Source organism: Psychroflexus salinarum, assembly GCF_042677225.1.
Lineage (GTDB): Bacteria > Bacteroidota > Bacteroidia > Flavobacteriales > Flavobacteriaceae > Psychroflexus > Psychroflexus salinarum.
Map to the genome: position 1 here is coordinate 1 of NZ_JBHTIV010000007.1, position 211,327 is coordinate 211,327.

At 35.5% G+C, this 211,327-nt stretch carries 172 protein-coding genes, 6 tRNA genes and 2 pseudogenes; 100 read left to right on the plus strand and 80 right to left on the minus strand.

What is annotated here, in order from left to right:
• Positions 1 to 442 precede the first annotated feature (442 nt).
• Complete coding sequence (locus ACFQ0R_RS06870; protein WP_379657646.1) at positions 443 to 1,609, minus strand: tyrosine-type recombinase/integrase; 1,167 nt, start codon at positions 1,607 to 1,609, stop codon at positions 443 to 445.
• Between the two features lie 418 nt (positions 1,610 to 2,027).
• Entirely contained in the window at positions 2,028 to 2,582 is a 555-nt protein-coding gene (locus ACFQ0R_RS06875; protein ID WP_379657647.1) for a manganese efflux pump MntP, read from the minus strand.
• Between the two features lie 468 nt (positions 2,583 to 3,050).
• On the opposite strand from ACFQ0R_RS06875, the gene ACFQ0R_RS06880 reads away from it, so the two are divergent.
• Entirely contained in the window at positions 3,051 to 3,551 is a 501-nt protein-coding gene (locus tag ACFQ0R_RS06880; RefSeq protein WP_379657648.1) for a flavin reductase family protein, read from the plus strand.
• Positions 3,552 to 3,671: 120 nt separating this feature from the next.
• Here ACFQ0R_RS06880 and ACFQ0R_RS06885 read toward each other — a convergent pair whose 3' ends face one another.
• The 14 genes from ACFQ0R_RS06885 to ACFQ0R_RS06950 all read right to left on the minus strand — a co-directional run bounded on the left by ACFQ0R_RS06885 (position 3,672) and on the right by ACFQ0R_RS06950 (position 20,747).
• On the minus strand, positions 3,672 to 4,847 hold the full coding sequence (locus ACFQ0R_RS06885) for a thiolase family protein (RefSeq protein ID WP_379657649.1): 1,176 nt from the start codon (positions 4,845 to 4,847) through the stop codon (positions 3,672 to 3,674).
• Positions 4,848 to 4,859: 12 nt separating this feature from the next.
• On the minus strand, positions 4,860 to 7,322 hold the full coding sequence (locus tag ACFQ0R_RS06890; protein ID WP_379657650.1) for a 3-hydroxyacyl-CoA dehydrogenase/enoyl-CoA hydratase family protein: 2,463 nt from the start codon (positions 7,320 to 7,322) through the stop codon (positions 4,860 to 4,862).
• A gap of 18 nt (positions 7,323 to 7,340) precedes the next feature.
• The gene (locus tag ACFQ0R_RS06895) at positions 7,341 to 9,821 is read right to left on the minus strand and encodes an acyl-CoA dehydrogenase (RefSeq protein WP_379657651.1); all 2,481 of its coding nucleotides are present in this window, start codon (positions 9,819 to 9,821) and stop codon (positions 7,341 to 7,343) included.
• Positions 9,822 to 11,585, minus strand: coding sequence for an AMP-dependent synthetase/ligase (locus ACFQ0R_RS06900; protein ID WP_379657652.1), 1,764 nt, complete (start codon positions 11,583 to 11,585; stop codon positions 9,822 to 9,824).
• A 673-nt stretch (positions 11,586 to 12,258) separates the two neighbouring features.
• Entirely contained in the window at positions 12,259 to 12,579 is a 321-nt protein-coding gene (locus ACFQ0R_RS06905; RefSeq protein WP_379657653.1) for a hypothetical protein, read from the minus strand.
• A gap of 108 nt (positions 12,580 to 12,687) precedes the next feature.
• Positions 12,688 to 14,001: a DUF4842 domain-containing protein gene (locus tag ACFQ0R_RS06910; RefSeq protein WP_379657654.1), complete on the minus strand. Its 1,314-nt coding sequence runs from the start codon at positions 13,999 to 14,001 to the stop codon at positions 12,688 to 12,690.
• 852 nt (positions 14,002 to 14,853) lie between these two features.
• Positions 14,854 to 14,928, minus strand: a tRNA-Val gene (locus ACFQ0R_RS06915).
• Positions 14,929 to 14,968: 40 nt separating this feature from the next.
• A tRNA-Val gene (locus ACFQ0R_RS06920) sits at positions 14,969 to 15,043 on the minus strand.
• 59 nt (positions 15,044 to 15,102) lie between these two features.
• Positions 15,103 to 16,323, minus strand: a complete 1,221-nt coding sequence (locus ACFQ0R_RS06925; RefSeq protein WP_379657655.1) for a bifunctional folylpolyglutamate synthase/dihydrofolate synthase — start codon at positions 16,321 to 16,323, stop codon at positions 15,103 to 15,105.
• 3 nt (positions 16,324 to 16,326) lie between these two features.
• A complete protein-coding gene (locus ACFQ0R_RS06930) occupies positions 16,327 to 17,211 on the minus strand; it encodes an energy transducer TonB (RefSeq protein ID WP_379657656.1) in 885 nt (294 codons plus the stop codon).
• A 3-nt stretch (positions 17,212 to 17,214) separates the two neighbouring features.
• On the minus strand, positions 17,215 to 17,607 hold the full coding sequence (locus tag ACFQ0R_RS06935; RefSeq protein ID WP_379657657.1) for an ExbD/TolR family protein: 393 nt from the start codon (positions 17,605 to 17,607) through the stop codon (positions 17,215 to 17,217).
• Positions 17,608 to 17,609: 2 nt separating this feature from the next.
• The gene (locus tag ACFQ0R_RS06940; RefSeq protein ID WP_379657658.1) at positions 17,610 to 18,299 is read right to left on the minus strand and encodes a MotA/TolQ/ExbB proton channel family protein; all 690 of its coding nucleotides are present in this window, start codon (positions 18,297 to 18,299) and stop codon (positions 17,610 to 17,612) included.
• 76 nt (positions 18,300 to 18,375) lie between these two features.
• A complete protein-coding gene (locus ACFQ0R_RS06945; RefSeq protein WP_379657659.1) occupies positions 18,376 to 19,602 on the minus strand; it encodes a Glu/Leu/Phe/Val dehydrogenase dimerization domain-containing protein in 1,227 nt (408 codons plus the stop codon).
• 92 nt (positions 19,603 to 19,694) lie between these two features.
• Positions 19,695 to 20,747 carry an anhydro-N-acetylmuramic acid kinase gene (locus tag ACFQ0R_RS06950; RefSeq protein ID WP_379657660.1) on the minus strand — a complete coding sequence of 351 codons (1,053 nt, stop codon included), beginning with the start codon at positions 20,745 to 20,747 and terminating at the stop codon, positions 19,695 to 19,697.
• 171 nt (positions 20,748 to 20,918) lie between these two features.
• Here ACFQ0R_RS06950 and ACFQ0R_RS06955 point away from each other — a divergent pair, with 171 nt between their 5' ends.
• The 6 genes from ACFQ0R_RS06955 to arfB all read left to right on the plus strand — a co-directional run bounded on the left by ACFQ0R_RS06955 (position 20,919) and on the right by arfB (position 25,489).
• Entirely contained in the window at positions 20,919 to 22,061 is a 1,143-nt protein-coding gene (locus ACFQ0R_RS06955) for an acyl-CoA dehydrogenase family protein (protein WP_379657661.1), read from the plus strand.
• A gap of 87 nt (positions 22,062 to 22,148) precedes the next feature.
• A complete protein-coding gene (locus ACFQ0R_RS06960) occupies positions 22,149 to 22,409 on the plus strand; it encodes a thiamine-binding protein (RefSeq protein ID WP_379657662.1) in 261 nt (86 codons plus the stop codon).
• Positions 22,393 to 23,031, plus strand: a complete 639-nt coding sequence (gene pnuC / locus ACFQ0R_RS06965; protein ID WP_379657663.1) for a nicotinamide riboside transporter PnuC — start codon at positions 22,393 to 22,395, stop codon at positions 23,029 to 23,031. The genes ACFQ0R_RS06960 and pnuC overlap by 17 nt, the downstream gene beginning before the upstream one ends.
• The gene (locus ACFQ0R_RS06970) at positions 22,986 to 23,540 is read left to right on the plus strand and encodes an AAA family ATPase (protein ID WP_379657664.1); all 555 of its coding nucleotides are present in this window, start codon (positions 22,986 to 22,988) and stop codon (positions 23,538 to 23,540) included. The genes pnuC and ACFQ0R_RS06970 overlap by 46 nt, the downstream gene beginning before the upstream one ends.
• A 7-nt stretch (positions 23,541 to 23,547) precedes the next feature.
• A complete protein-coding gene (locus tag ACFQ0R_RS06975) occupies positions 23,548 to 25,092 on the plus strand; it encodes a DUF4301 family protein (RefSeq protein ID WP_379657665.1) in 1,545 nt (514 codons plus the stop codon).
• Positions 25,085 to 25,489 (plus strand): alternative ribosome rescue aminoacyl-tRNA hydrolase ArfB, encoded by a 405-nt coding sequence (arfB, locus tag ACFQ0R_RS06980; RefSeq protein WP_379657666.1) that lies wholly within the window; start codon positions 25,085 to 25,087, stop codon positions 25,487 to 25,489. Before ACFQ0R_RS06975 ends, arfB begins: the two co-directional genes overlap by 8 nt.
• Before the next feature lie 191 nt (positions 25,490 to 25,680).
• Here the strand turns inward: arfB and ACFQ0R_RS06985 are convergent, their stop codons facing one another.
• Together ACFQ0R_RS06985 and ACFQ0R_RS06990 are read right to left on the minus strand one after the other, a co-directional pair.
• Positions 25,681 to 26,796, minus strand: coding sequence for an NAD(P)/FAD-dependent oxidoreductase (locus ACFQ0R_RS06985; protein WP_379657667.1), 1,116 nt, complete (start codon positions 26,794 to 26,796; stop codon positions 25,681 to 25,683).
• Positions 26,797 to 26,911: 115 nt separating this feature from the next.
• Entirely contained in the window at positions 26,912 to 29,419 is a 2,508-nt protein-coding gene (locus ACFQ0R_RS06990) for a phosphoenolpyruvate carboxylase (protein ID WP_379657668.1), read from the minus strand.
• A 437-nt stretch (positions 29,420 to 29,856) separates the two neighbouring features.
• Between ACFQ0R_RS06990 and ACFQ0R_RS06995 the strand changes: the two genes are divergently transcribed.
• Positions 29,857 to 32,232 carry a TonB-dependent receptor gene (locus tag ACFQ0R_RS06995; RefSeq protein ID WP_379657669.1) on the plus strand — a complete coding sequence of 792 codons (2,376 nt, stop codon included), beginning with the start codon at positions 29,857 to 29,859 and terminating at the stop codon, positions 32,230 to 32,232.
• 67 nt (positions 32,233 to 32,299) lie between these two features.
• Here ACFQ0R_RS06995 and ACFQ0R_RS07000 read toward each other — a convergent pair whose 3' ends face one another.
• Together ACFQ0R_RS07000 and ACFQ0R_RS07005 are read right to left on the minus strand one after the other, a co-directional pair.
• Positions 32,300 to 33,295, minus strand: a complete 996-nt coding sequence (locus ACFQ0R_RS07000; protein ID WP_379657670.1) for a DUF4837 family protein — start codon at positions 33,293 to 33,295, stop codon at positions 32,300 to 32,302.
• 72 nt (positions 33,296 to 33,367) lie between these two features.
• Positions 33,368 to 33,889 carry a DUF4304 domain-containing protein gene (locus ACFQ0R_RS07005; RefSeq protein ID WP_379657671.1) on the minus strand — a complete coding sequence of 174 codons (522 nt, stop codon included), beginning with the start codon at positions 33,887 to 33,889 and terminating at the stop codon, positions 33,368 to 33,370.
• Between the two features lie 206 nt (positions 33,890 to 34,095).
• On the opposite strand from ACFQ0R_RS07005, the gene ACFQ0R_RS07010 reads away from it, so the two are divergent.
• The 11 genes from ACFQ0R_RS07010 to ACFQ0R_RS07060 all read left to right on the plus strand — a co-directional run bounded on the left by ACFQ0R_RS07010 (position 34,096) and on the right by ACFQ0R_RS07060 (position 46,383).
• The gene (locus tag ACFQ0R_RS07010; RefSeq protein WP_379657672.1) at positions 34,096 to 34,707 is read left to right on the plus strand and encodes a porin family protein; all 612 of its coding nucleotides are present in this window, start codon (positions 34,096 to 34,098) and stop codon (positions 34,705 to 34,707) included.
• 61 nt (positions 34,708 to 34,768) lie between these two features.
• Positions 34,769 to 35,587 carry a pseudouridine synthase gene (locus ACFQ0R_RS07015; RefSeq protein WP_379657673.1) on the plus strand — a complete coding sequence of 273 codons (819 nt, stop codon included), beginning with the start codon at positions 34,769 to 34,771 and terminating at the stop codon, positions 35,585 to 35,587.
• Positions 35,588 to 35,595: 8 nt separating this feature from the next.
• Positions 35,596 to 37,614 (plus strand): hypothetical protein, encoded by a 2,019-nt coding sequence (locus ACFQ0R_RS07020; protein ID WP_379657674.1) that lies wholly within the window; start codon positions 35,596 to 35,598, stop codon positions 37,612 to 37,614.
• Positions 37,615 to 37,619: 5 nt separating this feature from the next.
• A complete protein-coding gene (locus tag ACFQ0R_RS07025) occupies positions 37,620 to 38,441 on the plus strand; it encodes a DUF2490 domain-containing protein (RefSeq protein ID WP_379657675.1) in 822 nt (273 codons plus the stop codon).
• Positions 38,442 to 38,454: 13 nt separating this feature from the next.
• On the plus strand, positions 38,455 to 39,348 hold the full coding sequence (locus tag ACFQ0R_RS07030; protein WP_379657676.1) for an MORN repeat-containing protein: 894 nt from the start codon (positions 38,455 to 38,457) through the stop codon (positions 39,346 to 39,348).
• Positions 39,349 to 39,585: 237 nt separating this feature from the next.
• On the plus strand, positions 39,586 to 40,986 hold the full coding sequence (locus ACFQ0R_RS07035; protein WP_379657677.1) for an arginine decarboxylase: 1,401 nt from the start codon (positions 39,586 to 39,588) through the stop codon (positions 40,984 to 40,986).
• Positions 40,976 to 41,851 (plus strand): agmatinase, encoded by an 876-nt coding sequence (gene speB, locus ACFQ0R_RS07040; protein WP_379657678.1) that lies wholly within the window; start codon positions 40,976 to 40,978, stop codon positions 41,849 to 41,851. The genes ACFQ0R_RS07035 and speB overlap by 11 nt, the downstream gene beginning before the upstream one ends.
• A 224-nt stretch (positions 41,852 to 42,075) precedes the next feature.
• Positions 42,076 to 43,044, plus strand: coding sequence for a deoxyhypusine synthase family protein (locus tag ACFQ0R_RS07045; protein ID WP_379657679.1), 969 nt, complete (start codon positions 42,076 to 42,078; stop codon positions 43,042 to 43,044).
• Positions 43,045 to 43,237: 193 nt separating this feature from the next.
• Positions 43,238 to 44,770: a carbon-nitrogen hydrolase family protein gene (locus tag ACFQ0R_RS07050; protein WP_379657680.1), complete on the plus strand. Its 1,533-nt coding sequence runs from the start codon at positions 43,238 to 43,240 to the stop codon at positions 44,768 to 44,770.
• Between the two features lie 253 nt (positions 44,771 to 45,023).
• Positions 45,024 to 45,236: a hypothetical protein gene (locus ACFQ0R_RS07055; RefSeq protein WP_379657681.1), complete on the plus strand. Its 213-nt coding sequence runs from the start codon at positions 45,024 to 45,026 to the stop codon at positions 45,234 to 45,236.
• Between the two features lie 223 nt (positions 45,237 to 45,459).
• The gene (locus tag ACFQ0R_RS07060) at positions 45,460 to 46,383 is read left to right on the plus strand and encodes a M43 family zinc metalloprotease (protein WP_379657682.1); all 924 of its coding nucleotides are present in this window, start codon (positions 45,460 to 45,462) and stop codon (positions 46,381 to 46,383) included.
• Positions 46,384 to 46,437: 54 nt separating this feature from the next.
• Here the strand turns inward: ACFQ0R_RS07060 and ACFQ0R_RS07065 are convergent, their stop codons facing one another.
• Entirely contained in the window at positions 46,438 to 47,130 is a 693-nt protein-coding gene (locus ACFQ0R_RS07065) for a zinc metallopeptidase (protein WP_379657683.1), read from the minus strand.
• Between the two features lie 56 nt (positions 47,131 to 47,186).
• On the minus strand, positions 47,187 to 47,708 hold the full coding sequence (locus ACFQ0R_RS07070) for a DUF5004 domain-containing protein (protein WP_379657684.1): 522 nt from the start codon (positions 47,706 to 47,708) through the stop codon (positions 47,187 to 47,189).
• Positions 47,709 to 47,875: 167 nt separating this feature from the next.
• Between ACFQ0R_RS07070 and rplM the strand changes: the two genes are divergently transcribed.
• The 11 genes and pseudogenes from rplM to ACFQ0R_RS07125 all read left to right on the plus strand — a co-directional run bounded on the left by rplM (position 47,876) and on the right by ACFQ0R_RS07125 (position 59,877).
• A complete protein-coding gene (rplM, locus tag ACFQ0R_RS07075) occupies positions 47,876 to 48,331 on the plus strand; it encodes a 50S ribosomal protein L13 (RefSeq protein WP_379657685.1) in 456 nt (151 codons plus the stop codon).
• Positions 48,332 to 48,718: a 30S ribosomal protein S9 gene (rpsI, locus tag ACFQ0R_RS07080; RefSeq protein ID WP_224461875.1), complete on the plus strand. Its 387-nt coding sequence runs from the start codon at positions 48,332 to 48,334 to the stop codon at positions 48,716 to 48,718.
• A 158-nt stretch (positions 48,719 to 48,876) separates the two neighbouring features.
• Positions 48,877 to 49,749, plus strand: a complete 873-nt coding sequence (gene rpsB, locus ACFQ0R_RS07085) for a 30S ribosomal protein S2 (protein ID WP_379657686.1) — start codon at positions 48,877 to 48,879, stop codon at positions 49,747 to 49,749.
• A gap of 79 nt (positions 49,750 to 49,828) precedes the next feature.
• Positions 49,829 to 50,650, plus strand: coding sequence for a translation elongation factor Ts (gene tsf, locus ACFQ0R_RS07090; protein ID WP_379657687.1), 822 nt, complete (start codon positions 49,829 to 49,831; stop codon positions 50,648 to 50,650).
• Positions 50,651 to 50,785: 135 nt separating this feature from the next.
• Positions 50,786 to 51,493: a UMP kinase gene (pyrH, locus tag ACFQ0R_RS07095; protein WP_379657688.1), complete on the plus strand. Its 708-nt coding sequence runs from the start codon at positions 50,786 to 50,788 to the stop codon at positions 51,491 to 51,493.
• 2 nt (positions 51,494 to 51,495) lie between these two features.
• Positions 51,496 to 52,050: a ribosome recycling factor gene (gene frr, locus ACFQ0R_RS07100; RefSeq protein ID WP_379657689.1), complete on the plus strand. Its 555-nt coding sequence runs from the start codon at positions 51,496 to 51,498 to the stop codon at positions 52,048 to 52,050.
• A 32-nt stretch (positions 52,051 to 52,082) separates the two neighbouring features.
• Positions 52,083 to 54,383, plus strand: a complete 2,301-nt coding sequence (locus ACFQ0R_RS07105; RefSeq protein ID WP_379657690.1) for a hypothetical protein — start codon at positions 52,083 to 52,085, stop codon at positions 54,381 to 54,383.
• 57 nt (positions 54,384 to 54,440) lie between these two features.
• Complete coding sequence (locus ACFQ0R_RS07110) at positions 54,441 to 56,843, plus strand: efflux RND transporter permease subunit (protein WP_379657691.1); 2,403 nt, start codon at positions 54,441 to 54,443, stop codon at positions 56,841 to 56,843.
• Positions 56,833 to 57,557: pseudogene (locus ACFQ0R_RS07115) on the plus strand (tRNA1(Val) (adenine(37)-N6)-methyltransferase). The gene ACFQ0R_RS07110 and the pseudogene ACFQ0R_RS07115 overlap by 11 nt, the downstream one beginning before the upstream one ends.
• An 87-nt stretch (positions 57,558 to 57,644) precedes the next feature.
• Positions 57,645 to 58,823: an acyl-CoA dehydrogenase family protein gene (locus ACFQ0R_RS07120; protein ID WP_379657692.1), complete on the plus strand. Its 1,179-nt coding sequence runs from the start codon at positions 57,645 to 57,647 to the stop codon at positions 58,821 to 58,823.
• Positions 58,824 to 59,091: 268 nt separating this feature from the next.
• Positions 59,092 to 59,877, plus strand: coding sequence for a DUF3050 domain-containing protein (locus ACFQ0R_RS07125; protein WP_379657813.1), 786 nt, complete (start codon positions 59,092 to 59,094; stop codon positions 59,875 to 59,877).
• Positions 59,878 to 59,988: 111 nt separating this feature from the next.
• Here ACFQ0R_RS07125 and ACFQ0R_RS07130 read toward each other — a convergent pair whose 3' ends face one another.
• The 6 genes from ACFQ0R_RS07130 to ACFQ0R_RS07155 all read right to left on the minus strand — a co-directional run bounded on the left by ACFQ0R_RS07130 (position 59,989) and on the right by ACFQ0R_RS07155 (position 66,201).
• The gene (locus tag ACFQ0R_RS07130; protein ID WP_379657693.1) at positions 59,989 to 60,318 is read right to left on the minus strand and encodes a 2Fe-2S iron-sulfur cluster-binding protein; all 330 of its coding nucleotides are present in this window, start codon (positions 60,316 to 60,318) and stop codon (positions 59,989 to 59,991) included.
• Positions 60,319 to 60,461: 143 nt separating this feature from the next.
• Positions 60,462 to 61,523, minus strand: coding sequence for an NAD(P)/FAD-dependent oxidoreductase (locus ACFQ0R_RS07135; RefSeq protein ID WP_379657694.1), 1,062 nt, complete (start codon positions 61,521 to 61,523; stop codon positions 60,462 to 60,464).
• 34 nt (positions 61,524 to 61,557) lie between these two features.
• Positions 61,558 to 61,812, minus strand: coding sequence for a NifU family protein (locus ACFQ0R_RS07140; RefSeq protein ID WP_379657814.1), 255 nt, complete (start codon positions 61,810 to 61,812; stop codon positions 61,558 to 61,560).
• Positions 61,813 to 61,817: 5 nt separating this feature from the next.
• Entirely contained in the window at positions 61,818 to 62,957 is a 1,140-nt protein-coding gene (locus ACFQ0R_RS07145; protein ID WP_379657695.1) for an Mrp/NBP35 family ATP-binding protein, read from the minus strand.
• Positions 62,958 to 63,094: 137 nt separating this feature from the next.
• Positions 63,095 to 64,072 carry a LuxE/PaaK family acyltransferase gene (locus ACFQ0R_RS07150; protein WP_379657696.1) on the minus strand — a complete coding sequence of 326 codons (978 nt, stop codon included), beginning with the start codon at positions 64,070 to 64,072 and terminating at the stop codon, positions 63,095 to 63,097.
• Positions 64,073 to 64,155: 83 nt separating this feature from the next.
• On the minus strand, positions 64,156 to 66,201 hold the full coding sequence (locus tag ACFQ0R_RS07155) for a T9SS type A sorting domain-containing protein (RefSeq protein ID WP_379657697.1): 2,046 nt from the start codon (positions 66,199 to 66,201) through the stop codon (positions 64,156 to 64,158).
• 283 nt (positions 66,202 to 66,484) lie between these two features.
• Between ACFQ0R_RS07155 and ACFQ0R_RS07160 the strand changes: the two genes are divergently transcribed.
• From ACFQ0R_RS07160 to ACFQ0R_RS07175, 4 genes are all read left to right on the plus strand, one after another.
• Positions 66,485 to 67,756 (plus strand): hypothetical protein, encoded by a 1,272-nt coding sequence (locus ACFQ0R_RS07160; protein WP_379657698.1) that lies wholly within the window; start codon positions 66,485 to 66,487, stop codon positions 67,754 to 67,756.
• Positions 67,757 to 67,840: 84 nt separating this feature from the next.
• Positions 67,841 to 70,678 carry a TonB-dependent receptor gene (locus ACFQ0R_RS07165; RefSeq protein WP_379657699.1) on the plus strand — a complete coding sequence of 946 codons (2,838 nt, stop codon included), beginning with the start codon at positions 67,841 to 67,843 and terminating at the stop codon, positions 70,676 to 70,678.
• A 118-nt stretch (positions 70,679 to 70,796) separates the two neighbouring features.
• Complete coding sequence (locus tag ACFQ0R_RS07170) at positions 70,797 to 71,483, plus strand: response regulator transcription factor (protein ID WP_379657700.1); 687 nt, start codon at positions 70,797 to 70,799, stop codon at positions 71,481 to 71,483.
• A complete protein-coding gene (locus ACFQ0R_RS07175; RefSeq protein WP_379657701.1) occupies positions 71,480 to 72,559 on the plus strand; it encodes a sensor histidine kinase in 1,080 nt (359 codons plus the stop codon). Before ACFQ0R_RS07170 ends, ACFQ0R_RS07175 begins: the two co-directional genes overlap by 4 nt.
• Here the strand turns inward: ACFQ0R_RS07175 and ACFQ0R_RS07180 are convergent.
• Positions 72,498 to 73,559 (minus strand): glycosyltransferase, encoded by a 1,062-nt coding sequence (locus tag ACFQ0R_RS07180; protein ID WP_379657702.1) that lies wholly within the window; start codon positions 73,557 to 73,559, stop codon positions 72,498 to 72,500. The genes ACFQ0R_RS07175 and ACFQ0R_RS07180 overlap by 62 nt on opposite strands.
• Positions 73,560 to 73,618: 59 nt before the next feature.
• Between ACFQ0R_RS07180 and trmB the strand changes: the two genes are divergently transcribed.
• From trmB to ACFQ0R_RS07200, 4 genes are all read left to right on the plus strand, one after another.
• Positions 73,619 to 74,296 carry a tRNA (guanosine(46)-N7)-methyltransferase TrmB gene (gene trmB / locus ACFQ0R_RS07185; RefSeq protein ID WP_379657703.1) on the plus strand — a complete coding sequence of 226 codons (678 nt, stop codon included), beginning with the start codon at positions 73,619 to 73,621 and terminating at the stop codon, positions 74,294 to 74,296.
• 3 nt (positions 74,297 to 74,299) lie between these two features.
• Complete coding sequence (locus ACFQ0R_RS07190; RefSeq protein ID WP_379657704.1) at positions 74,300 to 74,923, plus strand: LysE family translocator; 624 nt, start codon at positions 74,300 to 74,302, stop codon at positions 74,921 to 74,923.
• 3 nt (positions 74,924 to 74,926) lie between these two features.
• A complete protein-coding gene (locus tag ACFQ0R_RS07195; protein ID WP_379657705.1) occupies positions 74,927 to 75,268 on the plus strand; it encodes an MGMT family protein in 342 nt (113 codons plus the stop codon).
• 384 nt (positions 75,269 to 75,652) lie between these two features.
• Positions 75,653 to 79,057, plus strand: a complete 3,405-nt coding sequence (locus ACFQ0R_RS07200) for a hypothetical protein (protein ID WP_379657706.1) — start codon at positions 75,653 to 75,655, stop codon at positions 79,055 to 79,057.
• On the opposite strand, the gene ACFQ0R_RS07205 is transcribed toward ACFQ0R_RS07200, so the two are convergent.
• The gene (locus tag ACFQ0R_RS07205) at positions 79,054 to 80,580 is read right to left on the minus strand and encodes a lytic transglycosylase domain-containing protein (RefSeq protein WP_379657707.1); all 1,527 of its coding nucleotides are present in this window, start codon (positions 80,578 to 80,580) and stop codon (positions 79,054 to 79,056) included. The two genes, ACFQ0R_RS07200 and ACFQ0R_RS07205, sit on opposite strands and share 4 nt — an antisense overlap.
• A 139-nt stretch (positions 80,581 to 80,719) precedes the next feature.
• Between ACFQ0R_RS07205 and ACFQ0R_RS07210 the strand changes: the two genes are divergently transcribed.
• Positions 80,720 to 81,763, plus strand: coding sequence for a 2Fe-2S iron-sulfur cluster-binding protein (locus ACFQ0R_RS07210; protein WP_379657708.1), 1,044 nt, complete (start codon positions 80,720 to 80,722; stop codon positions 81,761 to 81,763).
• Here ACFQ0R_RS07210 and ACFQ0R_RS07215 read toward each other — a convergent pair.
• Together ACFQ0R_RS07215 and ACFQ0R_RS07220 are read right to left on the minus strand one after the other, a co-directional pair.
• Positions 81,760 to 82,152 (minus strand): DUF2721 domain-containing protein, encoded by a 393-nt coding sequence (locus ACFQ0R_RS07215; RefSeq protein WP_379657709.1) that lies wholly within the window; start codon positions 82,150 to 82,152, stop codon positions 81,760 to 81,762. The two genes, ACFQ0R_RS07210 and ACFQ0R_RS07215, sit on opposite strands and share 4 nt — an antisense overlap.
• Positions 82,153 to 82,216: 64 nt before the next feature.
• Positions 82,217 to 84,484: a TonB-dependent receptor gene (locus ACFQ0R_RS07220; RefSeq protein WP_379657710.1), complete on the minus strand. Its 2,268-nt coding sequence runs from the start codon at positions 84,482 to 84,484 to the stop codon at positions 82,217 to 82,219.
• Between the two features lie 107 nt (positions 84,485 to 84,591).
• On the opposite strand from ACFQ0R_RS07220, the gene ACFQ0R_RS07225 reads away from it, so the two are divergent.
• From ACFQ0R_RS07225 to ACFQ0R_RS07235, 3 genes are all read left to right on the plus strand, one after another.
• Complete coding sequence (locus tag ACFQ0R_RS07225; RefSeq protein ID WP_379657711.1) at positions 84,592 to 85,245, plus strand: metal-dependent transcriptional regulator; 654 nt, start codon at positions 84,592 to 84,594, stop codon at positions 85,243 to 85,245.
• A 2-nt stretch (positions 85,246 to 85,247) separates the two neighbouring features.
• Positions 85,248 to 86,069 (plus strand): ZIP family metal transporter, encoded by an 822-nt coding sequence (locus tag ACFQ0R_RS07230; protein ID WP_379657712.1) that lies wholly within the window; start codon positions 85,248 to 85,250, stop codon positions 86,067 to 86,069.
• A 259-nt stretch (positions 86,070 to 86,328) separates the two neighbouring features.
• On the plus strand, positions 86,329 to 86,760 hold the full coding sequence (locus ACFQ0R_RS07235; RefSeq protein ID WP_379657713.1) for a hypothetical protein: 432 nt from the start codon (positions 86,329 to 86,331) through the stop codon (positions 86,758 to 86,760).
• A gap of 3 nt (positions 86,761 to 86,763) precedes the next feature.
• On the opposite strand, the gene ACFQ0R_RS07240 is transcribed toward ACFQ0R_RS07235, so the two are convergent.
• Entirely contained in the window at positions 86,764 to 87,360 is a 597-nt protein-coding gene (locus ACFQ0R_RS07240; RefSeq protein ID WP_379657714.1) for a lipoprotein signal peptidase, read from the minus strand.
• A 300-nt stretch (positions 87,361 to 87,660) separates the two neighbouring features.
• On the opposite strand from ACFQ0R_RS07240, the gene ACFQ0R_RS07245 reads away from it, so the two are divergent.
• The 7 genes from ACFQ0R_RS07245 to ACFQ0R_RS07275 all read left to right on the plus strand — a co-directional run bounded on the left by ACFQ0R_RS07245 (position 87,661) and on the right by ACFQ0R_RS07275 (position 99,390).
• Positions 87,661 to 88,398, plus strand: coding sequence for a hypothetical protein (locus ACFQ0R_RS07245; protein WP_379657715.1), 738 nt, complete (start codon positions 87,661 to 87,663; stop codon positions 88,396 to 88,398).
• A complete protein-coding gene (locus tag ACFQ0R_RS07250; RefSeq protein WP_379657716.1) occupies positions 88,395 to 91,163 on the plus strand; it encodes a TonB-dependent receptor in 2,769 nt (922 codons plus the stop codon). Before ACFQ0R_RS07245 ends, ACFQ0R_RS07250 begins: the two co-directional genes overlap by 4 nt.
• Before the next feature lie 17 nt (positions 91,164 to 91,180).
• Entirely contained in the window at positions 91,181 to 92,350 is a 1,170-nt protein-coding gene (locus ACFQ0R_RS07255; RefSeq protein ID WP_379657717.1) for a DUF4249 domain-containing protein, read from the plus strand.
• A 15-nt stretch (positions 92,351 to 92,365) separates the two neighbouring features.
• Positions 92,366 to 94,078: a hypothetical protein gene (locus ACFQ0R_RS07260; protein ID WP_379657718.1), complete on the plus strand. Its 1,713-nt coding sequence runs from the start codon at positions 92,366 to 92,368 to the stop codon at positions 94,076 to 94,078.
• 1,015 nt (positions 94,079 to 95,093) lie between these two features.
• Positions 95,094 to 95,912 (plus strand): GLPGLI family protein, encoded by an 819-nt coding sequence (locus ACFQ0R_RS07265; RefSeq protein ID WP_379657719.1) that lies wholly within the window; start codon positions 95,094 to 95,096, stop codon positions 95,910 to 95,912.
• A gap of 9 nt (positions 95,913 to 95,921) precedes the next feature.
• Positions 95,922 to 96,746: a GLPGLI family protein gene (locus ACFQ0R_RS07270; protein WP_379657720.1), complete on the plus strand. Its 825-nt coding sequence runs from the start codon at positions 95,922 to 95,924 to the stop codon at positions 96,744 to 96,746.
• Entirely contained in the window at positions 96,736 to 99,390 is a 2,655-nt protein-coding gene (locus ACFQ0R_RS07275) for a carboxypeptidase-like regulatory domain-containing protein (RefSeq protein WP_379657721.1), read from the plus strand. Before ACFQ0R_RS07270 ends, ACFQ0R_RS07275 begins: the two co-directional genes overlap by 11 nt.
• A gap of 136 nt (positions 99,391 to 99,526) precedes the next feature.
• Here ACFQ0R_RS07275 and ACFQ0R_RS07280 read toward each other — a convergent pair whose 3' ends face one another.
• On the minus strand, positions 99,527 to 100,054 hold the full coding sequence (locus ACFQ0R_RS07280) for a hypothetical protein (RefSeq protein WP_379657722.1): 528 nt from the start codon (positions 100,052 to 100,054) through the stop codon (positions 99,527 to 99,529).
• 79 nt (positions 100,055 to 100,133) lie between these two features.
• On the opposite strand from ACFQ0R_RS07280, the gene ACFQ0R_RS07285 reads away from it, so the two are divergent.
• From ACFQ0R_RS07285 to ACFQ0R_RS07295, 3 genes are all read left to right on the plus strand, one after another.
• Entirely contained in the window at positions 100,134 to 103,103 is a 2,970-nt protein-coding gene (locus ACFQ0R_RS07285) for a zinc-dependent metalloprotease (RefSeq protein ID WP_379657723.1), read from the plus strand.
• Positions 103,104 to 104,169: 1,066 nt separating this feature from the next.
• Positions 104,170 to 105,021 (plus strand): fructosamine kinase family protein, encoded by an 852-nt coding sequence (locus ACFQ0R_RS07290; RefSeq protein WP_379657724.1) that lies wholly within the window; start codon positions 104,170 to 104,172, stop codon positions 105,019 to 105,021.
• A 77-nt stretch (positions 105,022 to 105,098) separates the two neighbouring features.
• The gene (locus ACFQ0R_RS07295) at positions 105,099 to 106,058 is read left to right on the plus strand and encodes a bile acid:sodium symporter family protein (RefSeq protein WP_379657725.1); all 960 of its coding nucleotides are present in this window, start codon (positions 105,099 to 105,101) and stop codon (positions 106,056 to 106,058) included.
• 487 nt (positions 106,059 to 106,545) lie between these two features.
• Here the strand turns inward: ACFQ0R_RS07295 and ACFQ0R_RS07300 are convergent.
• The 10 genes from ACFQ0R_RS07300 to ACFQ0R_RS07345 all read right to left on the minus strand — a co-directional run bounded on the left by ACFQ0R_RS07300 (position 106,546) and on the right by ACFQ0R_RS07345 (position 117,188).
• Positions 106,546 to 106,620 (minus strand) — tRNA-Pro (locus ACFQ0R_RS07300).
• A 62-nt stretch (positions 106,621 to 106,682) separates the two neighbouring features.
• A tRNA-Ser gene (locus ACFQ0R_RS07305) sits at positions 106,683 to 106,766 on the minus strand.
• Between the two features lie 104 nt (positions 106,767 to 106,870).
• Positions 106,871 to 107,167 carry a thioredoxin family protein gene (locus ACFQ0R_RS07310; RefSeq protein WP_379657726.1) on the minus strand — a complete coding sequence of 99 codons (297 nt, stop codon included), beginning with the start codon at positions 107,165 to 107,167 and terminating at the stop codon, positions 106,871 to 106,873.
• Positions 107,168 to 107,226: 59 nt separating this feature from the next.
• Complete coding sequence (locus ACFQ0R_RS07315) at positions 107,227 to 110,685, minus strand: efflux RND transporter permease subunit (protein WP_379657727.1); 3,459 nt, start codon at positions 110,683 to 110,685, stop codon at positions 107,227 to 107,229.
• Positions 110,686 to 110,688: 3 nt separating this feature from the next.
• On the minus strand, positions 110,689 to 111,864 hold the full coding sequence (locus ACFQ0R_RS07320) for an efflux RND transporter periplasmic adaptor subunit (protein WP_379657728.1): 1,176 nt from the start codon (positions 111,862 to 111,864) through the stop codon (positions 110,689 to 110,691).
• A gap of 4 nt (positions 111,865 to 111,868) precedes the next feature.
• Positions 111,869 to 113,236, minus strand: coding sequence for a TolC family protein (locus ACFQ0R_RS07325; protein ID WP_379657729.1), 1,368 nt, complete (start codon positions 113,234 to 113,236; stop codon positions 111,869 to 111,871).
• Complete coding sequence (locus tag ACFQ0R_RS07330; RefSeq protein ID WP_379657730.1) at positions 113,233 to 113,838, minus strand: TetR/AcrR family transcriptional regulator; 606 nt, start codon at positions 113,836 to 113,838, stop codon at positions 113,233 to 113,235. The genes ACFQ0R_RS07325 and ACFQ0R_RS07330 overlap by 4 nt, the downstream gene beginning before the upstream one ends.
• A gap of 104 nt (positions 113,839 to 113,942) precedes the next feature.
• On the minus strand, positions 113,943 to 115,097 hold the full coding sequence (locus ACFQ0R_RS07335) for a tetratricopeptide repeat protein (protein ID WP_379657731.1): 1,155 nt from the start codon (positions 115,095 to 115,097) through the stop codon (positions 113,943 to 113,945).
• A complete protein-coding gene (locus ACFQ0R_RS07340) occupies positions 115,090 to 116,826 on the minus strand; it encodes an energy transducer TonB (protein WP_379657732.1) in 1,737 nt (578 codons plus the stop codon). Before ACFQ0R_RS07340 ends, ACFQ0R_RS07335 begins: the two co-directional genes overlap by 8 nt.
• Positions 116,826 to 117,188: a BlaI/MecI/CopY family transcriptional regulator gene (locus ACFQ0R_RS07345; protein WP_379657733.1), complete on the minus strand. Its 363-nt coding sequence runs from the start codon at positions 117,186 to 117,188 to the stop codon at positions 116,826 to 116,828. Before ACFQ0R_RS07345 ends, ACFQ0R_RS07340 begins: the two co-directional genes overlap by 1 nt.
• Before the next feature lie 317 nt (positions 117,189 to 117,505).
• Here ACFQ0R_RS07345 and ACFQ0R_RS07350 point away from each other — a divergent pair, with 317 nt between their 5' ends.
• Positions 117,506 to 118,297, plus strand: coding sequence for a PhzF family phenazine biosynthesis protein (locus tag ACFQ0R_RS07350; protein WP_379657734.1), 792 nt, complete (start codon positions 117,506 to 117,508; stop codon positions 118,295 to 118,297).
• A gap of 113 nt (positions 118,298 to 118,410) precedes the next feature.
• Here the strand turns inward: ACFQ0R_RS07350 and ACFQ0R_RS07355 are convergent, their stop codons facing one another.
• Positions 118,411 to 118,761 (minus strand): hypothetical protein, encoded by a 351-nt coding sequence (locus ACFQ0R_RS07355; RefSeq protein WP_379657735.1) that lies wholly within the window; start codon positions 118,759 to 118,761, stop codon positions 118,411 to 118,413.
• Positions 118,762 to 119,736, minus strand: a complete 975-nt coding sequence (locus tag ACFQ0R_RS07360) for a polyprenyl synthetase family protein (protein ID WP_379657815.1) — start codon at positions 119,734 to 119,736, stop codon at positions 118,762 to 118,764.
• A gap of 193 nt (positions 119,737 to 119,929) precedes the next feature.
• Here ACFQ0R_RS07360 and ACFQ0R_RS07365 point away from each other — a divergent pair, with 193 nt between their 5' ends.
• From ACFQ0R_RS07365 to ACFQ0R_RS07375, 3 genes are all read left to right on the plus strand, one after another.
• Complete coding sequence (locus ACFQ0R_RS07365; RefSeq protein ID WP_379657736.1) at positions 119,930 to 122,752, plus strand: 2-oxoglutarate dehydrogenase E1 component; 2,823 nt, start codon at positions 119,930 to 119,932, stop codon at positions 122,750 to 122,752.
• 20 nt (positions 122,753 to 122,772) lie between these two features.
• Complete coding sequence (gene odhB, locus ACFQ0R_RS07370) at positions 122,773 to 124,095, plus strand: 2-oxoglutarate dehydrogenase complex dihydrolipoyllysine-residue succinyltransferase (RefSeq protein ID WP_379657737.1); 1,323 nt, start codon at positions 122,773 to 122,775, stop codon at positions 124,093 to 124,095.
• 286 nt (positions 124,096 to 124,381) lie between these two features.
• On the plus strand, positions 124,382 to 124,582 hold the full coding sequence (locus tag ACFQ0R_RS07375; protein ID WP_379657738.1) for a DUF4177 domain-containing protein: 201 nt from the start codon (positions 124,382 to 124,384) through the stop codon (positions 124,580 to 124,582).
• 286 nt (positions 124,583 to 124,868) lie between these two features.
• On the opposite strand, the gene ACFQ0R_RS07380 is transcribed toward ACFQ0R_RS07375, so the two are convergent.
• Positions 124,869 to 125,306 carry a retropepsin-like aspartic protease gene (locus ACFQ0R_RS07380; RefSeq protein WP_379657739.1) on the minus strand — a complete coding sequence of 146 codons (438 nt, stop codon included), beginning with the start codon at positions 125,304 to 125,306 and terminating at the stop codon, positions 124,869 to 124,871.
• Positions 125,307 to 125,356: 50 nt separating this feature from the next.
• Here ACFQ0R_RS07380 and ACFQ0R_RS07385 point away from each other — a divergent pair, with 50 nt between their 5' ends.
• The 8 genes from ACFQ0R_RS07385 to ACFQ0R_RS07420 all read left to right on the plus strand — a co-directional run bounded on the left by ACFQ0R_RS07385 (position 125,357) and on the right by ACFQ0R_RS07420 (position 130,513).
• Positions 125,357 to 126,124, plus strand: a complete 768-nt coding sequence (locus tag ACFQ0R_RS07385; protein ID WP_379657740.1) for a TatD family hydrolase — start codon at positions 125,357 to 125,359, stop codon at positions 126,122 to 126,124.
• A gap of 13 nt (positions 126,125 to 126,137) precedes the next feature.
• Entirely contained in the window at positions 126,138 to 127,157 is a 1,020-nt protein-coding gene (locus tag ACFQ0R_RS07390; protein ID WP_379657741.1) for an asparaginase, read from the plus strand.
• An 80-nt stretch (positions 127,158 to 127,237) separates the two neighbouring features.
• Positions 127,238 to 127,327, plus strand: a tRNA-Ser gene (locus ACFQ0R_RS07395).
• Between the two features lie 60 nt (positions 127,328 to 127,387).
• Entirely contained in the window at positions 127,388 to 128,173 is a 786-nt protein-coding gene (locus tag ACFQ0R_RS07400) for a MotA/TolQ/ExbB proton channel family protein (RefSeq protein ID WP_379657742.1), read from the plus strand.
• Between the two features lie 9 nt (positions 128,174 to 128,182).
• Positions 128,183 to 128,617 (plus strand): hypothetical protein, encoded by a 435-nt coding sequence (locus ACFQ0R_RS07405; RefSeq protein ID WP_379657743.1) that lies wholly within the window; start codon positions 128,183 to 128,185, stop codon positions 128,615 to 128,617.
• Positions 128,618 to 128,619: 2 nt separating this feature from the next.
• Positions 128,620 to 129,228: an ExbD/TolR family protein gene (locus tag ACFQ0R_RS07410; protein WP_379657744.1), complete on the plus strand. Its 609-nt coding sequence runs from the start codon at positions 128,620 to 128,622 to the stop codon at positions 129,226 to 129,228.
• A gap of 10 nt (positions 129,229 to 129,238) precedes the next feature.
• Positions 129,239 to 129,721 (plus strand): ExbD/TolR family protein, encoded by a 483-nt coding sequence (locus ACFQ0R_RS07415; protein WP_379657745.1) that lies wholly within the window; start codon positions 129,239 to 129,241, stop codon positions 129,719 to 129,721.
• A 93-nt stretch (positions 129,722 to 129,814) separates the two neighbouring features.
• The gene (locus ACFQ0R_RS07420) at positions 129,815 to 130,513 is read left to right on the plus strand and encodes a porin family protein (RefSeq protein WP_379657746.1); all 699 of its coding nucleotides are present in this window, start codon (positions 129,815 to 129,817) and stop codon (positions 130,511 to 130,513) included.
• A 2-nt stretch (positions 130,514 to 130,515) separates the two neighbouring features.
• Here the strand turns inward: ACFQ0R_RS07420 and ACFQ0R_RS07425 are convergent, their stop codons facing one another.
• The 4 genes from ACFQ0R_RS07425 to asnS form a co-directional block, all read right to left on the minus strand.
• Positions 130,516 to 131,130, minus strand: a complete 615-nt coding sequence (locus ACFQ0R_RS07425) for a hypothetical protein (protein ID WP_379657747.1) — start codon at positions 131,128 to 131,130, stop codon at positions 130,516 to 130,518.
• Positions 131,127 to 132,575: an RNA polymerase factor sigma-54 gene (rpoN, locus tag ACFQ0R_RS07430; RefSeq protein ID WP_379657748.1), complete on the minus strand. Its 1,449-nt coding sequence runs from the start codon at positions 132,573 to 132,575 to the stop codon at positions 131,127 to 131,129. The genes ACFQ0R_RS07425 and rpoN overlap by 4 nt, the downstream gene beginning before the upstream one ends.
• 72 nt (positions 132,576 to 132,647) lie before the next feature.
• Positions 132,648 to 133,526, minus strand: a complete 879-nt coding sequence (locus tag ACFQ0R_RS07435) for an RluA family pseudouridine synthase (RefSeq protein ID WP_379657749.1) — start codon at positions 133,524 to 133,526, stop codon at positions 132,648 to 132,650.
• Positions 133,513 to 134,955, minus strand: a complete 1,443-nt coding sequence (asnS, locus tag ACFQ0R_RS07440; protein ID WP_379657750.1) for an asparagine--tRNA ligase — start codon at positions 134,953 to 134,955, stop codon at positions 133,513 to 133,515. The genes ACFQ0R_RS07435 and asnS overlap by 14 nt, the downstream gene beginning before the upstream one ends.
• A gap of 174 nt (positions 134,956 to 135,129) precedes the next feature.
• Between asnS and ACFQ0R_RS07445 the strand changes: the two genes are divergently transcribed.
• Both ACFQ0R_RS07445 and feoB read left to right on the plus strand, forming a co-directional pair.
• Positions 135,130 to 135,363: a FeoA family protein gene (locus ACFQ0R_RS07445; RefSeq protein WP_379657751.1), complete on the plus strand. Its 234-nt coding sequence runs from the start codon at positions 135,130 to 135,132 to the stop codon at positions 135,361 to 135,363.
• Complete coding sequence (gene feoB, locus ACFQ0R_RS07450) at positions 135,356 to 137,458, plus strand: ferrous iron transport protein B (protein ID WP_379657752.1); 2,103 nt, start codon at positions 135,356 to 135,358, stop codon at positions 137,456 to 137,458. Before ACFQ0R_RS07445 ends, feoB begins: the two co-directional genes overlap by 8 nt.
• A 127-nt stretch (positions 137,459 to 137,585) precedes the next feature.
• Here feoB and ACFQ0R_RS07455 read toward each other — a convergent pair whose 3' ends face one another.
• The 4 genes from ACFQ0R_RS07455 to ACFQ0R_RS07470 are packed head-to-tail and all read right to left on the minus strand — an operon-like array spanning position 137,586 to position 140,418.
• Positions 137,586 to 138,152, minus strand: a complete 567-nt coding sequence (locus ACFQ0R_RS07455; protein ID WP_379657753.1) for a 5-formyltetrahydrofolate cyclo-ligase — start codon at positions 138,150 to 138,152, stop codon at positions 137,586 to 137,588.
• Positions 138,145 to 139,125 carry a succinylglutamate desuccinylase/aspartoacylase family protein gene (locus ACFQ0R_RS07460; RefSeq protein ID WP_379657754.1) on the minus strand — a complete coding sequence of 327 codons (981 nt, stop codon included), beginning with the start codon at positions 139,123 to 139,125 and terminating at the stop codon, positions 138,145 to 138,147. Before ACFQ0R_RS07460 ends, ACFQ0R_RS07455 begins: the two co-directional genes overlap by 8 nt.
• A complete protein-coding gene (gene rimK, locus ACFQ0R_RS07465) occupies positions 139,125 to 139,997 on the minus strand; it encodes a 30S ribosomal protein S6--L-glutamate ligase (RefSeq protein WP_379657755.1) in 873 nt (290 codons plus the stop codon). The genes ACFQ0R_RS07460 and rimK overlap by 1 nt, the downstream gene beginning before the upstream one ends.
• Complete coding sequence (locus ACFQ0R_RS07470; protein WP_379657756.1) at positions 139,987 to 140,418, minus strand: ATP-dependent zinc protease family protein; 432 nt, start codon at positions 140,416 to 140,418, stop codon at positions 139,987 to 139,989. Before ACFQ0R_RS07470 ends, rimK begins: the two co-directional genes overlap by 11 nt.
• A gap of 79 nt (positions 140,419 to 140,497) precedes the next feature.
• Between ACFQ0R_RS07470 and ACFQ0R_RS07475 the strand changes: the two genes are divergently transcribed.
• Positions 140,498 to 140,929, plus strand: coding sequence for a tellurite resistance TerB family protein (locus ACFQ0R_RS07475; protein ID WP_379657757.1), 432 nt, complete (start codon positions 140,498 to 140,500; stop codon positions 140,927 to 140,929).
• A 15-nt stretch (positions 140,930 to 140,944) separates the two neighbouring features.
• On the opposite strand, the gene fbp is transcribed toward ACFQ0R_RS07475, so the two are convergent.
• Positions 140,945 to 141,961 carry a class 1 fructose-bisphosphatase gene (gene fbp / locus ACFQ0R_RS07480; RefSeq protein WP_379657758.1) on the minus strand — a complete coding sequence of 339 codons (1,017 nt, stop codon included), beginning with the start codon at positions 141,959 to 141,961 and terminating at the stop codon, positions 140,945 to 140,947.
• 107 nt (positions 141,962 to 142,068) lie between these two features.
• Here fbp and ACFQ0R_RS07485 point away from each other — a divergent pair, with 107 nt between their 5' ends.
• From ACFQ0R_RS07485 to ACFQ0R_RS07495, 3 genes are read left to right on the plus strand one after another with little or no spacing between them, the layout of a single operon-like run.
• A complete protein-coding gene (locus tag ACFQ0R_RS07485; protein ID WP_379657759.1) occupies positions 142,069 to 142,539 on the plus strand; it encodes a GNAT family N-acetyltransferase in 471 nt (156 codons plus the stop codon).
• Between the two features lie 12 nt (positions 142,540 to 142,551).
• Positions 142,552 to 143,802, plus strand: coding sequence for an aspartate kinase (locus ACFQ0R_RS07490; RefSeq protein ID WP_379657760.1), 1,251 nt, complete (start codon positions 142,552 to 142,554; stop codon positions 143,800 to 143,802).
• Positions 143,802 to 144,800 carry a metal-dependent hydrolase gene (locus ACFQ0R_RS07495; RefSeq protein WP_379657761.1) on the plus strand — a complete coding sequence of 333 codons (999 nt, stop codon included), beginning with the start codon at positions 143,802 to 143,804 and terminating at the stop codon, positions 144,798 to 144,800. Before ACFQ0R_RS07490 ends, ACFQ0R_RS07495 begins: the two co-directional genes overlap by 1 nt.
• Here ACFQ0R_RS07495 and ACFQ0R_RS07500 read toward each other — a convergent pair.
• The gene (locus ACFQ0R_RS07500; RefSeq protein WP_379657762.1) at positions 144,797 to 145,510 is read right to left on the minus strand and encodes a hypothetical protein; all 714 of its coding nucleotides are present in this window, start codon (positions 145,508 to 145,510) and stop codon (positions 144,797 to 144,799) included. The two genes, ACFQ0R_RS07495 and ACFQ0R_RS07500, sit on opposite strands and share 4 nt — an antisense overlap.
• Positions 145,511 to 145,684: 174 nt before the next feature.
• Here ACFQ0R_RS07500 and ACFQ0R_RS07505 point away from each other — a divergent pair, with 174 nt between their 5' ends.
• Positions 145,685 to 145,879: a hypothetical protein gene (locus ACFQ0R_RS07505; protein WP_379657763.1), complete on the plus strand. Its 195-nt coding sequence runs from the start codon at positions 145,685 to 145,687 to the stop codon at positions 145,877 to 145,879.
• On the opposite strand, the gene ACFQ0R_RS07510 is transcribed toward ACFQ0R_RS07505, so the two are convergent.
• The 3 genes from ACFQ0R_RS07510 to ACFQ0R_RS07520 all read right to left on the minus strand — a co-directional run bounded on the left by ACFQ0R_RS07510 (position 145,868) and on the right by ACFQ0R_RS07520 (position 149,378).
• Positions 145,868 to 147,010, minus strand: coding sequence for a glycosyltransferase ArnT-like protein (locus ACFQ0R_RS07510; protein WP_379657764.1), 1,143 nt, complete (start codon positions 147,008 to 147,010; stop codon positions 145,868 to 145,870). The genes ACFQ0R_RS07505 and ACFQ0R_RS07510 overlap by 12 nt on opposite strands.
• Positions 147,011 to 147,225: 215 nt before the next feature.
• Positions 147,226 to 148,692 carry a cellulose synthase family protein gene (locus tag ACFQ0R_RS07515; protein WP_379657765.1) on the minus strand — a complete coding sequence of 489 codons (1,467 nt, stop codon included), beginning with the start codon at positions 148,690 to 148,692 and terminating at the stop codon, positions 147,226 to 147,228.
• Positions 148,689 to 149,378, minus strand: coding sequence for a glycosyltransferase family 2 protein (locus ACFQ0R_RS07520; RefSeq protein WP_379657766.1), 690 nt, complete (start codon positions 149,376 to 149,378; stop codon positions 148,689 to 148,691). Before ACFQ0R_RS07520 ends, ACFQ0R_RS07515 begins: the two co-directional genes overlap by 4 nt.
• A gap of 178 nt (positions 149,379 to 149,556) precedes the next feature.
• Between ACFQ0R_RS07520 and ACFQ0R_RS07525 the strand changes: the two genes are divergently transcribed.
• On the plus strand, positions 149,557 to 150,084 hold the full coding sequence (locus ACFQ0R_RS07525; RefSeq protein WP_379657767.1) for an RNA polymerase sigma factor: 528 nt from the start codon (positions 149,557 to 149,559) through the stop codon (positions 150,082 to 150,084).
• 1 nt (position 150,085) lies between these two features.
• Positions 150,086 to 150,883 (plus strand): anti-sigma factor, encoded by a 798-nt coding sequence (locus tag ACFQ0R_RS07530; RefSeq protein ID WP_379657768.1) that lies wholly within the window; start codon positions 150,086 to 150,088, stop codon positions 150,881 to 150,883.
• Here the strand turns inward: ACFQ0R_RS07530 and ACFQ0R_RS07535 are convergent.
• Positions 150,880 to 151,356 (minus strand): TspO/MBR family protein, encoded by a 477-nt coding sequence (locus ACFQ0R_RS07535; RefSeq protein WP_379657769.1) that lies wholly within the window; start codon positions 151,354 to 151,356, stop codon positions 150,880 to 150,882. The genes ACFQ0R_RS07530 and ACFQ0R_RS07535 overlap by 4 nt on opposite strands.
• Positions 151,357 to 151,454: 98 nt before the next feature.
• On the opposite strand from ACFQ0R_RS07535, the gene mvaD reads away from it, so the two are divergent.
• The 3 genes from mvaD to ACFQ0R_RS07550 all read left to right on the plus strand — a co-directional run bounded on the left by mvaD (position 151,455) and on the right by ACFQ0R_RS07550 (position 154,533).
• Positions 151,455 to 152,522: a diphosphomevalonate decarboxylase gene (gene mvaD, locus ACFQ0R_RS07540; protein WP_379657770.1), complete on the plus strand. Its 1,068-nt coding sequence runs from the start codon at positions 151,455 to 151,457 to the stop codon at positions 152,520 to 152,522.
• A gap of 156 nt (positions 152,523 to 152,678) precedes the next feature.
• Positions 152,679 to 153,617: a mevalonate kinase family protein gene (locus tag ACFQ0R_RS07545; RefSeq protein ID WP_379657771.1), complete on the plus strand. Its 939-nt coding sequence runs from the start codon at positions 152,679 to 152,681 to the stop codon at positions 153,615 to 153,617.
• A gap of 13 nt (positions 153,618 to 153,630) precedes the next feature.
• Positions 153,631 to 154,533 carry a geranylgeranylglycerol-phosphate geranylgeranyltransferase gene (locus tag ACFQ0R_RS07550; RefSeq protein ID WP_379657772.1) on the plus strand — a complete coding sequence of 301 codons (903 nt, stop codon included), beginning with the start codon at positions 153,631 to 153,633 and terminating at the stop codon, positions 154,531 to 154,533.
• 295 nt (positions 154,534 to 154,828) lie between these two features.
• On the opposite strand, the pseudogene ACFQ0R_RS07555 reads toward ACFQ0R_RS07550, so the two are convergent.
• Positions 154,829 to 156,208 (minus strand): annotated as a pseudogene (locus tag ACFQ0R_RS07555) (NAD-dependent succinate-semialdehyde dehydrogenase).
• 573 nt (positions 156,209 to 156,781) lie between these two features.
• Positions 156,782 to 157,465: an SCO family protein gene (locus tag ACFQ0R_RS07560; protein ID WP_379657773.1), complete on the minus strand. Its 684-nt coding sequence runs from the start codon at positions 157,463 to 157,465 to the stop codon at positions 156,782 to 156,784.
• A 150-nt stretch (positions 157,466 to 157,615) separates the two neighbouring features.
• Here ACFQ0R_RS07560 and rseP point away from each other — a divergent pair, with 150 nt between their 5' ends.
• The 5 genes from rseP (at position 157,616) to ACFQ0R_RS07585 (ending at position 161,573) form a co-directional block, all read left to right on the plus strand.
• Positions 157,616 to 158,980 carry an RIP metalloprotease RseP gene (gene rseP, locus ACFQ0R_RS07565; RefSeq protein ID WP_379657774.1) on the plus strand — a complete coding sequence of 455 codons (1,365 nt, stop codon included), beginning with the start codon at positions 157,616 to 157,618 and terminating at the stop codon, positions 158,978 to 158,980.
• A gap of 95 nt (positions 158,981 to 159,075) precedes the next feature.
• Positions 159,076 to 159,149 (plus strand) — tRNA-Asn (locus ACFQ0R_RS07570).
• Between the two features lie 55 nt (positions 159,150 to 159,204).
• The gene (locus ACFQ0R_RS07575) at positions 159,205 to 159,504 is read left to right on the plus strand and encodes a GIY-YIG nuclease family protein (protein WP_379657775.1); all 300 of its coding nucleotides are present in this window, start codon (positions 159,205 to 159,207) and stop codon (positions 159,502 to 159,504) included.
• A gap of 75 nt (positions 159,505 to 159,579) precedes the next feature.
• A complete protein-coding gene (locus ACFQ0R_RS07580) occupies positions 159,580 to 159,879 on the plus strand; it encodes a GIY-YIG nuclease family protein (protein ID WP_379657775.1) in 300 nt (99 codons plus the stop codon).
• Between the two features lie 896 nt (positions 159,880 to 160,775).
• Positions 160,776 to 161,573: a helix-turn-helix transcriptional regulator gene (locus ACFQ0R_RS07585; RefSeq protein ID WP_379657776.1), complete on the plus strand. Its 798-nt coding sequence runs from the start codon at positions 160,776 to 160,778 to the stop codon at positions 161,571 to 161,573.
• 251 nt (positions 161,574 to 161,824) lie between these two features.
• Here ACFQ0R_RS07585 and ACFQ0R_RS07590 read toward each other — a convergent pair whose 3' ends face one another.
• A complete protein-coding gene (locus ACFQ0R_RS07590; RefSeq protein ID WP_379657777.1) occupies positions 161,825 to 162,325 on the minus strand; it encodes a VIT1/CCC1 transporter family protein in 501 nt (166 codons plus the stop codon).
• A gap of 322 nt (positions 162,326 to 162,647) precedes the next feature.
• On the opposite strand from ACFQ0R_RS07590, the gene ppsA reads away from it, so the two are divergent.
• Positions 162,648 to 165,038, plus strand: a complete 2,391-nt coding sequence (gene ppsA, locus ACFQ0R_RS07595; RefSeq protein WP_379657778.1) for a phosphoenolpyruvate synthase — start codon at positions 162,648 to 162,650, stop codon at positions 165,036 to 165,038.
• 162 nt (positions 165,039 to 165,200) lie between these two features.
• On the opposite strand, the gene ACFQ0R_RS07600 is transcribed toward ppsA, so the two are convergent.
• On the minus strand, positions 165,201 to 165,620 hold the full coding sequence (locus tag ACFQ0R_RS07600; RefSeq protein WP_379657779.1) for an HU family DNA-binding protein: 420 nt from the start codon (positions 165,618 to 165,620) through the stop codon (positions 165,201 to 165,203).
• A 386-nt stretch (positions 165,621 to 166,006) separates the two neighbouring features.
• Here ACFQ0R_RS07600 and ACFQ0R_RS07605 point away from each other — a divergent pair, with 386 nt between their 5' ends.
• The 7 genes from ACFQ0R_RS07605 (at position 166,007) to ACFQ0R_RS07635 (ending at position 179,733) form a co-directional block, all read left to right on the plus strand.
• The gene (locus ACFQ0R_RS07605) at positions 166,007 to 170,701 is read left to right on the plus strand and encodes a T9SS type A sorting domain-containing protein (protein WP_379657780.1); all 4,695 of its coding nucleotides are present in this window, start codon (positions 166,007 to 166,009) and stop codon (positions 170,699 to 170,701) included.
• Between the two features lie 4 nt (positions 170,702 to 170,705).
• A complete protein-coding gene (locus tag ACFQ0R_RS07610) occupies positions 170,706 to 170,906 on the plus strand; it encodes a hypothetical protein (RefSeq protein ID WP_379657781.1) in 201 nt (66 codons plus the stop codon).
• A gap of 129 nt (positions 170,907 to 171,035) precedes the next feature.
• Entirely contained in the window at positions 171,036 to 171,482 is a 447-nt protein-coding gene (locus ACFQ0R_RS07615; RefSeq protein ID WP_379657782.1) for a ferritin-like domain-containing protein, read from the plus strand.
• Between the two features lie 632 nt (positions 171,483 to 172,114).
• Positions 172,115 to 173,248 (plus strand): BspA family leucine-rich repeat surface protein, encoded by a 1,134-nt coding sequence (locus ACFQ0R_RS07620; protein WP_379657783.1) that lies wholly within the window; start codon positions 172,115 to 172,117, stop codon positions 173,246 to 173,248.
• Positions 173,249 to 173,629: 381 nt separating this feature from the next.
• Positions 173,630 to 174,904, plus strand: a complete 1,275-nt coding sequence (locus ACFQ0R_RS07625) for a metal-dependent hydrolase family protein (RefSeq protein ID WP_379657784.1) — start codon at positions 173,630 to 173,632, stop codon at positions 174,902 to 174,904.
• A 97-nt stretch (positions 174,905 to 175,001) separates the two neighbouring features.
• Complete coding sequence (locus ACFQ0R_RS07630; protein WP_379657785.1) at positions 175,002 to 179,522, plus strand: T9SS type A sorting domain-containing protein; 4,521 nt, start codon at positions 175,002 to 175,004, stop codon at positions 179,520 to 179,522.
• A gap of 4 nt (positions 179,523 to 179,526) precedes the next feature.
• Positions 179,527 to 179,733 carry a hypothetical protein gene (locus ACFQ0R_RS07635; protein ID WP_379657786.1) on the plus strand — a complete coding sequence of 69 codons (207 nt, stop codon included), beginning with the start codon at positions 179,527 to 179,529 and terminating at the stop codon, positions 179,731 to 179,733.
• An 86-nt stretch (positions 179,734 to 179,819) separates the two neighbouring features.
• Here the strand turns inward: ACFQ0R_RS07635 and ACFQ0R_RS07640 are convergent, their stop codons facing one another.
• From ACFQ0R_RS07640 to gldJ, 7 genes are all read right to left on the minus strand, one after another.
• Positions 179,820 to 180,002, minus strand: a complete 183-nt coding sequence (locus ACFQ0R_RS07640) for a hypothetical protein (RefSeq protein ID WP_379657787.1) — start codon at positions 180,000 to 180,002, stop codon at positions 179,820 to 179,822.
• Positions 180,003 to 180,102: 100 nt separating this feature from the next.
• Positions 180,103 to 180,273: a hypothetical protein gene (locus tag ACFQ0R_RS07645; RefSeq protein WP_379657788.1), complete on the minus strand. Its 171-nt coding sequence runs from the start codon at positions 180,271 to 180,273 to the stop codon at positions 180,103 to 180,105.
• Between the two features lie 24 nt (positions 180,274 to 180,297).
• Complete coding sequence (locus tag ACFQ0R_RS07650) at positions 180,298 to 181,761, minus strand: magnesium chelatase (protein WP_379657789.1); 1,464 nt, start codon at positions 181,759 to 181,761, stop codon at positions 180,298 to 180,300.
• Between the two features lies 1 nt (position 181,762).
• The gene (locus ACFQ0R_RS07655) at positions 181,763 to 182,872 is read right to left on the minus strand and encodes a vWA domain-containing protein (protein WP_379657790.1); all 1,110 of its coding nucleotides are present in this window, start codon (positions 182,870 to 182,872) and stop codon (positions 181,763 to 181,765) included.
• A gap of 79 nt (positions 182,873 to 182,951) precedes the next feature.
• Positions 182,952 to 184,298 (minus strand): MATE family efflux transporter, encoded by a 1,347-nt coding sequence (locus ACFQ0R_RS07660; RefSeq protein ID WP_379657791.1) that lies wholly within the window; start codon positions 184,296 to 184,298, stop codon positions 182,952 to 182,954.
• Positions 184,288 to 185,571, minus strand: coding sequence for a UDP-N-acetylmuramoyl-tripeptide--D-alanyl-D-alanine ligase (locus ACFQ0R_RS07665; protein WP_379657792.1), 1,284 nt, complete (start codon positions 185,569 to 185,571; stop codon positions 184,288 to 184,290). Before ACFQ0R_RS07665 ends, ACFQ0R_RS07660 begins: the two co-directional genes overlap by 11 nt.
• Before the next feature lie 64 nt (positions 185,572 to 185,635).
• Positions 185,636 to 187,288 carry a gliding motility lipoprotein GldJ gene (gldJ, locus tag ACFQ0R_RS07670; protein ID WP_379657793.1) on the minus strand — a complete coding sequence of 551 codons (1,653 nt, stop codon included), beginning with the start codon at positions 187,286 to 187,288 and terminating at the stop codon, positions 185,636 to 185,638.
• Positions 187,289 to 187,456: 168 nt separating this feature from the next.
• On the opposite strand from gldJ, the gene porU reads away from it, so the two are divergent.
• From porU to ACFQ0R_RS07720, 10 genes are all read left to right on the plus strand, one after another.
• On the plus strand, positions 187,457 to 191,287 hold the full coding sequence (gene porU / locus ACFQ0R_RS07675) for a type IX secretion system sortase PorU (RefSeq protein ID WP_379657794.1): 3,831 nt from the start codon (positions 187,457 to 187,459) through the stop codon (positions 191,285 to 191,287).
• A gap of 31 nt (positions 191,288 to 191,318) precedes the next feature.
• On the plus strand, positions 191,319 to 192,488 hold the full coding sequence (gene porV, locus ACFQ0R_RS07680; RefSeq protein ID WP_379657795.1) for a type IX secretion system outer membrane channel protein PorV: 1,170 nt from the start codon (positions 191,319 to 191,321) through the stop codon (positions 192,486 to 192,488).
• A 74-nt stretch (positions 192,489 to 192,562) separates the two neighbouring features.
• Positions 192,563 to 193,045: a cytidine deaminase gene (gene cdd, locus ACFQ0R_RS07685; RefSeq protein WP_379657796.1), complete on the plus strand. Its 483-nt coding sequence runs from the start codon at positions 192,563 to 192,565 to the stop codon at positions 193,043 to 193,045.
• Positions 193,046 to 193,137: 92 nt separating this feature from the next.
• Positions 193,138 to 194,136, plus strand: coding sequence for a pyruvate dehydrogenase (acetyl-transferring) E1 component subunit alpha (gene pdhA / locus ACFQ0R_RS07690; protein ID WP_379657797.1), 999 nt, complete (start codon positions 193,138 to 193,140; stop codon positions 194,134 to 194,136).
• 4 nt (positions 194,137 to 194,140) lie between these two features.
• Positions 194,141 to 195,910 carry a pyruvate dehydrogenase complex dihydrolipoamide acetyltransferase gene (locus ACFQ0R_RS07695; RefSeq protein ID WP_379657798.1) on the plus strand — a complete coding sequence of 590 codons (1,770 nt, stop codon included), beginning with the start codon at positions 194,141 to 194,143 and terminating at the stop codon, positions 195,908 to 195,910.
• 79 nt (positions 195,911 to 195,989) lie between these two features.
• On the plus strand, positions 195,990 to 196,958 hold the full coding sequence (locus tag ACFQ0R_RS07700; RefSeq protein ID WP_379657799.1) for a M20/M25/M40 family metallo-hydrolase: 969 nt from the start codon (positions 195,990 to 195,992) through the stop codon (positions 196,956 to 196,958).
• Positions 196,958 to 197,641 (plus strand): SDR family NAD(P)-dependent oxidoreductase, encoded by a 684-nt coding sequence (locus ACFQ0R_RS07705; RefSeq protein WP_379657800.1) that lies wholly within the window; start codon positions 196,958 to 196,960, stop codon positions 197,639 to 197,641. The genes ACFQ0R_RS07700 and ACFQ0R_RS07705 overlap by 1 nt, the downstream gene beginning before the upstream one ends.
• A gap of 6 nt (positions 197,642 to 197,647) precedes the next feature.
• Positions 197,648 to 198,244: a SprT-like domain-containing protein gene (locus ACFQ0R_RS07710; RefSeq protein ID WP_379657801.1), complete on the plus strand. Its 597-nt coding sequence runs from the start codon at positions 197,648 to 197,650 to the stop codon at positions 198,242 to 198,244.
• 5 nt (positions 198,245 to 198,249) lie between these two features.
• Positions 198,250 to 199,332 carry a mannose-1-phosphate guanylyltransferase gene (locus ACFQ0R_RS07715; RefSeq protein WP_379657802.1) on the plus strand — a complete coding sequence of 361 codons (1,083 nt, stop codon included), beginning with the start codon at positions 198,250 to 198,252 and terminating at the stop codon, positions 199,330 to 199,332.
• Between the two features lie 3 nt (positions 199,333 to 199,335).
• Entirely contained in the window at positions 199,336 to 200,778 is a 1,443-nt protein-coding gene (locus tag ACFQ0R_RS07720) for a DUF389 domain-containing protein (protein WP_379657803.1), read from the plus strand.
• Here the strand turns inward: ACFQ0R_RS07720 and ACFQ0R_RS07725 are convergent.
• Together ACFQ0R_RS07725 and ACFQ0R_RS07730 are read right to left on the minus strand one after the other, a co-directional pair.
• The gene (locus ACFQ0R_RS07725; RefSeq protein WP_379657804.1) at positions 200,775 to 201,539 is read right to left on the minus strand and encodes an ABC transporter ATP-binding protein; all 765 of its coding nucleotides are present in this window, start codon (positions 201,537 to 201,539) and stop codon (positions 200,775 to 200,777) included. The genes ACFQ0R_RS07720 and ACFQ0R_RS07725 overlap by 4 nt on opposite strands.
• Before the next feature lies 1 nt (position 201,540).
• Positions 201,541 to 202,284: an MlaE family ABC transporter permease gene (locus ACFQ0R_RS07730; RefSeq protein ID WP_379657805.1), complete on the minus strand. Its 744-nt coding sequence runs from the start codon at positions 202,282 to 202,284 to the stop codon at positions 201,541 to 201,543.
• A 123-nt stretch (positions 202,285 to 202,407) separates the two neighbouring features.
• On the opposite strand from ACFQ0R_RS07730, the gene pafA reads away from it, so the two are divergent.
• Positions 202,408 to 204,039, plus strand: coding sequence for an alkaline phosphatase PafA (gene pafA / locus ACFQ0R_RS07735; protein ID WP_379657806.1), 1,632 nt, complete (start codon positions 202,408 to 202,410; stop codon positions 204,037 to 204,039).
• Here pafA and ACFQ0R_RS07740 read toward each other — a convergent pair.
• From ACFQ0R_RS07740 to ACFQ0R_RS07765, 6 genes are all read right to left on the minus strand, one after another.
• Entirely contained in the window at positions 204,007 to 204,879 is an 873-nt protein-coding gene (locus ACFQ0R_RS07740) for a glycosyltransferase (RefSeq protein ID WP_379657807.1), read from the minus strand. The genes pafA and ACFQ0R_RS07740 overlap by 33 nt on opposite strands.
• Before the next feature lie 3 nt (positions 204,880 to 204,882).
• Complete coding sequence (locus ACFQ0R_RS07745; RefSeq protein WP_379657808.1) at positions 204,883 to 205,407, minus strand: methyltransferase; 525 nt, start codon at positions 205,405 to 205,407, stop codon at positions 204,883 to 204,885.
• Positions 205,408 to 205,414: 7 nt separating this feature from the next.
• The gene (locus ACFQ0R_RS07750; protein ID WP_379657809.1) at positions 205,415 to 206,476 is read right to left on the minus strand and encodes a 3-oxoacyl-ACP synthase III family protein; all 1,062 of its coding nucleotides are present in this window, start codon (positions 206,474 to 206,476) and stop codon (positions 205,415 to 205,417) included.
• 107 nt (positions 206,477 to 206,583) lie between these two features.
• Complete coding sequence (locus ACFQ0R_RS07755) at positions 206,584 to 207,312, minus strand: hypothetical protein (protein ID WP_379657810.1); 729 nt, start codon at positions 207,310 to 207,312, stop codon at positions 206,584 to 206,586.
• 84 nt (positions 207,313 to 207,396) lie between these two features.
• Positions 207,397 to 210,240, minus strand: coding sequence for an aminomethyl-transferring glycine dehydrogenase (gene gcvP, locus ACFQ0R_RS07760; protein ID WP_379657811.1), 2,844 nt, complete (start codon positions 210,238 to 210,240; stop codon positions 207,397 to 207,399).
• A gap of 401 nt (positions 210,241 to 210,641) precedes the next feature.
• Positions 210,642 to 210,893, minus strand: a complete 252-nt coding sequence (locus tag ACFQ0R_RS07765; protein WP_379657812.1) for a hypothetical protein — start codon at positions 210,891 to 210,893, stop codon at positions 210,642 to 210,644.
• Positions 210,894 to 211,327: the final 434 nt, after the last annotated feature.

A 211,327-nucleotide genomic window follows, 5' to 3' on the forward strand; every position in this document is an offset into this window, starting at 1 on the left:
GAGCACTAACGTGCCTATATCATCCTTATAAATCTTCAGAACTACAGCCGTTCCAAAAAGGCGTCTCAATTAAATGCAACTGGTTATATGTCGATAAAAATACACTTTTATTTGAAATATTCACGGGATAAACGCATATTTTCATCATGTTTATCGAATTCGTGTTATTCATTTTAAGATCTAATTAGTGCTTAATCGTACTTTATAAGCTTCATCCGTAAAATTCAACAGCTCATAAACTAAAAACCTCAAGTCGTAAATAAATTTCCTCTTGAGGTTGTAAGAAATTCCTCAAGAGGAAATGTTTAAAAAGACTAGTCTTTTTAAACAAAAAGAGTACTACTTTCAGAAGAAAAGAGTACTCTTTTTATAATGTTGAATTTGATGCTTTACTATTTCAAATATAACTAATTTTTAATTTAATAACATATAAAATAAACTCCTATTCCAAAGATTTACGAAGCAATCCCATATGCTTATTCCCCTTCGTTAACTGTTTATGTTTTGTTACGGCTACATCTAGTGGATTTTGAATGGCGCTGATCGAGCGCTCCGTAACATGTGTATAAATCATAGTCGTTTCAGGGCGAGAATGTCCAAGTAATTCTTGGATATAGCGTATATCCACACCATTTTCGAGCAAATGTGTAGCAAAGCTATGTCGCAAGGTATGAGGAGTTACCTTTTTTTTGATTTTCGCAAAACGGCAGCTCCGTTTCAAAAATGCCCTTACCGAAGATGCCGAGTAAGCCACACCCGCATCACCCTCAAACAAAAAACGCTCAGGCTTGTACGTTCGCACATAATTCACCAGCAAAGGCTGTATGCTCTGTCCCAACGTCGTGTGTCTGTCTTTTCTTCCCTTGCCAGATTTGACGTAAATTGATTGCCTTTCCAAATCCACATCCTTCAGTTCTAGTTTCAGGAGCTCACCAATGCGTAGCCCGGAAGAATAAATTAGCCCAAGGAGTGCCCGGTGTTTCAAGTTACGCGTCGCCTGCAAAATAGAAATTACCTCCTCCGTAGAAAGAACATCTGGCAGCTTTCTGTCCTTTGTTGGCATCGAAATCTTCTCAATCAGCACTTTCAAATCACTGTTTAGAACAAAAAAATGCTTTAGCGCATTCATCGCTTGTCTGTGAGAGCTTATGCTGTAATTGCGCTTGGCCAAAACCCTTTCAGCAAACAGCTCTATCGATCTGTTCGACAAATCAGTCAAAGCCGTAGAGTTAAAAAACTTCAGGAAAAGCTCCACAAAAGTAGAATAAGAATTCACAGTAGAAGGGCTCTTGCGTTGCCCCACCAGATACTGCTTATAAGCCTCAAGCCTGGCAAGGTGCTGGGGGTTCAAAAAAGGCTCAGCACGACTTTCAGTTTTAGCCTTTTGCATGGCAGAGTAATCCACCTTCCAGTTAGTATCTTTCAAAACCCGCATCAGTCGCCGTTTAGAAGCATCCACATTAGGAACATAAAAACACCTGTGCGTCTGTGTCCATTTACAGTCAGGAAGCCTATTCAAAGCAGACTTTAGTTCAGCATCAAACCCAAACCGTATCGCCACACACGACATCTGCCTATGTTTCAAAGGCTCCAAAACAACAATTTTCATAGTAGAGGATGAATTAAAATAACGATACAATATAACTCAAAAATCTATAATTCAAACCCAATACGCTGGTAAACAGCTTTTATTTCTTCTGAATTTGATACAGGTGAGATTAAATTCTCATAGACAAATACACCTAAAACCAAAGCAATCACTTAAAACTACCGTGTCTTAAACCACAAAAAAACCGCCAGTCCTGGCGGTTTTTGAATTGTGCACTCGCATGACAAAAAATCACCAACTTTCTCAAACTTCAGTCATACCATTTTGTGCTCTACAGAGATATGGTCAATAATTGTATATCAATTCATGGAAGCTGTGAAGGTTCTATGCCTGTGTCAGGAATATGACATTGATTCGGGAAACATTTTAAAAACCAACAGAACATGGGGAAAGACTATTGATGGTAGATACAGCAACTTCAAAAAGGCAGCCCCAGGAAATTTATAAACGCCAGAGCAATCAATACAGCTCCGGCAAAAATCTGAACGTATTTGCCAAATATGTCCTTTACATACTTGCCGGTTTTCAACCCGATAAAAGAAAATAAGCCAGAGAAGAAAGCAATAAATATTGCTAGTTTTAGCGGGTGTATTCCGCCAAGACCAAGGCTAAAACCTACCAGGAGATTATCTAGACTCAGCCCCAGGGCTATCAGAAATAAGCCTTTTATAGAAGTAATAAATTCCAGAGACTCCTGTCTTTCTTTTTTGGTTCTAAAAGCAGAAATTATGGTATAAACACCAAATGCTACCAGAATCAATCCTCCTGCAATATCAGAATAGGTCTCTATAAATGAACTCACAAGTTGTCCAATAAATAGACCAACCAGAGGAATAGTAAACTCCACAATGGTAAAAATAAAAACAATCCTCAAGTGATATGTTTTGGTGTTCAAAGCACCAAGCCCAAAAGAAAAGGACAGGTTATTGGAGGCAATAACAATTGCAAGGAGAATGAGCTCAATAGTATCCATTAATCAAAATTAAGGCCTTAGATATTCAATTAAAAATAAAATGCTATTTATTAAACAGGATTGTGGATATAATTCTGTTTTACACCTGCCAGGGCTCATCTTAAATACATAATAAATGACAGCTCAATCAATGTTCAAACCCAGTTTGATTTCACCGTATGAAAGCTGATTTTAGATTCAAAATTACTTTTCAGCATATGATACTTTTTTTTTGATAAACTCCTGAAAAATCATTATTCTAAAGTTTTTACAGAATTTTAAACTAACTCACTTCTCAATCTTGCCATTTTTTTAACAAGATAATCTATAAATTTCAAGTAATTTTAAGCTATACCCTTAGGTGCTTGTGTTGCGTCAATGAGCTAATAGTAATTAAGTTCGTTTAAAGAAATTCAAACGTTTGGATTAATTATAGCTAAAGGTACCTGCACTTAAGGTTCATTTATTAATTAAAATTCAATTAAAATTATGAGTAAACTAACGAGCAAATTCACTTACGGATATTATGTAATGACAGCCTTGAAAAAAGGGGATAATCTTAAGACACAGGAAAATGACTATATAGCCGCTGGAACTGTAAACTGGGTGTCTCAGGTTTCTTTCTCACCGGAGATCATTTCCGTTGCGATAGGGCAAAAAAGCGATCTAAATGAAACGATAAACTATAGTGAGCACTTCACTATTCATTTACTTTCAGAAGATCATAAAGATTATGTAAAAAAATTCGGTGTAAAATCTACTATTGAGGATGGTAAGATAAATGGAGCACCTTTCAAAAAGCAAAACGATCAGGCCATTATAGAAGACACGCTTGGATATCTCACCTGTAAGGTAGTAAAAAGCTTAAATATGGGAGATCATACCGTTTACTTTGGAGAAATCATCAATGAGAAAGTTCAAAAAGACAAGAAAGCCTTGTGTACAATGCAGTTACCATCAGAATATACAAAAGATAAAGCAGAGATTTAGATCTATTTATTAAAGTAAGAATCTCAAAAAGCAATCGGTAGCGATTTGTAGACTTATTGTTTAAACTTAAAAAAGTCCAGTGTTTCACTGGACTTTTTTTATATTAAGCATCAAAGTAAATTAATTCAATCGTTCTATAATTCCAGCAATTCCCTGACCGCCTCCTACACATGCCGTTACCAAACCAAATCGTTTATTCCTTCTTTTCAATTCATGAATAATTTGAATACTTAACTTAGCTCCTGAGCATCCTAGTGGATGACCTAATGCAATGGCACCGCCATTAACATTTACAATTTCCGGATTCATTTCCAATTCATTAATCACAGCAAGGGATTGGGCTGCAAAGGCTTCATTTAATTCTACTAGGTCTATATCTGCAAGCTTTAATCCAGTTTGTTTTAGCACCTTGGGTACCGCCTCTTTTGGACCAATGCCCATAATTCTTGGGTTTACGCCAACTACACTACAGCCAATTAATTTTGCTTCCGGTTCAAGACCCAGTTCTTTCATTTTTCTTTCGGACATCATAACCACAAAGGCAGCTCCATCAGATCTCTGGCTGGAATTTCCTGCAGTAACCACTCCGTTTTTTTTGAAAGCAGGGGGCAATTTGCTCATTTTTTCAAGATTGGTGTTTTCCATGGGGCCTTCATCTACCTCTATGATTTTCTTTTCTCTTTTTTCTTCTTCATTATCAACAAATATTCTTTCGACCTCGACTGGAGCAATCTGATCTTTGAAATAGCCATTTTTAATCGCTTTAATAGCATTTTGATGTGATTGCAGTCCGAACTTGTCCTGTTCGGTTCTGGAAATATTAAACTCTTTGGCAACCTCTTCACCTGTGACTCCCATATTGAGTAGGTATTCCGAGTGACTTTTAGTAATGTTATGATTTGGTGAAGTCTTCCAACCCCGAGTTGGAACTTGGGACATGCTTTCTGTGCCTCCGGCTATAATAACGTCTGCCATTCCCATGCTTATCTTTGCTGAAGCCATAGCAATAGTCTCGAGACCTGAAGCACAATATCGATTTACTATAACTCCAGGAACTTCTTTTCCTAAAGCCATCAATGCAATCCATCTAGCCATTTGTAAGCCCTGCTCTGCTTCGGGTACGGCACAGCCAACTATGACATCATCAACATCTTCTTTTTTTAATCCAGGTGTATTTTTGACCATATGTTTGATGACAGCAACGGCGAGGTCGTCTGAGCGCATTTCGCTAAAACTGCCCTTATCAGCCTTAGTGACTGCAGATCTATATCCTGATACTATATATGAGGTGTTCATGTTTTAAGTGTTTTAATTTCTTTTAGGTTTACCTTTTAAAAGCATACTTTTCATACGTTCGAGCGTTTTAAGATTGGTTGCAAGCTCTGTAAATGCTTCACGCTCCAGTTTCATCATGTAATTTTCACTGATCATTTGTTTGCCGCTAAGTTCTCCACCTACCATAACATAAGCCAGTTTTTCTACAATTTCACGGTCATAATCTGTCATGTAGTTACCAAAATGCATATTGGCAATTCCGGTTATAAAAAAGCTTAATGCGTTTTTGCCTAGTGCTTTGACATTTGGTTTTTTGACCGAAGGCGTGTAATTCTCTGCCAGATCTAGTGACAGCCTTTTAGCATCCGTGAGCAGTCTTTTTTTATTCATGCTTAACTTGTCTATATTTCGTCTTAAATATCCAAAACTGAACGCCTGTTCTGGAGATTTAGCAACTTCTGCTTTTGAAATATTCATTAGATACTGCTGTATTCGTGGTGTATCCGGGGATTCGTCTATCATTTCTATAGTTGCTCTCCGGGCCATGGCTGTGGTTCCGCCTCCTGCCGGTATCAGACCAACACCAACCTCAACAAGCCCCATATAAGTTTCGGCTGCTGCCTGAACCCGATCGGCGTACAGACAAATTTCTAAACCTCCCCCTAGGGTTTTACCACGCGGGGCGACAATAACCGGTACAGAAGAATAGCGTATTCTCAACATTAAATCCTGAAATTGCTTTAGAGCCTTTTCTATCTTACTTTTGTTTTGAATAAGTGCGTATTTACCAATCATGGAAATATCTGCTCCCATCGAAAAATCCTCATCTTCATTACCAATAACGAGGGCTTTATAATCTTCATTTTGTTCAGCTAAATCTATAGCCTTATTAATGGCTTCTATTACTGCTACATTAATTGTGTTTTTTTTGGAAGTAAATTCAGTAACAAGTACACCGTCTCCAATATGGATAATATTAGCGTCTTTATTTTTCCAGACTGTATGCTCATCTCTGTAATTATCTAGAAAAATAAGATTTTCAGACCAGGGCTCCGTTTTGTATTCTTCATTTTTGAAATCATAATATTTCTTCTGCCCGTCTTCGGTTTTGTAGAAAGATGAAACACCTTTATCTATCATCACATCAATCCATTCTGCAGGTGGATGACCGGCTTCTTTCATTTTTTTTGTTGTTTCCTTCAGCCCTAGCATATCCCATATTTCAAAAGGGCCGGCCTCCCAGCCAAAGCCGCTTTTTATGGCTTCATCTACCTTATAAATTTCGTCAGAGATTTCAGGCAGTCTTTTGGAGCAGTAAGCAAAGAAACGGTAGTAAAATTCCTTGAAAAACCTAACCGCTTTATCATTATCAGAACCTGTGACCTGGAGGTAAATTTTCTTAAAGAAGTTTGTTTCACTGGCCCGACCTTCCTCGAAGGATTCAAACTGATCTTTAAGACTATCCTGATTTTTCTGCTCTTCAACTAGTAAATAATCCGGATCTTCTTTATCTCGATACTCCAGCTTATCTGGCTGAAGTGTGTATAAGTTTGTACTTCCGTTTTTCTTTTCTTTTTTGTAAAACCCTTGATTGACTTTATCACCGATCCATCCGTTGTCAATCATTTTATTGATGAATTGAGGTACTTTGAAGACATCGCGCTCTTCGTCATCTTCGAGCCGTTCATAAAGACCCTGGGCTACATCAGCCAGTATATCAACCCCAACGAGATCGGCCGTACGGAAAGTTGCGGTTTTTGGTCTGCCCACAGCTTTGCCTGTAAGTTCATCTATTTGCTCAATTGATAAATCCAGTTTTTCCATGAGCTCTAAAGTGAGCATAATTGCATACACGCCAATTCTGTTGCCAATAAATGCGGGGGTGTCCTTGCATATGACAGTTGTTTTACCCAAATAGACATCACCATAATGAGCTATAAAGTCGGTTACCTCTTTTTTAGTTTTATCACTTGGAACGATTTCCAGTAGTTCAAGATAACGCGGGGGATTGAAAAAGTGTGTTCCGCAAAAATGCTTTTGAAAATCATCGCTACGCTCTTTTATAATGCTTTCAATGGGTATGCCAGAGGTATTTGTAGAAATTAAACTCCCCGCTGTTCTATAGTTTTCTACATTGCTAAAGAGTTTCCGTTTGATGTCCAGATTTTCCACAACAGCCTCCAGGATCCAATCACAATCGCTAAGCTTTTCAAGGTCATCTTCAAAGTTTCCTGTGCTTATCTGATCGGCGAATGATTGTTCATAAATAGGGGACGGGTCAATTTTTAATGTTTTCTGCAGGTTATCATCAGCCAACCGGTTTCTTACCTTCTTGTCATCTAGTGATAATCCTTTTTCTTTTTCCTCATCGGTTAATTCTTCTGGAACTATATCTAGAAGTAATACTTTCAGTCCTATGTTTGCAAAATGACAGGCAATCTGAGATCCCATTGTGCCAGATCCTAAAACAGCAACTTTCTTTATAATTCTTCTCATATTTTCTTCATTTTTAATTTAATCTTTCGAATTTGCCGGCTTTTCCTGAGGAGCATACACATTTACCGGTAGTTGTGTCAGGTCAAAATCATCTACCGACATGGCTTTTTCTCTCCAGACTTCAAGTTCTTTTAGATGTTCATATTCATCCTGGGAAATAGCTCCAGCCTCAACAGCTTCTTCTGCTAAGTGCTTTGTTCTGTTTTTTGCTACGATTCCTTTTTTGGTAGCCTCCCGTATTTTTTCATAGATGCTTTTGCTTTCAATGCTTAGTTTATAGGCATATTCAAGTATGTATAATTGCTCTTCCTGGTTTTTTGGAATGAAAATTCCATCGCTGAGTTTATCCCTTGTTTCTTTATCAAATTGCATAGCTTTAGCCACTTTATGGCCAAGTTTATCAGAAGGTTTAGGACTTAGTGGATTTAGTCTGCTCCACCAATACATAGGGTATTTAAAAAAGCCGCCAATTACCGGAACAGGAATATTTCTGTAAATTCCTTCAAAACTTTTTTGAATTTTATGAAGCCCGTGAGCCATCATCCAATCCACAAAGATTTTATCTTTTTTAGGAAAGCCATCGGCCTCGTATTTCCTCAGCACACATGAGCTTATATAAAGCCACGAAATGATATCAGCATAGCGACCAGAAAGTTTTTCCTTCTTTTTTAAGCCTCCCCCCAGCAGCCCTAGGATAAGATCCGACATAAAAGCAAAATTTGCAGAGGCCCAGTTTAGTTTTCGGTAATGATTGGCTACCGGGCTATTGTAAGGACCACTTAGGTAACCTCTGGTCATATTGAGTAAGCTCGCTCTAAATGTATTTCTGACTATCATCCTCATATGCGACCAAAATGACTTATCAAAACGCGTTATGTTTTTTTCCTCCAAAGCCGTCAGTTCTTCAAGAGCGTAAGGATGAGAACGAATAAGCCCTTGTCCAAAAGTTATTAAACTCCGGGTCACTACATTAGAACCCTCTACGGTAATGCCGATTGGAACCGCCATATGTGCATTGCCCATAAAATTCTTAGGCCCAAGAATAATACCTATCCCGCCCAGAATATCCATGGCGTTATTGACAATCTGCCGATTGATTTCGGAGCTGTTATATTTGACGATAGCAGAAATGACAGCTGGTTTGTTTCCTTCATCCAGGCCTCCACAAGTAAATGCACTCACAGCATCAAGTGCATAAGCATAGCTGCCAATAGGAGAGAGTAATTCTTCAATGGCTTCAAAGCGTCCAATTGGCAAACCAAACTGCTGTCTTACGACACAAAAGTTACCGGTAACTCTTGCCGCCAGTTTAGCTCCTCCTGTATTCATAGCTGGAAGAAAAATACCTCTTCCTCCGGCCAAGGTTTCCATAAGCATTTTCCACCCCTTACCTGCCTGCTCAGGACCACCAATTATTTGATCTACAGAAACTATGACGTTCTCACCTTCAGTAGGTGAATTGATAAAAAAGGTGTTAAGTGGATTATGTCTTCTCCCTAGTCTTACACCAGGCAAATCTGTAGGGATAAGCCCACATGTAATGCCAGGGTTCTGACCTTTTCCGAGTAAATTTTTCGGATCTTTTAAATCAAAGGCTAATCCAAGTAAAGTAGAAACAGCCGCTAAAGTGATGTAGCGTTTATTCCAGTTTAAGCGTATAAATAAATCTCCATTATCGTCTGCAAAAACTTCTCCATCAGACTGCATGCCTGCGGCATCACTACCAGCTTCTGGTTCGGTTAACGCAAAACAAGGTATTTCTTTTCCTTCTGCAAGTCTGGGTAAATAGTAGTCTTTTTGTTCATCGGTCCCATAGTTTAAAAGTAATTCTGCCGGTCCTAATGAATTGGGTACCATTACATCCACCGACATTGAGACTGAGCGTGAGGCTAACTTGGTAACCACCGAATTCATGCCATATGCGGAAAACCCATGACCTCCGTATTTTTCAGGGATAACCATTCCAAAAAAACGCTCTTTCTTAAGGTATTCCCACACCTCAGCATTGAGATCCTTCTTTTGCGATAATTCCCAATCGCTTTGCATAGCGCATACTTCATCAACCTGATTATCAATAAAGGATTTTTCTTTTTCGGAAAGCAGCGCATATTTTTCATTTCTGATTCTTTTAAAATCAGGTTTACCAGTCAGAAATTCACCATCAATCCAGGTGGTACCAGATTCCAGTGCTATTTTTTGAGTTGGACTTATTGAAGGTAAAAAGCCAATCTTATCCGCCAGATTCATCAATGGGGAGGTGACAAGATTTTTTCTGATAAAACTTATATTAAAAATCAATAAAATAACGAGTGCAACTACACAAAGCCATATGGGAGCGGCGAGCACCCAAAGGAGTAGCAAAGTGAATAAGCTCCAAAGCCAGAGTGCTGCTCCCCGGTAGCCAAGTACCAAAATAAAGATAATGACTCCAGTAAGTGTAACCCAAACCGGCGCTTCCAGTAAAATTCCGAAATATGTTTTTTCTATGATATCATTCATCTATTCCTCTTTATACATTTCTTCAATTAGTTTCTTGTGTTTATCCTTAACCACCGGCCGCTTTACCTTTTGCGTGGGTGTTAATTCTCCACTTTCTACGGTCCACTCTGCCGGCACAAGCCTAAATTTTTTGACCTGTTCAACGTGGCTGAATTCACTATTTTTATTCTCTAAGATTTTCTCATAACGTTCAATAACAGTTTCATTTTCAACGATTTTCTCTTTTGAATCATAAGCAATGTCATTATCTTTACACCACTCCTTTAAGTTCTCAAAATCAGGCACTATTAAAGCCGTTACCATCTTTTCACCTTCGCCAACCACCATGATATGCTCTATAAGAGAAGATTCTTTACATTTATTTTCTATGGGCTGAGGAGCCACTTTTTTGCCTCCAGAAGTCTTAAAAACAGAGTCTTTTCTGTCCTTTACCTTTAAAAAGCCGTCATCATCAATCTCTCCTATATCATCGGAATAAAGCCAGCCATCTTTTAAAACTTCCCTGGTTTCCTCTTCTTTTTTATAATACCCCATCATGACATTAGGCCCTTTGCACAGGATCTCATTGTCTTCTTCAGAAATCTTTACTTCAACATTTTCCAATGGTTTGCCTACAGTCCCGAGCTTTCTATTCTCCAGTTCCCATCGGTTTACTGAAATTACCGGCGAAGTTTCTGTGAGGCCATACCCCTCCAGAATAGGGAGCCCGGCAGCGGTGAAGATGCGAGCAAGCTTAGGATTTAAGGCTGCACCGCCGGATATGATCAATTTTACATCGCCTCCTAGAGCTTCTCTCCATTGTGAGAAAACCAGTTTATCGGCTATTTTCAAAAATGAGTTATAAAAGACGTTACCACTGTTTAATTCATATTGATCTGCAATCCATATGGAGCCAAAGAAAAGGCCACGCTTTATGAAATTTTGTTCAGCCCCTTTCTTTTTTATTTTCTCGTATATCTTTTCAAGCAATCTAGGTACTGCAGTAAAAATATCAGGCTTTACCTCCTTCATATAATGGGCTATGTTATCAATATCTCTGGTATAGTAAATACTTACCCCGGAGGCCATATAAACAAAAGATAACATTCGCTCAAAAATATGGTTTAAGGGTAGAAAGCTTAAGGATTTGGAGCCTTCATCGATAGGCAGCAGTGGCAAACAGGCTTTTACATTACTCATTATATTTTCGTGTGAAAGCATGACTCCTTTGGGATCGCCAGTTGTACCGGAAGTATAGACAATGGTAGCAAGATCGCTTTCTGTTACACCTTGTCTTCTCTTTAGTAACTCCTCTTTATTTTTTTGATTTGCTTCATCGGTAATAATTGTCCAATGCGTAGCGCCCTTTACTTTATTAAAAGTATAAACATGTTTAAGCTTTTTCAGTTCATCCTTTATGTCATCAATCATGTTATAAAGTTCTTCATCCTCGACAAAAAGGGTTGTGACTTCAGATTCTTCGAGCATATATTTGTACTGCTCTTTGCCCACGTTAGGATACATTGGAACACAGATGGCACCAATCTGCTGAATACCGAGATCAATAAAATTCCACTCTGGTCGGTTAAAAGAAATCAAACCTATTTTTTCTTCTTTTTTTACTCCTGCGTGCAACAGACCAAGACTGACTTTATTCATCTGATCGATGTACTCTTGAGTTGAATAGTTACACCACTCTTCATCTACCATTCCAGCCAGAGCAACCTCAGAAGGGAAATTTTCCTTCTGATAATGCGGTATTTCAAATAGTAGTTTAATATCCAAGACGGTTTATTAAAATGATTATTCTGATTTTTCAATTAGGAAGTTTCACACACTTTTTTTATTGATTTAGGAGTCACACTTCTTTTTTATTAATCAATTTTTATATAATGTTTAATAAAAATAAATAATGAAGAATAGAGATTTGGTAATTACTGAGTTAAAATTCTGTTATTTTAATAAAAACGGGGCATTTTGAATGATTTTCTCATTTTTAATTGGATTAAAATGTTTTTATATGCGTTTGGATACATTTATAAATGAAATCAAGATATTTAAGAGACAGAAAAACCAAAAAATAGTTTTTTTGCAATTCCACATCCATTGCTCATGAAAAAAAATCGATTAAAAAAATCCTAGGTTCGAAGAGTATGTAATTCCCGCCTTAAAAGTGAAAGTCATAAAAGTTTTGAATACTGATTTTCTTAAACTCGTTTCGATGACTGTCCATATTTTAATTTTTCAGCTTCTTTTTATCCTTGCCTCTTTATATAAAATTGAATGATTTGAATTATTCTAAACAGGTAAGTTTTTGAAAATAGATAGAAAAATTTCAAAATCCAATTTAAAAAATTGGGGTATGACTAATTTTCTTTTAGTTCTTGAGAACTAATTTGCCAGTGTTACTAAGTTTTTGAAATCAGCGACATTTAAAAGAAAAGAAAGAATCGGAAAGTTAAAGCATTAAAAAACAGGCTATTGAGCCTTTTTTTCTGTGGGTCATACTGGATTCGAACCAGTGACTTCTACCTGTAATAGCTTCACAATAATTGTCAATAACATCCTGAGACATTTTCTGATCGGATATTTTTGTGTTGCGGGTGATTAAAGTTGTAAACAGAAGTCTGTCGATAAAACCAGAGGCTACCAAAGAGTCGCTATATAAATCATCTAAAAATTGATTCTGTATGCCACCAATAAGAGTGACATAGCCAGACTCTATTCTAAAACTGTCATTTGTTTGTATGAATAAGAAAGAAAATGGAAGTATAGACATAACATGTTTCTTGTCCGGTAAAACAGTAATAAAAAAATCCTCTGAGCAATTTTATGCTCAGAGGATTTCTAAAAACTAACTAATATTAACCAAATTGATGGCTAATGCTTATTCACAAATTACAGCATGTGCTACAATCCAAAAGTCTCCGTCTCCACTATATGAAACTGAAAAGGAATCACTTGTCGCATTTTCTAAATTATGAGTGTTTCCGAATTGTCCGGGTGCAATAGTCGTAGGTGGATTATCTCCAAGATATAAATGAGTTTCACTCATTGTAAACCCTTGATTCATATCATAAGTAACAGTTACATCAGAACCAGAGACCTCAACTGTTAAAACACCAGCCAAAGTTCCATTGTTTGTATTGTTCTGGCCTGCACCAGCCCAAATATCGAATGTATAAGAGCCATCCTGAACATTGGTAAGTTCATTTGCCCATCCCCATCTTTTATTTGTCAATTCAAGATCTACAAATGTATTATTACCAAAAGCAAATCCTGTTTCACAGCCAGTTTTACTGAAGATATCATAATCTCCTTCACAGTCTTCGTTCAGGTGAAGATACCCTTCTTCTTCGTTGATCTGGTCAACTCTGTCCAACGGCATAGTTCCTTCTAATAAGACACCATTTACAAATAACTCAATGTAATAAGATTGTTCATCTGTAGGGATGCTGGAATCATAAGGCAATTTTATGCAAAGAAGTTCGTTGTCCGTGTCCTCACTATTATAATCACCATCTCCAAATCCACTCCAGATTAAATCTGCCTCAGAAGTTTCATTTTCATTTGGATAAACAAATGCCTCTAATGTAGCTACCTGGTGTCCGGTATCAGGCTCACAGTAGTTAGCAAACACACATAGATTTTTCACCTCTTTGATGTTTACATTCCAGAACACAAAGCCAAACTGAGGTGGTGTGAAATTCTCCACACAAAGGACGTCTATCTCGTATTCGATTTTTCTGTAATTTTCTACTTCAACATTAAAAGGTAGGGCTTGGTCAACAAATCTTGCAAATTCACTACCTTCAGTTGGAGTAGCATAAAGAGGGTTATCATCTCCATCGTAAAGTTGACAGCTAGTAACTTCATAGCTACCCGGACCAACTTCTATAAGGTCTGTTTTGTAGCTATCTCCCCATACGTTCAGGTCGATAGTGTAGCTCATCCCAGCCATTTCAATTACAGCATAAGAAGCTAGACTCATGTCGCAAACTTCGAACTCCTTTCCTTCATTAGCACCAAGTTTGACATCTCCTGCTTTAGCGTCAGCAGTATTGCCAACTCTATCACCGGTAAATACAAGTTCAATACCGCTTGTTTCTTCTGAAACAATTTCATCTTCCTGACAGGAATACATAAAAATCATCGCTGTACAAACGAAGAGTAAATTTAAATTTTTAAATAAATTTTTCATAATGATATTATTTATTAGGTTTCATAATTCATAATAAAATTAAGAAATATACTTAATGTGGCAACTTTTTTAACAAAAATAGCGCTTTTTTAAAGCTACATTAATTGTGTTAAAACTTTGTATGCCAGTTATATATGAGCATTAACGTAAAACTTATAGTATTTAAAATGAATTATGTGTTATTTTTATTGTTAAATAAAAATCAATTAATTTGCTTTAGTTTTTTTAATAGTGATATTTTTCAAATCATTTGTAAGATTACAATAAAATTTAAGTAGCAGTTAAAACGTAATGTTACTTCTAAGGTGAAATATATGACCAGAGTATTTTGCCTTGGTTTCCATTTAAGTTTGTGTTACAAGAAGCTCAATACTCTTTAAGATAGTTGTTCATTTCTTATGATAATGATTTAGACTAATGTAATACAGGCTGGTGCTTCGATAATCCAATTTAGCTATACCATATAGCCCTTGAAAGTCAGGTAGGTTAAGAAGGGGTGAGAATAAGTTGTTATTTTTCTTACGTGATTAACAGTGTTGATCCGGCTTGGGTTTGAATCAAATAATAAATCCAATGTTTTCACATTGGATTTGTGCTTGATGTGGGTTATACTAACCTGAGACTTCGAGAGAACCAGTGACATTTAGGTATCAAAGTGAAACTTAGAACTAGCTGGTTTTTTTGTACGTTATTCCGGATTAACTGCGTTGATCCAGAAACAAACCACTCCTGCAAATAGAAATCCAAAAATCGCTATCGCAATTTTTTTTGTCTTCCATCAGCCTCTAAGGAAGCTTGGGCTTCTGAAAACAAAAAATCCAACACCTTTCGGTATTGGATTTCTGCCTGATGTGGGTCATACTGGATTCGAACCAGTGACTTCTACCCTGTCAAGGTAACACTCTGAACCAACTGAGTTAATGACCCGACTCTAAAATAAAAAACCCTAACATGTAGCTAGGGTTAGTGGGCGATGAGGGGTTCGAACCCCCGACCCCCTCGGTGTAAACGAGGTGCTCTGAACCAGCTGAGCTAATCGCCCCAAATTGGGATTGCAAATATAAACCTTATTTTGATTTCTCAAACTAATTTTTTTATTTTTTATAAAATTTCTGCAACGGTAAATGTGCTTCCTCCTACATATATCAGATCCTTTTGTTTTGCTTCACGTTGAGCAGCTTTCAAAGCGTTCCCTACAGTAGTAAAAGCTTTTCCGTAAAGTGAGAAATCTTTAGCCTTATAATACAAATCAGTAGCCTCCATGCCTCGTTGAACATTAGGCTTAGAGAAATAATAGTTCGCCGACTTTGGAAAAAGGGGTAAAATACCATCTAGATCTTTATCATTTACAAAACCTAAAACAATATGTAGATTCTCATATTTTTCTTCTAGTACTTGTTTGAGCACCAAAGCCAATCCTTCTTTATTATGAGCAGTATCTGCTATTAGTTTTGGTTCATCAGCAAGGATTTCCCATCGGCCTCTCAGTTGAGTTCTGCTTTTTACTTCTGTAAGGCCTTTTTTAATTGCTGTTTTTGTAATCTTCCAGCCTTCCAGTGTAGTTAAAACTTCAAGACTTTTTAAACAAGTTTTGAGATTAGACTTTTGGTAGTTTCCTCCTAAATCGGTTTTAAGAATTGGATCGTCCATATCTTCAGCAAAAAATATGGTCGAAGCTTCCTTTTTTGCTTTCGATTTGAAAACACGTTTTGTTTCTGCTGTTGTTTCGCCTATAACTACTGGAACATTCTTTTTGATGATACCTGCTTTCTCTCCAGCTATTTCTTCCAAAGTGTTGCCGAGAATTGCAGTGTGATCCATGCCTATGTTAGTAATAACAGAAAGGAGCGGGGTGATAACATTTGTAGAGTCCAGTCTGCCGCCCATTCCAACTTCTATAATAGCGATGTCCACCTCTTCCTTGGCAAAATAACCAAAAGCCATTCCTACAGTCATTTCAAAAAAAGATAGCTTTTGCGCTTCTAGGAAATCCATGTGTTCGTTTATGAACTCAACGACATCAGTTTTCGGTATCGGTTCACCGTCTATTCTGATGCGTTCACGGAAGTCTTTAAGATGAGGGGAGGTGTATAAGCCTACTTTATATCCTGCTGTTTGTAAAACTGAAGCCAGCATATGGCTTACAGATCCTTTACCGTTTGTACCGCCTACATGTATGCTTTTGAAATTTTCTTGAGGATTTTTCAGTTGCTTTAATAAAGCTAAAGTATTGGTTAGATCTTTTTTGAAGGCTACTTGCCCTTGTCGCTGATACATGGGAAGTTGATCAAACATCCAGTGTAGCGTTTCGGTATATGTCATTTGTTATTCAGATAATTTAAAAACGTAAGTTATAAAACCAACTTGTGTGGATGGCGCTTTAGAATCACTATTGAATTTTGTCGCGAGTGCGGCACGCTTGGCAGGTTCTAGAAGACATGGGTTCGTATTGTCTGTACCTTTGGCACCTGGAGTTGCTTTTATGACATCACCATTTCTGTTCACCTCAATTCTTACTACCACTTCACCAGATTCATTACAGTCTTGAATAATTTTCTTTTTAGATAAAGCTTTTCTTCCCCCTAGTCTGTAGTTACCATCTCCATCAAGTCCTTTCCCTGTTCCGTAGTAATTTTTAGCGTTGGGGTCACCATCTGGATCACCTTTATCACCAGTTTGATTGTCGTTGCCTTCACCGTCTTCAGCTTTGCCATCGTTCTCAGGGCCATTCATAAGACTTTCCATAGCATCTGTAACCGACTTTTCCGGCTTCTGTTCTTTCACTGGTTCAGGCTCAGGTTCTGGAGTAGGTTCTGGTTGAGTTTCTTCAACTTTTTCTTGTTCCTTTTCTTTGGGCGGTTTTGGATCTTCTTTTGTTTCTTTTACAACTTTCTCCTCTTTTTTGATAACTGGAGCTTCCTCGGTATCCTGAGTAACAACATCCTCTTGAATGTCTTCTGTAGTACTAGTTTCTTCAACTTCTTGAGGGGGTGGTGTGTTCGTTGGTTGTGGGGAAGTCTTCACGGGCGCATCAGGCTGTATATCTCCAGACCCGACTTCTGTTGTTCCAAAATTAATAGCAATACCACGTTCTTCAGGCGGATCCAAATATTTCAATCCAAAGAAAAACATCAACAGAATAAACAGGATATAAATTCCTGTTGTTATAAAGAATGATTTCTTTTCGTGTTTGGTTTTAAATAGACTCACGACTTAATTGGGTTTTACAGCCAATACAATTTTGTATTTATTTCTATTGGCAATATCCATGATTTGTACAGCCTTTTCAATGGGGACACCTTCTGCAGCTCTTAAAATAATAGTTGGTTCTTCGATACCATTTAACTTTGTTTTCAAAACGCTTTCAACCCTGTTGGAACTGACCTGTTCTTCATCGACATAAAATTCCAAATCTTCAGTAATACTTACTGCAACATTTTGAGTTGAAGTAGTTTTACCTTTTGCTTTTGGTAAAATTAAATCCAAAGCTTCTGGAGTAATTACCGGAGACGTCAACATAAAAAAGATAAGTAACAGGAACACAATATCTGTCATGGAAGACATGCTAAAGGTTGCGCTCACTTTATTTCTACCTCGTAAATTCATAATTAACTAGGTTCATTTAATAAATCTAAGAAGTCAACTGCTGTAGCTTCCATCTGGTGAACCACTTTGTCTGTTCTTACAACGATATGGTTGTAACCTATGTAGGCAATAATTCCTACGATAAGTCCTGCAACTGTGGTTGTCATCGCGGTATAAATTCCTTCAGCCAGCGAACCCATTTCGGCTTGACCACTACTGCTAGCTAGCTCATGAAAAGCAATAACCATACCTATGACGGTTCCCAGGAAACCTATCATAGGCGCAGCTCCAGCAATGGTTGCCAGAACACTTACATTTTTCTCCAGTTTATAAACTTCCAGTCGGCCAGCATTTTCTATAGCTGTGTTGATGTCTTCCAGTGGAGAGCCAATTCTAGAAATACCTTTTTCTGTAAGTCTGGCAACTGGAGAGTTTTCCTGAGCGCAGCGCATTTTTGCCGACTCAATGTTTCCGGAAGTCACACTGTCTTTAATCTGATTCATAAAATTTTTATCGGTCTTTGAAGCGGCTTTTATTGCGAAAATGCGTTCAAAATAAATGTAAATCGCAAAAAACAAAAGCACTGCAAGAATCAAAATAATGATGGTTCCTCCAGCTCCTCCACTAAAGATCAAATCAATGATGGATAGGGTTTTTTCTTCAACAACTTCCTCTGCAACTTCAGGGGTTTCTTGAGCAAATGATATAAACATAGTTTATGGTATATTAATAATATAAGTAACGCTAAAGTAAACAATTAATTTCATCACATCGTAAGTATTTATTGCTCTAGATCAATTGTCTCAGTGCAATTTCAAAAGCAACTTTACTGATGTGTTTTTTGTTATTATTGTTCTCATAAGTGCGCTGTATTGCATTTTTGATAGTGACAGAGATGTCATTAAAAATAGCTTCATCTGTCATCATAACCTTACGTTCCATGAAGTAAGCGAAGACTCGAGCCATTCCGCAGTTGGCAATAAAGTCCGGAATCACACTCGCTTTCTGGTCGGCGTATTCCATAATAGGGCCAAAAAATATTTCTTTATCTGCGAAAGGAACATTGGCCCCGCAAGAAATTACTTCAAGACCGTTCTCTACGAGACTATCGATTTGGCCTTTTTGTATAAGACGAGATGCGGCACAGGGAGCAAAAATATCTGCGCCCAGCGACCAGAATTCTTCATTGGCTTTTTTAAATGGTATAAGGTCTGGACTCTTTAACGTGTTTCCTTCTTTAGCTAAAAACAACTCTTTGATTTCTTCATAGCTGTATCCGTCTTTGTTGATAAGCCCTCCATTTTGATCCAAGATACCAATGATTTTAGCGCCCATTTTTGAAAGATAAAACGCAGCTGCCGCACCTACATTTCCAAAGCCCTGGATAATGGCTGTTTTGCCTTTCACGTCTCCTCCGTAGATATCATAATAATGCTTTACAGATTCTGCAACACCAAAACCAGTACACATGTCTGCAACTGTATATTTTCTTAAAACATCTGGCGTGTAATCTGTATTTTCTATCACTTTGATGACTCCATGCCTCAATTGGCCAATTCTATTGATTTTGTCGGCTTCAGTGGGTTGAAAGTGTCCGTTGAAAACCCCTTCCTGTGGGTGCCAAACTCCACAGCTTTCAGTGATAGGAATTACTTCATTAATTTCATCAACATTCAAATCTCCGCCTGTACCGTAGTAGCTTTTTAATAAAGGTGATACCGCTTTGTACCAGCGTTGCAAAACCGCTTGTTTTCTAGGATCCTCTGGATTGAAGTTAATTCCAGATTTTGCTCCTCCAATGTCGGGCCCAGAAACCGTGAATTTGATCTCCATAGTTTTAGCCAGGGACAAGACCTCGTTTTCATTGAGTCCTTCTCTCATTCGTGTTCCGCCACCAGCAGCTCCGCCTCTTAGTGAGTTGATAACTGTCCAGCCTTCAGCTTCTGTTTCAGAATCTCTCCAGTGAAATACTATTTCGGGAGCTTTATCTTCATATTTATTTAAAAGTTCTTTCATAAGAAGTCTATACTATTTTAATGATTTTCTCGCAAATATAAAGATTCATTGAGGCATTACTAATTCTAGCTTCAATTATTCTTAAAAAGCTATTAAGGCAAGAAAATATTTCCGGAAGAATGGTCTCGAGAAGCCCCCGTGACAGATGATAAAACATTAATTTCTTCACGATCTTTTAGCACACCCAAAAGCCCAAAAATCAGTGCTTCTTTGTAATTGATAATCGCGGGATCTGGAAGGATCAATTGAGCATCAGTTTCAGCCGAAATCAATTCCATCAAATACGTGTTGAAGGCACCGCCTCCTGTAAAGAGAACTTGTTTATGACTAGAAATCGCTTTAGAAATTTGAAGAGCAAAATGTTTAGTACACGTGGCTATAATTTCTTCTGAATTTAATCCTGCAAGATTTAATAAGGGAAGAAATTGAGCTTCAAGCCATTCAGTGCCTAGTGATTTTGGTGCAGGTTTGGAATAATACTGAAGATTTTCTAACTGTGAAAGAAGCTTTAGGTTTGGAACTGAAGCCCTTGCAATAGCTCCATTTTTGTCGAATTCTTTGCCTAATTGATTGGCGTAAGGATTCAATACTTTGTTGACAGGACAAATGTCATAAGCGATTCGTTGATTACTTTCTTCAAAAGAGATATTGGCAAAACCTCCCAGATTTATACAGGCATCGTAATCGCCAAAAAGCAGGCGATCCCCAATGGGAACCAGTGGAGCGCCCTGACCACCCAATTTCACATCTAGCTCTCTAAAATCACAAATGACTTTTTGTTTTGTCAGGCCAGCCAGTTTTGGAAGATTGCCGATTTGATAAGTGAATCCATTTTCCGGTTGATGCAAGATAGTATGTCCGTGAGAAGCAATAAAGTCAATTTTGTGTAATCTATTTTCGGTTATAAATCGGTTAATATATTTAGATAGTAAAAGGGTATAGTCTTCATCAAGGGCTTTAATCTTTTCTAAAGGCCAGGTGTGAGCATGTTGTAACTTTTCAACCCAGATTGGAGAATATGCATAAGTACTAGCTGTATGAATTTCAAAAGACCATGTTTCACCCTTTTTGAGTGTGCAATGCAAAAGATCAATACCATCCAGTGAAGTGCCAGACATAACGCCGATGACAGAGTAGGTTTTCATGTGCTCGTTCTATTTCTTCAAATTTACGGTAATGCTTTTGATTATACTTCTAATATACTCTGCTCATCTGCTTTTTACATTAATCTTAATTTATGAAACCTTACATTGAAAAATATGTAGGTAAATCATATATTTGTGACAAATTTTTAATAAAACCGAAATAGTAACTATATGGATTTTAAGTTAACAGAGGAGCACGAAATGATTCGCCAAGCGGCGAGAGATTTTGCAATAAATGAATTGAAACCTGGAGTAATAGAGCGTGATGAAAAGCAAGAGTTCCCAAAAGAACAGGTAAAGAAAATGGGAGAGCTCGGTTTTATGGGAATGATGGCTTCTCCGGAGTATGGAGGTGGAGGAATGGATACCATTTCTTACGTTTTGGCAATGGAAGAACTTTCTAAAATCGACGCTTCAGCTTCAGTAGTGGTTTCTGTGAATAATTCTTTGGTATGTTGGGGGCTTGATACTTATGGAACTGAAGAGCAAAAGAAAAAATACTTATCACAGTTAACAACTGGAGAAAAAATTGGCGCATTTTGTTTAAGTGAGCCTGAAGCTGGTAGTGATGCGACTTCGCAAAAAACAACGGCAATAGATAAAGGTGATTATTACGTTATCAACGGTACCAAGAACTGGATTACCAATGGTAATTCTGCAGATATTTACCTGGTGATTGCTCACACAGATAAAGTGAAAAAACATAGAGGAATCAATGCTTTTATCCTTGAAAAAGGAATGGAAGGGTTTGAAGTTGGTCCTAAAGAGCAAAAAATGGGTATACGCGGAAGTGATACGCATTCATTGACTTTCAATGATGTGAAAGTTCCCAAAGAAAACAGAATTGGTGAAGACGGATTTGGATTTAAATTCGCGATGAAAACATTAGCAGGCGGAAGAATAGGTATTGCTGCACAAGCTTTAGGTATTGCTGCAGGTGCTTATGAAATGGCAAAGGACTACTCTAAAATCAGAAAAGCTTTTGGAACTGAGATCATGAATCATCAAGCTATTGCTTTCAAACTAGCAGATATGCATACCAGCATTGAAGCAGCAAGACATATGGTGATGAAAGCAGCCTGGGATAAGGATAACGGAGAAAATTACGATTTATCTGGGGCTATGGCCAAGCTTTATGCTTCTCAGGTAGCAATGGATGTAACAGTGGAAGCTGTCCAGGTTCACGGTGGAAATGGATATGTAAAAGAATACCACGTAGAGCGTTTGATGAGAGATGCAAAAATCACTCAGATTTATGAAGGAACATCAGAAATTCAAAAAATAGTGATTTCCAGAAGTATCCTGGCTGAATAACTAAAAAGACTTATTTTTTAAAAGGCCAACTCTCATGTTGGCCTTTTTTATTATAAAAATAGTAACCTTGCCATCTAAAAGTGAATTATGAAAATTTCAGTTGAATTAACACTCACTCCAATACAAGATGATTATGAGCCAATAATCATCGATTTTATAAAAGCTATGCGTAAGTCGGGCCTGACTGTTCTAGAGAACCCGCTAAGCACTCAAGTTTATGGAGAATATGAAAAGGTGATGCAGATTCTTCAAGAGGAAGTTCAAATTGCTTTTGAAGCGATGGATCGTGGTTTACTACACATGAAAATTGTAAAATCTGATAGAAGTGATTATGAGCCTCATTTTTGATTGGTTGTTTTCAGAATATGAAAATACGCCTACTCATTTTATAGTTTTAGAAGTTATTGCAATAATCTTTGGTTTCTTAAGTGTCCTTTTTTCTAAAAAAGACAACATTCTTGTTTTTCCTACAGGGATTATAAGCACCCTTATTTTTGTATATATTCTTTATCAATATAGTCTTTTAGGTGATATGATGATCAATGCTTATTACTTTGCAATGAGTGTTTATGGCTGGTACATTTGGACAAGAAAAGTTGACGATTCTCATTTTATACCCATAGAACGAGCGTCATCAAGAGAACATATAAAATCAATTTTTCTTTTTATAGCAACTGCTATATTTGTGTCTGTAGTCTATGAAATATTCAATAAATGGGATGGATGGATTACATATATGGATGTGATAACCACTTCCATTTTCTTTGTTGGCATGTGGTTGATGGCTAAGAAAAGACTGGAAAACTGGATATACTGGATTGTTGGTGATTTTATTTCAATCCCTTTGTATTATTATAAAGGACTTACTTTTACATCTTTTCAATTTATACTTTTTACTATTATTGCGGTTTATGGATATTTAGAATGGAAGAAGAACTTAAACAAACCCAAAGAGAGCTTACTAAAATAGTTCTTTTTGGTCCTGAATCTTCAGGTAAATCAAGCTTAGCAGAGGCTTTAGCTGAGGTTTATGATACAGAATGGGTGCCGGAGTTTGCCAGAGATTATCTGCAAGAAAAATATAATAATTCTGCAGAAGTCTGTCATCCTTCAGATCTTATCCCTATTGCGAAAGGGCAGATCCAGCTGGAGAATAAACTAGCAAAAAGAGCAAAGGATTATCTGTTTTGTGATACCAATGTTTTACAGACACTTACCTATGCAAAGGTCTATTTTGAAAACTTTCAAAATGATGTTTTAGAGCAATGCGTAAAGCATCATGAGTACACTCATTATTTTCTTACATTTATCGATACGCCGTGGGTTGCAGATGATTTACGAGATAAACCCGACGAGAGAAGCGAAATGTTTAGTACCTTTGAAGATACGCTCATCCGAAGAAATCTGCCTTATACAATTTTGAAGGGAGATTTGAAGCAACGTTTACAAAAAGCCAAATCTATTATAAAAACACTTTAACTTAATCATGAACTTTCATCCTGACGACCTATCTCATATAAATGATCATAATCTTTCTGTGCAAAAGATTGAACAAGATCTAGAACACTTCAAAAAAGGATTTCCCAATCTTGAAATTGTAAAACCAGCCACATTGGAAGATGGAATTTTACAATTGAACTCAAAAGATAAAAATAAATTTATTGAAATTTATAAAAAATCAAATGTACAAGTGTTGAAATTTGTACCAGCGAGTGGTGCTGCTTCAAGAATGTTTAGATCACTTCATCAATTTTTGGATGAATACCCAACTACCAATTTAAGTTTTAAAAATTTAGTAGAACAGGATAAATTTAAAGACCTTAAAAGCTTTTTTGATTCATTAGAATATCTTGCATTTTATGAAGATCTGGTTTTGGCATTAGGAGGTAAAGGTGTAGATTTTGATGCATTATCCCCGGGAGCAAAAGCCTATGAACTAACCAAGCAAATGCTAGCAAAAGATGGTTTCCAAATGGCAGATTTGCCTAAAGGACTTATTCCATTTCATAAATATCCACAAGAAAAATTATCAGCATTTGAAGAACACTTTTATGAAGCTATAAACTATGCTATAAAGGATAACAAAGCACGACTTCATTTCACCATATCATCTGATCATATTGATAAATTCAAGCATAAATTAAAAGACCTTCAACCTAAAATTGAAAAAGAAACCGGGATAAATTTTGAAGTTGAATTTTCATTTCAACATTCCTCTACAGATACAATTTGCCTGGACTCAAAAAATGAAATCTTTAGAGACGAGAATGGGAATATTTTATTTCGTCCTTCAGGTCATGGGGCTTTGGTGGAAAACTTGAATAAACTTGAAGCGGATATTGTATTTATTAAAAACATAGATAACGTGTCTCATCAGGATCTGGTTTCAGAACCAAGTCAATCTTCATTGGAATATAAATCTGTCATCGCAGGCATTCTAATTCAGTTACAAGACAGAGCATTTTCACTTTTAAGGAGACTTCAAAATGAAACAACCAGTCCAGAATTATTACAAGAAGCGGGTTCTTTTTTGAAGAATGATTTGAACATACATGTGGATTTTAAAACCAAGGATGAAATAATTCATTACCTCAATAGACCTATAAGAGTTTGTGGTATGGTTGTGAATGAAGGCGCTCCAGGTGGCGGACCGTTTTGGATAAAAAATGAAGATGATAGTATTTCTTTGCAAATTGTAGAAAAGTCTCAGATAGATCTATCTCAGCCAGACCAAAAAGAAAAACTGGAGGCTTCAACACATTTTAATCCTGTAGATATAGTTTGTGGTTTGAAAAATTATAAGGGCGAAGCTTTTGACATGAAAGAATTTGTAGATACCAACAAAGGATTTATCGCTCAAAAGTTTGTTGGAGGAGAAACTATAAAAGCTCTGGAATTACCAGGACTTTGGAACGGAGGCATGGCATTCTGGAATACTGTTTTTATTGAAGTCCCCGCAGAAAGCTTTAACCCAGTGAAAACTGTTGTAGATTTACTCAAGCCTGGTCACCAACCAAAAACTGATGTTTAATACTAAACAACTTTATAAAGAGCTTCAATTTCAGTTTGCTTTAAGTGGAGGGCCTGGCGGACAGCATGTGAATAAAACTGAAACCAAAGTAATTATCACATGGCATCCATCATCCTCAGCTGTTTTTTCTGAAACTCAAAAAAACTTAATTGAAAGTAAATTGGCTTCCAGAATTAATGCTGAAGGCGAACTCAAATTGAGTGTTGCTAAAACTCGGAGCCAGCTTCAGAATAAAAAACTGGCGGTGACGATGCTGGAAGAACTGCTTAAAAAAGCACTTCAGAAGCCTAAAAAACGAATCAAAACTAAACCTTCTCGTTCTTCCAAACTTAAACGACTTCAGAAGAAAAAACAGCATTCAGATAAAAAACAGTTGAGGAAAAAGCCGAAACTTTAGAGGGTTATGTCACTCCGATAAAGAAGCTTTTTTTCCTTGACGAGAGATTTCTCGTTGTCAATCCGACAGAGTGTAGGTTTTGCGAAGCGACGAAGAATCTATGCTTTTCGAACGGGTAAAGATGCTTAAATCGCCAAAACGGTCTTCTTCCCACCTAAGGCGGACAGGCTGAATGACAGGTCATCATTTCATCAGTCAATCAAATCTGCTAACTCCTTTCCAACCTGACTTCCAATAGCAACTCCCATCCCGCCTAATCGAACGGCACTAAACACTCGGCTGGAAATTGGTTTTATAATGGGTTTTTTCTGTTGCCCAAGTCCTAGAATCCCACTCCAGCGCTGATCGATTTCAGCATCTTGATTGGGTAAAATCACATTATGAAGTAAATCTTCTAAAGCGTTTTGAATACGTGATGTGGTTTCTAAAACTGAAGTCATTTCGCGGTCTTTGTCTAGATTTCTGCCTCCACCAAGTAAAATTCTATCGTGTACATTTCTGAAGTAATAAAAACCTTCGTCCAGATGGAACGTACCTTTTATGGCTAAATTTTGAATAGGTTTAGTAATTAAAACCTGACTTCTAGCTGGAGTCACTTTAAGTTCTAATAGCTCAGATGCAAAAGCATTTGTCGCAATAAAAAGCTGCTTAGCCTTAAAGCTAAAATCTTTAAATTGAATATGTACTGAATCACCTTCAGTAGAAAAATCGGTAACTTCTACTGAATTCAAAATTAAAATCCCTTCATGCTGAGCTTTTTTCAATAAAGCCTGCATCATTTTACCAGTATCAATCTGCCCTTCAAAAGGGGTGAAAATGAGATATGATAAAGAATTTTTAAATCCAAAATTATTAGTTTTCAATTTAAAAGTATCTCCCTTAAAAATCGGACGCAGCATTTCATTGAGCATTTTCAGGTTGGCTTCGCATTTTTCAAATGTATCTTTATTTTTCTCTTGAAAGACTTCGTAGCCACCATGCTGTTGGTAATCGATTTGCTTCTCACCTAACGTAGATTTCAGCAACTCCAAACCATCGACGCGTTGTTGAACTAAATCCAGGAGCTCTTCTGTGTCGTGATTTTGCATATCAGAAAGTAATTCACTGGCACTTCCAAAGCAAGCAAAACCAGCATTTTTGGTGCTTGCACCTTGTGGTAAAATACCTTTCTCTAGTACTAAAACTTTGGCTTTTGGAAACTTTTTCTTGAGACGAAGCGCGCAAGTCAATCCTACAATTCCACTTCCAATAACGCAGAAATCAACTTTATTAAACCAAGTATTTAGCTCCCAATAGGATAAATTCATAACGCTAAGTTTTCAGTAAATATAAGCTTCTTGAAGGTTTAGACTAATTAACCATAAGCCTAATAGGTTAGACTGTAACAGGTATTGTCTCCTAATTTAGTCTTAAAAATTTCACCTACGCTGAATTTCGGCTAGCGTTGATATTACCAAACAAAGCCCTTACTACCATCTTTTCATAGATTTCCTTATTTGTATCGTTTTCCTGAATTTTTTGCAAGGCATATTGCTGGATGCTTAGTAGTGGCAGAACAATATTCTCTCGCATACTAATGGATTTCTTGTCGAGCTCTTCATTTTCCATCAATTCGTTTTGTTTTGTCAATTTAAGGACGAGTTTTTTAGTAAGCTCGTATTCTTCACGTAAATTTTTCCAAAACTCACCATATTTTTTATCATTCTTCATGTAGGAAGTTAATGGGAAATAGGATTTTTTCATGGACATGATGCTATTCAAAATTAAAGATCTGAAAAAAGCTGAATGTTCATAAAGGTCTTCAACCACATGAAACTGGTCTGCATAAGAATTGAGTGCAGTTCCTAAGCCATAATAGCCTGGCACATTTTGTCTAACTAATCCCCATGAACCTACAAATGGAATAGCTCTTAAGTCCTTCAAACTAAGTTCTGCATTTTGGTTTCGCTTGGTGGGTCTACTGCCAATATTTGTAGCGCCATAATATTTGAGGATTGTCATTTCTTCGAGATAAGGAATGAACAAATCATGTTCCTTTAAGCTAGTGTATTTTTCATAGCTCCTGTCAGCTAACTCTGTAAGTAATTCTTTATGATTTGGCTTCCAGCCTTTACTTAGTTTAGATTTCACTCCTGCTAAAAGTAACTGCTCAAAATTGTATGTGGCCTGCTCGTGAGTGCCAAAAACACTTGTGATAGTTTGCCCTTGAATTGTAAGCTGTATCTTTTCGTTAGCAATTTCATTGCCTTGAGCTGCATAAAATTGATGTGTTTTACCACCACCACGAGCTGGTGGTCCGCCACGACCATCAAAAAATACAACCTGGTAACCTTCTTCTCTTGATAAACTTGTAAGGCGCTCTTTGGTTCTGTAGATTTCCCAGTTGGCCTTTAGATAACCTCCATCCTTGGTCCCGTCTGAAAAACCTAACATAATGTGTTGTTCCTTATCTCTTTTGTGTAAATGCTTTTTGTAGACTTCATTTTCATAAAGCGATTTCATCACCGCTTCAGAATTATCCATTCCATCCATAGTTTCAAATAAAGGGACAATATCTATGTTGATGTCCTCTTCTTTATATCCGCAATATTTGAATAATGCAAACACATGTAAGACATCAAAAATACTTTCTGAATTGGAAATAATATAGCGATGCAATCCTCTTTGACCGTTTAAATCCTGTATTTCTTGAATTTGATATACATTTTCAATCGTATCTACAACCAAATCATCTGAATAGTCGTCTGGATTTATTTTCAAAGATCTCTGGGTCAAGTAGTCTAATTTTTCTTTTGAAGACAATTCGTTATAGTCAACACCGAATTCTTTTTTGAATATTTCTGTAATCACTTGGTTGTGAATACTACTGTCTTGACGAATATCCAAGGTTGCAAAATGATTTCCAAACAAATGTACTCTCCCGATAAAATCATCGACTAAGTCGATATTTAAAGACTTATAGTTGTCCTTGACTAAGGTCCTGACGTGATACATTATTTCTAAGATCTCCTCAGATTTTAGGCTGGTTTTCTTCTTAAAAATCTGTTTGTATAGTTTGCTTTTCAATTCATTCAAGGGTTCATTGACTTCTCTGAAAGTGAGTTTACGCATTAAAACCTTCAAATGATTATAGTAGCATTTCATGATAGTAATCCTTAACTGAGTTGCAACTTTGTAAGTGGTTTCTTTTGTTACAAATGGATTTCCATCTCTGTCACCCCCTGGCCAAAATCCCATTTCCAGTAAATTGGGGTTGAAGTCCGGAGGTAGATTGGTGGCTTTAGCAATTTGATGATATATTTTCCCTAGAGTTTCATAATATACATATCTCAAGTAAAAAATAATACTTTGTGCTTCATCAAAAGGTGTAGGCTTTTCTCTATTTATAAATGGGGTATAAGCCAGCTGCTGGAGTATGTTGTCAATTTTTGTAATGCTATCTTGTTGAACAGCATTACGAAGTTCATGCATGATTCCCTGCACATTGTTAGGGTAAAATTGGGTTGGATGAGCTGTAAAAACTATTCTTGAACTAAAGCTTTTTAGGTGTTCAACCAAGTCTTGATAATTTTCGTTTGCTGGTTGAAGAACGCTATCGATTTTTTGTTTTTCAAAACTTGGAAATGCTGCATCTTCAATACTATCAAATAAGACCACCTGCCGTTCTATGTATTTTATCATCCTGAACAATAAGTCAAACCTTTCCTTATCGGTTTTTAACTCTGTATGATTATCTAAGAAGTCTTCGATAACCTCTTTAGGTTCAGCGTCTTTTTGATAACCTTCTTTACTTAATTTATGCAGAAGTGGAATAAAAACACCTGTGTAGGTAGTGTTTTCGTTTGGAAGGTTTAAAAATAAACTATTGTAAATCAGATATTTATTGCTTACTAATTGTCTAAATTTTTCAATACGTTCATTATTTTGCATGGCCTGTTGGATTTAAGTTCAATTTTCAATGTATAAAGCTACTTTATCAAAAATAAGGAAAAACTATAAAATTAATATAGTCTCTAAATCTTATTCATTTTAAATCATAAAATAGAATTTTAAATTTGATGTTTAGAAATATTCCTTCAATTATTCAGCGGCATATCAACTGAATGCAAACAGGTTTTGGAAATAAACCAGGATTAGTTTAGCCTGTATTCAAAACATTTATTTTAATTTTGCGTCACATCTCAAAGGGGTGTTTTGTGAAAGCAAGACTGAGATTATACCCAATGAACCTGGGCAAGTAATGTTGCCAAGGGAAAATGACAAGTTTGTCATGCATTGTTTTATACTCCTGATACCAAAGCGGTCATCAGGTTTTTTTATGTTTAACTTTGAATAATTGCCCCTTTTATTCGTAAATCATTTTACGAATGAAAACCAAATTATTTCTACTATGCGCTATCCTTTGGGGATGGCAATCCTTCTCTCAAAATTATACCATAGAAGGTAAAGTAACCGACAATGGCAAACCACTCCCAGGAGTGAGTGTTTATGCCAAAGCCAGCAATCTTGGAACTGTCACAGGTGAGAATGGAGACTATGAACTAGAAGTTTCTCCAGGAACCTACACGTTTGTATTCACCTTTGGCAATCGAAGAGAATTTAAAATTGATGTAAATTCCGACCAAACTTTAAATGTGGACATGTCTAAGGCTAAAGAAGCCTTAGATGAGGTTTTGGTTCAGGCTTTTCGGGTAAATGCCGACTCTCCAATTACTCATTCCAATTTTAGTAAAGAGGAAATTGAACAGCGAAATCTCGGACAGGATATTCCAGTATTGCTTAATGTCCTTCCTTCCGTTGTTTCCACCACAGATGCTGGTAATGGAGTAGGATACACTTCTATAAGAGTAAGGGGGAGCGATGCTTCCAGGGTAAATGTAACTTTAAACGGAATACCTTATAATGACCAGGAAAGCCAGGGATCTTTCTGGGTAAATTTGCCAGATTTTGCCTCTTCTACTGAGAATATTCAATTGCAAAGAGGTGTGGGAACTTCTACTAACGGCTCTGGTGCTTTCGGCGCAAGCTTGAATATCCTTACAGAAGCTAAAGATGATGAGCCAAGTGCAGAACTGAGTAATTCTTTTGGATCTTTTAATACAAGACGTCATACTGTAGAATTTGGAACAGGACTTTTGGAAGATAAGTTTACATTTTCCGGTCGTTTATCTCAAATCAAGTCTGATGGTTATATCGATAGAGCATTTTCAGATTTAAAATCTTATTTTTTACAAGGGACTTTTAAAGATGGAGGGACATTTATTAAGGCCTTGTCTTTTGGTGGTAATAATGTGACTTATCAAGCCTGGAACGGTGTGGATAGGGAAACTCTTGAAAACGACAGAACCTTTAACCCTTCTGGGATTTATACAGATGAGAATGGGAATACTCAGTTTTATGATAACGAGGTGGACAATTACAAGCAAGATCATTATCAGTTACACTGGAACCAGAGGTTGAATCAGAATTGGTCTACAAACCTGAGTTTGAACTATACTTATGGACGAGGTTATTTTGAACAATATGAAGAAAATGCAGATTTAGCTTTTCATGAAATCGGTCCTGTAAACGCTGGGAACGAAACCATTGAAGAATCAGATTTGATAAGAAGACGATGGTTGGATAATGATTATTACGTCATAAATGGTACTACGACTTACACCGACAGTCAGATAGAGTTTACATCTGGTTTGTTTTATAGCTACTACACAAACGACCACTTCGGAGAAGTGATTTGGTCGCGTTTTGCTGGTGATTCTGAAATAAGAGATAACTACTATTTCGGAAATGGGACTAAGAAAGAATTTACAGCTTTTAGTAAAGCGACCTTGAAACTGAATGATAAAGTTAGCATATTCGGGGATTTACAGGGCCGTTTTGTAAACTATGAAACTTCAGGATTAACTTCTGATAAAGTCAATCTTTTGGTAGATGAAAATTTTAACTTTTTCAACCCCAAAGCTGGTGCAACCTTTCAAATTAATGAGGACCAGCAGTTGTACGGTTCTTACGGGAGAGCTCAGCGTGAACCAAGGCGAAGAGATTTTGAAAACGGTATCACCAATCCAGAAATTCTGGACGATTTTGAATTAGGATGGAGGCTTGACTTGGGGAATTCTACTATCAATACAAATCTGTATTACATGTATTACCAAGATCAGATGGTATTAACAGGTGCTTTGGATGATGTAGGTGCGCCTATAAGAGAAACTAGTGGTGAGAGTTATAGATTGGGTCTGGAAATAGATGCAGATATAAGAATAAGCGATTTGTTTTCTACTCGACCTAATTTGACTTTAAGTCGAAATAAAAATATTGATTTCAAAGCGAATCTTGATGGTGAAATTAGGGACCTTGGAGAGACTAACATTTCTTTTTCACCAGAAATTATTGGAGCAAATCAATTTATTTATCATCCAAGTGAAACTTTTCAAATCAACCTGATATCCAAATTTGTTGGAAAGCAGTACATGGGAAATATAGATAGTGAAGTGTCTTTATTGGATAGCTTTTTCACCAACGATGTAAATATTGTTTATGAATGGAAAAATCCACCTTTGTTTAAGTCAGTTGTGTTTACAGGACTTGTGAATAATATTTTTGATGTTAAGTACGAGTCTAATGGTTATTTCTTCTTTTTTGATTCGCAAACTAATGCTGGTCAAGTACAAACTATTGAAGGGGCTGGTTTTTACCCTCAGGCAGGGATAAATTTCTTAGCAGGAATGACATTGAAGTTTTAGTAAACAGAAATTCATTTAATAAAAAAGACCTCCAATTGGAGGTCTTTTTTATTGGTTTAAATACGTTTTAATCAATAAATTTAGCTGACTTAAGTATTGCTTCTATTTCAAACATTTGTAATCTTTTAGAAGACGATGGTTTAAAAACAAAGCCTTCAAGTATGACATAGCGGTCGTTTTTTTCATCTTTTACAGCATAAGTAACAAAAGGACCCGCCATAAAAAAACCTTTCACTTCCCAGGTTCCTTTGATTTCGTAAGCAAACTTACCATCAATTTCTGTTTCAAATAAATACGGGGCGTAAGCTTCTTCTGTAATCATATGTGTGTCTTCAGTAGGACCGGGAATGTGTTTTTCTCCTACAGAGTCTCTCATTTTGATGACGTTAGCAATGATGTCGTCATTTTTTTCAATAGTAGATATGGGAACTTCGTATGCAAGCAATTCCATGCTGCCGTTTTTAATGTCTTTTCGCATCCAAAAAAAATCATCTTCCTGCTTAGCGTAGCGATAAGCTGAAGGAAATAACATACTGATACCAAGAGATTTTTTCAGAACATCCACCTGGTTTGGAGCTTTTCTCATACGTCTCCGTTTTTCTTTCAGTTCAGTTTCTTCTAGAAGGTCTAGAAATTTTTCTTTATTTTCTTCCAGTTCAGTAATGATTGATTTTGGATTTGGGCCAGTAATAGCGATGCCTACTTGAGGTTTTGCAAAAGAATCTATAAGAATTTGATGACCTGTTTGCTTGGATTTTTCGATTTTCAAAAAGGTTCTGTTTTTTCTTGCAAAGCCGTTAAAAGCTGTAGGTGGAATTTGATTAAGAGCATGTAGAGGCTCTTGTTGAGGAAGACCTAAGGCATCGGCTGCAAAAATTTCTCGTATATGTTCGCCGATGGAATCTTGCCAGTCTTCATTTATGATGACAACGTTAAGTTGATTCAAATTACCAGAAGACTCTGATTTATAAGCAGATGTTTTTGATTCGTTACAAGAATAAATAGAAATAAGAAGGGTAAATATCAGGCTTAGTTTCCCGAAGCGATGTAGAATTGATTGCATTTTTTGTTGTTTTTAATTGAATGTACATATCCAATAGTGTTCCAAAAGTACAATAATTCAAAAAAAACTTTCTTAGCTCGCTAAATTATTCATGACTTTAAATCTATGCTCTTGAATAAACCTGTCTAATCTTTGATTCCAAAAAGGGACGTCTTTGTAAAACTCCACACAATCTTGTAAGGTTTCCTGTTGAATGAGTTGTGGAATGATGTATTCTTCAAAATCACGCGAGATCAGATTTAAAAATTCATCTGCGTTATCTTCATTCGTTAAAGAATAGCCTATACTATTCTTATATCTATGAAACTGAATTTCCTCCGGGAGGTAGCAATCTTGAGACACACATACGGCCAATTCAGTGATTTCTGGTCGCTTTCTAGATGAAGCTTTTATAGGAGGGATCATCAAACCCAAGTTGATCCTGAAATCTATCTTATCATCTGTTGACCACCAGTATTTTTGTAAAGTGAGTACTAATGAAAAATCTTCTTTAGATTTCCACCAAATTTCGCCTTCGTTATTAAAACCAGCCTCAACCATTAGTGGTTTTAAGATTTCAGATTCCATTTTTTGTAATATTTCAATTGCTTTCATAACTGAGGGTATTTGACTTATTCAAAAGTACAAGCCTTTTTTAATTTTAGTTTACGGTTCAGCCGTAATCATAATGCGGGAAAACCGTAAAATTTCATTTTACATATTTATAACAATACAGATTGCCCTGACCCTAACTCAAAAACTTATCTTTTTGCAATTACATGTTGTATTGAATAATTACTTTTGATTCCTTTTTAAAAAATATGAAGTATATAATTGTAATTACCCTTTTAAGCTTTCTTTCTTCAGGTATGTATGCTCAGGAAAATAAGTCTTCATTTGCATATGGAGCCAAATTTGGGTTATCCATTTCAGAATTGAAAGGATCTGACAATCTGAAATCACTGCGGTCGTCATTTTCTGCAGGGTTGGTTTCAGAGTATATGATTAATGAGCGCTACGCTTTACAAGCAGAATTTCTTTATTCTAGGCAAGGAAGTACAAATAGAGGGAATGAACAGGGGTCTTATTTCGAAAAAAGAGTAGACCTCAATTATTTCAACTTCCCAATTCTTGGAAAATATTACATCAAAAAAAGTTTAGCTTTTGAGCTAGGTCCACAGCTTGGATATCTTATGAGCGCCAATTACGAGAGTAAACAAGCTGGAAACTCTCAAAGATATTCTGTTGAAGAGGATTTTGAAAAACTAGACATCTCTCTGGCAGCTGGTATAAGTTATAAAACCGATTGGGGATTTTTGGTTGGTGCTAGATATAGCTTTGGTTTAAATGACATCAACAATGGTACTAATTTAGAATCTGGTAGTTTACGAAATGCTGTATTCCAAGTCTATTTTGGCTATTTATTTAAATAAAGCTTTATTATTCTAAATCGTCAACTGCTTTAAAAACAGTATCTTTGCGCAAAATTTGAAAATGAAAGATCAACATAAAAAGAAAGATTCCAAAACGAAGGGATCGAAAAATAAATTCAGCAAAAAGGAAGTTGCTCAGTCTAAAGTAGATAAACAGATAAAAAATCCGAATGCAGGAATACGTCTTAATAAATACGTTTCCAATTCTGGCGTCTGTTCTCGTAGGGATGCAGACATCTACATAAAATCTGGAAATGTCACGGTGAACGGAAAAGTGATTACCGAAATGGGACACCAGGTGAAGTTGGAAGATGAGGTGAAATTTGATGGTAGACTAATCAATCCAGAGCCAAAATCTTATGTGCTTTTGAATAAACCTAAAGGATTCTACGTGACAGGAAGCTATGAGAAAGGAAAATTAACCGCGTTGGATTTGGTTCAGAATGCTTCCAAATCTAAATTAGCCCCTGTTGGCAAATTAGATACAAGTGCTATGGGGTTAATCTTGTTCACTAACGATGGGACTTTGGCTAAAAAGTTGTCTGGACACAAAAATGGTGTTCGACAAATCTATCAGGTAGAACTAACTAAACCCGTCAGAGAGCAGGATCTTGAAGTCATTAAAGACGGACCATTTATAGAAGGTTCTAAAGTCAAAATAGAGGAAGCCTCCTATGTAGATAATAGACCAAAAAATATTATTGGACTTGAATTGAGAAGTCAAAGGGCTCATATTGTACAGCGTATCTTTAAAAAGTTAGGCTATGAAATTGAAAAACTTGATAGAGTAGTTTATGCAAATCTTGATAAGAAGAATGTGCCTAGAGGTCATTATCGCATTCTAACCAAACAAGAAGTGATCAACTTAGGAATGGTTTAAATGTACTCATGGATAAATTTAAAAGACATGTTTTTTTAAGTTTTAGCTCAATTTTGAGTTGGCTTGTTTTTGCTTTAATATTTATTTCTACATCTGTAATATTTGCTCAGCAAAAACAAGTTAAAAAAGATTCTCTTGAAATAATAGAAGGCGTTTCCGGACTTGTAGAATATGAATACAACACTTCTAAAGGAGAAGATATTTATGATGGAAAATTCTCCTTTCAATCTGTATCGCCTTCAAAATTAAAAAGCTTCGATTTTAAAGCTATAGTTTATGAAGGTGAATTTTCCTCCAATCAGAAGTCTGGTAATTGGTCCTTTTCAGATAAAATAATGAGAGAAGAAAATCAGAAATTTGTTTCTGGTTTTAGAGTTGGTAAGTTCGCTTCAGGAACCGAAAATAAAATTTCAGGAAAATTCCAGAATGGTAAAGCAGTTGGAAATTGGGAAGCTGTTAAGCAAGATTACGTAAATTCTGAAGTAAAAGACACGCTGTTTTTTATTGAATCTACCTTCAAAAATAACCGGTTGGTAGGGTCTTTAAAATCCACATCAAAGTCTATAATCGTTCAAGGATACTTTAATGCTGACGGCTATTTTCACGGAGATTGGGAAATCAAACACCAAACCGATGACAAGCCTGTTCGGGAAATCAGAACTTATGAAGCGGGTATTCTCAAAACTTATGAATTTGTAATTGACAATAAAACCTTTGATGTTTCTTATTCAGGTTTTGATACAACTGTATCGAGAGATGACGAGCACTGGAAAGACTATACTTTGGAGGAGGGTTATTTTGATATTCTAAACCTCGTAGACTTAGATGTAGAACAGTCTGTTTCTTCATCTATAAAAGTTTCTGTTAACAATTATCATAAAAAAAGTAATGAGTTTATAAAAAACAGTGTGCTTGCATTTTCTCATCAATCTGGATTTGATATCTGGAATAGTATAAGAGGAAGTAGCCCTTTAGAGCTTGGAAAATTTAAAGTTAGGAAGTTTGACTTTACCGAAGAGGAAAAGAAAAAAATCCAATCTATTGCTGAAAATTTCGCGAACATTCAATCCGTTTTAAAACGATTTTCAGAGAATCCTAAAGTTAAAATTGGTAAGCCAGTCTATGAAAAATTTAATGAAGCTGAATTGATTTTTAATGTCTATAGAAATGAATTGACTCAGCTAGAGAGAATGGTTCATGTTATAACTTCAGACGCTTTTGAATTTGTTGATAGAAAAGAGATTTACGGCAAAATTTGGCCTAAACTTCTTTTCCCAGTTGAAGTGACTTATGAATTTCAGTCAGAACTAATAACTCAACCCCATGAATTCCCTAAAGTTCCTGAACGTCAAAATTTCGATTTGGAGAAAGCAAATTATTTGATTAAAAATATAAATGAAGATGTGGTAGCTCTTTATAAAGAGGTTGATAAAATCTTTAAGGCGATGGAAATTGAAAAATCGCTCTCTAGAGATGAAGAAAGACTGGTAGAAAAGAAGCTTAAAATTGAAAATTTATTCGATTTAAATTCAAAAAAAGAGGGTTTTAATGCCTATCATGAAAGGTATTCTGAATTGGTTTTGAAGCTTACTGAGGATACTTTCAATGCCTATGGAAACTTGAAAATTAATGAAAAGAAAAACAGAATCAAAGGTTTGCTCAATTGCTATGACAACCTGATAGAGTTCTATATTTTTCTAAAAGATTTGAAATCTAAAGATGAGAGGTTAGATGATGCATACACAAGAATAACTTTCAATCCTTATATGATGGTAGATATGTCTGAGAGGATAAAAGAAAATATCTATAAAGCCTTCGATGAAAGTTTAAAACCATATTTGTTTAATCGACTTAGTAATAATTTCAGCTGTGAAACTATTGAGTCTGCCATGGAAAACATAAATCATGTTTATCAAAAGATGCTGGAGTTGAGTAAGCGTGATACTAAAGAAGAGGAAAGAGAATTGAGAAGACAAAAAGATCCTGAAGCTATATTGTCTGTTCTGGAATTGAAGTTGAAATATTAATGTATATGAAGTTGGGAGGATCGTTTAAATTCACTTTATTCTTTGTTTTTTTTACAAGCTTTGTTTTTCCACAGGAAGGCAATGAAAGTTTTCCAGATCAGTCAATCTCGGGCGAGCCAGAAACCCTTTCCTGGGTCAATAGCTATGGCACATTTCGCCTAAGTGATAAGTGGTTCTGGCATGCAGAACTTCATTATAGAATGCGTGAAAATGCAGATAGAAATTTCATTGGAGATGTGGCACAGGTATACAACAGACACGGTATCCAGTATATTCCTACTAAGAATTTTAAATTCACTGCAGGGGGAGTTTTGAGAATAGACTTTGGTGATCAAAGTGGAGATGCTTACGAAAAGATCAGGTTGGAGCCGAGGATTTGGCACGAGTACCAATGGATGATGCCTTATGAGCGATTTAGAATTTATCATCGAATTAGAATTGAGCACCGTTGGAAAAAGAAGTTTAAAAAAGGTTCGGAATATGTTTTTGGGAATAGATGGCGTTATAAATTTATGATGAAGATTCCTCTGAATAAACCTAATTTGCAGCCGGGAGCTTTTTATTTCAACCCAGATGTCGAGTTAATCATGCAAAGCGGAAAAGGTATTGTAGACAATCCTATTGAGGACCTAAGACTATATCCTGGCATAGGCTACATCGCTTCTCCTCGCGTAAGTTACTCGGCAAATATGATGTATACCACTGGGCAATCTAGTATAGATGGAGGGGTTTATAGAGAACGTTGGATTTTTAAATTCAATGTATATATCAACCTGGATTTGAGAGAATTTGATGATAAAATTCCAGAGACTAGGTTTTACGATTAATTAAAATTTGCGCATGAGTTCTAAAGACACAAAACATAAAAATAGGTTTAAGGTATTATTCATCATTGCTTTGGTAGCTATTGTGGCTTTACTGGTCATGGTTTATACTTTGGATTCAAAACTTATCGCTTATCAGGAAAGTGAAACTATACCCGCTTCAACTTATTCTGAGTTGAAATCTGATTTTACTTCACTTCAGGAAATAATTGAGGCAGATGATGTTTGGATGATAGATAAAAAACCTAAACAGGCTTTGGAGCGTTATAAAAATCTTCAAACTTCAAATAAAGATTTAAGAAGAAAAGTAGATCGAAGAATAAAACGTGTTCAAAATATCATGAAATCCGAAAATGATGACGAACTGACTAAAATCAATCTTAGAACTGAGCTTAGCAATACTGTAGAAGCTAGAGATTCGCTTTCTAATCGGTTGGATTCACTGCAACAAAGCATCAAGTTTTCATTTAATGAATTTGAAAGCAGAAATGATAGTCTTGAAAATGAATTAAACTCAAAGACTAGGCAGCTCAATCGCAAAGAAACGTTGAAAGTCATAAGCTTCAAATCTGACAAGAATATACGGATCCATTATATTGGTGAAACCGAAAATAATATAGCTACCGGCAGCGGGGTAGGCGTTTGGGCAAATGCTTCGATTTATAGAGGTGAGTGGGAAGAAAATAAACCTCATGGAAAGGGGGTGTTTGAATGGGCCGATGGAGCAAAATACGAAGGAGATTTCGTCAAGGGTGAACGAACGGGAGAAGGAACGTTTCATTATCCTACAGGAGAAAAATATGTTGGAGAATTTAAAAATGGACTGAGGAGTGGTGCCGGTACTTTATACGATATCGATGGAAACATAAGTTTTGAAGGAGAGTGGGAAAAGGATAAGCCTATCCAGTGAGTCTTCAAAGTTCAAGATTAAGTAAAAAGCCTTAAAATTTAACATTTTAAGGCTTTTTACTTCTATCAAAATGAATTTCATTTGTATAGTAATTTAAATAAATTTGACTTCTAAGATGAAGTTTTTTCAAGACTACGCATTCCCAGCTCTTTCAACCTGTAATTTCAATAGGTATTGATATCTTCTCGCAAAACATATTTTTTTTATTTAACTTTAAAGTTAATAATTAGTCCATAAATGAACACAAAGTACATTGACTTAATAAGTCAAACCTATGATTTTCCTCAAGATGAATTCACTTTAAACGGTGACGAACTCAAGTTTCATGACATAGACTTAATGGGACTTGTAGAGAAATATGGAGCTCCATTAAAATTTACCTATCTGCCAAAAATTTCTGAAAATATTCTCAGAGCTAAAAAATGGTTTCAGGAGGCTATAGAAAAGCATGATTATAAGGGAACGTATAATTATTGCTATTGTACTAAAAGCTCCCATTTTAAGCATGTTTTAGATGAAGCCCTCAAGAACAATATCCATATTGAAACCTCTTCTGCTTTCGATATTGATATCGTGAATAGTTTAAAGGAAAAAGGAAAAATTACAAAAGATACCTATGTGATTTGCAATGGTTTTAAGAGGGATCAATACGTTTCCAACATTGCCAATTTAATCAATAGCGGTCATCATAATTGTATTCCTGTAATCGATAATTACGAAGAGATAGCTTTACTTACCAGAGATATCGATAAAGACTTTAAAATTGGGATTAGAATCGCTTCTGAAGAAGAACCGAAGTTTGAATTTTACACCTCCAGGTTAGGAATTGGTTATAAAAATATTGTTCCGTTTTACGAAGATCAAATCAAGAATAACGATCAAGTTGAGCTTAAAATGCTTCACTTTTTCATCAATACAGGCATAAGAGATAATGCTTATTACTGGAATGAACTTCAGAAATGTTTAAGAGTTTACACTAGATTGAAAAAAGTATGCCCAAGTCTGGATAGCCTTAATATTGGTGGCGGATTTCCTATAAAAAATTCACTTGCTTTTGAATATGATTATGAATATATGATAGATGAAATCATCAATCAAATCAAGTTGACCTGTGAAGAAGAAGACGTTCCTGTTCCTCATATTTTTACTGAGTTTGGAAGTTTTACTGTTGGTGAAAGTGGCGGTGCTATTTATGAGGTCTTATATCAAAAACAACAAAACGATCGTGAAAAATGGAATATGATAAACTCTTCATTTATCACAACATTACCAGATTCTTGGGCGATAAGCAAACGTTTTATTATGCTGGCCGTCAACAGGTGGCAGGATAGGTATGAGCGGGTTTTGCTTGGAGGATTGACATGTGATAGTGATGATTATTATAATTCTGAACAAAACATGAATGCGATTTATCTTCCTAAATACGAAAAGGAAGATCCATTATATATCGGTTTTTTCAATACTGGTGCTTATCAAGAAACCATCGGAGGTTTTGGAGGTTTGCAACATTGTTTAATACCAAGCCCTAAGCATATTTTAATACAAAAAAACGACGATGGAAGTCTGTCGACAGAACTATTTAGCGAACAACAAAAAAGTGAAGATTTACTCAAAATTTTAGGTTATCATGGCATCTAAAACAAATTATGCAGGAATTCCAGACAAGTATGCACGTATCGACGAAGCGAAAGTCGTTTTAATTCCAGTTCCTTATGATGGAACAAGTTCTTGGCAAAAAGGAGCAGACAAGGGACCACGGGCTTTCTTGGAAGCTTCAGAAAACATGGAGTTGTACGACATAGAAACCCGGACAGAAGTTTATAAAAAAGGTATTTATCTGGCACCACCAGTGTCTGAAAATTCTTCGCCGGAGAAAATGGTGGAGGCGGTTCATAAGACAACCAAAAACTACATCAATCAGGATAAGTTTGTCACTATTTTTGGGGGAGAACATTCTGTGTCTATTGGAACCATAAGAGCTTTTCATGAGCAATTTCCAGATTTGACGGTTGTTCAACTTGATGCTCATGCGGATTTGAGGCCTTCTTATGAGGGAAGTGCCTGCAATCACGCCTGTGCGGTTCATGAAGCTAGTAAAAAAGGAAATTTAATTCAGGTTGGAATTCGTTCTATGGATGAGTCAGAATTAGAACATATGGATGAAAATCGCGTGTACTTTGCTCACGATCTATATGAAGACTGGCAAGATGATGCTATAGGACAAATGACTCCTAATGTCTTTATCACCATCGACCTGGATGCTTTTGACCCATCAATTATGCCTTCCACAGGAACCCCAGAGCCAGGAGGTTTATTCTGGTATGAAACTTTGGAATTTTTAAAGGATATTTTCAAAAAGAAAAACGTCGTTGGCTTTGATATCGTAGAACTTTGCCCAAATGAAGTGGATAAATCTTCAGACTTTTTAGCAGCCAAGCTGTATTATAAGATGCTGAGCTATAAATTCAAATATGAAAATGCTTCTGAAGAGGAGGAGGATTAGAGTGTTAGATAATAGACTTTAGAAACAAGACACAATACACTAGAAAAAAGAACCAAGAATCAGGACATAGTAATTACGATTTACTATGCTAGACGAATGATCTTAAATATTTATAGTGAAATATTAGAGTTTAAGTTAAACATTTTTATTTTCCTTACTTGACTCTTGACTCTTGACTCTTGACTCTTGCATAATGATTTTAAATTAATAAAGAACACACAACCATGAGTAAACCCATTTCAGAATTTATAGAAAAATATTATTTACATTTTAATGCGGCGAGTTTAGTTGATGCTGCGAAAGCATACGAAAAGCAATTGGAAGGCGGTTCCAAGATGCTGGTTTCCCTGGCAGGGGCGATGAGTACTGCAGAATTAGGAAAGATCTTCGCCGAAATGATTCGTCAGGATAAAGTGCACATCGTGTCTTGTACTGGAGCCAATTTGGAAGAGGATATTATGAACTTGGTAGCACACTCTCACTACAAACGAGTGCCAGAATATCGAGATCTTACTCCGCAAGACGAATGGAAGCTTTTAGAAAAAGGACTCAACAGAGTTACTGATACTTGTATTCCAGAAGAAGAGGCCTTTAGACGTTTGCAGAAGCATATCGTCAAAATCTGGACAGATGCTGAAGCCAAAGGGGAACGCTATTTCCCTCATGAATATATGTATAAACTGTTGCTTTCGGGAGTTTTGGAAGAGTATTACGAAATAGACTTAAAAGATTCCTGGATGTATGCCGCAGCTGAGAAAAACTTGCCAATTGTTGTTCCTGGGTGGGAAGACAGTACCATGGGAAATATTTTCGCCAGTTATGTGATGAAAGGAGAGTTGAAAGCGTCTACCGTAAAATCTGGAATTGAGTACATGACTTTTCTTGCTGATTGGTATACCGATAACTCTAAAGAAGGTATTGGCTTTTTCCAAATAGGAGGAGGGATTGCAGGTGATTTTCCTATTTGTGTCGTGCCGATGTTATATCAGGATATGGAAAGAACGGATACGCCGTTTTGGAATTATTTCTGCCAGATTTCTGACTCGACTACAAGTTACGGGTCTTATTCTGGAGCCGTTCCTAATGAAAAAATCACATGGGGAAAATTGGATATTAATACCCCTAAATTTATTATAGAGAGTGATGCTACAATAGTAGCGCCTCTTATTTTTGCTTACCTTTTAGAAATGTAAGTTGTATTAACAGATAAACTTAAATTTTCAGAATTCATTCTCGTTTTGAACGTTGATTCATAATGAATGTGAATTCTGAAAGTTTATCCTGAAATATACATCGCTTCTTTACATCAAATTCAGAATAAAACTTACTACTGAATTTACTACAACTGCAAAATTAAAATAGAACTTAAATTACTTAACTCATACTATGGAGAATTCCCCTAAAATCGAACAAATTGAATTGAAATATCTATCTCTAAAGGATTTTGAAGTCCTTAAAGAGGTGTTTGTTGAAATTTATGGTGACGTTCCAGATGCGTATTGGCAAAAGGATGAGTTGAGAAGTCTGATAGATATTTTTCCCGAAGGTCAAGTGGTGATTCTGGTAAATGGGGATATTGCCGGTTGTGCTTTTTCCATCATTGTGGATTACGATAAGTTGTCTGACAATCATACCTATGACGATATTGCTGGTGATGTGAAATTTAAAAATCATACAGAACATGGCGATATGCTTTATGGTATAGACGTCATTATCAGGAAAGAATACCGAGGCTTAAAGCTTGGGAGACGTCTTTATGATTATCGTAAAGAGTTAACTGAGCAATTAAACCTGAAAGGTATTGTTTTTGGCGGAAGGATTCCAAATTATCACAAAGTGTCAAGTGAATTGACGCCGAAGCAGTATATCCAAAAAGTGAGAACTAAGGAAATAGACGATCCAGTTTTGAACTTCCAGTTGTCTAATGATTTCCGTCCAGTTAGAATTTTATCCAATTACTTGGATGGCGATAAAGATTCCAAAGAATATGCTGTGTTGATGCAGTGGGATAATATTTATTTTGAAAAAGAAAGTAAGGCGCCTTCCAGCCAAAAAAGTGAAGTACGCCTAGGTCTTGTGCAATGGCAAATGCGGTCTTATAGCAGCATGGAGGAATTGTTGCACCAGGTAGAATTTTTTATAGAATCATTGTCTGGTTACCGTTCGGATTTTGCACTATTTCCTGAGTTTTTCAACGCACCTTTAATGTCTAAATACAATCATCTTAGCGAGCCAGACGCGATACGAGAATTGGCAAAATACACGGAGCCTATTAAAAACAAGATGGCAGAACTATCTATCGCTTATAATATTAATATTATTTCTGGAAGTATGCCAGAATTGATCGACAATAAATTATACAACGTGGGCTATCTATGCAAGCGAGATGGAAGTATTGAGCGTTATGAAAAAATTCATGTGACTCCAGACGAAGCTAGAGTATGGGGAATGCAGCGCGGAAGTGAGTTTAAAGTATTTGATACCGATTGTGGTAAAATAGGCATCTTAATTTGTTACGATGTGGAGTTTCCAGAGTTATCCAGAATTTTAGCGAAAGAAGGTATGGATATATTATTTGTGCCTTTTCTCACCGATACTCAAAATGGGTTTTCCAGAGTTAAACTTTGTGCTCAGGCCAGAGCTGTAGAAAATGAATGTTATGTGGCTATTGCTGGTAGTGTTGGTAATTTACCTAAAGTGCACAATATGGATATTCAATACGCACAATCTGCGGTGTTTACACCGTCAGATTTTGCTTTTCCTAGCGATGGAATAAAAGCACAAACCACGCCTAATACAGAAATGATTTTAATTGCTGATGTAGATTTATTGGCTTTAAGAGAGCTTCATAACTTTGGAAGTGTAAAAAACTTGAAAGATATCAGGAATGACTTGTACTCTTTGAATCGGAATAAATAGTAATAGTAAAAAATTTATAATGCATTGATTTCAGTCCAATGAATTGTTTAAATAGTCTATAAAATTGCCTATTAATATTTTTTTTATATGCTATATTTATAACATGAGAAAGTACTTATTGATCTTAGTTTTTACAATCCTTCTATGCATAATTGCTTGTTCCGAATCAGAGAATGTTAATAATGATAATGAAAGAGAGATATGTGATGATGGAATCGATAACAATGGCAATGGTTTAGTGGATTGTGACGATATGAGTTGCTCTTCAAATAGGTTTTGTTTTGAAAGTAATTGCGATGACGGAATTGATAATGATGAAGATGGTTTCACAGATTGTGAAGATTTAGATTGTGAAGATTTTCAAGAGTGTTTAATTGAAAGGTGTATTGATGGTGTAGATAATGATGGTGATGGTTTAATAGATTGTGAAGATCCAGATTGTGTTTTAAACCCGAACTGTACTTAAATTTTATTTTTTTAAATTAAGATGTATCTAAAGTCTATTTAATCTTATGCAAATAGGAAATTTCAATTTAAGTTGATGATTTAGAAGCTTTATGAAAGTCAAGTAAATTCAGTAGTCCAAAACATAAATTATCTAAACTCTTTAGTTTTGTAGTCAACAGGGCTTTTGAAATTAAAAATTAGAGAGCTTAAGATAAAATATCTTAAAATTAGTTCCTGTAAATATGTACAATTGTTTAAAGTTATATAGTTTATTATGTTTCTTTCTAGGAAGGGAAGTTGCTGATTCAAATTTAGAATCTAATGAATTTTGTATATATAATTCCTTAGCAATAGAATCAAATTGGAACCAGTGCACACCTGATCCATCTTTTAGTTATTCGACAGATCCAGAATATCTAGGCAGTTTTTCAGAAATTGTTATACCTGTTGTGTTTTGGGGGATTAACCAAACCGACAATAGTAACAAGGATCCACTAACACAGTCTAAAGTTGAAGAGTCACTTAAGCTTCTTAATTCAACATTTGAAGAAATGAATATTTGCTTTGAACTTCAAAAATTGAAATTTATAAATAATTCTGAAATCTTCTGGACCGATTACTATAAGTTTAATAGATATGTGAAAAATAATTATACTGCATCTGCTGATGTTTTAAATATTTACGTTCCTTTCAAGTTTACAAATTTTGAAAATAATTTAAGAGGTGGTAAATGGTCGCCTAATCAAATGTCAGTGAATATGCTTAATTACAATACGGGAATTTTGCCTCATGAGGTAGGACATACCCTTGGGCTTTTACATACCCATACAGGAGCTAAAGCTGTAAATTGTGAACATATTACAAGAGATGAGAATGATCCTGATTATAACGCAAAATGTACTGGGGATAGAGTAACAGACACTAATGCAATGCCTGACTTATACGGCAAATTTCACTTAATAGATGATGACTGTGAATACAATGGAGATATAAAAAACTGTAAAGGTTTGCCTTATAAACTCACAGAAATGGATGTACGAAATTTTATGGGATACACAAAGCATTCTTGTAGATCGATTTTTACAACTGGCCAAGGAGTGAGGGTGAGAGAATTCATTAAAAACTCAAAGGAGTCTGGAAAGATGAGTTTCATTAATACAAAATAAAAGGCGTTTTGAAAATTTCCAAAACGCCTTTTATTTTGTATTTAAGTTGTCAGGTTAATCCCTGCCCATATAAATGCTCAGGAAGTAAAGCAAAGTAGCTAGTGAGCCGATTGCGGCAACCACATAAGTTCTAGCAGCCCATTTCAATGAATCTTCAGACATTTTATATTCTTCCTGATTCACAATATTGTGATCTTTCATCCAGGCCAAAGCTCTATTACTAGCATCATATTCTACGGGCAAAGTGATAAAACTAAAGAGTGTTCCTAATCCAAACATGATAATACCTGCCAGAAGCACCATTTGACCAACTCCAACAGAAACCATTGTCATTAATATCAGGCCACCAAATATAACCCATTGGCTCCATTGTGAAGCTACACTTACAAGAGGAACAAGTTGACTTCTCATTTCTAACCAGGAATAGGATTTTGCATGTTGCACAGCATGGCCAACTTCGTGAGTAGCCACTGCAGCAGCGGCAGCGTTTCTCTGATTGTAGACGCTCTCACTTAAGTTTACCGTTTTCTTAGTAGGGTGGTAGTGGTCTGTGAGTTTACCTGAAGTAGAAATAACTTCAACATCGTAAATATGGTGATGTTCCAGCATTTTTCTTGCAATTTCAGCGCCACTCATTCCATTCTGGAGTTGGATTTTGGAATATTTTTTAAACTTGCTTTTTAATTTATTACTCACATACCAACTTACAAGTAGTATGGCTCCAATTAATATATAGTATCCTATCATAGTTATTTTTTAAATATTCACTTATCAAAAGTTTGACCAAAAATGAATTTGTCAGTCTATTTATTAAAGACAAACTCAAGAAATTCTAAATCGGAGTTTTCATTCGAAGTATTTTCTAAGTCCAAATATTCATTGACCTGGCTACTGGTAATTGTAAATTTTAGTTCGTTATTACTGAGTTCTAGAGAAACACTTTCAGTACTTACAGATCCATCAATAAATGTAGTAGCGGTCAAAGTTCCATTTTCCAGGCTATAAGTTCCGGTATTTAAGGTGTCGGAACAGACTAATTCATCAGAATTGTCGCCAGTAAAATCAATCTTTGGATACGTAAATTCATAGGCGTCACTCTCAAAATCAATTGTCATTCCATCAAAACAATTAGTTTCCTGGGTGAGGTCTAAATTTGTGATGTTATCATTATTAAGGTCTACAGGTTCACTGGCATTTAGTTCTGAAAGGAACCATTCTCCCTGGATGTCATTTTCTGATAATGCTTCAGGTGCAGTATCATCGTTGCCACAAGCTGCTGTGAGTAATGTCAGTAGGATAATGAGATTAAAATTAATAGGCTTCATTGTGTGATATTTAGTGCTAAGGTAAGGTCTAAAGCTTTGAGTATAAATATGGTTAACAAAATATTTGAGGCCATACCTTGTTATATAAATTTATAATCGTAAATTTGCACCCTTATTTTCAAGACTTTGAAGATAAAAAGGAATGTTTAATTATTAAAAATTTAAGTGTGGATACATTAAGTTACAAAACGGTTTCAACCAACAAAGCTACTGCAGATAAGCACTGGGTTGTTGTTGATGCCAGCGGACAATCTCTTGGACGTGTATCTTCTATTGTTGCCAAACTTTTGAGAGGTAAATACAAGCCTAGCTTTAGCCCTCATGTTGATTGTGGAGACAACGTCATAGTTGTAAACGCAGAAAAAGTCAACCTGACAGGTAAGAAGTGGGACTCAAAAGAGTATATCCGACATACTGGATATCCTGGTGGACAGAGAAGTTTAACAGCTCAAGAAGTATTTGACAAGAGCCCAGAGCGTCTTGTTGAAAAATCTGTAAAAGGTATGTTGCCTAAAAACAAATTAGGTGCTGATTTATTTAGAAATCTTCGTGTTTTTACAGGAACAGAGCATAACATGAATGCTCAACAACCAAAGGAAATTAATATAAACGAACTAGTGTAAATGGAGACAATTCACAAAATTGGCCGTAGAAAAACTGCCGTAGCTAGAGTTTATCTTTCTGAGGGAAAAGGTGAAATTACCGTTAACAAGAAAAAAGCTAACGAATATTTCACAACTGGACCTTTGCTTTATAAAGTCAACCAAGCTTTGGCTTTAACTGGTAATGAAGATAGATTTGATATCAATGTAAATGTGTTTGGTGGAGGTATCACTGGGCAGGCAGAAGCTATCAGATTGGCATTATCTAGAGCAATGTGCGAGCTAGACCCAGAAAATAGAGCTACTCTTAAGCCAGAAGGATTACTTACTAGAGATCCAAGAATGGTAGAGCGTAAGAAATTCGGTCAGAAAAAAGCAAGAAAGAAATTCCAATTCTCAAAACGTTAATCGAGAATTTCATTCAATTATTGAAATTATTAATAGTTCAATTTTTTGTTGTTATTTGGGAAACACCCAAAGTTAGTTTAGCATCTAAATGAATAAGACCAATTTAATTGCTACTTATTTATTGCTATCCCAACAGAAGAACGTAAACTAAAACAAAAATGGCAAATCAAATAGAGGTCAAGGAATTACTTGACGCTGGTGTACACTTCGGTCACCTTACAAGACGATGGAATCCAAACATGGCTCCTTATGTATACATGGAGCGTAATGGTATTCACATCATCAACCTATACAAAACGGTTGCTAAAATGGAAGAGGCTGGTGAAGCGCTTTCTAAAATAGCAGCTAGCGGAAGAAAAATTCTTTTCGTCGCTACCAAGAAACAAGCTAAAGAAATAGTAGCTCAAGAATCTCAAAGAGCGCAAATGCCTTACATTACAGAAAGATGGCCAGGTGGTATGCTTACCAACTTTGTAACCATAAGAAAATCTGTAAAGAAAATGGCAACTGTGGATCGTATGAAAAAAGACGGTACTTTCAATTCTCTTTCTAAAAAAGAAAGACTGCAGGTTGACAGGATGAGAGCAAAACTCGAAAAGAACCTGGGTTCTATTTCAGATATGTCTAGATTACCAGCTGCAATTTTCGTTGTTGATACTTTGAGAGAGCACATCGCAGTTAAAGAAGCACAAAAATTAAACATTCCTGTGTTTGCTATGGTAGATACAAATTCAAATCCTAGAGATGTGGATTACGCTATCCCTGCAAATGATGATGCTTCAAAATCTATCCATAAGATTATGGCTTATATGGCAGACTCTATTCTTGAGGGTATGAATGAAAGAAAAGAGAGTAAAGATAATGCCGATGCAAAGCCTGCTAAAGCTAAAAAAGAAAAAGCTACAGAAGAGAAAAAAACTGAAGAGAAATCAGCTAAAGCTGAAACAAAAGCTCCTGTTGTTGAAGAAGTACCTGCTGATAAAGCAGAGCCTACTGAACCAGCTGGCGAAGAAAATAAAGCTTCAGAATAATATAGATTTAATAACATCAAATCGCTTAAGTCTTACTTAAGCGATTTTTATATTAACAGAAAATATAAAACTTAAAATCATGGCAAAAATTACGGCTGCTGAAGTCAATAAACTTAGAAAAAGCACTGGTGCTGGTATGATGGATTGCAAGAAAGCTCTTGTGGAAAGCGAGGGTGATTTTGATAAAGCTATCGAAATATTAAGAAAGAAAGGTCAAAAAGTTGCTGCAAAGAGAGCTGACAGAGACTCATCTGAAGGTGCTGCAATTGCTGTTGTAAATGATGATTCCACAAAAGGAGCTATCGTTTCTTTAAATTGTGAAACTGATTTTGTTGCTAAAAACGATTCGTTTACTAAAATGGCAAACGACTTTGCTCAACTTGCACTTGGTGTAGAAAGTAAAGAAGAACTTTTAGAACTCGATTACAATGGAATAACTGTGGGTGAAAAACTTACAGAGCAAACTGGTGTAATTGGAGAGAAAATTGAAATTGGTGATTTCAGAATTTTGAAGGCTCCATTCGTAGGTTCTTATATCCATGCTGGTAACAAAATAGCAGTTTTGACAGGTCTTTCTAAATCTGTAGAAGGTGCTGAAGAAGTAGCGAAAGAAGTTTCTATGCAGGCTGCAGCTATGAATCCTGTAGCATTGAATGAAGAAGGTGTAGACCAATCTACTATAGATAAGGAAATTGAAATTGCTAAAGATCAATTAAGACAAGAAGGAAAGCCAGAAGATATGCTGGATAAAATTGCTAAAGGAAAAATTAATCGTTTCTTTAAAGACAATACACTAGTTAATCAAGCTTTTATCAAAGATAGTAAAATTTCAGTAGCACAACACGTGAAGACGTTGGGTGATGTAGAAATCGTTGCTTTTGAAAGAGTTGCATTAGGTTAATTTTGAGTTACAGAATATACAAAAGCCCTTTAGGAAATTTCTAAAGGGCTTTTTTTACGATTAAAATTGAAGACAATATGTCATTTTTTCGTATAAGATAATCCTTATATTTGCAAAACTTTATTTAAAATAACTATGCATTATAAGCGAATTTTACTCAAACTTTCTGGAGAGGCTCTTATGGGTGATCGTCAATATGGAATTGATCCTAAGCGATTGGATGATTATGCAAAAGAGATTAAAACAATTATTGATAAGGGAGTAGAAGTTGCAATAGTAATTGGAGGCGGTAACATCTTTAGAGGTATTTCCGGAGCTAGCAAAGGTATGGATAGAGTGCAAGCTGATCATATGGGAATGCTTGCAACTGTCATTAACGGACTAGCCTTGCAGAGTTCTTGTGAGGATAATGGAATGCAAACAAGACTCCAATCTGCTATTAAGATAAATGAAGTAGCAGAACCTTTCATAAGAAGGAAAGCGATAAGACATTTAGAAAAAGGAAGAGTTGTTATATTTGGTGGAGGAACAGGGAATCCTTATTTCACCACAGACTCTGCAGCTGTGCTTAGAGCTATAGAAATGGAAGCAGATGTGATTTTGAAAGGAACTCGTGTGGATGGTATTTATACTTCGGATCCAGAGCGAAATACGGATGCAACAAAATTCGATTTTATCAGTTTTGATGATGTCCTTAGAAAAGGTCTGAAGGTAATGGATACCACTGCATTTACATTAAGCCAAGAAAATCAATTACCTATTATCGTATTTGATATGAATACACCTGGAAATTTACTTAGAATAATTTCAGGAGAGAAAATTGGAACTAAAGTGAACTTATAGATATGAACGAAGAAATAGATTTTATTATAGATAGCGCTAAAGAGTCGATGGAACAAGCCATCAACCACCTTAAAAAACAATTGACAAATATTAGAGCGGGTAAAGCAAATCCTTCAATGTTGTCTTCTGTTATGGTAGAATATTATGGAGCAATGACACCACTTAACCAGGTGAGCAATGTAAATACTCCAGATGCTAGAACTCTTACGATTCAGCCTTTTGAAAAGTCTTTGATGAAAGACATTGAAAAAGGAATTATGAACGCCAATCTTGGTTTTAATCCAATGAACAATGGTGAGAGTGTGATTATTAATGTTCCTCCTCTGACGGAAGAAAGACGTATTCAACTCTCTAAACAAGCCAAATCTGAAGCTGAAGAAGCTAAAATTGGAGTGAGAAACGACAGGAGAACAGCTATGAATGATATCAAAAAAGCAGACCTTCCAGAGGATGTCCAAAAAGATACCGAAGAAGAAATTCAAAAATTAACCGATTCTTTTATAGAAGAAATTGATAGGATTTATACTATCAAAGAAAAAGAAATCATGACCGTATAATTTACGGGATTTTAGTTTTATAACTTTTAAATTTGAAAATTCAACATATTCTTAGCTTATTATTTTTTGCACTAGTGTTGAATAGTCACGCCCAATCATCCGTTAACGGGAAGATTGTAGAAAATTCAAATGAAAAGATCTTTATTTCAAACGCTGTTGTGATTACCAATCAACAGCGTTATTTTTTTTCTGACTATCACGGAAAATTTTCTATAGAACTTAATCAGGGTGAGTTTATCCATAAAATCATTTCCAAGGGATATCAAGATTTAGATGCTTTTGAAGATTACTCTAACCTGAAAATGATTCCTGAAAAATCTATTAATGCTAGAGAAATTGAAACTAGCAGAATTGACTCTATATCCAAGAATCAATTTTCTTCCACAAACTTCAAATTCAAGAGTTTGAGTAAAACTATAATTTCAAATTCAAAATATGATTTAGTACTAAGAAAAGACATTGATTTACGACTTACTACACAAGAAGGTCTTCAGCAGAAGTTCAATGCTATAAGTGTTGATGGGCTAGATGAGGTTGTTCCTAAAATGGTAAATAGAGATATTTTTAGTTTCGACTGGTTCCAGACCTATATTGAAATTTTCGACGAACGCTTTGTATCACCATTTAACGAGCTTAACTCAGTTAACTATAAGTTTTACTCAATTTATGAAACTTCTGAAATTGAAATAATCAGCTTTGAACCTGTTTTGGAAGGTTTTCAAAGATCATTTCAAGGAATTCTTTTGTTTAATAAATCAACTTCAAAGATTAAGAAAATTCAAGTCATTCTAGATGCTGACTTTAAACTGAACATGGCGACAGTTTTCGACCTTGAAACTGGTTTGCCAAAAAATGTTGACCTCAATATTTATTCAGGAACAGGAGGAACCAAACTTTCATTTTTTGGAGGCGGGATGTCCTTTGGTAGAATTCAGAAAAAAAATCCAAGTGGAGAAGCTCAGCTAGAGCATCGGCAAGTATATTATGATATAGCCTCTGGAGATACAATTTCTCCATTTCCTAAATCTCTGAGTAAAATCTTAGATGATAAAAATCAAACCATACCTCGGGAATACTGGGAAAATTTCGACTTTTCCTTTGTAGGAGAGCAAAGACAAGACCCAGCAGACCTTAAGGCTTATATTGAAAAAGAAAATATAGAGAATAGAGTTAAGAGAATTTCAGCTTTTGATGCTGGCTATTTACCAGTGAGTATATTTGATATAGACCTTACTCGGATATTTAAAGCAAATAATTACGAAGGCATCCGTTTAGGCATTGGAGTACTTACCAACCAATCGTTTTCAGAAAGGTTTCGTTTAGGAGGTTTCACAGCTTATGGTACTCAAGACGGAAATTTCAAATATGGTTTTAATGGGGGAGTACTTCTTAGCCCAGATAGAGCTACATGGCTAAATGCATTCTATGATAATGATATAGAGGAAGTTGGGATGAATAATTATCTCACAGATCAACGTGTGTATTCGTTATTTGAACCGCGTCTTGTGAATATTACTTTCTTTTATAAATATGAGAAATATGGACTCAGTCTCCAGCATAACTTCACTCCTCAATTGATGTCTGAATTCAAGGTTGATAAAAGCAGTATTTCTCAGACTAAAGATTACGCATTTTTGAATCATGGAATTCTTTATGACAATTATGACTTGACCTCTGCAACATTTGGTGTGAGATGGACTCCAAATTATAGTTATTCTAAAGTAGGAAAGCGGATTTATGTGAATAATGAATTTACGCCAGAAGTTTCAGCACAGATTAGCCAGAGTTTTAATGGTGTAATGGATGGAGATTTCAATTTTACAAAACTGAGTGCAAAAATTGACTATGACTTTATTCATAGCTGGGGGAGTTTCTCTAGTATAGAATTAGGTGGCGACATTGGATTTGGAGATATTCCTTTGACGCATACCTTTCATGCGTTTCCTAATAGTCCTAACAAAGATGGGATTTTCGACAGGTTTTCTGTAGCTGGAGTAAAGAGTTTCGAAACTATGTATTTTAATGAATTTTTCAGTACAAAATTAGCGACCTTACATTTAAAGCATAGGTTGGCTCCGTTTAAGTTATCAAATACGATTCAGCCAGAATTGGTTTTGATTTCACGACATGCAATTGGAGATTTTGACAATCCTGAACAACATCAAAATATTTCTTTTAATACTCTTTCACAAGGTTATAATGAAGCAGGTTTCGAACTCAATAAACTATTTTTTGGCTTTGGGCTGAGCTTTGCTTATAGGTATGGAGCTTATCATCTTCCTAATCTTGAGGATAATGTTTCTTTCAAGTTTACTTTTTACTTAAAGCTTTAAAATTAAAATAGCTAAGCGTTTTTGATTTTTTACATTTGCAAATTCATATATTACTTCATGCAAAAGGTTTTTAGCTTCGGATTTTGGAATTTCATTGCCAGCAGGATTCTGAGAAATAGAATACTAATTATTATTATACTTCTTGGTATAACCGTTTTTCTCGGTTTTCAGTGGAAACACATGCAGTTTTCCTTTTCTGAGGCCAACTTATTGCCAGATGACGCACCCATCAATCAGCAGTATGCTGAGTTTGAAGAGAAATTTGGATCTGATGGCAATGTGATCATGATTGCTACGGATGATCCAGACTTATTCACACCAGAAAATTTTAAAGCCTGGGCAAAGCTTGCAGATACCTTATCTACTTTCCCTGAGATTAAATCTGTTATTGGAATTCACAATTTGCAAAAATTGGAAAAACTTGAAGATCCTAAGCGCTTTGAAATGGAGCCTATTTTAGACAGCAATACAGTTTCTGAAGAGGAGATAGAATCTTACGGGGAGAATCTGTTTACAGATTATCCTTTTTATGATGGGCTTATTTTCAATTCTGAAAGCAGGACTGTCCAGACCGTTGCTTACATGAAAGACAGCCTTGTCAATGCTAAAGGGCGAAAGATTTTTATCATGGATAAGTTTTTGCCGCTGATAGAATCTTTTAAGGAAGAAAATTCTATAGAGATTCATGTCTCTGGCATGCCGTACATCAGAACCTTGAATTCCCAAAATATTGTTGATGAAATCCAATGGTTTGTGTTGTCGGCCTTATTGGTGACCTCTTTAATTTTCTTTTTCTTTTTCAGGTCGTTTAGAGCTACGCTCATTTCTATGCTTACTGTAATCATAGGGGTGATGTGGGCATTCGGTTTTATAGGTTTACTTGGATTTGAAATCACCGTTTTGACAGCTGTAATACCACCGCTAATTATCATTATAGGTATCCCCAACTGTATCTTCCTGATCAATAAATACCAGCATGAAATCAAGCTGCATGGTAATCAGGCCAAATCCTTACAACGGGTCATTACCAAAATTGGTAACGCAACCTTGATGACCAATGTGACCACAGCATCTGGTTTTGCTACTTTTATCTTTACTCAGAGTGAATTGCTCAAAGAGTTTGGTATTCTGGCGTCGATCAATATCATAGCGATATTTATTTTGAGTTTACTTATAATCCCGATCATCTATAGCTATATGCCACGTCCTCAGGACAAACACTTAAGACATCTTGGGAAACAGTGGATAGAAGGCTTTGTAGAGTGGATTGTGAAGATGGTTAAACACAGAAGAGTCACTATTTACTTTACTTCCGTTGCAGTTTTAGTATTGAGTGTGATTGGTATCTTCAATATAAAAATTTCGGGGAGCATACTGGAAGATATGCCCCAAAGTGCAGACTTTTTTCAGGACATCAAGTTTTTTGAAGAAAAATTTGATGGAGTACTACCGCTTGAAATCATGATAGATACGAAACGACCAAACGGCGTAACCAAGTTATCCACGCTCAAAAAAATGGATGCCTTGAAGTCGGAAATCAAGGATATTGAAGAACTTTCATCTCCAGTTTCTATTGTGAATTTAGCAAAATATGCTAAACAGGCTTTTTATAACAACAATCCAAAATATTACCAATTACCAACTTCTCAGGAGCAAACCTTCATGTCACCCTACATAAAAAGTATGGATAATATGGAAAACGGAATTTCATCCTATGTGGATTCTACGGGACAGTTTGCCAGAATGACTATGTTTATGAAGGATGTCACTACAGAAGAGATTTCTAGAATTGAAGAAAAACTCCTTCCAGAAATCAGTAAAATATTTCCCGAAGAGCGATACGAGGTTACAATGACAGGGAAAGCCTTGGTTTACCAAAAAGGAACACATTACCTCGTTGACAATCTTATCATTTCATTGTCACTGGCCATATTGCTAATTGCTTTGTTTATGGCCTGGATGTTCCGTTCGTTCAGGATGATTTTGATCTCGCTTATTCCTAACTTACTGCCGCTTTTGATGACTGCTGGTATGATGGGTTTTATTGGCGTTCCTATAAAACCTTCTACCATTTTAGTTTTTAGTATCGCTTTCGGAATTAGTGTAGATGATACAATCCATTTTTTAGCAAAATACAGACAAGAGCTTAAGTCCAATCACTGGAAAATAAAGCGCTCTGTGTACCCAGCTTTAAGGGAAACAACGGTAAGTATGTTTTATACCTCAATTGTGTTATTTTTTGGGTTTTCAGTATTTATGATTTCAAGTTTTGGAGGAACCGTCGCTTTAGGAGGTTTGGTGTCGGCAACCTTATTGTTTGCCATGCTGGCGAATTTATTACTGCTTCCTTCGCTGTTGCTGTCTTTAGAACGAAGCATTGCTAACCAGAAAACCATGAAAGAGCCACAAATCAAGATTATTGACACGGATGATGATGAAGACGATAATGATGAAAAATAAAGTTTTTCGGTTTAAAGAGTTTGAAGTAAATCACTCTAAGTCCGCCATGAAGATTGGCACGGATGCGGTCCTACTCGGTGCATGGGCAAAAATCCATAGCAATGTCAATTCAATTCTTGATGTTGGAGCCGGAACTGGAATTTTAGCGCTTCAACTAGCTCAGCGTTCGCATGCTGAAACCATTGATGCTTTGGAAATTGATCCTGAAGCCTACGAAGAATGTGTAAATAACTTTGAAAACAGTCCATGGGGAGATCGCCTATTTTGCTACCACGCCAGTTTCACTGAATTTTATTCTGAGATGGACGAGAAATATGACTTGATTGTTTCCAATCCCCCTTTTTTTCTGAACAGCCTAAATTTGATGTGCAGAATACCGCTAGAGAAAAAGCTAGATTTCAGGAGCATTTGAGTTTTGAAGATTTGTTGTTGGGAGTTTCAATTTTATTGACAGCAAACGGAAATTTTAGTGTTGTTCTTCCCTTTTCAGAACAAAAGAAGTTTATTTCAGTAGCGGACGACTATCAACTCTATCCATCAGATATACTCAATGTGAGAGGCCAGCCTACTTCCCCGATTAAGCGAACCTTGCTCAAATTCAGTAGAAATAAAACAGAAAATATTGCTAAAGAGGAACTGATAATCGAGCATTCCAGGCATGATTATACTGAAGAGTATACCGACTTGGTGAAGGATTTCTATTTAAAGATGTGATTTTTTAGGATTTAAGTAAAATAATAACAAAGCTTAATAGAAGTTCAGTCTTGTATTCGTTAAATTTGTAAATAAGAATAACAAATCATGAAACAAGATACATTTCAAGCCCCAGATTACTACAATATAGATGATTTACTGACAGAAGAACACCAAATGATTCGCCAGGCAGCGAGAGATTGGGTGAAACGCGATGTAAGTCCAATCATAGAAGAAGCAGCACAAAAGGCAGAATTCCCTAAGTCAATTATCGAAGGCTTAGCTGGAGTTGGTGCTTTTGGTCCTTATATTCCAGAAGAATATGGAGGAGCAGGTCTAGATCAAATTTCTTACGGATTGATTATGCAAGAAATCGAAAGAGGAGACAGTGGTGTTCGTTCTACAGCGTCTGTACAATCGTCTTTAGTGATGTTTCCTATTTATGCTTATGGAACGGAAGAGCAACGCAAGAAGTTCTTACCAAAATTGGCTACAGGAGAGTTTATGGGTTCTTTTGGATTAACAGAACCAGACCACGGTTCTAATCCAAGTAGCATGACAACTCATTTTGAAGATAAAGGAGATCATTATTTACTCAATGGTGCAAAAATGTGGATATCCAATTCACCTTTTTGTGATGTAGCTGTGGTCTGGGCCAAAAACGAAGAAGGACGTATTCACGGATTGATAGTAGAGCGTGGAATGGAAGGTTTTTCCACTCCGGAAACTCATAATAAATGGTCTCTAAGAGCATCGGCAACGGGAGAGTTGATCTTTCAGGATGTGAAAGTGCCTAAGGAAAATCTATTAACAGGAAAGAGCGGACTTGGAGCACCACTGTCTTGTTTGGATTCTGCTCGTTATGGCATTGCCTGGGGAGCAATAGGCGCTGCGATGGATTGTTATGACACTGCTTTGCGATATGCAAAAGAACGCATCCAGTTTGGAAAACCTATAGCAGGTTTTCAACTTCAGCAAAAGAAGTTAGCCGAAATGATTACCGAGATCACCAAAGCACAACTCTTGGCTTTGCGTTTAGGTCAGTTGAAAAATGAAGATAAAGCGACATCCGCTCAAATTTCCATGGCCAAGCGTAACAATGTAGAAATGGCAATCAACATCGCCAGAGAAGCAAGGCAAATCCTTGGTGGCATGGGTATAACTGGAGAATACAGTATTATGCGGCACATGATGAACCTGGAAAGTGTGATTACATATGAAGGAACACACGATATTCATCTGTTGATTACAGGATTGGATATCACTGGGATTTCTGCTTTTAAATAGCAGACTCATTTTTCGCAGAATTAACTATCCATTAGAAATAAATTTCGATTATGTGTTTTAGCATCGAGCGGAGTCGAGATGTATAGGTTCTTGACTCCGCTCGAACTTGAACAAGGTAATTTGACTATGAGTAATGAAAATAGAAGGTCATTCAAGTCTCTTGTGAAATTATTAAATTTTCCAATTACACCTTCAAAATAAAATTTTAAAATAAAGAGTCAGGTAGAGTTAATTCTCGCCTGACTCTTTATTTTTGCAGAAAAAAATGATGATGCAGGTAACGGAACTCAAAGCAAATTTAAAAGACTTAAGATCACAACTCATAGGCCACAACCTTTATAAAAGTATAGAATCCCCGCAGGACTTGCAAATTTTTATGAACCACCATGTATTTGCGGTTTGGGATTTTATGTCGCTCTTGAAGTCACTCCAAACGCAGTTGACCTGTACAAGTTCCCCCTGGGTGCCAGTTGGGAATCCAAAACATCGCTACCTGATCAATGAAATTGTTCTCGCAGAGGAAACCGACCTTAATGCCAATGGCGAACGCCAGAGTCATTTTGAAATGTATCTGGATGCGATGCAAAAGGCAGGGGCTTCCACTAAATCCGTACAGGATTTTGTTGATCAAATTCAGCACGGGACCGATGTATTTTTGGTCATTGCTACCAGCGATTTACCAGAAAGCGTGAAGGAGTTTCTGATATTCACCTTCAACACGATCAGAAATGGAAAAGCCCATGAGATTGCAGCCTGTTTTACGTTTGGAAGAGAAGAACTCATTCCAGACATGTTCACTTCCAATATTGGTGAGATTCAGCAGAATTTTCCAGAAGAAGATTTGAGTCTTTTCAAGTACTATTTTGACCGTCACATTGAGTTAGATGAAGATGAGCACGGCCCAATGGCTTTAGAATTGATCTCAGCTCTATGTGGTGAGGACGAGCAGAAGTGGAAGGAAGTGGAAGTGTGTTCTCGAGAAGCTTTGCAAAAACGTTTTGGTCTATGGAATGGCATTGCTAAAGAAATTAATTACTACAAAGCGATAGCTTAAAACCCATCTCATCCCGATAACTATCAAGAGGTGAGTAGAAAAGGGGGACAGAGTAAAACTTTTCCCTACTTTGCAGGGAGAACCATATTTCCCTCTGGGTGTTAGGGGGCTTTACTCTTCGCTAGGTGCCAATTGAACTTTCAAACCTTCAAGTTCTTCGGTAATAGGGATTTGACAGCTCAGGCGACTATTATCTTTTACATAAAAAGCTTCAGCAAGCATAGCTTCCTCGTCATCCTCTTTTTCGGGTAGTTCAGTATCAGATTGGATATAGCACTGGCAAGAGGCACACATGGCCATGCCTCCGCAAATGCCAATAGTACCTTCTGGAGCAAGTTCATAAGAGCGAACCACCTCCATCAGGTTCATCGCCATATCTGTTGGAGCATCCACTTCATGAGAAGTACCTTCTCTATCTATAATTGTAATCTTTACATCCATGTTCTAAAATATATAAGTAGTGCAAAACTATTCAAACATTATGAATCCAAAGTGATAGAAGTCAGTTTTAAAAGAAGTTTATTACATTAAAAACGCCCTGTTTCATCTATGAAGCAGGGCGTAAATCACATGTAGTTGCACTATTAATCAATACTCCTAATCACCGCTTTTGGCGCTTCTTTTTTGGTTCCATCAAATCCAGTAACGCCACCTACTGTAGTGTATTTCATCACATTACGTTTGTTGGGATGAATTTTGGCAAATGCACTTTGACACATCAGGGTGGCTTCGTGAAATCCACAAAGAATCAATTTTAGTTTGCCAGGATAAGTATTGACATCTCCAATAGCATAAATGCCAGGAATATTGGTTTGATAATCTAACGTGTTATCAACTTTAATAGCATTTTTTTCAATTTCCAGTCCCCAGTCAGCGATAGGACCAAGTTTTGGAGAGAGTCCAAACAACGGAATAAAGTAATCAGTTTCCAACTCAAAATTTTCGTCGGGGTCATTGTTCTTCCTTATGGTGACAGACTTTAGGTTTTCATCACCATGAACATCAACAATCTCAGCAGGAGTAATTAATTTGATTTTGCCTATATCCTTAAGTTCTTTGACTCTATCGACAGACTCCAGAGCACCTCTAAATTCATTTCTTCTGTGCACTAAAGTCACTTCAGAAGCAATATCAGCCAGATAAATACTCCAATCTAGAGCGGAATCGCCGCCGCCAGCAATGACGACAGATTTATTACGAAATTTTTCAGGGTCTTTCACCATATAGTGAATACCTTTATTTTCAAACTTTGAAATATTATTTATCGGTGGTTTTCTAGGTTCAAAGCTTCCAAGGCCTCCAGCAATAGCGACAATGGGTGCATGGTGTTTTGTGCCCTCATCTGTGGTGACTATAAAACTACCATCTTCTTGTTTCTCAATATCTTTAGCTCTTTCTCCTAGTGTAAATCCTGGTTGAAAAGATTTGATCTGTTCCATCAAGTTATCCACCAATTGGCCAGCTTTAACCTCTGGAAAACCCGGAATATCGTAGATAGGTTTTTTAGGGTATAATTCTGATAACTGCCCTCCCGGTTGAGGTAGAGCATCTATGATGTGACATTTTAGTTTCAACAATCCTGCTTCAAATACAGTAAAAAGCCCTGTAGGTCCCGCTCCAATAATGAGAATATCTGTTTTGATCATATCAAAATCTACTAGTTGTTTTTTAAATTTATTATTAAGCTAATTGATCAGCTTTTAAATTGATGACCTCTTTGATTTGAGGTGCGTGTTTCTTTATTGTCATTTCGACTCCAGACTTTAGGGTCATCTGGTTGACAGTACAATCCACACAGGTTCCCATCAATTGCACTTTTACAAGTGAATCATCTTCAATAGAAATAAGCTCTATGTCTCCTCCATCGCTTTTAAGAAAAGGGCGAATTTCATCTAATGCTACTTCTATTGTTTTTCTTAATTCTTGACCTGTCATCATAATTACTTGTTTTTAACTGCACTACATCCAGCCATAGTTGTGATTTTTATAGCTTCAGTAGGCGGTAAGTTTTTATTTCTATTAACCACTTCTTGAACAGTGTTTCTTGTCAGTTCTGCAAAGGATTCACTCAATGGAGTTCCATCCTGCAAAGCAGCCGGACGACCAATATCACCGGACTCTCTTAAGCTTTGTACTAAAGGAATTTCACCTAAAAATGGAACATCTAAATCTTCTGCAAGATACTTAGCTCCTTTTTCTCCAAAGATATAATACTTGTTATCAGGTAATTCTGCTGGTGTGAAGTAAGCCATGTTTTCACAAATGCCTAAAACAGGAACATTTATGCTTTCTTGCTGAAACATGGATACCGCTTTTTTGGCATCAGCTAAAGCAACATTTTGCGGAGTACTTACGATCAGTGCGCCAGTAATTGGCATTGATTGCATTATCGATAAGTGTATATCACCTGTACCAGGAGGCAGGTCAACTAATAAAAAGTCGAGTTCCCCCCAATCGGCATCAAAAATCATTTGGTTAAGGGCTTTAGCGGCCATAGGACCTCTCCAGATGACAGCCTGATCTGGTTTAGTGAAAAAACCTATGGAAAGTAACTTTACTCCATAGTTCTCGATAGGTTTCATTTTAGATTTCCCATCTTTAGTAACAGAAAGAGGTTTTTCGTTGGCTACATCAAACATGATTGGTCCAGATGGGCCATAAATATCAGCGTCCAGTAAACCCACTTTAAAACCTAATTTGGATAAAGTAACAGCAAGATTGGCAGTAACTGTAGATTTTCCTACGCCACCTTTGCCGGAAGCAACCGCTATAATGTTTTGAATACCAGGAATTGGTTTTCCCTTTATCTCATTTACATTTTTCTTCTCTGGGGCTTCAACTGTTATTTTGACTTCAACTTTAGCTTTTTCATAAACATGCTTGTGGATAGCTTTCATCACATCTACTTCAGCACGCTTTTTAATATGTAGAGCAGGAGTTGAAAGTTTAAGATCTACGACCACTTCATCACCAAAAGTGATAATGTTTTGTAATGCCCCACTCTCCACTATATTTTGACCTTCACCTGCAATGGTAATTGTCTCTAAAGCCTTTTTAATATCGTCTTTATTTAATTTCATAAAACAATTTACTTCTATTAAGATTAAATCTAAATGCAAATATACAAGTTAATCCTCTATTTGCTTGTAATTGAAGTTGTTTTACGCTGATTCTTAGGGATAAATTAACGAGTTCAAAAGAATTAAAAACTTAGATGTTATAACACAAGAAGATTACACCCGCGTATGTCGCTTTGATCAAATCTTCCGAGAATTTCAAATTCTTTAGAATTGATTTTTTTACCCAAATCTTGAGTCGCTATAAATGGGCATGAATCGATGTTTGCAAGATCAATCACATTAATTCCGCCAGTTTTTCCCTTGTCTAAATAATGAAATGGATCTTCTGTATCTCTTATCAATATCTTCATATGAGGCGGACATTCAAATTTGCTTTGGCCTTTAGAGTAAGCTTGTGATAGGAGCTCGGTCATTCCGTACTCACTATGAATATGATCTACACCAAAGCCTCTGCTCAAGATATCATGAAGTTCTTTGCGAATCATTTCTTTGCGTCGCCCTTTCATACCACCAGTTTCCATAACGATAGTATTTTTTAATTGGAAAGATTTCTTCTCAACCAGATCTAGTAATGCGAAAGAAACACCAATTAGCAGAATTTTTTTGCCAGATTTATCAAGATTGATGAGTGTTTGAGACAGTTGTTCCAACTCATTAAGGTAAAACCCACTTTCGTTGTATTTGCTTTTTTTTATAAAGTCATTTACCATATAGATTAATGAAGATCCTTCACGTTCTAAGTAAGAAGGCAGTAATCCGAGAACGACATAATCTTCAATATTACCGTAGAAATGGTTGAAGGTTTTTGTAAAACTTTCTTCATATAGTGAAAGGTTTTTCACTTTATGCTGACTTTGAATTTGGCCAGTAGTTCCGCTGCTTAGAAATGTTATATCAGGAGTGAATTCTCCTGTTTTAACGTCATGAGTTTTGAAAAACTGAATGGGTAAGAATGGAATATCTTTTAGTGATTTTACTTCTTGACTTTTGATATTTAAGTGGTCGCAGAATTCTCTGTAAACCGAATTCTTCTCAAATTGTTTTTCAAACAGCTGAAGAGCTGTTTTTTCAAACTCTTTTTCAGAATTTATAGTAAAGGAAATATTAGATTTCATAGTCAATTATGAAATTCAAAAGTAATAAAAAAGCACCCTGCAAAGAGAGTGCTTTAGTATTTATGTTCTTACTCAGTTTAAACTTACTTGATCACGATCTTTTTAGTAAGAGAAGATGAACCTTGATTTATTTTAACTAGATATACACCAGCATTCAAATTGGATACGTTGATGTTTTTTGCAGCAGTAGAGGATAAAACCTTTTGTCCTAACATATTGAAAAATTCAACCTCCAAAGTATCCTTGGCAGAAGTTTCAATAGTTAGAATTCCATTAGAAACTGGGTTTGGATATAATTTAACCTCATTCACATCAAATGCATTTACACTCAAAGTAGTGGAAAAAGTCCCAATTGGCCAAGGGTTGGTTGCGGTATCTTGAGATGTATCATCATTATTTTCATTAACACCACTGAATGTCCAGTTCCCCAATACAAAGGAGCTACCATCTGGTCCTGTATTATTTATTCTGTATGCCCATCCGTCTAAATATACCCATGCTTCACCTGTTCCATCTGTGTTGATGTCCCCAAAAGTATCTATCACCTGTCCGTTTTGAAATAATTCAATAGCATCATCACCGTTATTGTTAGCAACATTTGAAACATAATCAGAATCGAATCCAAAAAAAGCATTGAAATTTGGAGCTTCAGATGAAATGTAAATAAAATCACCAGCGGTTGCGGTTACATTAGGAAAAGTGAACTCTTGACCGTCTGTTCCATCGCCATTATTGGCACTTCCAACACCAAATGTGCTAAGGTCCGAAATGTCTCTTACTACATAGAGCTCAATTACTTTTGGAGTTCCACCTGTTAGAGGTCCGTCAAAAACACCTGTAATAATCATATCGTTTGTCACATCACCAAATACATTTCCACTCAATTCTACTGTTTCTTGTGTAGCGTTGGTAGATGTTACTTGGAGATTTCCTGAGTAAGATCCTTCCACAAGGTCTTGCGCAAGTCTTACATATACAGTTGATGAAGCATTTCCTCCAGTTTGAATAATATCAACAGTATTTGAAAATCCAGTACCAGAGCTAAGTGATACTTCAAAATCGGCCGGAGCAGTTACATTAACATCATCAATCAAAAACTGGCCTTCAATAACAAAGCTTTCTTCTTGTGATGGGCCATTACCTAAATCGTAATTCAAACCAGAAATTGGTCCAGTTTGAACATCAATTTGCGGAGTAGCTGCTAAAACTTCACCTGAAACATTTATAGATTCTGAGACACTACTTGAGGTCACTGTGATAACTCCAGTGTAATCACCAGCAGTTAAACCTGATTGCAATCTTACAAACAATTCAGTAGCGGGAACTTCCCCATTGCTTTGTGTTAAGCTTAATGAATTAGAAAAAGTTCCCTCAGAAGTTGTTGATACTTCAAAATTTGATGGGGAAGTAATTGTTATATTTTCTGTCAGATTAATTCCTTGTACAGTAAATGAACCTTCTGCATTCACTTCATCGAAATTACCTTCAAAATAAAATAAATTTGAAACATCTGCGCCAGTTACTATAGTAGCGTTTCCGTCACCTGTTGAGCTATAGGTGCCGAATGGTACGAGTGAGCTGAAAGCATTTCCTCCATTACAAAGACCTTCACCATCTAGCAAATCAACACCTCCAAAAATCCAGTTAGCTGGATTGAAATTACCTGTATTAGGAGAAGCGCCGTCTATTCTGTATGCATAACTATCCAAATGATCCCAAGCTGTGCCTGTGCCATCTTCACCTTCAACACCAAATCGATCAACTATTGCATCTGTTGGATCATTTAATTGAAAACCGTCGTCTCCATTTCCATTAATGGAACCTGTAACTAATACATGTGTAGAAATGCCGAATTCTTGTAATAAGATAGCATCATCGTTAGTGACATAAGCAAAATCATCTGTAATTGTACCTAGACCAGAAATGTCAATATTAGTTGTGAAACCACCGCCGTTAGATTGTCTCACAATATTCCAGTCTGTAAAATCGACAGTTCCTTCTACGTAGATTTCTAAAGCTCTGCCATCTGCACCTGGGCAGGTAGAATCTACATAGCCAGTAATTACTGGGTTTTGTGCAAAAGTGAACGCTGTTACCAAAAGTGAAAACAGTAATGTAATTTTTTTCATAATATGTCTGTTTTAAAGTTTGTTTAAAAATAATCTAATTTTTCATAATTAAACATGGTTAATGCCTGATATGAAGAAATTTAACCTTAAGATAAACTTTAAATAGTAGTATTAATTGAATGTTACTGGGTTTTAAAAAGCCAAGAATATCTCAAGGTTAAGTGAATATTAATAATCAGCTCATCTATTAATCTATATGCAATCTTTTGTTAACGTGCAGATAACATGTAAGCTTCATTCTGCTTGTAAGTTTGCGTCATCAAAAACAATTAAAATTATCAAAATGAAAAAATTATTTTTATCTGCAGCAGTGATTGCTTCAATGGTATTTACATCTTGCTCGAGCGATGATGATGCTCCAGTTGGACCAGTAGAGCCAGTTGGTGAAGAAATTAAAGTCTCTGGTACTATTGAAGAAGACCAAACCTGGACTAAAGACAATGTTTACATATTAGAGGGTAAAGTTGTAGTAGACGGAGGTGCTACTTTAACTATCGATGCTGGTACAGTTATAAAAGGAGCGCAAGGACAACAAACTCAAGCTTCTGCTTTAGTGATTGACAGAGATGCTACTCTAAATGCTAATGGTACTGCACAAGAGCCAATTATTTTCACCACAGTTCTTGATAATATAGTTTCAGGAGAAACTGTAAGTCCAAACTTAACTGTGAACGAAAGAGGTCTTTGGGGTGGTGTTATCATTTTAGGGAATGCTCCTTCTTCGTTTGAAGGTGATGCTACAGAAGAATTGATTGAAGGAATACCTGCTGATTCAGGATTTGGACTCTATGGAGGAAATGACCCAACTGACAGTTCAGGTAACATCGAATATGTCTCTATCCGTCACGGTGGAGCTAACATTGGTGAAGGTAATGAAATCAATGGGTTAACACTTGGTGGAGTTGGTAATGGAACAGTAATTAATCATATTGAAGTTGTCGCTAACTTAGATGACGGTGTTGAATTTTTCGGTGGAACTGTTAATGCTTCAAACCTTATTGTTTGGGGAGTTGGTGACGATGGAATAGATATCGACCAAGCCTACAGCGGTACAGTGTCTAATTCAGTTGTTATTATGAACAATGTTTCTGATCATGGTTTAGAGATTGATGGTCCGGAAGGATCAGATAGTGGGATGTATACATTAGAAAATATCACTATTTTTTCAGATGACTCTGAAACTAATTCCAACTCAGGAAATAGAGAATTTGCACAATTTCGTTCTAGTGCAATGGGAAATAATAATAACATTTTGTTAGTAGGTGGTTTGGAAACATCAAACTTCACATTACAGGATAACCAGGGAGTTGCAGATAATTACAATGCTGGAGATCTTACTTTTTCAAACATTGAAATTGTACTTCCTGCAGGTGTAACAGATGTGGCTACATTATTTACAGATTCTTCTGGTCAAACAAGCTTCCAGAATGATGCTACAGGTACTGAAGGATTTGTTTCGGTTGTCGCCGATACTGATGCATCTACTGTAGGTGCAGATTTAGGAGTGTTTGGATGGACTTGGGTGTCTGAAGCGGCTTCTGCTTTAGGTTTCTAGTCACTATTTAGAAACAAAATAGATTCAATATTGCTCGGTTTTTTCAAGCCGGGCAATATTATTATAATTTACAATACTAAAACTATGATTAGATTTTTTAAGATTACATCAATTCTAATTTTTGGCTTAAGCCTATTTTCAGCTTCTGCACAAAACGGTAAGATTGAAGGAAAGATTTTAGATGGAGAATTAGATGATATTTTACCATTTGCTAATGTTACTATAGTCGGCACCAGTAAAGGAAGTACCTCAGACTTTGACGGCTTATACTCCATTGATGTTGAACCTGGTACGTATACAGTTTCATTTTCTTTTGTGGGCTATCAAACTAAAGAAATTACTGAGGTAGTGGTCAAAGAAAATGAAACCACACGACTTGATGTAACTTTAAAATCAGCAGCCGATAGTCTCCAGGAGGTTATTGTAACTACTACTGCAAGAAGAAATACAGAAGCTTCAGTTTTAAACTTACAAAGAAAGTCAGTGAAAGTTTCTGATGGTTTATCTTTTGAAGGTATGAAACGAACCGGAGCTAGTAATGTAGCAGCAGCAGTTAAGAATATTCCAGGAGTTTCCGTACAAGGAGGTAAGTACGTTTTTGTGAGAGGACTTGGCGACAGGTATACGAAATCTATTCTGAATGGTATGGATATACCAGGACTAGATCCTGATAGGAATACATTACAAATGGACGTAATACCTTCGAATATTATTGAAAATATAATCGTTTCTAAAACTGCTACTGCAGATATGCCGGCAGATTTTACTGGCGGAGTAGTTGATATTGTGACTAAAGATTTCCCATCGCGCGAAACTTATAGCGTGAGTGCTGGTGGTTCATATAATTTTGACATGCATTTCAACTCAGATTATTTACAAGGCAATACTTCATCAACAGACTTCATAGGAATAGATAATGGGGACAGAGATCTTCCAATTCCTGAAACTTTAGATATACCTGCCCCGGTTGGTAGAGGTGTGAATAGAGATGGTCTAAGTGTGACCGATGTGACCAATCGTTTTGATAAAAAACTTGCTGCCGATAGAACGACAAGTCCTGCCAATTTCAATTTGAGTTTGTCTGCAGGAAATAGCTATGACGTTGGTGAAAAAAACAATAAATTTGGTTACTTAGCTAATGTATCTTATAGAAATACAACTGAATATTTTGAGCAACTGGAGCAAAATTTCTTCTTCAAACCTATTTCTTTGTCAGAAACTGAATTGACGCCAAACAGGACTCAATCTGGTGATGTTGGAATCAATAATGTTTTAGTAAGCGGTTTAGCAGGTCTATCTTTTAAAACCGATAAATCTAAATACAGCTTTAATGTACTTCACCTTCAAAATGGAATTTCGAGAGCAGGTAAATTTAGAACCTTCACCTTTATCCAAGATGATATTGAAGTGGTAAGAGATAACCTAGAATATACAGAGAAGTCTATTACTAATTTTAATCTTTCTGGGTCTCACGTTAATGAAGACGCTTCATGGGAAATAGACTGGGCACTATCTCCAAGTTTCTCAAACATCAATGATAAGGATGTAAGAGTTACGCCTTTTGAAGTTATTGGTGAAAATCAATTTTCAATTCGTCCAAGTACTGCTGGAGCACCACAACGTCTATGGAGAGATCTCGAAGAAATAAATTTAGCTGGTAAATTAGATCTTACAAAAAAACACGAACTTTTTGGAAAATCTGCAAGTTTAAAATTTGGTACTGCTTACACTTACAAACAGAGAGACTTCAGAATTAATAATTACAATATTTTAATTAAAGGTTCAAGCAACACACCAGTAAATGGAAATGCTGACAACCTTTTACTCACAGAAAATATTTGGGTGCCAGAGACAAATAGCGGAACTTATATTCAAGGAAATTTTGAGCCAGCTAATAATTTTGAATCATATTCTAATGTTGCTGCAGCTTATGTTTCTGAAGAATTTAAAATCACAGAGAAGCTTAAAAGTGTCTTAGGTTTAAGATTTGAAAATTACCAGTTAAACTATACGGGTGTTAACAATCAAGGTACAATCGATTTGGATGATGAGCAGATTTTAAATGAAGCTGATTTTTTCCCATCGGCAAATTTAATTTATGCTTTGAATGATGAAACTAATCTAAGAGCATCTTATTACGAGACAACTGCAAGACCGTCTTTTAAAGAAGCGTCTATTGCTCAAATATTTGATCCATTAAGTGATATAACTTTCATTGGTAATATAGACATACTACCTTCTTATATCAATAACTTTGATGTGAGGTACGAGCGTTATGGAGATAACGGTCAACTTTTTGCAGTAAGTGCTTTTTATAAGGCGTTTAGCGATCCAATAGAATTAGTAGCATTTCCTGAAGCTCCCAATAACTTGCAACCTCAGAATGTAAATTCTGCAGATGTTTATGGAGCTGAATTAGAAATAAGAAAAAACTTTGGTTTTATCACTGAAGGGTTAAGTAAGTTTAGTGTTAATGCTAACTTTTCTTATATAGAGTCTGTAGTGAAAATGTCTCAGCAAGAATTTGAATCCAGACAACTTGCTGCCAGAGATGGTCAAACTATAGACAACGAAAGAGACCTGCAAGGTCAGTCACCTTACCTTATAAATGTAGGGTTAAGATACGACGATAATGAAAAAGGATGGCAAGGTGGTTTGTTTTATAATGTTCAGGGTGAGACGCTTGAAGTTGTAGGTATTAGAAACGTTCCGGATGCCTATACTCAGCCATTTCATAACATGAGTTTTAGATTGTCCAAAGCTTTTGGAGATGAAAAGCAGTCTTCAGTTAACTTCGGATTTAGTAATATTCTGAATGACGTCATTGAAACAAATTACAATTCATTTCAAGCTGAGTCTAGAATTTATTCACGTAGAGATCCAGGGCAGCAAATCTCATTAGGATACTCATATAGTTTTTAATTGTTTTGATATTTAGCCAAAAAAGCTGCTCCAGACGGAGCAGCTTTTTTTGTGACTTATTCTTAACTTTAAGCTAATATTCAAAACCTTAAATTTGTAACTAACAAAATTAAAATTCATGAAAAAATCCGACATCACTATTCTCGTTGTGGATGATGATCCAGATATATTGGAAATCTTAAGCTATAACTTAAATGCTGAAGGCTACAAAGTGGTCACAGCCGAAAACGGCGTCGAAGCAGTTAAAAAAGCTAAGAAGAAAAAGCCTCACTTGGTGATTTTAGATGTCATGATGCCAGAAATGGATGGGATAGAGGCTTGTGAACAGATTCGTGAGACGAAAGGCCTGGAAAACACCCTTATCACGTTTTTAACTGCAAGAGGTGAAGACTATTCTCAAGTGGCAGGATTTGACGCTGGCGCCGATGATTATATCACCAAGCCAGTAAAACCAAAAGTATTGATGAGTAAAGTCAAGGCTTTGTTAAGACGATTCAAGTCTGACGCTTCAGAATCAAATATTTACGAAATAGGTGATATTACAATCAATCGTGATGAGTATAAAATTACAAGCAAAGGAACAGAGATGACCTTGCCCAGAAAAGAATTTGAATTACTATCTTTACTCACTTCAGAGCCAAACAAAGTTTTCAAAAGAGATGATATTTTGAATACAGTTTGGGGGAATGAAGTGGTCGTTGGTGGAAGAACTATCGATGTCCATATTCGTAAATTAAGAGAAAAATTGGGCGACGACAAATTCAAGACTGTAAAAGGCGTTGGCTATAAGTTTGTTCATGAATGAGTAGAAAATTCAAAAGATCATATAAGTTTGCTCTCAATACTTCAACCTATATCACTGTTTTTTTAACAGGCCTTATCACATTATACGAGTATATTCAACTAGAAGTCAATTTGGCTTCTATTTTTGTTTTTGCTCTGGTGTGCTTTATTTTTTCTTTTTTCATCATTCAACTTAGAATTGAGTTCTTTATTTATAAACGCGTAAAATCTATTTATGATAGCGTCTCTTTACTTGATCAGTCAACCCTAGGGAGCCAGCGCTCTACTTCAGATATGAAAACACTTACAGAAGAAGTGGAAAGGTTTGCTAAAGGTAAAAAGCTTGAGATTGAAACATTAAAAGTAAGAGAAAACTACAGGAAGGAGTTTATAGGGAATGTCTCTCATGAGCTTAAAACACCACTTTTTACCGTTCAGGGCTATATTCTTACACTTTTGGATGGAGCTATAAAAGATAAAAAAGTCAGAAAAAAATACCTGACGAGAGCAAGTAAAGGTGTAGATAGATTGATTTATATTGTGAAAGATCTCGACATGATTACGAAGCTGGAAACTGGAGATCTTAACCTTTATATTGAAACCTTTGACCTCGTAGAACTCGTGAAAGGTGTTTTTGAATTGCTGGAAATGAAGTCAGCCAAAAAAGAAATCAGCCTTAATTTTGACAAGGAGTATTCTCCAATTTATGTAGAAGGTGATAAAGAGCGTATCCAGCAAGTGGTGACCAATCTTATTGTCAATTCTATAAAGTACGGCAAAAAAGGAGGAACTTCAGAAATAAGTTTTGAAGAGTTGAAGAACTCGAAAATTATGCTTCGTGTTACCGATAACGGGGAAGGAATTGAGAAGGAACACATTCCTAGACTTTTTGAGCGATTCTTTAGAGTAGATAAAACGGGATCCAGGCGTGAAGGTGGTTCTGGTTTAGGACTTTCTATTGTAAAGCATATTATTGAGGCTCACAATGAACAAGTCCTTGTAGACAGCGTTTATGGCATAGGCAGTGAATTTTCTTTTACACTTCCAAAGTCTGACGAAATCCAGGAAGAGGAAACTGATGAATCTCTTCTGAATTAAATCCAGAATAAAACTTTAATTTATTGAGGTCTGTAGTTTTAAAATCTTCTTGAGAAGAGAAAGGTGCGATTTTAAATTCTTCCAATCGCTTGGCTAGGTATTCCTGTTCCCCTTGATGAGGTGTTGGAATGAAAAATACTTTTTTGCCAAGGCAAGCCATATCCATTACAGAAGAATATCCAGATCTGCAAATCACAAGCTTTGATCTGCAGACCAATTTATTGAGATCTTCAGATTTTAAATGGTTATAAAAACTAAGATGAGGTTGATTTTTTAATTGTTCTTGATCGTAAACACCACGTACAATTACACATTTCTTAGATTTTAAACTTGAAAATGTTTGAATTAATTTTTCCTCAAAGTTGCTTCGAAGTGGTTCCGGTCCTGAAATAACAGCTAAGTAATCAATGTCTTCTTCACTTTTAAGCTTTTTAAATTTGCTTAATACACCTATTTTTTTAGTTGGTATTTTAATCCAGCGAGACTGACTCAATACTCCGCTCAAATCTGGAGTAGTATCTGTGTCTGGAATCCAAACCTCGTCGTATCGGTTGTGGTATTTCGCATTGAAATAGGAAGAGCTTAAGGAAAACAAACCCGCTTTAAACTGAAGTTGGTGAGAAATAATGACTGATTTTACTTCAGTTGAAAAAGCTCCAAATCTATGATCTGAAATAATCAAGTCAACTTGATGCTTTTTAACGTAAGCCTCAACTAGTGCTTCATCTTTTTCAGCCCTTTTCTTCAATCCATTTCCTTGAAGTATCAACTTCAGATAAAAGAAAAATCCAGAAGTAGAGTAGGTGACTTTACTCGAATTTAACTCCAAAACGTTAAGCTCTGGAAATTCATCTTTCAGCAGGAGAAGCGCATCCCCATCTGAAGCTACACTTACCTTACAGCCTTGTTGTAAAAAATAATGGATAATAGGTACACATCTACTAGCGTGGCCTAAACCCCAATTAAGAGGAGAAACTAGAATATGGGTTGGGAAGTCCAAAATAGAAGTTTTTGAGTATTGGTAAAATTAGTTAATTTTACACGAAAATTTCAGTAAAAGTGGGGAGTAAAAACAAGTTAAAGAGATTTAAAGACAACGAGGTTTTCGATAATGTAGTTCAGCCTACTCGATCTGAAATTGTAGATGATACTTACGAGTATAAAGGAAAGTGGAAACAAGAGTTTTTTAAAAACGACAATCCATTGATTTTAGAACTGGGTTGTGGAAAAGGTGAATATACCGTTGGTTTAGCCAAAAGAAATCCTGAGTGCAATTTTTTGGGGATTGATATAAAAGGAGCAAGGTTTTGGAGAGGTGCTAAAACGGCACTAGAAGAAGATATACCCAACGTAGGTTTTCTAAGAACTCAAATAGAACTTGTCGATCAGGTTTTTGAGGAAGGCGAAGTGGACGAAATCTGGATTACATTTCCAGACCCACAGATCAAATGGAAACGAACAAAACATAGAATGACCAATCCAGATTTCCTGGATAAATATAAAAGAATACTAACCAAGGAAGGCATCATCCATTTGAAAACCGATAGTGAATTTATGCACGGATACACTTTAGGAATTTTAGAAGGGTTAGGTCATGATATAATTTATGCTCATCACGATATTTATGTGAATCACGAGGCGCCAGAAGAAGTTGTGGGGATTCAAACCTTTTATGAACAACAGTACTTAGATATAAAGAAATCCATTACTTATTTGAAATTTAGACTAAAGCCATAACATTTGGAGGATTTACAAATTTACATTTATACCTATTTAGCGGCTTTAGTTGGAGTTATTCCTCCAGGTCTTGTCAATATGAGCGTAGCAAAGACCTGCTTGGAAAAAGGAAGGCGTAATGGGGTTTTGATGGCCTTTGGTGCTTCTTTAGTAGTTTTTTTTCAAGCGCTTCTGGCTGTTTTAATCTCTAAATATATTTTCTCGAATCCTTATGTAAAGAGCATGTTCCTCAAAACCGGGATTGCGATTTTAATTCTGATGTTCATTTATTTTTTATTGTCTGCCAATCGAAAAAAAACTCAACAGAATATCAAAAAACGTACAGGTACTAAGAGTTTCTTTAAAGGTATTTTAGTTTCAGGGCTCAATATCTTTCCTATTCCTTATTTTGTTCTTATTGGAACTTTACTGACCAATAACTTCAAAATTACTTTTACGATTTACGACGATTTAATTTTTGCTTTGAGTGCGGCTTTGGGTACATTTACTACATTGTATTTTTATATCATTTTCATCATGAAAATCGACGGTAAGACAGAGCTCTTTAAGAGATACTCCAACTACTTTATGGCAGCACTCATGTTGGTTCTTATCATCATTACTATTGCAAGATTGTCTAATATGTAAAACATGGCTAGATCAGATTTTTTTGAAAAAGTCTACAGCATTGTTGCTCAAATCCCTGAAGGTAGAGTGACAAGTTATGGAGCTATAGCCAAAGCTATTGGCGCAGCCAAGAGTTCTCGGACAGTCGGTTATGCAATGAATGCTTGTGTGAAGCTTGATCAAGACCTTCCTGCACATAGAGTTGTAAATAGAAATGGAGTTCTGACAGGCAAACATCACTTCCCTGGTCATGATACTATGCAGCGGCTTTTAGAGGAGGAAGGTTTGGAGATTGCGAATGATAAAATAAAAAATTTCAAATTTTATTTTTGGGAACCTCATGTAAATGAAGGGTTTGAGGTTTAATTTTTTATTTATAGAAATTTTAGCTTTTAAATTGTTTTGAAAATACAACAATAACTATATATTTGTGTCAGGATGAAGTTTTTCATAATAGATTGGTTAATTAGCAAAGCCTCGGATTCATAACCGAGGCTTTGTGTTTTATAAACATCCCTAGCTTCAGATTACATTCCCAAAAAACCATAATTTTTTTAAAAAAATTGCCGTAATTATTTAATTAATGCTTTATATTAGCGTTTTAATAAATTTTTCATAATAGATTTATTAATTATTAGGTAAGCCCCAGATTCATAACTGGGGCTTTTTATTTTTTCCAAACTTTTTTAACTTCAAATTACTTTCTCTTAAGCCTATAAAATATTTTAGTAAAGCTTTAGTTTTACACCTATGAGGCGTTATCTTCTATTTGTCTTTTTATGTTGTGGAGCTAGTTCACTTTTGGCACAGTCTGGATTGGTCACTAAAACAGTAAGGCTCCAGGATACTATTCAGTTAGAAGGAGTCAGCATAAGCCCGTTTCAGTTTAAACTCCAGACTATGGATAGCTTGGAAGTTGAATCTACTCTTTATAGTGTTGATTTTCCGGCAGCTCAACTCATTCCTTTTTCAGAATTGAAAAGAACTCAAGACAGCTTGATAGTGACTTACTTTAAATATCCGGAATTTCTAACCAAAACTTATAAAGCCTTAGACGAAAGTCTAATTATTGATACTAGTGATCCTGTTGATAATTTATATGAATTACAGCAACAACGTCAACCCAGTAATTTTGTCCCTTTCGCTGGTCTTAATACAAGCGGAAGTATATCAAGAGCTATAAGTGTAGGTGACAATCAAAATGCTGTAGTAAGGTCTGAACTTGATTTGCAGATTTCTGGAAAGATTTCAGAAAATGTAACATTGAAAGCTTCTATTCAAGATGATAACGCCCCTACTCAGTCTGGCGGATATACGCAACAACTAGATGAATTCGACCAGATTTTTATTGAATTGGAATCTGAAAAATGGAGAATTCGTGCTGGTGATATAGACTTAATAGAAACTGAATCTTTTTTTGCATCATATACCAAGCGCGTGCAAGGCTTATTCCTCTCTGCAGATTTAGGTAATGAAAAAAGAGAAACTGAAGTTTATACAGCTGGTGCTTTGGTAAGAGGGGTTTTTACAAGAAGCGAATTAACCGCTCAAGAGGGTAATCAAGGGCCGTATAAACTCGTGGGTCAAAACGGTGAACTCTATGTCTTAATAGTTTCGGGAAGTGAAGACGTGTATGTGAATGGAAGACTTTTGACCAGAGGGGAAAATGAAGACTATTTAATAGATTATAATGCTGGCGAAATCATTTTCAATTCTACTTTTCCTATTACTTCTGAAATGCGAATCGTAGTAGAATATCAGGTTTCCGATAGGAATTTTTCCAGAATCGTCGCCACCACAGGATCTCGATTTAGGTCAGAGTCACTTCAGCTGAATGGTTTTCTTTATAATGAAAATGATCTTAAAAATCAGCCATTGCAGCAAAGTCTCACAGATGAGCAAGTGAATGTTTTGGAGGATGCTGGAGACAATCAAAACCAAATGTTTGCACCAAGTGCAGTTCCTGCTGAGTATTCAGAGAACAGGATTTTATATGAAAAAGAACTTCGTGATGGAAGAGAGGTTTTTGTGTTTTCCAATGATCCTGAAGCTGAATTATTCAATGTTCGATTCACCAACCTTGGAGCGAATCAAGGAAATTATATCCTTTCCAGCCAGGACGCAATTGCAAATATTTATGAATATGTTTCTCCTGTCGATGGTATTCCTCAGGGTAATTTTGAACCCGTCGTAAGGCTTTTTGCTCCTGCCAAACTTCAAATTGCTATGCTCAATGGCATATATTCTCCTTCAGAAAAAACAACTGTTCAGTTTGAAGTTGCTGCGAGTAATAATGATGAAAATTTATTTTCAGAACTAGATCAAGGTGATAATCGAGGATTGGCTTCTCAGTTCTCTGTAAACCAAACTTTATACAGGCAAGGTGCCGATAAGAAGCTGGATGTCTTCGGGAATTTGAATTTTATAGAAGATACTTACACGAGTATTGAACGTCTTTATAATGTTGAATTTACAAGAGATTGGAATCTTTTCAACCCAGCTGGAGATCAAATATTTTTTGATACTGGATTTAATTTTAGAAATAATTTAGAAAGTAACACGCAGTATCACTTCCAGCGACTCGAATATTCAAATGATTTCTTAGGTGAAAAACATTCTATAAGCGCTAGACAAGTTCAGAATAAATTCAGAATTGATGCTAGTGCAAGTTATATGAAAAGTGAATCTTCATTTCTAGACTCAAAATTTGCTAGAGCAAGTGTTTCTGGAATTTATGATTTCGGGAAATTTTGGTCAGGATTGCGTTACAACCTGGAAGATAACCAGGAATCGAGAGTTGAAAACAATGAGTTTACACCTAATACTCAGCGATTTGCTAGTTACGAAGTCTTTTCTGGAGTGGGGGATTCAACAAACGTTTACGTAGAGCTTGGTTATAGGTATCGGGAAAATGATAGTTTACGAGATAATATTTTGCAACGTGTAAACACCTCTGCTAATTACTTTGTGAGATCTCAATTAATTAATTCTCAATCCACCAAACTTAGAGTGTTTGCCAATCTCAGGAACCTGGAATTTAATGAGCAGAACCGAGCTGATGAACAAAGTTTGAACTCTAGAGTAACCTATTCTCAAAACTTATGGGATAGACTTGTCAATTTAAACACAACTTATGAAACCAATAGCGGAAGTATTGCACAGCAAGAATTTACTTATCTCGAAGTCGAGCCTGGACAAGGTCAATACACATGGATAGATTACAATGAAAATGGAGTCCAAGAGTTGAATGAATTTGAAGTTGCTCAATTCCAAGATGAAGGACGATTTGTAAGAATATTACTGCCAAACCAAATTTTTGTAAGGACAAATCAAACTCGATTTAGTCAACAACTAACATTGAATTTTCAAACCTGGCAAAATAAAGAAGGCTGGAAAAAAATAGCTTCCAAATTTTATAATCAAACTTGGCTATTGCTGGATAAAAAGTTGAGGAAAGATAGAAATTCGCTTAGCCTGAATCCTTTTGGAGGACGTGAGGAGGATATTTTGGGAGAGAATACTACTTTCAGGAATATTTTATTTTTCAACAGGAGTCTTCAGAAATTTACTACCTCATATAATTTTACAAAGAATACAACTAAAAACTTGAGTATTTTGGGACTTCAGGAAAGTTCAAATCTTTTACATGAGCTTAAGTTTATTCACAAATTTCAAGAGAGTTGGTTGGTAACATTAACTCAGGACCTCAATTCTTCTGAAAGTTTTTCAGATCGATTTCAGAATAGAAATTTCGAAATTGAAGGTTTTACTTTGAATCCTAAGTTGTCTTATTTACTAGGTGACAAGCGTTTTGATATGTTTTATGAATTAGCTTCAAAAGAAAATCAAATTGGAGAACAAGAAGCTCTAAACCAGCAAACCTTTGGTTTGTCGTTTACGCTGAATAATGCTCAGAAGTATAGCATTAATGGTGAGGTAAATTATATTCAGAATAAATTTGAAGGAAGTGCATCTTCGCCAGTAGCTTATCAAATGTTGGAAGGCTTACTTCCAAATGATAACTTTACGTGGTCCCTATTTTTACAAAAGAAAATCACCGATTTCCTAGATCTTAATTTAACCTATTTTGGCAGGAAAAGCGAGAATTTGAATGCTGTCCATACAGGCAGTGTTCAGTTGAGAGCTTTCTTCTAGCTTTTGGATACTTTAAGCTTCATTCCTGGCTTTAACTGATTGTTGTTTAGTTTGTTGATAGACTTCAAGTCTTCAATGCTTATACCTGGATATTTTCTCGAAATTGTCCAAAGAGAGTCTCCAGGCTTAACTTTATAAAATTCGGTCTTATTTTCAGTTGAAGATTTGGCTGGAGTATTTTTAGACTGAGCTTCAACTAAAGCGTTTACATTTCTTGGATAGATGATAAGTTTTTGTCCGATGTTCAAATTGTTTCCTCTCAAATTATTCCAAGATCTTATTTGGCTCACACCAACTCCAAATTTCTCTGCAATTCTTCCTAGATAATCGCCGGACTTAACATAGTAATTAATTTTATCATCTGCCTTGTAATTTTTAGGTAGAGTCTCTTTGGCCTCAGCAAGACGCTCTTCTGCATATCCATAGATTTCATTTTCATTGGCCACAAATAGTCCTGATTTTTCGTAGGGAAGACGTAAATAATAAGACTTGTTTTTTTCAAAAGGAACAATTCCTAGCTTGTAGCTTGGGTTAAGAAATTCTAACAACTCTTTATCAGTTTGGGTAACTTTAGCCACATGATCTAAAGTAATAAGTTGCTTTACTTTTATGGTGTCGGTTCCGTAGTAGGTTGACTTTGGACGCTGAGGTTGGAACCCGTGCTCATCTGCATATTCGTAGAGATAAAGCATGGCTTGAAAAGACGGGACATAGCCAGCGGTTTCTCTTGGCAAATATCTTCTAAGTTTCCAGTAATTGGTTTCACCTCCACTACGGCGTATAGCCTTAGATACGTTTCCAGGTCCGGAATTGTAAGCAGCAAGAGCTAAATCCCAGTCATCAAACATATAGTATAATCTTTTCAAATACTTTGCTGCAGCTTTAGTTGAAGCTACAGGATCCATGCGTTCATCTACATAACTACTCACATCAAGATCGTACATTTTTCCCGTACTGTACATAAATTGCCATAAACCTGTGGCACCGACTCTTGATTTTGCTTGAGGATTCAAAGCAGATTCTACAAGGGCTAAATATTTCATTTCAAGGGGAACATCATGTTTGTCAAGCGTAGCTTCAAACATGGGAAAGTAAAACTTGCTAAGCCCCATAAGACGCTCAGTTCCTTCTTTCTCACGTCTTAAGAAATAACCAATGACACTTTCCAAACTTTCATTGTATTCAATATTGAATGGAGTCTTAGCGTTTAAAGTTGCTAAGCGTTCCTTTAAAAGTTCTGTAGGTATTTCTGTGATAACTACTTTGTTTTCCAGACTGTCTTTGATGACATTTTCTAAACGTCTCGAATAGCTTTGGTCTGTCAATTGTGTTCTCCATAAAGAATCCAATTTCATGGATTTTTGATAATCTTCCAAGATCAACTCCAGTGAATCTACCTTAATCTTATGCAGTTCTACCTTTCTTGCTGTTTGGGTTTTTATGTCTGGCGTTAAATTTTGCGCAGAACAAAAAGTTCCAAAGCTTAGGAAAAGTAAAGTGAAACGTAGAATATTTAGAGTCATAGAGGAATAGTATTAAGGTGGGCAAATGTAAATTGAAAAAGTGTAATTATAGATAAAAACTTAAAACCACATTAAAATATTGTTCAATGCTTAGGCTAATTCTTGTAGGGTTGTATTTTTAGCCCATAAATTAAATTAAATGGACAAATTTCATACACTTTCTGTAAAAGAAATCAACAGACAAACTGATAAAGCAGTAAACATCATTTTTGATGTTCCTTCTGAATTTGCTTCAGAATATAAATTTAAAGCAGGTCAATATTTGACTTTAGAAACCAAGATTGACGGGGAAGATGTGAGGCGCTCCTATTCTATTTCTTCTGAAGAAGGGAAGGAGTTGGGAATAGTTGTAAAAGCTATTCCTGACGGAAAATTTTCAAATTATGCCAATTCAGTTTTGTCTGAAGGTGACATAATTGAAGTGCATCCAGCTGAAGGGAAATTTCTTTTGCCCGAACAACTGGACGGTAAAACATTCTGTGCTTTTGCAGCTGGTAGCGGAATTACGCCAATCATGTCAATGATAAGAACCTTATTGTCTCAGTCTGAATCTGCTCAATTCGTTTTGGTTTACGGTAATAAATCTCCACAGCAAACAATTTTCCTGCAGGAATTATTGAGTCTTCAGAAAGAATATCCCAAGCGATTCTTTCCAGAATTCATCTATAGTGAAGTCAAAGAAGACAATTCCAGATTCGGTAGAATAGAACGGTCTACCGTCAATTATGTGATTAAGAATAAATATGAAGGTCTTGAGTTTTCAGAATTTTATCTCTGTGGTCCAGAGCCAATGATTGAAGCTGTGAGCGAAAGTCTAAAAGCTGCCGGTATCAATGAAGACAATATAAAATATGAATTGTTTTACACTGCCGAAGAGGGAAGTGTAGAGGCAAGCACAGATGGTAGAACTTCACTGAAAGTAATTGTCGATGATGAAGAGTTTGAACTCTCTATGGAACAAAGTGATGTGATTTTGGACGCTGTTTTAGCTCAGGATATCGATGCGCCTTATTCGTGCCAGGGAGGAATCTGTAGCTCTTGTGTCGCTAAAATTAAAGAAGGGACAGTGGAAATGAGAAAAAATCAAATCTTAACCGATGATGAACTTGAGGAAGGTTTAGTACTAACCTGCCAGGCGCAGCCAACTTCAGCAAAAGTACTTGTGGATTACGATGATATTTAATCGTTTTCTATATTCTTGAGTTGAATATTCAAAGCTTTCACACTGATTTGAATTTCTAAAATTGATAAAACCAGGGATATCATGAGCAACACCAGTGAAATTCCAAAGATGATGCTGCCTACTGTTTGCCAGGTTTCATAAATCGCAAACATGCTAACAACACAAAGCAAAAGAGAAGCGATGCCGAACAGTTGCATGTTCTTGATAAGGGTTACTCGCTTTTTTAAATTAGATATTTGGGCTTTAATATCTGTATCTGGATGATCTTGGTATTTTTGATGTAAGTTTCTTATGAGTCCGGCTATTGTCAAAAATCTGTTAGTATAAGCCAAAAGCAATAACGAAATCGCTGGGAAAAGTAATGCTGGAGTGGTCAAAGAAACTTCCATTGTAGAGTTATAATATTATTTAATCAAAGATAATTAGGCTTTACTGAAACAAACGAGAGAATCATCAAAACTTATACCTTAAATTAAGCGTTAGATTTCTTCCAGGACTTGGAATATTGAAGGCTCTCAATATAGATAAATGATCAACATAAGTTGCGTTAAACAAGTTTTGTAGAGCTACTGAAGCTTCAAGCTGATTTGCTTTTCCAAGAGTAAATGTTCTGTTTAAACCAATATCTACTAAAGTAAAACCAGGTGTTTCCTGTTCATTAAGACCTGGACGATCCTGCCTGGCTACCGTTCTTATTTTTGAATATAATGAAGTCCTTTGAAGTTTTCCAAATCCATAACTTACTTTCAGGTTAGCGTTATCTGGAGGGATAAAAGTTAGTGGTTCATCAAAATCTTGATTGTTTCCTCTTACTAAAGCTGCACCCAGATTGAATTTGAGATTTCGATTTTCTAAGGCGACATACTGTAAGTTGAGTTCACTCCCGTAAAGTTGGGCTTCCACTTGCTGGTATTCCCAAATTTGAAGGCCGGATTCAGCTTGAATTTCTCCTGAGTCTGCAAAGATGATATAGTTGTCCACTTGACTACCAAAAACAGACCAGTCTAGTCTAAACCTGTCCATAGTCAGACTATAATTAAAATCCAATTGGACACTTTGCTCACGTTCAAAATTGGCATTACCAATTTCAAACCTATTGGTGCCGGGGTGTTGACCGAAAGAATACAGCTCAGCTAAATCCGGGGAGCGAAAACCAGAGGAAAAGTTGGCTTTTAATTTTTGAGTCTCACTTAGGTTTTTTGTAATTCCAAATGAACCGGTGATACCGCCAAAGTTGGATTCCAAAGTTCTGCTCTCAGGTTCGCCAGGCAAGAGAAAGTTTGCGTCTACAAATTGTTCATCGCTTGCGTCTGCGTTGACGTGGCGATAATCGTATCGCAAGGCTCCTTGCAGGAAATAAGTTTTCCAATCCCAGTTGACCATATAGTAAACGCCATTTTCAGCATAATTGGCATTCGGAATTAATATTTCTTCTACTGGATTTTGGTTTTGATTTTTTAGGAAGTTTCCCTGTAAGCCAAAATTGTGAGTAAAGCGGCCTGTGTCAAAATTTAGTCTGGCATTGTAAAACGTGTTGTTTTGGTTGAGTCCTAAATCAACCTGATTGGGGTTACTTTCAATTTCCTTTCTATCATTAAAATGATGAGATACATGAAAAACAGACTCAAATTTTCCATGGTCGATTCTCTGATTATAAGATATCAAAACATCCATGACTTCCTGAAAAGGCAACTGCATATCTCTGTCATTTCTGGTGGTTGCATTAGAATTTTCCAGTTCGTCATCTCCGATGATCCCAAGATTTTGCATAGAATAAGAGATGGATAATTTATTGTCGAAGTTTTCTTTATCAATACCCACATGAACTCTTGCACTACTCATATTAAATCTGCTGTTGCCAATGATATCTCCGTCTCCAGATTCATAGTCGGCGTGATTTTCGTAGGCAAGGTTAGCCCCGAAGAAAAGATCATTTTTGAATTTTTGACCAACAGATCCATAGGTTCTTAATCCCTTGGAAACGGAGTTAAACGTTGTGCCTATGTTTCCAGAAAGTTCTTTTGAGTTTTTGTAAAACTCATCATCCTGAATCAAAATGACTCCGCCTAAAGCTCCTGATCCATAAAGTACAGAGGCAGGTCCTTTAATGACGTCGATGCGTTTCACGCCAAGGTCATTTACCCCAAGTCCATGGTCGGCACCCCATTGTTGATTTTCTAATTTATTGCCTTGAAAAATGGTGGCTACACGACTAAACCCAAGCCCCCGAATAAAGGGTTTTACAATTCCCTGGCCAAATTCAGCTCCATAAACACCAGGTACTTCACGAAGAATTCCCATAACCCCGGAAGGACTGCTTTTATTTTCAATTCGATCCATACTCACAGGTGTGTAGTTGTATGGTGTTTTCGAATTTAAGCCTGTTTGCTTGTCAATAATCACCACTTCTTCTAAGGTGTTGTTTTTTGGACGTAGTTGAAATTGAACACTAGTGATTTCCTCTGGTTTCACTTCTACCGACTCAATTAAGTCGATATAGCCTAATGAAGTTACTTTCAGTTTATAAGTTCCTACAGGTAAACTCTGAAACGAAAATGTATTATTCTGGTTTGTTATCGTGTAATTATTTTTTCCAATTATTTTAATAGTTGCTGATAATCCAGCTTCATCTTTAAAACTCACACTTCCTTCGATGCTCCCCGTTTGAGAGTAAGTTCCGAAACCAAGTATAAATAAGGCGGCCAAAAGATTATATTTCATTATTTATTAATTTAATTTTAGACAAAGCTAAAAATAATAATACTTAAAACTAAATATTTTATAAGATTAAATAAAATCATTACTTTTGTTAAACTTAAAATTGATTTATGTTTTCCTTATCTGAAGAAAATTATTTGAAAGCTATTTTTCATTTACAGAAACATTCCAAAGTTGGTGTAAGTACAAATGCATTAGCAGAAGAAATGCAAACCAAAGCTTCATCTGTAACTGACATGGTTAAAAAGCTATCGGATAAGAAGCTTGTGGTTTATGAAAAGTACCAAGGGGTTTATCTCTCAGACTCTGGCCGGGATACTGCTTTGCAAATCATAAGAAAGCACAGGTTGTGGGAAGTATTTCTGGTAGAGAAGCTCAATTTTTCTTGGGATGAAGTTCATGAAGTAGCTGAAGAATTGGAACATATCAAGTCAGAAAAATTAATTTTAGAGTTAGATAAATTCCTGAATTACCCCAAGCGAGATCCACATGGAGATCCTATTCCAGATGCTAAAGGTAACTTTCAGGTGGCTAATAAAACTTTGTTATCGGATTTGTCAAAAGGTGAAAAGGGAACTTTGGTTGGTGTAAAAGATACCTCTTCAGAATTTTTGAAATACTTAGATAAAAACAATATTGCTTTAGGAAAAACCATTGAGGTACTCGACAAGGAAGATTTTGACGGGTCTATGTTGTTAAAAATAGAAGATAAAACCTTGAGAGTTTCCACAATGGTAACAGTAAACATTTATATCAAAATTTAATTATGGAGAATATAATTTCTTTTTTTGAAGCTCAAGATCCTGTCATGGCGGCACTTATTGCCACCATTTTCACCTGGCTGGTTACGGGGTTGGGTGCTTCACTGGTGTTTTTCTTTAAATCCATGAACAGAAAAGTTTTTGACACTATGCTTGGTTTTACGGGAGGGGTGATGGTGGCTGCGAGTTTTTGGAGCTTGCTGGCTCCAGGGATTGAGATGAGCGATGGTGAAGGATTCATAAAAGTAATCCCTGCAGTTGTGGGGTTTGTGCTTGGAGCTATGTTTATTTTCGGTTTAGATAAAATTTTACCCCACTTGCATATCAATTTTAAAGAAAGCAGAAAAGAGGGGGTGAAGACCAAATGGCATAAATCAGTGTTACTCACGCTTGCGATTACCTTACATAACATTCCCGAAGGTTTGGCGGTTGGTGTGCTGTTTGGCGGAGCTGCGGCAGGACTAGAAGGAGCGAGTATCGGTGGTGCGGTTGCCCTGGCTATAGGAATAGGGTTACAAAATTTCCCAGAGGGCTTCGCAGTAGCCATGCCATTGCGTGGACTTGGACTTTCTCGCTGGAAAAGTTTTAATTATGGTCATTTGTCGGCTATAGTCGAGCCATTTGCTGCGGTACTAGGAGCCTGGGCAGTCTTGACTTTTGAACCGATTTTACCTTACGCTTTATGCTTTGCTGCAGGAGCTATGATATTTGTTGTTATAGAAGAAGTGGTTCCAGAATCACAGCAAGACCGAAATACCGATTTGGCAACACTAGGTTTTATAGGTGGTTTTGTAGTAATGATGATTTTGGATGTAGGCTTAGGGTAGAGTAGTGCTATCTTTTTAATAACTATTAAATTAAGATCTTAAGTGTGTCAAAATGCTCTATTCCATCTCTTTAAAGGAAGGAAACTAAATCAAGAGAGGAAATTCCCGCTATTTGATGAGTTGTCTTTTTTACGTCTAATTTAATTCATATTCATTATTTTTTTTCAATCACGGTTTACCTCTGAAAAAAAAAAACACAAGTGATCTATTAAGCTTTTTCTATTACCTTTAGTTTTGGAAATGTAAACCTGGACGACACATGAAATTTTACCTTTTAGTTATAAGTTTATTATCGCTATCGTTGAGTCTAAACGCTCAAAACTCAGAAGAAAATAAAAATACCACAGAAGAAGTTCAAGTTCCTGAGATTTTAACCAAACTAAAGCTGTTGGAACAGGTAGATATTGATGGATATAGGCTGAGTTTCAAAAGAGTGGTAAGTGATGGGAGGTGCCCAAAGAAAGTTACGTGTGTTTGGCCAGGGGAGGCTGATGTGATAATTGAAATTAATGATGGTTCTGAAACTGTTGCTAAGAAAATAACGATTCCGGCGTTAGGTTTCCATAAAGAGATTTTCTCTACTTCAACTCACATTGTTTATTTGAAAAATTTGGCACCTTATCCAGTAAATTCCGAAGATAAAATCGAAGCTTACCAGCTGTTGCTTAAAATTCAACCTAAGAAATCTTAGAATCTATTTCTTTGGGAATGCCTTTTTATTGAATACCAATAGAAGTCCAAACCCAGTACTTATTGCTGTGTCAGCAATGTTGAACACAGGTTCAAAAAACACAAATCGCTCACCGCCCCAGAAAGGAATCCAGTTGGGTAAGGTGTCATTATATAGCGGGAAATAAAGCATATCTACTACTTTTCCTTTCAGTAATTCGCCATAAGGTTCTTCAGCAAAAAGTGTAGCAATTTGACCTAAACTACTGTCGAAAATCACTCCGTAAAACACAGAATCAATGATATTACCAATCGCTCCGGCAAGAATTAAAGAAATGGAAATGATTAATATTTTTGGGGCTTTTTTTCTGACAGAATCCCACAGCCAGTAGCCAATAAAGAAAATAGCCACAATCCTAAAAGAAGTCAAAAGAATTTTACCGTAAGCTCCTGGAATCTTTGCTCCCCACGCCATACCGTCGTTCTCTACAAAAAGAATACGAAACCAGCCTAACACATCGACTTCTTCACCCAACATAAAATTGGTTTTGATATAAATTTTTGAAACTTGATCGATCACCAGAATGATGAGGATAAGAAGGGAAGCTTTCTTTAAAGACATAACATTAGTTTGAAAGCACAAAAATAGTTTTTTTATTGAATTGTGATTTTATTTTAAATGCTTTTGCTGGGTTGTTCCACAAGGCTTTCTTAAGCCATTATATTTTCAACAAATTTGAAATTAAATTTTTCTGATAAAAAATGTGAAGATGTACTTTGTGAAAAAAGTATTATTGTTAGTTTTTTTAGGTTTACTGATAAATTTATTTAAGTTTACGTCATAATTTTTTTAATCAATAGAAAAACATTTGATCTCTTTAGTTTTTATGAAATATTAGATCACTTCTTTATCACTTTTTTAATGTACATAAATTATACTTTATCTTTTCTATCTCTATTTATCAGTTTTTCATGTTTCGGTCAAAGTTTTTCGGAAGCAGAAATTTATTCTTGGTACGACAATCAAACTGGGATTGAAAATTCTTCATTATTTCGAGGTGTAGAATATGTGGAGGAGGATAGAATGATTAACGAAAAGCATAAATTTTTTCAATCTGATGAATTTCAAAAAGGTTGGGTGATTTATGATGGACAATTATATAATAATGTCCCCTTAAAATTCAATATATATAACGATGTGTTGATGGTGTACCTTCAACATGATCAGAAGAGTTCCTTTTTTCAATTATTCAGTGATATGGTTGATAATTTTCAGATTCATGGTCATAAATTCAAATATTTAGAAGCCAAAAATGATCCTGATATCGAAGGGTTTTACGAAGTTATAAGTGAAAATAGAGATTTTAAAATCTTCAAAAAGCATGTAAAAGACAAGAAGGAACTCAGAGATAAAAGTGTGGCCTATATTGAATTTAGTACGGCTAATCCAGATTATGTTTTTCAGATTAATGAACAGTTTTTTGACTTAGACAACCGTAGGGATTTATTTTCACGATTCCCTGACTACAAAAAAGACATCAGAGATTTTTATAAAGATTTTAGAAAGCAATCTAGAAATCAACCTGATGCGTTTATGATAAGACTCGCTGATAAAATGAACTCCCTTCTCTTAATTGCTTCAAACGATATTAAAGAATGAGAAAATATTTACTTTTTTTATTAATATTTAATTACTCTCTTCTCTATGCTCAAACAGCTGATTCAAAAATATCCTTAAGCTTCGAAAATAAAAATATTGTTGAGGTCTTAATTGAAATTGAAGAGAAAACTAAATATCAATTCTTCTTTGAAGAAAATTGGTTAGGTCTTAAAAAATTGTCTGGCGAATATTCGCAAACAAAACTTTCTGATATATTAAATGATATTTTTAAAGAAACAAATATCAACTATTTTATAAAAGAAAATCGTGTGATCCTTACCCGGGGTAGCATAATTTATGATGAGTTAGCAGATGGTTTTCTCCAAACTGAAGAGGAGATACAGGGAATTGAAGCAGATGGGGTTAAAGAAAAAAATCAAGCAGCTAATCCTATTTTCTATGTGAATAGTACAAAAAAATCTAATGCTGTTGAAACTATATTGATAGGGAAGGAAGATGGGCGTTCCGTAAAGAATTCCTATCAACTTGAAGGAAGAGTAATATCGAAACAAGGTGAACCTATTTCGGGTTTAAATATTTTAGTCCCAAATCAAAATAGCGGAACAGTAACCGATATCGATGGAAATTATAATATCAGACTACCAAAAGGAGTGAATTTGATTGAAATGCGGGGTATTGGTGTAGAAAATTTGAAAAAGCGCTTGGTGGTTTATAGCGATGGCGTCTTAAATTTCCGATTAGAAAAAAACTTTGAAGAATTAGGGGAAGTTTTGATAGAAGCAAACGCAAGAGATAATGTAAAATCTGCATTGACTGGAGTAGAAAAAATAAATGTTTCTGAAATTAAAACAATTCCTCTGGTTTTAGGCGAACGAGATATCCTAAAAGTTGCAACCACTCTGCCTGGTATTAGCACTGCAGGAGAGGCTGCAAGTGGTTATAATGTGAGAGGAGGAAAGACTGACCAGAATTTAATTTTACTGGATGAAGGAGTGATTTATAATCCTACACATTTCTTTGGAATATTTTCAGGCTTAAACCCTTTTACTACTGGTAATGTAAGTATCTACAAAGGCAGTATTCCTGCTGCATATGGAGGAAGGTTGTCTTCTGTTTTCGATCTTAATACGAGAAAAGCAGATAAAGAAAAATTTAAGGGTGAAGTTTCCATTGGACCTGTAACTGGTAACGTAAGCCTTGAGATACCCATTGTTGAAGGTAAATCAAGCTTAATTGTGGGTGGAAGGGGCACTTATTCTGACTGGATTTTGAATACTATAGATGATGAAGCTTTACAAGATAGCCAGGCCTCATTTTATGACTTTGTAGGAAAGTATAATCACGAATTTGATAATAAGGACGAATTAAATGTAAGTGGTTACTATAGTAGTGACGTTTTCAGTATAACCTCAGATTCTTTATTTAGTTATACAAATAGAATGTTTGCTCTTTCTTACAGTAAGGTTTTAAATGAAAAACACCAGGGAGAATTAGTAGCAACCAATTCTAACTATAATTTCAACTTAGACTATGAAAGTGACTTTGATAATAATTTTGACTCTGGTTACACGATCAACGAGTCTGAAGTAAAATTGAAGATGAAATATTTACATAATAAAGCACATACTCTAAATTATGGAATAAGCGCAAAATACTATAACGTCTCACCAGGTGAAGTGCGACCGGGAAATTCAGAATCATTGATAGAGCCACTTAGCATTCCTAAAGAAAGAGCTGTTGAGACTGCTGTTTACATAGAAGATAGCTTTGAGGTGAGTGATAAACTTCTAATAAATGCTGGTTTAAGGTATTCATTTTATACAGCTTTTGGACCAGCTGAAATAAATACTTATGAAGATGGTTTGCCCAGAAATGAAACGACAAATACTGGAGTAGAAAGCTATGATAGTGGTGAGGTCATAGAAACTTATGGAGGTCCAGAAGTTAGAGTTTCCGGAAGATATTTCCTTAGACCTAACTTTTCGACGAAATTGAGCTATAATAACACCTATCAGTATATTCATACCTTATCAAACAACACTACAGCTGCTCCGACCGATACTTATAAACTTTCAGATTCATTTATAAAACCACAAAGAGCAAATCAATACGCATTAGGATTTTTTAAAAATTTTGATGACAATATCTATGAACTAAGTTTAGAAGGTTATTATAAAACTGCAGACAATTTGTTGGATTATAAAGTTGGCGCTGACCTGTTTTTAAACAATAATATTGAAACTGAAGTTTTGCAAGGTGACGGAAAGGCTTACGGAGTAGAATTACTGCTTAGAAAAAAGAAGGGGGCTTTAAACGGATATTTGGGATACACCTATTCTAGGTCATTTGTAAAATTAGCAGGTGACTTTCAGGAAGAGACTGTAAATAATGGCGATTTTTTCCCCACCAATTTTGATAAACCTCATGATTTTAGTGCTGTAATGAATTATAAACTTACGCAACGCTTTAGTTTTTCAGCCAACCTTGTTTACCAAACGGGAAGACCAGTAACTTATCCTATTGGAAAATATAATTTTAATAATTCTGAATATGTTATGTACAGTGATAGAAATCAATTTAGAATCCCAGATTATTATCGATTGGATTTAAGCTTTAATGTAGAAGGAAACCATAAAATAGAAAAATTTGCACATAGTTTTTGGAATATTTCAGTTTATAATGTTTTGGGCAGGAATAATCCTTACTCGGTATTTTTTGTAACTGATAATGGTGAGGTAAAAGCATATCAGAGTTCTATTTTTGCTATTCCAATTCCTACAATAACTTATAATTTTAGATTCTAAAATAATTTGAAACGTTGATGAAATTAAAATCAAAATATATACTGTTATTTTTATTTACTGCTATCGTTGCAGTTTCCTGTGTTGAAGAAATTCCATTAGAAACCGAAGGGTTTGAAAGTGCTATTGTCATAGAAGGAACTGTGACTAATGAAGTGAAGCAGCATCAGATCAAACTTTCAGAAACTTACGCCATAGCTACAACTGGACCAAATCCCTTATCTGGAGCTGATGTTAGGGTAGTAGGGAATAGTCAACATGTTTTTGAAGAAACCGAACCAGGAATATATATATCTAGGGATAGTTTTGCTGCTGAATCAGGAGTTGACTATCAACTCAGAATTTCAGTAAATGGCCAAGACTATGAATCTGAATCTATGCAGTTGCCAATGACTAGCAGTATTGGTGAATTAGAAGCAAACAGAATAACCTTACAAGGAGAAGATGGTGTTGCAATTACCTTAAATAATCAAAACATTTCCGGTATTGGTAATTATTACCGCTATGAGTATATCGAGACATTTAAATTTACTTCTAACATGTTTAAAACAAATGACATTATTATAGAAGATGGGATTGCTAAATTAGTTCCGAAATTAAAAGAAGAATACACATGTTACCAAACAAATCAATCTCAAGACTTAATTCTTGCAAATACCAATTCACTTATAGAAGACAGTGTAAACAACCTTTTGATAAATTTTGTCGATTCAGACGAACCCAAAATATCTAACAGGTATAGTCTCCTTGTGAAACAATATGTGATAAGCAGAGAAGCTTACACCTATTTTGAAATTTTAGAAAAACTTTCAAATTCAGACAATCTCTTTTCTCAAATTCAGCCGGGTTTTTTCGCAGGAAATATTTCTAATATAAGTAATCAGGAAGAAAAAATAATTGGCTTTTTTGATATTTCATCAGTTTCAACTAAAAGGATATATTTTAATTATGAAGATTTTTATGATCCGCAAAATATAAGGCCAAAATTTGTTCCCAATTCAGCTTGTGAAGTCACTTTTCCAGAAATAGGACTCTTGATTCAACAAATTGCAAATAACGCAATTAGGTGGTATGAGACCCCTTTGCCTTTACCACTAAATCAACAACAGCCAGTTTTAGTGGTTCCGAGACGATGTGTAGATTGTACAGTTTTTGGTTCTAATGAAAAGCCTGAATTTTGGGAAGAATAATCACAAACTAAACGAATGATAAAAAATATTATTTTAATTTTTATTTCCTGTATTGGATTTGTGAATTGGTCATATTCTCAAAAGACAATCGATATAAAATTTTTACAAAACGAAGTTCCTAAGGAGCAGGTCTACATTCACGTTAATACCACTTTATTACTGAGCGGAGAAAAATTACTTTATAAATTTTATTGCGTTAATTCTGGTTCAAATAAGCTAAGTAATCTTAGTGAAACTGGATGGGTGACTTTAGTGAATTCAGATAGAGAAGAAGTTTTTCAGCATAAATTAGATTTAGACAATGGACAGGCTTATTCAGATTTTTTTATTCCTTCAGATTTGCCTTCTGGAGCCTATAAAATGCTAGGCTATACCTCATGGATGCTGAATGCTAAAGGAAATTATTTTGAACAGGACATTCATATTTTAAATCCATATCAAAAATCAAATAAAGGCCTTATTCTTAACGATAGTATTGAAGCAACAATACAAAAAGTCAAAACTCAAACTTCGAATGAATTCAGTTTAGACCTGAATAAAAATTCGTTTTCAAAGAGAGAAGAAGTAATCTTATCTATCGATAATACTAATAAAGTAAGAGGTGATTTTTCAATTTCCGTGAGGAGAATAGATGATTTTGATAAACCTAAGAGAGTTAAAAGCACCAATTTCTCGGAAATCTATAACAGAAATGCTTGGGATTTTTCTGATACTTTAATCTTACCTGAAGTAAGAGGCTCTTTTTATAGAGGTAGAATAAGAGGAGGAAATAAAGAAACCTTTCAAAGTAACAATTTAATAGTATCCTTTGCAGGTGAGAAAAATCACGTAAACATTGTTTCAGTAGACGATACGGGTGAATTTAATTTCACCGTAAATAATGGATCATCAGTCGATGAAGTCTTATTTCAACTTTTAGGTTATAATAAAGATGATTTTTCTGTAGGATTATATAAAGATAACTACCCAGATTTTTCAAAATTGAATTTTGGAAAGCAACCCACAATTCAAAAAAATCTAAAAGATTATATTCTAGAAAAAAGTATAAATAATCAAATTGAAAATGCCTTTTCCATTACCAAAGCAGATCAAGTGCTTATTCCAGAAGATAAGGCTTATTTCTTTGATGGTGAATTAATCAAATACAATCTGGATGACTATAAAAGATTCAAAGAAGTTAGTGAAACTTTTGTAGAAATAATAAAATCTGGCCGTGTTGAAAAAAGCAAAGATGAAACCTACAGCATATTTGTTAGGAATGAAAATTTCAATGGTCAATTTACACAACCCGCATTGTTGATTGTTGACGGAGTAGTTGTTCAGGATCACAGTAAATTGATTTCTTTTGGAGCAGAAAGAATCCAAACTATAGGGCTTCTCACAAGGAAAACTTTTTATGGACCAGAAACCTTTCAGGGTATAGTCACGATAGAAACTAAAGAAGGTGACTTCCCGGAAGAGTTAAGAGGTTCGTATATGAAATCTGCCAAAATCATTACATCACAAAGCCGAAAGCAGTATTATAGCCCTGACTATAAAAATGAAGATTTAGATCGCATTCCCGATTATAGATATCAACTCTGGTGGAATCCCAATGCCAACTTTAAAACTAAAAATTCAGTCAATTTTTTCACTTCCGATTTGAGCGGTAAATTTGAAATTGAACTGGAAGGATTCACTAAAGACGGAGAACCAATTTCAATTCGAAAAGTCTTTAGTGTAGATTAAATTCTATTTTTATATTAATTATAGAACCTCTGTGTAAATGCCATTTCAGTTTTCTTCTGAATTCATGCAGAACTAATTTCATATATCTCGACATTCAGCCTTAAGCTTTAGTTAGCTTGATGAGTCATCTGAAGCAAGATGAGTTACAAAAGGTTTTATCTAAAATAGGATAATCATCCAATAGCTAAACTAACTAATTCCTTAATCTTAACTAATTTATCAGTTAATAGAGTTTTTTTGCTTAGCTTTATTTGTTCACTAACTACATCCGACTTATGAAGTTTAAGCTATTTTCAATTTTATTTCTTTTATTTTATTCATTTTGCTTAGTAGTTAATGCTGTACGAAGCATAGAACTCCGTCTCTTAAATGATTAGAAGGATTAGCTTGTGATTTAATTTCGATAAGCTTTGCTTTTTATATTTTTCATTATATAAATTTGTTTTTATTGCTAAAATGTACGGTTTAACCGTAATTCTGTTACGGTTAAACCGTACATTTTGCCTTTTGATTGAACATTTAACATTTATATGCTTTGTAGTTATGATTTTAATTATACGTTCGTAGACGTAATTAAATCATACTTCCAATTTTTATGACTTAGTTACAAGGTGTTGCAACACCAACTGTACAGTTTTTATTTGACAACTTATAAAATAAATTGGGTTTGTAAGTGGTCAAATTGATTTAAAACAAAATGTTTAATCGAACTCAAAATTCTGAGTTCATAAAATTTTAAATTATTAAAAAATTCCTTTTTAGGAACGGCTTTTTTATTGTCTGTAGGTTCAGCAACATTTGCTAGTTCTTATACTTCGGAAAATATAGTTGAAGCATTTGAATGTTCGCCTTTTACACTTACATGTGGTATTCAAGGCGTAGCCTGCGATTTTGATGACACAGAAGCTTTAATGAATGAGATTCGATCAATTGATGAAGATCTTTGTACCGACTAGTTAAGATAAGTTTAATTCAAAGGTTCGTTGAAATAACGAACCTTTTTAATGAAAATCAAATGAAGAGAATATTTTTTTTACTACTGGTTATAGTCAGTATACAGGCAATCTCACAAAGTGAATTAAAAGATTTTACAGCTAATTTTGAAGTTACTTACCGATTAGAATATATTTCAGATTCTACTAATTTAGACAAAAAATCAACTGAAGATTTTTATCTTTTCGTAGGGGAACACACATCTAAATTTATAAGTGTCAATAAACGAATAGGTGATTCTATTACTAAAAAAATGGTAGAAAATTTTAATGGATCTATTAATCTCTCAAATAAAAACATCCCAAAGACTAAATTTTCTGAAGTTATTTACAAAAACTATCACACAAATCAATTATTCTTCGTTGGAAGAATAGGTAGTGATAAATTTTTGTATGAAGAAGACATTCAGCCTTATACTTGGGATATTAAACAAAAAAAGAAAGTTATCAATAACTTCAAAGTACAGAAAGCTATTACCAAATTTGGAGGACGAGAATACACGGCCTGGTTTACAGAAGAAATTCCAATTCCACAAGGTCCTTATAAATTTGATGGTTTGCCCGGTTTAATTGTCGAAATAGAAGATAGCGAAAGTCATTATAGCTATCAATTGATTTCTTTTAAAGATTTAGATAAGGGTAAAAAAATAGAGTATCTAAATACGAACGATGGCTATGTAAAGACGACTAAACATGATTTTTACAATTCTAAAAAAGATTATTATTCTGATTATTTTAAAAGATTAAATCAAAAAGGATTTTCTTTTGGTCTAAGCTCTAAAGAAAAGCGAAAGGTCCAACAAAAGTTTGATAAACGTAATAACCCTATAGAATTAGAATAAAACTATCTTATGAAATATTCATTTCCCTTCCTCATTTTTAATTTACTCTTTCTATGTTCTCAAGCACAAGAGTTAACCGATAAATTTAAATACAAAGTCACTTACGAGTTAACCTGGCAAATCGACTCTACAGATGTCGAATCAGTCCAAAGCGAAAGCATGCTGCTTTTTACTGGGGGAGCAAGTTCTAGATTTTCTAGTGAAGGAAAACATATTGGAGACTCGATACAAAGCGTTTATAGTCAACGCGAACGCACGCCGCAAAGTTATAGTGAAATGCGATCTAAAATGCCAAAGACTGAATTTGAGTATTACATAATAAAAGGTTTAGCCTCTCGAGAAATCAGGTATAGGGAGAAAATAATAAAAGATTATTACGAATATATTGAGGACTTTTCGAACCTAGAGTGGTACATTTTATCTGAAACAAAAGAAATAGCAGGTTTTGCAGTTCAAAAAGTAAAAACAAATTATGCTGGGCGACATTACACAGCCTGGTTTACTACTGAAATTCCAATTTCTGACGGCCCATACAAATTTAATGGTTTGCCTGGGCTGATTGTAGAAATAGCTGATGAAAAGGAATTTTATGTGTTTGAGTTAACAGGTTTTAAAAGTTTAAAAGAACCAATATTCAATACTCAAACCAACGAGGAATATTTAGAAACTGACAAATCCAGTTTTCTGGAAATTAAAGAAGAGTACAATGCCAACCCTATCGGTGCCATGGAGCAAACTGGAATAAGTTTTCAATTTAAGCCTGGACAAAAAGAGAAATTAATGAAAGAGCATAGGGGTGAATTAAAGAAGAAGAACAACCCCATTGAACTGTAATAATTTGAGGGAAGTTGTCTTTTATTTATTCACCTTAGTTAGTGTTTCAGGTATTGCGCAATCCACAATTTCTGGTAAAGTCAGTAATGAAAATAATCAAGGATTAAGCGGGGCAACTGTGATGGTCAGTAAAGATTCTACAGGAACTATTCTAGCTTATGGCATCAGTGGAGGTAAAGGTGAGTTCAACGTCAAGTTGGATTCAGAATTAGATTCGCTCTTTCTTAAAGTATCGTACATAGGCTATGCAAGCTGGCAGCAACACATTCAGAATAAAGATCAGCAGCTCGATATCCAGCTTTCACCCTCATCTGAAGAACTCAAGGAAGTTCTGGTCGAATCCAAAGAAATAGAACAAAGAGGCGACACGCTCAACTATTCGGTCTCGGCATTTTCAGATCAAAAAGACCGCGTAATCGCTGATGTGCTCAAAAAAATGCCTGGGATAGAAGTGATGCCTGGTGGCCAGATCAAGTATCAAGGAAAGCCGATTGAAAAATACTACATAGAAGGTCTGGACTTGCTGGAAGGCCGCTACAATTTGGCCAATAATAATATCGCTGCCAAAGATGTCTCGCAAGTCCAAATTCTGGAAAATCACCAACCTATCAAAATGCTGGATAGTCTGGAATTTTCGGAACGCGCTTCGCTCAACATCAGACTTAAAAAAGAAGTGACTGTAAGCGGCAATGCCGAACTAGGTTCTGGATTTTCACCTTTGTTGTGGAAAGCCAAAATTACGCCTATGCTGTTTACCAAAAAGAATCAGGCCATTGTAACTTACCAGGCTAATAACACGGGAAGCGATGTCTCGAGAGAAATCAGAGATTTTTCTATAGAAGATTTTGGTCGGGAAGAGTTTGACATTTCAAAGACGGACTGGCTATCGATACGGCAACTGGTAGAGCCACCTTTTTCTCAAGAACGCTGGCTGGATAATAATGTGCATTTGGGGTCTGCCAATTATTTGATACGGCTTAAAAAAGACGTCGATCTCAAAACCAATATCTCTTATCTTAATGATGCCCAGCAACAAATCGGGAAGACGCAAACTCGTTTTTTCACTCCCACCGATACTATCGATCTGTCAGAAAACACCAACAACGATTTGTTTATGAGTACGCTGCAATCCAAGTTTATTTTGGAACGAAATACAAACGACAATTATTTGAAAAACGAACTGGAGGTCAATGGATTTTGGGATTCTCAACGCGGATCTATTAACACGGGAAACAGTCAGGTGCAGCAACAGCTTTCAAACCCATTTTCAGTGATTCGTAATAAATTACGGTTTTTGCAGCCTGTAGGAAAGCAGGTGGTCACCTTTAAGTCCAACACGGGGTATACCGAAGCCAATCAAAGCCTGAATGTGAGCCCCGGCCAGTTTGAAGCCTCGGTAAATGACAGCGAAGCTTACCGGGAATTGCAACAAACTGTAGCAACCAATACCTTTTTCAGTGATAATACGGCGGGATTTACCAAACGAATAAAAGGCATCACTGTTTCTCCAGAAGTAGGGGTTTCTGTAAAGAACCAGTCTTTAGGGAGTCAGCTAAGGATTCTTGATACCAATAGAGTTGAGACTTTAGGTGGTGATTTTCAAAACAGTCTTGATTTTTTAAGCACTCGCTTTTATGCCACCAGTAAATTTGTATATAAAAGAGGAGACTGGAATATAAGGCTAACCACGCCTGTCAATCTGAGGAGTTTTGATATCCAAGATACTTCATTAGAAGAAAATCAAGATATTAGTCGCGTCACGTTCGAACCTAGTCTGTACGTGAGAAATAAAATTTCAGCTTTTTGGGAAACCAGCATTTCAGCCAATCTCAATAACGATTTTGGTGATATGAAACAATTGTATTATGGATTTATATTCAACAATTACCGAAATCTTCAGCGGTACAATTCGCCTTTGCCAGAAAACGTTAGTCAGAATTACTCCTGGAGACTTCGATTTAGGAATCCATTAAAATCCATCTTTGCCAATCTTTCCTATTCTTTTAATCGGACAAAACGTAATTTGTTGTACAGCAACGAAATTGCACTCAATGCTGCTACGATTTTTGAAGCTATAGAGCAAGACAATCTTTCAAACTCTCATAGAATTAATGCTAAAGGCAGTAAATACTTTAGAGATTTAAAAACGACTTTAAGCCTAGGAAGCAATTTTACCATTTCCAATCGCGAGCAAATCCTAAACGGCAATCTAGCTGATATAGAAAATCAAAATCTTGGGTTTGATCTAGGTTTGGAATTTGAAGTGACCGACTGGTTAAGCGCCAGTTATACTGGAAATTATAGCCTGCTGCAAACCCGTTTTGAAGCTAGGAATTTTGACGAGATACAAACTCAGCAACATGAGTTAGATCTTTTTTTCTATCTGGCAGACCATCAATATTTCAGTGTCAATTCAGAATACTACTACAATAACATTTCAGCAGAAAATCAGGATAATTACTTCTTGAATTTCAACTATCAATACACCTTTGACGAGCTAGGCATAGACCTGAATGCGAGTTGGAATAATGTATTGAATACCGATGAATTTGTACGCGTTTCCAACACAGATTTTTCTTATGTGCAAAGTACTTATAGACTGCGACCTACTCAATTTTTATTATCAGTGAAGTTTTTGTTTTAATAACAGGTTAGAGAAATCAGGTAGATTTTTGACAGGTTCCTTCTGAATCTGATAATACAATTTTTAATGATGTGAGTTATTAAATTTTAAACTTTAATTCACTTAAAGTTTTAAGTACGATGAGCCAATGAAGCGCTTACCAATTCGTAATTGAAAATTCTTTAATTTTTTGTGGAATTCCAGGAACCTCAAATTCTAAAGTATAAGTTACGGATTTATCTTTGTTTGTTTCAATCTGAAAAACACCCTTTTCAACAGTGAAATACCCGGACTGTTCTCTACAAAAGCATAATCTTCCAAATAAAATTTGAACATCTTTCAAATCTTTACCCTCTAGTCTTAGGTTTTGTATCTTAGGATTAATTTCAATATATATAATCTCTGTGTATTTATCATCTGCTATTCTTGGGTCTTGGTCACTATTATATTCAAATTTTAATACCTTACTTTTACCATCAGAAAGTTGAGGGTAAAGAGCACCAGTACCATCTGTTTTTATATCTAGTTTTCTGTTTTCTATTACTTCGAAGTTACAATTCCCATCTTCTGGACAACTGTTTTTAATGCTTAGTATTTGTTTTTCTGATTCTAAGCTTTGATGATTGGTTTTGCAAGCTATTAAACTTAATAATAAGCTCAGCAAGAAGATTGATTTAAGGTTCATATTATATTTTTTTTACTAATTTTCTTTAGATATATTAAAATAATATTAATTTTAAGCCAAACATAACAAAATAGATTTTATGAAACATTTTAACATTGCTTTATTAATATTAATTTTCTTTGCAAATTTAGGTTTTGCTCAGAGCCAAAATTCCTTTTGGACCGTAGTAGATGAAAGTCAAGTAACTAATGAAGATACTCAATTCTACAAATCAATACCTGAGATTAGTAGCTTTCTTAAATTAGATCAAGAACGAATGGTACGTTTTTTAGAAAGTGTTCCTAAGCGAGATAATGATAACAAATCTGGGAAAATAATTAGTTTTCCAAGTGCAGACGGATCTCTAGAATCGTTTAATGTGATGGAAGCATCTGTGATGACTCCAGAACTTCAGGAACAATTTCCAGCTACAAGGTCTTTTATAGGTAAAGGAATAGATAATCCTTCTTCAATTTTAAGGTTTAGTATTTCTAAAGAAAAAGGATTGAGCTCGATGGTCTTATCTGCTGGAAAAACTGTTTTCATTGAACCTTATAGTTTAAGTAATAGTATATACATAAGCTTTATAAATTCAGTTAATGATATAAACGAGGATACTTTTGAGTGTTTAACTGAATCAACTCCTGTAAAAAATCAAATCTCAGACGAGGAATTCAAAGCCTTAAAAAACGCAAATGACGGTGAACTTAGAACTTACAGATTAGCCTTAGCTTGTACTGTAGAGTACGCTCAATATCATGGAGGAACACTTGAAGATGTTGTAGCAGCTATGAACGCTTCAATGACAAGAGTGAATGGTATTTATGAACGTGATTTGGGTGTTACTATGGTAATGGTCCCAAATGAGAGTATCATATTTCTTGGACCTAACACAAATTCAGACCCCTACACAAATGGCAGCGGATCATCTATGCTAGGAGAGAATCAAACAACATGTGATAATAATATAGGAACAGAAAATTATGATATTGGTCATGTTTTTAGTACCGGAGGCGGTGGAGTAGCGTATTTAAATTCTCCATGTACTGGTATTAAAGCAGGAGGTGTGACAGGTCAGTCCGCTCCAGTAGGAGATACGTTTGATGTAGACTATGTGGCTCATGAAATGGGACATCAGTATGGTGCTAATCACACTCAAAATAATAATTGTAATAGATCTGCAGTTTCTGTTGAACCAGGAAGTGCTTCTACTATAATGGGCTATGCTGGAATTTGTGCGCCTAATGTTCAGAATAATAGCGATGATTATTTTCATGGTGAAAGCATTAAAGAAATGTGGCTAAATGTTTTTCAGGGAAACAGCAGTGGTTGTTCAGAAAATACACCTACAGCTAATAACGCTCCTGTAGCCGACGCAAGAGCTGATTATTCAATCCCTAAGTCAACACCTTTTATTTTAAAAGGTAGCGCTTCAGATTCAGACGTAGATGATATACTTACCTATACTTGGGAGCAAAATGATAGAACACCTGCAACGATGCCTCCTGAGTCAGTTTCTACTGCTGGGCCAGTATTTAGATCTTTATCTCCTACAACCTCACCAGATCGTTTTATGCCTGCTTTTAGTACAGTGTTATCTGGCTCACTAGCTTCTACTTGGGAAGTTGTACCTTCAGTTGCAAGAACAATGAGTTTTTTATTCACAGTAAGAGATAATTCGATTTTAGTAGGTAATACAAGTTCTGACGAGGTTGTTGTAACTACAGTTGACACTACACCATTTTCTGTACAAACTCCTCCTACGTGGGCTCCAGGCTCTACTCAAACAGTAAACTGGACTGTTGGTGATAGTGATATTGCTCCAATAAATTGCCAAATAGTGAATATCTATTTTTCTGAAGATGGGCAAGATTTTTCTACAGAACTTGCTATGGGCGTTCCTAATTCAGGTTCTGCTGAGGTTACATTACCAAATATAAGTGCAACGTCAGATGCGAGAATACTAATTGAAGCAGCAGATAACATCTTTTATTCAGTTTCTGAGTCTTTTAATTTAGATTCTACTCCTGATTTTAATATCAATGCAGTTACAGCAGAACAGAATGTTTGTAACCTCGATATTGTAAGTTTTGTATTTGATTATTCAACCTCTAATGGTTTCTCTGAAACTACAACTTTTTCTGCAGTAGGACCTAATGATGCTGTTTTAAACTTTACACCTCCTAGCTTAAATGAGGATGGTACATTTACTCTTGAAGCTAGAAACCTTTTAAATGTAACTCCAGATAATTATCTAATTGAAATTACTGGAACTTCTGAATCAATTTCTAAATCTATTAATGTAAACCTGAATATTCTAAGTGGTGCTTGTGAATCTGTCGGAAATACTTCTTACAATACTAGTACTACTGGTGTAATCATAAATGATGGTGAAACAGACATCCTCAGTAACTTAAATACTGGCAAACCTTCTGGTTATAGTGATTATACAGGTATTGTTACTGACTTAGCAATTGACAAAGAGTATGAACTGTCAGTAAATGCAAATAGTGACGGTAACTTCCAAGTCATTACTTACGTTTGGATAGATTGGAACCAAAACTGTAGTTTTGATGATCCAGGAGAGCAATACGATTTAGGAACATCGGTCAATGTCTTAAATGATCCAACTTCAAATTCTCCTTTACTATTTACAGTTCCTGAAGATGCATTATTGGGGAATACAACGATGAGAGTCACGACAAAATATACTTCTCCTAATGCCAATAACTTTCCTTTGCCTTGTGAAAACGGTCATGATGCCGAAGTTGAAGATTATACTATTAACGTTAATTCTACATTAAGTGGAGATTCTTTTAAATTTCAGGATTTAACAATTTATCCAAATCCTAGTCAAGGTAAATTCAAGGTTGAGTTTAATGCTGTAAATAGTACAAATGTTGAATTAACCGTTTTTGATTTAAGAGGTCGTTCTCTATTCAATAAAAAATATGATGTTTTCGGAAGATTTAATCATGAAGTTAATCTTAACAGCTTATCATCAGGAGTTTATTTAATGGAAATTAGTGATGGCTCAAATAAATTCACGAAAAAGATAGTTATTGAATAATAACTAAATTTTAGTGCATTATTGAGTAAAGGCCAAAACTTTTATATAAAGTTTTGGCCTTTTAAATTTAAGACCTAAAACACAGGCTTTCAGTTATTGTTTTTGGCGTCTTCACTCAAATCTTTTTAAATTCTTATATCAAAGTCATATTCATGCATGATTTCCAATAAATTAATAATTAATCTTTCAAAACCATGATTTGACTGCCTATATTTAATATTAATTTTCATACTAATGGTATGATCTTATTTAGCTAATTTTTTTCCAATAAAAAAACAAACAATTTAGAGGACCAGAAATGCTAAATAACTTTCTCAAAAGAAGCAAGACTTTAGAAAATTGTAAAAACAAAAACAATCCTTCTGTATGGTTAATCCACTATGCTATTGGATTTGTTTTTGCAGTTGTTTTCATTTTTCTTTATAGCAATAACTTGATTTATTTTAATAACGATCCGCAAAAGTTCATTTAAAATTTTTCTACTTGCATTTAATTTTCGTTCACGTTGTATTTTCTTTATTCTTAATGGCTTTCTTTTATTTGTTTTTTAATTATAAACTGAAATGTATTAGTCTTTAAGCTATCAGCTAATTATTTCTGATAAAGATTATCTCGATCTTTCCCAATGCTACTATTTAAAATGACATCAATTACCTCACTTCCTGAATAATTTGATGTTATATGTTTATCACTTTTATTGTATTTCAAATCGATATATGATTTGAAGATTTCTTAAAAGCTTGCAATACTAGGTTTTATAACAGTATCAAATTTCTCTTTTTCTGACTATTTTAATTCCAATCCTAAGGATTGGTTTAAACTAAATGAAAGCACCCTTATTTTTTATTGATGATATCCTAAAACAAACTTTTGTCTATATCTTAAAGATCAAAATCATCTGTAAATAACCTATCTTAATTTCACATAACCCCGTCCTGGGAGGAGAGATCAACTGAAGGATTTAAGTTGAATTCAATCCTTTCTCAGGTTAAGCGCCACTCAGTTTTAAATTATTTGGTAATTTCAAACTGAATTCTTTAGTTTTAATAATAAATCTTTTATTCCAATGCTTTCAGCAGATCTTAAAAAACACCTTGAAGAGCGTTTCAGCTTTACTATAAAATCAGTTCAACCTTTAAGCGGAGGAGATATTAATTCAGTGTATCATTTAAAATGTAAGGAAGCGCATTTTGTCCTCAAGGTAAATAAGGCCAGTTTTTTTCCAGACATGTTTCATAAAGAATCCAGTGGGTTGTTTGCCTTACGAGCAACTGAGACGATTTATATTCCTGAGGTTCCAGGCTATGGAGATTTCGATTCTCATATATATTTGTTGATGGAGTATAAGCCTACCGGACAGATCAATCAGGAATTTTGGGAGTTGTTTGGCCAGCAGTTAGCCGATTTGCATCTAAACACACAGGAGACTTTTGGCTTTAAAGAAGACAATTATATAGGAAGTTTGCCTCAGTATAATGGCAAAGCAACATCTGCTTCAGAATTTTATAGGGAGCAGCGCTTAAAGCCTCAGCTTAAAATGGCAAAGGACAATGGTTATGAATTTGAGAACATAGAGACCTTATATCAAAAGCTGGAGCAGATCATTCCCGATGAGCCTCCATCCTTAATTCACGGCGATCTTTGGTCTGGTAATTATATGGTCAATTCTGATGATCAACCCTGTTTAATTGATCCGGCAGTAGCTTACGCTCCCCGAGAAATGGATCTGGCCATGATGAAGCTCTTTGGAGGATTTGACGACAAGATGTTTCACGCTTATCATGAATCCTTTCCATTAGAACAGGGTTGGGAAAATCGGATTCCCTTATGGCAACTCTATTATATACTTGCTCACGTTAACTTGTTTGGTGGTCACTATTATCAAAGGGCAAAGAAATTAATAGAATACTATCTTTAATAGTTAAAATCTGAACGTAGATTGACTTAGAATTACTCAAGTAGTTTTGTAGATTTAATTTTTTTTAATTCCTGTAAATGAAGATAGATAAATTTGTTCTGGCAATAGTGTTGACTATTGTGATTGCATATTTTTTTCCAAAGTTTGGTGAGGGTGAAAGTGTGATTCCATTAGACCGTATTGCTAGCATTGGTATTTCAATGATATTCTTTTTTTATGGTCTGAAGTTAAGTTTAAAACAATTAGTCTCAGGTCTAAAAAACTGGCGATTACATTTACTTGTTCAGTTATCTACTTTTTTGTTATTCCCTTTCTTAGTCATCGTTTTTTATCCTTTTTTCCAGGGGGATACTACTGAATCTTTATGGTTAGCCTTTTTATTTCTGGCGGCACTTCCTTCTACGGTATCTTCCTCAGTCGTTATGGTGTCTTTAGCAAAGGGAAATGTATCCGCAGCTATTTTTAACGCTAGTATCTCAGGATTGATAGGTATTGTCATTACTCCTCTATGGGTGGGGATTTTCTTGCAACAGTCCAGTGTGGATTATAGTCTGGCGGATATTTACCTGAAGCTGCTTATAGAAATACTCCTTCCAGTCGTCTTTGGTTTATTTTTGCAGAAGTATCTGGGCAAATTTGTTCGGAAGTATTCCGCGTATTTAACCTGGTTTGATAAATCCATAATCCTCCTGATAATCTATAAAAGCTTCGCCGAATCTTTTGAGGAAGGTGTCTTTACAACAGTAAAAGTTTTTGATTTGGTTTTAATCAGTCTAGGCGTTGTGATTTTATTTTTTGTAGTTTACTTTACGATTGGTTATATATCTAGAAGGCTCAACTTTAATCGACAGGATCAAATCACAGCTCAGTTTTCTGGAACAAAAAAGTCTCTGGTACACGGGACTGTGTTTTCTAAGATTCTGCTACCAGAATCTTTAGCTTTGGGGCTTATGTTGTTACCGCTTATGCTATTCCATGCCTTTCAAATTCTGGTGATTAGCTTTATAGCTACTAAAGCAGGAAGATTTAGAAATTGAACCTTAGACTTTTTAATTATTAGCTTTTCTTGGTCGGGTTCGCAGCTCCGATGCTTCGGAGAAACCTTTTGACTTCCATTGATTTATTGAAACTACTTTATGTTGCTGATAGGAGTTAGGTAAGCTTTAAAGGCAGTATGACCTCCGTGATAAGTGTGTGATCCTGAATATAGGTTTGTTGCTCAAGAAAAGCCAGCACCTATCGGTGCTTATATCTTTTTATTTATTCTATTTATGAAAGCTATCACTTTCAACATATCACAAATAAAAAAGCCAGTAATCTTTTGATTACTGGCTTTTCTTAGTCGGGGTGGCAGGATTACCTCCCTGTGGTCGGAGATCCTGAAAATGGGTTTGTTGCTTAAGATTATCCAATCCAGGCTATCGCCTGTACGTCTTTTTTGTCTTTTTCACATTCAAATCCTTTGGATTTGATGCTCTAAAACAAAAAAATCCAACCACAACTTGTGTGATTGGATTTTCTTAGTCGGGGTGGCAGGATTCGAACCTGCGACCTCCTGCTCCCAAAGCAGGCGCGATGACCGGGCTACGCTACACCCCGAATGATGTATATTGACTTAAACTTTACTTCTAGATGGGTCTCGCTTCATCTAAATATATCAGCGGAGAGACAGGGACTCGAACCCTGGCGACGTTTGACCGTCGACAGATTAGCAATCTGCTGCATTACCACTCTGCCACCTCTCCAATGTATTTTTAAGAACTTACGCGTTTTGCGGTTGCAAATATAAGTCCATTTTTAATTTTGACAAAACTAAAACACATTATTTTGCAGTTTCTTTTTTTCTTACCTAAGAATTGTCTTCAAGCAACACAATAAGGTCATTTGCATCTAGCTTACCGCTCTGTCTCCATATCATCTCTCCTTGTCTATATAGCATAAAAGTAGGAAGATTCTTAACTTTTAGAGCCTCAGATAATTGCTTGTTTTTTTCTGCATCAATTTTTATGAGCTTGGCTTTGTCTCCTAAAGCTGCACTTACATCCTTAAGTTGATCATGAATATTTTCACAATCCTCACTCCAGTCTGCAAAGAAAGTGAGTAGAATGGGTTTTTGTTCATCAATGAGTTCACCAAATTTGGTCATCTGTAATTGAATTTTTTTAAAATTAATTCAAAATTTGTCATTTACCAAATCTTTTATTATTAGCTACTTACAGTCTCCGGCTGTTTTCGAAATCTTAATTTGGCTCTGGTGACTAAATAGAACATGACGGGCACTACAATCAAAGTCAAAAAAGTGGCGAAAATCAAACCAAAAATCACAGTCCAAGCCAACGGCCCCCAGAAAATTACATTGTCACCACCAATATAGACATTTGGAGCATAGTTGACGAAAAGTCCAAAGAAATCAATATTCAAACCTACAGCCAGTGGAATTAAACCTAAAACTGTTGTGATTGCCGTTAGCAGGACTGGACGTAAGCGCGATTTTCCTCCCGCGACAATTTCTTCAAAATATTGCTGTTTTGTTAGCATTTCATCATCTTCAATATCTAATTTTTCTTTTCTGCGATCAATTAATATTTGTGTATAATCTACAAGTACAATAGCATTGTTGACTACAATTCCTGCGAGAGAAATAATACCCATCATCGTCATAATAATGATAAAATCCATTTGAAAAATACCTAGTCCAAAAAACACTCCACCCAAACTTAAAATAACTGCCATTAATATGATAAGGGGTTTTGAAATAGAATTGAATTGAGCGACTAAGATCAACAGAATTCCACCAACAGCAAGTAAAAGTGCTTTCAGTAGGAAAGCTAGGTTTTCATCTTGTTTTTCTTGTTCACCTGTAAATTTGTAATCAATACTCTCATCTATTTCAAAATAGTCCAATTCTTTTTCCAGCTGAGTGACGATCTCATTACCATTATAACCTCCAAGAACATTGGAGTAAACAGTAATAACACGCTTTAAGTCTTTCCTGTTAATCGAAGAGAATGTTGATGTAGGTTCAGTTTCAATTAACGTTGAAATGGGTGTCTGGATAATCTCTCCCTTATTGTTTCTAAAGGTGACCGGTTGGTTGAAAATTGTGTTTTCATCGTATCTAAACTCCTCATTAAACCTAACATTAATTTGATAGTCATCCTCATCATCTTTGAAAGTTGAGGCTTCTTCTCCAAAAACAGAACGCCTAATCACTTGTCCAACTTGGGCAGTAGAAATACCAAGTTGTCCTGCTTTGGCTTTATCAACTTTAACGTTCAATTCAGGTTTAGATTTATTGATATCTATTTTCAATTCTTCTATACCTTCGATTCCAGTTTCCTCTATGAATTCTCTCATACGTTCAGCTTCTGCCAACATAAGATCGTAATTTTCGCCTTTCAACTCAATGTTAATCGGATATCCGGCTGGTGGTCCAGCTTCATCTTTTTCAACAATGATAGAAACACCTGGAAAACCTTTAACAGCTTCTCTCACTTCTTCGAGAACCTGACTACTTTTGACACCTCTTCTAAGCTTGAATTCTCGCATGGATAGAGTGACCTTTCCTCGATGTGGCATTTCATTAGTTTGTCCAGCATTTGCTCTTGGGTTTCCAGAACCTTTACCTACCTGGGAAATTGCGGATTCTACCATGAAATTATACCCATCCTCATCTTCATATTTTTCTATAGCATCGAAAATTTGTTCTTCTACTTTCTTCGTTAGTTCATTGGTTTTTTTGATATCAGTACCTTCAGGATATTCTATGTAAGCCATTATCTGATTCGGCTGATTCTCAGGAAAGAATAAAACTTTAGGCTGAACAATTCCCACAAAGACAAATGATAAAATCAATATACCAATAGTTCCAAAGAAAACTAAATATGCTTTTTTCTTATAAAGAGCAAAATTCAAAGAACTCTCGTATATATTTTCCAATTTCTTAAGGAAAGTAAATTGAAAGTAATAAATGGCTTTTAATAAAAATAATTTATAAACCCAAAGTAAAATTGAGGCCAAAATAGCTAAATTACCAAGCCCTCTAAAGGCTCCAATATCCGCTGCAAATCCAACAACAAGAGATATAACTCCAATGATGAGTAAAATCAAACTCCATCGTATTACCTGTTTGTTTTTCAATTTTTCCTCTTCAACTTTCATAAAGTCTGACGTTAGCATCGCATTGATGACCAAGGCCACAAACAGGGAAGAACCCAAAACAACTGAAAGGGTAATAGGAAAGTAAATCATGAATTTACCAATGGTGCCAGGCCATAAGCCCAAAGGGAAAAAGGCAGCCAAAGTTGTGGCCGTAGAAGCTATAATAGGCCATGCTATTTCTCCAATACCCTGCTTTGCTGCTGCGACTCTGCTCATGCCTTGATCCATAAGCGAATAGACATTTTCAACTACCACAATACCGTTATCCACAAGCATTCCAAGTCCCATGACCAAGCCAAATAATACCATGGTATTCAGAGTGAAACCAAGAGCTGAAAGAATGATAAGAGATAATAACATAGACATAGGGATCGCTACCCCTACAAAAAGAGCATTCCTAAAGCCTAAAAAGAACATCAGGACGATAATAACAAGTAAAACCCCGAAGATGATATTATTAACTAAATCATTAACCTGGTTTTCAGTTTTGATGGATTGGTCGTTGGATAAACTGATATTTAAAGTTTCAGGAAAATAATTTTCCTCTTCATTGTCAACAATTTTTTTGATTTCTTCAATTGCTTCAATCATGTTTTTACCAGCTCTTTTTTTCACGTCGAGCATGACTACCTGTCTTCCGTAATCTCTGGCGAAAGTGGTTGGGTCTTTAGTCTGGAAATTGACCTTAGCGATATCTCTTAAGTAAACCTCACCGCCGTCGTTTTTGACCACAATGTTATTCAGTTCATCAGGATGATCTATCTCTCCAAGAATTCTGATGTTTTTTTCAAAACCATTAGATATTATATTTCCTCCGGAAATGGTTTTGTTTTCATTTCTAATAGATGTAATAATGTCGTTAAAACTTACCTGCATCGCCGCCATCTTGTATATATCTACAGCGACTTCCACTTCTTTATCATCAACACCTCTTACATTAGCTTCTTTTATCTGAGGCAATAATTCAATCTTATCTTGAAGGTATTCAGCATAATCTTTTAATTGCTGAATGTTGAAATTACCAGTAAAACTGATATTCAGAATAGGGAATTCTTCAGAAACATTAAGGTCGAATACATTGGGTTCAACTTTAGCACCGTTATCCAGAGTAGGCCAGGTTGTCTCAGACTTCACAAGATCCACTTTGTCTTTGATGAGTTGCTTGGCATTTTGTACTTCTACATCTTCCTCAAATTCCACGATGACCATGGAGTAATCCTGCATGGTGGTTGAAGTGATTTCTCTCACTCCTTTCACGTCTTTGAATTCTTCTTCCAATGGTTCTGTGATGAACTTTTCAATGTCTTCAACAGAAGTGCCAGGTTCTACAGAACTGACATAGATTTTGGTTTCCACAATTTCAGGAAAATCTTCCCTAGGCATATTATAATAGGACATGATTCCGCCAATCAAAATGATAGCGATAATCACATAAACGGTCATCTTGTTATCTATCGCCCAAGAAGAAATTCCAAATTCTTTATAAGTGTTTTTCTTTGCCATGAATTAGTCCTTTTGAAAGTTCAAAACCCTTACCTTATCATCTTTTTTTACAGTTCTAGCACCTTCTGTAATCACAATATCTGAAGCTTCCAAACCGCTTAAAATTTCAATTTCTCCTTTATAATTTTTTCCGAGTTTCAATTCCCGGAAGTTAGCTTTACCAATACTATCATTTTCCATTTCTAGTGCAAACGTAAATGATTCTCCAGATGCATTTTCTTGTAAAATATTTTCTGGTATCACAATAGCGTCTTTAGCAACGTAATCGTTAAGTTTCAGAGTAGCAATAAGATTGGGTTTTACAAAATCAATGCTATCTGGTATGCCAACTCTTACTCTGAAGTTTCTGTTGCTTTCTGAAATATTGCTCGATACTTGAGTTACTTTTCCAACAAAACTTTTGCCTAAAGCCCTTAAGCTCACAATAGCTTCCGATCCTTCTTGTATGCTACCTACATAAGTTTCTGGCACATTGGCACTCACATACATCTCACCAAGATTTAAAAGCCTGAAAATAGGAGTTTGTCCAGGTGAAACCACTTGACCTTGGTCTGTGATAATTTCATCAACTTTTCCATCAAAAGGAGCGTAGATAACAGACTTGTTCAACTGACTTCTCATTTGAGCTACCGAATTTTTAATTTGTTCAAAAGCAGTTTTAGCTTCCAAATATTGAATTTCAGAACCTATATTTTGATCCCATAATCTTTTTTGTCTTTCAAATCTAGTTTCTGCCAAATCGAGTCTAGCCTCCATTTCTGCAAGTTGACTTGATTGTCCTCCATCATCTATTTTGGCAAGTTTTTGTCCCTTTTTGACTTCGTCACCTTCTTTTATAAATATACTTTCCAAAACACCTGAGAATTCTGGGTAAATCATGATGTTTTGATCTGTGGTGACATCGCCTTGCACTTTTACGTAATGCTTGAAATCTTTTGGTTTCAGTTCTAAGGCTTCAACCAAGGCATATTTTGAAGTGTCTTCAAAATTGGATAATTTCTTATCCAGCTGTTTAATTTGGCTATTAAGATCACGAATTTTCTTATTAAGGGTCTCACGTTTTTGCTTCAACTCTGCTTTAGATCCATTTTCGACTATATCGCCATCAGACTGTTCTTTTTCACCACAAGACACTAATAAAATGATAGCAAATATGCTGAAGTAGTATAAATATTTCATCGGGTTATTTTTCAAAATTTGTAAATGGAGTATTAATAATTTTTTCGATTTCTGCTTTAGAATTGATGATGTCTAGCATAGACTGCAAAAGTTCGTTTTGTGCAGTGTACAATTGTTGCTGAGCCTGTCTCAGTTCAAAGCTTGTGCCTACACCTTCTTTAAACTTCACTTGATTTTTATATTCGATGCGTTCGGCGAGTTCCAAGTTTTTCTTAGACAATTCGTAATTATCGACAGCAAATTCAAAATTGCTTTTAGCATTATTCAACTGAAGTTTAATTTGATTGATAGCCTGTGTTTTCTGAGTTTCAGCCTTCTTCATTTCAATCTTCGCCTTCTGTGTTCTCGCACTACGTTGGAGTGAACTAAAAATTGGAACATTTAGACTCACACCTATGGTTGAAAATTCAAACCATTCTGCTCTGGAGGAAAAGAATTCGAAATCATCGCCAAAACTAGTTTGTCCGTAATTGGCGAAGGCGGAAAGACTTGGTAAAGCTTTACTTTTTTCCAACTTCATTTCAAGCTCACGTTGCCTTACCAAATTGTCTGCTATTTTAAAGTCAATCGTATTTTCTACTTGAAGATCTTCTGTTAAAATTTCAGCTTGAAACGCCTCTCTGTTGGCTAAGTTTTCTAAATCTTCCAATAAAACCACTTCAGTAGAAACAGGTAAACCTAAAACCATATTGAGACTTTCTTTCGAAATATCTCTCATTCGTCTGGCATTGTTCAACTGACTTTGTAATTGCTGAAAAGTGATCTGCAACTGTTCCACATCTTCTTCTTCAGCCAGACCATTTTCATAAATCTTACGAGTTTCGTATAAATTTTCCTTAGCGTTTTCAAGATTGTTTTCTATGATACCGATGGAATTTTGCGTGAGCAAAACATTGCCATAAGCACTCACTACATCTTTTCTCACTTCAAGCTTGGTTCTGGTTTCGTTATTGTCAGAATATTTCAGGAAAGTTTTTGCGGCCTGTAAAGCAACGATGTAGGAACCGTCAAAAATTAACTGATTCAAAGTGACCGAAGTATTCATATTTTGTTTTGGAGTAAACTGAACAGGCACAAAAGTCCCTGGTTCTTCGCCTACCAATTCTCCAGGAAGAGGTGTTTGTCTTATGATGGCATTGTATTCATAATTCACACTACCATCTATTTGTGGTAATCCATCGGCGGTGGTTTCCCATTTTTGCTTAAGAGCGATAGCGACATCGCGTCTTGCGTTAATTGTGGCATAACTGCTATCTATAGCAAAATCTATCGCTTCTTGAAGCGTAAATTGATAATTTTTGGGTTCTTCTGGGTTTTGTGCAGATAATCCCAAAAAGGTAAATAGGAGTATGCCTAAACTAATTTTTTTCATTCTAACAGTTGTTTTTCAAGTTCTATAAGGCGCTGGTGACCTTTGGTATCTACAATACTTCGCAAATGGTATTTCAGAAATTCTTCGTAAAGTTCTTTTGGAGTCAGATGGCTATCTTTAAAGAGCTCTTCATCTTTCAAATTGAGCATACCAGCAATGTAAATTCTACAGGTGAAGACTTTATGAATGTCTTTTCTGTAATAATTTTCCTCAACACCTCTTTCAATATTCTTTCCAATGCAGTCTTCCATTTTGCAAACTTGAGATTCCCGCATCTTAGAATAAATCTTTGGATAATACTTCTGAAACTGAAACTGTGGAGATGTTTTTTCGTTTTTAAGACGTTTCATCACCACGCGTTTAATCTCTATCATCTCTTCGATAGGATCGAGATTTTTTAATTGAACTAAATCAATTTCAGCATGAATGCGGTCACGAATGTAATAAGCAACTTGTTCTACCAAGTCTGACTTGTTTTTGAAATAGTCGTAGATGGTTTTTTTGGACACGCCAAGCTCCTGGGCCAGGTGGTCCATGGTGACGCTTTTGAAACCAAATTCCAAAAACAAATCGCCCGCCTTATGTAGAATATCTTCTCTCATTTATGGCGGCAAAAGTAGGCATGGAAACTTTTTATACAATGAAAGTTTCCGAAGTTTTACGTTTATTTAACTTTGTCAGGTAGTTGAATGTTTGTTTTGGAAGTTTATTTCCCGGATTGAAAATGCTTTTTACGCTTTAAGTCGGTGATTCTCCTGTACATAAGTTCATTGAATTCAGCGTATTCATAATCACCAAATTGATTTTCATACTTATCGAAGTAAAGTAATTTTTTATCGATGTTGTCATAGTATTTGTCTGCTGTCAGGGCCAGTTCAACATAAGCCCGTTCAAACATTTGTGCTTCTTCAATGACAAGTTCGAACATCTCAATAGCTGCTTTTAGCTTTCCGTTTTCCTTCATCGCTATGGCTTTTGTAAAACGCTCACCGCTTAAGCTTACATCTTTATATAAAATTGCTAGTTTAGCGTTATATTCAGATTCTTTAAAATTCTCTTGTTTTGCATAGACAAGAGCCAGTTGTAAATGATATCGGCTGTTTCTTTGCTCAATCCTTAGCAGTTGTTTGTATTTTTCGATTGACTTGTCTAATTGGTTGGTGCTGTTGTAGGCGATGGCCATTTTTTCCAGAACAAATTTTGGAGGACTGGTCAATTCCTCAAGCCTTTCAAACTGCTCCAAGGCAAGGTTCAGTTCTTTTTTTGAAAAGTAAATTTGGCCCAGCAACCCAATTATCTTTTTGTTGTTAGGATTGAAGGATAAGGCATTCTGACTTATGTCTTCTGCTTTTTCATAGCTTTTTATTCTGAAATAAAACTTAGCGAGTTCATAGGCAGCTCCCTGGTGTGATGGGTCTTGTTCCAAAGCCTTTTCAAAATAAATCTCTTCAGAAGCCTTGCTGAATGTGGCTTTCGTTAACCCAAGTTGAAATAAAAACTCTGGATTATTAGGGTAGTTAGTATGAAGTAAAGTCAGTAAACTATCTGCTTTCTTAATTTGAGAGTTGGCCTTTAAGAGTTTGGCGTAAGTGAACTGATGAATAGGTTCATCGGCTTTACCCGTAAGCGCTTCTTCATAACTGGCAATGGCCTCTTCCGTAAAATGTTTTGCACGAAGACTTTTGGCTTTAAGAATTTGAGTCTTAAAACTATTAGGCGGATGGATTTCAAAATGCTTTAAAATTTGAGCATATTCCCCTACCGAATACAGGCTGTCCAGATCCTGAGCATAAATCAATTGTGCACCCAAAACCAGGTGCACAATATTCAGGATGAAATTTATTTTAATTTTTTTATTCATAAACATTAAAAGTAATAGGTATTGCGTAAAGCACGCCAACTTTTTCGCCCTCGTGCTTTCCTGGCTGTGTTTTTGGTAGTAAAGAGACAACCCTCTTAGCTTCATCATCAAGCTTTGGGTGAGGAGCCCTCGTTCTTACATTTACAACTTCCCCGGTTTTATCTATTTTAAATTGTGCATAAACTCTAATCGTTCCTGTGAGACCAAGACCTTTAGTTAAACTCGTATTAAAATTTTGATTCACAAACTGGCTAATGTTCTTGCTCATACATTCTTTACGCTCTTTATTGGAAGCTAAGCCTTCACAACCTGGAAATACAGGTACATTTTCAACTACTGCAAAAGGAACATCTCCTGAGTAGCTCACTTTATTTTCTTTTATTTCAGTCAATGGAGATTTTTCCATATTTTTATTGGTGTTGTTTTCACCAATTTGAAATGTGACTGGTAGAGAATAAAGCACCCCCACTTTTTTACCTTTCTGTTTTCCGGGTTGCATTTCGGGGAGTTTACTAATAACACGTTCTCCTTCGGCCTGAAGATCTGGGTGCGGCGCTCTTGCCGCTACATTTGTAATTTTACCAGTTTCATCAATTTTAAACTGAACATAAACTCTATTCACTCCAGTTAGACCTAAGTCTTCAGCTAGATTTACATCGAAATTTTCATTTACAAATTGACTGATTTTTTCGCTCATACATTCTTTACGTTCTTCATTACTCTCTAATCCTTCACAGCCAGGGAATACTGGGACATTTTCGATGACTGAGAAAGGGACATCGCCTATTTCACCACCTGTTTTTTCGACTTCAGTAACTTCTGTCCTATCCTGATAATTTTGAACCTCACAAGCCGTATACGTCAGCATTAAGCCAAGCAGCGGTAAAATCAGCAGATATTTTAATAAGTTTTGTGGATGGGAGTTTTTCTTTTGTAACATCATAAGTCGTTGTTTTAATTGTGAATGGTTAAAAAATGAATGTGAAAATTCAAAATTTGTGGTGCCAAAAGCCTGGTTAAGCAAGCTTTGGGCGTAATCACGTTTATTTAAGTCTTTGGCAGCAACCGCATCGGCTTGTAGTTCGTGCACCAGGACCAGTTCTCGTTTGAGCCAATGGTGAGCTGGGCTTATCCAGCATAACATGCGTAGAAATTCAGTAAAAAATAAGTCCATCGCATGTTTGGAACGGGCGTGTTCCAATTCGTGAGCCATCACTTTTTCTCGCTGCGTTTCAGGAATGTTATCGCCAACAAAAATGGAATTCCAAAAGGTAAAGGCGTTTTCAGAAGCTTCCAGTTTGTAGTACTTCACTGTATGGATATAGCGTTCAAAACTTGCTTTTTTCGTCATTTGCTTTAGTTTCCAATAGCCTATACTGAATTTGATAGCGAAAAAACTAATGCCTATTAAATAGATCAGCTTAAGCGTGGCATCCAGACTCCAAGTGCTCGTCTGTGCTTCTGCGTTAGCCCCTGAAGCATTCAAGTTCACTTCTTCTCCTATCATAAAATAAGACTGAAGCTGAGCAACCGCAGGACTACTGGTTTCTTCCGACCCAAAACTAAAAGCCAAAAAACTTAAGTCGAGTAGAGGAATGAGGAAAGAAAGCACGGCAGTAACCAAGAGATAAACTCTATTCTGCGCGTAGAAGGTCTCTTTTTTGAAGAGCAGATACAGCCCTAAAAAACAGGTTTGGAAAAGAATAACATCTAAAAGATACCACCACATTAGTCCTTGGTTTTATCAAGTTCTTTTAAAATGCTTTCCAAATCTTTGGTGCTCATGTTTTTTTCTTTCACGAAAAAAGAAACCATGTTTTTAAATGATCCTTCAAAATAAGAATTGACCATCTTTTTCATCGTGGCCTTTTGGTAGGTGTCTTTCTCAACCAAAGCAAAATATTTAAAACCTCGACCAACTTTTTCATGCCCTACAAAACCTTTGTCTTCAAGTATTCTCACGATTGTAGAAGTGGTGTTGTAAGCCGGTTTAGGTTCAGGCATATCTTCGATAATTTCTGCTACGCGGGATTTTCCTTTCTTCCATAACAGTTGCATGACTTCTTCTTCTGCTCTTGTAAGTTGTCTCATAGTTAAATGTATTTTTCACGAATATAAACTATTATTTTAGTTTAACTATAAGGATAGTTGTTAAAGTTTTGGTTTTTTTAATAAATATCATGTTTTAAGTTCGAGCGGAGTCGAGAACCATTTTATGTTTTTATAAATCATTAGTTTTGTCCCGAAAAGAGATTGAATAACAACTATGATGTAAGCAATGTGAAAATTTAGTTCAGAAATTATGTTTTTGTCTTCTTGAGCGCAGTCGAAAGATTGACAAAAAATCTCGACTGAGCTCGATTGGACAATTTTGACGAAGCCATCATAGTTTAAAACAAAAACAACTTATGGCTATTATATATCAAGTCGATGCCTTTACCGATACGCTTTTCAAAGGCAATCCAGCGGGCGTCATGTTGCTGGAAAATGAGTTTTTGGAAGAGGAACTGATGCAAAACATCGTCAAGGAAATGAATGTGTCGGAGGTGGCGTTTGTCTTACCTAGAGAAAATCACTTTGACATTCGGTTTTTCACACCAAAGGCTGAAGTCCCGCTTTGCGGACACGCCACTTTATCGGCTGCTCATATTTTGTACGAACTTGGGCAGGTTTCTAAATCTGATTCTATTGTATTTCAAGCGCCAAAAGATCAGTTAGAAATCAACTTTACTGATGATGGCTATCAGATGAAGTTCCCGGAATATAGGTTGGATAAAATAGCGATTACAAATTACTCTAAAGCTTTAAATCTTCAGGTTAACAAAGCTTTTGAAGTCACCAACGACTGGACGATGCTGATTTTAGAATCTGAAGAGGAACTGGCTAATTTTAAACCCGACGCCAGACTGCTGCAAAGTTTAGGTCTTGGTCAAAGCATTTTTACCGCAGAATCAGGTTCAGCAGAAAGAGACATCGTCTGCAGATGTTTTGTGCCCAATCTTGGTATTCTGGAAGATCCAGTGACAGGTTCGGCGCATTGTGCACTTGGGGTGTATTGGTCCAAGGTTTTGGATAAAAATGAATTAAAATCCGAACAGATTTCAGAGCGTAAAGGTCAGCTGAAACTGGAGATGAAAAATGACAGCGTCTATATATTAGGTAAAGCTAAAACGGTATTTAAAGCTGAGTTTTATTTGTAGTCTATTTGCCTTTTTGACTTTGCGAGCTTTTCGCCTCTGCGGTTCTTTTAATACCACCGAGTTAAAGAGAACACAGAGAAATAACCATTAGTTCATAACTGATTGAATGCGGACTATTTATAAATCGACCGCCAATACACTTTTTGATAGCTGCGTTCAACCACGCGATGAATCAAACGGTCGAGAAAGTCTTCGTGAGCCATCAACCCTTGAATTTCATTTTCATGAATGTCGATTCTGTAAAGTAAATGAATAAAGCTCGAGGTTTTTTGATGCATGAGTTCAGAAAAAATGGGATTCAGTCCTTCCCACAATTCATTTGGAGAAATATTGGTGTGTAATTCGATTTCAGTAAGACCTACTAAAGCCAGATCTTTATTCAGTTGAAGAATCAGTTGTTCCCATACCTCTTTAAATTGATCGTGGTTTTCGGTGATTTCTGAAAGTAGCTTTGGGACCGTCATCTACATTTTGCGATTCATGAGATTGGTGCCAAATTCTTTCAGATATCTTTTTCCCTGTTCTGATACCTCGATTTGTTCTAAATGTTTGAAGGCCTCTTCGGTATAAGCTTTTATCTTTTCGGTAGTTGCTGCTTTTGCACCAGAATCTTCAAAAATTTGCTTGGCAGTTTCTATCTTACCTAAAGGTTCATCAGGAGAGATGGTGTATAAATGTCTTAGCTGATCTGAGCTGCTTGAGTCTGCAAGATTGAGTGCTTTTAGGTATAAATATGTTTTTTTATTTTCTATAATGTCACCACCAATTTGTTTTCCGAAGATGGCTTGATCTCCGAAAGTGTCCAAATAATCATCTTGAATTTGAAAGGCAATACCAAGCAACCTGCCAAACTCATAAATTTTGTCCTGAACATCTTCAGAAGCATCGCTTACTATCGCCCCCATTTTTAAGGCTGCCCCCACAAGAACAGCAGTTTTATACTCAATCATCTTTAGATATTCATCGATCGTGACATCATCACGTTCTTCAAAATCGACATCGTATTGTTGTCCTTCACAGACTTCAATAGCCGTTTTGGTAAAAAGTTTTGCTAAAGGCTTGAAATGTTCTGCAGGATAGTTTTCAAAAAGCTGATAAGCATTTATGAGCATAGCATCTCCAGACAAAATGCCCGTGTTGATGTTCCATTTCTCATGGACGGTTTGTTTCCCTCTCCGCAGTGGTGCATCGTCCATTATATCGTCGTGTACCAAAGAAAAGTTGTGAAAAATCTCAATAGCCAAGGCAGCATCCATCGCTTTTTCTCGACCACAACCAAAAATATCTGCACTCATTAAGACTAAAACAGGTCTTAAGCGTTTGCCACCGAGTTGTAAGATATATTCAATAGGTTCGTAAAGGTTTCTTGGCTCTTTTTGTGGGAGTCGAGAATCCATGTAAGAAAGGAAAGACGTTTTATAAGCTTCTAGATCCAACATCAATTTTTTTTGGCTAAAATAATTCATTCAAAGGATCTACCTTCTTTTTTTGAGAATTGTTAGGTCTAGATTTGGAATTTTGTTTAGAATTTTTACTAATGAGTAATATGAAATGATAAAATTATTTCAAAAAGACCCTGTTTTAGTTAGAAATCGTAATTTTGTCATACACATTACTAGATGTAATTTCAATATGGACAAATATTCATTTTTAAATGCGATGCATCCATCGCAATTGGCAGATCTTTATAATCAATACTTACAAAATCCAGATGCGACTGAACCTAGCATGAGAGCCTTCTTTCAGGGCTTTGATTTTGGAATAGAGTCTGGCGATTTTGAGGCCGAATCTTCTGAAGGGTCAACGAATGTAACTTTGAAAGATGCTGAAACTAAAGAAACAGAAAACGTTCAAGTTCCAGAAAATGTCCAAAAAGAATTTCAGGTGGTCAATCTAATAGATGCCTATAGGCATCGAGGTCACTTGTTCACAAAAACAAACCCAGTAAGAGAACGTCGAAAATACACACCAAAACTTGATATTGAAAATTTTGGATTATCAAAATCTGATCTCGATTTAGAATTTGAAGCTGGTGAAATTATTGGAATTGGTAAAGCGACACTACAGCAAATTATAGATTTTCTTGAAAATGTATTTTGCGATTCCATTGGTGTTGAATATGCCTATATCCGAAAGCCTGAAGAGATCAAGTGGATTCAAGACACTATTTATAAAAATCAAAATAAAACAGATTATTCTGAAGTTCAGAAAAAGAATATTTTAAGACGACTCAACGAAGCGGTGACTTTCGAAAGCTTTTTGCATAAAAGTTATGTTGGTCAAAAACGCTTTTCTCTAGAAGGGAATGAATCTTTAATTCCTGCTTTGGATGCGCTTATAGAAGGTGCTGCCGACATGGGTGTGAAAGAATTTGTGATGGGCATGGCTCACCGTGGCCGATTAAATACTTTGGTCAATATTTTTGGCAAAAGCGCCAAAGACATTTTTAATGAATTTGAAGGAAAAGATTACGAAGTAGATGGTTTTGATGGGGATGTGAAATACCATTTAGGTTGGACATCTTCTCGTCAAACTGACTCAGGAAAAGAAATCAATCTAAATCTGGCGCCAAATCCATCTCATTTGGAAACCGTGGGAGCTGTGGTGCAGGGTATTTCTAGAGCAAAACAAGATGATCATCATCTTGGTGAGGAGCAAAATGTTCTTCCTATCGTAGTTCATGGAGATGCAGCGATTGCAGGGCAAGGAATTGCTTACGAAATTGTGCAAATGGCTCAACTTGACGGTTATAAAACCGGAGGAACTATTCATATTGTTGTCAATAATCAAATTGGCTTTACGACCAATTATACAGATGGTCGGTCTTCTACTTATTGTACAGATGTTGCTAAGGTGACTTTATCTCCAGTACTTCATGTGAATGCAGATGATGCTGAAGCTGTAGTTCATGCGATGAATTTTGCACTTCAGTATAGAATGGAATTTGGTAGAGACGTATTCATTGACTTGCTGGGGTATAGAAAATATGGTCATAATGAAGGTGATGAGCCAAGATTTACTCAGCCTAAGCTTTATAAAGCTATTTCTGAGCATAAAAACCCTAGAGATATTTATGCCAATAAATTGATTGAAGAAGGAGTTATAGACGATAAATACTTAAATGAATTAGAGGAAAAAATAAAAACTAAACTTAACGAAGAATACGAAGTATCTAAAAAAGAAGAAAATGCTAGAGTAACTAAAATTCTTCAAGAAGAGTGGGAAGGGTATAGTCATGCTGATAAATATAAAATGCTTGAACCTGTAGATACTACTTTCGATTTGGATAAATTATCAAAATTGGCAGAGTCTATCACTACATTGCCTGAGGATAAAAGCTTCATGAGAAAAATCGAAAAACTCACGAAAACGCGTCATAAGATGTATTTTGAAAAAAATGAGTTGGACTGGGCGATGGGTGAACTTCTGGCCTATGCAACTCTACTGGATGAAGGTCATGATGTGCGAATTTCTGGTCAGGATGTAGAGCGAGGAACTTTTTCTCACAGACATGCTGTTATCAAAACTGAAAACAATGAGGAAGAATATATGCCTCATAATAACTTAAATGAAGATCAGGGTAGATTTTATATTTACAACTCTCTTCTTTCAGAATATGCTGTTGTTGGTTTTGATTACGGGTATGCAATGGCAAGCCCTTCAACATTAACGATTTGGGAAGCTCAATTTGGAGACTTCAGCAACGGTGCACAAATCATGATAGACCAGTACATTTCTTCAGCAGAGGATAAATGGAAAACACAGAATGGTCTTGTTTTATTGTTGCCTCATGGCTATGAAGGGCAGGGGTCTGAACATTCTTCGGGAAGAATGGAAAGATACCTTCAGTTGTGTGCCAAAGACAATATGTTTGTGGCTAACTGTACAAGCCCGGCCAATTACTTTCACCTGTTGAGAAGACAGCTGAAAACTGATTATAGAAAGCCTCTTATTGTTTTCACCCCAAAAAGCTTGTTGAGAAATGCTGAAGTGGTTTCTCCAAAAGAAGATCTGGCTGAAGGAAGTTTCCAAACGGTTATCGATGATCCAAAAGCCAAAGTAAAGGACGTTAAAACGCTGGTGTTTTGTTCAGGTAAATTTTACTTTGATTTGAAGAAAAGACGAGAAGAAGAAGAAAGAAATGATGTAGCTTTGGTAAGGTTGGAACAATTGTTTCCAGTACCAAAAGAAGAATTAGATAAACTTATCAAAAAATATAAAAATGCTGAGGATGTAGTTTGGGCTCAGGAAGAGCCAAGAAACATGGGAGCATATACGCATTTATTGCTACAATATGATAAAGCAAAAGACTTCAGAGTATGCAGTAGACGTTTTTATGGCTCTCCAGCAGCTGGTAGTCAAGCAAGATTTAAGAAAAGGCATGAAGGAGTTATCGATTATGTATTCGATCCTTCAAAAGACAATAACATAAAAGATTATAAAAGTAAAAACTAAGATACGAAACACATAATATTATGGCTTTAGAAATGAAAGTCCCTTCACCGGGAGAGTCAATTAGCGAAGTTGAAATCGCAGAATGGTTAGTAAAAGACGGAGACTACGTAGAAAAAGATCAAGCAGTTGCTGAGGTTGATAGCGACAAAGCAACTTTGGAGCTACCTGCGGAAGCTTCAGGGATTATTACATTAAAGGCAGAAGAAGGTGACGTTGTCCAAGTTGGTGAAGTTGTTTGCTTAATTGATACAGATGCTGAAAAGCCATCTGGCGGTGATGATAAAAAAGAAAAATCTGATTCTGATGAATCTTCTGATGATAAAGAATCCTCGAAGGATGAAAAATCTGATGATAAAAAGTCAGAGAGCAAAAAAGAAGAGAAGAAGGAATCTAAAGATGAGGAGAAATCTTCTTCTAAAGATGAAAAAAGCAAATCTTCTTCAGATTCAAAAGAAACTTACGCTACAGGAAGTCCTTCTCCAGCAGCCAAAAAGACTTTGGATGAAAAAGGAATTGATCCTAAAGACGTCAAAGGAACTGGCAGAGATGGCAGAATCACCAAAGAGGATGCTGTAAATGCTGAAGGAAAACCTTCTATGGGCTCGCCTGGTCCTGGAAAACGTAGTGAGTCCAGAAGTAAAATGTCGATGTTACGAAGAAAAGTAGCAGAGCGTTTGGTGAGTGCTAAAAATGAAACAGCGATGTTGACGACTTTTAACGAAGTCAACATGCAGCCAATTTTTGACCTGAGATCTCAATACAAAGAAAAATTTAAAGAAACTCACGGCGTAAGTCTAGGATTTATGTCCTTCTTTACTTTGGCTGTAGTTCGCGCTTTGGATAAATATCCAGCGGTCAATTCTATGGTCGATGGAAAAGAAATGATTACATACGATTACAAGGACATTAGTGTTGCAGTATCTGGGCCTAAAGGCTTGATGGTTCCTGTGATGCGTAATGCAGAAAACTTAGGCTTTAGAGGCGTAGAGCAGGAAGTAAAACGCTTAGCCACTCGCGCTAGAGACGGTAAGATCACTGTCGACGAAATGACTGGCGGAACCTTTACTATTTCCAACGGAGGTGTGTTCGGCTCTATGTTATCCACGCCAATTATCAACCCACCACAAAGTGGTATTTTGGGTATGCACAACATTGTCGAGCGACCAGTGGCTATCGATGGAAAAGTAGAAATCCGCCCAATCATGTATGTGGCCCTATCTTATGACCACAGAATTATCGATGGAAAAGAATCTGTTGGATTTTTGGTAGCCGTCAAAGAAGCTCTTGAAGATCCAAAAGAACTCTTGATGGATGGCAATGTTGAAAAAGCCTTGGAGCTTTAGTCAGTCAGGCTTTCTATTCAATTTATAACCCTGAAGTTTCAAAGCTTCAGGGTTTTTTTATATTGAATTTGATCACGTTAGCTTTGATCCATTATGATACATTTTTCATGGGTTTGGGTTAACTTTTAACCTCCAGCTGGGTGGGATAGTTTCTGAAGCTGAGGCCTAGTTTTAATAATCATTAGAACAATAATTTAAATAAACTCATTTGATAATTCTAACTGTTATTTATAAAAGAGTATATTTAGCTTGATAATTTGTTATAAATCACTCTAATCCTATTGAAATGAAAGACTATAAAGTTGAGACCTTAATCTATTACTCCAAACTTACGACCGATTCAAGGCATATTGTAAAATCTTCAAAAAAGGAGATTCAGGAAAAATTAGATGAATATGCCAAAGAAGGCTACAGTTTAACTTCTACTGATGCAACTAATTTTGGGAGTGCAGTTTACATATATTTATATTTTGAGAAAACGATATAATGTAATCTTTAAAATCATATTTATTTATTGCATAAAAGTTGAAAAATGCAAAAAGAAAATCGAACTGCATCAATTTATTATCAACATATAGGCAATAAGAAATCCATACAAGCTAAGATCATAAATGCTTAGCTGATTGGTTTTTTTGCCGTTATTGTTACTTTAAGAATGGTTTTTAGCGTTTATCTCTGGAAAATACGTTGTTCTCACCCCTTTACTTCTTCCAATTTGCTTTATTTATAGATTAGTAATAAAGTCAAATAGAAAATCGATACGCAAATTTAATCTACTTCAAATACAAATAATCCGTTTTATAATCAATCACCGCTTTGCCTTTTTTAAGAATATCCGCACCTATGATGCCATGAACCAGTTCCGCATCGTGATCGCTCAGAGCTTTATTGACGTGCGACAAGTCAAACAGAATCAAATCCACTTTCTTTTTGGTCCATTTACCAATAGCTACCTTATTATTAGTAGACGCTCGGGTCAACATATTGGTAGCGCCAGCGCCAGCGGCTTTGATGTTGCTGTCTTCAGAAAATAAGTTGAAGTGATCGGCGTAAGTAAAGTCAATACAGGAGCTCGAAGCGCCGGTGTCTATAATAAAACTGCCCTCCACACCATTTATAGTGACTTTGCACTCGTAATGATTAGTTTCGGTACTACTCATTTTAAGAGCTTTATAGTTTTTTTCTTTCAGAAATGATTTTAAGGACGACATTTATAGAATTTTCGGCAAATATAAAGTTTCGTTTTAAATAAATTTGCTCCATGACTATAACAGACACGCACACACACTTATATTCTGAAGCTTTTAACGAAGATAGAATGGAAATCGTCCAGAAAGCTATAGATAAAAACGTCAAACGTTTTTTTATTCCAGCCATAGATTCAGAAACCACCCAGGCGATGTACGATTTGGAAAAGCATTTTCCAGATCATATCTACTTGATGATGGGACTGCATCCAACTTCTGTTTCGGAATCAGTAGAGGAGGAGCTTAAACACGTGGAAGAAGAATTAGCGAAGCGTAAATTCTATGCTGTTGGCGAAATTGGCATCGACTTGTACTGGGATAAAAGTTTTTTTGAAGCCCAGCGTAAAGCCTTTAAGCATCAGATTCAACTAGCTAAAAAACATAAACTGCCTATCGTTATACATTGTAGAGAAGCTTTCGATGAGGTGTTTGAGGTTTTAGAAGAAGAAAAAGGAGACGACCTTTATGGCATCTTCCACTGTTTTACGGGAACCAAAACCCAGGCTGAACAAGCCATTAGTTACAATATGAAACTAGGTATTGGAGGTGTCGTGACCTTCAAAAATGGAAAGATTGATCAGTTTTTGAATGAAATTGATCTCAAGCATATCGTTTTGGAAACCGATTCGCCTTACCTTGCCCCCAAACCTTATCGCGGAAAGCGCAACGAAAGTTCCTACGTTTTAAAGGTGGCCGAGAAACTTTCAGATATATATGGAGTAAGTCTCGAGGAAATTGCAGACCAAACTACTCAAAATTCTAAAGACGTGTTCGGAATTTAATACAGATAGATTTATGTCCAAAATTTTATTAGTATACACAGGCGGGACCATCGGAATGATCAAAAACCCTGAAACCGGTGCCCTCACAGCTTTTAATTTTGACGAGCTACTGTCCAATATTCCGGAACTTAAACTGTTGGAACATGAGATAAGTACAGTAAGTTTTGAAGAACCAGTTGACTCTTCAGATATGGACACTACAGATTATGTGAAATTAGCTGATTTGATTGAAGAGAATTTTGAGGATTACGACGGTTTTGTCGTGTTACATGGCAGTGATACTATGTCATACACTGCTTCAGCTATTTCTTTTATGTTTGAAAACTTGAAGAAACCAATCATTTTTACAGGTTCGCAATTGCCTATTGGAGATTTGAGAACCGATGCCAAGGAAAATCTGATTACGAGTATTCAGTTAGCAGGCTTAAAAGAGAACGGGAAGACCGTGATTAGAGAAGTAGGGCTTTATTTTGAATACAAACTTTACAGAGCTAATAGAACAACTAAAGTCAACGCAGAGCATTTTGAAGCTTTTGAATCTTCAAATTTTCCACCAATAGCTGAGTCTGGTGTGAACTTAAAGATTAATTACGAGAAGCTTCTAAAGCCTAACATGCGAAAAAAAATGATTGTTCACAGATCACTAAATGATAATATTTTAATTTTAAAACTTTTTCCTGGCGTAAATTACAATACGCTGCATCATATTTTTAACACACCCCATATAGAAGGAATAATATTAGAAACTTTTGGTAGCGGCAATGCTAAAACAGATAAATGGTTTGTAGAACTCCTGAGAGATGCTATCGGAAGAGGAATTCATGTGGTGAATGTAACTCAATGTGTCGGTGGAGCAGTACTGATGGGGAAGTATGCTACTAGTGAAGGCTTGAAAAAGTTAGGCGTAATAAGTGGTGGAGATATCACTACAGAGGCTGCTGTAGGAAAAATGATGTATCTTTTAAATAAAAAACTAGGACCAAAAGTATTTAAAACTATATTTGAAACCTCTTTGCGAGGAGAAATGAATTAAAAAATTAACGACCAATTCTTCTTGTAAAAGTATTTTTTTTTATTTATTTGCTAAGTATTAGTTAACGATCATTAATATAGAGAGAGGTGACCGAGCGGTCGAAGGTGTACGCCTGGAAAGCGTATGTTCCGATTGTATCGGAACCGAGGGTTCGAATCCCTTCCTCTCTGCTTTTTAAAAACAAACTAAAAATCATTAAACACTAATTATTAATTCTAAGACAGACAACAATGAAAAGATTATTTTCAATTTTAACTATTTTAGCCATCATGGCGGTTGGTAACACAACTTTAACTGCGGCAAATCCTTCTGATATTTTTACAGAAGCAGCTGTGAATTTTGTACAAGATGATGTAGACGCGTCTGGTGACGAAGCTGAAGAAAGTGTAGGTTTTCATCAAGAATTAAAAAAGCGTTTTATAGAAGGTGGTCCTGGTTTTATGGGGATTGTACTTCTTTGTTTAATCCTTGGACTTGCTATTGCTTTTGAGAGAATTATTTACTTAAACTTAGCTACAACTAACTCTAAGAAACTTGCTGAAAATGTAGAGGAAGCAATGAAGAGTGGTGGAGTTGAAGCAGCTAAGGAAGTTTGTAGAAATACAAGTGGGCCAGTTGCATCTATTTACTACCAGGGTCTTGACAGAATGGACGAAGGTATCGAAGCATCAGAAAAAGCTGTAGTGGCTTATGGTGGTGTTCAAATGGGACAGCTCGAGAAAAACGTATCTTGGGTATCTCTATTTATCGCTCTTGCTCCTATGCTTGGTTTCATGGGTACGGTAATCGGTATGATTCAAGCCTTCGATAAAATTGAAGCAGCTGGTGATATGCAACCATCCTTAGTGGCTGGAGGTATTAAAGTAGCCTTATTAACCACAGTATTTGGTTTGATAGTAGCTATTATTCTTCAAATATTTTATAATTACATCATCGCTAAAATTGATAGTATTGTAAATGATATGGAAGATGCTTCGATTACTCTTATCGATATCTTAGTTGCACACAAAAAATAAAAAATTAATATGAACAAAGTATTTAATATTATAAAAATCATTTTTGGTGTTGTAGGAGCAATTCTCTTTGTGAGAATCCTCAATACTGGAGATGACGCAATAGAAGCTGATGCAGCTCTACAGTCAAGTATATTAGCTCCTTATATGTATGTATCTTACATTATATTAGGAATTACTATTCTAGCAGTTTTATTTTTCTCAATAAAAGCCTTGTTCACTGGAAATGTGAAAAAGACCTTTATTTCTTTAGGAGCATTTATTTTAATAATTGCTGTTTCTTATGGTCTTTCGAGCGGAACTGAAACTGCTTTGAGAGATGGAGATATGCTTTCAGCTAGTGGCTCAAGATGGGTAAGTACGGGATTAACGGCATTTTATATTTTAGCTGCTTTAGCAGTTTTGGCAATGCTATTATCAAGCGTAAGAAAAATAATAACTAGATAATTATGGCAAAAAGAGGAGCACCTGAGGTAAACGCTGGATCCATGGCGGATATAGCTTTCCTTCTGCTCATCTTTTTCTTGGTAACAACTACCATAGAAACAGATAGTGGAATTACAAGGAAATTACCTCCAATAGATGATCAACAAGAAGATCCACCACCGTTAAAGGAGAAAAATATTTTTATTGTTCTTGTAAACGCAAATGGTGACCTGCTTGTAGAGGATGAGCAAATGGAATTTGAAGATTTAAGACAAGCCGCTGTCGACTTTCTAGATAATGGTGGCGGTACTGGCGATGAGGCATGTGATTACTGCCAAGGTGCTGGTGACCCTAAGTCCTCAGATAATCCTATTAAAGCTGTTATTTCATTACAGAATGACAGAAAAACACAATACGGAAGGTATATAGCGGTTCAAAATGAACTTGTTGCTGCCTATAACGAATTGAGAGATAGAGAGGCCAATAGACTTTATAATACCGACTTTACAGATATGGAAGCTGCTTACAACGATCCAGAATTCAATGGAGATAAGGAAAAGCTGAAAGAAAGAATCGGCGTTATCAAAGATTTATTTCCTCAAAAACTATCAGAAGCAGAACCTAAACGATAAAATTTGAACTATGTCAAAATTTAAAAAGAAAGGTGATGGTGGAACTCCTGCGATTTCTACCGCATCCTTACCAGATATTGTTTTTATGCTTTTGTTCTTTTTTATGGTTGTAACCGTGATGAGAGATACATCACTTAAGGTTCAGAATATTCTGCCTTTTGCTGACCAAGTAGAAAAATTAGACAAAAAGAATCTAATTATGTATATCTATGCTGGCAAACCATCGCCTAGATATCAAGAAACTTTTGGTACAGAAGCTAGAATTCAGTTGAATGATAAGTACGCTAGTGTAAACGAAGTTCAACAGTTCATAAAAGAAGAAAGACAATCTAAGCGTGAAGAATTGCGAGATAAATTGACAACAGCCTTAAAAGTTGATAAAGAAACCAACATGGGTCTTGTGTCTGATATAAAGCAAGAATTACGTAAAGCTGAAGCACTTAAAATCAATTATACAACCAAAGAGGGCGACGCAATGCTTAACCTTGAGTAATTTGTATTTTTTATAATCTTATAAAGGCACTCTTAAATAGAGTGCCTTTTTTATTTGCATAAACCTGATTAACTTTCCATCTTTAATTGTTCCATGAAAATTATCTATTTAAGTCTCTTACTGTGTTGCTTTGGATCTATGAAAGCTCAAGACCTTTCGTGGTTAAAACAAAATGAATCCGATTCTCTTTACAGAGAAGATCAATTTTATGTTGGTTTTAGTTTTAATTTTTTAACAGATCTACCTAAGGATGTTGAACAATCTGGTTTCTCCGGTGGTCTTATGTTCGGGTTCATTCGCGATATGCCTATCAACGAAAAGAGAAATATCTCAGTTGGATTAGGCTTAGGTTTTAATCTCAACACTTTTGGACAGACACTTCAGATCAAAAGAGAAATGAATCAAGATCGGTTTTTAGTTCTAAACCCGGATATCGATTATGATACCAATCGATTTACTACAAATCTAATTGAAATCCCATTAGAGCTTAGATGGCGAACTTCAGACATCGATAAACTGTCTTTTTGGAGAATATATTTTGGAATAAAATTTGGCTATGTGATTAGCTCTAAATCCGTATTCCGAAGTCCTGAAGAAAGTTACGAGTTCAGGTCTATTGATGGTATAAATGATTTTAGGACAAGTTTAAAACTTACATTCGGCTATGGTGCAGTCAACTTTTTTGTAGATGCAAGTTTAACTCCAATATTCGATGGTCAGCAAGTTGAAGAGTCTGGTGAAGATGTGAGCATAAAACCTATTAAAGTTGGGCTTGTTTTTTTCTTTTTGTAAAGTTATATCCAGTAGCTAAAAAAGTACAATTGAGGAAGAAATCCTGCCAGTGTTCCTATTATGACTTCAGGTAAGGTGTGTGCTCTTTCATAGAGCCGTGACGAACTTACTAGTCCTAAAAAAATAATTAATAAGCTTATAGAAAAAATCATTGGTTCTTGAAACGAAAGGCTAAGCCCTATAATAAAACAAGTTAATCCACTTATTCCCAAAGCGTGTAAACTTATTTTTACTCGGAACATGCTGAAAAGAAGAGCGATAATACTAGAGAATAAGATTCCAGAAAAAAAGTAAAACAGTGTACGATAATTGTATACACCTAAAATGTTATTGAGTAAAATAAGAACTAATAATATAAAAAACATTATAAAAAATCGCCTTTCCTTGACATCGGAAAGGCTGTAGTTTTCAATCAATTTTAAATTTTTTGCAATAAATAAGAAGACTATAGGTAAAAAAATCGTCAGTATACTCACTGCCATCAATTTGGCAGTGATGATTTGCTGATCTAAATAATTTGGGATTGCATAGAAGTAAAATAGGCATCCTAGTATAGGCATCCACAAAGGATGTCCAAGTATGGATAATAATTTATAGCCTTTTTCTATAAGTCTCATATCTCCTTTCTCAATCTCGCCACTGGTACATCCAATTGCTCTCGATATTTTGCAATAGTTCTTCTTGCGATTGGATAACCCTTCTCTTTGAGTATTTGAGCTAGTTTAGCATCCGTGTGTGGTTTTTTCTTATCCTCAGATTCGATAGTCATCTCTAAGATCTTCTTAATTTCTCGTGTTGAAACATCTTCACCCTCTTCGTTTTTCATCGATTCAGAAAAGAAACTTTTGATCAAAAAAGTACCATATGGTGTTTCTACATATTTGCTATTGGCTACCCTGGAAACTGTACTGATATCCATATTTATTTTCTCAGAAATATCTTTTAGAATCATGGGCTTGAGAGATCTTTCATCGCCCGTAAGAAAATACTCTTTTTGGTGCATCATTATAGAGTACATCGTGGAGTAGAGTGTCTCTTGTCTTTGTTTTATAGCATCAATAAACCATTTTGCCGAATCTAATTTCTGTTTAATGAAAAAAACAGCTTCCTTTTGTTCTTTTGTTTTAGTTGTGGCCTCCTTATATCCCTTGAGCATATTGGAATAATCTCTAGAGATGTGCATTTCTGGAGCATTCCGGCCATTCAAAGTCAGCTCCAGTTCACCATTTTTAATATGAATAGCAAAATCAGGAATAACGTGCTCTACTGATTTGGTGCTGCTAGAGTAAGATGCTCCAGGTTTCGGGTTAAGGTGCTCTATTTCTTCTATTGCTTTTTTTAACTTGTCTTCAGAGATGCTAAATTTTTGAATCAGTTTATCGTAGTGCTTTTTACTGAATTTATCGAAAGCTTCATCTAAAATTCTGTAGGCTAAATCTATACTTTCTGCCTTGTCTTTTCTTTGCAACTGGATGAGTAAACACTCTCTTAAGTCTCTGGCACCAACTCCAGCTGGGTCTAGAGATTGTACAATTTTTAAAGCTTTCTCGACAGATTGCTCATCTGTGTATATGTTTTGTGTAAAGGCTAAATCATCTACAATGTCGACTAATGAGCGTCGTATATAGCCACTATCATCTACACTACCCACCAAGAAAAATGCAATTTCTTCCTGATCACCTTTAAAAGTAAATGTCTGTAATTGGGTTTTTAGATATTGCGAAAATGAAGTACCAGATGCATATGGCACTTGTTTGTCTTCATCATCTGCACTATAGTTATTGGCTTTTAGCTTGTAATTTGGAATTTCGTCATCACTCAAATAATCGTCTACGTCAAATTCGGTTTCGATAACATCATGCTCATCGACATCTGTTTCATTCTTGAATTCATCTTCAAATTCGTCCTTTTCCTTTCCAGCATCAAGAGCTGGATTTTCTTCAAATTCCTGTTTTACTCTTTGCTCAAAAGCTAAAGTAGGAAGCTGTATCAACTTCATCAGTTGTATCTGCTGAGGTGATAACTTCTGTGATAATTTAAGGTTAAGCCTTTGTTTTAGCATGGTTTTGAATCAATAATTTATGCTGAATGTAATTTTAGACAACTTAGTACTTCAATAACCAAATCTAAAATTTTACATCAACCCGTCCATAAATTTAACGAATTTATGTGGTAACTCAGTTTCAATGAATAATCTTTTATGAGTTTTCGGATGAAGAAACTCCAGTGAACTTGCATGAAGAAGAAGACTGTTTTTTTTACTTTTTACTCCATAAATAGCATCACCGACTATTGGGTTTCCTTTTGAAGAAAGATGAATTCTAAGCTGATGAGTTCTTCCTGTATCTGGCCACAAATCCACTAAGCTGAAGTGTTTGTCTTCCTTCTGAAGTACTCTTTTGACATTAAATCTCGTCAAACTCCTTTTTCCATTAATGTCTGTATTGATTTCTCCTTGCTCTGTAACAAGGCTTCCTTCAACTATGGCTGAATACTTTTTTTGGATTTCACGATTTTCAAAAAGAACCGATAAAAGCGATTTTGCCGATAGTGTTTTAGAAATCAGTAAAATACCAGACGTAGGATTATCCAATCTGTGTACTGGTTGAGGAAAAGGGAGTTTATCTTTTTCTGAACTTTGTTTTAAGTTGTATGGCAAAGCATTCTCGATGGTCTTAAAATAGTTCCCATTAGTTGGATAACCAGATGGCTTATGTATAACAGCCAAAAAATCATCTTCATATAGAACATCAAGTTGTAGTCTGAAAACTTTTTTTTCTTGCTCAATTTCTTCAGCATAGAGTTTTAAAACCTGTCCATTTTCAATCCAGTTGGAGGTTTTAGCAATTTCACCATCTAGTGTGATAAGCTCTCTTTTAAGAATCTTCTTTAAAGCACTTTTACTTTGTATGGATTGAAAAATATTCACTCCATACTCCTGGAGGCGTATTTTTTCTTCTAAGTTTTCAACTACATGAGTTTCAATGCAGGGATTTGGATTAAAATTCTGCATTTTGAGGTGTTCTTGGATAAGGAATTACATCTCTGATGTTGGACATTCCTGTAGCAAATAGCACAAGGCGTTCGAAGCCAAGACCAAAGCCAGAATGCTTACATGTTCCAAGCTTTCTGGTTTCCAGGTACCACCATAATTCTTTTTCATCCACACCAATTTCTTTCATTTTGGAAAGTAAGACGTCATAACGTTCTTCCCTTTGAGAACCGCCTACAATTTCTCCGATTCCTGGAAATAGAACATCCATGGCTCTTACGGTTTTTCCATCATCGTTGAGGCGCATATAGAATGCTTTTATATCTGCTGGATAATCATAAAGAACTACCGGACAACCAAAGTGTTTTTCAACTAAATAACGCTCGTGCTCACTTTGTAAATCAGCTCCCCATTCTTCAATTATATAGTTGAATTTCTTCTTCTTGTTTGGTTTGGAGTTTCTCAAAATCTCTATTGCTTCTGTATAAGAAACCCTTTTGAAATTGTTTTTAAGGACAAAATCGATTTTCTCTCTTAATGGCATTGGAGATCTGTCCTTTTCTGGTTTTGACTTTTCTTCTTGAAGAAGTCTGTTCTCCAAAAACTCTAAATCAGCTTCACAATGTTTTGAAATATAATTTAAAACATACTGTATGAAATCTTCAGCTAAATCAATATTTCCTTCCAAATCACAAAATGCCATCTCTGGTTCAATCATCCAGAATTCAGCAAGGTGTCTGGAAGTATTTGAGTTTTCTGCTCTGAAGGTAGGTCCAAAGGTATAGACTTTACTAAGTCCAAGAGCATAAGTTTCAGCTTCAAGTTGGCCACTTACAGTTAGGTTGGTTTCCTTTCCAAAGAAGTCTTTAGAGAAATCAATGTCACCAGCATCAGTTGTTGGTATGTTCTTAAGGTCTAAATTCGTGACTTTAAACATTTCACCAGCGCCTTCAGCATCACTACCTGTTATAATTGGTGTGTTGACGTAATAAAATCCATTTTCATTAAAATACTGATGAACTGCAAAAGCAAGTTTTGATCTAACTCTCATTACAGCTCCAAATGTGTTAGTTCTTACTCTAAGGTGGGCTTGCTCTCTAAGTTTTTCTAAAGAATGCTTTTTGGGCTGAAGTATGGTCTTCTTAACATCCTCAGGATCTGCATTTCCTAAAATTTCAATTGATTTGACATCAAGTTCAACTCGTTGACCTTTTCCTTCACTTTCCTTCAGGGTTCCAGTTACAGAAATTGAAGCTCCAGTTGTGATGCTTTTCAAAATCTCTTCATCTGTGTTTTCAAAGTCTACAACACACTGTAGATTATTCAGGCAAGACCCATCATTTAAAGCGATAAAGCGATTACTTCTAAACGCTCTTACCCAACCGTTTACTTTATATTCTTGTAATATATGATCGCTTTCTAGAAGCTCAACTACGTTTTTTGTCAGCATTATCAATTGTTTTAGTAGATAGCAAAGGTAATTTTTTCCTTAAGGCTTTACAATAGCTTTTGAAAAATACAATTTCGTTTTTATTGAACTTCCTCAATTGAATTTTAAATATTCATTTATTCACTCCGATTTACATAAAAGCTTCTTATTTTTGTTTAAAATTAATCTAAATAGATGATGACTGTAGCCAATTTAAAGAAGGGACAGAAAGCTATTATAGGAGAAATGACCTCTCAGGATATTCCTCTCAAGCTTTTGGAAATGGGATGCTTACCAGGAAATCATGTAGAACTCATACAGATTGCCCCATTTAAGGATCCTCTTTATCTTAATATTAATGACACTTTTTTATCTATTCGAAAAGAGACTGCCAAGCTCATTAACGTAGAACTTATTGACGATGAGTAAACAAATAAATGTTGCTTTAGTAGGCAATCCTAATACAGGGAAGACTTCAGTTTTTAATAATCTTACAGGGTTAAACCAGAAGGTCGGTAATTATCCAGGAATCACCGTAGAAAAGAAAGAAGCTGTCATTAAGCTTTCTAGAAATCTAAAAGCTCATGTTATAGATTTGCCTGGGACGTATAGTCTTAATGCGACTTCAATGGACGAGAATGTTGTCGTCGAATTACTTTTGAATAAGAATGACAAAGATTACCCAGACGTTGTCGTCGTCGTTAGTGATATTGAGAACTTAAAAAGAAATCTTCTCTTATTTACACAAATTAAAGATCTTGGATTACCGACGATTTTAGCCATCAATATGGCTGATCGAATGGATAGAAAAGGAATTGAACTCGATATTGATCTCCTCGAAAAACGCTTAAACACTAAAGTAAATTTAATAAGCGCAAAAAAAAATAAAGGTTTTGATAGTTTAAAACAATCCATTATTGATTATCAGAAGATCTCATTGCAACCTTGTTTGGACGCATCAGAAATAGATAAAGATTATTTCGATTCTCTAAGGAAAGCTTACCCAAATCAAGATCTTTATAAATTGTGGTTGGTGATCACTCAGGATGTAAATTTTGGTAAAACCAATAGAAATAGAATTCCTTCTGAAAGTGAATTTAAGCCAAAATCAGATTCAGAAATAAAGCGACTTCAGCAAAAGGAAACAATTAAAAGGTATCAATTTATAAACAATACTTTAAAAGAAACACTTACCAAAGATTTAGCTTTAGCAACAGGGCTAAGAGCTAAAATCGATAGATTGTTAATTCATAAGGTTTGGGGCTACGTCATCTTTTTGGCCATTTTATTTTTGATTTTCCAGACGATTTATGACTGGTCCACCTATCCTATGGATTTTATTGATGAAAGCTTCCTCTTTTTGAGCGAGTTTGTAAAGCAAAACTTACCAGCTGGAATGCTAACTGAATTAATTTCTGAAGGTATTATTCCTGGTATAGGCGGGATTGTGATTTTTGTTCCACAGATTGCATTCTTGTTTTTATTCATTTCTATCCTAGAGGAAACTGGGTATATGAGTCGTGTGGTTTTTCTTATGGATAGGGTTATGCGAAAATTTGGAATGAGCGGGAAAAGTGTAGTGCCTCTAGTTTCTGGAACTGCTTGTGCCATTCCAGCTGTTATGGCAGCAAGAAATATTGAAAGTTGGAAAGAACGGCTTGTTACAATTTTGGTCGTACCGTTCACAACCTGTTCGGCAAGGCTTCCTGTCTATCTCATTATTATAAGTTTAGTGATTCCAGATGAGCGATGGCTTGGTGTTTTTAATTACCAGGGTATAACTTTGATGCTACTTTATTTGCTTGGATTTGTTACTGCAGTTGCTTCAGGTTGGTTAGCAAGCAAAATGCTTAAAATTGACTTCAAGTCTTATTTTGTTGTGGAAATGCCGAATTATAAACTCCCTATTTTTAAAAATGTATTTTATACAGTAGTAGAAAAGACGAAATCTTTTGTGTTTGGAGCAGGAAAAATAATTTTAGCAATTTCAATTATACTTTGGGTTTTAGCAAGCTATGGACCTACAGATAAATTTGATAATGCTGAGGAAATTGTAACTTCTTCCACAGATCTTTCAAGTCTCACAGAAGAAGAACTCGACACCGAAATCTCCTCCTATAAGCTAAAACATTCTTATATTGGGTATGCAGGAAGAGCAATAGAACCTGCTGTAACTCCATTGGGTTACGACTGGAAAATAGGTATAGCTATTATAAGTTCATTTGCCGCTCGGGAAGTTTTTGTAGGTACTTTAGCGACTATCTACAGTGTTGGAAATGAAGATGAACAAACCATCAAAAGCAGAATGGCAGCAGAAACCAATCCTATACTTGGAGGCCCGTTGTTTACTTTTGCCAGCGGAATTAGCTTATTATTGTTTTATGCCTTTGCGATGCAATGTATGAGTACGTTGGCAATCGTAAAAAGAGAAACTGGGACTTGGAAATGGCCGTTGATTCAGTTGTTTGGGATGTCTGGTTTTGCTTACGTGGTCGCTTTAGTTGCTTTTCAAATTTTAAAATAAAAATAATGTTACAAGAGATAATAGTATGGTTGATATTTCTAATAGCCCTAGGTTATTTAGTAAAAAAATTCTTCTTTAAATCTAAAAAAGAAAGTTCAGCTTGTGGTTCTAGTCAATGTGGTTGTGACTAGTTTGATTTAAAATTGTATATCCTCGAAGGGGTTATACAAAAATCTAAGCCTATGTCATGATCTGAGACTTCAATATTTTCTTCTTCAGGTTCGAAAAAAGACAAACCGATTTTTAGAGTTTCAGGACGGCAGTCAGACAAGAACTTATCATAAAATCCTTTACCATAGCCTATTCTGTTTCCTGTTTTATCGTAAGCCAATAAAGGCATGAACACAACATCAATTTGATTTGGCTCGATTTTAATTCCTTTTTCGGGTTCTGGAATTCCCCATTTACTGAGTTTTAATTTTGTGCTGTCTGTAAGTAAATAATGTTCGAGCTCAGCATCCTTTACTTTAGGGATAACTACATTTCTATCTTTACCAAAGATGATTTGCAAAATGTATTCTGAATTGATTTCTCTGTGCTTTGAGATACTGAGGAAAATATGATAAAATGTAAAATCCCAAATGTCTAATTTCAAGCTTTGGTTGGCAATTTGAAGACTCAGTTCTTCAATTTCTGAAGCTGATAAGTTGTTTCTTAAAGCTTTGTACTTAGACCTCAGCTCATCTTTATCCATCAGTGGTATCTTTAGAAATATGAAAAATAGCATCACCTTGGTAAACGATAGGGGATTGGTTGGCATTAATAACATAACCGTTATTAGTTGCTTTTACCTTATGTCTAAAACTACCGTAAGGGTCTGTAATAGTCGCAATAAATTCACCTTTCTCTACAAACTTACCTATTGGTATTTTGATGTGAAGAAGTCCGCTATATTTAGCTCGCATCCAGTAAGTGCTGGAAATAAACTTTGTGTTCTCTGCAGGATCTTCTACGTCAAAATTAGATTTCAACATGTCGAAATGCTTCATGACACGTTTAAGTCCGTCAACACCATGTTTTGAAATTTCTTTATTGTTGTCTTTAGATTTTCCACCTTCAAATAATAAAACTGTTTTACCCTGTTTGACACAGGTCATTCTATAAGAGTTTTTTATAGTAGAAGAATAAACGGTGAAAGGAGCATTGAAGATTCTTGCTAATTCCTCACCCCTTTCGTCAGTTTTATCTATTCTTATTTGTGCTGCATTAAATCTACTGGCCCCACCAGTATGAAAATCGAAACAATAATCGGCAACGGGAAGAATTTCAGAAGCAAACTGATAAGCAAACCGGCTAGCCAGAGCTCCTTTTTTTGAACCTGGAAACATTCTGTTCAAGTCTCTTCCGTCGGGGAATTCCCTGGTCATATTCAGAAATCCAAAGACGTTGAGAACAGGAACACAGATGATGGTTCCTCTGCTAGGTTTGTTTATTCCCTTTGAAATGAATTGTCTTACCGCTTCAACACCATTGATTTCATCACCATGTATGCCTGCGGTAATTAACAATATCGGCCCTGGTTTTTTGGCTCTTTCAATAATGACAGGGACTTCTACTAAAGTCGTTGTATAAAGTTTTGCTGTATTAAAATTTATCCTAGCTTTTTCTCCAGGAAAGACTCTCCTTTCCAAGATGTGCAGGACATTTTTAGAATCTATGTGAGGCATTACACATTTTTTTCAATGTACTGAATGATAGATCTTGCGATGTCTTTTCCAGTAGCTTTTTCAATACCCTCCAAGCCCGGTGAAGAGTTCACTTCCAATATTAAAGGGCCTCTAGAACTTTGTAAAAGATCTACACCAGCAACACCTAGGCGCATAGCCTTTGCCGCTTTTATAGCTGCAATTTCTTCTTCATCACTGAGTTCGATGACCTCTGCTGAGCCACCTTGGTGTAAATTGGAACGAAATTCTCCTTCTTTACCTTGTCTTTTCATAGCGCCAACAACATGTCCGTCGACTACAAATACTCGGATATCAGCTCCTTTTGCTTCTTTAATAAATTCCTGAACTATAACTCTTGCCTGCAAACCATTAAAAGCTTCGATCACTGATTTTGCTGCATTTTTTGTTTCTGCTAAAACGACTCCTAGACCCTGTGTTCCTTCCAGTAGTTTGATAACTAGCGGGGTTCCTCCAACTTGTTGAATAACGCCATTGACGTCTCTGGAGTAATTGGTAAACACAGTTTTTGGGAGACCTATTTTTGCTCTAGAAAGCACCTGTAGACTTCTCAGTTTATCTCTACTTCTTACCAAAGCTTCAGAATCTATTGTGCTAAATGCCCCCATCATTTCAAATTGTCTAACAACAGCAGTCCCATAAAAAGTTACTGAAGCACCAATTCGAGGAATAATTGCATCTGTATCTAAAATGTATTCACCCTTGTAATAAATGTTTGGATTCCGTTTTTCAATAACTAAATCACACTTAAGTGGGTCAATGACTTGTACATCGTGCTTTCTTTTTTTAGCTGCTTCAACTAAACGTTTTGTAGAATAGAGATTTTGATTTCTCGATAAAATTTTAATGTTCATGGTGGGGATTGTTATGAGATAAGTTTTGTAATTCTGGGTCTACAATAAATTTTTTATTCAAAAATTTACGACCTAGAAGTACAGGGTGTTTCATTTCTTTTCTGTTGCTCAAAGAAAGGGAAATTTTATAAACTTTTCCAAAGATTTCAATACTGGACTTAATTTCGTATCTGCTTTGAGCTATGCCATTGCTGCTTTTTACTCGTATTTTGTTGTAATCTTTGAAAATAAAGGGCTTGTGATCATATTCCGGATGTTCTTTATCCAGGAAAACACAATGCAGGCCGTCTTCTTTTTCTTCCATATTTTCACAGTGTATAGAAGAGGTATAAGCACCTGTATCTATCTTGATAGAGATGTCTTTTAGATTCAATTCAGGGAAGTTAGCCTTGTCCAACCTACCAATAATTCTTTTCTTCATAAATGCAAATTACAAAAATGATATTCAACAGAAATTTTAGGCGAAATTAATATTATATTTATAATTTAAAACTAATAATATGTCAAGACACGATTTTTACGAGAATATAAGAAATTCAACCAGGCTCAATCATTTTGCAAATCTTGTGAATTTAGCTGCTATAGATGGGGATATAAAACCCATAGAAGAAAAACTATTAAAGCGATTTTCAAGAAAATTTGATGTTTCAGAAGAGAATTACGAAAAGATTCTTGAGAATCCAGCATCATTTCCTGTTCACGCCATCAATTTAAAAACTCAACGTTTAGAATTTTTGTTCGATCTTTTACGTATTGTTTATGTAGATAATAAGATGGATGAAGCTGAAGAGTTTTTAATTAGAAAATATGCTGTAGGTCTAGGGTTTTCTGAAGAACAAGCTCTGGTTGTGATCAATAAATCCAAGAAATTATTTGAAAATAATTTCTCTTTTGATTTTTATCAACACTTTATAGAGTCTGATGAGGATTAAAATTTAATCTCCGTTTTATTTGCTTGGATGAGCTGCTTCCATAAAGGATTCAGCTTTTTCAACCATTTTTTTGCTTCCACAAAAGAATGGTACCCGCTCATGTAGCTCCGTAGGCTTGATGTCCATAATTCTCTGGAAACCATCCGATGCTTTGCCATTGGCCTGCTCAGTAATGAAAGCAATTGGGTTACATTCATAAAGTAACCTTAGTTTTCCTTTCTCTGCACTTGAGCTTTTGGGATACATATATATTCCGCCTTTAATCATATTCCTATGAAAGTCGGATACTAAAGAACCAATATATCTTGAAGTATAAGGGTCTTCATCACGTTGATTTTGACAGTACTTTATATAGTCTTTCACTCCTTGTGGGAAATGAATATAATTCCCTTCATTGATGGAGTATATTCTTCCATCATCTGGAAATTTCATATCTGGGTGAGATAAGTAATAAGTTCCTATTGCTGGGTTTAGCGTAAATCCGTTTACTCCGTGACCGGTTGTATAAACGAGCATTGTCGAGGTTCCATAAATAATATATCCTGCTGCCACTTGCTGATTGCCCGGTTGTAAAAAATCTTCCATCTCTACAGGCTGTCCCACAGGTGTTACTCTTCTATAAATAGAAAATATGGTTCCTACAGATACATTTACATCAATATTCGAACTACCATCCAGAGGATCCATCAACACCACATATTTGTTTTTATGGTCTTTATTATTTCCTTGTATAGTTATATAATTATCATTTTCTTCTGAAGCAATGCCGCATACAATTTCTCTATTGATGAGGGTTTGTATAAATGTTTCGTTAGCGTAAACATCCAGTTTTTTTTGGTCTTCACCCTGAACGTTTTTTCCTCCATAATCTCCTACAATATCTACGAGTCCAGCTTTATTGACTTCATGATTTACTACTTTTGCAGCAAGTCTTATAGAGTTAATTAATCTGGAAAGTTCACCAGATGTATATTTAAAGGATTTTTGATTTTCAATAATAAACTCACCTAGAGTTTGATTGGTTTTTTTCATAGCGAAAACGTTGTAGCTTGCGCAAAAATAGAAAAATTCGCAATGTGACTATCAAATTCATTCATTTTAATTCCTACTTGATTATTTTTGATCAAAAATTTTAAGCTATGAATTTTAAAATCAGATTTGCTACACCTGAAGACTTGGGAGATATGCTAAAGCTTATACAAGAGCTAGCTGTTTATGAAAACGAACCAGATGCGGTCCAGGTTACCTTGGAAGATTTATATCGCTATGGTTTTGGTGAAGAGGCTATTTATAAATGCTTTGTGGCAGAAGTGGATTCTAAAGTGAAGGGCATGGCTTTATTTTATTCAAGATTTTCTACGTGGAAAGGTGAAACTGTCCATTTAGAAGACCTCATTGTTACCAAGTCAATGCGGGGCAAATCTTTAGGCAAAGCTTTATTTGAATCTGTAATTATGTATGCCAAAACTCGAAAAATTAAACGTGTGGAATGGGTGGTTTTGGACTGGAATACCAATGCTATCGATTTTTATGAGAAATATGGAGCTACTGTTTTCAAGGAATGGAGAACTGTCCAGCTAGGGGAAGATGAAATCAATAATATAAATTAATCGGTGCTAAAAATGCAAGTATTTAAATTTGGTGGGGCTTCTGTGAAAGATGCTAAAGGAGTGAGAAATGTCGCTAAAGTTTTAGAAACTACATATCCAAAACAAAAGGTTGTAGTTATTTCAGCAATGGGAAAAACTACAAATAAGTTAGAGGATATTATTTCTCTTTATTTTGAAAAAAGCAAAGAATTATCTGAAGCAATATCATCTTTAAAACAGGATCACTACGATATTTTGGACGAGCTTTTTGATAATTCTTCTCATCCAGCTTATACTAAGACTAATTATTTTTTTGATGAGCTTTCAATCTTTTTTGATAGAAATAAATCGCCAAATTACGATTTCGTCTATGATCAAGTAGTTGGTTTTGGAGAATTGATAAGTACCAGTATTGTGAGCTACTATTTAAAGTCTGTAGGGATCGAAAACGTCTGGCATGATTGCAGAAATTTGATAGATACCGATAGCACATACAGAGATGCAGACGTCAATTGGGAAAATACTCAACAAAAAATACTGAACCACATCAATGAAGATGAGTTAAGTATAACTCAGGGATTTATAGGTTCAGATTCCAACAATTTTAGCACTACTTTAGGTCGTGAAGGTTCAGATTATACAGCTGGAATTTTCGCCTATTGCCTCAATGCAGAGAATGTTACCATATGGAAAGATGTCCCAGGTGTTCTGAATGGGGATCCTAATGTTTTTGAAAACACCAGTCTTTTAGAACAAATCTCATACGAGGAGGCTATTGAACTGGCTTTCTATGGTGCATCTGTAATTCATCCAAAAACATTGCAGCCATTGCAGCAAAAGGAAATTCCATTATTTGTGAAATCTTTCTACAATCCAAAAGACCAGGGGACAAAAGTTGGTAAAGGGAAGTTGCTCAATCCATTGTTGCCATGTTATATCGTAAAGAAAGATCTAGTTTTCTTATCTCTATCAACTTTAGATTTTTCATTTTTTGTGGAAGAAAATATTAGTGAAGTCTTTTCTCTTTTCCACAAACATCAAATCAAGGTAGATTTGATTCAAAATTCGGCAATTAGTTTTTCAGTTTGTGTCGATAATAAATTCAAAAACGTGGATAAACTGATTGAAATACTTAAGGCTAAGTTTAAAGTAGATCATCAAAAAGGAGTATCACTATTTACGATAAGACATTATGATGATGATGCGATAAAACGTATAGAAAAAGATAAAACAGTCTTATTGAAACAATTGCATAAAGAAACTATCCAATTTGTGACAGCCTAATGGATTCTCTTACGCAAATCGTTTTAGGTGCTGCAGTTGGAGAAGTTGTGCTGGGGAAAAAAGTTGGAAATAAGGCTATGGTTTATGGTGCTATAGCGGGAACGATTCCGGATTTAGACATTTTTATAGGAAACTTTTACGATACAGTTACGGCCTTAGAAATCCATAGAGGATTTTCTCATTCATTGGTGTTTGCAGTTTTGGCGGCTCCGCTTTTTGGGTATATTATTTCTAGAATTCATAAGCAAGCCAATTGGAAAGAATGGTCACTACTCATGTTTTGGGGACTTTTCACTCATCCTTTACTTGACTGTTTTACAACTTGGGGTACACAGCTCTTTTGGCCTTTAGATCTTAGAATTGCATTCAAGTCAGTTTTTGTCATAGATCCATTGTATACTTTACCATTTTTGGTTTGTCTCATTGCTGCGTCTCGACTCAAAAGGACTTCTATAAAAAGAAGAAAGCTTAATAGATTAGGCATAATTTTAAGTTCAAGTTATCTGGTATTAACTTTAATAATGAAGGAAATTACGTTTTCAAAATTTAAAAATGCACTCGAAGAACAGAATATTAGTTATTCTGATCTTGATACCAGACCAACCCCACTCAATGTGATCTTATGGTCAGCAAATATTAAAGCAGAAGATCACTTTCTTATTGGTGAATATTCTGTTTTTGATACACAGCCTATTGATTTTAGAGCCTATCCGAAACAGCATGAAAAGATTGATGATTTGCGTCAGTATGAAAATTTAGGAAGATTAATAGATGTAACAAAGGGTTGGTATACTATTTCTGAAAATGAAGGAGAATTATTTCTGAATGACCTCCGATTTGGGTTATTAAGCTTGAATCCAAAATCTAAAAGATTTGCGTTTACTTATAGACTAGAAGAGGAGAATGGGAATCAATTAAACATTATGGAAGAGCCCAAAACTAGGGGGGATGCTAAAGTCTTATTATATGAGTTATGGGTTAGGTTAAAAGGTAACTAATCTTCAATAAGTTTAATAACATTTACTTTCTCTTCGTTGATGATTCGTTTTTTTAGAAAATAAGACCTGTCATTATGATTAGTGTAGGCAGTTTCTTTATCAATGGTGTCATTTTTATAAACATAAATATAAGATTGCGCTGAATCAACTTCAAGCATGGACAGGTGAGGAACTGTAGACTCCTTTTTTACAAAAGGTAAATATCCAGGAAGTTTCTCATTTCTTATCCGCTGATCCAAAGTCATAGTTAACGCAACAGACTCTATGAATTTTAATTCATTTTCTCTGTAGAATCTATCTTCTGTCTCTAGGCTATTCCAATACTTGATGAGAGAATTGTATTGGTCTAAAACGTTTTGATCTACTTCAATTCCGTCATAATTAGTTATAATTTTCCGCTGAAGATTAATAAGCTGGATAGGAGTTGACTTGATTTGATATTTGATGTGTTCAATACTGTTTTCAGAAACCGACGGGTTTACTATAAGTGTAACTGAAGGAAAGAAATTGTCGTCAAGATCGAAATTATTTAATAACTGATTAACCCTCTTATGAATTAAATTCAAGGGTACAGTGTCATTATCAATTATGGTTTGATTATCGTTTAATATTTCAATAACAGCTACAGTTTCAATTTTATTGCTATCTTGTGCATTAGATATTATAGCGATGAATGTTAGTATAGTTGAAAATAACAGGCTGAATTTCATAATAATAATAATTTAAACAAAAATAGTCAAAAACAAGTAAAACCAATCTTACATTTGAAACGTAAATACATACAATTAAGTTGGTTAGTGAAATTTATTTCATAAAAATAAGAGTTGGTAGATTTGAAAGCCTTAAATTTGCAGATTAATTGAGCTCCATTTGAGTACATTATAATGAAAAAATCAATTTTATTATTTCTTTTTATAGTCCTAGTTCGGATAAGCGTGTTTGCTCAGCCACCTCCTCCAAATGATGGAGTAGATGATATTCCTGCTCCAATAGACAATCACATTTGGATAGTGATGTTATTAGGATTGATTCTTGGATTGTACTTTATTTTTTCTAAAAAGTCTGTTTTACGAAACTAATTTTCTCTTTACAATTATTTCGTAGCTTATTGTTGTGAATAAAAAAGCATACTGAATTCCCAGTAACGAATAATTCTCCTCAACTCCTTCTAATCTGTAAGCCGAGTAGCTTAAAAAAACAAGCCAGCTCCACAACAGCATATACCTATACTTTGTAAAGATGCTTAAGAAAAGTGGTAGCATAATGTACCAGGGATGAACAGTCGTTGAAAATAGATAATAAGCTGTTGAGGCAAAGAGCATATAACTCAAGAGGGTTTTGAAGTCTATACTTTTCTTCTTAAAACTTAAAAACAGAACAACCAAAGTTGTGATCAACAACAGTAATTTTCCGATAACTCCTATCATATTATAACCGCTTAATTCAAAACCCACCCATCTCAAGGCATAATAAAAACTCGCATTAAATTCAAAAGAAGTAAAGTAAAGAGATAAGGTTTTGAAGTTTTTTGAAAGCATTTCAGAGTCCCAAAAAATACTGTAGGCTAAAACTATTGCTGATAAAAGGACAGTAACAAATTTTGAAAATCGGAGTATTTGATTTCTATTGAATAACTTACCCTTTTTACTCATAAAAGGGAATATTAAAGGAAGAAACATCAACGGAAGCATTTTAGATGCAATTGCAGCTGCAACTCCCAAAGCTGAGATGTAAACTCTCGAACTGTATAAATAATAAAGGCTTAAGGCTAGAAAAAATAACATTACTATTTCGAAATGTAAGCTGAACGTTGATTCTAAAATCACTAATGGATTAAGAATAAAAAGGAGGATGTTTCTTTTGGGTAGATCTATTTTGCCTAACATCTTTAGTCCATAGAAAACCAGTCCAATTTCTGCAAGGAGATTGAAAAGCCGTAAAAAAACTACATTGGAAAGCAAATTACTACCTGCCAAATAATAACTTATACTATATAACAATTGAGCTACTGGTGGATAAGTAGAATAGTTGTTGATACTCAGTTCTCCCATTTCGTCAAAAAGCAAGCCTCGTAGATTTTTCTTATCAATTGTATTGCTTTCAACAAGTTCTTTGGGTAAATGCAAATAAGGATTGACCCCTTGATTGTTCAGTATTCCATCCCAAATAAAACGATAAAAATCTTGAGATAATTCGGGGATAGAAAACAAAAAGATAAGTTTAAACAGAAAACTTAACCCTATCAAATAGTTGAGTTTGATACCGCTTTTATATAGGTAATATGAAAGTCCAAAAGCTGAAGAATACAAAGAAAAGAGCAACCAAAACTGATGCCTTTCTAATTCATAACCTAACCAGTAATAGATAAAGCATAGTAGAATAACGCTTAAAGTCTTTATCCATATATGATATGCTTTAATTTTCATTAAGCATTAGAAAATAAGGTCTTATAGGATATAAATCCAAAACCAAACACGAGCATCAAATGAAAAATGACTAAGCCAAAATCTTGAGTAAAGTAAGCACTATAAAGTCCATAAAGAAAGTATCCAAACAATAGAATCTCAATACCATTGAGAAAGGATAACTTTTTATTGATGTACGTTTTTCCCTTCCATGTATCAGTATTTGATGAGATATCAAATTTTGGCGTACGAATAAATGCTGATTTTTTATTGAAATGGCCCTCCAGAATAGCCAGAGTATTGTGGACAGATAAGCCCATGGCTATGGAAAAGAAAGTGATAAAGAGGCCAATAAATTTCAAAAAAGATAAAAAACTACTTCCTTGGATTTCTTTATAACTTGTCCAGTAACCATAGATGAAAAATACTGTACTAGCTCCCATTGCAGCAAGAATATAAAAAATAACATTCCAGGACTCCTGCTGGAATTTGATATATAATATGGGAATGCTTAAGATTGCTACTATTAAAATCAGAAGGAACATGCTCGAATTCAAAAGGTGAAAAAAGCTATGGAGTTTTGATGTTGGGCTTAAGGCTTTACTTTGAAAAATCGAACCAAAATTTTTCCTGAAATTCTCTGCTGCTCCCTTATTCCATCGAAATTGTTGAGATCTAGCAGCACTCAAAACTACAGGAAGTTCAGCTGGAGTTACTACGTCTTTCAGGTAAGTGAATTTCCAGCCTTTTAGCTGTGCTCTATAGCTCAAGTCCAAGTCTTCAGTTAATGTATCACCTTGCCAATTTCCAGCATCGACTATGCAAGTTTTTCTCCAAACTCCAGCTGTCCCGTTAAAATTGATAAAGTGACCCCCAAAAGACCTCCCTACCTGTTCAACAAGAAAATGAAAATCAAGTGCAAAAGCTTGAATTTTTGAGAGAATACTGTAATTTCTATTGACGTGACCCCAGCGGGTTTGGACAACACCTACATTTGGTTTATTGAAGTGAGGTATCGTCTTCTTTAGCCAATCTTGCTGAGGTAAAAAGTCTGCATCAAAAATGGCAATAAATTCGCCTTCTGCTATTTTCAGGCCTTCTTTGAGAGCGCCAGCTTTAAAGTTTTTTCGATCAGTTCTATGAATGTATTTAGCATTCATTCCTTTTTCTATAAGCTTCTGAGTGAGTTGTTCTGTATAGATTTTAGAGGAATCGGTGGAGTCATCAAGAACTTGGATTTCTAATTTTGAGTAAGGGTAATCCAGTTTTGAAATGTTTTCAAGTAATCGCTTTACGACATATTTCTCATTATAAAGAGGAAGTTGAATTGTTACTTTTGGCCAGTGCACTGGATTTCGAACAGATTCAGTGTTCTGCTTTTTAGCTTTTTTAAAATTAATTACAAGTTGCAGCTGTAATAAGCTATAGATAAGTATCACCAATAGTGCAAAACTGTAAAGTCCAACGATGATGTAATCTAAAATCATTTGAAAGTATATTTAAAAATCCAGCTCAGTATTTTAACTCCTGCCATAACAGCACCTTTAACTGTTCCGGAGACTTTTGATGTTCCAATCCTGTTCCTGTAATTCATTTCAACTTCTGTGTAGCTTAGGTTTTGTTTCAAAGCTTTCAGTTGCATTTCTACGGTCCATCCGTAAGTTTTATCTTCCATTTTCAAATCTAAAAGCTTTTTATACTTTATTGCTCTAAAAGGCCCCAGATCTGTAAATTTCGAATTAAAAAATAAGCGCATTAAGCTTGTAGCCAGCCAATTCCCGAAAATTTGAGGAAATGTCATCGAGCCGGGTTCGCGTTTCGATTTCACTCTAGCGCCAATAACCAGGTCTATATGATCTTCAATAATTGGTTTAATGAGCTTATCCATTTCATTGGGGTAATCACTGTAATCCCCGTCAAGAAAGACCACAATGTCGGTGGCATCTTTTGATTTTTTTAAATAAGAAAGCCCCGTTAAGCAGGCATAGCCATAGCCCATGTTTGGCTCATAAAGCACAGTTGCGCCAGCTTCTTTTGCGTTTTGAGCTGTTTGATCTGTTGATTTGTTATCAACAACAATTACTTCAGAAATATGTGAAGGAATTTCATTTATGACCTTAGCTATAGAGCGCTCTTCATTATATGCTGGTATGATTACTCGTACTTTACTCATAGTCTGCGAAAATACATTTTTAAAGGTTAGACGTTTTACTATAGACTTTATTTTGCAAGTATTTAAACCTTAATTCACTTATTTTCGTAAATAACTGAGGGTTAGTTTTTTAAGAATTTACAGCTAAAACAAGATTTGTGTAATAAATTAAAATAGGTAGATTTAGAAAAAATTTTGAATGCAACCAGATAATCTAATTTTAAAATTAAAGCAGAAAAACGAAGTCGCTTTTTCTCAGATCTATGATATGTATTCTGAAAATATCTTCGGAATTATTAATACAATAGTCAATGATGCTGAGGTGGCAGAAGAGGTGCTACAGGATGTATTTATCAAAGTTTGGAACAAATCAGACTCATATTCCAGCGAAAAAGGACGCTTTTTTACCTGGCTTCTGAATATATCTAGAAATGCAGCTATAGATAAGGTAAGATCTAAAGCCTATAAGAATAAGCGCAAAAATTCAGATTTTGATGATTTTTCGTTTTTCATTAAGGATGATATGGACCTAGATAGCATAAGCGATGGTTACGGAATTAAAAAATTTGTGGATAAATTAAAGCCTGTGTGTGTAAAATTGATCGATTTACTATTTTTTAAAGGTTACACACAAAAAGAAGCATCAGAAACTTTAGAAATTCCTTTGGGAACTGTAAAGTCCAGAAATAGAACATGCTTGAATTCACTAAGAGAAACATTACAATAATATGACTACAAAAGAATATATAGAATCTGGAGTGCTTGAACTTTATGTTTATGGAACGCTTGCAGGAAAAGAACAGGCTCAGGTTGCCAAAGACGTAGCTAAAGATCCGGAATTGCAAGCAGAAGTGAAAGCTATTGAAGATTCGCTTTTAAAGCTTTCTAAGGCAACTTCTACTGGTGTTAGGCCTTTAGTTAAGAAAGAAATTCTTAAAAAAATCAGTGATAAAGCGGCTTTACCCAGACCAAAGGTAAAAATAATAACTTCCAATTATTCTTATTTTGGATGGGCTGCAGCCATATTACTTTTAGGTGGTATCTTATGGATGATGAAATTGAATCAAGATCTTGAAGAACAAATCAATCTCGTTAATGAACAGCTGGAGACCAAAGAAACTCAAGTAGTAAACTCAAGTCAAAAAGTACAGAAACTTGAAGACTTGCTTTTACAGATGGCACAACCTGGAACTCGAAAATTTACTTTGCCAGGAAACGAACTCAACGCACCAAACACTGCTGTTGCTGCTTTTTATGATGATGAAACTAATGAATTGATTTTAGACATTAGTGGATTGCCAGAAGCACCAGAGGGTATGGTTTATCAGGCTTGGTCACTCACTTTCGAGCCATTAACCCCAAACAGTATTGGACTTTTAGCTGATGTCAATTCACCTAATAATAAGATTTTCAAATTGCAAGATATTCCAAGGTCTGAAGGTTTTGGAATCACTCTCGAGCCAGAAGGCGGAAGCCAGAAGCCTAACCTTGAGCAGCTGTATGCTTTAGGAACTATTTCATCTTAATTAAGTCTCCATATTTCAAAATTGAGGGCTGCTGCGAAAATAATCCAAAGGATATATGGGATGAGTAAATAAGCTGCGGTATCACTTACAATCTTAAACCATTTGAAGGTAAGTAGAACCAATACGATAAGGGCTACTATGATGAAAAGGGCGGCAAGAGGTGATTGATACCCGAAAAATGAAATAGACCAAGCGGCATTTAAAAGAAGTTGAAAACCAAAATGATAAAGAGAAGTCTTCACCCAAATGTGATGAAAACCTTTGCTCCAGACAATCCCTGCAGCAACGCCCATTAAGACGTAAAGCAAAGTCCAGACTGGAGCAAAAAGCCAACTTGGCGGATTGAAACTAGGTTTTTCTAAGGTAGTGAACCATGTATCAACACTTGTTTGTGTAGCAATTGAACCTATAAAGCCAATGCCTAGGCAAACGATAACCCCGATCAATATTTTAACTACTGTATTAATTTTCATAAGTTAAATTCAAGATAGCAAAATATTAATATTTTTCAATATCTACAACCTGGATAAGAACATCTCGCTTTACTTATATTTGTCTAAAATCTCAAAAAATGAATACTAAAGATTTTATTTATAAAACTCCACAGCTTCTCCCAGATCTAAGCGCCTATGAGGCAGAAGCGCCAAGTAATATTGCACTGGTTAAATACTGGGGAAAATATGGCGAACAACTCCCCAAAAATACCTCAATAAGTTATACACTGCAAAATTGCAAAACAGAAACCAAAGTAATTTTAAAGAAAAGAATTGAGGCAGACGATCAGTTTCATTTTGAAGTGTATTTAGATGGTGAATTAAAGCCTGCATTCAAATCCAAAATTGAAACATTTCTTAAGCGAATAGAAGCATACACACCTTTCTTGAAATCATTTGAATTTGAAATTCACACAAAAAACACCTTCCCGCATAGTAGCGGTATAGCTTCATCTGCCAGTGGTATGGCAGCCCTTGCTAAGTGTTTTGTAGCAATGGAAGCTTCTGTCAAACCAGAATTAACCGATGAATTTCAGGCTCAAAAAGCTTCATTTTTAGCAAGACTGGGGTCTGGTAGTGCATGCAGAAGCACAGGAGGTAAACTTGTAGTTTGGGGGAAGCATGAAGATATAGAAGGAAGTTCAAGTTTTTATGGAATAGATTATCCTTACGATATCCATTCCAACTTCAGGGATTTTAAAGATTCAATTTTACTTATTGATGAAGGGCAAAAGCAGGTAAGTAGTAGTGTAGGTCATAATTTAATGCACGGACATCCTTTTGCAGAACAACGTTTTCAACAAGCTGATGCTAACATTTCAAAATTGAAATCCATCCTGTCTTCAGGAAATTTTGATGAGTTTTTTGCACTGGTTGAGTCTGAAGCATTATCCCTTCACGCCATGATGATGACAAGTTCCCCTTATTTTATTTTGATGCAACCCAACACCTTGCAAGTAATCCATAAAATTTGGGGATTGAGAAAAGCAGAAAAAGTTCAAATTGGGTTTACACTCGATGCCGGAGCTAATGTTCACCTATTGTATCCCGAAGCTTCATCTGCAAGAGTGAGAAAATTTATCGATGAAGAGTTAATCCAATTTTGCCAGGGAGAAAAAGTGATTCACGATCAAATTCAGTTTTAACTTTGTTTAAAGATATGAGTTGATGATTCAACAAAAAGACTTATTTTTACTTTTTAAAATTATTTGAAAAGATATTTTTTCTTAAATGCTATTACTTATCTCTTAATAATCATTAATATTTGCATAATTGATTGATTTTATCCTAAAGCAAAACCTATGAAAGGACCTCTATTTTATTCCAAGATCTTATTATTTGGAGAATATGGCATCATAAAAGATTCTAAGGGCCTGTCTATCCCTTATAATTTCTATAATGGAGCTTTAAAAGTTGAAGAGAACCCAAGTGAAAAAGCTATCAAATCCAATAAAGAATTGCAGCGATTTTCTGACTACTTGGGAGAACTCAACAAAGAAAAAAGCACTCCAGTGCGTTTTGATTTGGATTCGTTGAATGAGGATCTTGGAGAAGGAATGTACTTCGATAGTAGCATCCCGCAAGGATATGGAGTAGGGAGTAGCGGAGCACTGGTGGCAGCAATTTATGATAAATATGCTTTTGATAAAATCACAGTTTTAGAGAACTTATCCAAGGATAAACTTTTAAAATTAAAGACGATCTTTTCTAAAATGGAATCGTTTTTCCATGGAAAATCTTCTGGTCTTGATCCTCTTAATAGTTACTTAAGTCTACCTATCCTTATCAATTCCAAAGATAATATCGAACCAGCCGGGATTCCTTCTCAGGCACAAAATGGTAATGGTGCCGTCTTTCTTCTGGACAGTGGCATTGTAGGTGAAACAGCTCCAATGGTTCAGATCTTTATGGAAAATATGAAGCAGGAAGGATTCAGAAATATCATAAAAGACAAGTTTGTAAAACACACAGATGCTTGTGTAGAAAACTTTTTGGAAGGTGACTTCAAATCCCTTTTTGGAAACATCAAACATCTTTCGAATGTTGTTCTTGACAACTTCAAACCTATGATTCCTAAGCAATTTCATGAATTGTGGAAAAAAGGTATCGAAACCAACGACTATTACTTAAAGCTATGTGGTTCTGGTGGTGGAGGTTATATTTTAGGTTTTACACAAGATTTTGAAAAAGCTAAAGATGCCTTGAAAGATCACAAACTGGAAGTGGTTTATACGTTTTAAAACAGATTGACTTATGTCTCGAGAGAACAAACGCCTTTGGCTCAAATTTTTGAGTTTGTTCTCCGTCATTCGTGGTTATAACATTCTCATCATTGTTATAGCTCAATATCTGGCTTCTATATTTATAATGGCTCATCACTTGCCTATCCGGGAAGTTGTGCTAGATGTCAATCTTTTTTTAATTGTTGTTTCAACCGCTTTAGCTATTGCATCAGGCTACCTTATCAATAATTTTTACGACTCCGAAAAGGATCTTATCAACCGACCAAAAAAAACCTTGCTTGACAATTATGTAAGCCAAAAAACGAAACTAGGTGTTTATTTTACTCTCAATTTCTTAAGTGTCATCATTGCTAGTTATGTGAGTTTTAAAGCGGTTTTATTCTTTTCTACCTACATTTTTGTCCTATGGTTATATTCCCACAAGCTTAAGCGCTACCCATTTTTAGGAACACTTACTGCCGGGCTGGTTGCTATCTTACCATTTTTTATCATATTTGTCTATTACAGAAATTTTGAGGCCGTCATATTAGTTCATGCGGTATTTCTGTTTTTTATTATCCTCATAAGAGAACTCGTCAAGGATCTTGAAAATTTAAAAGGTGATTTTACATTAGATTACTCTACAATTCCTGTGAAATACAGTGTAAAGTTCACCAAGCGACTCATTTCTGTTTTGGTCATTTCTACGATCATCCCCGCTTTAATTTTAGTGCTATATTTCGATTCGGGTTATATGGATTATTATTTTTTGCTCTGTGTCGTGTTGCTTATTATTTTCCTTTTCCAGGTATGGCAATCCGAGCAAAAAATCCATTATTTAGTTTTACATAACCTGCTCAAATTTGTTATAGTACTTGGTGTTTTTAGTATTATATTGATAGATATAGAAGAGGTTTTAAAAAGGATTTTTTAAGGCTTTTATTCTGAACCTGTAACCTTTAGATTGATCTAAGTTTTAGCAATCAAAATTTTAACTTAGGTTGAAAAATTAAAGATCTTTCATTTTCCTCATTTGTTTTTTACTTAGCTTTTGAAAAGACAAGTAATAAAAGAAAATCTAAACAATACTTATAAGTTTTTTGCCTAAAATGACTTAGTAGTTAAGTAGTTTATTTCAGATCGACTAAATCCAGCACAAAACAAAAATGGCGCATTTAGAATCTCTCTTAAATGCACTATCTTCAATAGACTAACTATAAAAATCAAACTTATCTCTTCATCACACTTTTGACGTTCACAAATTCTTTTAGCCCAAAGCCACCGTGTTCTCTTCCATAACCTGAATCTTTCACGCCACCAAAAGGCATTGCTGGATCGGCTAAACCGAAGGAATTGATAAACACCATTCCCGTATCATAATACTTTTCTGCCATTTCAATAGCAGCATCTTCGTCTTTAGAGAAAATCCCACCGCCAAGTCCAAAGCGGCTGTCGTTTGCAATGCGCATGGCATCTTTATTATCTTTTGCCTTAATAAGTGAAGCTACAGGTCCACAAAACTCATCTTCTTAAGCTGGCTGTCCGGCTTTTACATTTTCCAAAACGGTTGCAGGGTAGAAGAATCCATCTCCGCTAGGAATTTTCCCTCCACAGGCTATCTTGGCTCCTTTTTCAACGCTTTTTACCACTTGCTCGTGCAAATCGTCGCGAAGATCTTTACGCACTATGGGGCCCAGTTGAGTACTTTCGTTATTTGGGTCTCCAGTTTTTATTTCGCTCATCGTTTTCACAAATTTCTCCCGAAATTCGTCATATACTTTTTCGGTGACAATAAACCGTTTTGCTGCAATACAGGTTTCACCATTGTTGTAAATACGCCCTTGGACACAGGCTCTTACTGCTTTATCTATATCAGCATCTTCAAAAACCAAATAAGCATCATTACTGCCTAATTCCAGCACTGTTTTTTTTAATTCGGCAACAGCTTTCTGACCTATGTTTCTTCCTGAATCAGGGCCTCCTGTTAACGTTATTCCACATGCCAGCTTATTTTTAATCACTTTATCAGACTGGTCGTGATTAATGACCAAAGTCGTAAACAAGCCGTCTGGGATATCGGCCTCGGCTTAAATACGTTCCAATAACTTACCTGAGCCAGTCACGTTTGAGGCATGTTTTAGTAAAACTGCATTACCTGCCATGAGGTTTGCTATAGAATATCTTATGACCTGGTAGCTTGGATAATTCCAGGGCTGTATACCATAAATTACCCCTGTAGGAGCTTACGAGACGCGGCCGAACTCTCCATTTACCATTTTTCGTTCCTCGGTTTTCAATTCATCTGGTCCTTTCTCAGCGGTGTATTGACAAATGGCAGCGCACAAATCTACTTCTTGTCTGCTTTGCTCTAATGTTTTTCCCATTTCATCGGTCATCAGTTGTGCCAATTCTTCCCTGGCATTGATGAGTTCTTTTCCGATGACTTTGATTGTTTTAGCCCGATCTTTCGGAGAGATTTCTTTCCATATTGTGAAAGCCTGATGACATTTTGAAATGGCGTCTTTTACCTCTTTGTCGGTCATGTATTAATAATGACTGAGACTCTTTCCAGTTGCAGGGTTGATGGTTTGTATGTTATTTGAACTCATGTCTTTTCTTTTTAATTTTTATGATAGTCTGGATCGAAACGTTTTCAATCGCTATTATTTATTGCATTGGAAAAATTAGTTTTCCAATACTATTGAAGTGAGGGAGTATTCAGTAAAGTATGAGTACCAAATGAATCCACTGCAAAACCAAATTACTGATAGTTTATATTCCCTAATTATATTGTGGCAAAGTCTAAGTTAAGGGCTTTATGTGCTGAATATTAGATAATTGGGAAAGCTTTGTGTTAGTCTTAATAGTATTTAAATTAAAAACAGTGGTTGAACTGAAACTTATTCAGTTTTAAAACCTGATTTTTTATTCTTAAGCTATATTTCTAATTTAAGACCTCACAGATTTTTGAAACCTGTGAGGTCTAGGTGAGATCGTAGTAAAACTTATTTTATTATCAACTCAATGTTTTCTAACCGACTTCAGCTGAACGATGTCTCTTTAGTGAAAACGTCATGCCTGAAGCTTTATCGACAACGGATGCTTACTTCTAAGCCAACCACACCATAAAAGCTTGTTATCGTGAAACATTTAATCTTGCAGTGGTAAATTCCGTAGAAAAATTATTCTTCTTCCGGTAGATATTCAAGCCTTAAGATATCGATATCCTCAATGAGTTTTTCTATTTCTTCAGGATTGGTGCCGTCATAGAACCCGCGGATGCGTTTTTCTTTATCTACCAATACAAAATTTTCGGTATGAACGAGGTCATAGGGACCGCCGTCGCCTTCGGTTTTAGAAGCCAGGTACTCCTTTCTTGCCAGATTGTAAATTTGTTTTTTATCTCCTGTAACCAGGTTCCATTTGCTGTCGATGACCTCCTTTTCTATCGCATACTTCTTGAGCTGGGCTACATCGTCAATCTCAGGCGTAACAGAGTGGGAAAGTAACTTGATGTCGTCATCATTTTTGAACTCTTTCTGCAAAGTTTGCATGCTTTTGGCCATGTCTATACAAATACTCTGGCAGGTCGTAAAGAAGAAATCGGCGACATAGATCTTGTTTTCATAATCCTGTTGGGTTATGGTGTCACCGTTTTGGTTGATAAGTTTGAAATCATCTACTTTATGATACTTGCGAATGTATTGGACTGTAGTGTCTACAAGGTCTGCAGTCACCATGCTTGGCTGATAGACAGGTAGCTTTGGTGTGGGTTTTAATTGATTGTAAATAAATGTAACAACTACGGCTGAAATGATGAGCATCACCACCGCAAAAAACTTGTACTTAGCAAAAAATTTGAGCATAATTATTTAATCTTCTGCAAAAATAACCCGAATGCGGTGGTTGTAATGTCTCATTGGTTACAATTATTTGTTAACTATAAGGAGTAGACTGTCAAAAATTTTTTATGCACCGATAAAAGATTACTTTTGCGACTGAAAAATTTCTGATTAATGGATCCATTTTTTATTAAAGCTGCACAACTCCTTTTGAGTTTATCTATACTTATTGTTCTACACGAGTTGGGCCATTTCATACCTGCAAAATATTTCAAAATTAGGGTTGAGAAATTCTACTTATTTTTTGATGTCAAGTTTTCCCTTTTCAAAAAGAAAATAGGGGATACGGTCTACGGTATTGGCTGGTTACCTCTTGGAGGATATGTCAAGATTTCCGGGATGATCGATGAGAGCATGGATAAGGAACAAATGTCCAAACCCCCAGAGCCATGGGAATTTCGTAGTAAACCTGCATGGCAACGGCTTATCATTATGCTTGGTGGAGTGACGGTAAATATTGTGCTAGGATTTCTCATTTATATGATGGTACTTTTTGTTTATGGTGAAAATTACCTATCTCCAAAAGTATTTGAAAACGGTCTTGAAACCGCTGAGGTAATGAAAGATTACGGGTTTATGGATGGTGACAAAATTCTTAGTGTTGATGGAGAACCTCTGCAAAGCCAGATTGATATCAACAAACATTTGTTGCTTAGAGATGTGAGTACTGTGGAAGTGAAGCATACTAATGGCAATTCAGAAACTATTTCGCTTCCAGAAGACATTGGTCAAAAGCTATTTCAATCAGGAAGTTTACAGCCTTTTTCTCCAATTAAAAAACCGATGATTGACAGCGTGTTGGCAGATTCTCCCGCAGCAAAAGCTGGTCTTAAGAAAGGAGACTTAATTACTTCTGTTAATGGTGAAAAAGTAAACTACTGGCATGAATTCAGACAAAAAATAAAAAACAATACGGGTGTTCCGGTTGAGATAACCTATACCAGTGAACCACAAGAAAACACAGGTCTTGATAAAGAACTCAGCGGCGAAGGTTTCGGTAAAATCAATATAACTACCAATGAGGAGGGAAATATTGGAGTTATTACAGCTGCTATATCGCCTGATGATATTTTGACCAAGTCTTATAGCTTTGGCGAAAGTATTGGGGCTGGTTTTGATTATGCATACTGGACGCTTCATGATTACGTAGCACAATTTAAATATGTGTTTACTAAGAAAGGAGCGACACAAGTTGGTGGTTTTGGAGCTATAGGAAGTTTGTTCCCGGATGCCTGGGACTGGAAAGCCTTCTGGACAACAACGGCTTTTATTTCTATTATTTTAGCTTTTATGAATATACTGCCTATTCCAGCACTGGATGGTGGTCATGTGATGTTCTTGCTTTATGAAATAGTATCTGGACGTAAGCCTAACGAAAAGGTAATGGAATATGCTCAAATAATTGGTTTCTTTATACTTATAGCTTTGGTCTTGTTTGCCAACGGAAACGACGTCTACCGCTGGCTAACGGGAGAATAAAATTTTAAATATTTTTTAAAAAAACGTTTTGTGAAACTAAATAATGGTTTATATTTGCAACCGCAAAAGATGATAGTTTATTATATACGATAAATTCCTCCTTAGCTCAGTTGGTTAGAGCATCTGACTGTTAATCAGAGGGTCCAAGGTTCGAGTCCTTGAGGGGGAGCAAAGAAAGCCTGATACGAAAGTATTAGGCTTTTTTGTTTTTAAAAACTCTTAGGATGCAGTACCTAGTTTACATCTTATTTTCTGAAAAGCTGAACAGATTTTATATTGGTTATACTTCAAATATCGACCAGCGTTTAGAGTTTCATCAACAAGCGGAATCACATAAATTCACTTCAAATGCGAATGATTGGGAATTGTTTTTAAAAGTGGAATGTGAATCTAAAACGCAAGCTTTAGCTGTTGAAAATCATATTAAAAGAATGAAAAGCAAAGTCTATATTCAGAATTTAAAAATCTATCCTGAGATGAGAATAAAATTACTAGATAAATATAACCAAGGTTCGCCCCGATAACTATCGGGGTTGAGGGGGAGCAAAGAAAGCCTGATACGAAAGTATTAGGCTTTTTTGTTTTTAAAAACTCTTAGGATGCAGTACCTAGTTTACATCTTATTTTCTGAAAAGCTGAACAGATTTTATATTGGTTATACTTCAAATATCGACCAGCGTTTAGAGTTTCATCAACAAGCAGAATCACATAAATTTACCTCAAATGCGAATGATTGGGAATTGTTTTTAAAAGTGGAATGTGAATCTAAGACGCAAGCTTTAGCTGTTGAAAATCATATTAAAAGAATGAAAAGCAAAGTCTATATTCAGAATTTAAAAATCTATCCTGAGATGAGAATAAAATTACTAGATAAATATAACCAAGGTTCGCCCCGATAGCTATCCGGCTTTTTTGTTTTAAAATATTTTCATTATAACTTCCTATAAAGACTGCTACTTCAAAGTTTTTGAACTTAAAGTTAACTTTCTGCTTAATTTCAGTGAAGGTGTCTTTTTTACTAAAAAAGGTATACAAAAAGGTAACAAGTATTACGTCCTGAAATAGTTGTTATAAAACAGTGTTTTTAATAAGGTTAACACGAATACATCAATGAGTTATGATCACTCTTTTAAACTCAAGACTTTCAAAAGTTGTTGTAAAATAGAATTTGCGGCAAGATACTTTTATAATAATACCTGTGATATCACTTTTGTATAAATCGATCATACATTTCTTTTTTCTATCAGAACTAGATTGTTATAAGATGATAGGCGAGACCATTTCCGTGAAGTTGGATCAATAATGAGTATATATATCTTTAAATTTAAACAGCTTTACAAGCTCATTGATCATAAGCGGGTTTGAGATTAAATAATGGGATAGGGTAAACTCTCCAGAAATAAAGTGTGTCTAAAATAATGTAAACTAAAAGAGACAAAGAGCAAATACGCTTCGGTTTAGAAGAAGGCCATTGTTCTTGTGAGTTTTTTCATTACCAATTTTTTAAGGTTTATAGATTTGTTGACAAAATTGGTAGTTTTAACTCCTTGGCGCAATACCTTATTTTAGGTATTTTTTTGATACTCGACTAAATAAATTGACAAAAAACAACTTTTCCTTTATAAAATCATAAACTTTATTAGCGTATATAAAATGCTGATATATAGATATATAATGACTTTAATTTGTTCCCGAATATTTCTTTATTGCTAATGTTATATAAAACCTTTTTTTTGTTAATTTTTTTTTCAGTTATTACTAAGCAACCAATCAAAAATTATAAAATCCTGAATCCATGGACTCAAAAGTTGATAGAATATTAGACCTTTGGAAAAAGCCATTTCTAAAGGTAAAAAGTGAACATAAACCTTATGCTTACCCCGAGCAGCTGAAAAGAACAGCAGGGCTATTTTCGCCTGGGTTACAGTACCATTTTATTATAGATATGCCCACCTTGAAAATAGAATACATTAGTGAGGGTGCAAAAAATATTTTGGGAATTGATCCGATGGAAGTAGATGTTGAATTGATAATCGATAGGCTTATACCAGAACAAAAAGAAATATTGGCAAAAAAAGAATCGGTAGTAGTTGATTTTTTTTATAATTACCTTCCAGCTAAAGAAATGATGTCCTATAAAAGTGTATACATGTATACAATACGGGATGTAGACGGTAATCTCCGCACTATACTTCATCAGGCAACGCCATTAACTTTAACTAAGGGGTATAAGCCTAAACAGGTACTGGTCGTGCATACAGATGTTTCTCATCTTTTTGTACAGCACAAAGATAGCCTCAGTTTTATCAATCTCAATAATGGAAAATCTTTCTTTAATGTAACTTATAATGATGGAGTTTTTAATGCAAATAAAAGCGGAAATAAGCAGGGAGATCCTTTTAGCGATTTTACTCCAAAGGAAAAGGAATTAATAAAGAAAATTTCAGAAGGACTAAGTACCGATGTTATTGCTGAACAAATGAATATTTCAATCCATACGCTGCGTACTCACCGTAAGAACATTTTAAAAAAGTCAAGCTTCAAGAATATTCACGAAGTGGTAGCCCAATTTCTTATGGCAGGAGTGATTTGATGTTCTGGAGAAAGGAAAAGAATGTTTTTTTGCCAGTATCAAAATAATCCATCTGTTTATAAAATATCATATAACAGAGAGTTAGGTTTAGTTCTGATCTCTAATGGCAATTAGACTTTGTCCAATTGAGCCTAATAGCATTCCTGTTTTAAATATCAACTTCTTTTTCCACTGCCTTCGAGAAATCTGTTCATATAAATTTTATTTTATATCGGATGTTCTATATGCTGGTGAGTTAGAAACTTGTGAATTTACTGCCAATGCTCTATTAAGCCTCCAATAAAAAAAGCAACAGCCGCAGCAGAGCCGCCAATGAGTAACATCTCACCTCCCGCCAGATAAGGATTGCCTCCGGTGAGTTTGGTTCTCAAAGCTCCAACTCCGAATAATGCCAGACTGGTTGCTATACCCGAGAAGACAAATGAGTCTGAGGTGATAGCTATAAAAAAGTAGGGGACAAGCGGTATAATCCCAACAATTACAAAAGCCAAAAAAGTAAATAAGGCTGCAATTTTAGGATCATGTTTTTCCTGCTCCTCAAGGTCTTTATTCTTTTTCCTGGCCACTTCAGCTTTGTTAGCCAGAAAATCTGAAGAAGCCATTGAAAATCCATCTGCAAATAAGGATGCAAAACCTACAACCAAAATGGCCGTATTCCCCAAATTTGCGCCTTCTACACTGGCAACTATGGCAAACGTTGTTATAATTCCATCATTTGCTCCATAAACAGCATCTCTTATATATCTGGTCAATAATTTTATATAAACCATAGCATACAACTCTTTAAATTTAAAACTTATCCCTTTATGAATCGAAACATATAAAAATAGTGTTTTTCAAATCCGTATCAAATGATGAAGAGAATAAACTTCCTTCAGGAAAATATCTAGAAATACTTCATAACGGATTTTCATTTTTTATAAAATCAGGTCATTTCACTTCTGTTGAAAGTGTAAGCAATTTATATTTAACACATTACAGGCGTTGATTTTATTAAAATAGCTTTAAATTATGGGTTCTTTAAGTCAACGGATACTTATTACAACCATGATTAACATTTAAACATTTTAAGAAATGAGTAATTATATTCGATTTTTTAGCGATTTGAGTAAAGAGGATATCGCTGACGTGGGTGGGAAAAATGCTTCTCTGGGGGAAATGATAAGTCAACTTGGGCCTAAAGGAATTCGAATTCCTGCAGGATTTGCAACTACAGCTCAGGCATATTGGGATTACCTGGAACACAACGGGCTTAAAGAAAAACTTACCAATTTGCTCCAAAAACTCGATACAAAAGAGTTTGGAAACCTAAGAGAGACAGGCAAAAAAGCGCGGGAATTAATCTTAAATGGCGAATTTCCCGATGACTTTGCTCAAGAAATCAAGGATGCTTACTCACAGCTAAAGGAAAAAGAAGACGTTTTATCTAGTGTGGCTGTGCGAAGCAGTGCTACTGCTGAAGATCTTCCCGAAGCTTCTTTTGCAGGTCAGCATGATTCTTTTCTTAATATTCAGGGGCCCGAAAACACACTGAAATCCTGTAAGAAATGTTTTGCCTCCCTTTTTACAGACAGGGCAATACGATACAGGGAACACAACGGATTTGAACACATGAAAGTTGCCCTTTCTGCCGGGGTCCAAAAAATGGTACGTTCAGATAAAGCCTCAGCTGGTGTAGGGTTTACTATTTTACCCGATAGCGGCTATGAAAAAGTACTTTTTCTCACTGGCTCCTGGGGACTTGGAGACAATGTAGTTCAGGGCGCAGTAAACGCTGATGAATTCTATGTGTTTAAGCCATCATTAAAAAAAGGGATGCGTTCTATTATTTCTAAAAAACTGGGCAGCAAGGAAAAAACAATGGTTTATACGTCCAGCAGTGGAGAAAATGACAGCACTACAACAAATAAGAAAACAAAGGCCGCAAAACAAAAACAATTTGTACTTACAGATGATGAAATCATACAATTAGCGGTTTGGTCTTTAGACATCGAAGATTATTATAAACGGGCGATGGATATCGAATGGGCTAAAGATGGTGAAAGCGGAGAGATATATATTGTTCAGGCCAGGCCGGAAACAGTACATTCTGGAAAAGACAAATCCAAGATTGTAGAATACCGTTTAAAAAAGGGAGGTAAGGTAATCACCAAAGGTACCGGGATTGGGGAAAAGATTGCCAAAGGAAAAAGTCGCATACTGAACTCTCCTGCCGAATCTGACAAACTGCAAAAGGGCGATGTTCTGGTAACTGGAATTACGAATCCAGATTGGGACAATGTGATGAAGAAAGCATCTGCTATTGTCACAAATAGTGGGGGTCGCACAAGCCATGCTGCTATTGTAGCCCGAGAAATGGGTGCTGTGGCGGTAGTAGGTACTGAAAACGCAACCGAAGTGATAAAGGACGGACAGGAAATTACCGTGTCTTGTGCCGAGGGCAATATTGGAAAAATCTATGAAGGCTTTCTGGAATGGGAGGAGAAAGAAATAGATTTAGATAAACAGGAAGAGCCACAGACTGAAGTGATGTTAATATTAGCCGACCCGGATCTGGCATACAGTTACAGCAACTATCCCGTAAAAGGTGTGGGATTAATGCGCCTGGAGTTCGTTATCAACAATGTTATCCAAATCCATCCGCTTGCACTACGCTATTATGATGAACTAAAAGACAAAGAAGCAAAAAAGAAAATTTCAGAATTAACGGCTTCTTACAAAGAAAAGCATCTTTTTTTTGTTGAAAAATTAGCAGAAGGGGTTGCGACTATCGCAGCTGCTTTTCATCCCCGTGAGGTCATTGTAAGAATGAGCGATTTTAAATCCAATGAGTATGCAAATTTAATAGGCGGAAAAGAATTTGAACCAGATGAGGAAAACCCCATGCTGGGTTTTAGGGGAGCTTCCAGATACTATAGTGAAAAGTATAAAGATGGTTTTGAAATGGAATGTGAGGCTATGAAAATCGTAAGGGATGAAATGGGATTTACCAATGTAAAGCTTATGATTCCCTTTTGCCGAACTGTAGAGGAAGGAGAAAAAGTACTTAATCTCATGGGTGATTTTGGCTTGAAACAGGGATGGAATGGTTTAGAGATCTATGTCATGAGTGAAATTCCTTCCAATGTACTTCAGGCCGAAGAATTCGCTGAAATATTCGATGGGTTTTCTATAGGTTCCAACGACCTCACCCAGCTTACTTTAGGACTGGATCGCGATTCAGCATTGGTAAGTGATTTGTTTGATGAAACAAATCCTTCATCCAAACAAATGATAAGTATGGCAATTGAAAAAGCCAAAAAGAAGGGTAAAAAAATTGGCTTGTGCGGACAGGCACCAAGTGATATTCCTGAATTCACCCAATTCCTCGTAGAGCAGGGAATAAACAGTATCTCCTTTAATCCGGATGCTATAGCCAAAGGAATTCAGAACATTTTAGCAGCTGAAAAAAAGAAGCGAAAATGAGATGTGTATAAGATAATTGATTTAAAAACAGTCCTTACGTAATTTAAGCATTGAAGACACGTTAAGGAAAGGTAGTAATGATACCGTTTTAATGTGTCTATGACCTGACTACTTATCTATAGTCAGCAATTTGATTCCTAATTGTAAACACCTCGTTTAAATTCATGAGTTTGTATACTTCAATTTAGCTTTGGGGTCAATTCTGAAATTTGTCGTATGCTTGAGTTCTCGCTTCAAATCTTTGTTGGGCTGGTAATTGATTTTTACGCGTTTGATGTCGCTTACTTTACAGTCGATTGGAGAAGAATGGGCTTTGGCTTCAAGGCCTATTTTCAATGACCCCAGCCAGCCTAAGTCAACTTTATTTCCATCTTTCAACTGAAAGAGGATTTCCTCATTAAGCGCATTTAAGCATCCTATCACATCAGAGGTATTTAGGGTGCATTTATTACTGATGCGACTTGCCAGTTCATCCATTCCTATCGATCTGTTGTAAACTGCCTTTAAATGGTAGTTTGCAGAAGGATCAGCTTTCACTCCATTCCCTCGTTTGGAGATGGTACAGGTTATAAAATCATTCATAAGCACTTAGTTATTAATTCACCTGAGAAACTCCTCATTTAGTGTTGAGGTAAATATAAAAAGCTCTTGAGGTTTAATGCAAGTAATGTACATTAATTAAATAAATAAAGTACATTATTTTAATATTTAATGTACTTTATTTTACTAAATGGTGAAGATGACTTCTAGTGAGTCTTTGATGAATCCTTATTAATTACTGTACCTAGTCACTGTAACTTCAATTATAAGCATTGTTTTATTGTAAAACTAAGGTTCAATCAATACCCAATAAATAGGCAATATTTATAATAATTGTTGACTCTCAGTGAATTATGTATTTATATTTTGTTATTTTTGCAATTAAGTTGCTTATAGCGCGATTAAAAAGTTTACCTAAATAATAGTCTATGAAAAAACATTTACTCCAAATTATGCAAATACACGTGAAGGCCTTCACATTAATTTCACTTATCTTTTTAATGGGTTTTAATGGTTATGCCCAGCAAGCAGGTGATTATAGGTCAGTAACAGGAAGTAATCAAAATTTTGCTTCTGCTTCCACCTGGGAAACATATAACGGATCCAGCTGGGTTGCTGCTGTGTCACCTCCTTCACAGGGTCAGGAGGGCGACATTACGATTGTAAGCGGCAGTGATGTTACTTATACTACAACTGGAGATGGATTTTTTCAGCTAAATGCTGACATAACTATTAACGGAGACTTCACTGTTAATGTAAACACAAATTCTAATTCAAACTTTGTAGCAAGAACTAACGGATTTATCCTGAATACAGGAGGGCGGTTTTTGGCTGATTTTGGAAATAATCCGACGCTAACTGTCGATATTATGGAAAAATTTGTTATCAACGGAGGTCGGCTGATATATTCCAGTGGAGGAAATAAATCCGCCATATTTTTTGATATTTATGGAGATGCCTTTATTAATGGCGGCCTTACTTTAAATGAAAGTAACAATCAAGGCTTAAATAACTCAGGTTTATATATGAGGGGAACAGGTCCTCAGCATTTGAGCATTTCTTCACAGGTGTCTGAATTAGCCAGGAAACGATTTTTTGTTCAAAGCGGATCGACCAATGAAATTACAGTTTCTTATAATGGTAGCATGGCTCAAAATACAGTTTTTGGTTCAGCTAGTCTTAGTGGAGAAAGCTTTACTGGCATCCAAAACAGAACAAGTAATATAAACTTTACCGTAAATAATTCTTCTGCGACGGGTGTGAAATTAAGTAGAAATCAAACTGTTGATGGTACACTGCGACTGCTTGAAGGTGAATTAAAAGATGATATTTACAGCCTTTCTGTTACTGATGGTTCCTTGATTGAACGCAGTGGTGGGGAACTTCAGAATCCGCCTAGTTTTGGAAACAGCAGTGTAAATTTACTTTATAGTAATCATACCAGTGCAGTGACTATGGCCAAAGAAGTGCCAACTACAGACATCATTCAAGATTTTACCATCTCAAATCCAAATGGTGTTGTTGCAGACCGTGATTTTACAATTAATGGAATACTCGATTTAGCAGTAGACAATCCAAATGCGACTAATGGGTTGCTGGAACTGGTGAGAGATTATACAGGCTATGCTCAAACTCCATACGACAGTGCTAATTACAAAGACAGCACTCAGCCGTTCAATGATTTTAATTCCTATATTTTGACCATGGGTGCTTCAGCTTCAACAGTAGGTATTGGGGATGTGACTGGTAAAATAAGGCGTACAAGTCTTGTACAAAACACAACTTACGATTTTGGACATAATAACACCAGACTCTCCTTCAGTTCTGTAGGGGGCAGTGCTATTCCAACGGCTGTAACCATGCTTGTGTCCAGAGGTGATTATGGTGAGCATATCGATAATAGTGGGACTGTAGAGATCAACGGGACTACAGCCAATCGTAATACAGTAAAGCGACTATATCAAATACGACGAGAAGGTGGTTCACCTCAGTCTAGATTTACCGTGCGTTTCGCTTACCAGGATGGGGAGTTAAATGCAAATCCAGAAGCAGATCTCATCACCTGGGATCACCATTTACCGTATAATGGGGTTACCCCTCACGAGCATGGGAGAACGAGTTTCAACAGTACTGATAACTATGTGGAATTGAGTAATCATTCTGTCTTCTATCTTGCTGAAAATGGTGATACTACTTTCACTAAGTACTGGATGCTTTCAGAAAAAGAAAGCGAAGGAGATTATGTATGGCTTGGTGCTGTTGATAATACATCTTCTGGCACCAACTGGAATGTTTTGTCCAACTGGAACGGAGGTCGTGTGCCGGATGAAACAGCAAACGTTACAATTCCTGGTAGTAATGTTTATGACGTTGCACCAACCATAAATACGGCAAGTGGATATTCTCAGCCATCATCCACAGAAGTTACCATTGGTCAAGTAAGAATGCGAACTGTCGAGATCGCCAATACAGGTGTATTAAATATAAATGGAGCTCCAAATATTTATCTTTATGGTGGACCTAATGAAGGTGGTGGTGGAATCAATTTTAGTACTATTTCCGCAAACGGATCGATAAATCCAGGTGAAAGTACAGTGCATTTGCTGGATGATGCAACTGCATCCACAGCAACAATTTCTGGTACGGCTGCTTTTTATAATTTAGTCGTTTCAGACAACGCCAACCTTGATGTTTTATCTGATGCTGAAATAGAAATTCTTAATAGTTTCTCACTTAATACAGGAGCAAGTGTAGATGCGATCACCCAGCCAAATACGATTCGGTATGCTGGAACTGACCAGACTATAACGGAAATTGGTGGTTATCATACTTTAGATTTATCCTCAACTGGAACTACGGGCTTGCCAGCTACTCTAGACATCTATGGTGATTTACTGGTCAATCAATCTACAGGACTGAATTTGGAACCTGTTGGCCTCAATTTTTTAGGCAGTACTCAGAATATTGAGTCAGGGTTGCTATCAAGTCTGTCTCTAGGAACTGTAACCGTTGACAATACAGATGCGGTAACATCAACTATTGCCAGTCTGGAGGTGAGTGATTTGAATCTAACTAATGGTGGTTTTGAAGTGGCTTCCGGAGCAGATTTAATCTTAAGCAGCTTATTAAATAGAACCAACGGACGTCTGGGAGGAAGCGGCACAATTGAGCTGGCTGGCGGTCCTACTACAACTACAATAGGATCTGGACTTTTTCTGAATGATGTTCACCAGGGTAACTTAACACTCAATGTAGCAAATGCAGACTTTACTATTGTTGACGGATTTGAAGTTAAAGGAAACCTCAATCTAACTGAAGGTAATGTACCACTTGGCACACAAACTTTAAAGATTGGTGGTAACCTTACCAAAACAAACGGAATCATCGATGCAAGTGCAGCAGTTATAGAATTTACCGGAGCAGGAAGTCAGTCTGTAGCTTCTGATGCTTTTATTGATCATACAGTTAGTTACGTTAAGAATTCAGGAGCAGGTGGACCAAACCTAAGTAGTGAACTCAATGTTACAGACTTGGTAGAAGTGAGTTCTGGTACTATTCAATCTAATGGAAATTTAAAGCTGCTTTGTGATTTTGGAACACCTCCAAAAACTGCTCAGGTTGCTGAACTTGTTAACGGAAGCATTACTGGAGATGTCGTAGTAGAGCAGTGCTATCCGGCAAGAAGAGCCTTTAGATTGATTTCCTCTTCAGTGAATACTTCATCATCCATTCGGGCAAACTGGCAGGAAGGTGCTAGCAATTATTTAGCCGACCCAAATCCTGGATACGGGACTCATATAACTGGTAGCAAGGCAAGTGAAACCGATAATTCCCTTAATAATGGTTTTGACTACACGCCCTCAGGCAACCCTTCTTTGTTTCAATTTGAAAATATAAACAGGCAATGGAATCCTGTAGCCGAAACAGAACCACAAACTTTAGGGGCGGGAGTTCCTTACCGTTTGATGATAAGAGGTGACAGAAGCATAGATGTAACTAATAATGAATCACCTCCTACTGATACTCGTTTAAGAACAACTGGTGAGTTGTTAATAGGAAGTAATTTACAATCAAATTTATCAGAAGTTGCAGATAAACTTAGCATTATAGGTAATCCTTACCAGGCTCAAGTCGATATGCATCTCGTATTAACGAATTCTACAAACCTTTCAGCTACAGAATATTATATCTGGGATCCCACTTTAGGCGGTTCAACGGGTAGAGGGGCTTATGTGACCATCGATTTACCAAGTGGTAATAGTTCTATCGATCCAAATGAACCTGATGAGCCAACTTCTGCAAATCAATACTTACAGCCTATGCAGGCAGCTTTTGTCAGAACTGTAGCTGAAGGAGGAGCATCAATTAATTTTCAAGAATCTTTTAAAAATGTAAGTCCAGCTCAGACAGAAACAAAATCGCTATCTCAAATAGAATATATAAACATTCAGTTGTTTGATGCCGATTCTTATGCTGAAGGGAATACACCGTCAGATGGGCTTCGTATCAATTTTAATGATTCTTATAGTGTTACTGCTAAAGATGACTCTCCAAAACTTGGCAACCTTGACGAGAATTTAGTGAGAGTAGAAGGTAATGAGTATTCAGCTATTGAAAGACGACCTTTTCCTGTGGGTGAGGAGAAGTTGCAACTATTCATCAATCAATATACAAAGGAATCTTATGTGTTGAAGTTTGATTTGACAAGCAACTTAAACACTAAATTGTTTATAGAAGACAAGTACTTGAATGAGATATTTGAGATCACAAAGGCTAACGATACCTATAAATTTATGATTGATCAATCCGTTCCAAAATCTTTAGCTTCAAATCGGTTTAGTTTAGTGCTTGATCCTATTAGCCTATCTGCTGTAGATGAAGAATTAATACGCTTAAATGTTTATCCTAACCCAACTAAAGGCAGCTTTAAAATAAGCGGTCAGGACCTGGCTCAGGGAGCAGGTGTAGAAATTTATAATATACTTGGTCAGCAAGTTTATAAAAGGGATTTTAAAGGTCAGTCTACGATAGAGATTAATGACTTTAATTCTAATACAGGAATTTATCTAATCAAAATAGAAACAAATAAAGGGAAAACAACTCTCAAATTGGTTAAAGAATAAATATATGAAATTCAATTTTTCACGCTCTATAGCTTTAGTGTCAGTCATAATACTTTTATTAACACCCAGACTTAATTATGCCCAATTCGAGGATGTTGGTTTCGAACCTGAGGTCAATGATGAACCAACAGCTCCAATCAATGGATTTATTGCCTTAGGTTTTTTGATTGGAGGATATTTGGGGATAAGGAACTTAAAAGAATAATTAGTTCAGTAGTTTATACTCATCTTGAACCTCTTAAGTACTGTTAATCCAGTGGTTAAATAATGTTAAGTGTTAAAATGTTTTTGAGGGATGTCTTATATTAAGGTTAATAACAAAAAAATAAATACGATGAAGTATACAGAAAAAGTATCAAATCTACTTAATGATTTGTTAGAGAAAAATTATGATGCAGAAGCTGGATATGTAGCAGCAAAGGATAATGTCAAAAATAGAAATCTTAAGAATTTCTTCAAAGAGAGAGCAACAGATAGATATGACTTTGGTCATGAGATCAAAGAAGAGATAAAATCTTTTGGTGAAAAACCTGATAAGGGAACAAGTTTAAAAGGTGACGCTCACCGTGTGTGGATGAATTTAAAATCCACTTTTTCAAGCAATAGCGATCAGGCTATTCTGGAAGAAGCTATACGTGGTGAAAAAAAGGCTCTTGAAGATTATAACGAAATACTTAAAGAAACAGATCTACCTGCTTCCACAAAATCAGTATTAGAAAAGCACAGAAAAAGTGTTCAGGCAGCACTTGATCACGTGAAGACTATGGAAGATTTTTCATAATCATTTTCAAATCTACTTTAAAAGGCTACTTAGAAGTAGCCTTTTTTTATGTCTAAACGATTTAACCAGGACCACATATTTAAAATTATTTTTAGCCTGAATTACCACCCTTCAATAATCCTCAGAACTCTGAAATATTAAAACCAATCGAAATAAAAACTATCTTTTATTGGCCTTAGGAGTTGAATTAGGTGTATGGTTTTAAGGATACAAAGGCAGTTTAAATCGTTGCTTTTATTATATCATAGCCTTACCAAAATAAGGGATGGCTTTATTTTGAAATATAAAGCTATCGTTTCCTTTTCTATTTTCTTCAATCAAAAAATTCATATTCGTGTACGGCACGTCATGTTGTGTCGTTTTGAAATATTTTCTTAACCATTATTTTAAATTCATATTTATCTATTATCAGGTATTTATAGTAAGAAATATAATCTCTATTTTATAAGTTTAATCGATTTTAAATAGTTGTTCTTTAATGTTTTATGTAAAAAAATATAGTTCAATATTATATTGTTATAGAAACATGAAAAGTTATCAAATCCACCTTAATATTCAATTTTGAGGCCTGTCAACTTAAAATTCCGTATTTATTTTTTCATTATGTTCGTTAACTTTTTTAAAAATCTATTATGAAGAAAAACTACTTTAAAGCTTTATTGCTAATTTTCATTTGCACTGTACAATTAAATGTTTTGGCTCAGAGCAATCCTAATTTTTATTTAGCGCCTAATGGAAAGACCTGTATGTGTCCAGATGCAGATTTTGATGAAACAGGAACTTTAATTATCGATGGTGTTGAAAAAACGTTCACTAAGCGAACTATAAATTTGCTTTCGGCCTATCTAGACTATAATCCGCAAAATCCCGAAATAGCATTAACCTGTACTAGTGGTATTACCGATATGAGTAATTTATTTTCTCAAAAAAGTAATTTCAACCAGGATATCTCGACCTGGGATGTATCAAGCGTTACTTCTATGAGTGGTATGTTTTCCATTGCTTCCTCATTTAATCAAGATATCTCAGCATGGGATGTATCCAAGGTTACAGATATGAAATCGATGTTTGGGGACGCTTCGTCATTTAATCAAGATATTTCGTCTTGGGATGTGTCAGGGGTAATTGATATGAACTCTATGTTTTACAGAGCCTCTTCATTCAATCAGCCACTTAATGACTGGGACATTTCAAGTGTGTCTGACATGAGCTTTATATTTTATGGTGCTTCATCATTCAATCAGCCGCTTCATAACTGGAATACTTCTGGTGTGACTAAAATGAATTATATGTTTTCCGCCACTTCATCATTTAACCAGGACATTTCTACTTGGAATGTGTCTAACGTAACAAGTATGGATAGAATGTTCAATAATGCTACTAACTTCAATCAGGATTTATCTGGCTGGTGTGTGGAGCAAATTCCTGATTTTCCAACAAATTTCGCGTTCGGATCCTCTCTTCCTCCAGAAAACTATCCGGACTGGGGTGCTCCCTGTGAAACTCTGTCTAATGAACAAATACAAGATATCAAACTTTCTATTTTTCCTAATCCTGTGAGTGACAAGTTATTTGTGGATTATCATTCTTCTTTTACTTTCCAAAGTATCACTATTTATAATATGCTTGGTCGTAAAGTAAAGACTGTCAATCCAAAACTTATCAAAGATGGTGTCAGGGTTTCAGCTATGAAAACTGGCAGTTACTTAATTCAGTTCAAAACTCAGGGTAACCAAGAGCATACTAAGCGTTTTATCGTGAAGTAATTTTTACTTTTTTAATACTGGAAACCGCTTTCATTACCACTGAAAGCGGTTTTTATTTTTCAGTAATGTATTGGCTATATCTGCAGTTGATTATATTTTAAAATACACCAGTTAGAGTCTTAGTGACCAATATGTAAAACGGTTGAGGATTATGAAAAAGTTCTTAAAGAGACCGAACTTATTATATCTGCAAAAAAATTAACTGTAAACACATAAAAAAGTTAAAGCAGATTTAGGCAAAGTAAAATCTTTGCAGGATTTAGCACAAACCTAAGTTTAGTTTAGGTCTAAACGATTTGAATTGTGGATAGTATTTAAACTTGTTCACGGCAATGATTTTAAACTGAATATTTTTTTTATTTTTATTCAAAATCAAATCACATGAAATCGATACTCACATTTAGTCTTCTATTCGTTAGTTTTTTACTGTCAGCTCAACAAACTTTTATCTACTGCGGGAATTTAGTAGATGTTGAAAAAGGAAAAGTATTGTCAGAAAAAACCATAATTGTTGAAGATGATCTTATAAAAGATATTAAAAATGGTTTTACTGAAATTCCAGAGGGTTCAGAATTAATAGACTTAAGAAATTCAACAGTTCTTCCTGGTTTATTTGATATGCATGTTCATTTAGAGTCAGAAACATCAAAAGATAATTACATAAAACCGTTTAAGCTCAATGAAGCAGATGTGGCTTATGAAGCACAGGTTCATGCCAAAACAACTCTGATGGCTGGTTTTACCTCTGTAAGAGATCTTGGAGGAACTGGTGTGAACACGAGCTTAAGAAATGCAATAAATAAAGGCCTGGTTGTTGGGCCAACAGTCTATTCCGCAGGGAAATCAATCGCTACGACTGGTGGTCATGCAGATCCTACCAATGGATATAAGGCAACACTGATGGGAAGTCCGGGGCCTTCTGAAGGAGTTATTAATGGTGCTTCAGAAGCTCGGGAGGCTGTAAGGCAACGCTATAAAAACGGATCTGATGTTATCAAAATTACTGCAACTGGTGGAGTGTTGAGTGTTGCCAAAAGTGGTTCTAACCCTCAGTTTTTTGAAGACGAGATAAAAGCTATTGTTAAAACAGCAAATGATTACGGGATGTTAACTGCAGCTCATGCTCATGGTGATGAAGGTATGCAGAGAGCTATAAAAGCTGGTATTAAAACCATAGAACACGGGACTTTAATGTCTGAAGAAACTATGGAACTGATGAAAGAATACGATACCTATTTAGTTCCAACCATTACGGCTGGTAAAAGCGTTGCTGAGATGGCAAAAATCGAAGGATATTATCCAGATCTTGTGGTGCCTAAGGCTAAGGCAATAGGGCCAAAACTTCAAAGTACTTTTGAAAAAGCGTATAAAAAAGGAGTAAACATTGCCTTTGGAACCGATGCTGGCGTGTTTAAGCACGGAGAAAACGCTAAAGAATTTGGTTACATGGTTGAGGTGGGTATGCCTGCTATGGAAGCTATCCAGTCTGCTACAGTGGTTTCCGCTAAATTGCTGGGAGTGGAGAATTTATACGGTTCCATAGAAAAGGGCAAAAAGTCAGATATCATTGCCGTTGAAAACAATCCTTTAAATGAGATCTCAACTCTGGAGAACGTAATTTTTGTGATGAAGCATGGTGAGGTTGTAAAACAATGAGTCCCAATACTTAATTCTTTTCTAACCGAATAAATTTCGAACTAATTCTACAAGAAATTTTGTTCTTCAATACTAGATTTGCCTAAAATCTAGTATTATGAACAAAATTACATTATTAGTAACTTTCTTTCTATTCTCATTAAGTCTTTTTTCTCAAAACGGTCCTGGTGGAGTTGGAGATTCTAATTCTAACCGATTCTGGTTTATCGCAGACCAAATTGATCAAGCCGATGGTACAGCTGTAAGTGTCTGGGAAAATCTCGGAGGCAATGCTAATAATGCTTCTCCTGAAAACACTCCACCTACTTATAATTCTAATTTTTCAAACGGTTTCGGTGGAGTTGAATTTGATGCTGCAAATACGGGATTCTCTATTGCAGATAATTTAGACCTAAACAATGGTGGACCTTATTCCCAAAGAACTTTTACGGCTGTCTTAAAAACTGGAGCGGATATTTCTACAAGACAAATAATATTTGAAGAAGGAGGTGGTACAAGAGGTCTCAATATGTACATCTTCCAAGGAGACTTATATTATGGTGCTTGGAATTTAAATGATGATGATGGGCCTGGTTCTCCATGGGGCTTTTCATCACTATCTACACCAATTGCCGTAAATACAAAATATATAATTACTTATATATTCAAGGGGAATGACTCATCTACTGGAACTATTGAATGTTACTTAAATGGAGATTTGGCAGGTACAATTACAGATGTTGGGCTTTTGTATAATCATAAAAAAGCTGGAATAGGTAGTGCTGATAGTAACGATACTTTTGGGGAAGCTGGTTCGTTAAATGGAAGCTTTCCTTTCATTGGTTCTATTGCTGAATTCATCATGTATGATTTTAGTTTAAATAATAGTGAACGCATTTCTGTTGAAAACTATTTATCTTCAAAATATGATATTGCATTATCCTCCAACGATATATACGATCAGGATTTGTCTGCAAATGGAGATTATGATTTCAACTTGGTAAGTGTTAACCAACAAACTGCTAGTGACCAGCATCAATCGACAAATCGAGGGACTGGGTTAGTTTCTTTAAATACTTCTTCAACGCTCTCTGATGGAGATTACTTCAGTTTAGGATCTGATTTGGAAGATCAAACCGCTTTGGGTTCGTCGAATTGTAATTTAAATGGAAAAGATGTTTCCCGTTTCCAAACTACATGGAGAGTTAGTAAAAATGGTACAGTCACTCCAAATATAACTATTAATTTTTCGACTATTGATGCAGATGTTTTAAACACGACTGATATACAGATTTTAATTGATGATGACCAGACTTTCTCTACACCAGTTATTCTAGATGCATCATCGATTACAGCTTCAGATGCCAGCTTTACTGGCTTAAGCATAAATGATGGTGATTATATTACTTTTGAAATTAGTATAAATCGAGTTATTGCAAATACAGTAGCCGGCCTAAATCTAGAAGAACAAGAAAGATTTAGGTTTGAAGCTAATCTAATAGACCAAGTTGATGGTGCTAATGTTTCTGCCTGGGAAAACATAGGGGTAAATATAAATAATGCCACACTACAGAATAATCCTCCAAGTTTGGTTAAGGATTTTGTTAATGGTCAGAACATGTTGCAATTTGAAAGATCAAATAATGAAAGTTTTGAAATTGCTAATAATTCTGATCTCAATGAAGGCGGAGAGCCTTATTCTAACAGAACTTATTCACTTGTTTTTCAAACAGGCAGCAATGTAACTGCAAGACAGGTCATATATGAGGAAGGAGAAACAACAAGAGGAGTCGTTATCTATGTATTTAATGAAGAAGTTTATTTTGGAGCTTACAATGAGAGTGATGACGGTGCTGGATCTCCTTGGGCATTCAAATCTGTGAAAGCATCAGTAAGTCCAAACTCCACTTATGTAATGACAAATGTTTTCTCTGGTAATTCTACTTCAACTGGTACTATCGAAACATTCTTAAATGGGAGTTCAGTTGGCATAACGACTGGAGTTGGATTTTTATATGATCACGCTGGAAATATCAGTATAGGCAAAAATGGTGATGGTAATATTTTTGAAAATGGAAACGTTAATGCAGGAAATTATTTTGGAGGTAACATAGGAGAATTGATTATATATAACAATTCACTTAATACAAATCAAATTGATATACTTAATAACCACTTATTAGCTAAGTATGGTGTAAATCCTGCCTCAAATGACATTTACGCATACGATACTAATAGTGGAGGTGACTTTGACTTTAATTTAATTGGAGTAAGAGAAACTTCAGCAACAAGAATAGATGCCACAACTTATAGTTCTGGTGTTGTCAAGTTAAGAAATCCAAGTTCATTAGCGTCTGGAGATGCTTTGTTTATTGCCAGTAATGTCCAGGATCAAACTGCTTTGGATTTATCATCAATTGACTGTTCAACTGCTACAGAAGACAATTTAAAGTTAGCTGCAAGCTGGAGAGTTAGTTTAACAGGAACTCCGGGTACTATCGATTTAGAACTATCTTATAAAGATATTGATAGAAATGTGAATGGAAGTTCAGAAATCGAATTGATAATTGCAGATAATCCTGATTTTACTAATCCAACTAGAATAACTTCTACTGAATTTTGTTCTAGTGCGATTTTTGAAAATATAAGTTTTAATGAAGGCGATTATTTCACTTTCGAGCGCAGAAATATTCAACCTGTAATTTGGGATGGAACAAATTACACGAACGGTTCTGGTCCATCAAATGAACCAACATTGGCTGACGAGTTCAAAAAACTCATAATTAATGCCACTGGTGCAAGTTTAGTTGAAGATGCGGCATGTACGTGTTTGGTAATAGACCCAAGTTCAGACTTAGACACGAATAATTTCAATTTAAACGTAAGTAAAGACTTATCAAATGATGGTCAAATTACAGGAACCGGTGAAGTTATTCTTAACGGATCCTCAGCTCAAAGCCTTTCTGGAACTGGAGCTTACGAAAACTTAAGAATAGACAATCCAACGTCTGTTGATTTTACGGGAGCCTCAGATTTGTTTGGCGTGTTATATGTCGATCAAGGGACTTTAAATACTGCCGGTAACTTATACTTGCGCTGTAATTTTGATTCGCCTCCAAAAACCGCTCAGGTAGCAGCTGTAAATGGAGTTATAACGGGAAATGTCACAGTAGAGCAGTGTTATCCAGCGAGAAGGGCCTTTAGATTTATTTCTTCTTCAGTGTCAGGTGGTACAATCAATAGTAACTGGCAAGAAGGTGTAAATAATAAGGGGCTCAATTTTCCAACAGATAATAAAAACCCCAACCCTGGTTATGGTACTCATATAACGGGTTCAACAACAGGAGGCAGTGGTTTTGATGCGACTCCAAGTGGTAATCCATCATTGTATACTTTTGATAATATTGGCAGAGATTGGATTCCTGTGTCCTCGACAACCCAATCTTTGGAGGCAGGAACACCCTATCGATTATTTATAAGAGGAGATAGAGGTATTGATGTAACTCTTAATTCTTCTACTCCTACAGACACTCGCTTAAGGGCTACTGGAGTTCTAACAACCGGGCCTAACTCACAAACTAATTTATCCGACGTTGCAGGAAGCTTTAACTTTATAGCTAATCCGTACCATGCACAGGTGGATATGAATTTGTTAACCACTAATTCATCAAACATAAGAAACACTTTTTACTATGTATGGGACCCTACGCTTGCTGGATCTGGCGGTAGAGGAGCTTATGTCACAGTTGATTTATCAGATGGAAGCACCTCATTTACAGACACTGGAATTTCAGGTTCTCCTTTAAACACCGCTAATGAATTTTTACAGCCAATGCAAGCAGCATTTGTTTTAGTTGATACTAATACTGGCCCAACTTCAGTAGATTTTAAAGAGTCGCATAAAAATGTTAATCCAGACCAAACAGAGACTAAATCTTTGTCTCAATCTGAATATATCAATATTCAATTATTTGATGCTGATTCCTATACTCAAGGCAATACTGCATCTGATGGTTTGAAAATAAAATTTGACAAATCTTATAGTACTACATCAAAAGATGATGCTCCTAAGCTTGGTAATTTAGACGAGAACTTAGCTAGAAAAGTGGGAAGTGATTTTTCTTCGATTGAACTTAGACCTTTCCCGGAAGAAGAAGAGCGACTAGAATTATTTATGAATCAATATCGAAGAGAAGCTTACGTGATGAAATTTGACCTGACCGATAACTTAAATACTCAAGTTTTTATCGAAGACAAGTATTTAAATCAAGTAACAGAGGTCACTCAAACTGAAGACACTTATTCTTTCACTGTAGATGAGTCAATTCCAGAATCTAAAGCTTCAGATAGATTTAGATTAGTTTTTGAGCCAGTCAGTTTATCAACAATGGAAGAGACTTTGGTGAATGCCAGCTTATATCCAAACCCAACAAAAGGAAGCTTTAGCATAAGTGGAGAGAATTTAGGAGAAGAAACAGAAGTTGAGATTTATAACATGATAGGTCAGCAGGTTTATAAAACAAACCTTGAAAACCAGCTTACAACTGAGATCACAGATTTCAACGGAAGTGCTGGCGTGTATCTAGTTAAATTAAAAACCAATCAAGGCGAGAGAACTTTCAAATTGATAAAACAATAAGCTTATGAAACTTCAAAATTCACATTATATAACACTAGTTATTATTATCACTTTAGTACTAGTAACCACAACAAGTTATGGTCAAGGGCTTGGTGATATAGGTTTTCCAGAGGATGTTGATGACGAAATAGCAGCACCAATCAATGGTCTTATCGCTTTAGGCTTAGCTGTTGGAGGTTATTTAGGGATAAGAACTACCAAAAAAAGATAACTTGCCTAATGGTTATATTATCTATTATGAAAGTAAAAGGCCGCTATAAATCTATAGCGGCCTTTTCAAGTTTAAAGGGTAAATAGTTATTCCTCCTCCTTATTCTTCTTTCTATCTTTTAATATTTTGGCATACATGACAACAATATAAATAATAACGATTAGGATTGCCAGATAAATCCAATTTTCCTGAAAGAACTCAGAGAATTCTGAGGGTTTATAAGATTCACTGTTGCTTCCTGATGGCTTCGGCAATTCACTCTGTTGCATATTTTAATGTTTTTAGCAATTATTCCTTTAAGACTAAATTAAAAATATAAATGACATAAATGAATATGGATCTAAAATACCAACAACTTTTATAGTTTACTTATTCTTCTTTTTTGCTTTTTTTGGATCTTTTCGAAAACTTTACAACCAAAATTATTGCGATTATGAATAAGGCAATGTATAGCCAGTTTTCCTGAAGAAACTCGGTTAACTCAAATGGACTGTATGATTCACTATTACTACTTTCTGGTTTTGTTACGGTTGTTTGCATAAGTTATAATTTAGAAAAAACAATTTAAAGCCCTTTGATGAAATTTCCAAGAGAATCTCCAAAATTGAGTTGTGTATCTACCTGATTTCTATCTAATTTTTTATGCACTGATAAGCCCCAAAGGATAAATTCCATCCAAAAGAATTTTTCGTCGGGCTCATAGTTTGATACATATTTATCGAGCATTTTTTCCAAAGGTTCAATTTTGGAAAGTGCCGATTCATATTCAGCATTAGAGTCATCTTCAAAAAATTGAATATCATCATTATCTAAAAACCATTTAAGGATTTCATCATAAGACTGAACCTCATCTTGCTTTTCTAATTTTTTTATTTCCGGGAAAAATTTAGGATATAACTCTAAGATTGCAGCTTCAATAAGTTGCTGTGCAACAAATTCAGCTCCTTCTTCCTCACCTTCATAAACTAACTCAACCTTGCCGGTAATAGCAGGTACAATACCATTGAAATCACTAAGCCTTAGACAGGTTTTTTCATCACCATTTACAAGGGCTCGTCGTTCTGCTGTACTCATAAGATTTTCGAATGCTGTGATGCTTAATCTGGCACTTACTCCACTTTTTGCATCTACATAATGACTTTTTCTAGCTTCAATAGAAATTTGCTCTAATAAAGTTCTGGCTAAATCTGGCACAACAATATGGTCTTCTTTAAATTCAGAAAGTTTAGCTTCCTGCTTAGTAATCTGTTTAGCGATTTCAATATCCTTAGGATAATGCGTTAAGATTTGTGAGCCAATTCTGTCTTTTAATGGAGTGACGATACTTCCTCTATTGGTATAGTCTTCAGGGTTTGCTGTAAAAACAAATTGTAAATCTAAAGCCAGTCTTAAATTGAACCCTCTTATCTGGACATCACCTTCTTGTAAAATATTAAACAAAGCCACTTGAATTCTTGCCTGTAAATCGGGTAATTCATTAATGACAAAAATGCAACGGTTTGCTCTGGGTATCATACCATAATGAATCACTCTTTGGTCTGCATAACTCAGTTTTAAATTAGCTGCCTTAATAGGATCGATATCACCAATTAAATCTGCTACAGTAACATCTGGTGTGGCTAGTTTTTCTGCGAAACGCTCACTTCTATGTAACCAGGTAACAGGCGTATCATCACCTTTTTCTTCAATAAGCTCTTTGGCATAAAGAGAAATAGGGTGAAAGGGGTCATCATTAATTTCGGAGCCTTTTACCACTGGAATATATTCATCTAATAAATTCAGGAGTTGTCTTGCTATTCTGGTTTTAGCCTGCCCCCTGAGTCCTAGAAGATTTATATTGTGTTTAGATAAAATTGCTTGTTCCAGTTGAGGTATGACGGTATGTTCGTAACCATAAATTCCTTCAAAGGAATCTTTATCATTTTTTAGATTGAAAATGAGATTATTTCTCAATTCATCCTTGATAGAACGAGATGTATAGCTGTTATTTTTTAATTCCCCAAGTGTCTTGAGAGCAGTTAATTGCATGTTATAATTTTTTTCGTTTATTGTTTTCGTAATCTTCAAATATCATTTCACCAAGACCTTTCAGTCCGGAGAAGTAAGCTCTTCCCTGGTTTGACTTTGTAAATTCTCTTACAAATTTTTGTAAGTAAGGATCAGAAGCAATCATGAAAGTTGTAATGGGAATATTCAATTTTCTAGCCTGAGCAGCCATGTTGTAACATTTCTTAGTAATTGTTTCGTCAAGCCCAGCACTGTTTTTGTAATAACTTCCGTCTGAAAGTTTTAAACAACTAGGTTTTCCGTCCGTAATCATAAAGATTTGCTTGTTCGCGTTCCTTTTTCTACTTAAAATCTTCATGGCTAGTTGTAAACCAGCGACCGTATTGGTATGATAAGGGCCAACTTGTAAATAAGGCAAATCGCCAATTTTTACAGGCCAAGAGTCATTCCCGAACACTATGATGTCCAATGTGTCTTTGGCATATTTTGTAGTGATCATTTCTGCAAGCGCCATGGCTACTTTTTTAGCAGGAGTAATTCTGTCTTCTCCATACAAAATCATACTATGACTGATGTCAATCATCAACACAGTACTCATCTGTGTTTGGTGATGAGTATCATTAACCACCAAATCATTTTCTGACATCTGGAATTCATCGATTCCATGGTTGATTTGTGCATTCTTGAAGCTTTCGGTCATGGAGACTTGATCAAATCCATCACCGAACTGAAAATCTCTCAAATCACCTGTTTTATCTTCACCAAGTCCTGTATGCTTGGTTTTGTGTTTCCCGGCCCCACTTCTTTTAAGTTTCCCAAAGATTTGTTCTAAAGCATGCTTTCTAATAGCTTGTTCAGTTTTGTTGGTAATCTTTACTCCAGAATTTCCATTGGGTTTTATTTCCTCACGGATATATCCTTTGTTTTTAAGATCTTCAATGAAGTCATCGATAGTGTAATCTTCATTGGTGATTTCATATGCTTTATCCAGTTCTCTTAACCAATCAATTGCTTCATCAAAATCTCCGGAAGTATGTGTGATCAATTCCATGAAGATATCTAAAAGTCTATCAAATAAACTCGTGTTTTCTTCGTAGGTTTTAAAGATGATTCCTTTTCTATAATTTGCCATACCTTAAATGTAGGAGAAATATGAGGAGCTAAGGAATAAGTTTGTGTTAAACTGTTTTTAAAATAAAAGCACCAAATCCCTATGTTGCAGCTAAATATTTGCTTCTAAATTTGACTACAAGTGCGATACTTCTTATGAGCATCCAAACGAAGAAGGCAATCCAAATGGCGTAAAGTTTTAATCCTATATAATCTAGTATGAGGAGAGTGGGCCAGAAGCCCAGGAATGTTGCGATCAATAACACGTTCCTTAAGTATTTTGCTTCTCCAAGACCTTTAAAAATTCCGTCAAACATAAATGCAATAGAGTTGACAGGTTGCATGAGCAATACAATCCAGAATACAGAAGAAAATAGCATTAATACTTGTTCATCTTTATTAAATATAAGGCCGATTTCATTATAGAATATAGCACAAATTCCCATTAAGATAAGTGCTATAATCACTGCATATTTACTAATGTCTTTACTTAAGTTCCAGAGTTTTGTATAGGCTTTTGCGCCAAGAAGTTTACCGCCAATAGCATTACCTGCGTTGGCATATCCATCTATAAAGAATGAGAAAAACAGCCATATATTCATCAATATACTCTGTGCAGCAATATAATTTTTACCATAGTCTGTGGCATAAGAGTTAGCCAGGTAAATAGCAATATTAAGTGCGAGAGTTCTCAAAAATAAATTGGAAGCCATTGAGATAAGAGGCTTTAGGTTTGGATTGAGATTAAAGCTGAGTTTAAGATAAAAAGGGGTTTTTTTGATAAAATAGTAAAGAGCCATCGCTAGCATAACCCCTTGCGCAATAATGCTTGCAATCGCAGCACCTTCCAGGTGCATGGCAGGTATAAACCCATCAATCCCATAAACCAGTAGAAAATCTAAACCTATATTCACAGCTCCGCCAGCGAGACTGCATTTCATAGCCCATAATGTGTTTTGAAGACCCCTGAACACGCCAAATATAGCAAAGGTGACTAGCGTTAAAGGATATCCTAAAGCTCTTATTCTATAATAACTTTTAGTATAATCTAGAATTAAACCTTCAGCATTATATGCACTGAAAATCAATTCAGCAAAAAATGCTGTGATAAAATAAATAAGTAAACTCAATAGGAAATTGAGCAAAATCGTCTGTGGCACAAGAGTTTTGACAGCATGTAACCTGTTTGAGCCTAAATGCTGGGAGACTAAAGCTGAAATGGCGGTCTTCGTTTGAGCTAATATCCAGATAATAGCTGAGAGGAAGGAGCCAACGATTCCTGCAGCAGCAAGAGCTTCAACGGCATTCTCTTCGACATTGCCTATAATAGCAATATCGCTTAAAGATATGAGTGGTTCTGCAATACCTGCTATAATTGCGGGTATTGCAATGGTATTAATCTCCTTAAAAGATACTTTGGGAGTTTTTATATTAGTTTTAGAGGACATCCAAAATACTTTCCAGCTGCATTCCTCTTGAACCTTTGATTAATATGTGAGAAGTAAGTTTAGAGTTATTTTCCTTGATATAATCTTTTAGCTCACCAGTTGTTTTGAAACCGATCACATTTTCAAATTCTGAAGACACTTTTTGAAACTGCTCTCCACAAACCAAAACGTTCTCAAACTTCAATTCTTGACAAATGTCTAAAATGTGAAGATGTTCTTTGATAGAATCTTCACCTACTTCAAACATATCTCCCAAAATCACGGTTTGTTTGTTAGAGCTCATCTGCTTGAAGCTTTCTAAAGCAGCTTTCATACTCGTAGGGTTTGCATTATAAGCATCAAGCAAGATTTCTTTCTCGTTTTTTTCGACGATCTGAGATCTCATTTCTTCGGGCTCAAAAGCTTCTATAGCTTCTTTTATTTTGTCCTTTTCAACACTAAAATAGCGGCCAATACCAATTGCTGCAGAGATATTTTTGAAATTATAACTGCCAATCAGTTTACTTTGTATGATTATATTGGAGTATTCAACTTTTACAAATGGTTGTGCTTCCAATAAAACAACTTGGCAGTCTGAAAGTGCTTTTTCACCTATACTGTAGTTTTTATGCTGTATTGCTTTTTCAACTTGAATTTCATCATCTCTGTTGAAGAAAATAAGACCGTCGTTTTCAATAAGGTAGTCATATAATTCAGATTTACCTTTTATAACACCTTCTATTCCACCAAAGCCTTCTAGATGGGCTTTGCCAAAATTTGTGATGTAGCCATAGTTAGGTTCTGCTATGTTGCATAAAGATTCAATTTCTTTCTGGTGATTTGCACCCATTTCTATAATACCAAGATCCAATTCAGCGGTGAAAGACAATAATGTGAGAGGAACACCGATATGATTGTTTAGGTTGCCTTGTGTAGCGTTTACCTTAAATTCTTTTGAAAGGATTTCGAAGACTAACTTCTTTGTTGTGGTCTTTCCATTACTTCCAGTTATAGCTATAATTGGTATGTCGATTTGTTTTCTGTGGAAATTAGCTAACTCCTGGAGTGTTCTCAGAACATCTTCAACGATGATTTTAGAATCTCCTTTTTGATTTTCATCATCAACAACTGCAAGTAATGCTCCTTCTTCAAGGGCTTTATCAGCGTAATCATTTCCATCGAAGTTTTCACCTTTTAAGGCAAAATAAATTGAGTTTTTTTTCAGTTTTCTAGTGTCAGTACAAACTCCACTGCTTTCTAAAAATTTTGAATACAAATCTGATATATCTTTCATAATTGGGTATAAAAAAAGCTCTAATACAAAATTAGAGCTTTTTAATCAGTTAATATGATATAATTTAATTTCTTGTTCTTCTCCCTTTATTAGATTTAGAACCAACTTTTGACATTGCATTTCTAAAGCCAATATCATTTGTTGACATATCCTGAGGGAAATATCTTCTTTGAGCAGGGTCTAACCAATACGCTCTATCTCTCCAGGATCCACCTTTATAGACTCTCACGTTATCATCAATAAGTGTTGTTCTTTCAGATGTCTTATCGAACTCTCTATCAAGTTCACCATCTTTAAGAGTTACCGCATGATCAGGAGAATTATACATCTTTTTATCTTTATCATTTGTGGAGCGTTCATCATAATATCTTGAAGAAGATTTATCACCGTCTCTGAAATTTTTATTGTCGCTTTTTGAGAACTGCGTTCTCAAGTAAGTTTCTTCCTCACCTATTTTCACTTGAGCAATTTCGCCAGGAGTATTCCTGGCTATAATTTTTCCGTTACTTAACGTATCATAAACAACTTCATCAGCAGAAAGTACTTTTACCTTGCCTTCTTCTGTAATAGCATTTTTAGTGTATACATTTCCTCTGAAATAGTTGAAGTCATTATATTCGTTATCAACTCTGGGTCTATAAACGTCTGCAACCCATTCAGATACATTCCCTGCCATGTCGTATAAACCGTAATCGTTTGGTTCGTAAGACTTTACTTCTGCGGTAATATCTGCACCATCATCACTCCAGCCAGCTATACCGCCATAGTCACCTTGACCCTGCTTAAAGTTAGCACGCTGATCACCAATAGTTTTTCTGTCTCCAGATCTTGTATATTGTCCATCCCAAGGGTATTTTTTTCTACCTCTGTAAGAATTATAATCTCTTAGAGAGCTTTGTCCTAAAGCAGCATACTCCCATTCAGCTTCAGTTGGAAGTCTGTAAGCAGGAAGCAACTCTCCATCTTTTCTTTGTACATATACATTAGTACTGTCAGGATTATTTCTTAATTTTCTATCAGTTTCTCTGCCACCCTTTGTGATCGAATCATTACCACCGTATACTTGATTAGGAGCATTGAGATAAGTTTCCGTACTGAAAACGTTTTCAGCACTTGAAGTTTTATAAGCATCTCTTGCGGTATATCCTTTATCTGCAAGTCTTTTCTCATTGACACGGTCAGTTCTCCATTGACTAAACTCAGTGGCTTGGATCCAGTTCACACCAACAACTGGGTAACTATGAAATGCAGGGTGTCTTAAATAGTTATTTACCATGTTTTCATTAAATCCCAGAGGATTTCTCCATACTAAAGTATCAGGTAAAGCACCAGTATATATATTTTTATAGCGTTCTTCTGAAGGAGGGAATACTTGTTTCAGCCAATCTAGGTATTCTAAATACATCACATTGGTAACCTCAGTTTCGTCAATATAAAAAGATTGAACGTGTTGCTGAGTTGGAGTGTTGTTCCAATCACGCATAACATCATCTTGTACTCTACCCATTGTAAACGTACCACCTTCTACAAACAGAAGACCAGGACCTGGTTCTTGCTCTTCATAGTCTGTTTTGTAGCTTACACCTCCATCTCTTCCGCTTAAGTCCCAGCCAGTAGCCCTAGAGTTGCTTTTGTAATCTCTAGAATTATTACAGCCTGTCGCAAAAATTGCTAAGGAGACAAGCATGAATGATTTAACGAAGTTTTTCATAATCATAATTTCGATTTTAATCCAAATTTTTGTTCGCAATATAATGATTAACGCTGTATTATCAAGTATATTTTCAGGTCATGGAAAATTATTTTCATGACTTGAATCAATTTTATATATAATGTACTATCATTGTTTTGGCAACGTTATAATTTATATTCAATTGTATTTCCAATGAGGATTGTATTTTTTCTGACATTTATATTCATTTACGCAAATATTTCTGCTCAGGGCGGTAAAGTTAATATAAATTGGGGTGATAACAATATAATTGCTAAAAAAAACAAAGCCGATATAGATTTTAATCAACTAGACATTGTTCATTTTAATTACTATCCAAATGATGCTTATTTAGAATATACTCACTTTGTCGATATATACTCCAATTCTCTGAGTCTTACTAATATAAATTCAGAAGTTGTTTCTGATGATATTAAAAAGAACATAAAGAATATACCTGAACAAATTGAATTTACTTCTTCCAGAGTAGCAGGTAGCCAGGGTAAAAAGACTCTACTCAAATTAAATCCCTTTTTTTATAAAAATAATGAAGTTCATAAAGTGATCTCTTTTGATTTTGTCACTAGTCAAAATTCTTCAAGTGATTCTTTTGAAATGAAATCTAACTCAAATGGATCTAGTAAATCAATAATCAATTCAATTTTTAGCTCTGGAGAAGTTCGTAAATTCTATGTTGAAGAAACTGGAGTTTATCGCCTTGATTTTTCTTTTCTAAGAACTTTGGGTATTAATGACTCTTCAATTCCAACAGGTAACTTAAAAATATTTGGACACGGAGGCGGAATGCTTCCGTTAGTAAATCAGGATAATGAATATTTTGATCCCCCAGAGTTATCAATACAGGTTTTTGACGGCGGTGATGGTACTTTTGATCAAGGTGATTATGCTTTATTTTATGCAACCGGCACCGAAGGCTGGAGTGAGGAGAATGAAACTAATCTAAATCTATATGCGGACAGATCCTATTATTATTTGTCTGTTGATTCGGGTGGTGGTAAAAGAATGACAGCATTAAACCAGCCTATAGGTAGTGCTTCAACTGTTATTACTGAGTTTGATGAATATCAGTTTTATGAGGTCGATGAAACTAGTTTATCTTTGGTTGGCAGACGCTGGTTTGGAGACCGATTTGATATTGAAACCGAAAGAACATACGAGTTTAATTTCCCTAATTTAGTGCAAACTCAACCCGTTCAACTGGATGTAAGAGTTGGAGCTATTTCTCCAGTAAGAAGCTCCTTTGATGTTTCTGTTAATAGCAATGTGATAGACAATATTCTTATTCTTCAAACTGGTTCAAATCTCCCGTCCAGGGGAAATAGTTTACAGACACAGGTTAACTCAAATTCTGATGATATTTCGGTGACGCTATCTTATAATAAAAATGGGAATCCCGGAGCAAATGGTTTTCTTGATTTTGTTTCAATTCAAGCTAGACGGGAATTAATAGCAGATGAAGGCCAGTTTAAATTTAAAAACAATGATGTATCGACTCTGCCAGGAATTGGAGAATATGTTATTCAAAATGCATCAGAAGTCACTCAGGTATGGGAAATTACAGACCCAATAAATCCAACTTTCACCTCAAATCAAGATCAAGCTCCTGTTTTTTCCTTCAAAAGCCCATTAGGTTCTGTAAGAGAATTTCAAGCAGTAACGTCTTCATTTTTACAACCCAGGGTTGAACCTGGCAACATTTCCGTGACCAATCAAAATATAAAGGGAACTATATTAAGAAATGGACAAGGTCAGTTTCAGGATTTAGACTATTTGATTATTACTCAATCCAATTTTTTGTCTGCAGCCAACCGATTGGCTCAATACAGAAGGGATAATGATGGACTAGTGGTTAAGACTTTAGCTGTTGAAGATATTTATGAAGAGTTTAATTCTGGTAAACAAGATATTGGTGCCATTAGAAATTTAATTAATTATATATATGACAATGCGTCCTCAACAGAAAACAGAATTAAGTTTTTAGGAATAATAGGAGATGCATCTGTTGATTATAAAAACAGATTACAGGGCAACACTAGTATTGTCCCAGCCTATCAAAATTTAGGAAGTTTCTCTACAACAGTGTCGTCTTTTATGTCGGATGATTATTTTGTGATGATGGATCCGAGCGAAGGAAATGTTGATGATGGAGGTCTTATGGATCTTGCGGTTGGAAGAATTTTGGCTGATACTCCACAACGAGCCAATGCGATGGTCGATAAGATTATATCGTCAGAGCAAAAAGAAGCTTATGCCCAATGGAGAAATAATTTTGTTTTGATTTCAGATGATGCTAACACGGAAAGTGATTTTAGAAATCAAAGAAGACTAGATGAGTTAGGAGACGTAATTTCTGATAATAAGCCTACAGTGAATGTTAAGAAAATACATTCTGATGCTTTCCAGCAAGTTACTAGTGCTGGAGGTGATCGTTATCCTGATGTTAACGATGCCATTTCGGATGCCATAGAATTGGGAGCATCTGTTGTGAATTATTTTGGGCATGGAGGTGAAGATGGACTTGCTCAGGAGCGAATTGTGACTCAAACTAATGTTCAAAACTGGAGAAACCCAGATAGATATACCTGTTTTGTAACTGTGACCTGTGAATTTACAAAGTTTGATAACCCTTTAAGAATGACTGGAGGAGAGCTTACCTTTTGGAATGAAAATGGAGGAGCCTCTTCATTGGTAACTACCACACGAGCTATTAGTGTAACAGCTGGTGTTAACTTTAACCAGGCATTTGCGCCTTTTCTTTTTGATTTTGTAAATAATGAAGAGACTATAGCTCAATCTGTTGCACGTGCTAAGCAAGAACTTTCTGGAAATGGAAAAAGAATTGTTTTTTTTATAGGAGACCCTGTGATGAGGTTACCACTTCCTAGGTCTAGAATTGAATTGACACGTATAAATAACATACCTATTGCTCAATTTTCAGATACGTTACAAGCTCTTGGAAAATATAAGTTTGAAGGACAAATTGTTGATGAAAATAATCAAAGACTCCAGGATTTCTCAGGAGATTTATCAGCTACAATTTTTGATAAAAGAATAGAAAGGCAAACTCTTGGAAATGATGGCACTAGGATAAATGGCCAGTTAGCAATTTTAGACTTTACTACCTTAGGAGAAAACTTATTTATAGGGCAAGCAAGTGTAGAAAATGGAGAATTTGAATTTGAATTTGTTTTGCCTAAAGACACTCGTCTCCCTGTAGATTTTGGAAAAGTAAGTCTTTATTCTTCTAGTCTTACTGGTTTTGAGGAATATAGCGGTTACAATACATCACTACTCGTTGGTGGTCTTAATGAAGATGCACCAGAAGATAATGATGGACCGCTCATAAAATTATATATGAATGATGAAAACTTTGTGAACGGTGGAATAACAGATGATGAGCCTTATATTTTGGCTCTACTTGAAGATGAAAATGGAATTAATACGGCGGGAGGAATAGGTCATGATATCGTAGGTATTTTAGATGGTGATGAGGCGAATCCCATTATTTTAAATGAATATTATGAAGCAGACCGGGATGATTTTACAAAAGGAAAGGTTTATTACAGATTGAGAGATCTCGAAGAAGGAGAACATACCTTAAGTATTAAAGCATGGGATGTTTATAACAATTCGCAAACTCAGGACATTAATTTTATAGTGACAGGAAACGATGAGCTTAAAATTACGAGGGTTTTAAATTATCCCAATCCATTTATTGATTATACAGAGTTTTGGTTCAATCATAATCGTCCATTTGAGCCATTGGAAGTAATGATACAGGTTTTTACAGTTTCAGGGAAATTGGTCTGGACCAAAAATCAAATAGCTAACACAAGTGGTTTTCTTTTTAGGGATTTATCCTGGGATGGCCGAGATGATTTTGGCGCTAAAATCGGAAAAGGTGTCTATGTATATAAGCTTACAGTCAAATCAACGTTAACAAATCATAAAGTAGAAAAATATGAAAAACTTGTCATCTTATAATTATTATATATTTACAAACTTAAATTTAAATATGAAACCATACTTTTTATTAATTCTAGTCAGTTTTTTATTTTCTAAAAATTCATTTTCTCAAGGTGATCGTCGAGTCATTACAACTGGAGTTCCTTTTCTTCTTATTGCTGCAGATGCAAGGTCTTCTGGTATGGGTGATCAGGGAGTTGCTACTAGAGTAGATGCTTTCTCCCAACAATGGAACCCAGCTAAATATGCTTTTTCTGAAACTAAATCCGGTATAGGTCTTTCTTATACACCTTACTTAAGAGAGCTAGTGAATGATATCAACATAGGAAATCTTACTTATTTCAATAGGATTGATGAACGTAGCGCATTTGCTGCCAGCATTCGCTATTTTGCGCTTGGAGAAGTAGAATTAAGACAAACAGCAGATCAGGTGCCTAGAATTGCTTCTCCAAATGAATTTGCAGTTGATTTGAGTTATTCTTTGCGTTTGAGTGAAGAATTTTCAATGGCAGTAACGGGACGATATGTCAACTCCAACCTGAGAATTCCTACTGGTATCGCAGATGCTTCTGCAGCAAGCAGTTTTGGAGCAGATATTTCTATGTTCTATAGGAGTGAAGAAAAATTTTATAAGGATTTTAATGGTCGCTGGAGAGGAGGCTTGTCTATAAGTAATATTGGACCAAAAATAAAATATGATGATGTAGGGCAAGAAAACTTTCTGCCAACCAACTTCAAAGCAGGTGCTGGCTTTGATTTTATCTTAGATGCTTCGAATACAATAGGTGTGCATTTTGAAATGAACAAGTTGCTAGTTCCAACACCTCCAGCTTTTGATGTGGATGAAAGTGGAAATTTAACTCCAGAAGGACAACAGGCTTTTTTAGACTACACGAGAGAAAATGAGTTTAGTGCTATTTTCTCATCTTGGGGAGATGCTCCTGATGGTATTTCTGAAGAGTTAAAAGAAATTACCTGGGCACTTGGTGCGGAATATTGGTTTGAGGATAGCTTTGCATTAAGATTAGGTTACTTCAATGAGTCTAAAGAAAAAGGGTTTAGAAAATTTGTAACCATGGGGGCAGGATTCAAATATTCAACGATAAATATTGATGCTTCATACCTGTTTTCAACATCAACAGTTCAAAATCCTTTAGAAGGAACCCTGAGATTTGGCTTAACCTTTAATATTGGTGATAAAGCCTATATTGAATATTAACTTTACATTTGTGATCAAACATTTAAAAGTATCAATTCATTTGATACTTTTTTTATCTATAAGAAGATCAATATATGATACAAAAGCAGATAAATACAACAATAGAAATTTATGACTCTGTCACAGAGCTCCCAGGTGAAATTCAAAAATTAATGCAAAGTGCAGTTGAAGCTAGGGAATCTGCTTATGCACCTTACTCTAAATTTATGGTTGGCGCCGCACTTATTTTAGATAACGGAGAAATTGTGAAAGGAAGCAATCAAGAGAATGCGTCTTACCCGTCTGGTTTGTGTGCAGAACGGACAGCTATTTATGCAGCTGGTGCTAATTATCCAAACCAAAAAATAAAAGTAATGGCCATTACGGCAACTTCTGCAAAACATGATGTCTTAGAGCCGATAGCGCCTTGTGGTGCGTGTCGACAAGCCATTGCAGAATATGAGCAAAAACAAGAAGAACCTGTTGAGATTTATTTTACAGGCTCAAAAGGTAAGGTCATTCGCGTCAAAGCCTTATTAGATATCTTACCACTAGCATTTGATAATAAATTTCTTTAGAGTTAATACTCACTAAAGTATTTTCAATTCTTACATAAAGTATTACTTTTGTAATTCTATTTTTATAACAAGGGCAATAAAATAAGCTGTACATGAAAAAAATAACGAAAAAAACTTATTTGAAGTGGTATGAAGATATGCTGTTTTGGAGAAAGTTTGAGGATAAGTTGGCTCAAGTATATATTCAACAAAAAGTAAGGGGTTTCCTTCATTTGTATAATGGACAAGAGGCAATTTTGGCAGGAGCTTTACATGTGATGGATTTGAAAAAAGATAAGATGATCACAGCTTATAGAAATCACGTACAGCCTATTGGAATGGGAGTAGATCCTAAACGTGTAATGGCAGAACTTTACGGGAAAAAAACTGGAACATCTCAAGGGTTAGGAGGATCAATGCATATCTTTTCAAAAGAGCATAGATTTTTTGGAGGACATGGTATTGTAGGAGGTCAGATCCCTCTCGGTGCAGGTTTAGCTTTTGCAGATAAATATTTCAATAATAATGCAGTAACACTATGTTTTCTTGGTGATGGTGCAGCTAGACAAGGCTCACTTCATGAAACTCTAAATATGGCTACAAACTGGAATTTGCCAGTTGTATTCTGTGTGGAAAACAATGGTTATGCTATGGGAACTTCTGTGAAAAGAACATCTAGCCATGAGGACATTTGGAGGCTTGGTTTAGGTTATGAAATGCCTTGCGGCCCTGTAGACGCCATGGATCCAACTAAGGTAGCTGAAGCACTGGATGAAGCAATAACAAGAGCAAGAGCTGGTAAAGGTCCTACTTTCTTAGATCTTAAAACATACAGATACAGAGGTCATTCTATGAGTGATGCTCAGAAATATAGAACCAAAGATGAGGTAGAGGAATATCAAAAGATTGATCCTATATCTAAAGTTAAAAAGATATTACTAGATAAGAAATACGCTACGGAAGACGATATCAAGAAAATTGATAAAAGCGTAAAAGATAAGGTAAGCGAGTGTGAAAAATTCGCAGATGAGTCAGATTTCCCAGACAAAAACGTTATGTATGACGTTGTGTATGAGCAAGAAGATTATCCTTTCATTTCTCACAAATTATAAATAGATGGCTGAAGTAGTAAACATGCCGAGATTAAGTGACACCATGGAAGAAGGTGTTGTGGCAAAATGGTTAAAGCAAAAAGGAGATAAAGTAGAAGAAGGAGACATTTTAGCTGAAATCGAAACTGATAAAGCTACGATGGAATTTGAATCTTTTCACGACGGTGTTCTTTTATACATCGGAGTTGAGGAAGGTGAAGGAGCTCCGGTAGATTCACTGCTAGCCATCATAGGTGAAGAAGGTGAAAATATCGATGAATTAATCAAAAAAGCTAAAAGTGACGACTCTTCTGAAAGTGATGATTCTAAGGATGATGATGAAAAATCTGAATCTAAAGAGGGTGACGAATCAGAAAAAAAATCATCTGATGATAACTCTTCTGAGGATGATAAAAGTGAGTCTGACGAAGGAGATGATGAAATGCCAGAAGGTGTAGAGGTGGTAACTATGCCACGTTTAAGCGATACCATGGAAGAAGGAACTGTCGCTGCCTGGTTAAAATCTGTTGGTGACGATGTAGAGGAAGGCGAAATTCTAGCTGAAATCGAAACTGACAAAGCTACTATGGAATTTGAATCTTTCTATTCAGGAAAATTACTCCACATAGGTATAGACGAAGGAGAATCTGCTCCAGTCGACGATGTATTGGCTATAATTGGCCCAGAGGGGACAGATGTAGATCAGATTTTAAACTCTTTAAAATCTGGTGGTAAATCATCCTCAAAAGATTCGAAGAAAGGATATGAAGATAAATCTTCAAAAGAAAATAAGTCTGAGGATAATAAATCTGAAGAATCTACGAGCGAATCTTCTCAAGATCTTTCTGGAGATGAAGATGCAGATAATACCGATGAAGAGGGAAGAATTTTAGCTTCTCCATTGGCTAAAAAAATTGCTGAGGATAAAGGCATAGATTTAAGAAAAGTAAGTGGTTCTGGTGATAATGGTCGAATCGTCAAAAAAGACGTGGAAGACTTTAAACCATCTGCAGAATCTGCTAAAAAAGAAGATTCAAAAACTAAACCTGAAGCTTCTGAAAAAGAAGCAACAGCTCCTAAGACCACTACTGAAATTTATACTCCAGCAGGAGAAGAATCATTTGAAGAAGTCAAGAACTCTCAAATGAGGAAAACGATTGCTAAACGTCTATTAGAGTCTAAAAATTCAGCGCCACATTACTACCTCAATATCGAAGTCGATATGGAGAACGCTATGTCATCAAGATCTCATATTAATGAGATGCCAGATGTCAAGGTTTCTTTCAACGATCTAGTGATCAAAGCTTCTGCAATGGCTTTAAGAAAGCATCCACAAGTTAATTCATCTTGGGATGGAGAATCTACAAAAATCGCAAAACATATTCATGTAGGAGTGGCTGTTGCTGTAGAGGAAGGATTATTAGTTCCTGTTTTGGAATTTGCAGATCAGCAAAGTTTAACTCAAATAGGTAGTAACGTAAAGAATTTAGCAGGTAAAGCTAAAAACAAAAAGTTACAACCCAATGAAATGGAAGGAAGTACATTCACAGTTTCAAATCTTGGAATGTTTGGAATTACAGAATTCACAAGTATCATAAATCAACCAAACTCGGCTATTCTATCTGTAGGAACTATCGTTGAAAAGCCTGTTGTTAAAAACGGCGAAATAGTTGTAGGTAATACAATGACACTTACTTTAGCATGTGATCATAGAACTGTTGATGGAGCAACTGGTGCAAAATTCCTTCAAACATTGAAAACATATTTAGAAAATCCAGTAACTATGCTTGCATAGTCATATTATACTTAAGTTATCAACTGCCTTTTTAGACTTTTTCAATGTCTTAAAAGGCAGTTTTTTATATATTCACATCATGAAAAAAATTATTATCACACTTTGCATAGGTTTGCTTTTAACCTTCTCTTGTAAAAATTCAGTTCAAGACGAAAAAAAGGAAATTTCAGAAACATCTCAAAAGGTAGAGTTTCAATATTCAGCTGAGTCAGCATTGGAATATCTCACATCAGACGAGCTCAAAGGAAGAGATACTGGGTCTGAAGGCATAGATAAAGCAGCAATCTATATTGAGAATGCTTTTAAAAAATTTGATGTAAAACCATATTTTGAAACCTATAGAGATTCATTCAAACTGAAAGAAGTAGACGGATATAATGTCGTAGGTGTTTTGAAATCTAAAGAGTCAAATGATTTAAAGCCTTTAATAATAGGAGCCCATTACGATCATGTTGGAATCCTTGAAGCTATTGAGAATGATAGTATTGCTAATGGTGCCAATGACAATGCTTCAGGTACAGTTGCAGTTTTAGAATTAGCAAAATCTCTAGTAAGCCAAGACTTGAAAAGAGATGTGATTTTTGCTTTATTCTCTGGTGAAGAGAAAGGGTTGGCTGGTTCAAGACACTTGGCTAATAAGATGAATGAAATGGAGGTTGAGCCTTATCTGGTGTTTAATATTGAAATGTTAGGTGTTCAGATGAAAGATAAAGACTATCGTGCTTATGTTACTGGATACGAAATGTCTAATATTGCTGAGGTTTTTAATGGTTTTTATGATGATGAAGATCAATTTTTAGGATTTTTACCTCAAGCCGCCCAATATGGCCTTTTTAAAAGAAGTGATAATTATCCTTTCTACGAGACGTTTTCTGTCCCATCTCATACTATATGTACATTCGATTTTACAAATTATGACTATTACCATCATGTAAACGATGAATTCGAGGAATTAGATGTAGACGCCTTTATAAAATTAGTCGATGATTTAAAACCAGGTGTTTTAAAGCTTATCAATTCAACTGAAACTACAGTAAATCTAAAATAATGACAAAAACTATCGTTATAACTGGAACGAGTAGAGGTATTGGCTTTGAGTTAGTAAAGCTTTTTGCAGCTGAAGGTCATACAGTTTTCGCCTTGTCAAGAAATGATAAACCTGTTAAAGGCTTAAATTTAGACAATGTCTTTACATTTTCCTGTGACCTAAACAAAGCATCTGAAGTCTCTGAAGTTGCTGCAAGCATTAAATCCCAAGTTGAATCTGTTGATGTTTTAATAAATAACGCAGGACAATTTCTGAAGCAAGAGTTCAAAGATACTAAGATGGAAGATGTTAAAAGTGTCTATGAGACAAATGTGTTTTCAGTTTTCGATTTGACGCATAAATTATTGCCATTAATGAAAGAATCAACTCATGTTGTAACTATCAGCAGTATGGGAGGAGTTCAAGGAAGCATGAAGTTCCCAGGGCTAGCAGCATATAGTTCTAGTAAAGCTGCTGTTATTACTCTAACTGAATTACTTGCTGAAGAATATAAAGAAAATGGACCATCTTTTAACGTACTAGCACTTGGAGCAGTACAAACCGAGATGCTGGAGGAAGCTTTTCCAGGTTTGGAAGCACCAATTTCTGCTTTAGATATGGCAGAATATATCAAGGATTTTTCAGAAAATGGTCAACGATTTTATAATGGTAAGCTATTGCAAGTTTCTAGTTCAACCCCTTAATCGCTTATGAAAGAAACTCTTCATAAATATTTGCCTGAGCGTGCTGTTATTCCTGTAATGGGAATGGTCAAAGCTTATCAAATACAATTGAAGATTGTTAGCCAAAGACAAAGTAAACATGGTGATTATAGATTAAAACCAGATGGATATCATCAGATTACAGTTAATTCGAATTTGAATAAGTACAGGTTTTTGGTAACGACAATACATGAGGTAGCGCATTTACTTGCTTTTAAGACTTATGGATTCTCAATTCTTCCTCATGGGGTAGAATGGAAGCAAACGTTTCAAAAATTGATGTTGCCATTTTTGAATCCAGAAATTTTTCCAAACGACTTGTTACCACAGTTAGCAAGACATTTCAAAAATCCAACTGCTAGCAGTGATACAGATGCGCATTTATCTGTAGCTTTAAAGCAGTATGACATCCCTAATGAGAAAAATTTTATATTTGAAATCCCTTTTGGAAGCGTATTTCAAATCCCAAATGGGAAGAAATTCAAGAAAGGAAGAAGAATCCGGAAAAGGTACGAATGCCAGGAAATTAATTCCGGTAAAATCTACGTGTTTCAACCCAATGCAGAAGTTGATCTTTTAAAATAAATTATATGAATAGGAAGGATAATTATGCTGTGATTATGGCAGGAGGAGTTGGCTCAAGATTTTGGCCCGTAAGCAAAACTTCCTATCCAAAACAGTTTCATGATATGCTTGGAACTGGAAAATCTCTCCTTCAGCAAACTTTTTTAAGACTTAGTAAAATAGTTCCTTCAGATCAAATTTTGATTTTGACGAATTCAGAATACGTTGATTTAGTAAATCAGCAATTACCAGAAATTGAGAAAGGTCAAGTTATTGCTGAACCTGCGATGAGAAATACGGCTCCTTGTATACTCCTTTCAGCATTAAAAATTTACAAGGAAAACCAAAAAGCTAGAATGATTGTAGCTCCAAGTGATCATTGGATTGAAGATGAAGATGCCTTTGCAAGCGATGTAAATAAAGCCTTTGAGGCTTGTTCAAATGATAATCTATTAATGACACTAGGTGTTAAGCCAACATTCCCGAATACAGGTTATGGCTATATCAAATTCAAATATAACGACACTGAAGAGGTGAAAACAGTTGAGACCTTCACAGAAAAACCAGATTATCCTGCAGCCAAAACCTTTTTAAAATCTGGAAATTATCTATGGAATGCTGGAATATTTATATGGAAAACCTCTTATATAATTGATGAATACAGAGCGTATCTACCAGAAATGTATTCAGTTTTTGAAAAACATTTATCCAAATTGAATACTCAGGAAGAACAATTATTTCTTAAGCAATATTACCCTGGCTTTGAGAACATATCTATTGATTATGGTATTTTAGAAAAGGCTAATAATGTAGGCGTTATAGAAGCTAGTTTCGACTGGAGCGACCTGGGAACATGGGGTTCTTTGCATACCCAACTTCCCAAAGACGAAAATGAAAATGTAAGTATCAACGCTCAGTCTGTTTTCATCGAAACTTCAAACACAATCTTGAGAACGTCAAAAGATAAAATTGCTATTATTAAAGGATTGGATGATTACATAATTGTAGAAAACGAGGATTCGCTCGTTATCCTTCCAAAAAAAGACGAGCAGGAAATTAAAACAATACGTAACTTGGTTATGGAGAAATATGGTAAACATTACGGCTAACTGATGACTGAAAACACCTCAAATACTTCTGGTAATAGTTCAAATTCTGAGTCTTCAAAACAAGTAAGAAGCAGTTTAAGTCATACTTATGGAAGCGTCAAAAGTTTTTTATATGAGCTTTTGGATATTACACATGATACCGATAGAGAAGCAACTGCGGAAGCTATCTTAAAGGATATCCCTTTCAAAGGTCACAATGCCTGGATTTTGATTTTTTCCATCTTTGTTGCATCCGTTGGTTTAAATGTAAGTAGTACAGCTGTAGTTATTGGGGCTATGCTTATTTCTCCACTTATGGGTCCAATTGTAGGCCTCGGATTTTCTGTAGCCATAAACGATGTAGATACGCTTAAGAGATCGCTAATTAACCTAGGTGTAATGGTTGGACTTAGCTTGATTACGGCATTCATATATTTTCAATTATCACCACTTACCAAGCTCACTCCAGAACTGGAAGCAAGAACCTACCCAACGATACTTGATGTTTTAGTCGCTATTTTTGGCGGTCTGGCTCTGATAATTGCCAAAGCCAAAAAAGGAACAATTATCACTGTTATTTCTGGCGTTGCTATTGCTACAGCCTTGATGCCTCCGCTCTGTACCGCTGGTTATGGTTTAGCAGTTTGGGACATGAGTATTTTTGGTGGTGCTATGTATTTATTTACCATCAATACTATATTCATCGCTTTATCTACTTTTGTGGTGTCTAAGTTTTTAAGGTTTCCTCTAGTAAAATATGCAAATTCTCTAAGGCGTAAACGAATTGCCCAAATCGCTTCATCAATTGCTATCATTGTTATGATTCCTAGTATTTATTTATTTTATAATCTATTAAAAGAGTCTTATTTTGTTCATGATGCTGAAGAGTTTGTGCAAGAAGAGTTATCGAATTATAAACAATCTTTTTTACAGAAAAACGCGACAACTATTTCTTATCATTCTGGGGTTACACCTACCATTGAAGTATCTTTTTTAGGTAAAGAAATTCCTCAAGAAGTCATTACATTATGGAAGGATAAAATGAAAACTTACGAATATTTAGATAATACAGAGCTGAGAGTTCTTCAGAATGAAAATTCTGAAAATTTCAATCAGCTGCAATACATGGTGGAACTCAAAAAAAGAGATTCGTTAGAGTTGGCAGAGTCCAAATCTGAAATTGAAAATTTAAAATACGAACTGCGAAGCATGCAAAAAAGCAATAGAATCGTAAAGTTTGATCGTCTTGCTCAGGAAATTCAATTGAATTACGATAAAGTTGCTGAAGTAAGTTTTGCAGATGTCATTAAATCGAATTTCGAAAATTTAGATACCATTCCAACTTTTAGCATAAAGTGGAAACCAGAAGCAAATTCAGCAGAAAAAGAGGCAAAACTTAAAAAACTTGAAGGTTGGTTGTCGTACAAGCTGAATCTTGATGATATAAGCGTAATATCTTTGAATTAAAGACCTTCTTTCTGAGCTATTCTAACTTTCTGAAATAAATTGGAAGCATATACAAAGTCTGTTACTTTTTTATTATCTGTTTTGTAGATGTTATCCTTATTTCCTTGCCAGGCATTAACTCCATCCTCTAGATAAAGAATATTTTCTCCAATTTCAAAAACCGAGTTCATATCGTGAGTATTGATGACTGTAGTAATATCATATTCATAGGTGATTTCCTGAATGAGATTATCTATCACTGATGCTGTTCTTGGATCCAATCCTGAGTTAGGTTCATCACAAAATAAAAAAGTAGGTTTATTTACAATTGCTCTTGCGATAGAAACTCTTTTTTGCATTCCTCCACTTATTTCTGATGGGAATTTATCATTTGTATCTATAAGGTTTACACGATTTAAAACTTCTTCAACACGGCTTTTCATATCTTGTTTTGACATTTTAGTGAGCATCTTCAAAGGAAACATTACGTTTTCTTCAACCGTCATAGAGTCAAATAGAGCTCCTCCTTGAAAAACCATCCCCATTTGTTTGCTTAATTCTCTTTTTTCATCTTTAGATAAATCGTGATAAGCTCTATCATTATATTCTATAGTTCCAGAGTCTGGGGTGAAAAGTCCAAGTAAGCATTTCAAAAGAACAGTCTTGCCAGAGCCCGACTGTCCAATGATTAAGTTGGTTTTTCCTTTTATAAATTCGGTATTTACGCCTTTTAATACTTCTAGATCATCAAAGGATTTACGTAAGTCTTTTACTTTAATCATATTAGCTAAGTAATAATTGGGTGATGAAATAATTCATGAAAATGATGATAACGCTGGTCCACACAAAAGAAGTAGTAGATGCCTGTCCAACTTCCAGAGAGCCGCCTTTCATGTAATATCCATGAAACGAAGGGACAGTTGCCAGAATAAAAGCAAATATAAAGCTCTTAAGAAATGCATAGAAAACCTGAAATGGAATAAAATCTTCTTGTATACCAGATAAAAATTGTTCCGCGCTCAAAAATCCTCCATAGACTCCTGCGAAGTAAGCACCAATTATTCCAACAAACATAGAAATAGCGATAACGAAAGGAAACATGCACATGGCAATAATCTTAGGAAAGACAAGATAGTTTAGTGAATTAATACCCATCACTTCCAAAGCATCTATTTGTTCTGAAACTCTCATTGTTCCAATACTTGAAGTAATGTAAGATCCTACTTTACCCGCCATAATGATGGCAACAAAAGTGGGGGCAAACTCCAAAATGATAGACTGTCTAGCCGCAAAGCCAATAAGCGACTTTGGGACAAACGGATTTGAAAAGTTTAAAGCAGTCTGTATAGCAATTACTGCCCCAATAAAGAATGAAATAAAAACTACAATTCCCAATGAGCTAACTATAAGATCATCAAGTTCTTGAAGAATAAGTCTTCTCAATTCAGAAGTTTTGGTCATCCTCTTGAACGTCTCATAGATCATGATGAAATATTGACCAATACTCTTTATATAATTTAATAGCATTTGCTTTAAGCCTTTTTGAAATTTTGATAAAAATAGAATAAAAACTTGAAGATATGATTTAACCGAAGCATAAACTTGAAACTAAGATAACTCCTTATCTTTGTATAAAAAATAATAAATCATATGAAATTAAAAATCGCACTTTTGTTTCTCTTGTTAACACAAATCCAAATGTTTGGACAAGAAAACAAAAATTCTACAAAACTTGTAGTAGGTGTAGTTGTAGACCAAATGAGATACGATTACTTAACTAAATTTGAAAAGCATTTTTCAGAAGACGGTTTTAAGCGTCTTCAAAGAGAAGGTTTCGAGATGAAAAATTTTCATTTTGATTACGTTCCTACATATACTGGACCTGGTCACGCTTCTATTTTTACTGGAACAAGTCCAATGAATCATGGTATAGTTGCCAACAATTGGTATGATAAAGTAATCAAGGAAGGTGTTTATTGTGCCTCAGATCCAAGTGTTTCTGGTTTAGGCATAGACTCAGAGAATAGAGCTGGAAAAATGTCTCCGCAAAGAATGTTAACTACTAGTTTTGCAGACCAAAACCGTCTTCATACTCAGTTTAAAGGGAAAACAATTGGGGTTTCGATAAAAGATCGAGGTGCCATTTTACCTGCCGGACATACTGCAAATGCAGCATATTGGTTTGTCGGTGGAGAGAAAGGGCATTTTATAAGCTCAGATTTTTATATGGAAAAGCTACCTAATTGGGTGAATGAATTCAATTCTTCTGATGTTGCTAAAAGTTATCTTAAGGAATGGGATACATTTAAAAACATCTCTACATATATAGAAAGCGGTTCTGATCTTAATAACTACGAAAATGGATTCAAAGGAAAAAAAGAAGCCACTTTCCCTTATGATTTAAAGAAACTTGCTAAAGAAAATGATACTTACAGCATTTTAAGACCAACACCTTTTGGAAACGATTTGCTCTTGGATTTTGCTAAAAAAGCTATCCTAAATGAGAATTTAGGACAAGATGAATTTACAGACGTGTTTACGTTAAGCTTTTCCAGTACGGATTATACAGGACATAACTTTGGAGTTAATTCCAAAGAAATTCAGGATACTTATATTCGCTTAGATCAAAATGTTGCTGATTTATTGAAATTTCTGGACGAAAAAGTAGGTAAAGGAAATTATACCCTATTTTTAACTGCAGATCACGGAGCAGTTCATGTGCCTCAATTTTTGAAAGATGAAGGAATTCCTGCCGGCTACTTTGAAATTGGTGAAATGCGTGATGCACTAGAGGAACACCTAAGCTCTAATTACGGTTTGAGTGATGTTATTGAAAGTGTTTACAATAATCAAATATTTTTAAACTATTCTAAGTTTAAAACTTATTCTGAATTTGTTTCTGCTCAAAATGAAGTGAAACACTTTTTGATTCAGTATAAAAATATAGATAAAGTCTATACTAGAGAGACACTGGAAAATAGTGATTTTAGTGGAAATTCTGCAGAGCTTATCTCGAAAGGATTTCATCAGAAAAGGAGCGGCGATGTAATTTTCGCTTTAAACCCTTCTTATATTTCTTATTCTAGAAAAGGATCAACTCATGGTAGCGGTAACAGTTACGATACACAAGCGCCTCTTTTGATGTTTGGAAACGGAATAAAATCAGGAAAAACGTATAATAGATACTATATTCCGGATATTGCCCCAACAATTTCGGCTTTACTTGGTATAGAGTTGCCTAATGGAGCTTCAGGAAATGTGATTACTGAAGTCCTGGATTAAGCGTTCCTTTATCTTTTTCCATCTATATTTTCTTATAAAAACACCTTCTTTGTCACTAACTAAGAAGGTGTTTTTTTTGGAATTACTTCTCAGAAAAGATGTAATTGATTTTTGAAAAAAGGAAAAGCTGGATTTGTTTTTTGCCATTTTAAGACAAGTAATTAAAGCTAATGACCAGCTATATCTCATTCTATACAAGGAAACACCAAATATTTCAGGTAATTCTTTCTTATAGTGCTGTCCAGTAGGTTTGAGATGCTTTACGAGTAATTTTGGATTTGTTTCTACTTCCCACCCATAAAATCTGGCTTTCATTTCATCAATTGTGTCCCAGCCCATAGCAGGAATTAAACCATTTATTTGTTCAAAACATTCTCTTCGGTAAGATTTCAGCGCTCCACGCAAATGGTCTGAGTTGGTGAGTTGCTCAATTTTCCAATTACCATTTTTTTCTACAGTGCAAAATCCACCGTACATTCCTAGTTTTAAGTTTTCTTGGAATGCTCTTGACAATACATCAAGGTAATTTGTTGGAAAAATTAAGTCAGCATCAAACTTACAAATCACATCATAATCAACATTCAGGTGGTTTAGACCAAAATTAAATGCTTCTATAATTTTGCTTCCGGGACTATGTTTCAAGCTTTTCTTTCTTTTGACGTAGCTGAAATTACTGTGATTCTCAGAAATATCTTCAAGTATTTCTGATGTTTTATCGTTTGAGCCATCGTCAACTACCAGAATCTTCTTTGCTGGATGTGTTTGGTTCAGAAGAGAGTCAAGACATTTTCTTAAGAACTTCTCTTCATTATAAGCAGGTATGATTATGGCGATATCCAAATTTTATGGTTTTCTTTTACAGAATACAAGATAATATCTTGGTGTAAAATATCTTAAAACAGGTCTCAACCCAATTTTTTTTACTGGATGTGTGAAGCTTTCAGAATCTATAATTTCCCAGCCTGCTTTATCAAGCAACCAGTCAAATTGCCACTGCTCAAACTCGTGGTAATGTCTATCCCATGGATCTGTCCTGCTTTGGTAAGCTTTCGCAAACCAAAGCTTGAGTGGAACACTTGCAAATAGATAATCGCTTTGGAGACTTTTTAATACTTCCAAAGGAGATAATAAATGTTCAAAAATCTCAAATGCTGTCGTAATTTCCGCTGAAGAGGTTTTAAGCTGCTTTTGATCTTCATCTAAATCCTGACCTTTAGTATTTTCAACGGTGTACCCTTCCGAGGAAAGTAATCTGGAAAACGGATTTTCAACTCCAAGATCCAGAATTTTAGCTGGAGGCGGAGCATGTTTTTTTAAAAACTCTAAAGTAATTTTAAATCGCTTTTCAGGATAAGTGTTTTCGTACATCTATAGCCTAGATTTCGTAGACTATCGCATTGATGTTCATTCCAGCACCAACACTTGCAAACATGATTGTATCCCCTGGTTTTAAGCTTTCATGCTCAAATTTTCCTTTCAAAAACATATCATAAAGTGTTGGGATAGTGGCGACACTACTATTACCAAGTTTGTCTATACTCATTGGCATAATGTCTTTAGGGACATCTTTACCATGCAGTTTGTAAAAGCGTTGTATTATAGCTTCATCCATTTTTTCGTTGGCTTGATGAATGAAGATTTTTTTCAAATCGTTTATGGTTTTTCCACTTTCGTCAAGACAGGCTTTCATAGCTTCGGGAACCTTGGATAAGGCAAAATTGTATATTTTTCTGCCATACATTTTTATGTAAGCCCTGTCATCGTCTCTATCTGGAGAAAAGGATTTATCAAAATAAATGTAATTAGCTTCAGTCTTGGCGTAGGTTGCAGTTTTATGAGCCAAAATTCCACCATTGCTGTCATTTTGCTCAAAAACAGTGGCACCAGCACCATCAGCATAAATCATACTATCCCTGTCATTAGGATCTACAACTCTAGAAAGTGTTTCAGCACCAATTATTAAACAGCGCTTAGCCATTCCTGCTTTCATGAATGCAAAAGAATGGATACAGCCTTCTATCCAACCTGGGCAACCAAATAAAAGGTCGTAAGCAACACAGTCTGGATTGTCGATTTGTAATTTTTCTTTTACTCTTGAAGCCAGACTAGGAACAGTATCTGCTTGTTGTTTATTATGTCCTACATCACCAAAGTTGTGTGCTACAATGATATAATCTAAAGTTTCAGGGTCAATATCTGCATCTTTGATTGCTTTTTCTGCTGCAAACGTTGCTATATCAGAAGTTTTCAAGTTTTCATCTACATACCTCCTTTCCTCGATACCAGTGATGGCTTTAAATTTTTTGATGATCACTTCAGGTTGAGAGTCAAAAGCAGTTTCATCCTGATTGAAGAATTTATTCTTTAAAAAATCCTCATTTTTCTTAATCAATTCCGGGATATAACTCCCTACACCAACGATTTTTATAGCATTCATGTTCAATATAAATTTGTTGCAAGGTACATTTAATGTAACTAAATTGTAAAGTAAGATTCAAAATTAATAGATTTTAAATCTTTTTAGAAGGTATTCTGAATTAGATTTTAAATAACTTCAAATTTATAATCTAATTTATTGTTTAAAAAGTTCTCTTTATATGCTTTTAGAATTTCTGATCTGTCTTTATAAAGTCTGAAGTAAATTAAGTAGAAGGCGATAAATGAAATCATTGTAAAAAAGGCTAAAATAGCCATAGACCAATTTTCATTTTCTGCCAATCTTCCAATATGAGGAGCCATAATTAAAGGTAAATAAGTGAATGGAAAAAGTATCGAATTATTTGAGACTAAAAGCTGATCCAAGTAATAGTAGTTATCATTTTTCTTTAATTCTTTAATTTCATTATGAAGCTTTCGAAAATAGAAAATTAATCCAAGAATAATTAACACAATAAAACCACCAGCAAGAACAAAAGGCATAGTAATAAGTGAAGTTATTATGGAATAAATAATTAAAAAACTCAATATTGCTAGAAGCCAAAATCGAAGTGTCGATGCCTCATTTTTTACTACCTTTAAAATCACTTTTTTATAAAAGTATGTATTGATTTTCTTCATGTAGTCTTCAGATACAGTCGAAAACCCAATAACACCATACTTCTTATAAGCTTGCTTAAGTGCATCTTCAAATGATAGTTCTTTATCTTCTTCCATTTGTGTTGTGATATCTTCTTCTAGATCTCTTGCAATAAGAAGTCTCACATCATGATAATCGACATAATGTGATTTAATAAAACCTAAAAGTTGTTCTTTCTCATTTTTAGATAAAGTCATATTCCTTCTATTGAGTTTACTTAATATAAAAATAGCCTCAAATTATAAACTTGAGGCTATTAGAATAACTAATTTTGGAAATATCTATATGTACGCTTCAATCGGAGCGCAAGTACAGGTTAAATTTCTATCTCCAAAGGCTTCATCAACTCTTCGTGTTGAAGGCCAAAATTTATTTTCAGCAACATATGGTAGTGGAAATGCTGCTGTTTGTCTGCTATAATCAAACTCCCAGTTCTCAGCGGTCAACATCGCCACAGTGTGAGGCGCATTTTTGAGAACATTATTTGGATTGTCCTTATCGCATTTTTCAATTTCTTGTTTTATTGAAATCATAGCCTCACAAAACCTGTCAAGCTCTGCTTTACTTTCACTTTCTGTTGGTTCAATCATCATTGTACCTGCAACAGGGAAAGAAACTGTAGGTGAGTGGAAACCGTAATCGATAAGTCTCTTAGCAATATCTTTTACTTCTATGCCGTACTCTTTAAAATCTCTACAATCAATAATCATTTCATGAGCAGCTCTTCCTTTTTCGCCAGAATATAATGTTTTATACTGGCCCTTTAATTTTGCCTGAACATAATTTGCATTCAGAATAGCATATTCTGTAGATTCCCTCAAGCCCTCTTCTCCCAGCATTCTGATATATGCATACGAGATTAAGCAAACGAATGCAGACCCAAAAGGAGCTGCTGAAATTGAAGAAATCGCATCCGACCCTCCAGTCTCAATCAAAGGATTGTTTGGTAAGAACGGCGCTAATTGCTTAGCTACGCAAATAGGACCAACACCTGGTCCGCCACCTCCATGAGGAATAGCAAAAGTTTTATGTAAGTTCAAGTGACAAACATCGGCTCCAATTCTACCTGGACTGGTTAACCCAACTTGAGCATTCATATTGGCTCCGTCCATATAAACTTGACCACCGTGCTCGTGGATAAGAGCAGTAATTTTTCTTATATCTGATTCAAAAACACCATGTGTAGATGGATAAGTTACCATTAAAGCTGCTAAATTATCGCTGTGTTTTTCAGCTTTTGCTGTTAGATCATTTATGTCAATATTTCCTTTTTCAGTAGCCTTAACAACAACGACTTTCATGCCAGCCATTACTGCACTTGCAGGGTTTGTACCATGAGCAGAGGAAGGGACTAAGCAAATATTTCTATGGGACTCACCTCTGGATTTGTGATATGCTCTTATTACCATTAAGCCAGCATATTCTCCTTGTGCACCAGAATTTGGTTGTAAAGAAGTGGCAGCAAATCCAGTGATTTCAGTCAAATAATCTTCCAAGCTTTTTAAAATCTCCTGGTATCCTAAAGCTTGATCTTTTGGTGCGAATGGGTGGATATTTCCCCATTGTGGATTGGAAAGCGGTAACATTTCTGAAGCTGCGTTCAGCTTCATGGTACAAGATCCCAAAGAAATCATAGAATGGTTAAGAGCAAGATCCTTTCTTTCCAATCTTTTAATGTAACGCATCAATTCAGTTTCAGAATGATAACTATTAAAGACATCGTGAGTTAAAAATGTACTTTCTCTTTTTAATTCACTTAGATCTATAATACTATCAGACAAATCCTTGATCTCTTCTTTGTCTTTTTCTGAAGCTTCTTCAAAAATGCCTAAAATTTCATTTAAATCTTGAACAGAAGTAGTTTCATTTATAGAGATGGATACGCTTTCAGAATCAGGATAAAAGAAATTCACTTCTTTTTGTTCAGCAATACTTTTTATCTTCTTCGCATCAGCTTTAATTAAAAGGGTATCGAAGTATAATTCATTGACTTGATAAAATCCTAGTTTTTCTAAACCTTCACTTAGGCTTACTGTGTTCCTATGGATTTTATTAGCTATAAATTTTAAGCCTTTAGGCCCATGATAAACAGCGTACATTCCAGCCATAACAGCCAGCAAAACTTGAGCTGTACAAATGTTTGAAGTCGCTTTATCTCTTTTTATATGTTGTTCTCTAGTCTGGAGGGCCATTCTAAGCGAGGTATTGTCATCCATATCTTTGGTGACACCTATTATCCTACCAGGAATATTCCTTTTATATTCTTCTTTAGTTGCGAAATAAGCAGCATGCGGACCACCATAACCCAGCGGAATCCCAAAACGTTGAGTAGTTCCTACCACAACGTCTACTCCCCAGTCTCCAGGTGCTTCTAAGAGGGCTAGACTCATCAAATCAGCAGCAACGGCTACTTTTATGTTATTAGCTTTAGCTTTCTTTGTAAACTCTCCGTAATCATTGACTTCACCATATTTTCCAGAATATTGAATCAATGCTCCAAAATAATTTTCATCAAAATCAAAATCTTTTGGATTGCCAATGACTAATTCGATGTCTAGAGGCTCAGATCTCGTTTCAAGCAATGCTAAAGTTTGTGGTAACACATTTTCTCCAACAAAAAATTTGACGATGTTATTTTTCTTTTGCTCTCTAGAACGCACTGCAAATAATAATGTCATAGCTTCTGCTGCAGAAGTTGATTCATCAAGCAATGAGGCGTTAGCCAATTCCATTCCTGTCAAATCAGAAACCATGGTTTGGAAGTTTAATAAAGCTTCAAGTCTGCCTTGAGCAATTTCAGCCTGGTAAGGAGTGTAAGCTGTATACCATCCTGGATTTTCAAAGACATTTCTTTGAATAACTGCAGGAAGAATTGCTTGATGATAGCCAAGCCCTATGTAAGATTTGTAAACCTTATTTTTATTGGCTAAAGCCTGGACGTGGTTTGAGAATTCAAATTCAGTTAAAGGCTCTGGTAAATTTAGCTTGCTCTCTAACTTAATATCATCTGGTATTGTCTCATAGATAAGTTGACCTAAAGACTCTACGCCAACGTCGTTAAGCATCTCTTTTATACTCTCACCACGAGGACCAATATGTCTTGATGCAAATGATTCTGTATTCATTGAAGATTTTTTAAAAATTTGCTCACAAAAATACATTATTTATAATGAAAGATTAGATAAAGAGACATTCACTATCGTTAACTTTTCAATAAAAGTATCTTTGATAAAAACTCTACTTTTGCTTTTGTGAATTTATTATCAAAACTCTTAAGGCTCTATATCAATTCAAGCATTCATGTAGCGTTTGCAGTCTTAGCTTTTACTTGCATTACTTATCTAGATTTTAATTTAGAATTTCAAAATCATGTTCTCTTATTTATATTTTTCTCAACTATTGTTGCTTACACGTTTGTGAAGTATGTTCCTTTACTTACATATAGTGATTATAGTATAAATAATAGCCTGAAACTGATTTATAGCATATCTCTTCTTTCTATCATTCCTATTATTTATTCGCTCTTTTATTTTGACATTGTAGTGATCTCATTTATTGCTGGATTAGTTTTGCTTACATTATTATATGTGCTTCCCTTTTTACCTAGAGCAAGAAACTTGAGAGATGTTGGTGGTCTTAAGGTCTTCATTATTGCATTGGTCTGGACTGGTACAACTTCAATTCTTCCATTTCTTTCTTCTGAAATTGAATTGAATTCATTTTCTACAGAAGAGTTGTTATATATATGTAGTAGGTTTTTGATAGTTGTAGCTCTCATTATACCTTTTGAAATTAGAGACATGAAGCTAGATCAAATATACTTAAAGACACTGCCACAAGTTTTTGGGGTGCTTCAGTCTAAAATTCTAGCGGTATGCTTTACAATTATTTCGATGTATTTACTAAGCTTAGTTGTTTTCGATACATATATATATGAATTAATACATTTTCTAATAATCATACTTGTTTTAAAGTCAAATCGGCAAAACACATATCTCTATACATCCCTCTTGGTTGAAGCAGTGCCAATACTCTGGTTTCTTCTAAAATATTTTACCGGTTAAGAACAACATTACCAGTCTATTATATGTCTTGAATAAAATTATTTATAAAAAACCTGACAAAAGGTTTGGTTTGAATAGGAAAAGAGTTGTAGTTTTGCGCCCCGCTAATTGAGGTATTGAGGAAGTTAACAAAAGGGTAAGATAGGGG

Bases quoted from the DNA above. Each gene is read 5' to 3' on its own strand.
- ACFQ0R_RS07015 (WP_379657673.1), top strand. From the start codon at position 34,769: ATGAAAGATCAACATAAAAAGAAAGATTCCAAAACGAAGGGATCGAAA.
- rseP (WP_379657774.1), top strand. From the start codon at position 157,616: ATGGATCCATTTTTTATTAAAGCTGCACAACTCCTTTTGAGTTTATCT.
- ACFQ0R_RS07720 (WP_379657803.1), top strand. From the start codon at position 199,336: ATGACTGAAAACACCTCAAATACTTCTGGTAATAGTTCAAATTCTGAG.
- ACFQ0R_RS07665 (WP_379657792.1), bottom strand. From the start codon at position 185,571: ATGAAAGATATATCAGATTTGTATTCAAAATTTTTAGAAAGCAGTGGA.
- ACFQ0R_RS07415 (WP_379657745.1), top strand. From the start codon at position 129,239: ATGTCAAAATTTAAAAAGAAAGGTGATGGTGGAACTCCTGCGATTTCT.
- rpsI (WP_224461875.1), top strand. From the start codon at position 48,332: ATGGAGACAATTCACAAAATTGGCCGTAGAAAAACTGCCGTAGCTAGA.
- ACFQ0R_RS06910 (WP_379657654.1), bottom strand. From the start codon at position 14,001: ATGAAAAATTTATTTAAAAATTTAAATTTACTCTTCGTTTGTACAGCG.
- ACFQ0R_RS07325 (WP_379657729.1), bottom strand. From the start codon at position 113,236: ATGAAAAAAATTAGTTTAGGCATACTCCTATTTACCTTTTTGGGATTA.
- ACFQ0R_RS07010 (WP_379657672.1), top strand. From the start codon at position 34,096: ATGAAGTATATAATTGTAATTACCCTTTTAAGCTTTCTTTCTTCAGGT.
- ACFQ0R_RS06985 (WP_379657667.1), bottom strand. From the start codon at position 26,796: ATGAATTTATCCTATTGGGAGCTAAATACTTGGTTTAATAAAGTTGAT.
- ACFQ0R_RS07065 (WP_379657683.1), bottom strand. From the start codon at position 47,130: ATGATAGGATACTATATATTAATTGGAGCCATACTACTTGTAAGTTGG.
- ACFQ0R_RS07470 (WP_379657756.1), bottom strand. From the start codon at position 140,418: ATGAAGAAAAGAATTATTGGTAGGTTGGACAAGGCTAACTTCCCTGAA.
- ACFQ0R_RS07220 (WP_379657710.1), bottom strand. From the start codon at position 84,484: ATGAAATATAATCTTTTGGCCGCCTTATTTATACTTGGTTTCGGAACT.
- ACFQ0R_RS07715 (WP_379657802.1), top strand. From the start codon at position 198,250: ATGAATAGGAAGGATAATTATGCTGTGATTATGGCAGGAGGAGTTGGC.
- ACFQ0R_RS07530 (WP_379657768.1), top strand. From the start codon at position 150,086: ATGACTACAAAAGAATATATAGAATCTGGAGTGCTTGAACTTTATGTT.
- ACFQ0R_RS07585 (WP_379657776.1), top strand. From the start codon at position 160,776: ATGGACTCAAAAGTTGATAGAATATTAGACCTTTGGAAAAAGCCATTT.
- ACFQ0R_RS07050 (WP_379657680.1), top strand. From the start codon at position 43,238: ATGGAGAATTCCCCTAAAATCGAACAAATTGAATTGAAATATCTATCT.
- ACFQ0R_RS07560 (WP_379657773.1), bottom strand. From the start codon at position 157,465: ATGCTCAAATTTTTTGCTAAGTACAAGTTTTTTGCGGTGGTGATGCTC.
- ACFQ0R_RS07145 (WP_379657695.1), bottom strand. From the start codon at position 62,957: ATGAAATTAAATAAAGACGATATTAAAAAGGCTTTAGAGACAATTACC.
- ACFQ0R_RS07245 (WP_379657715.1), top strand. From the start codon at position 87,661: ATGTACATAAATTATACTTTATCTTTTCTATCTCTATTTATCAGTTTT.
- ACFQ0R_RS07635 (WP_379657786.1), top strand. From the start codon at position 179,527: ATGAAACTTCAAAATTCACATTATATAACACTAGTTATTATTATCACT.
- ACFQ0R_RS07070 (WP_379657684.1), bottom strand. From the start codon at position 47,708: ATGAAGCCTATTAATTTTAATCTCATTATCCTACTGACATTACTCACA.
- speB (WP_379657678.1), top strand. From the start codon at position 40,976: ATGGCATCTAAAACAAATTATGCAGGAATTCCAGACAAGTATGCACGT.
- ACFQ0R_RS07315 (WP_379657727.1), bottom strand. From the start codon at position 110,685: ATGGCAAAGAAAAACACTTATAAAGAATTTGGAATTTCTTCTTGGGCG.
- ACFQ0R_RS07550 (WP_379657772.1), top strand. From the start codon at position 153,631: ATGTCTCGAGAGAACAAACGCCTTTGGCTCAAATTTTTGAGTTTGTTC.
- ACFQ0R_RS06995 (WP_379657669.1), top strand. From the start codon at position 29,857: ATGAAAACCAAATTATTTCTACTATGCGCTATCCTTTGGGGATGGCAA.
- ACFQ0R_RS07200 (WP_379657706.1), top strand. From the start codon at position 75,653: ATGAGGCGTTATCTTCTATTTGTCTTTTTATGTTGTGGAGCTAGTTCA.
- fbp (WP_379657758.1), bottom strand. From the start codon at position 141,961: ATGAAAAAAACCAATCAAACTCTAGGTGAGTTTATTATTGAAAATCAA.
- cdd (WP_379657796.1), top strand. From the start codon at position 192,563: ATGATACAAAAGCAGATAAATACAACAATAGAAATTTATGACTCTGTC.
- ACFQ0R_RS07420 (WP_379657746.1), top strand. From the start codon at position 129,815: ATGAAAATTATCTATTTAAGTCTCTTACTGTGTTGCTTTGGATCTATG.
- ACFQ0R_RS07345 (WP_379657733.1), bottom strand. From the start codon at position 117,188: ATGAGACAACTTACAAGAGCAGAAGAAGAAGTCATGCAACTGTTATGG.
- ACFQ0R_RS07485 (WP_379657759.1), top strand. From the start codon at position 142,069: ATGAATTTTAAAATCAGATTTGCTACACCTGAAGACTTGGGAGATATG.
- ACFQ0R_RS07655 (WP_379657790.1), bottom strand. From the start codon at position 182,872: ATGGCAAATTATAGAAAAGGAATCATCTTTAAAACCTACGAAGAAAAC.
- ACFQ0R_RS06880 (WP_379657648.1), top strand. From the start codon at position 3,051: ATGAGTAAACTAACGAGCAAATTCACTTACGGATATTATGTAATGACA.
- ACFQ0R_RS06945 (WP_379657659.1), bottom strand. From the start codon at position 19,602: ATGAAAGAACTTTTAAATAAATATGAAGATAAAGCTCCCGAAATAGTA.
- ACFQ0R_RS06970 (WP_379657664.1), top strand. From the start codon at position 22,986: ATGGAAGAAGAACTTAAACAAACCCAAAGAGAGCTTACTAAAATAGTT.
- ACFQ0R_RS07750 (WP_379657809.1), bottom strand. From the start codon at position 206,476: ATGAATGCTATAAAAATCGTTGGTGTAGGGAGTTATATCCCGGAATTG.
- ACFQ0R_RS07700 (WP_379657799.1), top strand. From the start codon at position 195,990: ATGAAAAAAATTATTATCACACTTTGCATAGGTTTGCTTTTAACCTTC.
- frr (WP_379657689.1), top strand. From the start codon at position 51,496: ATGAACGAAGAAATAGATTTTATTATAGATAGCGCTAAAGAGTCGATG.
- ACFQ0R_RS07350 (WP_379657734.1), top strand. From the start codon at position 117,506: ATGGCTATTATATATCAAGTCGATGCCTTTACCGATACGCTTTTCAAA.
- ACFQ0R_RS07365 (WP_379657736.1), top strand. From the start codon at position 119,930: ATGGACAAATATTCATTTTTAAATGCGATGCATCCATCGCAATTGGCA.
- pyrH (WP_379657688.1), top strand. From the start codon at position 50,786: ATGCATTATAAGCGAATTTTACTCAAACTTTCTGGAGAGGCTCTTATG.
- ACFQ0R_RS07375 (WP_379657738.1), top strand. From the start codon at position 124,382: ATGAAAGACTATAAAGTTGAGACCTTAATCTATTACTCCAAACTTACG.
- ACFQ0R_RS07355 (WP_379657735.1), bottom strand. From the start codon at position 118,761: ATGACGGTCCCAAAGCTACTTTCAGAAATCACCGAAAACCACGATCAA.
- ACFQ0R_RS07045 (WP_379657679.1), top strand. From the start codon at position 42,076: ATGAGTAAACCCATTTCAGAATTTATAGAAAAATATTATTTACATTTT.
- ACFQ0R_RS07265 (WP_379657719.1), top strand. From the start codon at position 95,094: ATGAAGAGAATATTTTTTTTACTACTGGTTATAGTCAGTATACAGGCA.
- ACFQ0R_RS07455 (WP_379657753.1), bottom strand. From the start codon at position 138,152: ATGGATAAAGATGAGCTGAGGTCTAAGTACAAAGCTTTAAGAAACAAC.
- ACFQ0R_RS07330 (WP_379657730.1), bottom strand. From the start codon at position 113,838: ATGAGAGAAGATATTCTACATAAGGCGGGCGATTTGTTTTTGGAATTT.
- ACFQ0R_RS07000 (WP_379657670.1), bottom strand. From the start codon at position 33,295: ATGCAATCAATTCTACATCGCTTCGGGAAACTAAGCCTGATATTTACC.
- porU (WP_379657794.1), top strand. From the start codon at position 187,457: ATGAGGATTGTATTTTTTCTGACATTTATATTCATTTACGCAAATATT.
- ACFQ0R_RS07175 (WP_379657701.1), top strand. From the start codon at position 71,480: ATGAGTAGAAAATTCAAAAGATCATATAAGTTTGCTCTCAATACTTCA.
- ACFQ0R_RS06990 (WP_379657668.1), bottom strand. From the start codon at position 29,419: ATGCAAAATAATGAACGTATTGAAAAATTTAGACAATTAGTAAGCAAT.
- ACFQ0R_RS07425 (WP_379657747.1), bottom strand. From the start codon at position 131,130: ATGAGACTTATAGAAAAAGGCTATAAATTATTATCCATACTTGGACAT.
- ACFQ0R_RS06890 (WP_379657650.1), bottom strand. From the start codon at position 7,322: ATGAGAAGAATTATAAAGAAAGTTGCTGTTTTAGGATCTGGCACAATG.
- pafA (WP_379657806.1), top strand. From the start codon at position 202,408: ATGAAATTAAAAATCGCACTTTTGTTTCTCTTGTTAACACAAATCCAA.
- ACFQ0R_RS07020 (WP_379657674.1), top strand. From the start codon at position 35,596: ATGGATAAATTTAAAAGACATGTTTTTTTAAGTTTTAGCTCAATTTTG.
- ACFQ0R_RS07290 (WP_379657724.1), top strand. From the start codon at position 104,170: ATGCTTTCAGCAGATCTTAAAAAACACCTTGAAGAGCGTTTCAGCTTT.
- ACFQ0R_RS07215 (WP_379657709.1), bottom strand. From the start codon at position 82,152: ATGGAAGTTTCTTTGACCACTCCAGCATTACTTTTCCCAGCGATTTCG.
- ACFQ0R_RS07625 (WP_379657784.1), top strand. From the start codon at position 173,630: ATGAAATCGATACTCACATTTAGTCTTCTATTCGTTAGTTTTTTACTG.
- ACFQ0R_RS07605 (WP_379657780.1), top strand. From the start codon at position 166,007: ATGAAAAAACATTTACTCCAAATTATGCAAATACACGTGAAGGCCTTC.
- porV (WP_379657795.1), top strand. From the start codon at position 191,319: ATGAAACCATACTTTTTATTAATTCTAGTCAGTTTTTTATTTTCTAAA.
- ACFQ0R_RS07490 (WP_379657760.1), top strand. From the start codon at position 142,552: ATGCAAGTATTTAAATTTGGTGGGGCTTCTGTGAAAGATGCTAAAGGA.
- asnS (WP_379657750.1), bottom strand. From the start codon at position 134,955: ATGCTGACAAAAAACGTAGTTGAGCTTCTAGAAAGCGATCATATATTA.
- ACFQ0R_RS07475 (WP_379657757.1), top strand. From the start codon at position 140,498: ATGTCAAGACACGATTTTTACGAGAATATAAGAAATTCAACCAGGCTC.
- ACFQ0R_RS07260 (WP_379657718.1), top strand. From the start codon at position 92,366: ATGATAAAAAATATTATTTTAATTTTTATTTCCTGTATTGGATTTGTG.
- ACFQ0R_RS07615 (WP_379657782.1), top strand. From the start codon at position 171,036: ATGAAGTATACAGAAAAAGTATCAAATCTACTTAATGATTTGTTAGAG.
- pdhA (WP_379657797.1), top strand. From the start codon at position 193,138: ATGAAAAAAATAACGAAAAAAACTTATTTGAAGTGGTATGAAGATATG.
- ACFQ0R_RS07125 (WP_379657813.1), top strand. From the start codon at position 59,092: ATGATGCAGGTAACGGAACTCAAAGCAAATTTAAAAGACTTAAGATCA.
- ACFQ0R_RS07320 (WP_379657728.1), bottom strand. From the start codon at position 111,864: ATGAAATATTTATACTACTTCAGCATATTTGCTATCATTTTATTAGTG.
- ACFQ0R_RS07660 (WP_379657791.1), bottom strand. From the start codon at position 184,298: ATGTCCTCTAAAACTAATATAAAAACTCCCAAAGTATCTTTTAAGGAG.
- ACFQ0R_RS07060 (WP_379657682.1), top strand. From the start codon at position 45,460: ATGTACAATTGTTTAAAGTTATATAGTTTATTATGTTTCTTTCTAGGA.
- ACFQ0R_RS07035 (WP_379657677.1), top strand. From the start codon at position 39,586: ATGAACACAAAGTACATTGACTTAATAAGTCAAACCTATGATTTTCCT.
- ACFQ0R_RS06885 (WP_379657649.1), bottom strand. From the start codon at position 4,847: ATGAACACCTCATATATAGTATCAGGATATAGATCTGCAGTCACTAAG.
- ACFQ0R_RS07285 (WP_379657723.1), top strand. From the start codon at position 100,134: ATGAAACATTTTAACATTGCTTTATTAATATTAATTTTCTTTGCAAAT.
- ACFQ0R_RS06940 (WP_379657658.1), bottom strand. From the start codon at position 18,299: ATGTTTATATCATTTGCTCAAGAAACCCCTGAAGTTGCAGAGGAAGTT.
- ACFQ0R_RS07360 (WP_379657815.1), bottom strand. From the start codon at position 119,736: ATGTTGGATCTAGAAGCTTATAAAACGTCTTTCCTTTCTTACATGGAT.
- ACFQ0R_RS07210 (WP_379657708.1), top strand. From the start codon at position 80,720: ATGGACAAATTTCATACACTTTCTGTAAAAGAAATCAACAGACAAACT.
- odhB (WP_379657737.1), top strand. From the start codon at position 122,773: ATGGCTTTAGAAATGAAAGTCCCTTCACCGGGAGAGTCAATTAGCGAA.
- ACFQ0R_RS07280 (WP_379657722.1), bottom strand. From the start codon at position 100,054: ATGAACCTTAAATCAATCTTCTTGCTGAGCTTATTATTAAGTTTAATA.
- ACFQ0R_RS07160 (WP_379657698.1), top strand. From the start codon at position 66,485: ATGAAAAAATTATTTTTATCTGCAGCAGTGATTGCTTCAATGGTATTT.
- ACFQ0R_RS07140 (WP_379657814.1), bottom strand. From the start codon at position 61,812: ATGACAGGTCAAGAATTAAGAAAAACAATAGAAGTAGCATTAGATGAA.
- pnuC (WP_379657663.1), top strand. From the start codon at position 22,393: ATGAGCCTCATTTTTGATTGGTTGTTTTCAGAATATGAAAATACGCCT.
- ACFQ0R_RS07705 (WP_379657800.1), top strand. From the start codon at position 196,958: ATGACAAAAACTATCGTTATAACTGGAACGAGTAGAGGTATTGGCTTT.
- ACFQ0R_RS07525 (WP_379657767.1), top strand. From the start codon at position 149,557: ATGCAACCAGATAATCTAATTTTAAAATTAAAGCAGAAAAACGAAGTC.
- ACFQ0R_RS07645 (WP_379657788.1), bottom strand. From the start codon at position 180,273: ATGCAAACAACCGTAACAAAACCAGAAAGTAGTAATAGTGAATCATAC.
- gcvP (WP_379657811.1), bottom strand. From the start codon at position 210,240: ATGAATACAGAATCATTTGCATCAAGACATATTGGTCCTCGTGGTGAG.
- rpoN (WP_379657748.1), bottom strand. From the start codon at position 132,575: ATGCTAAAACAAAGGCTTAACCTTAAATTATCACAGAAGTTATCACCT.
- ACFQ0R_RS07135 (WP_379657694.1), bottom strand. From the start codon at position 61,523: ATGATCAAAACAGATATTCTCATTATTGGAGCGGGACCTACAGGGCTT.
- ACFQ0R_RS06875 (WP_379657647.1), bottom strand. From the start codon at position 2,582: ATGGATACTATTGAGCTCATTCTCCTTGCAATTGTTATTGCCTCCAAT.
- ACFQ0R_RS07710 (WP_379657801.1), top strand. From the start codon at position 197,648: ATGAAAGAAACTCTTCATAAATATTTGCCTGAGCGTGCTGTTATTCCT.
- ACFQ0R_RS07110 (WP_379657691.1), top strand. From the start codon at position 54,441: ATGCAAAAGGTTTTTAGCTTCGGATTTTGGAATTTCATTGCCAGCAGG.
- ACFQ0R_RS07165 (WP_379657699.1), top strand. From the start codon at position 67,841: ATGATTAGATTTTTTAAGATTACATCAATTCTAATTTTTGGCTTAAGC.
- ACFQ0R_RS07755 (WP_379657810.1), bottom strand. From the start codon at position 207,312: ATGACTTTATCTAAAAATGAGAAAGAACAACTTTTAGGTTTTATTAAA.
- tsf (WP_379657687.1), top strand. From the start codon at position 49,829: ATGGCAAAAATTACGGCTGCTGAAGTCAATAAACTTAGAAAAAGCACT.
- ACFQ0R_RS07520 (WP_379657766.1), bottom strand. From the start codon at position 149,378: ATGAGTAAAGTACGAGTAATCATACCAGCATATAATGAAGAGCGCTCT.
- ACFQ0R_RS06905 (WP_379657653.1), bottom strand. From the start codon at position 12,579: ATGTCTATACTTCCATTTTCTTTCTTATTCATACAAACAAATGACAGT.
- ACFQ0R_RS06895 (WP_379657651.1), bottom strand. From the start codon at position 9,821: ATGAATGATATCATAGAAAAAACATATTTCGGAATTTTACTGGAAGCG.
- ACFQ0R_RS07725 (WP_379657804.1), bottom strand. From the start codon at position 201,539: ATGATTAAAGTAAAAGACTTACGTAAATCCTTTGATGATCTAGAAGTA.
- ACFQ0R_RS07545 (WP_379657771.1), top strand. From the start codon at position 152,679: ATGAAAGGACCTCTATTTTATTCCAAGATCTTATTATTTGGAGAATAT.
- ACFQ0R_RS07730 (WP_379657805.1), bottom strand. From the start codon at position 202,284: ATGCTATTAAATTATATAAAGAGTATTGGTCAATATTTCATCATGATC.
- ACFQ0R_RS07610 (WP_379657781.1), top strand. From the start codon at position 170,706: ATGAAATTCAATTTTTCACGCTCTATAGCTTTAGTGTCAGTCATAATA.
- ACFQ0R_RS07195 (WP_379657705.1), top strand. From the start codon at position 74,927: ATGGCTAGATCAGATTTTTTTGAAAAAGTCTACAGCATTGTTGCTCAA.
- feoB (WP_379657752.1), top strand. From the start codon at position 135,356: ATGAGTAAACAAATAAATGTTGCTTTAGTAGGCAATCCTAATACAGGG.
- gldJ (WP_379657793.1), bottom strand. From the start codon at position 187,288: ATGATTATGAAAAACTTCGTTAAATCATTCATGCTTGTCTCCTTAGCA.
- ACFQ0R_RS07150 (WP_379657696.1), bottom strand. From the start codon at position 64,072: ATGAAATCTAATATTTCCTTTACTATAAATTCTGAAAAAGAGTTTGAA.
- ACFQ0R_RS07535 (WP_379657769.1), bottom strand. From the start codon at position 151,356: ATGAAAATTAATACAGTAGTTAAAATATTGATCGGGGTTATCGTTTGC.
- ACFQ0R_RS07340 (WP_379657732.1), bottom strand. From the start codon at position 116,826: ATGTGGTGGTATCTTTTAGATGTTATTCTTTTCCAAACCTGTTTTTTA.
- ACFQ0R_RS07005 (WP_379657671.1), bottom strand. From the start codon at position 33,889: ATGAAAGCAATTGAAATATTACAAAAAATGGAATCTGAAATCTTAAAA.
- ACFQ0R_RS07495 (WP_379657761.1), top strand. From the start codon at position 143,802: ATGGATTCTCTTACGCAAATCGTTTTAGGTGCTGCAGTTGGAGAAGTT.
- ACFQ0R_RS07055 (WP_379657681.1), top strand. From the start codon at position 45,024: ATGAGTTGCTCTTCAAATAGGTTTTGTTTTGAAAGTAATTGCGATGAC.
- ACFQ0R_RS07600 (WP_379657779.1), bottom strand. From the start codon at position 165,620: ATGAATGATTTTATAACCTGTACCATCTCCAAACGAGGGAATGGAGTG.
- ACFQ0R_RS07385 (WP_379657740.1), top strand. From the start codon at position 125,357: ATGACTATAACAGACACGCACACACACTTATATTCTGAAGCTTTTAAC.
- ACFQ0R_RS07390 (WP_379657741.1), top strand. From the start codon at position 126,138: ATGTCCAAAATTTTATTAGTATACACAGGCGGGACCATCGGAATGATC.
- ACFQ0R_RS07155 (WP_379657697.1), bottom strand. From the start codon at position 66,201: ATGAAAAAAATTACATTACTGTTTTCACTTTTGGTAACAGCGTTCACT.
- mvaD (WP_379657770.1), top strand. From the start codon at position 151,455: ATGAATACTAAAGATTTTATTTATAAAACTCCACAGCTTCTCCCAGAT.
- ACFQ0R_RS07620 (WP_379657783.1), top strand. From the start codon at position 172,115: ATGAAGAAAAACTACTTTAAAGCTTTATTGCTAATTTTCATTTGCACT.
- ACFQ0R_RS07500 (WP_379657762.1), bottom strand. From the start codon at position 145,510: ATGAAATTCAGCCTGTTATTTTCAACTATACTAACATTCATCGCTATA.
- ACFQ0R_RS07400 (WP_379657742.1), top strand. From the start codon at position 127,388: ATGAAAAGATTATTTTCAATTTTAACTATTTTAGCCATCATGGCGGTT.
- ACFQ0R_RS07120 (WP_379657692.1), top strand. From the start codon at position 57,645: ATGAAACAAGATACATTTCAAGCCCCAGATTACTACAATATAGATGAT.
- ACFQ0R_RS07205 (WP_379657707.1), bottom strand. From the start codon at position 80,580: ATGACTCTAAATATTCTACGTTTCACTTTACTTTTCCTAAGCTTTGGA.
- ACFQ0R_RS07410 (WP_379657744.1), top strand. From the start codon at position 128,620: ATGGCAAAAAGAGGAGCACCTGAGGTAAACGCTGGATCCATGGCGGAT.
- ACFQ0R_RS07130 (WP_379657693.1), bottom strand. From the start codon at position 60,318: ATGGATGTAAAGATTACAATTATAGATAGAGAAGGTACTTCTCATGAA.
- ACFQ0R_RS07335 (WP_379657731.1), bottom strand. From the start codon at position 115,097: ATGAATAAAAAAATTAAAATAAATTTCATCCTGAATATTGTGCACCTG.
- ACFQ0R_RS07505 (WP_379657763.1), top strand. From the start codon at position 145,685: ATGAAAAAATCAATTTTATTATTTCTTTTTATAGTCCTAGTTCGGATA.
- ACFQ0R_RS07745 (WP_379657808.1), bottom strand. From the start codon at position 205,407: ATGTACGAAAACACTTATCCTGAAAAGCGATTTAAAATTACTTTAGAG.
- ACFQ0R_RS07255 (WP_379657717.1), top strand. From the start codon at position 91,181: ATGAAATTAAAATCAAAATATATACTGTTATTTTTATTTACTGCTATC.
- ACFQ0R_RS07380 (WP_379657739.1), bottom strand. From the start codon at position 125,306: ATGTCGTCCTTAAAATCATTTCTGAAAGAAAAAAACTATAAAGCTCTT.
- rimK (WP_379657755.1), bottom strand. From the start codon at position 139,997: ATGAACATTAAAATTTTATCGAGAAATCAAAATCTCTATTCTACAAAA.
- ACFQ0R_RS06870 (WP_379657646.1), bottom strand. From the start codon at position 1,609: ATGAAAATTGTTGTTTTGGAGCCTTTGAAACATAGGCAGATGTCGTGT.
- ACFQ0R_RS07575 (WP_379657775.1), top strand. From the start codon at position 159,205: ATGCAGTACCTAGTTTACATCTTATTTTCTGAAAAGCTGAACAGATTT.
- ACFQ0R_RS07225 (WP_379657711.1), top strand. From the start codon at position 84,592: ATGTTTTCCTTATCTGAAGAAAATTATTTGAAAGCTATTTTTCATTTA.
- ACFQ0R_RS06935 (WP_379657657.1), bottom strand. From the start codon at position 17,607: ATGAATTTACGAGGTAGAAATAAAGTGAGCGCAACCTTTAGCATGTCT.
- ACFQ0R_RS07295 (WP_379657725.1), top strand. From the start codon at position 105,099: ATGAAGATAGATAAATTTGTTCTGGCAATAGTGTTGACTATTGTGATT.
- ACFQ0R_RS07270 (WP_379657720.1), top strand. From the start codon at position 95,922: ATGAAATATTCATTTCCCTTCCTCATTTTTAATTTACTCTTTCTATGT.
- ACFQ0R_RS07240 (WP_379657714.1), bottom strand. From the start codon at position 87,360: ATGTCTTTAAAGAAAGCTTCCCTTCTTATCCTCATCATTCTGGTGATC.
- ACFQ0R_RS06960 (WP_379657662.1), top strand. From the start codon at position 22,149: ATGAAAATTTCAGTTGAATTAACACTCACTCCAATACAAGATGATTAT.
- ACFQ0R_RS07310 (WP_379657726.1), bottom strand. From the start codon at position 107,167: ATGACCAAATTTGGTGAACTCATTGATGAACAAAAACCCATTCTACTC.
- ACFQ0R_RS07230 (WP_379657712.1), top strand. From the start codon at position 85,248: ATGGAGAATATAATTTCTTTTTTTGAAGCTCAAGATCCTGTCATGGCG.
- ACFQ0R_RS07765 (WP_379657812.1), bottom strand. From the start codon at position 210,893: ATGAGAGCTACAACTATCAAAAACCTACTACATATATATAACAACTCT.
- ACFQ0R_RS06925 (WP_379657655.1), bottom strand. From the start codon at position 16,323: ATGACATATACCGAAACGCTACACTGGATGTTTGATCAACTTCCCATG.
- ACFQ0R_RS07405 (WP_379657743.1), top strand. From the start codon at position 128,183: ATGAACAAAGTATTTAATATTATAAAAATCATTTTTGGTGTTGTAGGA.
- ACFQ0R_RS07025 (WP_379657675.1), top strand. From the start codon at position 37,620: ATGAAGTTGGGAGGATCGTTTAAATTCACTTTATTCTTTGTTTTTTTT.
- ACFQ0R_RS07650 (WP_379657789.1), bottom strand. From the start codon at position 181,761: ATGCAATTAACTGCTCTCAAGACACTTGGGGAATTAAAAAATAACAGC.
- ACFQ0R_RS07030 (WP_379657676.1), top strand. From the start codon at position 38,455: ATGAGTTCTAAAGACACAAAACATAAAAATAGGTTTAAGGTATTATTC.
- ACFQ0R_RS06955 (WP_379657661.1), top strand. From the start codon at position 20,919: ATGGATTTTAAGTTAACAGAGGAGCACGAAATGATTCGCCAAGCGGCG.
- rpsB (WP_379657686.1), top strand. From the start codon at position 48,877: ATGGCAAATCAAATAGAGGTCAAGGAATTACTTGACGCTGGTGTACAC.
- ACFQ0R_RS07695 (WP_379657798.1), top strand. From the start codon at position 194,141: ATGGCTGAAGTAGTAAACATGCCGAGATTAAGTGACACCATGGAAGAA.
- ACFQ0R_RS07235 (WP_379657713.1), top strand. From the start codon at position 86,329: ATGAAATTTTACCTTTTAGTTATAAGTTTATTATCGCTATCGTTGAGT.
- ACFQ0R_RS07250 (WP_379657716.1), top strand. From the start codon at position 88,395: ATGAGAAAATATTTACTTTTTTTATTAATATTTAATTACTCTCTTCTC.
- ACFQ0R_RS06975 (WP_379657665.1), top strand. From the start codon at position 23,548: ATGAACTTTCATCCTGACGACCTATCTCATATAAATGATCATAATCTT.
- arfB (WP_379657666.1), top strand. From the start codon at position 25,085: ATGTTTAATACTAAACAACTTTATAAAGAGCTTCAATTTCAGTTTGCT.
- ACFQ0R_RS07640 (WP_379657787.1), bottom strand. From the start codon at position 180,002: ATGCAACAGAGTGAATTGCCGAAGCCATCAGGAAGCAACAGTGAATCT.
- ACFQ0R_RS07445 (WP_379657751.1), top strand. From the start codon at position 135,130: ATGATGACTGTAGCCAATTTAAAGAAGGGACAGAAAGCTATTATAGGA.
- ACFQ0R_RS07515 (WP_379657765.1), bottom strand. From the start codon at position 148,692: ATGATTTTAGATTACATCATCGTTGGACTTTACAGTTTTGCACTATTG.
- ACFQ0R_RS07580 (WP_379657775.1), top strand. From the start codon at position 159,580: ATGCAGTACCTAGTTTACATCTTATTTTCTGAAAAGCTGAACAGATTT.
- ACFQ0R_RS07630 (WP_379657785.1), top strand. From the start codon at position 175,002: ATGAACAAAATTACATTATTAGTAACTTTCTTTCTATTCTCATTAAGT.
- ACFQ0R_RS07460 (WP_379657754.1), bottom strand. From the start codon at position 139,125: ATGCCTCACATAGATTCTAAAAATGTCCTGCACATCTTGGAAAGGAGA.
- ACFQ0R_RS07435 (WP_379657749.1), bottom strand. From the start codon at position 133,526: ATGCAGAATTTTAATCCAAATCCCTGCATTGAAACTCATGTAGTTGAA.
- ACFQ0R_RS06950 (WP_379657660.1), bottom strand. From the start codon at position 20,747: ATGAAAACCTACTCTGTCATCGGCGTTATGTCTGGCACTTCACTGGAT.
- ppsA (WP_379657778.1), top strand. From the start codon at position 162,648: ATGAGTAATTATATTCGATTTTTTAGCGATTTGAGTAAAGAGGATATC.
- ACFQ0R_RS07170 (WP_379657700.1), top strand. From the start codon at position 70,797: ATGAAAAAATCCGACATCACTATTCTCGTTGTGGATGATGATCCAGAT.